General features: G+C 51.1%; 227 protein-coding genes, 1 tRNA gene, 1 pseudogene and 1 riboswitch (2 of these 230 only partly in view). Of the genes and pseudogenes, 207 read left to right on the forward strand and 22 right to left on the reverse strand.

Features of this window, described 5'->3' with window-relative positions:
- Both MKY64_RS29675 and MKY64_RS29680 read left to right on the forward strand, forming a co-directional pair.
- A protein-coding gene (locus MKY64_RS29675) for an ABC transporter ATP-binding protein (protein ID WP_036728258.1) crosses the window boundary here: on the forward strand, positions 1 to 551 show its final stretch. It extends 1,348 nt beyond the left edge of the window; 551 of the gene's 1,899 nt are visible here — the last part of the coding sequence; its start codon lies beyond the left edge, outside the window; the stop codon is at positions 549 to 551.
- A 701-nt stretch (positions 552 to 1,252) separates the two neighbouring features.
- Positions 1,253 to 3,481, forward strand: coding sequence for an MMPL family transporter (locus tag MKY64_RS29680; RefSeq protein ID WP_340957475.1), 2,229 nt, complete (start codon positions 1,253 to 1,255; stop codon positions 3,479 to 3,481).
- Between the two features lie 152 nt (positions 3,482 to 3,633).
- On the opposite strand, the gene MKY64_RS29685 is transcribed toward MKY64_RS29680, so the two are convergent.
- From MKY64_RS29685 to MKY64_RS29695, 3 genes are all read right to left on the reverse strand, one after another.
- Entirely contained in the window at positions 3,634 to 3,954 is a 321-nt protein-coding gene (locus tag MKY64_RS29685) for an antibiotic biosynthesis monooxygenase (RefSeq protein ID WP_036728263.1), read from the reverse strand.
- A gap of 61 nt (positions 3,955 to 4,015) precedes the next feature.
- Complete coding sequence (locus tag MKY64_RS29690; protein ID WP_339251980.1) at positions 4,016 to 4,735, reverse strand: 3-ketoacyl-ACP reductase; 720 nt, start codon at positions 4,733 to 4,735, stop codon at positions 4,016 to 4,018.
- Between the two features lie 184 nt (positions 4,736 to 4,919).
- Positions 4,920 to 6,473, reverse strand: coding sequence for an FAD-dependent oxidoreductase (locus MKY64_RS29695; RefSeq protein WP_340957477.1), 1,554 nt, complete (start codon positions 6,471 to 6,473; stop codon positions 4,920 to 4,922).
- A gap of 155 nt (positions 6,474 to 6,628) precedes the next feature.
- On the opposite strand from MKY64_RS29695, the gene MKY64_RS29700 reads away from it, so the two are divergent.
- The 24 genes and pseudogenes from MKY64_RS29700 to MKY64_RS29815 all read left to right on the forward strand — a co-directional run bounded on the left by MKY64_RS29700 (position 6,629) and on the right by MKY64_RS29815 (position 33,468).
- Positions 6,629 to 7,996, forward strand: coding sequence for a spore germination protein (locus MKY64_RS29700; protein ID WP_340957478.1), 1,368 nt, complete (start codon positions 6,629 to 6,631; stop codon positions 7,994 to 7,996).
- Positions 7,996 to 9,093 carry a GerAB/ArcD/ProY family transporter gene (locus MKY64_RS29705; RefSeq protein ID WP_340957481.1) on the forward strand — a complete coding sequence of 366 codons (1,098 nt, stop codon included), beginning with the start codon at positions 7,996 to 7,998 and terminating at the stop codon, positions 9,091 to 9,093. Before MKY64_RS29700 ends, MKY64_RS29705 begins: the two co-directional genes overlap by 1 nt.
- On the forward strand, positions 9,090 to 10,205 hold the full coding sequence (locus MKY64_RS29710) for a Ger(x)C family spore germination protein (protein ID WP_340957483.1): 1,116 nt from the start codon (positions 9,090 to 9,092) through the stop codon (positions 10,203 to 10,205). The genes MKY64_RS29705 and MKY64_RS29710 overlap by 4 nt, the downstream gene beginning before the upstream one ends.
- Before the next feature lie 72 nt (positions 10,206 to 10,277).
- On the forward strand, positions 10,278 to 10,679 hold the full coding sequence (locus MKY64_RS29715) for a Fur family transcriptional regulator (protein WP_036692190.1): 402 nt from the start codon (positions 10,278 to 10,280) through the stop codon (positions 10,677 to 10,679).
- A gap of 235 nt (positions 10,680 to 10,914) precedes the next feature.
- Positions 10,915 to 12,969: a methyl-accepting chemotaxis protein gene (locus MKY64_RS29720; protein WP_340957486.1), complete on the forward strand. Its 2,055-nt coding sequence runs from the start codon at positions 10,915 to 10,917 to the stop codon at positions 12,967 to 12,969.
- Positions 12,970 to 13,060: 91 nt separating this feature from the next.
- Positions 13,061 to 13,873: a uroporphyrinogen-III synthase gene (locus tag MKY64_RS29725; protein WP_340957488.1), complete on the forward strand. Its 813-nt coding sequence runs from the start codon at positions 13,061 to 13,063 to the stop codon at positions 13,871 to 13,873.
- 60 nt (positions 13,874 to 13,933) lie between these two features.
- Entirely contained in the window at positions 13,934 to 14,566 is a 633-nt protein-coding gene (locus MKY64_RS29730) for a ThuA domain-containing protein (RefSeq protein WP_340957490.1), read from the forward strand.
- A 115-nt stretch (positions 14,567 to 14,681) separates the two neighbouring features.
- Positions 14,682 to 15,029, forward strand: coding sequence for a phasin family protein (locus MKY64_RS29735; RefSeq protein ID WP_036728281.1), 348 nt, complete (start codon positions 14,682 to 14,684; stop codon positions 15,027 to 15,029).
- Complete coding sequence (locus MKY64_RS29740) at positions 15,030 to 16,700, forward strand: ABC1 kinase family protein (RefSeq protein WP_209868541.1); 1,671 nt, start codon at positions 15,030 to 15,032, stop codon at positions 16,698 to 16,700. It abuts the gene before it with no gap.
- Between the two features lie 388 nt (positions 16,701 to 17,088).
- The gene (locus MKY64_RS29745; RefSeq protein ID WP_445323352.1) at positions 17,089 to 19,011 is read left to right on the forward strand and encodes a DEAD/DEAH box helicase; all 1,923 of its coding nucleotides are present in this window, start codon (positions 17,089 to 17,091) and stop codon (positions 19,009 to 19,011) included.
- Positions 19,012 to 19,257: 246 nt separating this feature from the next.
- Complete coding sequence (locus MKY64_RS29750; protein ID WP_036726142.1) at positions 19,258 to 20,091, forward strand: M15 family metallopeptidase; 834 nt, start codon at positions 19,258 to 19,260, stop codon at positions 20,089 to 20,091.
- 544 nt (positions 20,092 to 20,635) lie between these two features.
- Positions 20,636 to 20,974 carry a DUF3243 domain-containing protein gene (locus MKY64_RS29755; RefSeq protein ID WP_339251961.1) on the forward strand — a complete coding sequence of 113 codons (339 nt, stop codon included), beginning with the start codon at positions 20,636 to 20,638 and terminating at the stop codon, positions 20,972 to 20,974.
- Between the two features lie 332 nt (positions 20,975 to 21,306).
- On the forward strand, positions 21,307 to 21,906 hold the full coding sequence (locus MKY64_RS29760) for a methyltransferase family protein (protein ID WP_340957495.1): 600 nt from the start codon (positions 21,307 to 21,309) through the stop codon (positions 21,904 to 21,906).
- Positions 21,907 to 21,942: 36 nt separating this feature from the next.
- A complete protein-coding gene (locus MKY64_RS29765) occupies positions 21,943 to 22,965 on the forward strand; it encodes an LLM class flavin-dependent oxidoreductase (RefSeq protein ID WP_340957498.1) in 1,023 nt (340 codons plus the stop codon).
- Positions 22,966 to 23,075: 110 nt separating this feature from the next.
- Positions 23,076 to 23,552 carry a glutathione peroxidase gene (locus tag MKY64_RS29770; RefSeq protein WP_340946473.1) on the forward strand — a complete coding sequence of 159 codons (477 nt, stop codon included), beginning with the start codon at positions 23,076 to 23,078 and terminating at the stop codon, positions 23,550 to 23,552.
- Positions 23,553 to 23,795: 243 nt separating this feature from the next.
- Positions 23,796 to 25,431, forward strand: a pseudogene (locus MKY64_RS29775) (formate--tetrahydrofolate ligase).
- A gap of 360 nt (positions 25,432 to 25,791) precedes the next feature.
- On the forward strand, positions 25,792 to 26,106 hold the full coding sequence (locus MKY64_RS29780) for a helix-turn-helix domain-containing protein (RefSeq protein WP_339313306.1): 315 nt from the start codon (positions 25,792 to 25,794) through the stop codon (positions 26,104 to 26,106).
- A 5-nt stretch (positions 26,107 to 26,111) separates the two neighbouring features.
- The gene (locus MKY64_RS29785; RefSeq protein WP_340957263.1) at positions 26,112 to 27,044 is read left to right on the forward strand and encodes an IS3 family transposase; all 933 of its coding nucleotides are present in this window, start codon (positions 26,112 to 26,114) and stop codon (positions 27,042 to 27,044) included.
- Positions 27,045 to 27,062: 18 nt separating this feature from the next.
- Positions 27,063 to 27,665, forward strand: coding sequence for a hypothetical protein (locus MKY64_RS29790; protein WP_340957501.1), 603 nt, complete (start codon positions 27,063 to 27,065; stop codon positions 27,663 to 27,665).
- A 382-nt stretch (positions 27,666 to 28,047) separates the two neighbouring features.
- Positions 28,048 to 29,412: an FAD-dependent oxidoreductase gene (locus tag MKY64_RS29795; protein WP_340957503.1), complete on the forward strand. Its 1,365-nt coding sequence runs from the start codon at positions 28,048 to 28,050 to the stop codon at positions 29,410 to 29,412.
- A 238-nt stretch (positions 29,413 to 29,650) separates the two neighbouring features.
- Positions 29,651 to 30,478 carry a formate/nitrite transporter family protein gene (locus tag MKY64_RS29800; RefSeq protein WP_036726153.1) on the forward strand — a complete coding sequence of 276 codons (828 nt, stop codon included), beginning with the start codon at positions 29,651 to 29,653 and terminating at the stop codon, positions 30,476 to 30,478.
- Between the two features lie 543 nt (positions 30,479 to 31,021).
- Positions 31,022 to 32,233, forward strand: a complete 1,212-nt coding sequence (locus MKY64_RS29805; protein WP_036726155.1) for an MFS transporter — start codon at positions 31,022 to 31,024, stop codon at positions 32,231 to 32,233.
- A gap of 58 nt (positions 32,234 to 32,291) precedes the next feature.
- Complete coding sequence (locus tag MKY64_RS29810) at positions 32,292 to 32,816, forward strand: GNAT family N-acetyltransferase (protein WP_036726156.1); 525 nt, start codon at positions 32,292 to 32,294, stop codon at positions 32,814 to 32,816.
- The gene (locus MKY64_RS29815; protein WP_235191902.1) at positions 32,806 to 33,468 is read left to right on the forward strand and encodes an MOSC domain-containing protein; all 663 of its coding nucleotides are present in this window, start codon (positions 32,806 to 32,808) and stop codon (positions 33,466 to 33,468) included. The genes MKY64_RS29810 and MKY64_RS29815 overlap by 11 nt, the downstream gene beginning before the upstream one ends.
- 403 nt (positions 33,469 to 33,871) lie before the next feature.
- Here the strand turns inward: MKY64_RS29815 and MKY64_RS29820 are convergent, their stop codons facing one another.
- Positions 33,872 to 34,420: a GNAT family N-acetyltransferase gene (locus MKY64_RS29820; protein ID WP_036726157.1), complete on the reverse strand. Its 549-nt coding sequence runs from the start codon at positions 34,418 to 34,420 to the stop codon at positions 33,872 to 33,874.
- Positions 34,421 to 34,462: 42 nt separating this feature from the next.
- A complete protein-coding gene (locus tag MKY64_RS29825) occupies positions 34,463 to 34,708 on the reverse strand; it encodes a DUF2164 domain-containing protein (protein WP_036690395.1) in 246 nt (81 codons plus the stop codon).
- A gap of 271 nt (positions 34,709 to 34,979) precedes the next feature.
- Between MKY64_RS29825 and MKY64_RS29830 the strand changes: the two genes are divergently transcribed.
- Positions 34,980 to 36,692, forward strand: a complete 1,713-nt coding sequence (locus MKY64_RS29830) for a glutamine--tRNA ligase/YqeY domain fusion protein (protein WP_036726158.1) — start codon at positions 34,980 to 34,982, stop codon at positions 36,690 to 36,692.
- A gap of 173 nt (positions 36,693 to 36,865) precedes the next feature.
- On the opposite strand, the gene MKY64_RS29835 is transcribed toward MKY64_RS29830, so the two are convergent.
- Positions 36,866 to 38,083 (reverse strand): MFS transporter, encoded by a 1,218-nt coding sequence (locus MKY64_RS29835; protein ID WP_036726163.1) that lies wholly within the window; start codon positions 38,081 to 38,083, stop codon positions 36,866 to 36,868.
- A gap of 240 nt (positions 38,084 to 38,323) precedes the next feature.
- On the opposite strand from MKY64_RS29835, the gene MKY64_RS29840 reads away from it, so the two are divergent.
- The 3 genes from MKY64_RS29840 to MKY64_RS29850 are packed head-to-tail and all read left to right on the forward strand — an operon-like array spanning position 38,324 to position 41,860.
- The gene (locus tag MKY64_RS29840; protein ID WP_036726164.1) at positions 38,324 to 40,189 is read left to right on the forward strand and encodes an ABC transporter ATP-binding protein; all 1,866 of its coding nucleotides are present in this window, start codon (positions 38,324 to 38,326) and stop codon (positions 40,187 to 40,189) included.
- The gene (locus tag MKY64_RS29845; RefSeq protein ID WP_340957509.1) at positions 40,119 to 40,790 is read left to right on the forward strand and encodes a response regulator transcription factor; all 672 of its coding nucleotides are present in this window, start codon (positions 40,119 to 40,121) and stop codon (positions 40,788 to 40,790) included. Before MKY64_RS29840 ends, MKY64_RS29845 begins: the two co-directional genes overlap by 71 nt.
- A 2-nt stretch (positions 40,791 to 40,792) precedes the next feature.
- A complete protein-coding gene (locus MKY64_RS29850; RefSeq protein ID WP_340957510.1) occupies positions 40,793 to 41,860 on the forward strand; it encodes a sensor histidine kinase in 1,068 nt (355 codons plus the stop codon).
- A 491-nt stretch (positions 41,861 to 42,351) separates the two neighbouring features.
- Here the strand turns inward: MKY64_RS29850 and MKY64_RS29855 are convergent, their stop codons facing one another.
- Positions 42,352 to 43,971 (reverse strand): aminotransferase-like domain-containing protein, encoded by a 1,620-nt coding sequence (locus MKY64_RS29855; RefSeq protein ID WP_340957512.1) that lies wholly within the window; start codon positions 43,969 to 43,971, stop codon positions 42,352 to 42,354.
- Between the two features lie 663 nt (positions 43,972 to 44,634).
- On the opposite strand from MKY64_RS29855, the gene MKY64_RS29860 reads away from it, so the two are divergent.
- The gene (locus tag MKY64_RS29860; protein WP_340957514.1) at positions 44,635 to 45,252 is read left to right on the forward strand and encodes a LysE/ArgO family amino acid transporter; all 618 of its coding nucleotides are present in this window, start codon (positions 44,635 to 44,637) and stop codon (positions 45,250 to 45,252) included.
- A gap of 161 nt (positions 45,253 to 45,413) precedes the next feature.
- On the opposite strand, the gene MKY64_RS29865 is transcribed toward MKY64_RS29860, so the two are convergent.
- Positions 45,414 to 45,647 (reverse strand): hypothetical protein, encoded by a 234-nt coding sequence (locus MKY64_RS29865; protein ID WP_340957516.1) that lies wholly within the window; start codon positions 45,645 to 45,647, stop codon positions 45,414 to 45,416.
- 270 nt (positions 45,648 to 45,917) lie between these two features.
- On the opposite strand from MKY64_RS29865, the gene MKY64_RS29870 reads away from it, so the two are divergent.
- The 3 genes from MKY64_RS29870 to MKY64_RS29880 all read left to right on the forward strand — a co-directional run bounded on the left by MKY64_RS29870 (position 45,918) and on the right by MKY64_RS29880 (position 49,175).
- Entirely contained in the window at positions 45,918 to 47,309 is a 1,392-nt protein-coding gene (locus MKY64_RS29870) for a helix-turn-helix transcriptional regulator (RefSeq protein WP_339251927.1), read from the forward strand.
- A 287-nt stretch (positions 47,310 to 47,596) separates the two neighbouring features.
- Positions 47,597 to 47,776, forward strand: coding sequence for an aspartyl-phosphate phosphatase Spo0E family protein (locus MKY64_RS29875; RefSeq protein ID WP_036726170.1), 180 nt, complete (start codon positions 47,597 to 47,599; stop codon positions 47,774 to 47,776).
- A gap of 76 nt (positions 47,777 to 47,852) precedes the next feature.
- Positions 47,853 to 49,175 carry a helix-turn-helix domain-containing protein gene (locus tag MKY64_RS29880; protein WP_340957519.1) on the forward strand — a complete coding sequence of 441 codons (1,323 nt, stop codon included), beginning with the start codon at positions 47,853 to 47,855 and terminating at the stop codon, positions 49,173 to 49,175.
- A 125-nt stretch (positions 49,176 to 49,300) separates the two neighbouring features.
- Here MKY64_RS29880 and moaA read toward each other — a convergent pair whose 3' ends face one another.
- Positions 49,301 to 50,302: a GTP 3',8-cyclase MoaA gene (gene moaA, locus MKY64_RS29885; RefSeq protein ID WP_339311879.1), complete on the reverse strand. Its 1,002-nt coding sequence runs from the start codon at positions 50,300 to 50,302 to the stop codon at positions 49,301 to 49,303.
- 325 nt (positions 50,303 to 50,627) lie between these two features.
- Here moaA and MKY64_RS29890 point away from each other — a divergent pair, with 325 nt between their 5' ends.
- Positions 50,628 to 51,323, forward strand: coding sequence for a TorD/DmsD family molecular chaperone (locus MKY64_RS29890; protein WP_036726172.1), 696 nt, complete (start codon positions 50,628 to 50,630; stop codon positions 51,321 to 51,323).
- A 329-nt stretch (positions 51,324 to 51,652) separates the two neighbouring features.
- Here the strand turns inward: MKY64_RS29890 and MKY64_RS29895 are convergent, their stop codons facing one another.
- Both MKY64_RS29895 and MKY64_RS29900 read right to left on the reverse strand, forming a co-directional pair.
- Complete coding sequence (locus MKY64_RS29895; protein ID WP_340957521.1) at positions 51,653 to 54,862, reverse strand: efflux RND transporter permease subunit; 3,210 nt, start codon at positions 54,860 to 54,862, stop codon at positions 51,653 to 51,655.
- Between the two features lie 59 nt (positions 54,863 to 54,921).
- Positions 54,922 to 55,836 (reverse strand): TetR/AcrR family transcriptional regulator, encoded by a 915-nt coding sequence (locus MKY64_RS29900; protein WP_340957523.1) that lies wholly within the window; start codon positions 55,834 to 55,836, stop codon positions 54,922 to 54,924.
- Positions 55,837 to 56,019: 183 nt separating this feature from the next.
- Here MKY64_RS29900 and cls point away from each other — a divergent pair, with 183 nt between their 5' ends.
- Entirely contained in the window at positions 56,020 to 57,528 is a 1,509-nt protein-coding gene (gene cls / locus MKY64_RS29905) for a cardiolipin synthase (protein ID WP_036726174.1), read from the forward strand.
- A 72-nt stretch (positions 57,529 to 57,600) separates the two neighbouring features.
- Here cls and MKY64_RS29910 read toward each other — a convergent pair whose 3' ends face one another.
- Positions 57,601 to 59,148, reverse strand: coding sequence for a phospholipase D family protein (locus MKY64_RS29910; protein ID WP_340957524.1), 1,548 nt, complete (start codon positions 59,146 to 59,148; stop codon positions 57,601 to 57,603).
- A 276-nt stretch (positions 59,149 to 59,424) separates the two neighbouring features.
- On the opposite strand from MKY64_RS29910, the gene MKY64_RS29915 reads away from it, so the two are divergent.
- The 61 genes from MKY64_RS29915 to MKY64_RS30215 all read left to right on the forward strand — a co-directional run bounded on the left by MKY64_RS29915 (position 59,425) and on the right by MKY64_RS30215 (position 132,405).
- Positions 59,425 to 60,354, forward strand: coding sequence for a MerR family transcriptional regulator (locus MKY64_RS29915; protein ID WP_340957525.1), 930 nt, complete (start codon positions 59,425 to 59,427; stop codon positions 60,352 to 60,354).
- Positions 60,355 to 60,566: 212 nt separating this feature from the next.
- Positions 60,567 to 62,123: a phytoene desaturase family protein gene (locus MKY64_RS29920; protein ID WP_340957526.1), complete on the forward strand. Its 1,557-nt coding sequence runs from the start codon at positions 60,567 to 60,569 to the stop codon at positions 62,121 to 62,123.
- Positions 62,120 to 63,640: a phytoene desaturase family protein gene (locus tag MKY64_RS29925; protein ID WP_340957527.1), complete on the forward strand. Its 1,521-nt coding sequence runs from the start codon at positions 62,120 to 62,122 to the stop codon at positions 63,638 to 63,640. The genes MKY64_RS29920 and MKY64_RS29925 overlap by 4 nt, the downstream gene beginning before the upstream one ends.
- Complete coding sequence (locus MKY64_RS29930) at positions 63,633 to 64,490, forward strand: phytoene/squalene synthase family protein (RefSeq protein WP_339251908.1); 858 nt, start codon at positions 63,633 to 63,635, stop codon at positions 64,488 to 64,490. The genes MKY64_RS29925 and MKY64_RS29930 overlap by 8 nt, the downstream gene beginning before the upstream one ends.
- Before the next feature lie 2 nt (positions 64,491 to 64,492).
- Positions 64,493 to 65,278, forward strand: a complete 786-nt coding sequence (locus MKY64_RS29935; RefSeq protein ID WP_339251907.1) for a carotenoid biosynthesis protein — start codon at positions 64,493 to 64,495, stop codon at positions 65,276 to 65,278.
- Positions 65,247 to 65,987, forward strand: coding sequence for a lysophospholipid acyltransferase family protein (locus MKY64_RS29940; RefSeq protein WP_340957530.1), 741 nt, complete (start codon positions 65,247 to 65,249; stop codon positions 65,985 to 65,987). The genes MKY64_RS29935 and MKY64_RS29940 overlap by 32 nt, the downstream gene beginning before the upstream one ends.
- Positions 65,984 to 67,144, forward strand: coding sequence for a glycosyltransferase (locus tag MKY64_RS29945; protein WP_340957532.1), 1,161 nt, complete (start codon positions 65,984 to 65,986; stop codon positions 67,142 to 67,144). Before MKY64_RS29940 ends, MKY64_RS29945 begins: the two co-directional genes overlap by 4 nt.
- Entirely contained in the window at positions 67,141 to 68,616 is a 1,476-nt protein-coding gene (locus MKY64_RS29950) for a phytoene desaturase family protein (RefSeq protein WP_340957534.1), read from the forward strand. Before MKY64_RS29945 ends, MKY64_RS29950 begins: the two co-directional genes overlap by 4 nt.
- A gap of 819 nt (positions 68,617 to 69,435) precedes the next feature.
- Complete coding sequence (fni, locus tag MKY64_RS29955; RefSeq protein ID WP_339251900.1) at positions 69,436 to 70,581, forward strand: type 2 isopentenyl-diphosphate Delta-isomerase; 1,146 nt, start codon at positions 69,436 to 69,438, stop codon at positions 70,579 to 70,581.
- 44 nt (positions 70,582 to 70,625) lie between these two features.
- Positions 70,626 to 71,099, forward strand: a complete 474-nt coding sequence (locus MKY64_RS29960; RefSeq protein ID WP_051478076.1) for a GNAT family N-acetyltransferase — start codon at positions 70,626 to 70,628, stop codon at positions 71,097 to 71,099.
- Positions 71,100 to 71,245: 146 nt separating this feature from the next.
- Complete coding sequence (gene ychF, locus MKY64_RS29965; protein ID WP_209868465.1) at positions 71,246 to 72,346, forward strand: redox-regulated ATPase YchF; 1,101 nt, start codon at positions 71,246 to 71,248, stop codon at positions 72,344 to 72,346.
- Between the two features lie 284 nt (positions 72,347 to 72,630).
- Complete coding sequence (prfA, locus tag MKY64_RS29970; RefSeq protein ID WP_036726186.1) at positions 72,631 to 73,698, forward strand: peptide chain release factor 1; 1,068 nt, start codon at positions 72,631 to 72,633, stop codon at positions 73,696 to 73,698.
- A gap of 4 nt (positions 73,699 to 73,702) precedes the next feature.
- The gene (locus tag MKY64_RS29975; RefSeq protein ID WP_445671712.1) at positions 73,703 to 74,815 is read left to right on the forward strand and encodes a N5-glutamine methyltransferase family protein; all 1,113 of its coding nucleotides are present in this window, start codon (positions 73,703 to 73,705) and stop codon (positions 74,813 to 74,815) included.
- Positions 74,816 to 75,408: 593 nt separating this feature from the next.
- Positions 75,409 to 76,602, forward strand: coding sequence for an FtsW/RodA/SpoVE family cell cycle protein (locus MKY64_RS29980; protein WP_036721747.1), 1,194 nt, complete (start codon positions 75,409 to 75,411; stop codon positions 76,600 to 76,602).
- A 285-nt stretch (positions 76,603 to 76,887) separates the two neighbouring features.
- Positions 76,888 to 78,084, forward strand: a complete 1,197-nt coding sequence (locus MKY64_RS29985; RefSeq protein WP_036721745.1) for an FtsW/RodA/SpoVE family cell cycle protein — start codon at positions 76,888 to 76,890, stop codon at positions 78,082 to 78,084.
- A 139-nt stretch (positions 78,085 to 78,223) separates the two neighbouring features.
- The gene (spoIIR, locus tag MKY64_RS29990) at positions 78,224 to 78,982 is read left to right on the forward strand and encodes a stage II sporulation protein R (RefSeq protein ID WP_445671737.1); all 759 of its coding nucleotides are present in this window, start codon (positions 78,224 to 78,226) and stop codon (positions 78,980 to 78,982) included.
- A 924-nt stretch (positions 78,983 to 79,906) separates the two neighbouring features.
- Entirely contained in the window at positions 79,907 to 81,031 is a 1,125-nt protein-coding gene (locus MKY64_RS29995; protein WP_340957542.1) for an L-threonylcarbamoyladenylate synthase, read from the forward strand.
- A 78-nt stretch (positions 81,032 to 81,109) separates the two neighbouring features.
- On the forward strand, positions 81,110 to 81,259 hold the full coding sequence (locus MKY64_RS30000; protein ID WP_339251888.1) for a hypothetical protein: 150 nt from the start codon (positions 81,110 to 81,112) through the stop codon (positions 81,257 to 81,259).
- 138 nt (positions 81,260 to 81,397) lie between these two features.
- On the forward strand, positions 81,398 to 81,994 hold the full coding sequence (locus MKY64_RS30005; RefSeq protein ID WP_235191729.1) for a manganese efflux pump MntP: 597 nt from the start codon (positions 81,398 to 81,400) through the stop codon (positions 81,992 to 81,994).
- A 75-nt stretch (positions 81,995 to 82,069) separates the two neighbouring features.
- On the forward strand, positions 82,070 to 82,657 hold the full coding sequence (locus MKY64_RS30010) for a low molecular weight protein arginine phosphatase (RefSeq protein ID WP_036721738.1): 588 nt from the start codon (positions 82,070 to 82,072) through the stop codon (positions 82,655 to 82,657).
- A gap of 49 nt (positions 82,658 to 82,706) precedes the next feature.
- A riboswitch (ZMP/ZTP riboswitch) is annotated at positions 82,707 to 82,790 on the forward strand.
- 137 nt (positions 82,791 to 82,927) lie between these two features.
- Positions 82,928 to 83,533 (forward strand): TIGR01440 family protein, encoded by a 606-nt coding sequence (locus MKY64_RS30015; protein ID WP_245367932.1) that lies wholly within the window; start codon positions 82,928 to 82,930, stop codon positions 83,531 to 83,533.
- A gap of 58 nt (positions 83,534 to 83,591) precedes the next feature.
- Positions 83,592 to 84,839, forward strand: a complete 1,248-nt coding sequence (gene glyA / locus MKY64_RS30020; RefSeq protein WP_340957545.1) for a serine hydroxymethyltransferase — start codon at positions 83,592 to 83,594, stop codon at positions 84,837 to 84,839.
- A gap of 421 nt (positions 84,840 to 85,260) precedes the next feature.
- The gene (upp, locus tag MKY64_RS30025; protein WP_036721735.1) at positions 85,261 to 85,890 is read left to right on the forward strand and encodes a uracil phosphoribosyltransferase; all 630 of its coding nucleotides are present in this window, start codon (positions 85,261 to 85,263) and stop codon (positions 85,888 to 85,890) included.
- Between the two features lie 74 nt (positions 85,891 to 85,964).
- A complete protein-coding gene (gene wecB / locus MKY64_RS30030) occupies positions 85,965 to 87,140 on the forward strand; it encodes a non-hydrolyzing UDP-N-acetylglucosamine 2-epimerase (RefSeq protein WP_036721732.1) in 1,176 nt (391 codons plus the stop codon).
- 164 nt (positions 87,141 to 87,304) lie between these two features.
- Entirely contained in the window at positions 87,305 to 87,538 is a 234-nt protein-coding gene (locus MKY64_RS30035) for an ATPase F0F1 (RefSeq protein WP_076084545.1), read from the forward strand.
- Positions 87,531 to 87,908, forward strand: coding sequence for an ATP synthase subunit I (locus tag MKY64_RS30040; protein ID WP_036699219.1), 378 nt, complete (start codon positions 87,531 to 87,533; stop codon positions 87,906 to 87,908). Before MKY64_RS30035 ends, MKY64_RS30040 begins: the two co-directional genes overlap by 8 nt.
- 29 nt (positions 87,909 to 87,937) lie before the next feature.
- Complete coding sequence (gene atpB / locus MKY64_RS30045; protein WP_036699217.1) at positions 87,938 to 88,705, forward strand: F0F1 ATP synthase subunit A; 768 nt, start codon at positions 87,938 to 87,940, stop codon at positions 88,703 to 88,705.
- 104 nt (positions 88,706 to 88,809) lie between these two features.
- Complete coding sequence (atpE, locus tag MKY64_RS30050) at positions 88,810 to 89,022, forward strand: F0F1 ATP synthase subunit C (protein WP_036699216.1); 213 nt, start codon at positions 88,810 to 88,812, stop codon at positions 89,020 to 89,022.
- 97 nt (positions 89,023 to 89,119) lie between these two features.
- The gene (atpF, locus tag MKY64_RS30055) at positions 89,120 to 89,608 is read left to right on the forward strand and encodes a F0F1 ATP synthase subunit B (protein WP_036721727.1); all 489 of its coding nucleotides are present in this window, start codon (positions 89,120 to 89,122) and stop codon (positions 89,606 to 89,608) included.
- Positions 89,605 to 90,156: a F0F1 ATP synthase subunit delta gene (locus tag MKY64_RS30060; RefSeq protein ID WP_036721725.1), complete on the forward strand. Its 552-nt coding sequence runs from the start codon at positions 89,605 to 89,607 to the stop codon at positions 90,154 to 90,156. The genes atpF and MKY64_RS30060 overlap by 4 nt, the downstream gene beginning before the upstream one ends.
- Before the next feature lie 11 nt (positions 90,157 to 90,167).
- The gene (gene atpA / locus MKY64_RS30065) at positions 90,168 to 91,679 is read left to right on the forward strand and encodes a F0F1 ATP synthase subunit alpha (RefSeq protein WP_036721723.1); all 1,512 of its coding nucleotides are present in this window, start codon (positions 90,168 to 90,170) and stop codon (positions 91,677 to 91,679) included.
- Between the two features lie 111 nt (positions 91,680 to 91,790).
- Complete coding sequence (gene atpG, locus MKY64_RS30070) at positions 91,791 to 92,660, forward strand: ATP synthase F1 subunit gamma (protein ID WP_076084536.1); 870 nt, start codon at positions 91,791 to 91,793, stop codon at positions 92,658 to 92,660.
- 52 nt (positions 92,661 to 92,712) lie between these two features.
- Entirely contained in the window at positions 92,713 to 94,110 is a 1,398-nt protein-coding gene (gene atpD, locus MKY64_RS30075) for a F0F1 ATP synthase subunit beta (RefSeq protein ID WP_036721719.1), read from the forward strand.
- A 63-nt stretch (positions 94,111 to 94,173) separates the two neighbouring features.
- Positions 94,174 to 94,590, forward strand: a complete 417-nt coding sequence (locus tag MKY64_RS30080; protein WP_036699230.1) for a F0F1 ATP synthase subunit epsilon — start codon at positions 94,174 to 94,176, stop codon at positions 94,588 to 94,590.
- A gap of 193 nt (positions 94,591 to 94,783) precedes the next feature.
- On the forward strand, positions 94,784 to 95,041 hold the full coding sequence (locus MKY64_RS30085) for a DUF1146 family protein (protein ID WP_036721718.1): 258 nt from the start codon (positions 94,784 to 94,786) through the stop codon (positions 95,039 to 95,041).
- Positions 95,042 to 95,238: 197 nt separating this feature from the next.
- Complete coding sequence (gene murA / locus MKY64_RS30090; protein ID WP_036699206.1) at positions 95,239 to 96,615, forward strand: UDP-N-acetylglucosamine 1-carboxyvinyltransferase; 1,377 nt, start codon at positions 95,239 to 95,241, stop codon at positions 96,613 to 96,615.
- A 176-nt stretch (positions 96,616 to 96,791) separates the two neighbouring features.
- Entirely contained in the window at positions 96,792 to 97,955 is a 1,164-nt protein-coding gene (gene spoIID, locus MKY64_RS30095; RefSeq protein ID WP_340957549.1) for a stage II sporulation protein D, read from the forward strand.
- 61 nt (positions 97,956 to 98,016) lie between these two features.
- Positions 98,017 to 98,754, forward strand: coding sequence for a M23 family metallopeptidase (locus tag MKY64_RS30100; RefSeq protein ID WP_339251872.1), 738 nt, complete (start codon positions 98,017 to 98,019; stop codon positions 98,752 to 98,754).
- 227 nt (positions 98,755 to 98,981) lie between these two features.
- Positions 98,982 to 99,269 (forward strand): sporulation transcriptional regulator SpoIIID, encoded by a 288-nt coding sequence (spoIIID, locus tag MKY64_RS30105; protein WP_019915029.1) that lies wholly within the window; start codon positions 98,982 to 98,984, stop codon positions 99,267 to 99,269.
- 127 nt (positions 99,270 to 99,396) lie between these two features.
- A complete protein-coding gene (mreB, locus tag MKY64_RS30110; RefSeq protein WP_036699265.1) occupies positions 99,397 to 100,395 on the forward strand; it encodes a rod shape-determining protein MreB in 999 nt (332 codons plus the stop codon).
- Positions 100,396 to 100,444: 49 nt separating this feature from the next.
- Positions 100,445 to 101,323 (forward strand): flagellar hook-basal body protein, encoded by an 879-nt coding sequence (locus tag MKY64_RS30115; RefSeq protein ID WP_340957550.1) that lies wholly within the window; start codon positions 100,445 to 100,447, stop codon positions 101,321 to 101,323.
- A 71-nt stretch (positions 101,324 to 101,394) separates the two neighbouring features.
- On the forward strand, positions 101,395 to 102,216 hold the full coding sequence (locus MKY64_RS30120; RefSeq protein WP_340957552.1) for a flagellar hook-basal body protein: 822 nt from the start codon (positions 101,395 to 101,397) through the stop codon (positions 102,214 to 102,216).
- Positions 102,217 to 102,225: 9 nt separating this feature from the next.
- Positions 102,226 to 102,465, forward strand: a complete 240-nt coding sequence (locus MKY64_RS30125) for a DNA-directed RNA polymerase subunit beta (protein WP_036699259.1) — start codon at positions 102,226 to 102,228, stop codon at positions 102,463 to 102,465.
- A 304-nt stretch (positions 102,466 to 102,769) separates the two neighbouring features.
- The gene (gene fabZ, locus MKY64_RS30130) at positions 102,770 to 103,192 is read left to right on the forward strand and encodes a 3-hydroxyacyl-ACP dehydratase FabZ (RefSeq protein ID WP_209988942.1); all 423 of its coding nucleotides are present in this window, start codon (positions 102,770 to 102,772) and stop codon (positions 103,190 to 103,192) included.
- A gap of 47 nt (positions 103,193 to 103,239) precedes the next feature.
- On the forward strand, positions 103,240 to 104,958 hold the full coding sequence (locus tag MKY64_RS30135) for a phospho-sugar mutase (RefSeq protein ID WP_340957557.1): 1,719 nt from the start codon (positions 103,240 to 103,242) through the stop codon (positions 104,956 to 104,958).
- A 147-nt stretch (positions 104,959 to 105,105) separates the two neighbouring features.
- Positions 105,106 to 107,145 carry a DUF5693 family protein gene (locus tag MKY64_RS30140; protein ID WP_036721699.1) on the forward strand — a complete coding sequence of 680 codons (2,040 nt, stop codon included), beginning with the start codon at positions 105,106 to 105,108 and terminating at the stop codon, positions 107,143 to 107,145.
- Positions 107,118 to 108,287 carry a polysaccharide pyruvyl transferase CsaB gene (csaB, locus tag MKY64_RS30145; RefSeq protein ID WP_036721697.1) on the forward strand — a complete coding sequence of 390 codons (1,170 nt, stop codon included), beginning with the start codon at positions 107,118 to 107,120 and terminating at the stop codon, positions 108,285 to 108,287. The genes MKY64_RS30140 and csaB overlap by 28 nt, the downstream gene beginning before the upstream one ends.
- A gap of 7 nt (positions 108,288 to 108,294) precedes the next feature.
- Positions 108,295 to 109,053, forward strand: coding sequence for a WecB/TagA/CpsF family glycosyltransferase (locus tag MKY64_RS30150; protein ID WP_036721695.1), 759 nt, complete (start codon positions 108,295 to 108,297; stop codon positions 109,051 to 109,053).
- A gap of 113 nt (positions 109,054 to 109,166) precedes the next feature.
- Positions 109,167 to 110,294 carry a glycosyltransferase family 4 protein gene (locus MKY64_RS30155; protein ID WP_036721693.1) on the forward strand — a complete coding sequence of 376 codons (1,128 nt, stop codon included), beginning with the start codon at positions 109,167 to 109,169 and terminating at the stop codon, positions 110,292 to 110,294.
- 197 nt (positions 110,295 to 110,491) lie between these two features.
- Positions 110,492 to 114,415 carry an S-layer homology domain-containing protein gene (locus MKY64_RS30160; protein ID WP_036721691.1) on the forward strand — a complete coding sequence of 1,308 codons (3,924 nt, stop codon included), beginning with the start codon at positions 110,492 to 110,494 and terminating at the stop codon, positions 114,413 to 114,415.
- Positions 114,416 to 114,541: 126 nt separating this feature from the next.
- Entirely contained in the window at positions 114,542 to 114,883 is a 342-nt protein-coding gene (locus MKY64_RS30165; RefSeq protein WP_036721689.1) for a hypothetical protein, read from the forward strand.
- 589 nt (positions 114,884 to 115,472) lie between these two features.
- Positions 115,473 to 118,361, forward strand: coding sequence for a DUF4469 domain-containing protein (locus tag MKY64_RS30170; RefSeq protein WP_051477751.1), 2,889 nt, complete (start codon positions 115,473 to 115,475; stop codon positions 118,359 to 118,361).
- A gap of 86 nt (positions 118,362 to 118,447) precedes the next feature.
- Complete coding sequence (locus tag MKY64_RS30175; RefSeq protein ID WP_036721688.1) at positions 118,448 to 119,017, forward strand: hypothetical protein; 570 nt, start codon at positions 118,448 to 118,450, stop codon at positions 119,015 to 119,017.
- A gap of 189 nt (positions 119,018 to 119,206) precedes the next feature.
- Positions 119,207 to 119,479, forward strand: coding sequence for an alpha/beta-type small acid-soluble spore protein (locus tag MKY64_RS30180; RefSeq protein ID WP_036721686.1), 273 nt, complete (start codon positions 119,207 to 119,209; stop codon positions 119,477 to 119,479).
- 203 nt (positions 119,480 to 119,682) lie between these two features.
- Positions 119,683 to 120,885 (forward strand): methionine adenosyltransferase, encoded by a 1,203-nt coding sequence (metK, locus tag MKY64_RS30185; RefSeq protein WP_076084485.1) that lies wholly within the window; start codon positions 119,683 to 119,685, stop codon positions 120,883 to 120,885.
- A gap of 188 nt (positions 120,886 to 121,073) precedes the next feature.
- On the forward strand, positions 121,074 to 125,102 hold the full coding sequence (locus MKY64_RS30190; protein ID WP_340957566.1) for an Ig-like domain-containing protein: 4,029 nt from the start codon (positions 121,074 to 121,076) through the stop codon (positions 125,100 to 125,102).
- 256 nt (positions 125,103 to 125,358) lie between these two features.
- Positions 125,359 to 128,073 carry a stalk domain-containing protein gene (locus MKY64_RS30195; RefSeq protein WP_340958202.1) on the forward strand — a complete coding sequence of 905 codons (2,715 nt, stop codon included), beginning with the start codon at positions 125,359 to 125,361 and terminating at the stop codon, positions 128,071 to 128,073.
- Positions 128,074 to 128,130: 57 nt separating this feature from the next.
- On the forward strand, positions 128,131 to 129,288 hold the full coding sequence (locus MKY64_RS30200; RefSeq protein ID WP_340751347.1) for a sensor histidine kinase: 1,158 nt from the start codon (positions 128,131 to 128,133) through the stop codon (positions 129,286 to 129,288).
- Positions 129,289 to 129,292: 4 nt separating this feature from the next.
- Positions 129,293 to 130,015 (forward strand): response regulator, encoded by a 723-nt coding sequence (locus tag MKY64_RS30205; protein WP_036699238.1) that lies wholly within the window; start codon positions 129,293 to 129,295, stop codon positions 130,013 to 130,015.
- A 251-nt stretch (positions 130,016 to 130,266) separates the two neighbouring features.
- Complete coding sequence (locus MKY64_RS30210) at positions 130,267 to 130,710, forward strand: hypothetical protein (protein WP_340957567.1); 444 nt, start codon at positions 130,267 to 130,269, stop codon at positions 130,708 to 130,710.
- 99 nt (positions 130,711 to 130,809) lie between these two features.
- On the forward strand, positions 130,810 to 132,405 hold the full coding sequence (locus MKY64_RS30215) for a DEAD/DEAH box helicase family protein (RefSeq protein WP_340958204.1): 1,596 nt from the start codon (positions 130,810 to 130,812) through the stop codon (positions 132,403 to 132,405).
- Here MKY64_RS30215 and MKY64_RS30220 read toward each other — a convergent pair.
- Both MKY64_RS30220 and MKY64_RS30225 read right to left on the reverse strand, forming a co-directional pair.
- Positions 132,337 to 133,821 carry a recombinase family protein gene (locus MKY64_RS30220; RefSeq protein WP_340957569.1) on the reverse strand — a complete coding sequence of 495 codons (1,485 nt, stop codon included), beginning with the start codon at positions 133,819 to 133,821 and terminating at the stop codon, positions 132,337 to 132,339. The two genes, MKY64_RS30215 and MKY64_RS30220, sit on opposite strands and share 69 nt — an antisense overlap.
- A 91-nt stretch (positions 133,822 to 133,912) precedes the next feature.
- Positions 133,913 to 134,638 carry a stalk domain-containing protein gene (locus MKY64_RS30225; protein ID WP_340957570.1) on the reverse strand — a complete coding sequence of 242 codons (726 nt, stop codon included), beginning with the start codon at positions 134,636 to 134,638 and terminating at the stop codon, positions 133,913 to 133,915.
- Positions 134,639 to 134,795: 157 nt separating this feature from the next.
- Between MKY64_RS30225 and MKY64_RS30230 the strand changes: the two genes are divergently transcribed.
- Positions 134,796 to 135,128, forward strand: a complete 333-nt coding sequence (locus tag MKY64_RS30230) for a hypothetical protein (RefSeq protein ID WP_340957572.1) — start codon at positions 134,796 to 134,798, stop codon at positions 135,126 to 135,128.
- 211 nt (positions 135,129 to 135,339) lie between these two features.
- On the opposite strand, the gene MKY64_RS33500 is transcribed toward MKY64_RS30230, so the two are convergent.
- A complete protein-coding gene (locus tag MKY64_RS33500; RefSeq protein ID WP_445671713.1) occupies positions 135,340 to 135,552 on the reverse strand; it encodes a helix-turn-helix domain-containing protein in 213 nt (70 codons plus the stop codon).
- 231 nt (positions 135,553 to 135,783) lie between these two features.
- Entirely contained in the window at positions 135,784 to 136,224 is a 441-nt protein-coding gene (locus MKY64_RS30235) for a helix-turn-helix domain-containing protein (protein WP_340957574.1), read from the reverse strand.
- Positions 136,225 to 136,378: 154 nt separating this feature from the next.
- Here MKY64_RS30235 and MKY64_RS30240 point away from each other — a divergent pair, with 154 nt between their 5' ends.
- From MKY64_RS30240 to MKY64_RS30315, 16 genes are all read left to right on the forward strand, one after another.
- A complete protein-coding gene (locus MKY64_RS30240; protein ID WP_340957576.1) occupies positions 136,379 to 136,627 on the forward strand; it encodes a helix-turn-helix transcriptional regulator in 249 nt (82 codons plus the stop codon).
- Positions 136,628 to 136,640: 13 nt separating this feature from the next.
- Complete coding sequence (locus MKY64_RS30245; protein WP_340957577.1) at positions 136,641 to 137,438, forward strand: phage regulatory protein/antirepressor Ant; 798 nt, start codon at positions 136,641 to 136,643, stop codon at positions 137,436 to 137,438.
- Position 137,439: 1 nt separating this feature from the next.
- Complete coding sequence (locus MKY64_RS30250; protein WP_340957578.1) at positions 137,440 to 137,874, forward strand: hypothetical protein; 435 nt, start codon at positions 137,440 to 137,442, stop codon at positions 137,872 to 137,874.
- Between the two features lie 69 nt (positions 137,875 to 137,943).
- Positions 137,944 to 138,087: a hypothetical protein gene (locus MKY64_RS30255; protein WP_340957581.1), complete on the forward strand. Its 144-nt coding sequence runs from the start codon at positions 137,944 to 137,946 to the stop codon at positions 138,085 to 138,087.
- Complete coding sequence (locus MKY64_RS30260; protein WP_340957582.1) at positions 138,080 to 138,346, forward strand: DUF7667 family protein; 267 nt, start codon at positions 138,080 to 138,082, stop codon at positions 138,344 to 138,346. The genes MKY64_RS30255 and MKY64_RS30260 overlap by 8 nt, the downstream gene beginning before the upstream one ends.
- Positions 138,347 to 138,540: 194 nt before the next feature.
- Positions 138,541 to 138,708, forward strand: a complete 168-nt coding sequence (locus MKY64_RS30265; RefSeq protein ID WP_340957584.1) for a hypothetical protein — start codon at positions 138,541 to 138,543, stop codon at positions 138,706 to 138,708.
- A gap of 47 nt (positions 138,709 to 138,755) precedes the next feature.
- Positions 138,756 to 138,920: a hypothetical protein gene (locus MKY64_RS30270; RefSeq protein WP_340957586.1), complete on the forward strand. Its 165-nt coding sequence runs from the start codon at positions 138,756 to 138,758 to the stop codon at positions 138,918 to 138,920.
- A 39-nt stretch (positions 138,921 to 138,959) separates the two neighbouring features.
- Positions 138,960 to 139,091, forward strand: a complete 132-nt coding sequence (locus tag MKY64_RS30275; protein ID WP_340957589.1) for a hypothetical protein — start codon at positions 138,960 to 138,962, stop codon at positions 139,089 to 139,091.
- A complete protein-coding gene (locus MKY64_RS30280) occupies positions 139,088 to 139,309 on the forward strand; it encodes a hypothetical protein (protein WP_340957591.1) in 222 nt (73 codons plus the stop codon). Before MKY64_RS30275 ends, MKY64_RS30280 begins: the two co-directional genes overlap by 4 nt.
- Positions 139,306 to 139,884, forward strand: coding sequence for a Sak single strand annealing protein (locus MKY64_RS30285; RefSeq protein ID WP_340957593.1), 579 nt, complete (start codon positions 139,306 to 139,308; stop codon positions 139,882 to 139,884). Before MKY64_RS30280 ends, MKY64_RS30285 begins: the two co-directional genes overlap by 4 nt.
- Position 139,885: 1 nt before the next feature.
- Positions 139,886 to 140,296 (forward strand): single-stranded DNA-binding protein, encoded by a 411-nt coding sequence (gene ssb, locus MKY64_RS30290; protein WP_340957595.1) that lies wholly within the window; start codon positions 139,886 to 139,888, stop codon positions 140,294 to 140,296.
- 13 nt (positions 140,297 to 140,309) lie between these two features.
- Positions 140,310 to 140,642, forward strand: coding sequence for a hypothetical protein (locus MKY64_RS30295; RefSeq protein WP_038594886.1), 333 nt, complete (start codon positions 140,310 to 140,312; stop codon positions 140,640 to 140,642).
- Between the two features lie 2 nt (positions 140,643 to 140,644).
- Positions 140,645 to 140,974, forward strand: coding sequence for a hypothetical protein (locus tag MKY64_RS30300; RefSeq protein ID WP_340957600.1), 330 nt, complete (start codon positions 140,645 to 140,647; stop codon positions 140,972 to 140,974).
- Between the two features lie 219 nt (positions 140,975 to 141,193).
- Positions 141,194 to 141,334 (forward strand): hypothetical protein, encoded by a 141-nt coding sequence (locus MKY64_RS30305; RefSeq protein WP_340957601.1) that lies wholly within the window; start codon positions 141,194 to 141,196, stop codon positions 141,332 to 141,334.
- Positions 141,331 to 141,552, forward strand: coding sequence for a hypothetical protein (locus MKY64_RS30310; RefSeq protein ID WP_340957602.1), 222 nt, complete (start codon positions 141,331 to 141,333; stop codon positions 141,550 to 141,552). Before MKY64_RS30305 ends, MKY64_RS30310 begins: the two co-directional genes overlap by 4 nt.
- Positions 141,549 to 141,710: a hypothetical protein gene (locus MKY64_RS30315; protein WP_340957603.1), complete on the forward strand. Its 162-nt coding sequence runs from the start codon at positions 141,549 to 141,551 to the stop codon at positions 141,708 to 141,710. The genes MKY64_RS30310 and MKY64_RS30315 overlap by 4 nt, the downstream gene beginning before the upstream one ends.
- On the opposite strand, the gene MKY64_RS33505 is transcribed toward MKY64_RS30315, so the two are convergent.
- Positions 141,707 to 141,862 (reverse strand): ribbon-helix-helix domain-containing protein, encoded by a 156-nt coding sequence (locus MKY64_RS33505; protein ID WP_445671714.1) that lies wholly within the window; start codon positions 141,860 to 141,862, stop codon positions 141,707 to 141,709. The genes MKY64_RS30315 and MKY64_RS33505 overlap by 4 nt on opposite strands.
- Positions 141,863 to 141,980: 118 nt before the next feature.
- Between MKY64_RS33505 and MKY64_RS30320 the strand changes: the two genes are divergently transcribed.
- The 11 genes from MKY64_RS30320 to MKY64_RS30370 all read left to right on the forward strand — a co-directional run bounded on the left by MKY64_RS30320 (position 141,981) and on the right by MKY64_RS30370 (position 147,144).
- Positions 141,981 to 142,178, forward strand: coding sequence for a hypothetical protein (locus tag MKY64_RS30320; RefSeq protein WP_340957604.1), 198 nt, complete (start codon positions 141,981 to 141,983; stop codon positions 142,176 to 142,178).
- Positions 142,179 to 142,189: 11 nt separating this feature from the next.
- Positions 142,190 to 142,960, forward strand: a complete 771-nt coding sequence (locus MKY64_RS30325; protein WP_340957606.1) for a DnaD domain protein — start codon at positions 142,190 to 142,192, stop codon at positions 142,958 to 142,960.
- Between the two features lie 10 nt (positions 142,961 to 142,970).
- On the forward strand, positions 142,971 to 143,348 hold the full coding sequence (locus tag MKY64_RS30330) for a replicative helicase loader/inhibitor (RefSeq protein WP_340957609.1): 378 nt from the start codon (positions 142,971 to 142,973) through the stop codon (positions 143,346 to 143,348).
- Positions 143,330 to 144,646, forward strand: a complete 1,317-nt coding sequence (gene dnaB / locus MKY64_RS30335) for a replicative DNA helicase (protein WP_340957612.1) — start codon at positions 143,330 to 143,332, stop codon at positions 144,644 to 144,646. Before MKY64_RS30330 ends, dnaB begins: the two co-directional genes overlap by 19 nt.
- Positions 144,647 to 144,663: 17 nt before the next feature.
- Complete coding sequence (locus MKY64_RS30340; RefSeq protein ID WP_340957613.1) at positions 144,664 to 144,846, forward strand: hypothetical protein; 183 nt, start codon at positions 144,664 to 144,666, stop codon at positions 144,844 to 144,846.
- A gap of 13 nt (positions 144,847 to 144,859) precedes the next feature.
- Positions 144,860 to 145,051 carry a hypothetical protein gene (locus MKY64_RS30345; RefSeq protein ID WP_340957618.1) on the forward strand — a complete coding sequence of 64 codons (192 nt, stop codon included), beginning with the start codon at positions 144,860 to 144,862 and terminating at the stop codon, positions 145,049 to 145,051.
- Between the two features lie 116 nt (positions 145,052 to 145,167).
- Positions 145,168 to 145,497 carry a hypothetical protein gene (locus MKY64_RS30350; protein ID WP_340957620.1) on the forward strand — a complete coding sequence of 110 codons (330 nt, stop codon included), beginning with the start codon at positions 145,168 to 145,170 and terminating at the stop codon, positions 145,495 to 145,497.
- Positions 145,490 to 145,870 (forward strand): hypothetical protein, encoded by a 381-nt coding sequence (locus MKY64_RS30355; RefSeq protein WP_340957623.1) that lies wholly within the window; start codon positions 145,490 to 145,492, stop codon positions 145,868 to 145,870. Before MKY64_RS30350 ends, MKY64_RS30355 begins: the two co-directional genes overlap by 8 nt.
- Before the next feature lies 1 nt (position 145,871).
- On the forward strand, positions 145,872 to 146,561 hold the full coding sequence (locus MKY64_RS30360) for a hypothetical protein (protein WP_340957625.1): 690 nt from the start codon (positions 145,872 to 145,874) through the stop codon (positions 146,559 to 146,561).
- On the forward strand, positions 146,558 to 146,734 hold the full coding sequence (locus tag MKY64_RS30365; RefSeq protein ID WP_340957627.1) for a hypothetical protein: 177 nt from the start codon (positions 146,558 to 146,560) through the stop codon (positions 146,732 to 146,734). The genes MKY64_RS30360 and MKY64_RS30365 overlap by 4 nt, the downstream gene beginning before the upstream one ends.
- Positions 146,731 to 147,144: a hypothetical protein gene (locus MKY64_RS30370; RefSeq protein WP_340957629.1), complete on the forward strand. Its 414-nt coding sequence runs from the start codon at positions 146,731 to 146,733 to the stop codon at positions 147,142 to 147,144. Before MKY64_RS30365 ends, MKY64_RS30370 begins: the two co-directional genes overlap by 4 nt.
- Before the next feature lie 69 nt (positions 147,145 to 147,213).
- Here MKY64_RS30370 and MKY64_RS30375 read toward each other — a convergent pair whose 3' ends face one another.
- Positions 147,214 to 147,429 (reverse strand): helix-turn-helix domain-containing protein, encoded by a 216-nt coding sequence (locus MKY64_RS30375; RefSeq protein WP_340957631.1) that lies wholly within the window; start codon positions 147,427 to 147,429, stop codon positions 147,214 to 147,216.
- Between the two features lie 966 nt (positions 147,430 to 148,395).
- Between MKY64_RS30375 and MKY64_RS30380 the strand changes: the two genes are divergently transcribed.
- The 33 genes from MKY64_RS30380 (at position 148,396) to MKY64_RS30540 (ending at position 169,815) form a co-directional block, all read left to right on the forward strand.
- A complete protein-coding gene (locus MKY64_RS30380; RefSeq protein ID WP_339314647.1) occupies positions 148,396 to 148,674 on the forward strand; it encodes a hypothetical protein in 279 nt (92 codons plus the stop codon).
- Positions 148,671 to 149,126, forward strand: coding sequence for a hypothetical protein (locus MKY64_RS30385; RefSeq protein WP_340957632.1), 456 nt, complete (start codon positions 148,671 to 148,673; stop codon positions 149,124 to 149,126). The genes MKY64_RS30380 and MKY64_RS30385 overlap by 4 nt, the downstream gene beginning before the upstream one ends.
- Positions 149,095 to 149,286, forward strand: a complete 192-nt coding sequence (locus MKY64_RS30390) for a hypothetical protein (protein WP_340957633.1) — start codon at positions 149,095 to 149,097, stop codon at positions 149,284 to 149,286. The genes MKY64_RS30385 and MKY64_RS30390 overlap by 32 nt, the downstream gene beginning before the upstream one ends.
- Before the next feature lie 54 nt (positions 149,287 to 149,340).
- The gene (locus MKY64_RS30395) at positions 149,341 to 149,616 is read left to right on the forward strand and encodes a hypothetical protein (RefSeq protein ID WP_340957634.1); all 276 of its coding nucleotides are present in this window, start codon (positions 149,341 to 149,343) and stop codon (positions 149,614 to 149,616) included.
- Positions 149,617 to 149,660: 44 nt separating this feature from the next.
- The gene (locus MKY64_RS30400) at positions 149,661 to 149,945 is read left to right on the forward strand and encodes a hypothetical protein (protein WP_340957635.1); all 285 of its coding nucleotides are present in this window, start codon (positions 149,661 to 149,663) and stop codon (positions 149,943 to 149,945) included.
- 13 nt (positions 149,946 to 149,958) lie between these two features.
- A complete protein-coding gene (locus MKY64_RS30405; protein ID WP_340957637.1) occupies positions 149,959 to 150,408 on the forward strand; it encodes a hypothetical protein in 450 nt (149 codons plus the stop codon).
- Between the two features lie 20 nt (positions 150,409 to 150,428).
- Positions 150,429 to 150,752 (forward strand): hypothetical protein, encoded by a 324-nt coding sequence (locus MKY64_RS30410; protein WP_340957640.1) that lies wholly within the window; start codon positions 150,429 to 150,431, stop codon positions 150,750 to 150,752.
- 299 nt (positions 150,753 to 151,051) lie between these two features.
- Entirely contained in the window at positions 151,052 to 151,660 is a 609-nt protein-coding gene (locus MKY64_RS30415; protein WP_340957641.1) for a hypothetical protein, read from the forward strand.
- A gap of 23 nt (positions 151,661 to 151,683) precedes the next feature.
- Positions 151,684 to 152,031: a DUF1064 domain-containing protein gene (locus MKY64_RS30420; RefSeq protein ID WP_340957642.1), complete on the forward strand. Its 348-nt coding sequence runs from the start codon at positions 151,684 to 151,686 to the stop codon at positions 152,029 to 152,031.
- Entirely contained in the window at positions 152,028 to 152,204 is a 177-nt protein-coding gene (locus MKY64_RS30425; protein ID WP_340957643.1) for a hypothetical protein, read from the forward strand. Before MKY64_RS30420 ends, MKY64_RS30425 begins: the two co-directional genes overlap by 4 nt.
- A 97-nt stretch (positions 152,205 to 152,301) precedes the next feature.
- Positions 152,302 to 153,150, forward strand: coding sequence for a hypothetical protein (locus MKY64_RS30430; RefSeq protein ID WP_340957644.1), 849 nt, complete (start codon positions 152,302 to 152,304; stop codon positions 153,148 to 153,150).
- Positions 153,151 to 153,495: 345 nt separating this feature from the next.
- The gene (locus MKY64_RS30435) at positions 153,496 to 153,912 is read left to right on the forward strand and encodes a hypothetical protein (protein ID WP_340957645.1); all 417 of its coding nucleotides are present in this window, start codon (positions 153,496 to 153,498) and stop codon (positions 153,910 to 153,912) included.
- A gap of 121 nt (positions 153,913 to 154,033) precedes the next feature.
- Positions 154,034 to 154,104, forward strand: a tRNA-Trp gene (locus tag MKY64_RS30440).
- Positions 154,105 to 154,275: 171 nt separating this feature from the next.
- The gene (locus tag MKY64_RS30445) at positions 154,276 to 154,578 is read left to right on the forward strand and encodes a hypothetical protein (RefSeq protein ID WP_340957646.1); all 303 of its coding nucleotides are present in this window, start codon (positions 154,276 to 154,278) and stop codon (positions 154,576 to 154,578) included.
- 132 nt (positions 154,579 to 154,710) lie between these two features.
- The gene (locus tag MKY64_RS30450; RefSeq protein WP_340957647.1) at positions 154,711 to 154,902 is read left to right on the forward strand and encodes a hypothetical protein; all 192 of its coding nucleotides are present in this window, start codon (positions 154,711 to 154,713) and stop codon (positions 154,900 to 154,902) included.
- A 93-nt stretch (positions 154,903 to 154,995) separates the two neighbouring features.
- Positions 154,996 to 155,406, forward strand: a complete 411-nt coding sequence (locus tag MKY64_RS30455) for a terminase small subunit (RefSeq protein ID WP_340957648.1) — start codon at positions 154,996 to 154,998, stop codon at positions 155,404 to 155,406.
- A complete protein-coding gene (locus MKY64_RS30460) occupies positions 155,403 to 156,851 on the forward strand; it encodes a phage terminase large subunit (protein ID WP_340957649.1) in 1,449 nt (482 codons plus the stop codon). The genes MKY64_RS30455 and MKY64_RS30460 overlap by 4 nt, the downstream gene beginning before the upstream one ends.
- An 11-nt stretch (positions 156,852 to 156,862) precedes the next feature.
- Positions 156,863 to 157,102 carry a hypothetical protein gene (locus MKY64_RS30465; protein WP_340957650.1) on the forward strand — a complete coding sequence of 80 codons (240 nt, stop codon included), beginning with the start codon at positions 156,863 to 156,865 and terminating at the stop codon, positions 157,100 to 157,102.
- 21 nt (positions 157,103 to 157,123) lie between these two features.
- Positions 157,124 to 159,178, forward strand: coding sequence for a portal protein (locus MKY64_RS30470; protein WP_340958206.1), 2,055 nt, complete (start codon positions 157,124 to 157,126; stop codon positions 159,176 to 159,178).
- Between the two features lie 88 nt (positions 159,179 to 159,266).
- Entirely contained in the window at positions 159,267 to 160,196 is a 930-nt protein-coding gene (locus tag MKY64_RS30475) for a hypothetical protein (protein ID WP_340957651.1), read from the forward strand.
- Between the two features lie 10 nt (positions 160,197 to 160,206).
- Positions 160,207 to 160,626: a hypothetical protein gene (locus tag MKY64_RS30480; protein ID WP_340957652.1), complete on the forward strand. Its 420-nt coding sequence runs from the start codon at positions 160,207 to 160,209 to the stop codon at positions 160,624 to 160,626.
- An 18-nt stretch (positions 160,627 to 160,644) separates the two neighbouring features.
- Positions 160,645 to 161,610 carry a phage head protein gene (locus tag MKY64_RS30485; protein WP_340957653.1) on the forward strand — a complete coding sequence of 322 codons (966 nt, stop codon included), beginning with the start codon at positions 160,645 to 160,647 and terminating at the stop codon, positions 161,608 to 161,610.
- 14 nt (positions 161,611 to 161,624) lie between these two features.
- On the forward strand, positions 161,625 to 161,942 hold the full coding sequence (locus MKY64_RS30490; RefSeq protein WP_340957654.1) for a hypothetical protein: 318 nt from the start codon (positions 161,625 to 161,627) through the stop codon (positions 161,940 to 161,942).
- A 5-nt stretch (positions 161,943 to 161,947) separates the two neighbouring features.
- The gene (locus tag MKY64_RS30495) at positions 161,948 to 162,124 is read left to right on the forward strand and encodes a hypothetical protein (RefSeq protein WP_340957655.1); all 177 of its coding nucleotides are present in this window, start codon (positions 161,948 to 161,950) and stop codon (positions 162,122 to 162,124) included.
- Between the two features lie 206 nt (positions 162,125 to 162,330).
- On the forward strand, positions 162,331 to 162,585 hold the full coding sequence (locus tag MKY64_RS30500; protein ID WP_340957656.1) for a hypothetical protein: 255 nt from the start codon (positions 162,331 to 162,333) through the stop codon (positions 162,583 to 162,585).
- 11 nt (positions 162,586 to 162,596) lie between these two features.
- Positions 162,597 to 163,208, forward strand: coding sequence for a phage adaptor protein (locus MKY64_RS30505; protein ID WP_340957657.1), 612 nt, complete (start codon positions 162,597 to 162,599; stop codon positions 163,206 to 163,208).
- Positions 163,209 to 163,212: 4 nt separating this feature from the next.
- Positions 163,213 to 164,823, forward strand: a complete 1,611-nt coding sequence (locus MKY64_RS30510) for a phosphodiester glycosidase family protein (protein WP_340957659.1) — start codon at positions 163,213 to 163,215, stop codon at positions 164,821 to 164,823.
- 12 nt (positions 164,824 to 164,835) lie between these two features.
- Positions 164,836 to 165,114, forward strand: coding sequence for a hypothetical protein (locus MKY64_RS30515; protein WP_339314597.1), 279 nt, complete (start codon positions 164,836 to 164,838; stop codon positions 165,112 to 165,114).
- A 54-nt stretch (positions 165,115 to 165,168) separates the two neighbouring features.
- Positions 165,169 to 166,560: a right-handed parallel beta-helix repeat-containing protein gene (locus MKY64_RS30520; RefSeq protein ID WP_340957661.1), complete on the forward strand. Its 1,392-nt coding sequence runs from the start codon at positions 165,169 to 165,171 to the stop codon at positions 166,558 to 166,560.
- A gap of 15 nt (positions 166,561 to 166,575) precedes the next feature.
- Positions 166,576 to 167,139 carry a phage adaptor protein gene (locus MKY64_RS30525; protein ID WP_340957662.1) on the forward strand — a complete coding sequence of 188 codons (564 nt, stop codon included), beginning with the start codon at positions 166,576 to 166,578 and terminating at the stop codon, positions 167,137 to 167,139.
- The gene (locus MKY64_RS30530; RefSeq protein ID WP_340957664.1) at positions 167,132 to 168,535 is read left to right on the forward strand and encodes a hypothetical protein; all 1,404 of its coding nucleotides are present in this window, start codon (positions 167,132 to 167,134) and stop codon (positions 168,533 to 168,535) included. The genes MKY64_RS30525 and MKY64_RS30530 overlap by 8 nt, the downstream gene beginning before the upstream one ends.
- 10 nt (positions 168,536 to 168,545) lie before the next feature.
- On the forward strand, positions 168,546 to 169,253 hold the full coding sequence (locus MKY64_RS30535; RefSeq protein ID WP_340957666.1) for a hypothetical protein: 708 nt from the start codon (positions 168,546 to 168,548) through the stop codon (positions 169,251 to 169,253).
- 55 nt (positions 169,254 to 169,308) lie between these two features.
- On the forward strand, positions 169,309 to 169,815 hold the full coding sequence (locus tag MKY64_RS30540; protein ID WP_340957668.1) for a hypothetical protein: 507 nt from the start codon (positions 169,309 to 169,311) through the stop codon (positions 169,813 to 169,815).
- A gap of 112 nt (positions 169,816 to 169,927) precedes the next feature.
- On the opposite strand, the gene MKY64_RS30545 is transcribed toward MKY64_RS30540, so the two are convergent.
- Complete coding sequence (locus MKY64_RS30545) at positions 169,928 to 170,461, reverse strand: helix-turn-helix domain-containing protein (RefSeq protein ID WP_340957671.1); 534 nt, start codon at positions 170,459 to 170,461, stop codon at positions 169,928 to 169,930.
- A 78-nt stretch (positions 170,462 to 170,539) separates the two neighbouring features.
- On the opposite strand from MKY64_RS30545, the gene MKY64_RS30550 reads away from it, so the two are divergent.
- The 37 genes from MKY64_RS30550 (at position 170,540) to MKY64_RS30730 (ending at position 210,770) form a co-directional block, all read left to right on the forward strand.
- Positions 170,540 to 170,746, forward strand: coding sequence for a helix-turn-helix transcriptional regulator (locus MKY64_RS30550; protein ID WP_340957673.1), 207 nt, complete (start codon positions 170,540 to 170,542; stop codon positions 170,744 to 170,746).
- A 55-nt stretch (positions 170,747 to 170,801) separates the two neighbouring features.
- Positions 170,802 to 171,029 carry a hypothetical protein gene (locus MKY64_RS30555; protein WP_340957675.1) on the forward strand — a complete coding sequence of 76 codons (228 nt, stop codon included), beginning with the start codon at positions 170,802 to 170,804 and terminating at the stop codon, positions 171,027 to 171,029.
- Between the two features lie 4 nt (positions 171,030 to 171,033).
- Positions 171,034 to 171,789: an ORF6C domain-containing protein gene (locus MKY64_RS30560; RefSeq protein ID WP_340957676.1), complete on the forward strand. Its 756-nt coding sequence runs from the start codon at positions 171,034 to 171,036 to the stop codon at positions 171,787 to 171,789.
- Positions 171,790 to 172,085: 296 nt separating this feature from the next.
- A complete protein-coding gene (locus MKY64_RS30565) occupies positions 172,086 to 173,612 on the forward strand; it encodes a hypothetical protein (protein WP_340957679.1) in 1,527 nt (508 codons plus the stop codon).
- Positions 173,613 to 173,719: 107 nt separating this feature from the next.
- The gene (locus MKY64_RS30570; protein ID WP_340957680.1) at positions 173,720 to 173,992 is read left to right on the forward strand and encodes a transglycosylase SLT domain-containing protein; all 273 of its coding nucleotides are present in this window, start codon (positions 173,720 to 173,722) and stop codon (positions 173,990 to 173,992) included.
- Between the two features lie 11 nt (positions 173,993 to 174,003).
- On the forward strand, positions 174,004 to 177,960 hold the full coding sequence (locus MKY64_RS30575; protein ID WP_340957682.1) for an LPD38 domain-containing protein: 3,957 nt from the start codon (positions 174,004 to 174,006) through the stop codon (positions 177,958 to 177,960).
- A gap of 134 nt (positions 177,961 to 178,094) precedes the next feature.
- On the forward strand, positions 178,095 to 179,294 hold the full coding sequence (locus MKY64_RS30580; RefSeq protein ID WP_340957684.1) for an N-acetylmuramoyl-L-alanine amidase family protein: 1,200 nt from the start codon (positions 178,095 to 178,097) through the stop codon (positions 179,292 to 179,294).
- A gap of 2 nt (positions 179,295 to 179,296) precedes the next feature.
- The gene (locus MKY64_RS30585) at positions 179,297 to 179,566 is read left to right on the forward strand and encodes a holin (protein WP_340957690.1); all 270 of its coding nucleotides are present in this window, start codon (positions 179,297 to 179,299) and stop codon (positions 179,564 to 179,566) included.
- A 66-nt stretch (positions 179,567 to 179,632) separates the two neighbouring features.
- Positions 179,633 to 180,343 carry a helicase-related protein gene (locus tag MKY64_RS30590; protein ID WP_340957692.1) on the forward strand — a complete coding sequence of 237 codons (711 nt, stop codon included), beginning with the start codon at positions 179,633 to 179,635 and terminating at the stop codon, positions 180,341 to 180,343.
- A 115-nt stretch (positions 180,344 to 180,458) separates the two neighbouring features.
- Positions 180,459 to 181,340, forward strand: coding sequence for a ComF family protein (locus tag MKY64_RS30595; RefSeq protein ID WP_340957695.1), 882 nt, complete (start codon positions 180,459 to 180,461; stop codon positions 181,338 to 181,340).
- A 141-nt stretch (positions 181,341 to 181,481) separates the two neighbouring features.
- The gene (locus tag MKY64_RS30600; protein WP_036694666.1) at positions 181,482 to 181,889 is read left to right on the forward strand and encodes a TIGR03826 family flagellar region protein; all 408 of its coding nucleotides are present in this window, start codon (positions 181,482 to 181,484) and stop codon (positions 181,887 to 181,889) included.
- Between the two features lie 106 nt (positions 181,890 to 181,995).
- On the forward strand, positions 181,996 to 182,283 hold the full coding sequence (flgM, locus tag MKY64_RS30605) for a flagellar biosynthesis anti-sigma factor FlgM (protein WP_036694667.1): 288 nt from the start codon (positions 181,996 to 181,998) through the stop codon (positions 182,281 to 182,283).
- Positions 182,284 to 182,295: 12 nt separating this feature from the next.
- The gene (locus MKY64_RS30610; protein WP_036721264.1) at positions 182,296 to 182,796 is read left to right on the forward strand and encodes a flagellar protein FlgN; all 501 of its coding nucleotides are present in this window, start codon (positions 182,296 to 182,298) and stop codon (positions 182,794 to 182,796) included.
- Positions 182,797 to 182,853: 57 nt separating this feature from the next.
- Positions 182,854 to 184,455 (forward strand): flagellar hook-associated protein FlgK, encoded by a 1,602-nt coding sequence (gene flgK / locus MKY64_RS30615; protein WP_036721262.1) that lies wholly within the window; start codon positions 182,854 to 182,856, stop codon positions 184,453 to 184,455.
- Between the two features lie 18 nt (positions 184,456 to 184,473).
- Entirely contained in the window at positions 184,474 to 185,394 is a 921-nt protein-coding gene (gene flgL, locus MKY64_RS30620; protein WP_036721260.1) for a flagellar hook-associated protein FlgL, read from the forward strand.
- A gap of 18 nt (positions 185,395 to 185,412) precedes the next feature.
- Positions 185,413 to 185,976, forward strand: coding sequence for a DUF6470 family protein (locus MKY64_RS30625; RefSeq protein WP_340957701.1), 564 nt, complete (start codon positions 185,413 to 185,415; stop codon positions 185,974 to 185,976).
- An 81-nt stretch (positions 185,977 to 186,057) separates the two neighbouring features.
- Complete coding sequence (gene fliW / locus MKY64_RS30630; protein ID WP_340957703.1) at positions 186,058 to 186,501, forward strand: flagellar assembly protein FliW; 444 nt, start codon at positions 186,058 to 186,060, stop codon at positions 186,499 to 186,501.
- Positions 186,495 to 186,725, forward strand: a complete 231-nt coding sequence (gene csrA, locus MKY64_RS30635) for a carbon storage regulator CsrA (RefSeq protein ID WP_036721254.1) — start codon at positions 186,495 to 186,497, stop codon at positions 186,723 to 186,725. Before fliW ends, csrA begins: the two co-directional genes overlap by 7 nt.
- 146 nt (positions 186,726 to 186,871) lie before the next feature.
- A complete protein-coding gene (locus MKY64_RS30640; protein ID WP_340957708.1) occupies positions 186,872 to 188,230 on the forward strand; it encodes a flagellin N-terminal helical domain-containing protein in 1,359 nt (452 codons plus the stop codon).
- Positions 188,231 to 188,428: 198 nt separating this feature from the next.
- A complete protein-coding gene (locus tag MKY64_RS30645) occupies positions 188,429 to 188,821 on the forward strand; it encodes a flagellar protein FlaG (protein WP_340957710.1) in 393 nt (130 codons plus the stop codon).
- Between the two features lie 17 nt (positions 188,822 to 188,838).
- Positions 188,839 to 190,320 carry a flagellar filament capping protein FliD gene (gene fliD, locus MKY64_RS30650; protein ID WP_340957712.1) on the forward strand — a complete coding sequence of 494 codons (1,482 nt, stop codon included), beginning with the start codon at positions 188,839 to 188,841 and terminating at the stop codon, positions 190,318 to 190,320.
- A gap of 26 nt (positions 190,321 to 190,346) precedes the next feature.
- On the forward strand, positions 190,347 to 190,736 hold the full coding sequence (gene fliS, locus MKY64_RS30655; protein WP_036721243.1) for a flagellar export chaperone FliS: 390 nt from the start codon (positions 190,347 to 190,349) through the stop codon (positions 190,734 to 190,736).
- A complete protein-coding gene (locus MKY64_RS30660) occupies positions 190,729 to 191,064 on the forward strand; it encodes a flagellar protein FliT (protein WP_036721240.1) in 336 nt (111 codons plus the stop codon). The genes fliS and MKY64_RS30660 overlap by 8 nt, the downstream gene beginning before the upstream one ends.
- A 229-nt stretch (positions 191,065 to 191,293) precedes the next feature.
- Positions 191,294 to 191,491 carry a cold shock domain-containing protein gene (locus MKY64_RS30665; RefSeq protein WP_036721237.1) on the forward strand — a complete coding sequence of 66 codons (198 nt, stop codon included), beginning with the start codon at positions 191,294 to 191,296 and terminating at the stop codon, positions 191,489 to 191,491.
- Positions 191,492 to 191,979: 488 nt separating this feature from the next.
- Complete coding sequence (locus MKY64_RS30670) at positions 191,980 to 193,431, forward strand: S-layer homology domain-containing protein (protein ID WP_340957713.1); 1,452 nt, start codon at positions 191,980 to 191,982, stop codon at positions 193,429 to 193,431.
- A 228-nt stretch (positions 193,432 to 193,659) separates the two neighbouring features.
- Entirely contained in the window at positions 193,660 to 194,217 is a 558-nt protein-coding gene (gene hpf / locus MKY64_RS30675) for a ribosome hibernation-promoting factor, HPF/YfiA family (protein ID WP_036721235.1), read from the forward strand.
- A gap of 308 nt (positions 194,218 to 194,525) precedes the next feature.
- Entirely contained in the window at positions 194,526 to 197,030 is a 2,505-nt protein-coding gene (gene secA, locus MKY64_RS30680) for a preprotein translocase subunit SecA (protein WP_036721232.1), read from the forward strand.
- A gap of 488 nt (positions 197,031 to 197,518) precedes the next feature.
- A protein-coding gene (prfB, locus tag MKY64_RS30685) for a peptide chain release factor 2 (protein WP_155991162.1) occupies positions 197,519 to 198,653 on the forward strand; the annotation gives its coding sequence in 2 pieces (ribosomal slippage) (positions 197,519 to 197,611 and positions 197,613 to 198,653; 1,134 coding nt in all).
- 72 nt (positions 198,654 to 198,725) lie between these two features.
- Positions 198,726 to 199,610 (forward strand): YitT family protein, encoded by an 885-nt coding sequence (locus tag MKY64_RS30690; RefSeq protein WP_339251791.1) that lies wholly within the window; start codon positions 198,726 to 198,728, stop codon positions 199,608 to 199,610.
- A 196-nt stretch (positions 199,611 to 199,806) separates the two neighbouring features.
- Positions 199,807 to 200,862 carry an N-acetyl-gamma-glutamyl-phosphate reductase gene (gene argC / locus MKY64_RS30695; protein ID WP_445165113.1) on the forward strand — a complete coding sequence of 352 codons (1,056 nt, stop codon included), beginning with the start codon at positions 199,807 to 199,809 and terminating at the stop codon, positions 200,860 to 200,862.
- Between the two features lie 22 nt (positions 200,863 to 200,884).
- Positions 200,885 to 202,117 (forward strand): bifunctional ornithine acetyltransferase/N-acetylglutamate synthase, encoded by a 1,233-nt coding sequence (gene argJ, locus MKY64_RS30700; protein ID WP_339251790.1) that lies wholly within the window; start codon positions 200,885 to 200,887, stop codon positions 202,115 to 202,117.
- Between the two features lie 71 nt (positions 202,118 to 202,188).
- On the forward strand, positions 202,189 to 203,016 hold the full coding sequence (gene argB, locus MKY64_RS30705) for an acetylglutamate kinase (RefSeq protein ID WP_339251788.1): 828 nt from the start codon (positions 202,189 to 202,191) through the stop codon (positions 203,014 to 203,016).
- Positions 203,017 to 203,085: 69 nt separating this feature from the next.
- A complete protein-coding gene (locus MKY64_RS30710) occupies positions 203,086 to 204,369 on the forward strand; it encodes an aspartate aminotransferase family protein (protein ID WP_339251786.1) in 1,284 nt (427 codons plus the stop codon).
- Complete coding sequence (gene argF / locus MKY64_RS30715) at positions 204,369 to 205,337, forward strand: ornithine carbamoyltransferase (protein ID WP_340957717.1); 969 nt, start codon at positions 204,369 to 204,371, stop codon at positions 205,335 to 205,337. Before MKY64_RS30710 ends, argF begins: the two co-directional genes overlap by 1 nt.
- Before the next feature lie 673 nt (positions 205,338 to 206,010).
- Positions 206,011 to 207,246, forward strand: coding sequence for an argininosuccinate synthase (locus tag MKY64_RS30720; protein ID WP_209868392.1), 1,236 nt, complete (start codon positions 206,011 to 206,013; stop codon positions 207,244 to 207,246).
- 90 nt (positions 207,247 to 207,336) lie between these two features.
- On the forward strand, positions 207,337 to 208,749 hold the full coding sequence (gene argH / locus MKY64_RS30725; RefSeq protein WP_340957720.1) for an argininosuccinate lyase: 1,413 nt from the start codon (positions 207,337 to 207,339) through the stop codon (positions 208,747 to 208,749).
- A 125-nt stretch (positions 208,750 to 208,874) separates the two neighbouring features.
- Positions 208,875 to 210,770, forward strand: a complete 1,896-nt coding sequence (locus MKY64_RS30730) for an AraC family transcriptional regulator (protein ID WP_339251779.1) — start codon at positions 208,875 to 208,877, stop codon at positions 210,768 to 210,770.
- 107 nt (positions 210,771 to 210,877) lie between these two features.
- On the opposite strand, the gene MKY64_RS30735 is transcribed toward MKY64_RS30730, so the two are convergent.
- A complete protein-coding gene (locus MKY64_RS30735) occupies positions 210,878 to 211,663 on the reverse strand; it encodes an alpha/beta hydrolase (protein WP_339251777.1) in 786 nt (261 codons plus the stop codon).
- Between the two features lie 218 nt (positions 211,664 to 211,881).
- On the opposite strand from MKY64_RS30735, the gene MKY64_RS30740 reads away from it, so the two are divergent.
- From MKY64_RS30740 to MKY64_RS30750, 3 genes are read left to right on the forward strand one after another with little or no spacing between them, the layout of a single operon-like run.
- Positions 211,882 to 212,460 (forward strand): type IV pilus modification PilV family protein, encoded by a 579-nt coding sequence (locus MKY64_RS30740; protein ID WP_340957723.1) that lies wholly within the window; start codon positions 211,882 to 211,884, stop codon positions 212,458 to 212,460.
- Complete coding sequence (locus MKY64_RS30745) at positions 212,444 to 212,971, forward strand: PulJ/GspJ family protein (RefSeq protein ID WP_340957725.1); 528 nt, start codon at positions 212,444 to 212,446, stop codon at positions 212,969 to 212,971. Before MKY64_RS30740 ends, MKY64_RS30745 begins: the two co-directional genes overlap by 17 nt.
- A gap of 10 nt (positions 212,972 to 212,981) precedes the next feature.
- Positions 212,982 to 214,835: a hypothetical protein gene (locus MKY64_RS30750; RefSeq protein ID WP_340957727.1), complete on the forward strand. Its 1,854-nt coding sequence runs from the start codon at positions 212,982 to 212,984 to the stop codon at positions 214,833 to 214,835.
- A gap of 89 nt (positions 214,836 to 214,924) precedes the next feature.
- Here MKY64_RS30750 and MKY64_RS30755 read toward each other — a convergent pair whose 3' ends face one another.
- Positions 214,925 to 219,592 (reverse strand): DUF5057 domain-containing protein, encoded by a 4,668-nt coding sequence (locus MKY64_RS30755; protein WP_340957729.1) that lies wholly within the window; start codon positions 219,590 to 219,592, stop codon positions 214,925 to 214,927.
- 292 nt (positions 219,593 to 219,884) lie between these two features.
- Here MKY64_RS30755 and MKY64_RS30760 point away from each other — a divergent pair, with 292 nt between their 5' ends.
- The 8 genes from MKY64_RS30760 to MKY64_RS30795 all read left to right on the forward strand — a co-directional run bounded on the left by MKY64_RS30760 (position 219,885) and on the right by MKY64_RS30795 (position 228,428).
- Positions 219,885 to 221,549 (forward strand): GspE/PulE family protein, encoded by a 1,665-nt coding sequence (locus tag MKY64_RS30760; protein WP_340957732.1) that lies wholly within the window; start codon positions 219,885 to 219,887, stop codon positions 221,547 to 221,549.
- A gap of 18 nt (positions 221,550 to 221,567) precedes the next feature.
- Positions 221,568 to 222,629, forward strand: coding sequence for a type IV pilus twitching motility protein PilT (locus tag MKY64_RS30765; RefSeq protein WP_245367887.1), 1,062 nt, complete (start codon positions 221,568 to 221,570; stop codon positions 222,627 to 222,629).
- Entirely contained in the window at positions 222,616 to 223,821 is a 1,206-nt protein-coding gene (locus tag MKY64_RS30770) for a type II secretion system F family protein (RefSeq protein ID WP_209868376.1), read from the forward strand. Before MKY64_RS30765 ends, MKY64_RS30770 begins: the two co-directional genes overlap by 14 nt.
- A gap of 144 nt (positions 223,822 to 223,965) precedes the next feature.
- Positions 223,966 to 224,487 (forward strand): type II secretion system protein, encoded by a 522-nt coding sequence (locus MKY64_RS30775; protein WP_340957737.1) that lies wholly within the window; start codon positions 223,966 to 223,968, stop codon positions 224,485 to 224,487.
- Positions 224,488 to 224,587: 100 nt separating this feature from the next.
- Positions 224,588 to 225,337, forward strand: a complete 750-nt coding sequence (locus MKY64_RS30780; RefSeq protein WP_340957740.1) for a prepilin peptidase — start codon at positions 224,588 to 224,590, stop codon at positions 225,335 to 225,337.
- 14 nt (positions 225,338 to 225,351) lie between these two features.
- On the forward strand, positions 225,352 to 226,974 hold the full coding sequence (pilM, locus tag MKY64_RS30785; protein ID WP_340957742.1) for a pilus assembly protein PilM: 1,623 nt from the start codon (positions 225,352 to 225,354) through the stop codon (positions 226,972 to 226,974).
- Entirely contained in the window at positions 226,961 to 227,620 is a 660-nt protein-coding gene (pilO, locus tag MKY64_RS30790; protein WP_340957745.1) for a type 4a pilus biogenesis protein PilO, read from the forward strand. The genes pilM and pilO overlap by 14 nt, the downstream gene beginning before the upstream one ends.
- Before the next feature lie 202 nt (positions 227,621 to 227,822).
- The gene (locus tag MKY64_RS30795) at positions 227,823 to 228,428 is read left to right on the forward strand and encodes a DL-endopeptidase inhibitor IseA family protein (protein WP_340957747.1); all 606 of its coding nucleotides are present in this window, start codon (positions 227,823 to 227,825) and stop codon (positions 228,426 to 228,428) included.
- Between the two features lie 108 nt (positions 228,429 to 228,536).
- Here the strand turns inward: MKY64_RS30795 and MKY64_RS30800 are convergent, their stop codons facing one another.
- Positions 228,537 to 229,964 carry a VanW family protein gene (locus tag MKY64_RS30800; RefSeq protein ID WP_340957749.1) on the reverse strand — a complete coding sequence of 476 codons (1,428 nt, stop codon included), beginning with the start codon at positions 229,962 to 229,964 and terminating at the stop codon, positions 228,537 to 228,539.
- Between the two features lie 190 nt (positions 229,965 to 230,154).
- On the opposite strand from MKY64_RS30800, the gene ftsE reads away from it, so the two are divergent.
- Positions 230,155 to 230,686 carry the 5' portion of a cell division ATP-binding protein FtsE gene (gene ftsE / locus MKY64_RS30805; protein ID WP_036721184.1) on the forward strand. It continues 155 nt past the right edge of the window, so the window shows 532 of its 687 coding nt (coding positions 1-532); it begins with the start codon at positions 230,155 to 230,157; its stop codon lies beyond the right edge, outside the window.

Genomic DNA, 230,686 nt, shown 5'->3' on the forward strand with positions numbered 1-230,686 from the left:
ACATCACCGATATGAAGCGCAGCGAGCTGCGCAGCAAATTCGGTATGGTGCTTCAGGATACCTGGCTGTTCAACGGGACCATCCGCGATAATATCGCTTACGGCCGGGAAGGGGCTTCGGAGGCTGATGTGGTGCGGGCAGCCAAGGCTGCGCATGCCGATCACTTCATCCGTACGCTGCCGCTCGGGTATGACACGATTCTGAATGAAGAGGCCTCGAACATCTCCCAGGGTCAAAAGCAGCTGCTTACCATCGCCCGGGCGATTCTGGCCGATCCGTCCATCCTCATTCTGGATGAAGCAACCAGCAGCGTAGATACGCGGACAGAGGTGCAGATCCAGAAGGCGATGAACACGCTGATGCACGGCAGAACCAGCTTCGTGATCGCTCACCGTCTGTCCACCATTAAGGACGCCGACCTGATCCTGGTGATGAACCAGGGTAGCGTCATTGAGAAGGGCACCCATGTGGAACTGCTGGAAGCGGGCGGCTTCTATGCCGATCTCTATAACAGCCAGTTCTCCGGTGATGACCTGCCGGACGCAGGCTGATCCGAATAGAACAGTTACCTGAATATAGCCGGCTGTAGACCACAGCTAAAGTTAACCAGCGTTCATGCAGAACGTCTTCGGACATTCTCTGTATGAACGCTTTTTTTATAAAAACCGAATACAATGCAACTCACACATCAACTCACCACTTACCTATGCCGCTACTCGACTCCACCAACCTAACCTTTCCTGCATAAAATACAACTTTTTCCGCGTCCAATTGGCCTTAATCTCAAATTGTTGTACAGAAGGCAGCATTCCCCCTTCTTCCATAAGCTACTAATAAAAATTCCTGCATTTTATACAGCATTCCTCGAATTATCAGCTTATCTGTGAGCGGAAGTTGCAATTCCTGCAACATTTCTGTCTGCGGATTCAAAAGCAGGTCTAAATCGAATTCTCCAGATAATACTAGAGAGAGTGTCTACGATCACCCGTTATTAGCGGCATTGAGTCAGCTGTTTCCGGGCAGCAGCGGCAGTGATCACTCTAGTTTTTCAACATTTCAGAAAAAAGATTTGCTTAAAATTTTCGGGGTATATATGATAAGGATATCAAAATGACCCGCGGCTCATTTTTTGAAATATAAGAATTTATATGTTTCGCGCTATAAATTATCCTTATATTTCTCGCTGAAACGGTGTCGTCCTTTAAAAGGACAGCACAGCCGTTTCTACTTGGGCGGACGGATAGGAGAGAGGATGAAAGGTATGTCGGGCTACGGAAAATGGGTAGCAGGGAGCAAGACCAAATGGATCACTCTGCTGGTATGGGTTGCACTGGTCGGGGTGCTTACGATGCTATGGCCATCAGTGAATTCACAGGTTGCTAACAATGCCTCCAATCTGCCGGAGGATTCACAATCGGTGCGGGCATCGGTCGTTGCTGAGAGAGAATTTCCGGCCGGAAGCGGAGTGCCGGCACTGCTCGTATGGCATCGTGACGGAGGAATCGCGGAGGAGGATCTCGTACATATAACAGCAGTATACAGCAAGCTTGAGCAGCAGCCTCTTATGCATCAGAACTTCGTTCCTCCGCTGGGCAAGCTGCCGCCGCAGGCGCTGCAGGCGTCCTTGTCGGAGGATCGGAGCACGCTGGTCACCCCGGTGCTGTTCGACAAGACGGCGGACAGCGACCAGCTCGGAGAGTCGCTGAAGAGCCTGAAGGAGCTGGTCCGGACGGAGACGGGGACTGACCCGTCTGCCGCTAAGCCGGACAGCGGAGACTTGAGCCTGCGCGTATCCGGCCCGGTCGGAATCTCGGTAGATGCTACAGGGCTGTTCAAGAATGCCGATGTGTCGCTGCTGATTGCCACTGTCATTCTGGTGCTGGTCTTCCTGCTGCTGATCTACCGTTCACCGATTCTGGCGCTGATTCCGCTGGTTGCTGTAGGCTTCGCTTATGGCGTAACCAGCCCGGTGCTTGGCCTGATGGCCAGGGAAGGCTGGATTACAGTGGATTCGCAGGCGGTCTCGATCATGACGGTGCTGCTCTTCGGGGCAGGGACAGACTATTGCCTGTTCCTGATCTCGCGCTTCCGTCAGATGCTGAAGGTGGAGGAGAATAAGGGGCGCGCACTGCTGAGCGCCATTTCCCACTCCTCCGGGGCGATTGCGATGAGCGGCTTCACCGTGGTGCTGGCCCTCTTCGCTCTGCTGCTGGCCAAATACGGCGCGTACCACCGGTTTGCAGTGCCGTTCAGCGTCTCCATTCTGATTATGGGAGTAGCCAGTCTGACCCTGGTTCCGGCCTTGCTGGCGATCTTCGGGCGGACCTCCTTCTTCCCGTTCGTGCCGCGCACCCCGCAGATGGAGGCGGAGCGCGCCCGGGCCAAGGGCAGACCGGTGCCGCAGCCGCAGCCTGCCCGCCGTAAAGGAATCGGATATCTGGTGATTTCCCGCCCGTGGGCCATTGTCGGAATTACCGTAGTACTTCTGGGAGTGCTGGCCTCATTCTCCAGCGGAATTAAGTTCACCTATGATATTCTGTCGTCATTCCCGAAGACTATGGAGTCGCGGGAAGGCTTCGACCTGATTGGCGAGCAATTCTCCCCCGGTGAGCTGGCGCCCGCCAAGCTGATGGTTGATACGGAAGGGTTATCCGGCGGAGAAGACCTGAAATCCGTGCTGAGCAGCCTGTCCTACGTGGATGTGGTCTCAGACCCGCAGCAGGGGGCCGTCAACCCGAAGATTACCGCCTATGATATCGAGTTCAAGGACAATCCGTATTCGATTGAGGCGATGGACCATATCCCGGCACTTCAGGCTACGGTTGAGTCGGCCCTGACGGAATCCGGGATTGAGAACGCGCAGGATAAGGTATGGATCAGCGGCCAGACCGCTACCCAGCACGATACCAAGGAGCTTGGGGAACGTGACACCGATCTGATCATCCCGGTCGTTATCGGCTTGATTACGGTGCTGCTGCTGGTCTATCTCAGATCTGTCGTAGCCACAGTCTATCTGGTGGGGACAGTAATTCTATCATTCTTCTCGGCACTGGGCCTGGGCTGGATCATCATTCATTACGTGCTCGGAGCAGATGCGATTCAAGGGGCCATTCCGCTATATTCCTTCGTCTTCCTGGTAGCGCTCGGGGAGGATTACAACATCTTCATGATCTCGAATATCTGGAAAAAGCGGAAGCATATGCCGCTGAAGCAGGCGATTGCAGAAGGTGTGAATGAGACCGGCTCGGTCATTACCTCCGCCGGATTAATCCTGGCCGGTACTTTCGCCGTGCTGGCAAGCCTACCTATTCAGGTGCTGGTCCAGTTCGGCATCATCACTGCGATCGGTGTCCTGCTGGATACCTTCGTGGTCCGTCCCTTCCTGGTACCGGCTATTACTGTTCTCTTCGGACGTCTGGCCTTCTGGCCGGGTAAGCATCAGGAAGTAAGTGAAGCCTCTGCTTCGGATACACAGCGGTAAGGAGTAGTTAGTTCTACAATTTTCTGAAAAAACAACAAAGAAATCGCCCTTTCGGGAAAATGGAAGATCCATCAACCATCCCGAAAGGAGCGATTTTTTTGCTGTTGCCAGCGAATCTCTATTAAAGGGAGAAGCCCTTCTTTTGAGCTGAGCTAGTCAGCCTGGACATCCGGAGTACGGCTGTGCAGCAGCTCGTACTTGTCGAGCGAGGAGCCGACAATGGCTTCGTTCCGGCCGGCACCGCGGTGCGAGTCCCGGAAGGCGGGACTTGAGGTCCAGCCGTTCAGCGCTTCCTCATTCTCCCAGACGGTGCTGATCTTCAGCTCCTCCACGCCTTCCTTGGGAGCGCCGCGCCACACCTCCATGCGGATGAAGCCGGGGATGCTCTGCACCCCGTTATCTGCGCTGAACCGTGAGGCCAGCGCTTCACCATGTCCTTCCTTGATCTTAATCGTATTGGTAACTACCAGCATGCCAAGTCCTCCTTGTAGGGCTGTACGTAATGTCTGTCTTTGTTGTACGTAATGTCTGTCGTTATTGCGGATTCGTGGTCCAGATGCCTGCTGTTTTCAGGAAAACGCGGTCAGGCAGCTTAAGTGCAGCGAGCGTCAGCTCGGCCACATCCTCCGGCTGCATCATCCGGTCCTCGTCCCCGATCTTAAGACCCGCATCGGCAGCAAGGCCTGTATTCACTGTGCTTGGGGTCAGCGCTACGACACGGATATTATGCTTACGCACCTCCATCGCCAGCGACTCCGTCATGCCCATGAGCGCAAACTTGGAAGCACAGTAGGCTGAGCCTGTAGCGAAGCCGCGTTCTCCTGCGGTGGAGGAGATATTGATAATATTGCCGCTCGAACGCTCGATCATCGCAGGCAGTGCCGCGCGGGTCACATAATAGGCCCCGAACAGGTTGATCTGCATATGCCGTTCCCAGTCCGCCGGGTCCATCTCCAGAAACGTGCCGAACTGGGCGATCCCGGCATTGTTAATAAGCGCGTCGAAGGGGCCGAGGTCCTTCTGCAGGGCCACTACCGCCCGCTCCGCTTCTTCACGTACGGCAATATCGGCTACAGCGATACTGACCTTGATGTCGTACACCTCGGTCAGCGCCGCCTTCAGCGCCTCCAGATCCGCCGAGGTTCTGGAGATCAGCCCCAGGTTGGCGCCTTCCTTAGCCAGCCCCATAGCGAGCGCCTTGCCGATTCCCTTGCCTGCACCTGTAATGACAATACTGGTTCCTCTCAAATCCATAACCTGTCGTCACGCTCCTTATATATAGAATGATGGGTAATTCTAGAAGATACTGTCTATTATACCTGAGCGGCCGGGCACAATCACGCCGGAGCCGCACCTCCGGCAGTGCAGACCGCCAGGCCCCCGGTACCACTTGTGCCGCCTGTGCCGCTAATGCCCCGCAGCGCCCGGTCATCCCGCTTTAGTCTTCCGGCGTAATTGTCTTAAGCGGCAGGGTCGCCGGACCTTCGAGCACATCGCCTTCGTAGGAGAAGCGGGAGCCGTGACACGGGCAATCCCAGGAGCGTTCGGCATTATTCCATTCGCATTCACAGCCCATGTGGGTACAGGTTCTGTCCACAAGATGCAATTGGCCCTCAGGGTCGCGGTAGGCACCTACGCGTTTGCCGTCATGGAAGACAACAGCCCCCTGATCCGGCTCCAGATCTTTTGTCTTGGTGTGCACAATCTCCACTTTGCCGGCCACCAGCTCCTTGGCGACCGAGAAGTTCTGCACGATGAAGTTCTTGATGGCTGGAACGGCCTTGAAGCGTGAGGGATCATATAACCCGGTGTACGGGTTGCTGCTTCCCAGAATGCCGTCTGCGATCAGGCGGGCAGCCACGGTTCCGTTCGTCATGCCCCATTTTCCGAAGCCGGTGGCGATATAGATCTCCTCGTCCTCGGCGCGCTTGCCGATATAGGGCACCCGGTCCAGCGTGATCAGGTCCTGGGTGGACCAGCGGAACGGAATACTGCGGATGCCCAGCAGCTCCCCGGCGAACCGCTCCAGATTCTCATAATGGCCGAACGTACAAATGCCTTGACCCGTCTTGTGGTTCTCCCCGCCGGCGATGACCAGCTTCCGGTCTCCCCATTCCACTGCCCGCAGCGAACGGGCCGGTTCACCGGCACTCAGATACATGCCGCCCTCATAATCCGTCTCCGGCTCGAACGCCAGACAGTAGGAGCGTTCGGCATGCAGCCGTGAGAAGTAGAGGGAGCCGCCGTCATAGAAGGGGAAGTGGGAAGCCGACACGGCATGGCGGCAGCGGATCTGGAGCTTCTCTCCCTCGGTATGCAGGGTTATCTGTCCGTCCGTATCAACCTTCTCTCCGATCATCGTATGCTCAAATACGGCGCCGCCCCTGTCCAGAACCGCCTGCAGCAGTCCCTTCAGGTACTCCAACGGGTGAAAACGGGCCTGATCCGGCATCCTGATAGCCCCGCCTGCACCCAGCGGCAGGGGGACCTGATCCAGCCACTCTCCGGGCAGTCCCAGCTTGCCGTAAGCCTCGAATTCCTTATTCAGCGCCTTCAGCGTCTTCACGTCACCTTGATCCGCATACAGGTAGGCCGCCTCCCGCTTCATCCCGCAGGACAGGTCCAGCTCCTCCGCTGTGGCAATCATCCATTCCATGGCCACGCTGTTCGACTGATAATACATCCGGGCCTGCTCTTCGCCGAAATGCTTCAGCAGATCATGATAGATCATGCCGTGCTGGGTGGAGATTTTGGCGCTGGTATAGCCGGTGGCCCCGCCGAGAATCTGTCCGGCTTCAAGCAGTGTGACCTTATATCCGGCCTTGGACAGCAGATAAGCGGTAGTAATCCCGGTAATTCCTGCCCCTACAATAGCTACGTCTGTGACATGATCTTCCGCAAGCACCGGAAAAGACGGCAGGCCTGTACTGTCTATCCATAATGATTCCGGAAATTGCGGAAGACCTTGCGGACGGGGTTCCTGTGTGCTCATAGTCTAGTCCCTCCTAAGTGATGATCCATTTCATTTATTACCACTCTTCCGTGAAAAGAAACGCCCCGCTCCCCCGGCAGGTGCATGAAAACCGCCAGAAAGTGCCAACCTAAGAAGAAATTCACGGAGCAGCGGGCGGAGAGGGGCAGAGACCTATGTCGGAACAACAGCATACACAGGCGGTCGTGCTCGAATGGATCAGAAGCCAGCTAAGCGGGTTCGGCGACCTTGAAGACAAGGTCTTGACGATTCCGGCGGGACAGGTCAGCCTGCTCTATATCAAAAGTGTGACGGATGCACAGGCGATCAGCCGCAATATTATTGCTCCGTTCTACGAGATGGGGCATCCCGCAGCCTACTACAGCTATGTGGCCGATTACCCCGGCAGTGAAGAGGTGACAGACGGGCAGCGTGCTCTGGATCTTCTGCTCAGCGGCTATGCCTGTATTGGGCGGGAGGGCAAGCTCTGCTGCTTCGATGTCCTCCGGGCGGAGGCCAGCAGTATCAAGGAGACGATTACGGAGAGTATCAGCCAAGGTCCCTCCGATGCGCTGGGGGAGAGTCTGGCGGTGAACCTCAATCTGGTCCGGCGGCGGTATCTGTCCTCTGCGCTCAAGATGGAATTTACCGTTATCGGCAATGTGTCCAAGACCAAGGTGGCGATCCTCTACGACGAGAGCCGGGTGAATCACCAGGTGCTGGCGGAGTTAAAAGAGAAGCTGGACTCGCTGAAGCTCGACATTCTGCAGGCTGCCGGTGAACTGGAGAAATATATCAGCAGCGACAAGCTGCGCATTTTTCCCAAGACCATAGTAACCGAGCGCCCCGACCGGGTGGTATTCAATCTGGCAGAGGGCAAGGTGGCGGTCCTGCTGGATACGACCGGGTATGCGATTGTGCTTCCGTCCATATTCAATGATTTCTTCACCGCCATGGATGACAAAATCCATCTGCCCTTCGTCGGCCGCTTCCTGAAGCTGCTGCGCATTCTGGGCGTGGCCATGACGTTATGGCTGCCGGCCTTGTACATTGCCTTCACCTCATACAATCCGGAGATTGTGCGGGTGCAGATCGCCCTGCTGATCGGGGGAAGCCGCGCTACGGTGCCTTATCCTTCTTTTGTCGAGGTGATTCTGATGATGATTATGATGGAGTTCCTGACGGAGGCCAGCTTGCGTCTGCCCAGAGCCATCGGTCCTACAGCGACCACGGTCGGCGGTCTGATCCTGGGGCAGGCTGCTACAGCGGCGGGGCTGATCGGCAACATTATGATTATTCTCGTCTCCGTGGTGGCGATATCCAATTTCCTGGTTCCGCTGAATATGATGAGCTTCTCCATCCGTGTGCTGAAGTATTTCTTTGTCATTGCCGCAGCTGTGCTGGGGCTTGTCGGTGTCGTTATCTGCCTGGTGGGCTTCACGCTGTACTTATGCAGCCAGCGCAGCTTCGGCCAGCCGTATTTCAAGATGTTCGCCCTTGATGCGCTGGGAGCGTCACTGAAGAAGAAAAGTGGGGGCTCCTAATGGCAAACAGCCGCTATTTCTACTGTCTGTTTCTCATGAACTCCCTGATCAATATCATTAACTTCACCCCACGGGAGCTGATGGATGCCCGCTTCGACGGTGCGCAGTCCTCCATCCTGGTTGCGGTGGCTACGGGCACCCTGTTCATCTACCTGTTCACCAGAGTCATCCGTAAATTTCCGGGGAAAGGACTGCCGGAGATCTTCGGTTCAGTGATGCCGAGGCTGCTGGTCTCCCCGCTGATTGTTGTATATGCGGTTCTCTGGTATCTGGCCGGGGCGCTGATTCTTCTGTCCTTTGTGGACATTACCCTCCGGTTCATCAGTCCGGACACCAGCCCGATGGCAGTCTTGCTCGGGTTCCTGGTATTGACCTGCCTCTGTGCCAGAATAGACTCGCTGTCCCTGCTCTATGGACTGGAAATTACACTGGCTATCACCCTGCCCTTAATTCTGTACACGACAGTCAAAGCAGTGGTGAACCCGGACTTTAGCTGGGACGCTGTGCTGCAGATCATGACACATGCCCTGCAACCTCCAGACTGGAACAGCATTGCAGCGGCGACCTTCACGTTCAGCGGCTACATTAATATGGCGGTCTTTAACCGGGTATTTCATGGCTTGAAGCTGAAGCATATCTGGATTCTGAGTCTGGAGGGGCTGCTCGTGCTGGCCATCACGTTTTATGTGCCCATCGGATATCACGGAACCGTCGGTGTCGAGCGGCATGTGTACACCTGGTTCACCACAGCGGACAGCATCCGGATTGAGTCGTTTTTGATTGAGCGTATGCTCTATCTCTTTTATTTTGCTTACAGCACGCTGGCGCTGGTCAGTGCCATTATCCAGTGGCATGTCGGCAAAGAGCTGCTCCTCAGCCAGCTCCCCTCCGCCCCCGGCAGACCTAAGACCAGACAGTGGCAGGAGATCGTCATTCTGGCGGTTTTTGCAGCGGGCACCCTGCTCCTGATGCGCATAGATCAGTACGACCTTAATATGCTCGGGGTATTCCTGCTGCATATCCGCTGGTACGGGGAGCTGCTGCTGATCCTGCTGTTATTCGGGTGCTACTGGATGGTAAGGAGGCGAAGAGCGTGAGAGCGGGAGTAATCGGGACTCTGCTGGTGATGCTGCTGTCCGCAACCATGACCCTGACCCTTACAGGCTGTAATTTCAAGGATATTGACCGGAGAATATTTGTGGTTGCTATTGGCATTGATCCCGGCCGGAAGGAAGGAACGTTCAAGGTTAGTCTGAAGCTGGCGATTCCGCAAGGGGATGTCACGAAGATTGACGAGAAGATGCAGATCCTGACCGAAGAATCGGATAGTATCTCTGAAGCACTGCGCAGAATGAAGTCCAAGGTGGAAAAGGAGCTCGACTATGTGCACTGCAAATCGGTAATTCTGGGGGAAGGGCTTGCCGCGGACGATATCCGGCATGTAACGGATTGGGCAGTCCGGCGCAGAGACATCCAGCTGATTCTTAATTTCGCCGTGGGCAGGCCGGGGGCGCTGGAGGTGCTTCAGGTTAAGCCGCCGTCAGAGCGCATTCCGTCCAACTCGCTGATTCTGGCAATGAGCGGGCAAGGCACCGAGTCGCCCTTCATCTCCAGTGTGTATTCCTATCAGCTGATGCGGAGTATTTATGAGAATGGGATAGACCCCATATTGCCGGTTATTGAAGCGCAGAAGAAGGACCAGTTCCTGATTGACAAGATCGCTCTGCTGGATAAAAGAAAAATCAAGCTGGTCCTCTCCCCGGACGAGACCCGGCTGTTCAACCTGCTGTCCCGCTCCAATCTGCGGACGAACTTCCCCGCCCATATAGGCGGCGGTATGTATCAGTACTATACGGAGAGCTCCTCTTCAAGCTACCAGATTGTCACTCCCGCAGATGAAGATCCCTATCTCCGCTATACCATTAAAATCCGGGCGATCCTGGAGGAGAGCAGCACGGCGGAGACCGTCACCCACCATATGCTGAAGGAGATTGGGGAGGCCGGTGCAGCGGAACTGGAACATGCCGTAACCGCACTGCTGGTCAAAATACAAGGCAGCGGCATGGACCCGCTGGGCTGGGGGCTGCATTATGGCGCGCGGCACTGGAATAATGATACGGAGATGGCTGACTGGGAGCGTCTGTATCCCCGGCTGCAATTTCAGGTCAAGGCCAAGGTGGACATTAAATACTCGGGAATGATCAAATAGAGCCGCGGCGGATTGACGCTTCCGGCATCAGGACTTATACTTGATCTAAAAACAAATTAGAGGATGATAAAGATGAGAACCCTGAACCTAACCTCTCAGCGTCAAGCCGTGTATGATATCGTCCGCAATTCCCATGATCACCCTACCGCTGCGGAAGTCATGAACCGGCTGGTTGAGCAGGGCCATAACCTCGCTTATGGAACGGTCTACAATTCCCTGCGCTACCTTACAGATAAGCAGATGATCCGCGAGCTGAAGCTGGGCGAGGCGGCCAGCCGGTATGATGCGCGCCTGGACGACCACCAGCATATTGTCTGTGAAATCTGCGGTGCCGTGGATGAAGTGATGAGCCAGGTCCCGCAGGAGTGGAGCGACTCGGTGGCAGCAGATACAGGCTATTCGATCACTCATACGCATGTGGTATTCGGAGGCATATGCCCGGCCTGCCAGAGCAGAAATTCACGCCAGAACTAGGACGTTTGTATGAGGCGTGCTGGCTCGCTTAGTAACGGAATATAACAAAAGACCGTTTTCATGGAAACGGTCTTTTTGCTGTGCTCCTATAAAAATTATCAATAAATATAGGGAAATTATCATTAATTGCCGGAAAAAAGAGGGTTTCGGGGGCTGATATTTAATTATATATAAAGCTGCCGCTATGATCCTTCTTAAGACCCAGGAAGAATGAAAGAGAGAGTGAGTCCATTATATGAATAAAAAGGTGCGTCTGAACATCCGTACGAAGCTGATTACTACCTATCTGCTTGTCCTGCTGGTACCGAGCATCATTATAGGCTGGTTAACCTATCAATCGGCCAGCAGCAACATAGGGGAGCAGCTTACCAATAATGCCCAGGAAAGTGTAGTTGCAGTGAACCAGATCATAAGTTCCAATATTCAGTCGAAAATAGATGATATTCTCTATTTCGCCGGACAGCTTCCGGCAGATTCCATTAATAACGAGGCGGCCGGACTGGCGTCGCCTGCACTGGAGAACAGATTACGGGAGTATGCCGCGCTGCATCCCGATGTGCTTGATATTTATGCCGGAACCAGCAAAGGCAAGAGCATCCGAGCGGCAGAGCTGGAGCTGCCGGAAGGCTATGATCCGCGCAAGGAGAATACATATATCAATGCGCTTAAGAAGGGCAGCGGCACTGTGATCTCACCGGTATTTCAGACGGTGAACGGGGAGAGCGCCATTGCGGTATCGGCGGTGCTCGCAGGCGGGGACGGCGTAGTCAGTCTTGATCTGAATCTGTCCTCCCTTGCCGGTATGACGGATATCAAGGTCGGTCAGGAGGGCTATATTCTGATTATCGACAGCAGCAAGAAATTCCTGGTTCATCCCACAGAAGCGATTGGTGCGGAATCCTCGCTTGAGTTCGTGAAGCAGATGTTCGGGAGTCAGAGCGGAAGCTTCGATTATGTATATAAGGATGCACCCAAGAAGATGACCTTCATGGTGAATGAGCTGACGGGCTGGCGAATCGGAGGCACCATCAGCTTGAATGAGATTACGCAGGCAACCAGCGGCATCCGTGAGACGGTCTGGCTGGTCATCTCTGTATCCGTGCTGCTGGCGCTGGTGCTGATCTATTTCAACATTGCGTCGATTCTGAAGCCGCTGATCCGCCTGCGCAAGGCAACCGAGCGGATTGCCGGCGGCGACCTGTCGGAGGATATCGGGAAATTCCGGGGGGATGAGATCGGCCTGCTGGCCGGGAATTTCCGCCTGATGGTGGAGAATCTGCGGCAGATGATTATCGGGGTGCAGACCATGACGGATAATGTCTCTTTCTCCGCGGAGCAGCTGAGCGCGGGGGCAGAGCAGACGACCAAGGCTATAGAGCATGTTACAGTAGCCATCCAGGAGGTGGCAGCCGGCACGCAGCAGCAGGTCAACAGTGTACATAAAGGAATGGCAAGCACGGCAGCCACCACCACCGAGGTAGCCCATATCTCGGAGTTCATGCAGCAGGTGTCGGTAATGATGGACAAGACCTCGCTGTCGGCTTCGGAGGGCAATGATTCGGTCATCAGCGTAGTCGACAAAATCAACGGCATTCATGAGACCGTGGAGGAGATGGGCAAGGTCATCGATCAGCTGAGTGAGCGGGTCGGGCAGATCCAGGGGATCACCGGCGTGATCTCGGGAATCTCGCGGCAGACGAATCTGCTGGCGCTGAATGCGTCCATAGAAGCGGCCAGAGCCGGTGAACAGGGCCGCGGGTTCGCTGTGGTAGCCTCGGAGGTCCGCAAGCTTGCGGAAGAATCCGGAAAGTCAGCAAGCCTGATCTCCGAGCAGGTTGCCTCTATCCATTCAGAGATGCTCCGGGCTACGGCAAGCATGGAGGATGCGAAGACCAAGGTGATGGACGGCATTATGGCTGTAGATACAACGGGACGTTCGTTCTCCCGTATCCGCAGGGCGATTAAGGGGGCCGCGGAGACTATAGGCGGAATGAACGAAGGCGTTCAGACCCTGACTGCAGAAGCAGATAGTCTGGATCAGGCTATTAACGAGATCCGCGGCATTACCGAGGCTGCGGCAGGCAGTACCGAGACGATCTCGGCAGCCGCCCAGCAGCAGCTTGCCTCGGTGGAAGAGATCGCCTCTTCCTCAGCCGACCTGAGCCGGCAAGCCGATGAATTGCAGCAGCTGGTCGGACGCTTCAAGCTGTACCCGGCAAACCAGGCTCCTGCCGCGCCGGAAGCGGTCAAGCCGGGGGAGAACCTCCCTGGGGATCAGCAGAATTCATGAGGCCGAATATGCGGTCTGGTCTTTTCTTTTACCTCACTTTGCAAGTATACTGGTAAGCAACAATACGGGGTGATGAAGGGGAGAAGCGTTCATGGCAGAGCAATTAAAGGGCATTACCGTAGCCCTGGCCGGTCCGCGTAAAGCGGAAGACATGGCCAAGCTGGTAGAGAATATGGGAGGAACCGCGCTGCACCGTCCCGCTCAAGGGACAACCTTTCTGGATGATGCCGCCCTGCGTGAGGGGCTGATTGCCTGGACAGAGCAGCCGCCGGATCTGGCTATTCTGACTACCGGTATGGGGCTGGACGCATTGTTCGAGACGGCTGCGAAGCTGGCGCTTGCGGACCGCTTCCTGGAGGTTCTCTCTGGCTCACCTGTTGCTGCCCGTGGTTATAAGACAGTGAATGCCCTGAAGAAACGGGGACTTGAGCCGGTCGTGCGTGACGATGACGGCAGCTCTGCCGGACTGATTCGCGGCCTGCAGGACTATGATCTGCAGGGCAAGCGGGTCATGCTTCAGCTGCATGGGGAGACTGCCCCGCAGCTGATCGGTTGGCTGGAGCAGGCGGGCGCAGTCGTAAGCTGTGTGCAGCCTTACCGGTATACTCAGCCGGAGCCTGGAGCGCTGGAGCAGCTGCTCACAGAGATCACCGAAGGACAGGTGGATGCAGTGGCGTTCACAAGTGCGCCGCAATTCCGCTTCCTGGCACAGCATGCGCGGGAGCAGGGGCAGCTTGCGGCGTTGGTGCAGGCTTTTGAAGAGAGGGTGCTGGCGGTATCTGTCGGCCGTATGACCTCGGAGGCTCTGAAGGAAGAAGGCGTGAAGCGGATTGTCATGCCGGAGCACGAGCGGATGGGCAGCATGTTCGTTACCCTGGGCCGCTATATTGCGGCTAACCGGTAGCAGCGGGCCGTTCAATTACATTTACTACTACAATACAGAGAGATATGGAGGAGGAGACCTATGGACAAGAGAAAATGCCTGTTGTTAGGCGATTACACACACCCCCGGTTTCACCCGTTGCAAGGTGTGGACAAGCAGGTCAGTGAAATTCTGCATGAGCTTCTGACGGTACAATGCTCGGAGAACAAGAAGCTGATGCTAAGCGAGCATTTGTCCGGATATGATCTGTGCATCGCATATAATGAATTGTGGAATGAAACCGTATCTCCGCAGCAAACGGCAGGTCTGCTGAGCTATGTCAGCGGAGGAGGCGGTCTGATTGTCCTGCACACCGGGGTATCCCTGGCGAAGCGTTATGAGCTGGCTCAGCTGATCGGTGCCAGATTCACCGGCCATCCGGCTTATACTCCGCTTCAGTTCAAGGTGCAGGAGCATGATATTACCGAAGGCATCGAAGACTTCCAGCTCGATGAAGAGCCGTACCGGTTCGAGTTCGATCGGTTCACCGAGAAGCAGATTCTGCTCGAATACGAAGCGGACGGGGAGATGCTGCCTGCGGCCTGGTGCCACAGCTATGGGCTGGGACGGGTGGTCTATCTGATGCCCGGCCATCATGAGCCGTCGTTCCGGCATCCGGCTGTTCGTCAGCTGATTCTGCGGGCAGCCACCTGGGCGGCACGTATCCCCAGATAATCAGCAAATAATCGGCAATATCGAAGCTTAGCCCCACTTTGTGGGGTTATTTTGTGAAATGGCGGGCGAAGGGGTATACTTTATCCATAACTGCAATCTTTGGGAGGGAAGTACCATGAGTGATCTGTTGAAGAAAGCTATCTCATTAGGCGTAGGCCTCACCATTGTCAGCAAGGAGAAGGTTGAGAAGGTCGTTGACGAGCTGGTAAAGCGGGGCGAGCTGGCCCCATCGGAATCCAAGGCGCTGGTGGAACGGCTGGTAGAGCGCGGAGATGAAGAACGGGGTGTGTTCAAGTCTGCCGTGCAGGAGCAGGTTCAGCGGGTGCTGAAGGAGCTTAAGGTACCTGTACAGGAGGATATCACCAGGCTGGAGTCGCGCATTGCCCAGCTTGAGGGCCGTGTTGCCGAGCTTGAGGGCAAGTCACCCCAGGAGACCACCGTGCCGGAACAGCGTACGGAATAAATGGCTGTCCGCATAAGGCATGCCGGACGTTACCGGGCAATCGCCATGGCGCTTATGCGTCATGGCTTCGGCTATATGGTGGAGGAACTGGGCCTCTACCATCTTCTGTCGCTTCCCCGCCGGATCATCACACAGGAGGTTCATGAAAGTGTGACCCTCGCTGAACGGGTCCGCAGGGTGCTGGAGGAGCTGGGGCCGACCTTCGTCAAATTGGGCCAGCTTGCCAGTACGCGCTCCGATCTGCTGCCTGATGCGATTATTCAGGAGCTGGTCAAGCTGCAGGACAATGTGCCGCCGTTCTCAGCCGAGACGGCCCGCAATATTCTGGAGCAGGAGCTGGACCAGCCTATTGATGCGGTCTTCGAATACTTCGAGAACAATCCGCTCGCTGCCGCCTCCATCGGCCAGGTGCACCGCGCTGTGCTGCATGGCGGACAGAGTGTTGCGGTCAAAATACAACGTCCAGGCGTCATGCGGACGATGGGCAGGGATCTTGAGATTCTATCGGATCTAAGCCTGCTCGCCGAGCGCAAGATGGACTGGGCCAGGCAATACGGATTAGCCCGGATGGTCGAGGAATTCTCCCGGGCGCTGCTGGCGGAGCTGGATTATGCCCAGGAAGGGCGCAATGCCGAGCGTATAGCCGGGCAGCTGTCTGCTCAAGATAACATCTATATTCCGGCCATCTACTGGGATTTCAGCTCCACAAGGGTTCTGACTATGGAGTACATGGAAGGGATTACGCTGAACCGCAAGGACGAGCTACTGGGCTCGGGCATGAAGCTTAAGACGATTGCCCAGCAGCTCGTGGAGATGATGCTGAACCAGATTTTTATTCATGGCTTCTTTCATGCCGACCCGCATCCCGGGAATGTCATGGTGCTGGAGGACGGAAAGCTGGCCCTGATCGACTTCGGAATGGTCGGGCGGCTTAGCGAGGAGATGAAGGATGGCCTGTCCGCGCTGGTGATTGCACTCATGCGCAAGAATACGGACTCAATGGTACGGGCCATTCTGCGCCTGGGAGTAATCCCGGAGGAGGCCGACCGGATGGCACTGCACGAGGATATGGACCGGCTGCGCGAGCAGTATTATGATATCCCGTTCAAGCAGGTCAGTATCGGCAAGGCGCTGAATGATCTGTTCAGCATTGCCCGCAAGCACCGGCTGGTCATTCCGCCGGATCTGGCGCTGCTGGGCAAGACGATGCTGACCCTGGAGGGCATGGTCGCCAGCCTGGACCCGGCCTTCAGCATTATGCAGATGGCCGAGCCGTTCGGCAGGCGGCTGATCAAGCAGCGCTTCAGCGGAAGCCGTCTGCAGCGCAAGCTGCTGGGCGGGGTAGCTGATCTTGCCGAGAGTCTGGTTGAGCTTCCCGCTCAGGCCCGGCAGCTCTCCTCGCTGATCAGCAAGGGGAAGCTGAAGGTGGAGATCGGGGTCCCCGAGCTGCAGGACCTGGAGCATAAGTTCAGCCGGATCGGCAACCGCCTCTCCTTCAGTATCGTGCTGCTGGCCTTCAGCATCATCATGGCCGGACTGATTGTTGCCTCCTCCCTGCGCGGCGAGCCGTCGCTGCTCTGGGACTTCCCGATTGTGGAGATCGGCTCGGTCATCGCGCTGCTGATGATTCTGTGGCTGCTATTCTCTATCTTCAAATCGGGCAGATTCTAGCCGGAAGAGACGGATAAATAATTATTCTTCGCCGAATGCATACAAAGGTTGCAAAATCAAGTACAATATTAAGATAACTTGCCACAATTAAAGTGTAATGGAACGCAAATGGAGTGCCGTCTGAACGTCCGGTGGATCGCTGCTGCGCCGTATAACCGAACGTTCGACCGCTGCCTTGCGGGCCCATGGGACGGAAGGGCTCCGGTGACGGGGTGCTTCCGCTTTTATTTAATATGATAAGAATGTGAAACGGTACCGTCCTTATACAGGGCCTGAGGGTGAGATCCCCTCTGCTTACCTTGCGTACATTACTCCGTTACATGGATGAATATAAGTTATGGACTGACATGATGAACTGAAAATTTAGAAAATTAGTGAGGTGGAGCAATTGCCGGGTTTTAAAGATTTAGGAGTATCTGAAGTGCTGATTGATCTGCTCAAGGGGCAGGGCATCGTGAAGCCGACGCCGGTGCAGGAAGAGGCGATTCCGCCGCTGGTGCAGGGTCTGGATGTGATCGCACGTGCGAAGACGGGAACGGGGAAGACGCTGGCTTTTCTGCTCCCGATTATGGACAAGATCCGGGTTGAGGCCGCTTATCCGCAGGCGCTGATTCTGGCACCGACGCGTGAGCTGGCGCTGCAGATTACCGAAGAGGCACGCAAGCTGGCCCGTCATACGGGTGTGAAGATTCTGGCGGTCTACGGCGGTCAGGATGTGGAGAAGCAGCTGCGCAAGCTGGAAGGCGGCAGACATCTGATCATCGGTACACCGGGACGGCTGCTGGATCACCTCCGCCGGGAGACCCTGGACCTTAGCGGCGTGAAGATGCTGGTGCTGGATGAAGCGGATCAGATGCTGCATATGGGCTTCCTGGAGGATGTGGAGACGATCATTACGGCTGTGCCTTACCGCCGCCAGACGATGCTGTTCTCCGCGACGATGCCGGACCCGATCAAACGGCTGGCAGCGAACTATATGAAGGAGCCGCTGGATGTCATTATCAAGAGCGGTTCGCCGATCCCTCTGGATAATATCCGCCAGCAGGTGGTGGAATGCTCGGACCGCAACAAGGAGGAGGCGCTGATCTCCCTGATCGAGCGCGACCGTCCTTACCTGGCGATCATCTTCTGCCGGACGAAGCGCCGGGCCATCAAGCTGAACGAGGCGCTGCAGGCGGCCGGGTATGACTGTGACGAGCTGCACGGCGATCTGTCGCAGGGCAAGCGCGAAGCCGTCATGAAGCGGTTCCGTGACGCCAAGCTCCAGCTGCTGGTGGCTACGGATGTGGCGGCACGGGGTCTGGATGTTGAAGGGGTCACCCATATCTTCAACTATGATCTTCCGCTGGATGCGGACAGCTATATTCACCGGATCGGCCGCACCGGCCGCGCCGGAGGCAAGGGCCTCGCGATCACGTTCGCTTCGCCGCGTGAGCGCGCCGGGCTCGAACTGATCGAGCACGGCATCTCCCAGCGGCTGGACCGCCGCCGGTACGAGAAGGATGAATTCGGCGTAGGCGAATTCACCTCGGTGCAAGGCGGCGGCTCGCCGCGCGGGCGGCAGAGCGCGGCGCCTGAAGCGGCGCGCGCCGGCCGTGGCGGCCGCGGGCAGGGCCGCAGCGGCGGTGCGCCGCGCGGCGAAGCCGCAGGGCGTCCGGGCGGGCGTGGACGCGGCGGCAAAGACGCAGGCGGCTGGGGCGCGCCTGCGGAAGGCGGCGGCCGCAGCCGGAAGGACGCGGCCGGAGGCGGCAAGCGCAGCGCGTACAGCGCCGCTGCGGCGCCGAAGGGCGACTCCGCCGGGCAAGGCGCGGCGAAGAAGCCGAGACCTGGCGGCGGCTACGGCGCCTTCGCCAGCGGCGGCGACAGCGCACCAGCCAGCGGCTATGCTGCGGGTGCAGGTGCGGGTGCCGCAGCCGGGCGCGGCGGCAAGGGCGGCGCTGCGCGGGGCGGGGCCTCCAGAGGCAACGCCTCCCAGGGCGGGCCGAGCAGCGGCTACAGCACCAACGTATCCCGGGGCGCAGATGCCGGCGGCTTCAGCTACGGCGCGTCGAAGGGTGCCGGTTCCGGGGCCGGGTATAATCCCGGCGGCGCGAAGTCGAGCCCGAAATTCCGGGCGCATGTAGCGCGCAGCAACGATGCGGGCGGCTATAGTGCCTCCGCTCCCAAAGGCGGCTCACGCGGCGGCTCTAAGGGCGGTAAGGGCGGCTTCAGCTCGGGCGGACGAAGCAGCAGCGGCGGGAATTCATCGCGCGGCGGGCGCAGCGGGGGCTCTGGCGGCGGTGCACGCGGCGGACGCGGCTCCTCCAGATAAAGGCGCTTTACATGCATAGCTAATCCTTGTTACCATAGGGCCGTTGGCGTAACAGCCAATGACTCTATGGTAATATTTATTTACTGAAACCTTTTGGCTATCAGGCCTGTCTAATAGATACTGTCGTAACATTCGGGTACAAGTATAAATAGAGAGATAAAGAATGTAACCTGCACTTTTGATTAGGCGGGGTTCTGCCGAATTCAGGAGTGCGGGGGTACACAACGTTTAGGAGGATTACACAGCATGTCCAAAACCGCTAAAATTGTCATTCTACTCATCGTCGTCATTGCGGTCGGCTGGGGAATCGGGAAGTACACGGCACCGTCCGCTTCCCAGGAGAACGAAACCAATATAAATGCAGGCACAGATCTGGGAGCCGAGGGGCCGGAGGCAGCGCCTGAAGCTTCGGCAGTGCCGGAGCCTACGGATCAGCCAGCTCCTGGCGGTTCAGGCAATGGCACATCCGGGAACAATGCTGCGCAGATGGTGGTAGCCGAGCCGGAGAGCATCACGGTTATGGTTAATAAGCAGTACAGCCTGCCTGATCAGTATAAGCCTGCCGATCTGGTCTACCCGGACGTACCTTTTATCTTCTCGGAGAAGATTGAGAAGCGTATGCTGCGGCGTGAAGCGGCTGCGGCGCTGGAGGAGATGTTCGCGGGGGCGAAGGCGGACGGGGTCTATCTGGCCGGTGTATCCGGCTACCGTTCGGAATCGACCCAGAGACGGCTGTTCGATAACTATGTCGCCAGAGACGGCGAAGAGAAGGCCCGGACTTACAGCGCCATGCCGGGACACAGCGAGCATCAGACGGGGCTGGCCATTGACCTGTCCGGCAGAGACGGCAAGTGTGCGGCGGAGAGCTGCTTTGCAGGAACGAAGGAAGCGGAGTGGCTTGCCGCCCATGCCGCTGAATACGGCTATATTATCCGGTTCCTTGAAGGCAAGGAGGCGATTACCGGGTACAAGTATGAGCCTTGGCATGTCCGGTATGTAGGCAAGGAGATTGCGGCTTCCATAGCCGAAAGAGGGATCACACTCGAAGAATATTATGACGCCGTCCCGGTGTCGAATTAACCCTACACTATAATCAGGCGGTCCCGCGATTTGCGGGGCCGTTTGTGTGTCTGGGCGGGCGGGAGGTGATTTGTTCGCCAGTTGGCTGTATCGCCACAATGAAGCGTGTACGGACATTAACGGGGCGCTATAGTAAGAGGTTGCATCTCTGAAGCTACAAAGAAGCAGGCTAGGGTGAGTAATGTATGCTTTTGATGCTACAAGGCACGCTAATGTCGGGTAATAGATGCTCTGATCATACGTGTGTCAGGAGAATAAGTGGATTTCATCCACCTGCTGTGGCGCGATTGAGCCCTCCTCCGGTAGCAATTGGAAAAAGAGCACTTAATTAATCACTATCCAGCAAAAGTAGCCAAACGCTCCAAATTAGATGCTGTTCATCCACTTGCTTCCGGCCAATCGTCTGAAACCGGGAAAATAAGATACGTTAATCCACGTGCTTGCTTCTGAGGCGGATAATGGCTCGTGCAGCAGCATGGTTCACCCCCGGAAACGCTGGTTAAGTAGTGGGAAACCGCACACTATGAAATGGGAGGCGTTCTGGATGTCTGAACATAATCATGTGGTGAGTAAGGACGGCAGTGTGACCATGAACCGGGTAACGGAGGCGCTGGACCGGATCGATCCGGGGCAGAAGGAGATGATTCTGGACAATTTCGGGCAGTTCAAGGCGTATTTAGGAAAGCGCATTCAACTGGCGCAAAAAATCGGCCTCAGCGACGAACAGCTGGCGCTGGCCGCCGAGAAAATCGCCGATTATCTGGCAGCGTATGAGGAGCCCCGCAATAGCGAAGAGAAGCTGCTGCTGGAATTGTGGAAGGCCGGGAACAAGGAGGAGCGCCACCGGCTGGCGCATATGCTGGTAAAGATGGTGCAGCACTAAAAGTAGCGGTACCGGAAAGTAGCAAACGTTTTTGTAGTAATCAACGCTGATGGCATAGAGTGCCTATACTCTCCTGCAAAAAGCATGAACAAGCAGCATGGCTCCCTGAAACAGTAACAACGTTGCTCCATCCCATCCTATAAAAGTAAAGTAAATCAGGCGGTTCCGTGATACTTGCGGTGCTGCCTTTTTGCTGTGCAGGAAACAATTGACCCAGCAGCGGATGGGAGATATAATTATTTTATTATATGAGCATTTGTTCATATGTATGATAATCAACCATCCAACTATTAACCATCCAAACCATCCATCCAACAAAGGAGCTATGTCCAATGACCACCCTTAATCTCCTATCCCTGATTTTATTCTGTACGTTCCTTGCCTCTTATGTGTTAAAGCTTGTAATTCTCAACAGAAAGAACAACATCCAGGCCAATGTACTGGGCAAAGGTAAGAAGATTACGACCATTAAATCAACCGAATGGTTTGTCAAAATCGCTACGCTTCTGTGGGGCGCTACATGGTTCCTGATGTCCATAGCTGAGCCGTATTTTGTGAACTTGCTTGGGCGGCATTATAATCTTCCGGTTGTGAATTATATCGGTGTGGGTATAGTTAGTATAGGGTGTGCGGTATTCATTCTTGCCATGGCAGCGATGAACACTTCCTGGAGAGTAGGAATTGATAAGTCCACAACAACCAGGCTGGTGACCCGCGGGGTATATAAGATTAGCCGGAACGCTGCTTTTGTCGGCTTCGATCTGATGTTCGCAGGTCTTTATCTTATGTATCCGAGCTGGCTGACGCTAGTTATTCTAGTGTTGAATGTTGCTGCTATTCATCTGCTGATTCTGCAGGAGGAGAAGCATCTGCGTCTTGTCTTTGGCGAAGAATACAGATCCTACAGCAGCAAGACGCCAAGATATCTCTGAAGACTCTACAATCCAACCCATTGGAGTTGCTCTCATATGAAATTAAGCATTCTCGATCAATCTCCGGTATCGGAGGGAAGCACTCCGGCAGAGGCGCTCCGGCAGACGGCCCTGCTGGCCCGTGAAGCGGAACGGCTCGGCTATCATCGCTTTTGGGTTGCGGAGCATCATGCTGCGCCAGGCCTTGCCGGCTCCAGCCCTGAAGTGCTAATGGCGCATCTCGCTGCGGTGACCTCAGCGATCCGCATCGGCTCGGGAGCGGTGCTGCTCTCGCATTACAGTGCGTTCAAGGTCGCGGAGAATTTCCGCGTCCTGGAGGCGCTCTATCCCGGGCGGATCGATCTCGGGATAGGGAGAGCGGCAGGCGGCGGTGCCCTGGCCGCCAAAGCACTACAGGATACCCGTGTGACTATTGACGACGTTGACCGGTACGAGCAGCAGATTCAGGAGCTGATTGCTTATCTCTATGAATTTGAGGGCGGAGCATCCCCCCAGCGCTATGCCGGATTGCGGGCAACGCCTGCAGTAGACTCAGCACCGGAAATCTGGCTGCTGGGCTCCAGCCGGGAGAGTGCGGCGCTCTCGGCCCGGCTGGGAACCGGTTATGCCTTCGCCCGGTTCATTGCCGGGAATGGGGGAGCGGGAGCGGTGCATGAGTACCAGGACAGCTTCGCGCCATCCGTGGCCGCTGCATCGCCGAAGCCGCTGCTTGCGGTGTTCGCCGTCTGTGCAGAGACATCGGCCGAAGCAGACCGGCTGGCTGCCAGTATGGATCTCTCACTGGTTAGCCTGGAGAGGGAACACCTCTCTTCCCCGACCCCGTCCGTAGAGACTGCACTGAACTATACATATACCCCTTACGACCGTTTTACCATTAAGGATAACCGGAAGCGGATGGTCATAGGCTCGGCTGCTGAAGTCAGGGAGCAGCTTCAGCTGCTGGCGGAGGAATACCGCTGCGGGGAGCTGATGATTTCTTCGCATATCCATGAGTTCAGGGACAAGCTGCAGTCCATCCGGCTCATCGCCGAAGCCTGCGGGCTGCAGCGCAGGGCGTAGCCTTTGCCGCCGGAATTTGGTTTTGGCTGCGAATAGGGTAAAATGAAGAGGTTACTTATATAAAGCGCACTTAAGAACTGGGCATACAGCCGAAAGGAAGCGAAGCAGAGATGTCGATTTATAGTTTTGCAGGAGTGACACCTTCGGGTACAGAAGTGCCGTTTAAGGACTATGAGGGCAAGGTGCTGCTGATCGCCAATACCGCCAGCAAGTGCGGACTGACCCCGCAATACGGAGATTTGCAGAAGCTGTACGAGCAGTACGGGGACCAGGGGCTGGTGGTGCTGGGCTTTCCGTGTAACCAGTTCGCCGGTCAGGAGCCGGGCACAAGCGAGGAAGCGGAGTCCTTTTGCCAGATTAACTATGGGGTTACGTTCCCGGTGTTCGCCAAGGTCGATGTGAATGGTCCGGAGGCGAGCCTGCTGTTTCAATATTTGAAGGGTCAGCAGCCGGGGGACGGCGAGAGCAGTGATATCCAGTGGAACTTCACGAAGTTCCTGGTTGACCGCAGCGGCAATGTAGTGGCCCGTGTCGAGCCGAAGGAATCACCGGAGAGCATGAAGGGGCTTATCGAATCTCTGCTGTAATGAGGCTGAAATCATCCGCTCTGAAGGCTGGAGCCAGGCTATACGTGTTCTCCCGGATAGTGGTGCAGATGCGCCCGGTCCGGGAGTTTTCTATACAATTAAGTTTCACCCTTTATGAAAATTATCCTTGAATCTTTTCAGAGACCCTGTATTCTTTGAAGAGAAATGCTTCGCCTGACTACATGAATCGCATACAGGAAGCAAGGATGCAGGATAATAACGGCAGGAGGGTTACATAACGGCATGAGGTTAATTACAGAGGTAGCATCGGCAGCGGGGATCAAGGAGGAGCATCTGGAACTGTACGGCAAATATAAAAGCAAGCTGGCGCCCTCGCTCTGGGCAGAGCTGAAGCACAAACCGGACGGCAAGCTGGTTCTGGTTACCGCAATGAATCCTACACCGGCAGGTGAAGGCAAGACGCTGACGACGATTGGGCTCGCCCAGGCGATGAATGCAGCGGGTGTACGCACGGTAGCAGCGCTGCGTGAACCCTCGCTTGGTCCCTGTCTGGGGATGAAGGGCGGAGCAACCGGAGGCGGCAAGGCGCAGATTGTTCCGGCAGATGAGATTAACCTGCATTTCACGGGGGATATCCATGCGGTGACGTCAGCACATAACCTGCTCTCGGCGATGATCGACAATCATATGTTCCAGGGCAACAGCCTGGGGCTTGATCCGCAGCGAATCGTCTGGAAAAGAGTTATGGATATGAATGACCGCAGCCTGCGGAATATCGTGACCGGCATTGGCGACGGCAACGGAACTGTGCGGGAGAGCGGCTTCCAGATTACAACAGCCTCCGAGATTATGGCCGTGCTCTGCCTGTGCAGCGATCTTGCGGATCTGAAGCAGCGGCTCAGCCGCATTCTGATCGGGTATGACCATGCGGGTCAGCCGGTAACGGCACAGGCCATAGGAGCCGTAGAGGCGATGACTGCGCTGCTGAAGGAGGCGGTGAAGCCGAATCTGGTGCAGACGCTGGAAGGAACCCCGGTCATTGTACATGGCGGCCCGTTCGCCAATATTGCCCACGGCTGCAGCAGTGTAATCGGAACCCGCTACGCACTGAAGCTGGGCGATGTGGTAGTGACGGAGGCAGGCTTCGGCGCAGATCTGGGCGCGGAGAAATTCATGGACATCAAATGCCGTCAGGCCGGGCTGGCACCTTCGGCTGCTGTTCTGGTGGTTACGGTGAAGTCGCTGAAATACAACGGCGGCGTCCGCAAGGAAGAGCTGTATGAGGGCAATCGGCCAGCGCTGCTCTCCGGATTGTCCAATATGGAGCGGCATATTGAGAATCTGCGCAAGTTCGGTGTGCCTGTGTTGGTGGCGCTGAATCATTTTGAAGGGGATGCCCCTGCTGAAGTGAATGAGGTGCTGGAAGCCTGCGGGCGGCTGGGGGTACCTGCTGCGGTGTCCAAGGTATGGGCTGAGGGAAGCGCGGGCGGACAGGAGCTGGCGAAGGAGCCTGATGAAGCTGCTGGACCGGGAAGAGCCTGTGAATTATGCGCCGCTGTATGAAGACCATCTGGATATCCCGTCCAAAATCAACCGCATCGTCACGGAGATCTACCGTGGTGCGGGAGTAGCCTTCTCTCCGGCAGCCAAGCGCAGTCTCGCTGTCATTGACCGGCTGGGCCTGCATCATCTTCAGGTCTGCATGGCCAAAACCCCGTATTCCTTCTCGGATCAGCCCCGGCTGCTCGGAGCCCCGGAAGGCTTCACCATGGGCGTCCGGGACATCACCCTGTCCCTCGGGGCGGGATTCGCTGTTGTGATCACCGGCAACATGGTCACGATGCCGGGTCTCCCCGCCAAGCCCGCAGCAGAAAGCATACTGGTCGATGAGGATGGCGTAATTTCCGGTCTGGAATAAGACATCAGCAGCTAATAGTTGTAGTTTGGCCTCACTTTACCGCAGATATGCTGCGGAGGGTGAGGCTATTTTGTATGCCAAAACAAACATGTCTTTCAAGGCACAACCCCAGCATGAAAATGAGCAGCGCGCCTAAAAACAGAACGAACACAATGGGACTGGGCGCGCCGCGTAGGCCAAATGTAATCGAAAAACCGATCACAATGGGACCTGGAACGCCGGGTAAGCCAAATGTAATCAAAAAACCGATCACAATGGGACCGGGCGCGCCGCGTAGGCCAAATGCTCCACAGCCCCCTAAAGAAGTTGGAGTCCTCCCCCACAAAAATGTAGACTAGATATAGGAGGAGGATGAACGGTATGGGACACTTAACAGGAACAAGAGAGAAGGCAGCGCAAGAGGTGTTGTCTGGCATTAAGGCAGCGGTGGTTGCCCGCAAGTATGGGGTGACCCCATCGACGGTGAATCAGTGGGTGAGGGACTACCGAGAGGCCCATGGGGAACAAGATCATCCGTATCCCCAGGAGCAGGTGGAGGAACTGAAGCGCCTCCTGGACGTGGAGCAGAAATACGAGAAGGCCGTCAAGATCCTCGGCGAAAAGGAGTTAGAGATCGAGATTCTGCGTGAACTGCTAAAAAAGCCAACCCCTGCTTATCCGAAAAAATCGAGGTAGCCGACATGTTCATTAAGCAGGGGAATACCGCAGCGTTGGTACTACGTCTCGTGGGGCTAGCAGAGTCTACGTATTACGACCGTAAGAAACGCAAGAAGCAGGATGTACAGGCCGTACCCCAGGGGCGCGGAAGACCCGTACCCGGCTATTCCCTGACCGAGTCTGGAGAGAAGATTAGCGACGAGGAAATCCAGGAATGGCTGCTGGAATTAATCGCTGGAGAGGAGCACGTGTACGGGTACAAACTGCTGGCCAAGTGCTTGTGGAACCAGCACGGGCTGAGGCTCAATCACAAGAAAAGCTACCGGCTGTGTCAGGCGCTGGATATCCTACAGCCGCAGCGTCACAAGCGTTTTAAGCATCCTCGGAAGCTGCCGGAGAACCGGGTCATTACAGGGGCGGGTCAGCTCTGGCAGATGGACATTAAGTACGGTTACGTGGCGGGCCAGGGCAGGCATTTCTTTGTCCTGAGTATTATCGATGTCTTTACCCGTGTCATCGTCGGCTACCACCGCGGATCGTCGTGTGAAGCCAAGCACGCCTGCCAGACGCTGGGACGCGCCATGGAGCAACACTGCGCCCCTGACAGCGCACGCCCGGTGATCCGCACCGACAATGGTCCACAGTTCGTCAGCCATCTGTTTGGCGACATGTGTGAAAGCTGGGAAATGACCCATGAACGCATTCCGCCTCGAACGCCGGATTTAAATGCTTTTATTGAATCGTTCCACAGTAATATCGATCGGGATTTGTTCCGCAAAGAGGCCTTCGAGACGTTCGAAGAGGCCTATGAAGCCGTGGACCGGTACATGGACTTCTACAACAATCGCAGAATGCATACAAGCCTTCGGAACATGCCGCCAGCTACCTTTGCGGAATGGGTCTTGACCCTAGAAGACCGCTCCCGCTTCTTCTGGCCGAGAGAAAAAGCGAAATAAAGAGCATATCTACGACAAGTGCTGATTTTATACGGAGGACTCCGGGATAAGGGGGTCGCACCGAATGCAATCAAAAAACCGATCACAATGGGACCGGGAGCGCCGCGTAGGCCAAATGTAATCGAAAAACCGATCACAATTGAACAGGATGCGCCGGGTAAGCCGAATGTAATCGAAAAACCGATCACAATTGAACAGGATGCGCCGGGTAAGCCGAATGAAATCGAAAAACCGATCACAATGGGACCGGGAGCGCCGCGTAAGCCAAATGTAATCGAAAAACCGATCACAATTGGACCGGGCGCGCCGCGTAAGCCGAATGTAATCGAAAAACCGATCACAATGGGACCGGGCGCGCCGCGTAGGCCGAATGTAATCGAAAAACCGATCACAATGGGACCGGGCGCGCCGCGTAGGCCAAATGTAATCGAAAAACCGATCACAATTGAACCGGGAGCGCCGCGTAAGCCGAATGAAATCGAAAAACCGATCACAATGGGACCGGGCGCGCCGCGTAGGCCGAATGTAATTGAAAAACCGATCACAATTGGACTGGGAGCGCCGCGTAAGCCAAATGTAATCGAAAAACCGATCACAATTGGAGTGGGTCGGGTAGCGTAAGCCAAATATAATCGAAAAACCGCTCACAATTGGACCGGGCGCGCCGCGTAGGCCAGATTCACTCCTGCTGTTTCCTGCTCCTGGCAGACATAATGCCCCTCCTCCGGGGGAAACTAAGCCAAGGTTGAAGAGTGCAGCGGCGTTACAAATGGAGTGGATGATGCGGTGAAACTCCAAAGTTATTAAAATTTGAAATTGTGAACAATGTGAGAAAAATCACAATAACTCTTGCAATGTGATAAATATCACAATATAATCAGTATATAAAGTGAAAACAATCACAAATGTAAAGTTGTATAAACGCAGTCAGTACAGCACTTTTTTACAGACGCAATCACAAGCCCTACTAAATAAGCTTTTCAACTTTGAGGAGGAAGAAATTATGAAAGTAGCAGTTATTGGATGTACCCACGCCGGAACGGCCGCCATTGTAAATACCGCACAGTTATACCCGGATGCCCAGATTACGGTGTATGAGCGCAACGATAATATCTCATTCCTGTCTTGCGGCATTGCCTTATACGTTGGCGGTGTGGTCAAGGACCCGCAGGGACTATTCTATTCCTCCCCGGAACAACTTGCCGCCCTGGGTGTGCAGACGAAGATGCGTCATGAGGTAATCAACGTGAACACCGCCCGCAAAACCCTAAAAGCCCGCAACCTCGTGACCGGTGAGGAAATGGAAGATACTTATGACAAACTCATTATGACAACAGGCTCATGGCCGATTGTGCCTAAGCTTGAAGGAATAGAGATGGAGGGCATCCTGCTCTCGAAGAACTACAATCATTCCAATACCATTATCGAAGAAGCACAGAAGGTGAACAGAATTACTGTGGTCGGCGCCGGTTATATCGGGGTCGAGCTGGTAGAGGCTTTTCAGATGAATGGCAAGGAAGTTACGCTGATTGATGGGGAAGCTCGCATCCTGAGCAAATATCTCGATGAAGAGTTCACCGCACCGATCCAGCAGTCGCTTGAGGATCACGGCATTAAGCTGGCGCTGGGCGAGAAGGTCGCCTCCTTCGCAGGTGAGAACGGCAGAGTGACCAAGGTGATAACGAGCAAGGGTGAACATGAGACGGATCTGGTTATACTCTGCATCGGCTTCCGTCCGAATACCGAGCTGCTGAAGGGCCAAGTCGATATGCTGCCGAACGGCGCAATTATGGTTAACGATTATATGCAGACCAGCCTGCCGGATGTCTATGCTGCCGGAGACAGCTGCGCGATTCATTACAATCCGACTGGTAAACACGCGTATATCCCGCTGGCCACCAACGCAGTGCGTATGGGAACGCTGGTTGCCCGCAATCTGGTCTCGAACACGATCCCTTACATGGGTACGCAAGGCACATCGGGCATCAAGATCTATGAGGACAATATTGCCGGAACCGGACTGACTGAAGAGGCTGCTGCAGCCGAGGGAATGGATACGGAGAGCGTGATGCTGATCGACAACTACCGTCCGGAGTTCATGCCGACCTTCGAGCAGGTTCAGGTAAAAGTGGTCTTTGACCGTGCCACCCGCCGCATTCTGGGCGCGCAGATTATGTCCAAGATGGATCTGACGCAGTCGATCAATACCGTATCGGTCTGCATCCAGAATAAGATGACCGTGGACCAGCTAGCCTTCATCGACTTCTTCTTCCAGCCGCATTACAACAAGCCATGGAATTTCCTGAACACCGCAGGCCTTCAGGCTCTGCCGAAGCTGGCTGCCGTTAAAGAACCTGTACACGTATAAGAGCTGAATATTTTGCCGGAGCCCGCTTAGGGCTCTTTTTTTGTGAACTCTCGATGCAATGGCAGCCGGGAATGAAAAAAAATTTCTGTACAGCCCGCTTTTATGGTAAATTTGACATGTCAGTGAAAACTTTCACGTGGTTTTTATGATAGTGACTTTTATCACGTAAATGTGATTGGGATCACGTTACAATGGCATAAAGGAACAAATTTTAAGTAATTCGAAGGGGATAGGAATCATGGCTTATAACAAACCGCAGGGAATCGCTGAAGTGACGGTAGAGAACGGAATTAAGAAGGCGCATAATCCGCTCAGCACTGTACTCATTCTCGGTTTCCTGGGAGGAGCGTTTATCGCGCTCGGATTTTTGCTGGATATTCGTGTCATTGCCGGTGCACCCGCCGAGTGGGGGTCCATTGCTAACTTCATCGGGGCTGCGGTGTTCCCGGTTGGACTGGTGCTGGTGCTGCTTGCCGGAGGCGAACTGCTTACGGGCAATATGATGGCGGTGCCGCTGGCTTTTATGGCGAAGAAGATTTCGTTCTGGGAAGTCATGAAGAACCTGGTGCTAATCACGCTCAGCAACCTGGCAGGCGCCTTGTTCGTCGCTTATTTCTTCGGTCACATCGTTGGCCTTACATCAGATGGCGTGTATCTGGAGAAGCTGGTAAGTATGGCGGAGCATAAGATCGATGCTACGTTCCTGCAGGCTTTTATCTCCGGGATCGGCTGTAACTGGCTGGTAGCGCTGGCGGTATGGCTGTCGTACGGGGCAGACAATTTCAGCGGCAAAATCCTCGGTATCTGGTTTCCGACCATGGCGTTCGTGGCCATCGGCTTCCAGCACGTTGTAGCTAACATGTTCCTTATCCCTGCTGCGATCTTCGAAGGACATTTCACCTGGGGCCAGTATGCGGCCAACTTCGTTCCGGTCTGGCTGGGCAATCTGACGGGCGGCGCGATCTTCGTGGCTGCGGCGTACTGGATGGCTTATCTGCGCAAGGAGCCGGGTGCTGTGAGTCCAGCCGCAGGCGTACCTGCTGCTGGATTGAAGAAACACGCTTAATGAATACGGACCTGACCCGGTGAATCACATCGCCGGACTGTAACATAGCTTGCCTAGCACTTCCTGCTTCTCGGCACCCTGCTTCAAGGGATTCGTAGAGACAGGGAGTGTTTTTGTATAAAGATAAGAATTTATATGCTTCGCGTTATAATTATCCTTATCTTTCTCGCTGAAATGGTACCGTCCTGTAAAAGGACGGCAAAGCCGTTTCTACTTGTTTGGTATAGGTACAGCAGGATCATCCTCCGGATAAAACAAAATTCACCGTGCAATCCGATTCGGGGGAACGAAATCGGATCTCACGGTGAATAAAATAGGGAGTGTTTCATATGGATCATTACCCCGGCTTCCGGGGAACGAATCAGTGCCGGCAAGGTATTTTTGTTTACGTGTGAAAGAGCGGGTTATAGAATATAAATATCACAAATTATATCCCGGTTTCCCGCGATACAGCATTAACGCACATGCTTGCCCCGCCCCCTGTTTTGGGATGATACTGGATGGATTAATGACAGCTATGTTACAGGGGATGACAGACAAGATATGAGATTCATGCAGGCCTATCCGAAGGAAATTAAAGTATTCTTGATTGCCAGTCTGATTAATGCTACCGGCAGTGCACTGATGTGGCCGCTGGTTACAATGTATGTATTCGATGAACTGGGACGCAGTATGAAAGACGCGGGAATCGTGCTGCTGGTGCAGTCACTTGGCGGGATTGCCGGTCAGCTGCTGGGCGGTTCGTTGTATCATAAGGTAGGAGTGAACCGCCTGATTGTCGGCGCTTTGGCGATGAATGCCTTGACGCTGTTTGCCCTCCCGTGGGCGAGCGGAAGCTGGAGCGTATTCATAATCGTTATGGGTATGATGGGATTGTTCAACTCCCTCTCCCTCCCGGCGATCCAGGCGTTTATCGGTTTCCGGTTCGCGGAGCAGCGCGCAGAGCTGTTCAATATCATCTATGTTGCCAATAATATAGGGGTAGCCCTGGGAACCGCGCTGAGCGGCTTCCTGGGCAATTATATGCTGAGCTTTGTGCTTAACGGGGTGACCTCGGCCGTATTTGCCGGATTCTTCTTCGTCTATCTGCGTAAGGTAGGGACGGCTCCGGCTCACAGCACAGTATCGAAAAAGCAACCGCAGAATGAAGTGTCGGGCTGGAGACTCCTCGGTCATATACGGATCTATCTGTTCATGGCGGTGGGCTCGATGTTCCTGCTGATCGGCAATTCGATCTGGAACAGCGGAGTCTCGCCGTTCATTATCTCGGAAGGCTGGTCGAAGCAGCTGTACGGCTTCCTCTGGACGCTGAACGGTGTGCTGATCTTCGCGGCGCAGCCGCTGGTCAGCCTGATCAAGCGCGGGTTCGCGCAGACGTCAACTGCGCAGATGACAGCAAGCGCCGTCTTTTACCTGGGCGGGTATGCTGTAATTCTGTTTATGCCAAGCTATCCGGGGATGCTGCTGGGTATGGTGCTGGCTACCCTTGGGGAGATGCTGATCTCTCCGGCGATGCCTTCCTTCATCTCGGAGCATGCCCAGCGCAGCGCGCCGTTCTATCTCGGGCTGAGCGGCGGAATTGGCGCAATCGGCCGTGTCATCGGGCCTTATCTGATGGGTGTTCAGTTCGACAGGGGCGGTCTTGCGCCAACCGGCTGGCTCGCTTGCGGCATGGCTGTGCTATCCGTAGGATTCTTCGCGCTTCACGCCTATATGAACCGTTCAGCTGTACAGCTTGAGCGCAGGACTGCATAATCGTTCACGCTGCAACTAATCTTTTTCTATCTGCTTAGTAAGGCAAGGGGGTATAATAATGCAACCAATTAACAGTGATGCTGCACTGCTTATCCGGCCTTCCGAAATCAGGGATGCCCGTGAGCTGATCGTGCTCGATAATATGATCTGGACGGAGAATACAACCCCGGGTCCGCTGATGTGGCGCTCGCGGGAGGACTATCTGCTGCATGCGCCGCCCGGCTCCCAGCTTGTGGCCTTGCAGGACGGGGAGCTATGTGGTTACGTTGGCTTCGGCTGTCCCAGCGGGATGGAGAGCAACCGCCATGTATGCGAGGTGAATATCGCTGTGCACCCGCGCTTTCAGCGGTTGGGTGTAGGCAGCCGATTGATCGCGGAGATCAAGCGCCATGCCGCGGGGCATGGCATCCGCAAGCTGCGGCTGCGTGTGCTCTCCTGCAATACACCGGCACTTCAGTTCTACCGCAAATGCGGATTCGAGGAAGAGGGACGGCTGCGGGAGGAATTCTACTTAAGCGGACGTTATGTGGATGAAGTATTTATGAGCTGCAGGCTGACGGGAGGAGAAGGGGATGGAGAGTGAAGTGAAGATGCAAGTCGTCTCGCTTAATGTAGGCAAGCCGAAGACGGTGGAGTACCGCGGTAAGCCGCTGGACACCGGAATCTACAAGCTGCCGGTAGCCGGGCCGCTTGCGCTTCGGGTGGGTGGGTTCACCGGAGACGGGCAAGCGGATCTGGTCAATCATGGAGGCCCTGACAAGGCAGTCTGCGTCTATCCGGTGGAGCATTATGCCCACTGGGAGGAGTGGCTTGGCCGGAAGCTGGAGGTTTCCGCCTTCGGCGAGAACATCACGGCGAGCGGACTGCTGGAGACCGAGGTGTGCATCGGGGATGTTTTTGAGATCGGTACGGCACTGCTGGAGGTCAGCCAGCCGCGCTTCCCGTGCTTCAAGCTCACGCAGAAGCATGGACCGGCGGATATGCCGGCTCAGGTGCTGTCCACGGGGTATAGCGGATTCTATTTCCGCGTGCTGCGTGAAGGCCGGGTGGCAGCCGGTGACCGGATTGTTAAGCTGGAGAGCGGTGCGGGAAGCTTCCCGGTGAGACAGGTACTGTACTCGATGGAGCATGGGCGTAAGGACCCTGCCGGGCTGGCTGAGCTGGCCGGACTGGAGAGCCTTGCGGCTGGTATCCGTGAGCGGTTCCAGAGATGGCTGGATGCGGCGGAGAGCTAAGACACTCGTCCTTCTCCACTCCACACCTGCACATGCTACTCTGTCGCTCCGCCGCCCTCAACCCGCCCTTCAAGTAAACAAGTGGAAAAACGTATCTTATCTCGCCTACTTCTGGCAAATAACCGAAAACAAGTGGAAAAAGAGCAACTAAAATAGTTAGTTCCAGCCCTGTTAGACGAAAGGTGAGAAATTAAGTGTTATTTATCCAACTCCAGTTCGCGCACGGGCCAATCGTTCATCAGTAAGTGGACAAAATCCAACTATATCGGTGCTCCTGAATCCGCCGAAAGCGGGCCGGGAGCGGAAATGAGGAGCAGAAATGCCCCCGAATCCTCCGACCCGACCGACCCGTTCCCCTGTATGCTCCGCGCACCCGTGCTCTATGACCGGCAGCCCTCCCCGCTCAGCCCAGCAGCTTCCATTCGCTGCGCAGCAGGCCGTACACTGCATGGTTCACATAACCACTAGGCAGCTTCTCGGCCTGGCGGATGACTCCTTCGAAAATAAAGCCCAGCCGTTCGGGGATAGCTCTGCTGGCCAGGTTGCCTGTAGCGCAGCGGACCTCGATGCGGTTCAGCTCCAGCTCCAGCAGGGCGTAATCGACAAAGACCCGGCAGGCACTGGTCATATAGCCTTGTCCCTCATAGCCTTCGCCCAGCCAGTAGCCGATGCCGACCGAGCGGTTATGCCAGTCAATCTCGTGATAGCCGATAATGCCGGCCAATTCCTCCCGGACCCACAGTCCGGCAGTGAAGCCGCCGTTATCAATTCCCTGCTTCACGGAGTTCTTGATGAACGTGGTAAGATGAGCCTGCTCGGCTACGCCATCCACCCAAGGCAGCCATTGTCTGAGCCGGTGGCGGGAGCGTTCCACCAGGGCGAACATCTGACGGGCATGCTCCGGCATGAGCAGCTTCAGCTTCAGCTCTTCATCTATGACATAATTAAACATGCGGCTGCCCCCTATGCGTTGTGAGTTATAAGCCTCGCTGAACTAACGCTTCTGCCACTCCAAGGCGTAGATATCTTCCTCCAGGGCCTGCATGCGCTGAAGAGCAAGCGTGCGGCAGTCGCTAAGCGCCCCGTTGTAAATCGCCGGCCCCAGCTCCTTCAGGAAGAACTCCAACAGATTGTCTGCGGCCAGGTGGCCGATCGTTTCCCCGCGCTCCGCCTCGAAGTAAGCACGGATGTTCTCCGTAATCATCTCCCGCTGCTCTTTAGGCAGTTTTACCGGTTGCATAAGCATCCCCCTTTAGCTTAATATTCCTATATTTATCATGCTACTCCATCGCCGGGAGAGAAGTCAAAGGATGCGGCGGCTGCTTAACTTTTGAAATATAAAAATTTATATGTTTCACACGATAACTTATCTTTCTATTTCTCGCTGAAACGGTACCGTCCTTTAAAAGGACGGCAATGCCGTTTCCGCTTGTTGAACATTCCCGGCTTAACGGGTATATTAATAGGAAACATGTTCATACAAGGAAGTAGTTATATTACAGAATGAAAGGTTGATCAATGTGGAGAACCAGGGTACACCCTCCAATTTCATTAAGAACGTCATTACCGAAGATCTCCGCTCGGGTAAGGTTAAGGAAGTCGTCACCCGCTTTCCGCCGGAGCCGAACGGTTATTTACATATCGGACATGCCAAGGCGATCTGGATTAACTTCACGCTGGCGGATGAGTTCGGCGGCAAGACCCATCTGAGATTCGATGATACGAATCCGCTCAAGGAAGATACCGAGTATGTCAATTCCATCCAGGAGGATGTGAAATGGCTCGGGTATGAATGGGAGGAGCTGCGGTTCGCCTCGGATTATTTCGGGGAGATGTATGCGCGGGCCGAGCTGCTGATCAAGAAGGGCAAGGCCTATGTCGATGATCTCAGCGCCGAGCAGATCCGTGAATTCCGGGGAACCCTGACGGAGCCGGGGCAGAACAGCCCTTACCGCGAGCGCGGGGTGGAAGAGAACCTTGATCTGTTCCACCGTATGAAGGCGGGAGAATTCAAGGACGGCGAGAAGGTTCTGCGCGCCAAAATTGACATGTCCTCTCCTAACATCAATCTGCGTGACCCGGTCATTTACCGGATATCCCACTCCCATCACCATAATACGGGCGACGCATGGTGCATTTATCCGATGTATACCTTCGCACATCCGCTGGAGGATGCCATTGAGCATGTCACCCATTCCCTCTGTTCCCTGGAGTTCGAGGACCAGCGCCCGTTCTATGACTGGGTAGTCGCGGAATGTGACATGGAGGCTGCACCGCATCAATATGAATTCGGACGCCTTAATCTGGCCCAGACCGTTACGAGTAAGCGCAAGCTGAAGCTGCTGGTCGATGAAGGCCATGTGGACGGCTGGGATGATCCCCGCATGCCGACGATCTCCGGGCTGCGCCGCCGCGGCTATACACCGGAGGCCATCCGCAGCTTCGTGCATGAGACCGGCATCTCGAAGAGCCAGGGGCTGGTGGACCTGCAGATGCTGGAGCACTTCATCCGTGAAGATCTCAAGCTGACGGTTCCCCGGACGATGTCTGTGCTGCGGCCGCTGAAGGTGGTTATTACGAATTATCCTGAAGGCGAGACCGAATACTTCGAAATTGAGAACAATGTGGAGAACCCGGAGATGGGCAACCGCCAGATTCCGTTCTCCCGTGAGATCTATATTGAACGCGATGACTTCATGGAGATTCCGCCGAATAAGTATTTCCGCTTGTTCCCCGGCAATGAAGTGCGTCTTAAGAATGCTTATTTCATCAAGTGCAACGACTTCATCAAGGACGAGAACGGCGAAGTGGTGGAGCTGCACTGTACCTATGATCCTGAGACGAAGAGCGGCAGCGGCTTCACCGGCCGCAAGGTTAAGGGAACGCTGCACTGGGTAGATGCAGGCCAGGCTGTACCGGCGGAATTCCGCCTGTATGAGCCGCTGATCTCTGCCGAAGAGGCGGAGACGGATGCAGAAGTAGAAGGTCTGGAAGCTTCCGCTGACAAGCCGGAGCCAACCTTCCTGGATCAGCTGAATCCGAATTCCATCGAGATCCTGCAGGGCTTCGTGGAGCCTGGGCTGAAGAACAGTGTGGCGCAGGACAAGTTCCAGTTCTTCCGTCACGGGTACTTCAACGTAGACAGCAAGTATTCGTCGCCGGAGCATCTGGTGTTCAATCTGATTGTATCCCTCAAAAGCTCCTTCCAGCCCAAAAAAGGCTAGAAGAGCTGCATATAAGCAGGCAGGCTTGGTCTCCCGCCGGGAGGCCAAGCCTGTTTGCTGTATCCAAATATAAGAATTTATATGTTTTACGCTATAAATTATCCTTCTATTTCTCGCTGAAACGGTACCGTCCCTTTAAAGGACGGCAAAGCCGTTTCCAGTTGTGCGTATTCCTAGTCTTCCGCCAGCTCGTCCTCGGGATCAGCCGGAGGGCGGTAGCTGCCGCGAATGACAGTGAGCCACATCATTCCGAAGCCGATCGCCCCGAACAGGGCAAGAAGCGCACCGGATTGATACATCGTCTGCGCGCCGAGGGTCTGATACATCCAGCCGCCGAGGACGCCGCCAAGAATGCCGGAGATTCCGCTCCAGGTGAGCGTGTAGAGAGCCTGTCCCGAGGAACGGTAGGGCTTTGGCACCAGCAGCATAGTCAGCTGGGTTCCGACATAGAAGAAGCCGCCGAAGGTAATGGAGTGCAGCACCTGAATAAGTGCGACCTGCAGCGGAGTCGTTGCATCGGCCATCAGCCACCACCGCAGGAAGAACAGCGCGCTGACCAGCGTAAGTGAGGCGAGCAGGACAGAGATTTTACGCCGGAGAACGTAATTGCACAGGAGCAGCACTCCCATCTCCAGGATGGAGGACAGGAACACAGCGAGACCGATCATGGTCTTGCTTCCCCCCAGCTCCGTGATGTACAGTGACACAAAGGTGTTATTCATCGTATTCGGAATCGAGACCAGGATGCCGAAGAGGATGAAGCACAGGAAGAACGGGTTATGGAAGATCTGGCTCATGCCTTTGAAGGGCAAGGGGGCAATTCCGATCGAATGGTCCAGCTTCGGCAGCGTGATTAGTGCAATCATCGCCGCACAGAGCAGTGATGCAAACAGATAGGACAGCACAGAGATGCCGGCCCATTCAATTACGGGACCAGCAAGGATGGCGGTGAAAGCCCAGCCTAGTGATCCCCATAGCCGGAAAGAGCCAAAGCTGCGGCTGGTTCCGTCAATATAGCTGAGAATCATTGTGTTGCTCTGGGCGAACAGGGGCCCCTGGAAGAAATAGAAGAACAGAATGGATATGTAGATCATTTCATATGTATTCGCCTGAAAGACAAGTTGGGTCAAGACCAGCGTTCCCGTCAGCATGACGAGGACAATCCGCCGGATATTCTGATACCGGTCACTCCAGATGCCCCAGAAGGGGTTGGCAATAATGGAGACCAGTGCGCCTACAGACATCAGGCTCCCGATCTCCAGCTTATTCATCCCTACATCCTGCAGATATAAGGGAAAGAAGCTGGTGAAGAGGACAACCGTTCCATATACGAAGAAGTTGAACCATTTCAGAGAGGTGAAAGACAGCTGCTTATCGGATTGATCCCGCAAACGTTGCACTCCTTTCCCGCTAGGATGCCTTGCATTCTTGCTGTGGCCGTCTTATGATGCCGCTGATATCACTGTAACATTTGTTGAAAAGGGATACAAACCAACTTTTATGGGGAACTACAAATCAATGGCAAAATATCTGTTTAACTTCAGTTTACATAGGTCAGTTATTCTGGGTTCTAAGGCGGAAGCGGGGCGCCACTGCTCCATACATCTATCTGCCGGAAAAGGGGATTCCTTATGACAAACAAGCAGGCACCGCAGAAGCAGGGCGCGGCCATGAGGCCGTTCCTGAAGCTGCTGCACGAAACCAAACCATCTTATCTGCTGCTGGCGCTGGCCCTTGGCCTCAGCATCATTTCGACACTGGTCGGTCTGGTCATTCCCATGTTCACGAAGAATCTGGTGGACGGCTTCTCGCTGGCTTCTGTCAGCAAGCTGCAGATTGCCGGCATCGCCGGAGCGTTCATTGCGCAGACCGTGGCCGGCGGAGTCTCGATCTATCTTTTGAATGCCATCGGGCAAAAAGTTGTGGCCGGGCTTCGTGACAGGCTGTGGCGCAAATTCCTGGTGCTGCCCGTCTCCTACTACAATGAGAACCGGACAGGCGAGAGCGTCAGCCGGATGACTAATGATACAGGAATTCTCAAGACACTGATCTCGGAGCATCTGGCCAGTCTGTTCACCGGCCTCATCTCCATTGTCGGCTCTGTCCTGGTGCTGTTCTATCTGAACTGGAAAATGACGCTGGTGCTGTTCACGGTGCTCCCGCTGTCGGCGCTCATTCTGGTGCCGCTGGGACGGCAGATGTATAAGATCTCCAAAGGCACGCAGGACGAGACGGCCTCCTTCACCGCTGTGCTCAGCGGTGTGTTGTCCGAGATCCGGCTGGTGAAATCCTCGGGAGCGGAGCAGAAGGAATATGAGGCCGGACGGCAAGGGATCATGAACCTGCTGGGCTTCGGGATTCGTGAAGGCAAGATCAGCGCCCTGATCAGCCCGCTGATCTCCTTCGTTTTCATGATGCTGCTGGTGGTCATTATCGGCTATGGCGGGATGCTGGTATCCTCAGGGGCGCTCACCGCCGGCGAACTGGTCGCCTTTATTCTGTATCTGATCCAGATTATTATGCCGCTGACACAGCTGACGCAATTCTTTACCCAGCTCCAGAAGGCCAAGGGTGCCTCCGAGCGGATCATTGAGACCCTTGCTGCAGAGGAAGAGGTGTATGAAGGTGTGGAAGAGGCTGAGGGCACAGAGGGTCCGATTGCAGTGGAAGATCTCAGCTTCGGATACAAGACGGGCGAGAAGGTTCTCAGCAAGGTAAGCTTCACTATGCTGCCGGGTCAGGTGACTGCCATTGTCGGCCCGAGCGGCGGCGGTAAAACAACCCTGTTCTCGCTGCTGGAACGGTTCTATGAGCCGCAGGGCGGAGTCATCCGGCTGGACGGCAAACCGGCTTCGCTGTTCTCTCTGAAATCCTGGCGGAAGAGAATCGGTTATGTCTCACAGGAAAGTCCGCTGCTGGCCGGTACCATTGCCGAGAATCTCGGATACGGGCTGGACCGCGAGATCAGCAAGGAGGAGCTGAAGCGGGCTGCGGCCATGGCTTACGCTGACGGCTTCATTGAAGAACTCCCGGACGGGTACAACACGGATGTCGGTGAACGCGGCGTCAAGCTGTCCGGCGGACAGCGGCAGCGGATTGCCATCGCCAGAGCATTGCTGCGCGATCCGAAGATTCTCATGCTCGATGAGGCTACCTCAAGCCTCGACAGCCAGTCGGAGGCCGTAGTGCAGAAGGCGCTGGGCAATCTGATGCAGGGCCGGACTACGATTGTGATTGCTCACAGATTAGCTACGGTGGTGAATGCGGACCAGATTATTTTTATGGAGAAGGGCCGGATCACCGGCAAAGGCACGCATGAGGAGCTGCTGAGGGACCATGAGCTGTACCGTGAATTCGCCGAGCAGCAGCTGCAGCTGAATACACCTGAGCTTCTGAGCCAAGGAATAGAGGAGGGTTCTACAGACTATGGTCAAAATACTGGTAGTGGACGACGATCCGCACATCCGCGAATTGGTGGGAGTGTTCCTGAGAGCTGAAGGGATAGCCGAGGTGCTGAGTGCTTCTGACGGACTGGAGGCGCTGCGGCTGCTCGAAGAGACTGCGGCGGATATGGCGATCATTGATATTATGATGCCGAATATGGACGGCTGGGAGCTGTGCCGGGAGCTGCGGGGGCGGTATGATTTCCCTATTCTGATGCTGACGGCCAAAGGGGAGACCTCGCAGATTGTCAAAGGCTTCGAGCTGGGCACAGACGACTATCTGGTCAAGCCGTTTGAGCCGCCTGTGCTGATCGCCAGGGTCAAAGTACTGCTGAAGCGTTACCAGATTTCGGCCGCCCAGAGTGTTACCGTTGGCAGTCTGCGGATGAACCGCGCCACCTATGAGGTGCTGTCCGAGCATGGCGAGTTCACGCTGCCGCTGAAGGAATTCGAGCTGCTCTTCAAGCTGGCCAGTTACCGGGGGCAGACGCTGACCCGTGACCGGCTGATTGAAGAGATCTGGGGCTACGATTACGAAGGCAATGAGCGGACGCTGGATGTTCATGTAGGCCGTCTGCGCGAGCGGTTTCCGCAGGAGCGATTCGGATTCTCCATTCGCACGATCCGGGGGCTTGGCTACCGGCTGGAGGGATAGGCATGAAGCACAGAGCCAAGAAGATATGGGAGAAAGTCAAAATAGTTGGACCTATAGCCGGACTATTGAGCATGTTCTTTATCACCTGGAACGGGAGCTATTTCGGCTCAAGGCTGCTGGTCCATTATTTTCACTGGTCCTTCTCCGAATATGGGTATCACCTGTTTGTGATGGCGATGCAGATTATTATCTTTTTCGTCTGCGGGGCGATGATTGCCTTCGCTACACGCGGTAAGGATCAGAACTTCTATAGGCCGATCCTTACAGCCATGCGGCAGATCTCTCAAGGCAACTTCAAGATTGAACTGGAGAACAGCGGCCAGTACCGGCAGTTCGGAGGGATTGTGGAAGGGATTAACGAAATGGCGAGTGAGCTGAGCCGGATGGAGCTGATGCGGCAGGACTTCATCGCCAGCGTATCCCATGAGATTCAGTCGCCGCTGACCTCGATCCGCGGGTTCGCTGCCGCGCTGCAAGAGGAGAACCTTAGTCCGGAGATCCGCAAGCATTACCTGGATATTATTGAAGCGGAGAGCCGCCGTCTGTCCGGCCTGAGCGACAATCTGCTGAAGCTGTCCGTGCTGGAGGCAGAGAGCTTCCCGTTCGAGCGGAAGCCTTATAGGCTGGATAAGCAAGTGCAGGGGATGATCCTGGCCGCAGAGCCGCAGTGGCTGGGCAAGGAGATTGAGGTGGAGGCCGAGCTTCAGGAGACCACCGTGACTGCGGTGCAGGATCTGCTGAGCCAGGTATGGACCAACCTGCTGCATAACAGCATCAAATTCACCCCCCAGGGCGGACGGATCACCGTCACTGTGCGCAGCATGGGGGAATGGGCCGAGGTGGAGGTCAGGGACAGCGGGATAGGCATGAGCGAAGAAGAGCTGGCGCGGATCTTCGAACGGTTCTATAAGGCAGACAAGTCCAGAAGCGTCAGCAGCGGGAGCGGAAGCGGGCTGGGCCTCCCGCTCGTGAAGAAGATCGTGGAGCTCCATGAAGGCAGCGTAGACGTAACGAGCCGTCCCGGAGAGGGGACGGCGTTCATCGTGCGGCTGCCGCAGCAGAGCGGATGAGCCATGAACCCGCCGTTCAGGCGAATAATCAGCGCCGGTACTTCAGCCGGATATTCACTGGCCAGGAGGCCGGTTAAATTAGTACAGTGTTAGGTTTAAAATAGTGGAGTAGAAGCAACTCCCCTTCAAATTACATCTTTTCTAAGCGGGGGTGTTCTTCAGGGGCGTTGGCTTAGCGTAACGGACTGAGGTGCTCTTATTTGGGAAGAAAGTCGCCAACTGGGCGAGTAACGGACTCCACAGGCCTTATCCTTTAGACTTCGGCTCCGAAACGTCTCAGATTGAAACAATAAGGCCACCTGAGTCCGTTACACTGCAAAAAGTGGCATTTTCGTGGGGATAAAGTCTCTCCGGTCCGTTAGACCTTGGGGTGGATAGGGTTTCCCATCCGAACAGCATAGCCCCGTACCCAGGACAGACAGATCATACTGTCATGGGTGCGGGGCTATTTACGCAGCCGTACTCGGTTGAATCCGTCTGTGCTGTCTCAATCACAGTCCCCGCCGGATCAGCTCTGCCAGCAGGGGGATGCTGCGCTCCAGTTCAGCCGCAGAGGCATAAGCGTAGGACAGCCTGAGATGCCTGCCGTCGCTGCGGTCGTACAGATCGCCCGTATTCAGCAGCAGTCCGGCGCGCAGCGCTGCGCTGAACAGCTTGCGCGGAGGGACAGCCTCGTGGAGAGACAGCCAGATATAGAAGCCTCCTGCCGGTACGTTCCAGCTTGCCAGTCCGGTGCAATGGAGCTGCAGTAGCTCAAGCATGTGGTCGCGGCGCGCGCGTAGTCTGCCGCGCAGCACATGCAGGTGCTCTTCATGATAGCCGCCCGTAAGCCAGCTGGCGGCAGCCAGCTGAGACAGGGAGCTTGCGCCATAATCGCTCTGCATCTTGATGTCGGCCAGCCGCCGGACTACCGGCTCAGGTCCGGCAATCCAGCCGATGCGCAGACCGGGGCTGGCGGCCTTGGACAGAGTGCCCAGATGCAGGACCCGTCCCTCCTGGTCCAGCGCCTTCAGCGGCGGCGGAGGGGGAGCGTCCAGCCATAATTCCTGGTAGGCCCCATCTTCCAGAATGGGCAGCCCAAGTCTGCCTGTGACCTCCATCAGCTCCTGGCGGCGCCCCTTATCCATTAGGATTCCCGTAGGGTTATGAAAGGAAGGGATGCTGTAGAGCATCGCCGCCTTAGTGCGGATCGCCTCAGCCGTGAGGTATTCCGGGATCAGACCACGCCCGTCCATAGGCAGGCCGCTGAATTTCACCCCCGCAGACTGAAAGGCATGAATTGAATACAGATAGGACGGCTTCTCCAGCAGGATAGAAGAGCCGCGCGGCAGCAGCCCGAGGGCAATGAGCTGAAGCCCCTGAAGGGCACCGGAGGTAATCAGAATGGAGTCCGGGCCAGCGGTAATGCCGCTCCGGGCTAGTAACCGGCTAACCGCCGCCCGCAGCGCCGGACTACCGAGCGGCTCCTCATAGGAGAGTGGAGGAAGAACGCGCTGCGCGAGTCCGGCCAGCACCTGGTTCATTGCTGCCCCGGGCAGCAGCTCGGGCGCAGGCTCGCCGGTCCCTAGTCGAATCAGACCCGGCTCATATTCGAGCCGGTTAATGTCCTGGATGGTGGGCAGGTTGGGATAGTGAATCCCCTCCTCCACATAGTCATTCCAGTTGCCTGAGTGTTCCGGCTCAGGGGGCACCTCTTCCCCGTCTTCTCCGCATTCTCCGGCGGAACCAAGGGAAGCCGGGAGCACAGAACGTATGCCTGTAACTATTGTTCCGCCCCCGCGTCTGCCTTCAATCAGGCCGAGGGCGGTCAGCTGCCCCAGCGCTGTAACCACCGTACTGCGGTTCACTCCAAGCTGGCGGGACAGCTCCCGCTGCGGAGCCAGACGCATACCGGCAGGCCAGGCCCCGGTGCTGATCTTGGCCAGGAAGTAGGCGTAGATCTGACCATGCAGCGGCAGCGGAGAAGCCGGGTCCGGCTTCCAGGTGTCCGGCAGACCGGAGCCAGCGCCCGCTTGCTGCGCTTCAGGAGTTGCGGGCCGGGAAGCCTCCGAATGTACGGATTGGCCGGGCGTGCTTAAGTCTGTATGGTTGGAGCGTTGTGAATGTGTCAAGGGCAGGCTCCTTCCGGACGAATGATTGTAGACAATTAGCAGTTATCATGCCAAGGGCGAAAAACCGAATACATTGTGCCACTGCCAAGGCAACCGGCTCCATTGTATGCGAAAAACTGAACACATCGGCCATGCGCCTGCGTGCCACCACAATGTATGTTGTTTTCCGCATACATTTGGCCCATGCGCCTGCGTGCCACCACAATGTATGTTGTTTTTCGCATACATTTGGCCCACGAGCCTGTGTGCCACCACAATGTATGTTGTTTTCCGCATACATTTGGCCCATGCGCCTGCGTGCCACCACAATGTATGTTGTTTTTAACATACATTGTGTCACTACTAAGGTAACCGGCCGATTGTATGCGAAAAACCGAACACATTGTGCCACTGCGAAGGCTACCGAGCGAGTGTCCCCTTCACAGCCGCTGTTGACTAACATAATCCCTCATTGCTTGCTTTCCTTCTCTCTCTCTTTCGTTCTTTCTCCCAGTCTACCATGATTCCTCCCCTTTCATTCGTCTTGGTTGGTATGTGTCCAAAAACTTGGATGGTTACGGCGGCCGCTATGGCAGGGTACGATCAGTAGGCTATAACCGGTGGAAGCCTGAGAGGCTTGTTTACCCTGGAAGCATCATAAGGAAGATAAGAGGGGGAAAAGAAATGGTACAGGCCATTCTACATGGAATTATCCTGGCCTTCGGGCTGATTCTGCCGCTGGGCGTGCAGAATATATTCGTTTTTAATCAAGGGGCACAGCATACCAGATTCCGTAGTGTACTGCCTGTCGTACTGACGGCAGCGATATGCGATACGCTGCTTATCGCTGCGGCAGTCGGCGGAGTCTCCTTGGTCATTTTATCGCTGCGCGGGGTCACGCCTGTTATATATGGTGCGGGCATTCTGTTCCTCACCTTCATGGGCTGGAGAATCTGGCGCTCCGATCCGGCGAAGGATGAGTCGGGCCGACTCTCAGCGAAGGGACAGATCCTTTATGCGCTGTCTGTATCCCTCCTGAACCCGCACGCCCTGCTGGATACGGTGGGCGTGATCGGGACCAGCTCGCTGCAATACGACGGTGCGGTGCGCTGGACCTTCGCGGCGGCGACAGTGGCCGTCTCCTGGCTCTGGTTCCTGGGTCTTGCTGCAGCGGGCCGCCAGCTCGGCAGGCTGGATGCTTCCGGCAAGGTTATGAAGGGGCTGAATACCGTTTCCGCCCTGTTGATCTGGGGGATCGCCGTCTACATGGGAGTTCAGCTGTGGGGGCTGTTGTATGGCTAAGTGATTCCCCTTAATTAGTCTCTGCTCAATAGATCTGTTAATTCTTTAGAGCTGCGATCTTTTAATTTCAACATTTTTTCGCTATTACTATCTTTAATCAAAAATCCACTTTTGGTTTTGAAATCTAAATAAAGGCTGAATCTCACAACTTCGGTATCCGCTTAAGTAACATTCATTCGATACGTTGGCGGACCCACATCAACAGCCCCGCGTACTTTTTTCACAGTTCTTATAGCATGGTTGAATACCCGGATGCTATCGTTATCAGTGTAAGTAGTTTCAGCTGTTTCAGAAGTAAGAGTGACGCTAACAATCTCAGGATTTGGTCTGACTAAAACATATATTAAAACAAGTAATAGTATTAATGAAATTGAAATGATGCCGATTTTTCTCATAAACGCTCCCCCTTGTAGCAATCTTGTAGATCCTTGGATACCTCTATGTATGCTCTGGACCTTTTTGGAAAAAGAGTGCCGTTTAACATAGTTTCGGCCTGTATCCGTAAGATTCGGCAAGCCGCTTGCCAAACTGTTTCGAATTCTTCACACTTTCGAGCTATAGTTGTTTTATTTGACTCTATTCTATTGACGGTTGAAATCCCATCATCTACCATACAGATATAAACATAATGTTCTAAATTATGGAATGTGGGAGGTGGTGTTGCTTTGAAGCCTGCAGTCATGATTCGAGACCAGCTTGCAGATTATTTAACCCAGCAGGGGCTGTCCATTAATCAGTTCGCCATAAGATCTGGCATTAATTCCGGGACACTGAGCCGGATTATTAATGGCCATCAGCCCATTGCCATGAGCCATCTGGAGTTAATCACTGCAGGAATGGGGCTTGGCGAGGATTTTTTTTACAGCTTATATGTCGAGGAATGCTTCTATTATTCGGCACCGACCTGGCGGCGGCTTCGCCCGTTCATTGTGAAATGTGCGGAACTGGGGCGTACGGATTGTATTGAGCTGCTGGTGCAGAACTTGCTGGATAATCTGACGTATGTCCCCATGCTGTACGAGGTTGCGGAAGGCTTGTTCCAGCAGGGCCACTGGCCGGCGGCTGCACTGCTCTATGAGAACGTTAGCGCCAGTGAGAAATACCAGTATTCTGAACGCTTGGCCACCTGCCAATACCGCCTGTTCCAGATTGCCCTGGGTGATGACCAGAGCACGAACCTGCGCGCGGCTACCCTGTTCGAGAGCTACATTCCGCGCCTGAATGAGGCGGACCAGCTGGATGGGCTGAAGAATTTGATGGATGTCTACTACTCATTGCAGTTATGGAGTAAAGTAAATGAGCTTGCTCTTGAACTGTTTCGGCTTGCGACAATCCGTTATGATCTGTATTGTAACCCGAAATATAAAGAGGCAGTGAAGAGCGGAGAAAGACCTCTTTGCTTTTATATATTGTATGCCCATTTAATGCGTGCAAATGCATACGAAGAATGCGGAGAATATAAAAAGGCTCTTGAACTTGTACCTTTATATTTGGACGTAGATTGGATACATGAAGAAAGTGAGGAAGCCAAGAGGACTGTAGCGCAATTTCAGGAATGGGGTAAGGCTAATACTTATTTGTATCGCTTACTGGATGGACAGTTAGAGGTATTAGATGATTACGTTAATTATATTTCCACGCAACAAGGAGAGATTTTCATAGCTTTATTTTATATTGTGAAATCTGCAAACCTGTATAACTGGAATGTAGATTCTATTCTGGAACGCTTCGCGGGTTACATGCCTTACAGGATACATCTCACTGAGTTTGGAGTGTACAATCAGCAGATTAAAGCGGACCAACATGCCAGATTTCTTGTTGAATTGGGAGTCTATTATTTGCGGAATAAGCGAAGTGAAGGTATTGGATATATCCTACAAAGTTTGGAATCATCATCTAAACTTAACAATGAGAGTATCATCTTCAAGTGTGTTGATTTATTCGAGCAGAACAGGCATATTGCCGGGGAAAACGAGCAACTGCAATACAAAATATTAATAAGAGAGGTGCGGGATGCAAATGAAAAGAAAACTCCTATTAATGCTAGCCTCGTTTAGTATTGTTGTACTGATTACTATACCTGTAGCAGACTTAGTGGGCAAACCTATACAACAACAAACGATTCAAACCATGGGTCATGGGGCGGGCGGCTGAATAAGCGCAAGCAGTAATAACAGTATCATCTCTGGCGTCTTCTGCTAATGCAGAGGCGTCTTTTTTATGGACAACTCTTATCGCATCAGAGCTTTGTCAATATATTCACTTTAACAGATAATGCAATCAGTCCATTATTTTGTAGTTTTACATAAAAATCTATAATGTTGCATAAGGAGGCGGGATTCCCATGCATAGTCCAGCAATCGTTAGAATTCGCATAGAGCAAGCCAGAAGTAAGCTTCATACATTACATATTCAATATGGCGGTTTCAATCATCCTGAGGTCTTGCGGCAATCCGTGGTGCTGGATGAGCTGCTCAATGCGTACGATAATGCCTACCGGATGAATAAAAGGCCGCCTGCTTAAACAGTGCTTCAACAAACAATCGGAGAGTCAGAGATAAGTTCCATTGGACACGTGTATAAAAAAGGTGGTAACTGCTGTGGAGCATACAGTCAAAATTCGAGACGAGATAGCGGCGTATCTCACAAAACATAAACTGTCTATTAATCAGTTTGCGATTGCCAGCGGAATTCATTCCGGCACACTCAGCCGGGTAATGAAAGGCCAGCAGGCCTTGGCGATGAACCATCTGACCCGCGTGACAAGTGGGATGGGACTGCCGGAGGATTACTTTTACAGTCAGTATGTTGATGAATGTTTATACGATTCGACACCGACTTGGCGGCGTTTACGGCCATTCCTGCTGCAATGCGCGGCGCTATCGCGTCTGGATTGCATTGAGCGGGTGGCACAGAATTTACTGGATAATCTGCTGTATGCACCGCTGCTGTTCGAGGTTGCGGAGGAGTTATTTGAGCAGAAAAACTGGCAAGCCGCAGCACTAATCTACGAAAATGTGGGAGCCAGCGAGAAATACCAGCATTCCGAACGGCTGGCGCTCTGCCAGTATCGGCTCTTCCTCATTAATCTGGGCGATGATCCCCAGAAAAATCTAATCGCTGCTACTATATTAGAGAATTATGTCGATAAGCTGGACGAAGTCAATCAGTTGGATGCGCTGAAAGAGTTGGCTAATTTATACAGTGGGCTTCAGGCGTGGGACAAAGTATCTCAGTCTGTAGAAGAACTGCTAAGAGTCGCCACTGTTCAATATGAACTCCACGGACAAGTGCATCGTAAGCATAGTAGCAATCAATTTTATAAAAAGCCGCTGTATACATATATTTTATATGCTCAGCTTATGAGATCCTGTGTTTATGAAGAGCTGGGCGACTATAAAACCGCACTGGATATGGTACCTCAGTACATGGATCATAGCTGGATACGGGAAGATGACGAAGAAGCAAGGCGTATTAAGGCTCAATATATAGAATGGGGAACGGCGAATACGTACCTTTACCGCTTAATGGATGGGCAGATTGAGGTGCTGGAAGAATATATAGAGTATATCTCCACCTGTGAGAACGAGATTTTTATGGCGCTGTTCAAGATCGTTCAATTGGCTAATCAGTATAAGTGGGACGTGGATCATGTGATACAGAGATTTGCGGACTACATTCCTTACCGGAAGGTTTACAGTATCTTTGGTGAGCACAACAAGTTCATTCATGAAAAAAACTACACCCAATTCTGCAGCGAGCTGGCGACCTACTATCTATCCCGCAAGCGGTACAAAGGCGATGATGTGATTATGCAAAGCGTAGACTTATCCGCCAAATTAGACAGCGAGCAGCAAGTGATCCGGGGGACGATATCCGTCGATTTCGAGATTGCGATTTCGGATATTCCGAAGTCGGGCTGAAGCATTCACAAGCTTTGATACTACTATGAATGTGTTCTACTCCTAAATGCATGTTTAAGATTATAAAAAGTTAAAACAGGCCCATGAACTTGTTCATGGGCCTGTTACATTTGTCTCCGTGCGTCTTACCCCCCAATCTGCGACATGCGGCGGGCGGTGGGGGTGTGGCTCTGGGCTTTGTGCTCCAGGGCCAGCGCCATCTCATGATTATGCGGCTTGTTGCCGAGCGCCTCGCGGAACAGGGCCTGCACCGCCGCAGGGGAGCTGATCAGCGGGCGCACATTATATTCGTCCTGCCAGTACAGGCAGGCTTTGATGTTGCCGTCGGCGGTCAGGCGCAGCCGGTTGCAATTGTCGCAGAAATGCTCGCTGACCGGGTGGATCAGCCCGAAGGTTCCCTTCGCGCCGGTGACCCGCCGGTTCTGGGAAGGGCCATTCCCGGAGGGCATGTCGGCCTCCTCGGTGGTCCAGCCAGCTTCCTTGCAGGCCTCTACTACAGTCTCCAACGGCAGATAGGTCTGCCGCCAGGCATCGCTGGCGCTGCCAATCGGCATGTATTCAATGAACCGCACATTCAGCGGGCTGTTCAGGGTCAGGGCGATGAAGTCCTTGATCTCGTCATCGTTAATGCCTTTCATCAGCACGACATTCAGCTTGATCGGGGACAGGCCGGCGGCTTCTGCGGCTTCAATTCCCTTCAGCACCTTGGCAACATCGCCGCCGCGGGTAATCATCGAGAAGCGGTCCGGCCGCAGCGAATCCAGGCTGATGTTCACCCGGGACAGCCCGGCCTGCTTCAGGATAGCCGCTTTGGCTGGCAGCATCAGCCCGTTCGTCGTCAATGATATGTCATCTATGCCGGGTATGACGGCGATCATAGAGACCAGCTTCTCCAGATCCTTGCGGACCAGCGGTTCGCCCCCCGTCAGCCGGACCTTCCGCAGGCCCAGGGGCGCAAGCGCCTCCACCACAGCGGCAATCTCCTCGTAGCTCATAATCTCGTCCTGCGGCTGGAATTGCATTCCTTCGGCGGGCATACAATAGATACAGCGCAGGTTGCAGCGGTCAGTAACCGAGATGCGTAGGTAATCATGTATGCGTCCAAAAGGGTCAGTCAGCGGCTCCATAGCGTTGCTCCTTCACCTGTTGATTTTAGTTTAAATTTTAAAGAAACCATTCCGCCGCGTCAATGCACAGCGGACAATCTAAAGCATAGGGGGACAGAAGGTCAAAGCAGCAGCCTAATTATGACAAAAGTGCGACAATTCCAGGGAATGGTCATAGAATGCTCACCGAAAGCGCTTATCATATTCGATATAATTTAGGTGCGGAAGATTCAAACTTTAGATACTTTTACTTTTGCGAAGCACAGCTATGATACCGGAAGGCTCAGGCGGCGATCCCTAAGGATACCCCGGGTATCCGGCAAACTATGTAGGGAGGATTTGCAAAATGACCATACCAACTGTTCCATCGCTTGTCGTGCCGGAGGCTTGCAGCCGCTGGCTGGAGAGTCGGGGATTAATATATCAGCTGCTGGTGGACTTCTATGGAAGAAAACCATCTCTCTCACTGGTCGCCCAGTGGAGCCGTAACCGTGAGATGAGTGTCGCTGCGGAGATGACCGAAGGCGGCCGTGAGTTGAAGCGTTACCTGTGCAGCCAGGAGCCATCCATGCTCCCGGCCATCTGCGAAAAAGAAAAGCTCGAATACAAACGTCTGATGAATGAGCGGGCCGTCAGCTCCTTCGTGGCCCGTGAAGCGGCTCAACTGGGCCGTGAGGAAGAATTCTGCAACGTGCTCTCGGATGTGTACGCTTCGGCGGGGATTGTCTTCAAGAAGTGCAGCGGCGAAGCCGACGACCATATTGCCATTGAACTGGAATTCATGGCCGTGCTGCATGAACGGATGCTGTACAACAGCTTCTCGATCCGCAGTGCGATGGAGCTTCTGGAGATCCAGGAGAGATTCCTTGAGGAGCATCTGCTGAAGTGGACTCCACAATTCTGTGCGAGAATGAACGCTGCCACCGACAGCCCGCTGTATCTGGGACTCAGCCATATGCTGGAGGAATTCCTGCCGCAGGATCTGCACATGCTGCGTGCCTGGAAGGCTTCGCTGGAGAGCAGCGCGGCGGCCATGGCGTAATAAGCATCCATACTCAATAAGGCGCCCTTCCATCAATTCGGAAGGGCGCCTTATTTCTGCTCCTAGGGTCTTGAACTTAAGCTTTCACTTTATAGGTTTTGATTGAAAGAAAATACAAAAAGCGTGTAGGATCGGAGGGGGATTTTGGAACTGTAGGAGCGGTAGCGTCCGCCTTTGTCTCCGGATTTCTACCGCAACAAGCGGTCTAAATCAGGAAATCTGGAGACAACAGCGGCCGGAAGTCCAAATATCCACCGTAGTGATGTCTGAGCTTTACGCTATGTTCTTACGATCAGCTCTTATAACTGAAATTGCAGTTCATCCCCTATTTATTCGTAAGTCTTCTTACTCCGAAACTTCATCAGGAACTCATACACCACCGGTACAACGACCAGGGTCAGCAGCGTGGAGCTGACGAGACCGCCGATGACGGTTACGCCAAGTCCCTTGGAGATGATTCCGGCGCTGTTCTCAAGGCCTGTAACCAATGGCAGCAGGGCGCCAATGGTCGCGAGCGCAGTCATGAGAATCGGGCGAAGGCGGGTAGCCCCGGCCTCAAGCAGCGCCTTGCGTGTAGACATTCCCTCTTGTTCCTTATGGATTACGCGGTCAATCAAGACAATTGCATTGGTGACCACGATACCGATTAGCATCAGTGCGCCCATCAGTGCGGAGACGTTCAAGGTCTCGCCGGCCAGGAGCAGGGCAACAAGAGCGCCGATGACTGTGAACGGCAGCGAGAACAGGATGGCGAACGGTGCCAGACCGCCGCCGAAGGTGACTACGAGCACGAAGTATACAATCGCAATAGCCGCGAGCATGGCGATGCCAAGCTGTCCGAAGGTCTCATTAATCTGCTCGGTGACTCCGCCGAAGGTGATGGTCACGCCGTCCGGGAGATCAAGAGCATCTATTTTGTCCTGCACAGCCTTGGAGGCACTATTAATGTCACTGGAGATAATGTCGGCGGTTACCTCGACTTTCATTTTGCCGTCTTCACGGGTAATGGAATCCGGGGACTGGCCCTGTTCGATGCTTGCTACCTCGCCAATCGGTACAGTAATACCTAGCGGCGAAGTGAGCGTGGCGGCCTTCATTTCTTCAATACTATTGTAGGAATCCTTGTCCGTCTCAATGTAGACCTTGTAATTCTTGCCGTCCAGCTCTACCTCAGTCAGTACAGGCCGGGTTCCGGCAGGGCTCAGCTTCATCGCAAGCTGTCCGGCCGTTAGGCCCAGTGAGCTAAGCTTGGCCTGGTCAGCGACGATGGTGTATTGATCATAGGCTTCAGAGAGGCTGGTCTTCCCGTCTTTGAAGTTCTTGGTGTCTGCCTGAACGATCCCGGCAATGTCATCGGCTACCGGTTTGAGCTGCTCCAGCGTATCGCCGAAGATGTTAACAGTAAGGGTACTGCCGCCCAGTCCGCCTCCGGCCATGCCGGACAAATCGCCCCACACGCCATCCGGCACCTCTTGGCTCAAGCCTTCAATTAACTTCTCCTTCACGGTATCGAAATCAGGCGTGTTGCTGTCATACGTGACATAGAACAAGCCTGAATTGCCTGAGCCCATTCCGAACGGGCTGCTGCCGCCGATGGAATACTGCATTTTGTCCAGATGCTTCTGGGCCAGAATGAACTTCTCAGCCTTCAGGCCCAGCGCCTTCACATCCTCCAGCGTCTGACCGGCCTTCGGGGAGAAGGTAAGCGTAACATTCTTCTCTTCCTGGGAAGGCAGGAAGCTGACGCCGATCGGCTTGATCAGGAACAGACTGCCTGCCAGCAGCAGGACAGCAACACCCAAGGTGATCAGCTTATGCGAGAGACACCAGTCCAGGATTCGGACATACCCGCCCGCCAATGCGCCGGGCTTGTCTTCGTGACCCTTTTTCCCCTTCTTGAGTCCATTACGGAACAGGGTATGGGCCAGTGCAGGCACCAGGGTAATGGCAACCACCAGTGAAGCCAGCAGCGCGAATACCATAGTGAGGGCAAACGGCAGGAACAGCTCACCGACCATCCCGCTGACAAAGGCGAGCGGCAGGAAGACGGCAATCGTCACAATGGTTGAGGACATAATCGGCACAAACATCTCACGGGTAGCCGCGCTGATCAGCTCTCTGCCGCGAAGCTTCTCGCCAGACAGCGTAAGCCGCCGGAAGATGTTCTCAATGACCACGATGGAGTCATCCACTACCCGCCCGATGGCTACGGTCATGGCGCCGAGCGTCATCATATTCAGCGTAATATCCATTTGCCGCAGGCATAATACTGCAATCAGCAGGGATAATGGAATCGAGATAATAGAAATAATGGTAGAACGGATATTGCGCAGGAACAGCAGGATGATAAGCACGGCGAACAGGGCGCCGAAGGCAGCCTTGGACAGCATCGTGTTCACGGAATCCTCAATCGGCTTGCCTTGATCCAGCAGCACGGTGAGGTCCATCGACTTGTATTGTTTCTTCAGTTCTTCTGTCTTGTCCTTGACCCCGTTCACGACATCGACGGTGTTGGCATCATTGGCCTTCACAATCTGAATCCCGATGGATTCCTTGCCGTTGGTGCGGGAGATGGATTCCGATTTGCCGACTACCTCGATAGTGGCAAGCTCGCTCAGCTTCACCGTCGGCAGCCCGGTCATGGCGCCAGCGCCAGCCCCGGTACTGCCAGCAGCAGCATTGGTGCCGCCAGCAGCACTAGCACCGCCTGAAGCTGCACCGCCTGCTTCCCCGGCTCCTGTGCCAGGCATGCCAGTTGCACCGGCTCCAGCAGCACCCGCCGCAGGACCAGCAGGAACCAGCGGAATGCTGACATTCTGCAAGTCCTCCACTGTAGTGATGTTGCCGTCAACGACAACAGCCTTCTGTGACTTGTCCATCTCGAACAATCCGAGCGGTACCCGCAGGGAGGAGGCTTGGATGATGCCTTTGATCGTATCCTCGGTCAGTCCGTACTGCTTCAGCTTCTCCTGATTGAACTTCAGGGAGACCTCTTTGACATATTGTCCGGCAATCTGCACAGAGGCGACGCCTTCGATATCCTCCAGCGCCGGGCGGATATCATTCTCGGCAACCCGGGTCAGCTCCTCCAGATCGCCGGAGCTCTCGTCAGAGATACTAAGGGAGATGACCGGCAGCGAGCTGAGGCTGAAGCGCGAGATTTGCGGCTTTTGCACCTCATCCGGCAGCTTCACCTCGTTCAAGGCTTCCCGCACTGCTGCTGTAGCATTGTCCAGGTTCGTGCCGTAGTCGAACTCAATGGTGACGCTGGAGGCGTTCTCCAGAGAGGTGGAGGTCAGCATCTTCACGCCGTCTACGTTGCGGAGCTTCTGCTCCAGCGGCTTGCTGACGTCATTCACGACCCCTTCGGGTGCGGCTCCTGGATAAATAGTAGTAATGCTGAGATAAGGGATACTAATGTTAGGCAGGGTCTCCTGCTTCATGGTCAATCCGCTGTACAGACCGGCGAAGACAATAATGATCGTCAGCAGCCAGACGGCGAATTTGTTGCGGAGCGAGAAATTAATTAGGCTTTTCATCAGTAAAAGGAACCTCCAGTACAATTATTCTTGATCTTACAGGCGTGCCGCCTCTGTCCTTAATGAAGTCCGCAGGAAGTGTGCATATAAGGTGTGAATGCTTTCTTTAGTTGACTTAGCTCGCCGGACAGCTCGGGGTACCCCTCAAGATTGGCAATCATCCCTTGAATGATCGCTTTCCGGGGCTGGGTGGTGAGGATTTCGCTCTCCAGAATACCCAGGGACTCCAGACCGTCTTCGGCATGCTCCCGGCTGATTCCGTCCGCTTCACTTAGCAGGAGCTTCATCGCCTTGATCAGCTGAAGCGGGCTCTGGCGCGGTCCTTCTCCTTGACCCTCGGCCCATCCGGCGAGGACTGCGGAAGAGATCAGAGGGGCGGGCTTCCCTGCAAGCAGGCCGGAGACCATAATGTCCAGCCAGTCCACCAGCCGGTCAGCCAGTTCAGGGATGGAGACAACAGTCTCCTGGCCGAACAGCAGCTTGATGCTGGAACTGATCATGCCGTGGCTGAGCACGCACAGCTCGCCTGCATAGGGCAGAATCTCTGGCCCGTACATGAGCTCCAGCTTCTGCTGGAACCAGCGCAGCAGGGCGGCGTTGTTCTGCTTCACCCAATCGGGAATCTCGGCCACACCCCGGCCGGCCACCTCCTGGAATTGGCGCTGCAGGAATTCGCGCAGCTCGTATACATGACTAAGCAGAATTTCGAGCTGGTTACGCAGCTTCTCCCGGGGCTCTCTGCCGGCAGCCTGCTCCTCCTGCTGCAGCGGATCATGAATCATCCGGAAGCAGTAGATGTATATACTGCGCTCCAGATCTTCTTTGGATTTGAAGATCAGATACAGACTTCCTTTGGAGATCCCGCATAATTCGGCAATCTCCTGCATGGAGGTGGAGGAGGAGCCTTTTACAGCGAACAGCTGCATGGCGGTCTTGATGATTTGTTCTTTTTTGGTCATGCTTTTAGCGGTCAAGGCGATATAAGCCCCCGTTCTGACTAGACAGTTCTATATTTGACTGATTGGTCAGTGAGATTATATTATATATCCTGCAGCAACACAAATTTGCAGGTTTCAGTAGGAAGAAACGGATTCTTCATGTAAGATATAAATGTGTCATTTTGGTGAGAATCGGCGGAATGAGAAGGTAGGGTACATATGAGAAGAGGACTGCAGGCAATAGTCATTATAGCGGCTTTGCTGGCTTTTTATTATTTTGGATTTGGCGTGTTCGGCAGTACAGCCGGGACGATTATCAGTATATTTTCCACATTGACGGTCATCTCTGTCGCGCTGGGGATCTTCATGGAGAACCGCAATCCTTCCACCACAGTGTCCTGGATTCTGCTGCTCGCGCTGATCCCGGTGCTGGGGCTGGTGTTCTATTTCCTGTTCGGGCAGAATGTATTCAAGCGGCGCAAATATGACAAGAAGGCCCAACGCGACCTCATGGCCTATGAACGGATTGAGAACGATGCGTTGCGGATGCACCAGGACTGGTCGGTGTTCAGCCCCGCGCAGCAGAAGCTGCTCGGCCTGTCCCAACGGCTCGGGCGCACGCCGATCTCCTTCAATTCAGAGTCGCGCATCCTGACCAACGGTGAGGAGACCTTCGGGACACTGCTGCTGGAGCTGCGGCAGGCGCAGCATCATATCCATATGGAGTATTATATTTTCCGGGCAGATCATATCGGCACGCGCATTCAGCAGATTCTGATTGAGAAAGCCCGCGCAGGCGTGGCGGTCCGGTTCATGTATGATGCGGTCGGGAGCATTCAGCTCTCCAGAGCCTTCCTTAAGGAGCTCAGTGATGCGGGGGTGCAGGTGGCTGCTTACGGCAACTCCACCTCCTTTTTCTCCAGCAGGGTGAATTACCGCAATCACCGCAAAATCGTGGTCATCGACGGCGATGTCGGCTTCATGGGCGGGCTGAATGTCGGGGACGAGTACTTGAGCCGCAGCAAGACCTACGGGTTCTGGCGGGATACACATATGCTGCTGAGGGGCGAAGCGGTGCGGACGATGCAGATTATCTTCCTGCAGGACTGGATGCACACGACCGGCGAGAAAATCCTGGAGCAGGACTACCTCTCCCCTCAGCTTCGCTTCACTACCGGAGACGGGGCGGTGCAGATTATTGCCAGCGGCCCGGATAATGAGCGGCGTGCGCTCAAGAATATTTTCTTCTCCATGATTACTACTGCGGAAAAATCCGTCTGGATCGCCAGTCCCTACTTCATCCCCGATGAGGATATACTGACTGCGCTGCGTGTGGCGGCGATGTCGGGGCTGGATGTCCGCCTGCTGTTCCCGGCCAAGCCGGATAAATGGATTCCGTTCCTGGCCTCCCATTCCTACTTCCCGGCGCTGCTGGAGTCCGGCGTGAAGATCTATGAATATGAGAAGGGCTTCATCCACTCCAAGCTGCTGATTGCAGACGGGGAGATTGCTACGATTGGAACAGCGAACATGGATATGCGCAGCTTCCATCTTAATTTTGAGGTGAACGCGCTGCTGCTGCAGACCGAGAGTGTCTCGCGCATTGTTGCAGACTTCGAGCGTGACCTGCAGTCCACGCGGCAGATTGTCCATGAGACTTTCATGGAGAAAAGACTGCTGGAGCGGCTGCTGGAATCCGCAGCCCGGCTGATGTCTCCGCTGCTGTAAGCGGACAAGCGGACTGAAACAAAAAAACGGTACCGTGCCCCAAAAGGACGGTACCGTTTTTTTGTTGTTTCATCAGAAGGTAGTGAATCCAAGCCGGGTCTGTATCCGGTAGAGGATGTATTTCAACCAGGTGACGTCACTCTGATATTCCGTGAGCGGCAGGCTGTATTCAGCGCCCTCGTTGTTCCATAGCCGGTTGAAGTAGCCCTCCACCTCCGCATACAGCGGCTGTTCCCGCGGAACGGATACATAGAGGTCATTCTCCAGGTTATAGTCGTCCAGATTACGGGCTGTGAAGTTCGTTGATCCGCCCAGCAGGGTAGAGTCGCCTGATGCCTTGGCAATGAACAGCAGCTTGCTGTGATACTGCTCCTCGCCTGTGTTGTACCAGCGGATCAGGATATTTCCTTCAGAGCGGCGGTCCAGGTCCATGGCAACGGGACGGTTGGGGATGCCGATTTTGTCCCGTCCGAAGGCATTCTGGTTGGGATCAAGCAGCAGTCTCACCTGGGCGCCGCGGGCATCTGCGGCAAGAAGGGCATCGATAATTCCGTCGTCCGCCAGATAGAACATACCCATCCAGATGACATCCCCGGGTCCTGCCGCAGCGATCCCATCCAGGGCATATTTGTATACCTTGCCTTCGGTCAGATAGCGGACTTCAAGCGAAGGTTCCCCGGATGCGGCGGCGGGCGGTTTGAATTCAGGGGGCTTGCTCAGCAAGGGACCGGCTCCCGAGAGATTAGCCGCCGCCTGCTCACTCCGCAGAATATCCTCCTGGATTGGACCCTGCACCTCCAGGGCAATGTTGGAATGATAAGCACTGGCATCATGCACATTGCCGGAGGAGATCAGGGCGGTGTTCTCGCTCAGCACGACCTTGCGGTGGTTTGCTTTGACATTGAGCAGCTTCAGGTAGGAACGTGTGGTAATGTCCGGCCCTCCGCTGGCCATCAGATTCGGAATCCAGCCGGTGCCGGATTGTCCGAACCACTGGATGAAGGTGCGCCAGACCGCAGAATAGGCAGGAGTCGAGTCCCGCAGACCGTCTACATCTGTCATGATGATCTTAATACCGGCAGCTCTCATCTCTTCCAGGAGGGCATTAGGCGCAGAGCCGTAGTTCGTATTCACCTCATCGGTGATGAAGGCGATCTCCATGGCGGGATAGGCGGCTTTCTGGGCAAGCAGCTTATCGGTAAGCTGTCTGCTGACAGCGGGGAACTGCTGGTCTGTATGGGTATAGTTATTGAACAAGAACAGATCGATCACGAGGAACTGTCTGGACTCTTCAATAATCTGCAGGATTCTGGGCAGAATCTGTTCTTCCCTTGCCTGCTTCCCGCTGCTGTCCTGATAGGTCAGATCATGCCAGAAGGCGACCGTACTCACCTTATAAGCAGGGCTCTCCGCAGAAAGTCCGGTCGGCAGCGGCTTATGGGTCTGATAGATCATCACCCCGGTCAGCCAGAGGAGAAGAAGGATCAGGGCCAGCAGGAGTCTGGAGCGGCGGCGCAGGAAGAACTGCGTCTGACGCTTGTGGCGGGATGCCGTAATGGCACCTGAAGCCAGCGTGATCTGTAACTTTTCGGGTGTGACGGGATGGCGGCCTTGATTCATAGTTATCCTCCTGGGTCTGCTGCGGGGCTAGAGCGACTATAGGGTAGCCCGGCATTGTAAATACCTATAACGCCCGCTAAGGAGAAGTGAAGCAGCTGACGGCAAAATCCCTGAAAAATCTAGTGTTGCAAAAAGCGCTCCTGTTCATCCGCGCCGTACCTGCAAGCTGCATCATACAAGTTCTGGTGACATAACACAGATGCAATTGTATAATGAGTGTAAATAATTTGTATAAGGTTTGAATCTTCAAATGTATTCAGTGTAAACAGGAAGGCAGTGAGATCCATCGTGTATTCCATCAAACAGGTTGTCGAAATGCTCGATATTCCCTCTGTCACTCTGCGGGCGTGGGAGAACCGGTATCAGGCTGTCGTCCCGGAACGTACCGAGTCCGGCTATAGACTGTACAACCAAGAGAATATTGAGGACCTTCGCTGGTTGAAGGAACAGACCGATAAACAGGGCATCAGTATCTCACATGCTGTGCGGATGCTGAAGCAGCATAAGCAGAAGGACCTGGATGAACGGCTGTCCGTTGCGGGCGGTGACCCCAAGGATGCCTTGGACAAAATGAGGCAGCAGATCTATGCAGCGCTGCTCGACATCCAGGGTGAGCGGGCCGATGCCCTGATCGATTTCGGGTTCTCCCTGTACGGCTATGAGGCGATGGTCCATCAGGTGTTGGTGCCTGTTCTGGTGAAGGTTGGTGATGCCTGGGAGCAAGGGACGGCAACCGTAGCCCAGGAGCATTATATGACACATATGATCTCGAACCGGCTGTCCCAGTTCTTTCACGTGTTCCCGGTGTATGCCCATCTGCACAAGGTGCTTGCCTTCTGCCCGGCAGGAGAGCATCACCAGGTCGGCCTGCTGCTGTTCTCGCTGTTCCTGCGCAGGAACGGGGTTGAAGTCATCTATCTGGGGGCCAATACCCCCGAAGACGGTGTGATGGAGCTGCTGGAGAAGCAAGAGCGGATCGGAGCTGTCTGCCTATCCGTTACGAATGGTACGCTAGTCCCTTATACGGAGGAGCTGCTTGAACGGCTAGGCAGCTTGTACCCGGAGGTGCAGCTCATTGCGGGCGGTAGAGCTTATGAGGCAATCAGCCTCCAGGATACCAACGCCACCTATGTGATGGCGGAGCCGCCGGAGAAATGGCAAGCCTGGTTCGATCAGGAATATGCCGGAATCCGGCATAGGGCTTAGCAAATATAGCGGATTTTAATTGAAGTAGATTCCATAGGAACCGGTCAGAACCCTTGTACAGGGCTGTCCGGTTCTTTTGCTATGGACAAGTCTAGCAACCAAATTGCTGGAAGTCCGGCGGATGATATTTACATGGCCCGGCAAAGTATGTATGATATTTGTATCACTATTGTATAGTTTTTGTATAACGTTTGAACGAAGGAGGACGTCGCTTGATCCGAACCACAGATACCGCAAAAGTCGCAGTAATCGGCGCAGGACCGGGCGGGCTGGCCGCCGCCATGCTGCTTGCCGCCGAAGGATATGAAGTAGATCTCTATGAACAACAGGCAGAAGTTGGCGGAAGATCAGGCGAGCTGAAGCTGGGAGACTACCGTTTTGACCGGGGAGCCACCTTCTTGATGATGCCGCATTTGCTGGAGGAGCTGTTCACTCTGGCAGGGCGTTCGGTGCATGACTATGTCTCGCTTTCACCGCTTGATCCGCTGTATTCACTGCATTTTGGAGATACCGTATTTACGCCTTCCACGAACCAGGATCAGACGGCCGAGGAGATTGAGCGGCTGTTCCCGGGCAATGGCAACGGCTACCGCCGGTTCATGGCCGAAGAAGCCGACAAACTGGAGCGGGTGATCCCGTTGCTGCAGCGTCCGTTCCAATCGTTAGGGGATTATGTTAAAAGAGATGTGCTGCACGCGCTGCCTAAGCTGAACGCTACAGACACCGTGTATAACCGGCTGTCCCGTTATTTCGATGATGAACGGCTGCGGTTCTCGTTCACGTTCCAGGCCAAGTATCTGGGAATGTCGCCTTGGGAGTGTCCGGGCACCTTCACGATTCTGTCGTACATGGAGCACCGTTACGGTCTCTATCATCCGACTGGCGGCATTAACCGTGTGCTTCAGGCTATGGCTGAGGTCATCCAGGAGCATGGCGGGCGGGTCCATACCGCAAGCGGGGTGAAACGCATTATCGTCAAGGACGGGCAGGCCGCAGGCTTGCTGCTGGAGAACGGGGAGAAGGTGGATGCGGATTATATTGTGATTGGTGCAGATTTTGGATCTGCAATGACCCAGCTGTTCGAGCCCGGGCTTCTGAAGAAATACACCCCTGCCAAGATTGCCCGTAAAAGATATTCCTGCTCCACCGCCATGCTCTACCTCGGTGTGGATGGAGAGGTGGACCTCAGTCATCATTCGGTTCATTTCGCGGACGATTACCGGCGTAATGTCAAAGAGATCACGGAGCTGGGCGTTCTGTCGGAGGATGCTTCTATCTATATTCATAATCCGTCAGTCATCGATAAGACACTGGCGCCTCCCGGAAAGTCCTCGCTCTATGTGCTGATGCCGGTGCCTAATCTGAGTGCCGATATCAACTGGGAGCAAGAGCGTGCAGTGGTGGAGGACTGGATGATGGAGCGGCTGCAGCAGATCCCGCAGCTTGCCGGAATCGCCGGACGCGTGGAAGAGAGCCTGTTCTTCTCTCCGCTGGACTGGCAGAACCAGCAGAATGTATATAACGGGGCCACCTTCAATCTGGCCCATAATCTCGGGCAGATGATGCATCTGCGGCCGCATAATACCTTTGAGGAGGTACGCGGCATCTGGCTGGTCGGCGGGGGAACCCATCCGGGCAGCGGCCTGCCGACGATCTTCGAGTCGGCCAAGATCAGCGCACGGCTGCTGCGGGAGCATGACCAGGCTGTGCGGGGGCGGTTCACCGTACAGGCGGGTGCGCCCGGCGCAGGTGCGGGGGTTCCGTTATGAGCCGCATTGCCATCGTAGGCAGCGGAATCGGCGGGCTGACGGCAGCGCTGCTGCTTACCCGTCAGGGACATGAGGTGGTGATCTATGAACGGGCACCCCAAGCGGGCGGGCGTGTGGCCTTTGAAGAGCAGGACGGCTACCGGATTGACCGCGGCCCTACCATCGTGCTGCTGCCGGAGATGCTTCTCGGTATTCTGGAGGAAGGCGGCCTTCCGCGATCCAGCCTGGAGCTGCTGCGCTGTGATCCGCTCTACCGGGTTCACTTCAGAAGCGGGCGGGTGCTGACCAAATTCGCAGATGCGTCGGCGCAGGCAGAGGAGATTGACCGGCTCTATCCCGGAGAGGGCAAGGGCTTCACCCGGTTCATGAAGGACATGGCAGTGCTGTATCCGCAGGGGCGGACGTCGTTCCTGGAGCGGGGGTATGCCAGCGGGCGGGAATTCTTTAGTCCGGCTAACCTGTCGTTGATGGTTCGCCTGCGCGCTTACCGGAATCTGCGCTCTGCGATCGGCCAGTATTTTCGCAATGAGGAGCTTAAGGATGCGTTCTCCCTGCAGAGCCTCTATATTGGAGGAGCGCCCTTCCGCACACCCGGTATCTACACCATGCTTCCTTACGCCGAGCATGCCTTTGGCATCTGGATGCTGAAGGGCGGATACGGGACGCTGCCGCAGATCATGGCCCGGGAGCTGGAAGACCGCGGGGTACAGATTCATACGGGCGCTGAGGTGGAATCCTTGCTTGTTGAAGGAAGCCGCTGCTGCGGAGTTGTTGTTCAGGGGCAGTCGATTCCTTATGATGCCGTTCTGTACAATGGAGATTTCCCGAATGTAGAGCAATTGCTGCCGCCTGGTGTGTTCAAGCAGGAACAGGCACCGGTTGTGACGGCGAATAAGGGCAGATCCGTATCGGCCAAGGCCATAAAACGCGGAAGCTGGAAGCCCTCCTCGGGCTGTCTGCTGATCTATGCGGCCACAGACAAGCGCTGGCCGGATTCCCTGGTGCACCAGTTCTTCCTGCCGGATAGTCTGAATAGCAGCCTGCATGAGCTGTTTGACCGGGGACAAATTCCTCAGGATTCTTCTTATTATGTATTTAATCCGGTAGCGCTGGACGATAGTGCAGCTCCTCCCGGACAGAGCGTGCTGTATTTCCTTGTTCCCGTCCCGGCGGCGCCGGATAAGAACTGGGAGGAAATAGCCGGAGCACTAGCCGATAAAGTCATGGCAGATGCCGAGAAGCGGGGCTTCCCCGGGCTTGCCGCGAGTGTGATCTGGCGCAGGCTTAGAACGCCTGCCGATGCGGAGCAGGAAGGAATGTATGGCGGGGGCAGCTTCGGTATTGCACCGCTGCTGAGCCAGTCGGGGGTATTCCGGCCCCAGCCGAAGCCTTATCCGCTCAAGGGATTGTATGCCGCAGGTGCTTCCGTCCATCCGGGCGGCGGTGTGCCGATCGTGATGCAGGGAGCGAAGCTTGCCGTTCAGGAAATGATAAAGGAGATGAGCGTACATGGATGAAAGGATACTGCAGCAATGTGAGGAACTGATGAAGAAAGGGTCCACTTCGTTCCATAAGGCGTTTGATGTTCTGCCAAGTCCCAGGCGTGAAGCGGTGCATGTTATTTATGCCTTCTGCCGGATTATAGACGATAGTGTGGATGAGCCGGAAGGCGCGCCATACAGCATTCATGAGCTGCGGGAGCATTTCATGAATCTGGAGCAGGCGGACGGGCATTTCATCTGGCCGGCGCTGCGCTGGCTGTTCAGCAGCTTCCCGCAGCTTCAGCGTGAGCCGTTCCTTTTGCAAATGGAGGGACAGCTTAGAGATCTTACCTTCACAGCCTATGACACGATGGAGCAGCTTAAGGATTACTGTTATCTTGTAGCGGGAACGGTAGGGGAGATGCTGCTGCCTGTTCTGCGGGATGATCAGAGTGAAGCGGCACGGACATCAGGAATTGCGCTGGGGATAGGAATGCAGCTGGTCAATATCATCCGCGATGTGGGTGAGGATCTCAGAAGAGGACGCAGATATGTGCCGCTTGAGGTGATGGAGGGACATGGCTACAGCCAGCAGGAGCTGGAGAACGGGGAGGTCAATCACCGTTTCACTGCCGTTATCCAGGAGCTGCGGACAGAAGCGTTGGACTGGTTCCGGCGAGGGCTGGAGCATGTGCACACGTATCCTTTGGAGAGCGGTCTGGCCATTGAACTTGCCGCATCCTTCTATGCTGCTATTCTGGATGCTGTGGAGGCAGACGGGTATGATGTTTTCCGCAAAAGATCCTATGTCAGCGATGAAGCCAAGCTTCAGCTGTTCCAGCGTACGGTCGTGCGTTATGCCGGTGTAAGAACTGCGGTGGTCTAGCGATGGTCCGAACCCTTTTTTGGATCTGGTATACCATCGGAGCGCTGCTGCTGATCGTGTTCGGAATTCCGGATAGTCTGAAGTTCTCTAACGGATTATTTCTCGTATTCTATGGTGTCTACGGGCTGGACTTATTAATCAAGGGGCAATTCAAACCCTTCATGTCTGACTGGTCAGTCAATTCTTCAGGAGGCCGGATGACCAAGCGATTCTGGTATGCTGCGGCTCTGATCTGGTTAGGCGGAATGGCCGTCGAATGGGTAGGCGTGCATTCCGGCCGGTTGTTTGGGGATTATAATTATTCTACTATTCTCGGGCCTTTATTATTTGGTGTGCCGGTTACCCTGGGTTTCGCCTGGATTGCTGTTGTGTGTAATGCTGTGCTGATCAGCCATGATTTCGGACAGCGCGGCCTCCGGCTTCTGCTGCTGCGGGCCGTGCAGGTAGGCTTCTGGACGGTCCTGATGGATCTGGTGCTCGATCCTGTTGCCCATGCCAGGAACTTCTGGCATTGGGAGGGCGGCGGGGGCTTCTATCAGGTGCCCTGGAGCAATTTCACCGGCTGGCTGATTGCAGGCGCTGCCTTGTCTATGCTGCTCCCGGCTGTGCCGTTCACCCGCCTGGCTGCCCGCCGGGGCACCCGCCTGTATCAGGCGATCCTGATCCTGTTCGGCCTGATCAGCCTGACAGAGGGATTGCCTGCCTGCGCGGTGATCGCCGGAGCAGGCACCGCTTTGGCCGAAGGGAGTCTACGCTATGCTGGAAGCCGTTCCATCGGGAAGGTTTGACTGGTTATTCTACCGTTATAATTCCTTGTACCTGCTGCGCAGACATTTCCACTTCATTGGAATCAGCGGAGAGCTTCAGCCCGCTGCCGCTGCCGGGCGGGGGATTCTCTACCTCATGAATCACAGCTCGTGGTGGGACGGCCTGCTGGCCTATCACGCCGCAGGGAAGCTGCCGGGGAAGCGTCATTATTTCATGATGGAAGAGGAGCAGCTCCGGAAGTATGCCTTCTTCAGAAAGCTTGGCGCGTATTCCATTAACCCTGGAAGTCCAGGGGATGCACGGGCTTCGCTGCGGTATACAGCCGGGCTGCTGCAGGCGGGTGAGAATGTCTGGATGTATCCTGAAGGGGAAATCCGGCCGCTGGAGCACCGGCCGCTGAGCCTGAAGGAAGGGGCGGCCCTGGCGCTGCGGCTCAGTCCGCAGACGGCCGTTGTCCCAGTGACGCTATACCACGGCCTGTTCCGGCATACGAAGCCGGAGGCTACGCTGCTGGCCGGTGCGCCGCTGCTGCTCCCTTGGGCGGAGATGGACCGCTCAAGGGTAGCCCTTACGCTGGAGACTGTTCTTGGCGGACAACTGGAGTCCCACCGCAGCAGAGTGCTTAAGCATCAAGGCTATATGCCGGATGAATTCAGGCCGCTGCTCCGCCGTGGGAGATCTACCAATGAATGGCTTGACCTGCTGCGGCCGGGGGGTGGGAGAGGATGAATGTATTCTTTCAGGTTGTAACCGGCATTGTGCTGCTCCAGCTATTGTTCGCAATATGGAATGCAGCGCAGCTCCCCAAGCTGGGGGCAGCGGTCAGTACAAGAGCGGCGAAGGCGATGCCAGCAAAAGCAACGGCATCCTCACGGGCCTTGAGCTTATCGGTACTGATCCCTGCCCGGGATGAAGCGGATAATATTGGGGACTGCCTCTCCTCTGTACTGGCCTCAAACACCGGCGGAATCGGGGTGGAGATTATTGTACTGGATGATTCATCTACTGACGGAACGGGGGCTATTGCCGCAGCAGCGGGCAGCGGAGTACGCGTTCTGAAGGGAAGAGAGCTGCCGGAGGGCTGGCTGGGCAAGTCCCATGCCTGCGCTCAGCTTGCAGAAGCGGCAAGCGGAGACTGGCTGCTGTTCCTGGACGCAGATGTCCGTCTTCAGCACGGGGCGCTTCAGGCGGCGCTTTCTGCTGCTGAAGCAGCGGGCGGCGGCATGATTACCGGCTTCCCCCGGCAGATGACTGGAACCTGGCTGGAGCGGCTGGTTGTTCCCCTGATGGTCTTCACCATCATCTGCCACCTGCCCATTCCGCTGGTCCGCGGCTCTAGAGATCCGCGGTTTGTTGCGGCGCATGGGGGCTTCATCCTGATTCACCGGGGCAGTTACGACAGCTGCGGCGGGCATGAAGCCATTCGCAGCGAGCTGGTGGATGATATGGCGCTGGCCCGCGCCGTGAAGCGGTCGGGCGGAACGGTGGCGCTCATGGATGTTACGGAGCAGGTGTTCATGCGGATGTACCACAATGCCCGGCAAGTATGGAATGGCTACCGGAAGAATATCTATGCCGGCATCGGCCGCAGCCCGCTGCTGCTGCTGGGTGTGCTTATTGCATATCTGTCGCTGTACGTGGCACCGGCCGCCGCCGTTATGTACTATGCCCTAAGCGCACAGCCCGGTGCGGCCCTCTGGCCCGCTGCTGCGCTGTTTGCCGGTCTGGCCGTGAAACGGACCAGCGATGCTGCCGGTCGGCAGCCGTTCTGGTTCTGTCTCCTACTCCCGGCGAGTGTACTCTGCCTGTCGCTGATTGCTGTGGCGTCCTGGCGCGGAAGCCGCACGCGCGCAGGCTATGAATGGAAAGGAAGGCGTTATGGATGAAACCGAAGGCAGTCATCATAGGCGCCGGATTCGGGGGGCTGTCCTGTGCGGTCACCCTTGCCGCGGCGGGCTGGGAAGTCACTGTGCTGGAACGCCAGCAGCAGCCGGGCGGCAAGCTGCAGCGTGTTCAAGCGGGGGGCTACTCCTTCGACCGTGGCCCAAGTACAATTACGATGCCCCATGTCTTCCGCTCGCTCTATGAGCTTGCGGGAGCCCGCATGGAGGATTATGTCCAGCTCTATGAGCTGGAGCCGCGCACCCGCAATGTCTTCGCAGACGGCAGGGTTGTCGATTTCTCAAGGGATACCGGGCGAATGCGGGAGCAGATGGCTTCCTACAGTCCGGCGGATGCTGCGCGGCTCCCGGAGTTTCTGGAGGAAGCCTCGCGGCTGTATCAGCTCAGCGAGAAGCAGTTCCTGAACAGGCTGCTGCTATCCTGGAGGGATAAGCTCTCGCCTTCCCTTGTGCGGGATCTGGTGCGCGTAAGGCCTTTTCTCAGCTTGCATAGCTTGCTGCTCCGCTACTTCAGCCACCCGAATACGCTGGCTATGCTGGGCCGCTATGCCACCTATGTCGGATCATCGCCGTATCGCTCCCCCTCCATCTTCACCATGCTTGGTCATCTGGAGATTCAGGAAGGCGTATACGGGGTGAAGGGCGGCACCTATGAATTAATCAGCGGTCTGTCTTCACTCGCCCGTAATCTGGGCGTACGGCTGATCACAGGCACAGAGGTGACGGGGATTTCCGTAGTCTCCGGTGCGGTGGAAGGTGTGGATACGGCGCAGGGCTTCTACCCGGCCAAGACGGTTATTGCCGGTGGCGATGTCCTGAGCATCAACCGGATGCTGCTGCCGGAAGCGGTTCGTCCTGGAATGACGGACCGCAAGATTGAAGCCTACGAACCCTCCCTGTCGGGGCTGGTAACGCTGGCGGGCGTGCCGCGCACGTATGATGCGCTGCTGCATCATACGGTGTTTTTCCCGGAGAACTACGAGCAGGAATTCAAGGATATCTTCGAGCATAAGCGTCCGCCGCAGCAGCCGACAGTGTATGTATGCCATTCCGGTTATTCCGAGCCTGAGCTGGCGCCTGCGGGCGGCAGCAACCTGTTCATTCTGGCTAATGCGCCTTATCTGAGCCCGGCCTGTGACTGGAGTGAGGAGAGGGATGCGTACGGGGAGCGGGTAATGTCTGTACTGGAGAGCCACGGTGTGAGCGGGCTGTCGTCCGCAGATGTGCTGGAGCGTTATACTCCGCAGGATATTGCCCGCGATACGCTGGCGCATCAGGGGGCGATTTACGGGATATCCTCCAATACGGTGAAGCAGACCTTCGCCCGCCCGGGCAACCGTTCCAGCGATGTTAAGGGACTGTGGTATGTGGGCGGAACCACGCATCCCGGCGGGGGAACCCCTGTAGTGTCCTTGTCCGGCAGGCTGGTGGGCGAATATATTGCAAGCCACGTATGAGGAGTGAAACCCCGCCAGCGTTCAACGGCCGAGCGGGGTTGTGCTATAGTTGTGCTATAATGGAAGGTAATTGTGGAGCGGGATATATTGCAAGTGGAGACGGTTTCGCCGCCTTTTAGGGGCGGCACCCGTCTTTGAATAACTCGTAGAGTGTCTTTGTTGCTGAATGTATGTGGAAAACAGCATACATAGTGCACGCACGCAGGCGTATGGCCCAAATGTATGTGAAAAACAGCATACATTGTGCTCGTAGGCAGGCGCATGGGCCGAATGTATGTGAAAAACAGCATACATTGTACTCGCAGGCAGGCGTATGGCCGAATGTATGTGAAAAACAGCATACATAGTGCTCGCACGCAGGCGTATGGCCCAAATGTATGTGGAAAACAGCATACATTGTGCTCACAGGCAGGCGTATGGCCGAATGTATGTGAAAAACAGCATACATAGTGCTCGCACGCAGGTGCATGGGCCGAATGTATGTGGAAAACAGCATACATTATACTAGCAGGCAGGCGTATGGCCGAATGTAAGTTGAAAACAGCATACATAGTGCTCGCACGTAGGCGCATGGGCCAACTGTATGTGGAAAACAGCATACATAGTGCTCGCACGTAGGCGCATGGGCCAACTGTATGTGGAAAACAGCATACATAGTGCTCGCACGCAGGCGCATGGGCCGAATGTATGTTGAAAACAGCATACATCGTGCTCCCAGGCAGGCGCATGGCCGAATGTGTGCGAAAAACAGCATACATTCTCCGTAGGATGATTTTGTTCTTTTTTGAGAAAAGTGAAGCAGAAACGGAGGAAGACAGCATGAATGATATGCCGCGAAACGGTGTGCCGCAGAGCGCTGTGAAGCCCTCAGGAACAGGGCCCCAGCCAGGGCAGGAGGCAGCAGGCTCAGGCCATGCCGGACATAAATCTCTGCTGCCCGACTCCAGAACCGGAGAACGGAAGATTGAGCATGTACGGCTCTGCTTGAATGAAGATGTGGCCGGCAACGGAATTACAACCGGGTTCGAGCAGTACCGGTTCCGCCATAACGCGCTGCCGGAGCTGGATTACGATACCATCTCACTGGGTACTGAGTTCTTGGGCCGTACGCTGCGTACCCCGCTGCTGATCAGCTCTATGACCGGGGGAAGCGCGGCTACAGGGAAGATCAATGAGCGGCTGGCCGAAGCGGCGGAGCGCCGGGGCTGGGCGCTTGGCGTCGGCTCGGTGCGCGCGGCTGTAGAACGCGCGGAGCTGGCTGCTACCTTCCATGTGCGGGCCAATGCACCCACGATTCCGGTCATTGCCAATGTCGGAGCCGTGCAGCTCGCTTACGGCTTCGGGGTAGAAGAATGCCGCCGGGCGGTTGAGATTGCCGGAGCCGATTGGCTGGTTCTCCATCTGAACGGGCTGCAGGAGGTATTCCAGCCCGAGGGTGACACCGGCTTCGGTTCCCTGTTGCAGCGGATAGAGGCATTATGCCGGAGCCTTGAGATTCCAGTGGGGATCAAGGAGGTCGGCTGGGGGATTGACGGCGATACCGCCGCCCGGCTGTATCAGGCTGGCGCTGCCTTCATTGATGTAGCCGGGGCTGGCGGCACTTCATGGAGCCAAGTAGAGAAGTTCCGCAGCATCGACCCGGTACGGCGTGCGGCTGCGGAGGCCTTCGCGGACTGGGGCATTCCCACGGCGGAGTGCATTGCCGAGGTCCGTGCGGTCTCCCCGCGTGGGGCATTGATCGGCAGCGGCGGGCTGAAGCACGGCGTCGATGCCGCCAAGGCGCTGGCCCTTGGCGCCGATCTGGCGGGCTTCGGACGGGGGCTGCTGGGTGCGGCCGTCAGCTCCGAGGAGGCGCTGGATCAGGCGCTGGCCCAGGTAGAGCTGGAGCTGCGGACGGTGATGTTCGGCATCGGTGCGCCGGACCTTGCCGCACTGCGTGGAACGCCGCGTCTGGTCCGGCGTTGACACCGGGCTTGCTTTTATAATCAGAACCGAAGGAAGGTATCCAAATGACGATTACATTGGTCCCGATGGACGAATCTGCGTTTCAGTCGTTCTTGAAGCAATCTACCCGCGACTACGCAGAAGAGAAAGTACAAGCCGGTGCCTGGGAGGCAGATACAGCGTTAGCGCAGGCCCAGGAATCGATGAATCGCTACCTGCCGCAAGGCCTCAATACGGCGGGAGCTTATTTCTATTCGGTAGTAGAGGACGTTTCGGGGACTGGGGCCGGTTATATCTGGTTCAACGTGACCGAGAACCGCGGGGTGCGGGAGGCGTTCATTTATGACATTTATATCTTCGAGCCGTTCCAGGGCCGGGGCTATGGCAAGCAGACGCTGCTACTGCTGGATGAAGAAGCCCGGAAGCTGAAGGCGGCCAAGATCGGCCTGCATGTCTTCGGACATAACGAACGCGCCTTCGGGCTATACAAGAAAATGGGCTTCCAGGTTACAGACATCACAATGTCCAAAACCCTATAGGTAAGGCAGACCCCTTTGCGGGGTATTTTGCTGTCCGCTTGACTTCTGCTGTTGCTGGAGAATTTGTTCTAATATATAATGGTTTGAGATCAGTTCGGTATTTCATGCGGTGATCAAACCAACCGAAAATAGGAGTTGTCATATAAATGGCTTTGAAAGCAGGTATCGTTGGACTTCCCAACGTAGGCAAATCGACATTATTCAATGCAATTACACAAGCGGGCGCAGAATCCGCCAACTATCCGTTCTGCACCATCGACCCGAACGTCGGGGTTGTAGAAGTACCGGACGAACGTCTGGATAAGCTGGTGGAGCTGGTACAGCCGAACAAGACGGTTCCGACCGCTTTTGAATTCGTCGATATTGCCGGACTGGTGCGCGGTGCGAGCAAGGGCGAAGGCCTGGGCAACAAGTTCCTGGCCCATATCCGCGAGGTGGATGCCATTGTTCATGTGGTTCGCTGCTTCGTCGATGAGAACGTGACCCATGTAGACGGCAAGGTGAATCCGATCAGCGACATCCAGACGATTAACCTGGAGCTGATTCTGGCTGACCTGGAGAGCGTGGAGAAGCGGATCGAGCGTTCCCGCAAAAACATCAAGGGCGGCGACAAGAAATACGCCCAGGAGGTAGAAGTACTGGAGCGCGTGAAGGAAGCCCTGTATCAGGACCAGCCTGCACGCAGTCTGGAATTGTCTGACGATGAGCGCCAGATCGTGCGCGACCTTCACCTGCTCACCCTGAAGCCGGTGCTGTATGCGGCGAATGTGGGCGAAGATGAAGTGGCGACTGCTGAGGAGAATCCTTATGTGCAGCAGGTCCGTGAATTCGCAGCAGCCGAGAATGCTGAAGTGGTGCCGATCAGTGCCAAGGTGGAAGCGGAGATTGCAGAGCTGGAAGGCGAAGACAAGGAGATGTTCCTGGAGGAGCTGGGTCTGCAGGAATCCGGACTTAACCGTCTGATCAAAGCGGCTTACAAGCTGCTGGGTCTGTACACTTATTTCACTGCGGGCGTTCAAGAGGTTCGTGCCTGGACTATCCGCAAGGGCACTAAGGCCCCTGGAGCAGCGGGCGTGATTCACACTGATTTCGAGCGCGGTTTTATCCGTGCGGAGGTTGTGGCTTATACCGATCTGGTGGCGGCAGGTTCAATGAACGGTGCCAAGGAACGCGGGCAGCTGCGTCTGGAAGGCAAGGAATATCTGGTGCAGGACGGCGACGTTATGCATTTCCGGTTCAACGTATAGATACTTTTCGCTTGTTATAGAGAGGCCATTCAGGAGTAGAGGTTTGCTTGCTGGATGGTTTCTTTGCGTCATTCGGACTCGGTGCTGGTGTATAAGCTGGCCGGAGGCTCAACATCATAAGATCATACAGAATCAAAATTTAAAAAAATCCCCGGCCCGCCGCATGTACTGTAGCCAATTGAGGCTTGTGGTGGTATAATATAAAGTCGTATATCTACTTCAGTTGTAGCAACAATTTAAAGTAATAATGAACGAAGAATTTGAATCAGGAGAGGTGAATTCCCTTGTTGGACCGATTGCAATCCCTGGCGGACCGCTATGAGAAACTCAGTGAACTGCTATGTGACCCGGATGTTGCAAGCGACAGTAAGAAACTGAGGGACTATTCCAAAGAACAATCCGACTTGCAGCCCGCCTTCGAGGCGTATAGCGAATATAAGAACGTAATGGAAGAGCTTGAAGCCGCGAAGATGATGCAGGCCGAGAAGCTTGATGATGAAATGAAAGAAATGGTCAAGATGGAGATCGATGACCTGTCCGAGCGTCAGGCCGTTCTTGAGGAGAAGATTCGTCTGCTCCTGCTGCCTAAGGACCCTAACGACGACAAGAACGTAATCGTGGAAATCCGCGGCGCAGCCGGCGGGGACGAAGCGGCCTTATTCGCTTCTGACCTGTACCGTATGTATACCCGTTATGCCGATACCCAGGGCTGGCGCGTGGAGCTGATGGATGTGAACACGAATGATCTCGGCGGCTTCAAGGAAGTGATCTTCCTGATTAACGGGCGCGGCGCTTACAGCAAAATGAAATTCGAAAGCGGCGCACACCGTGTGCAGCGCATACCTACCACAGAATCCGGCGGACGTATCCATACGTCTACCTCTACGGTTGCTGTAATGCCGGAAGCGGAAGATTTCGAAATCGAGATTCATGACAAAGATATCCGTGTCGATACCTTCTGTTCGAGCGGCGCGGGCGGACAGTCCGTTAACACGACCAAATCAGCAGTACGTGTAACCCATGTACCTACGGGGATCGTGGCTACCTGCCAGGATGGCAAGTCCCAGAACTCCAACAAGGATAAGGCGCTGAAGGTGCTGCGTACCCGGATCTCGGATCTGAAGCGTCAGGAAGAGGAAGCGAAGTATTCCGGAGAACGTAAAAGCAAGGTGGGAACCGGTGACCGCAGTGAGCGTATCCGTACCTACAACTTCCCGCAGAGCCGTGTGACGGATCACCGGATCGGCTTAACCCTCCACCGTCTGGACCAGGTGATGAACGGGGATATTACCGAGATTATCTCGGCACTGTCGATTGCGGAACAAGCAGAATTGATGGAAAAAGGAGAATAATGCTTTGAAACACGACTCTTACGTCATGTCGGAATTGCAAAGCATCCGGGAAGCCTTTGCGGAGGCTTCTTCTTTTTTGGCCGGACACGGCCTTGCGGAGCCGCAGCGCAGCAGCCAGCTTCTGCTGGAGCATGTGCTGGGCTTGTCCGGGGCGGCTTATTATATGGCGCTGGCTGATCCGTTCCCGCCGGCGCGCAAGGCCGAATGGGAAGCGCTGGTGACCCGCCGGGCGGCGGGGGAACCGGTGCAATACATCACCCGCGAGCAGGAATTCTACGGCCGTGCCTTCGAGGTCACGCCCGATGTGCTGATCCCCCGCCCGGAGACGGAGCTGCTCGTCGAGGCGATCCTGAAGTACGGCGCGGAGTTGTGGCCGGACGGTCTGGCGGGGGTGCGGGGCGAAGCCGCACGTGAAGTTGAAGGAGACGGGCAGTGGACAGCTGCGGGCGGTGAGGCTGGAGTGGTGCGGGGCCAAGCCGCACCGGGAACTATGGCGGCTGCGGATGAAGCAGCCGCCCACAGCGGGGCGGGCCGCAACGCAGCCCGCCGGGTGAGCGGCGCGGGCGCAGCCGGCGCCGCACGGCCGCTGACCGCCGTCGATATCGGCGCCGGCAGCGGAGCCATCTCCGTCACGCTGGCGGCGGAAGCGCCGGCGTGGCGGGTCTGCGCCGGCGATATCTCGCCCGGCGCGCTGGCCGTGGCCCGGCGCAATGCGCAGCGGCACGGCACGGCGGTGGACCTGCGGCTCGGCGATCTGCTCGAGCCGTTCGCGGGGCTGGAGACGGATATCCTCGTCTCCAACCCGCCGTACATCCCCGGCGGCGACATCGCCGGGCTGCAGCGCGAGGTGCGCGACCATGAGCCGCGCACGGCACTGGACGGCGGCGGGGACGGGCTGGACCCGTACCGCCGCATGATGGAGCAGCTGCCGCTGCTCCCGGCTCCGCCGCGCCTGGTCGGCTTTGAGCTCGGCCAGGGGCAGGCCGAGCAGGTAGCCGGACTGCTGCGGGCAGCCGGACATTGGGACGAGATCATCACCATCGATGATCTCGCCGGGATTCCCCGGCATGTGCTCGGGATAGCACGCCGGAGGACGGGCGAAGCCGGGCCGGTGTAACCGGCTGGTGCAGCGTCATGTTTAGAAGAAGCGGCACTGCTACTGCGGCTGAAAGTCCAAGGTTCACCGTAGTGACGGCCATGCTTCGAGTCTAATTTTAACCAATAGCCTGCTGAAGGTTTGCCGTGCCCCATTGAGCTATAAGCAGTGTGCTAAATGCACTTTGTACAACTAAAGCATCTAATATTCCATCGATGTTCTGTTTAGCTGTATAACGTGCATTTAAATTTCCCTCTGCACCCGCTTCTCCCCTAATCAGGCAGATTTAGTTGTACAGACTACACTTAGAAGATGAAAAACATCTTTTTCACTACTTTTAATTGCACAAAATACACTTATTACTGAATGGTTGGGAGAGCGAGGGGCGGAGGAGATAGGCCTATCACAGACAGCCGGAAGAGCGAGGATCGCTTGAGGGCATTAGAACGTACGCACAAGCACACTCTCCTCCAGGCGAAGCGGAAAATCGCCAATCTTTGGTAAATTGTATTTAGGTGCTCCCTTCCTTTACAATAGACGTGACGGAACTTCTGCCTGGGCGGCTGCCGGGAGACAAGAACGGGAAGAACCAGTACTGAGTAAGGAGACAGAATATGCTTCAGAAGATTAAGAAGATTGACGGCGTTATCCTGGTGATTCTTGTGCTGCTGATGGTGGTCAGCATTTTCTCCATATACAGTGTGACCCACGGGCGTGAGAGGCTGGACGGGTCGCATATTAAGATGATCAAATTCTATATCGTGGGCTTTGTTGCCTTTATCGGGCTGACGTTCGTGGATTATCGCCTGCTTGTAAAATATGCGTTATATGTGTACATCACGGGGATTGGCATTCTGATTCTGGTCAGCTTCGTGGGTACAGAGCAGAACGGCGCACAGGGATGGATCAAGTTCGGCAACAGCTTCAGTCTTCAGCCGGCGGAGCTGTTCAAGCTGATTCTGATTCTGTTCCTGGCAGCTGTGCTTGTCCGCAAAAATAAAAATAAGCTGCTGTTCTGGCGTGATGTGGTTCCGCTGGGATTATTCAGTCTCATGCCGTTTGTCATCGTAATCAGCCAGAATGACCTGGGGAATGCGCTCTCGTACATCGTTATTCTGATCGGTCTCCTGTGGATCGGCAATATTAAGTTCACCCATGCGCTAATCGGACTGCTGGTTATAGGCGGCTCTGCGGCTGCCGGAATTATGAGCTATATTCATTATCACGATGAAATTAAGGATTTCCTGGTAGATATCAAACGTTCGCACTGGATCGAGCGCTTCGACCCATGGTTGGTACCGGATAAGGCGACAGCCAAGGCGATCTACCATACGAAAAACGCCAAAATGGCCATCGCCTCCGGCGGAATGAGCGGGGAAGGCTACATGACGGGCAGCTCGGTGCAGACCGACCGTGTACCGTACACCTATTCGGACTCCATTTTTGTCCAGATTGCGGAGGAATACGGCTTTGTCGGCTCGGCACTGGTACTGCTGCTATACTTTATCCTGATTCACCGGATGATACTAATTGCACTGGAGTGCAAGGACAGGGGCGGGCCGTTCCTGATCGTCGGGGTGGTGGCGATGCTGCTGTACCAGATTTTTGAGAATATCGGGGCCTTCCTGGGCCTGATGCCGCTGACCGGGATTACGCTGCCGTTTATCAGCTTCGGGGGAACCTCACTGCTGATCAATATGGCGAGCATAGGGCTTGTAATGAGCGTGCGTCTGCATGGGCAAGAGGTGGAGGAGGATCTGCCGAGTCCTGCGCTGTATTCTTCCCCGGCTTCCGCCAAGAGAAGTTAACTTATTAAGAATAATAAAGCCCGCGCATTTAGGGAAGCGGGATGCTTCATTCATACCGGAATTCTTCGTTTACGAAGAGTTCCGGTATTTTTTTGCAAATGGACGGCAAATCCGTTTCCACCTGGGCTGACATACTTAGAAGAAGGGCGTAGTGGGTCAGCTATGCAGAAATAGAAAAATTGAATAAAAGCTCCCAATTGAATTACAATGGAAATTAGTGGATTGCAGCCTGGGATGGCTACAGCGGGCGGATTCCTAATCCGGAGAGGTTGAGGGGTTATCCTTATGTTGCAGAGAATCAAAAGAATAGACGGCAGCATTGTGCTTATTTTGATTGTGCTGATGGGGATCTGTATCTTCTCCATTTATAGCGTGACTCACGGAAGAGACGGTCTGGATGGTATGCATATCACCATGTTGAAATATTACGCGCTGGGTTTTATCGCTTTTATTCTGATCACCCTGTTCGATTACCGCCTGCTGGTGCGGTATGGACTCTATATTTACATCGCCGGGATCGGGATTCTGCTGTCGGTCAGCTTTTTCGGCAAGGTGAAGAATGGCGCCCAGGGCTGGATCGGTATTGGAGATTTAAGCATTCAGCCGGCGGAGCTGTTTAAGCTGATTCTGATTATTTTTCTGACGACCATGCTTGTCCGCAAAAATAAAACCCGGCTCCAGTTCTGGCGCGATGTCGTGCCGCTGGGTCTGATTGCATTCATGCCATGCGCGCTGGTCATCGTCCAGAATGACCTGGGCAATGCACTCAGTTATATCGTAATCCTGCTTGGCTTGCTATGGATCGGGCGTATCAAATTCTCGCATGCGCTGATCGGTCTAGTTGTTGCGGGCGGAGCGATTCTGGGCTTCATCCTGTGCTATATCAACTATCACGAACAGACGGTGGATTTCATTGAGAAAACGCTGGGACGGGATCACTTCGTCAGCCGGTTTGATCCTTGGCTCGTGCCTGAGCTGGCGAGCAGCACGGCGAGCTATCAGACAAAAAATGCCCAGACGGCGATTGGCTCCGGGGGCCTTAAAGGAGAAGGGTATTTGCAGGGCAGCTCTGTACAGAGCAACCGTGTGCCGTATCTGTATTCGGAATCGATTTTTGTGCAGATTGGGGAAGAATTCGGCTTCCTGGGCGCAGCGGCGCTGCTGATGCTCTTTTTTATCCTGATCCACAGATTAATCCTGATTGCCCTAGAATGCAGGGACCGTGGCGGGCCGCTCCTGATTGTCGGGATTGTGGCGATGCTGCTGTATCAGATTCTGGAGAATATCGGTGCGATGACCGGACTGATGCCGCTGACCGGCATTACCCTGCCGTTCATCAGCTACGGCGGAACCTCGCTGCTGATTAATATGGCCTGTATGGGGATTGCGATGAGCGTAAGGCTCTACGGGCAGGATGTGGAGGATGATCTTCCGCTGCCGCAGCCGGAGGCGAAGGGCAAATCTCTTTTGTCCAAAAACTAGGTGTTGGCGTCTCTACTTTATAAATCATAGATTAATAGGTTTGCAGTCTCTCATTCCTGGACATACTGGGAACATAAGAGGTTCAGAGGGAGAGGGGCTGCGGAAGATGGAGGATTATAAGCTGGAGCGAGGGGATTCCCTGCGGATTACCTTTAAGTATACTGCCATTTTAATTTGTTTTTTTATGATTCTGATGATGGCCTGGGAAGGGCAAAAAAGCGATGCTGCCGTAGCAGAGGTATCCATCCCGCAGGAGTCGATCCGCCTGCGTATTCTGGCGAATTCGGACGGCACCGGGGATCAGCTGGTCAAGCGCCAGATTCGTGACCGGATCGTGGAGCAGATTAATCAGTGGGTGGCCGGGCTGGAAGATCCGCAGAGTCTGGAGCAGGCCCGTGCCCTGATCCGTAATCATCTGCCGGAGCTGAATGAGCTGGTGGGCAGAGAACTGGCGCAGCGCGGGATTGAGTACGGCTATCAGGTGGAGCTGGGCACGGTTCCTTTTCCGACCAAAATGTATGGCGGACGGGTCTACCCAGCCGGAGAATACGAGGCCGTCCGGGTCACGCTTGGAGCAGGCAAAGGGCAGAACTGGTGGTGTGTGCTGTTTCCGCCGCTCTGCTTCATCGATGCGGGAACCGGGGATGCTGCGGCTGCGGAACCGGCTGCTGCGAAGGCGGGGGCCAAGGGTGCGGCTAAGGTCTCAGCCAAGGCTTCGGGAGACGGTGCGAAGGTGAAGGCGGCGGATGGAACAGCGCAAGGGGCAGTATCCAGTCTCTCGGATTCTGCTAACAAGGCAGGAAGTTCAGATGATGCTGCTGAGACACCGAAGGTGAAGTTCTTCGTGTGGGAGCTGCTGAAGAATATCTGGAGCTGGATCTGCGGGCTGTTCGCCTGAATATCCTGAGAAGGATAGTGTAGACGCAGATTGGATTCTACAGTTTTTGCGCCGGATATGGTACGATGATTGCAGAACTTGAGCAGAGGCGGCTCCACCTGAGGGGGCCGTTTTTGAGTGTAGAGGAAACTATAGTTTCCTCCTGTTGTGGACAAGGTGTCTAAAACCGAGCACAATCGGCTGGTACAGGCATATGGGCCAAATGTATGTGGAAAACAGCATACATTATGCTGACATGCAGGCGCATGGGCCAAATGTATGTGGAAAACAGCATACATTGTGCTGACGCGCAGGCGCATGGGCCAAATGTATGTGGAAAACAGCATACATTGTGCTGACATGCAGGCGCATGGGCCAAATGTATGTGGAAAACAGCATTCATTGTGCTGGTGCGAAGGAGTATGACCCAAATGTATGCCAAAAACAGCATACATTGGCTACCAAGCAGGCGCATGGGCCAAATGTATGTGGAAAACAGCATACATTGTGCTGACGCGCAGGCGCATGGGCCGAATGTATGTGGAAAACAGCATACATTGTGCTGACGCACAGCGCATGGACGGAATGTATGTGAAAAACAGCATACATTGTGCTGACGCGCAGGTAATCCCATTCATCCGGTCGGATGATTTTGTTCAAAGATAAGAATCTATATGCTTCGCGCTATAATTATCCTTATCTTTCTCGCTGAAACGGTACCGTCCTTAAAAAGGACGGCAAAAGCCGTTTTCACTTGCGTAATAATTCAATTTAGAAAGCTAGTGATGATAGATGACAGAAGATCAGCATTCACCATTCGCGGCCCAGCGCCGCAGCGGTCATATAGAGTCCACTCTGTACTGGGGCCTTGCTTCCGGGAAGGAGGGAACGGATGGCGGAACGGAGAGTTCTGCCGGGTTGCCGGTGAGCGGGAGTGACCTGGGCATGATCTCGGAAGCGGCAACGCTGCTGCGGAGCGGGGAGACGGTGGCCTTTCCGACGGAGACGGTGTACGGGCTGGGCGCAGATGCGCGGAACACCGCAGCGGTAGAAGCGGTATTCGCAGCCAAAGGCCGTCCCTCCGATAACCCGCTGATCGTTCATATTGCCCGGCGGGAGGATCTCGAACGTCTGGTGACGGAAGTGCATCCGGTGGCCGAGGCGCTGATCGATGCGTTCTGGCCCGGCCCGCTGACGCTGGTGCTGCCGGTGCGTCCCGGCGTCCTCTCGCCGCTGGTGACGGCGGGCCTGGATACGGTTGGCGTGCGCATGCCGGATCATCCGGTGGCGCTTGCGCTGCTGCGCGCGGCGGATTGTCCGGTTGCTGCGCCTAGCGCCAACCGCTCCGGGCGGCCGAGTCCGACGCTGGCCGCCCATGTGCTGGAAGACCTCGCCGGATACATCGGCGGGGTTCTGGACGGCGGCGCGGCCGGGGTCGGCCTGGAGTCGACCGTGGTGCAGGTGCAGCCGGACGGGACGGTAGCCGTGCTCCGTCCCGGGGGCATCACCGCCGAGCAGCTCGCGGCGGTGACCGGCACTGAAGCGGCCGCAGCGGAGCCGGCCGCCGGGGCGGACACGCCTGCCGGTGCATCCGGCGGCGGGTCCGTGCCTGTGCCGCCGGCAGCCGTGCCCGGCGGCGGCGAAGCCGGCGCTGCTGCGCAGGCGGCCGCAGTCAACAGCCCGGCGCCGCGCGCGCCGGGCATGAAGTACACGCACTATGCCCCGCGCGGCGCGCTTGGCATCGTACGCGGCTCCTCCGCGCAGCGCGTGGCGGAGACCGCCGCGGGGCTGCTGCAGGCGGCGCAGCGGGCGGGCGAGATCACGGGCCTGCTCCTCTTCGAGGAGCATAGGGCCCTGTATCCCGCCGACCCGGCCGCCTGCACGGTGTCTCTCGGCTCGCTGTCCTCGCCGGAGGAGGCCGCCCGCTTCCTGTATGCCGCCTTGCGGCGCTTTGATGAAGCAGGGGCCACGTACATTCTGGCCGAGGCCTGCCCGGTCACGGGCCTCGGCGCAGCCATCATGAACCGGCTGATGAAAGCCGCTGGAGAATCAGTGATCGACGCCGGGTAGTCAGTTGCTGTTAGGATGGTATGGACCATGTCCTCCTTCTAAGACTGGAACTTATAAGATTAACGTGGAGGTGCTGCTATGAGTGGAAAGGATCAGGAAGCCGATCAGGACAAACTCAGAGAGCTTGAACGGAAACTGAAGGAACGCAATCGGCAGCTGGCCGAGATGGAGGAAGAGTTGGCCATCCTCAAAAAGGCAAAGGAATACTTCGATAAATTTGGAAAATGAATGTTCGGATACACCTGATATTACGCAAGCTGGGTCCCTTCGCCCCCGCCCTGCCATCCACCCCACAGTCATGAATACCATCTTGTCCGCATATCGTTGTTGTACAAGAACTTACGGACTCAGGGTGGAGGGTTATTCATGGGCTGGGACGGAATGTATGGGGGCTGGGGCGGAATACATGGGGGCTGGGGCCAGATAGTAACAGTGGCCATTATGGCAGTTGCGCTGGGGATGGATGCGTTCTCGCTTGGCGTGGGCATCGGGATGAGGGGCATCCGTCTCCTGCATGTGCTGCAGCTTAGCCTGCTGATTGCTTTTTTTCATGTGCTGATGCCGCTGCTGGGCTTGTTCACGGGCAGCTATGTCGGGCATTTGCTGGGACAGGTCACCACCTATGCTGCCGGAGGCCTGCTTGTTCTGCTGGGCGGACATATGGTGTTCAACTCCTTCCGTCAGGACGACGGCGGCAGCAGCCGGCAAATGGATCACCGGACAGTGTGGGGCATGCTGCTGATCTCGCTCAGTGTAAGTGTGGATTCGTTCTCGGTCGGGGTTTCGCTTGGGATGTTTGTGAATAGTATTATTCTAACCGTGCTGGCCTTCGGTGCCTGCGGCGGTGTTATGTCCATTACAGGGCTACTGCTGGGCAGGCGGGTGAGCCGGGGCCTCGGAGAGTACGGGGAAGCGCTGGGCGGAGCCATTCTCCTGGCGTTTGGCTTGATGTTCATCTTTTGATACAATAACGGCAATACCCATAATTTTTAAGCTTGCTTAATACCGAAATTATAATGTTTACCGGAGGTGGAAAGGTTGCTGCATATTTTATTTGTCTGCACAGGTAATACCTGCCGTAGTCCCATGGCCGAAGGGCTTCTGCGGAAGCTTGCGAAGGAGCGGGGCATTCATGTGGAGGTGCGGTCTGCCGGAGTTTCTGCTGTCCCGGGTACTTCCATATCCAGACATGCTGCGGGCATTCTGCAGGATGAAGGGATTCAGGACCGCATCGTATCCTCACAGCTGAACGGGGAGGCAGTGGCTTGGGCCGATCTGATCCTCACCCTGACTGGAGCGCATAAGCGGCACTTGCTGCAATATTTTCCTGACGCTGTTACCAAGACCCATACCCTTAAGGAGTATGTCCAGACGCAGGAATCCGTGAACGCCGATATCCGGGAGCTGGACAGCTTGTATGCAGATGCGGAGCTGAATCTGGCCCTGGGCACCGAGCCGGATGCTGCGGCTATGCAGCGTATGATTGAGATCCGCCAGCGTATCCCCAGCTTCGATATCAGTGATCCGTTCGGCGGCTCGCGTGAAGATTACGAGCTGGCGGCTGCTGAGATCCGTACGGCGCTGTACAGTCTGCTCGATAAGCTTGAATCGCTGAGACGGCTTTGAAGTGGTTGATTTTTTGCTGACTATCCCTTAAGATGTAATAAATATGATCCGGTTCCGGTGTAACTGGCGACAAGTGTGGATGAAACCACGATGGAGCACCTGGAATAAACGGCCGGTCGCCTGGGCAAAAGAGCACATCCGCAGTTCAACCTGCGGACTGCTCTTTTTTGTTTAAAAGTTGCATCTCCATGGAAATCAGAAACGGTTGAAGGGGGCGGTAAGATGGAGGAAGTCCTGAAGCAGAAGTCAGGGGATGACCGCTTATCCGGTATGGCGGCTGCAGAGCAGCAGCTAACGGGCAGCGGGGAGCTTTCTTTGGCCGCAGCCACTGCTGCGGTAACGCGTGAACTTGCAGTAGCGGGCCAGCTCGGTCCGGGGAAGATCCTGGTCGTCGGAGCCAGCACAAGCGAAGTGGCGGGGAAGCGGATTGGGACAGGCGGTGCGCTGGAGGTTGCGCGACAGCTGCTGGAGGGGATTACGCAGATTGCGGATGAATTTGGTTTTCACCCGGTCTATCAATGCTGCGAGCATTTGAACCGTTCGCTGGTGATGGAACGCGCTCTGCTGGAATCCCTTCGCCTTAGAGAGGTGTCGGCTGTGCCCATTCCGGGAGCCGGAGGCTCCATGGCTGCTGCGGCCTACCAGTCCATGACAGATCCGGTACTGGCAGAGACGATTGAAGCTCATGCCGGTATAGATATCGGGGAGACCCTGATTGGCATGCATCTGCGCCGGATTGCCGTACCTTACCGGCCTAGCCTGCGGTATATCGGGGCTGCCCGGGTAAATGCCGCATGGAGCAGACCGCCGCTGATCGGCGGGGAACGGGCCGTGTACCGCACGCCTGAGACTAGCGGTTCCGTGAATTGTGACTGAAGTGAGAGGTTTTAACTAATACCACATAAATCAGAGTTACAGGGAGGAAATTAGAAACATGGAACAATTGCGTAAAAGTGACCCGGCAGTATTGGAAGCGATGGGCCTCGAACTGAGCCGCCAGCGTGCGAACATTGAACTTATTGCCTCAGAGAATATTGTAAGTGAAGCCGTCATGGAGGCCATGGGCTCCGTGCTTACGAACAAATACGCCGAAGGTTATCCCGGCAAGCGTTACTACGGCGGCTGTGAAGATGTGGATATCGTAGAGAATCTGGCCCGTGACCGTGCCAAGGAGCTGTTCGGTGCAGAGCATGCCAACGTGCAGCCGCATTCCGGCGCACAGGCTAACATGGCTGTATATCTTGCTGCCCTTAGCCCTGGCGATACAGTACTGGGTATGAATCTGGCGCATGGCGGCCATTTGACCCACGGCAGCCCGGTGAATGCCTCCGGAATTCTGTATAACTTCGTGGCTTATGGCGTACAAGAGGATTCCTTCCTGATCGATTATGATGAAGTGCGCAAAGCCGCCTTTAAGCACCGTCCCAAAATGATCGTTGCCGGTGCGAGCGCGTATCCGCGTACGATTGATTTTGCCGCACTCGGTTCGATTGCAAATGATGTGGGCGCTCTGTTCATGGTCGATATGGCCCATATTGCCGGTCTGGTGGCTGCCGGTCTTCACCCGAATCCGGTTCCTCATGCCCACTTCGTCACTACAACTACGCACAAAACCCTGCGCGGTCCGCGCGGCGGGATGATTCTGTGCAGACAGCCATGGGCTGCCGCGATTGATAAAGCAGTCTTCCCTGGTTCCCAGGGCGGACCTTTGATGCATGTAATTGCGTCCAAAGCCGTATCGTTCGGTGAGGCGCTTCAGCCTTCATTCAAGACTTATGCCGAGAACGTAGTTAAGAATGCCAAGGTACTGGCAGAGACCCTTGTTGGCGAAGGTATTAATATTGTATCCGGCGGAACCGATAACCATCTGATCCTGCTGGATACCCGCAACCTGAACATTACCGGCAAGGTCGCTGAGAAGGTGCTGGATTCCATCGGAATTACAGTCAACAAGAACGCGATTCCGTTTGACCCGACTAGCCCATTCGTAACCAGCGGTATCCGCATCGGCACACCGGCTGTTACTTCACGCGGTATGGATGAGCAGGCTATGGTTACAATCGGCCGGATTATTGCTGCTGTCCTGAAGAATCCGCAGGATGAAGCTAACTTGACTCAGGCGGCCCGTGAGGTAGCCAAGCTGACTGAACAATATCCGATTTACCCTGGATTGCAGTACTAATCAGAGTCCTCTAATAATCGCCTTTGCGTACCCGGTTCCGCCGGAAGTACGCAAAGGCTTTTTATTTGCTGCGTTGCTGTTACATAATGTTCACAAATGGCTGCCGGGAAAACGTTTGAATTATACTGAAAGTTACATGAAAGTTCATGGAACTTTCATTAAAAGTAGTGAAAGAACTGTGAATAGTATTAAAAGCGCTCAATCGTACAAACTAAGCTTTGTTTTATATCCAAAGAGGTGGATATATTGACTTAAGCTTCCATGGGCTGGGAGTCTGCAGGAAGCAGGAGGACTCGCGGATCTGTCTATCTGTAGGTGAAAAGCAGTCTTGGTGATGATATAATAGATAGGATTTAGCCACCTGAGAAGCCGAGTGCTTACTTTGGCTATAAATAAGACTTACAATTACCGGAGGGACAACATGGGAAAATTGGTGATTTGCGATCATCCATTGATTCAGCACAAATTGACATTCATTCGCGATGTGCGGACCAACACAAAAGACTTCAGGGAGCATGTCGATGAAGTAGCAACACTTATGGCTTATGAGATTACACGTGATATCCCGCTGGAGACCATTACGGTGCAGACGCCAGTGCAGGAAACGCAGAGCAAGGTGATTTCGGGAAGAATGCTCGGGCTGATTCCGATTCTGCGCGCCGGTCTTGGCATGCTGGAAGGTGTTCTTAAGCTGCTTCCTGCGGCGAAGGTAGGTCATGTAGGCCTGTTCCGTGATCCGGACACCCTGCAGCCGGTGGAGTACTACATTAAGCTTCCTACGGATGTCCAGGAACGTGAGCTGATCGTAATCGATCCTATGCTGGCTACAGGCGGCTCTGCCATTGCGGCGATTACCTCGCTTAAGAACCGCGGCTGCACTCAGATCAAGATGATGAACCTGATTGCTGCCCCGGAAGGTGTTGCGGCTGTACAAGCTGCTCATCCGGATGTGGATATCTATGTTGCAGCGCTTGACGATCATTTGAATGATCACGGATATATCGTTCCTGGCCTCGGAGATGCCGGGGACAGACTGTACGGAACCAAGTAAAAAGCACAGATAATAACAGATAATAATAGTACGAACCCAATAGACCGCGGTTTTCAGAAGAGAGGGAAGGGCTTATGTCCAAAATTAAAGTAATGACGATTTTCGGAGTGCGCCCCGAGGCAATCAAGATGGCGCCTCTGGTTCTGGAGCTGAACAGGCATCCTGAGCAGATTGAATCGATTGTTTGTGTAACTGCGCAGCACCGGGAGCTGCTGGATCAGGTGCTTGAGGTGTTCAAAATTACCCCGGATTATGATCTGGACGTAATGAAGGACCGCCAGACGCTTAATGAGATCACGATCCGGGTGCTCGAAGGCCTGGAGCCGGTGCTCCGCGAAGTAAAGCCGGACCTCGTGCTTGTACATGGCGATACCCTGACCACCTTCCTGGCCAGCTATGCGTCTTTCCTGCAGCAGATTCAGGTTGGGCATGTGGAAGCAGGTCTTCGGACATGGAACAAGCTTTCGCCTTATCCGGAAGAAATGAACCGTCAGCTGACAGGAGTGCTTGCTGATCTGCATTTTGCTCCGACCCATTGGTCAGCGGGCAACCTGAGACACGAGAACAAAAAAGAATCAAGTATTTATATCACAGGCAATACCGTAACCGATGTGTTTCAATATACCGTACAGCCGGACTACCGGCATCCGGTCCTTGATTTTGCTTCAGGAAAAAGACTTATTTTGATGACGGCGCACCGCAGAGAATCCCAAGGCGAACCGCACCGTCATATTTTCCGTGCAGTCAAAAGAATCGCTGATGAATTTGAAGATGTAGCCATTGTGTATCCCGTTCACCCGAGTCCGGCAGTCAAGGAACCGGCGCATGAGATCCTCGGCGGACACCCTAGAATCAAGCTGATTGATCCGCTGGATGTCGTTGACCTGCATAACTTTTATCCGCATACCCACCTGATATTGACCGATTCCGGCGGCCTGCAGGAGGAAGCTCCCTCCTTTGGAGTTCCTGTGCTTGTGCTGCGTGATACAACCGAGCGCCCGGAAGGGATCGAGGCCGGAACACTGGAGCTTGTGGGAACGGACGAGGAGAAGGTGTATCAACGGACACATGCTCTTTTGACCGATCAGAACCTGTATCAGTCGATGAGCCGGGCCGCCAACCCGTATGGAGACGGCAAAGCCTCCGAGAGAATTGTCAATGCGATTTTGCACCATTTCGGAGCCGCTGAAGAACGTCCAGAAGAATTTCACACAATGTTCACAAATGATAAAACAGGGCAAGACAACTAATATACTAAGGTTAATAAAAGCAGCATACAGTTAAACTGTACGGTTTATATGGTTTTGGTGTATTTTGCTGTGATTATTTTCATATTTTCATGCGATTTTGGGCAATTTTCTGTGAATTGACAAAGAGTCTGGATATTCAGTAAAATTAGTTGGGATTGTAGCCTATGAAGGAACCAAAGAATGAGCCTGGACTGGGGCGTACGGCTCTAGTACTCGGGGGTGCGGGCAGCTTGCTCACCGCTTACATTGTAATAGGCTTTTTTGTGGCAAAGTGGCTGCGCAATCTGATGGACGGACCTGCCTTTTGGCTGGCTATCGGAACAATTACCGGGTTGATTCTCGGAGTTGTGAATGTTGCTTTGCTAATCAAAAATTTTTTGGGGGAGCAAAATGGATAATATGACTCCCGTAATCAATATCGTCACCAGGGTGACAGTAATCATTATGGCAGGATTGGTAATGGGGTGGGCTCTCCATCATGAGACCCGTGCAGTTACTCTGGGAATGACACTCGGCTTGCTGGCAGGACTGGTTAATTTCCGTTATCTAGCCCTTAAGGTCAGAAGAGTGACAGCAGCGGTGGCGAAGCAAGGGAAAAGCTCCTTCAGCCTTGGTTTTGCTACAAGAATCAGTTTTGGAATTCTGGTGACCATGTTCTCAGTCAAATACGAACATTTCTCGCTGGAGGCAACGATTATCGGCCTGTTCATCCCCCAGCTTCTGGCTATTCCCGTGGGGATATATCTAGGAATCAAGAATAAGCTGTAGCCATATTAAAGAGAAAGGGGGATGATACTATGCACGAAATGCCTTTAATCTATGTTGGCGGAATACCGATTGACCTGTCTGCTGTGCTGATGCTGGTAATCAGCTCGGTGATAGTGTTCGTACTGGTCATGCTCTCCGTCCGCAACCTGTCGGTTGAGAATCCGTCCAAGCTCCAGAATTTCATGGAATGGGTGGTTGAATTTGTACAGGGACTGATCAGCAGCGCCATGGATCTGAAGAAGGGAAAGCCTTACATATCACTGGGATTGACGCTGATACTGTTTATCTTCGTCTCCAATCTCCTTGGTCTGCCGTTTTCCGTTATTACAGAGGCCGATGGTCCGGTTACAGTCTTCGGACATGTTATCGAAGCAACTAAGAACCTGGCCGATGGCGCGCATGCTGAGATTCTGTGGTACAAATCGCCGACTGCAGACATCAACGTAACCGCAGGACTTGCGATCGTTGTGTTTGTACTCATGAACTATTTAGGTATCAAGCTGAACGGCAAGCATTATTTCAAACATTATATTGAGCCGTTTCCAATTTTCTTGCCGCTGAACATCATTGAGAACCTGGCGAAGCCAGTGGCGCTTGCCATTCGTCTATTCGCTAACATTTTTGCCGGCGAGGTTCTGATTACCGTCATTCTGAAGCTGGGACTGTTCAGTATTCCGTTCCTGGCCATCTGGCAGGGCTTCAGTATCTTTGTCGGGGCGCTTCAGGCCTTTATCTTTACGATTCTGACGATGGTCTACATCGCACAGATGACGATCCACGAGGAAGAAGCGCATTAATAAGCTGCCGTGAGGATAGCGGCAGGTGCCGGAAACCTTCGCGGGAGATTTTATATTATTAAGACATTACAAAAAGAACCGAAATTAAAGGAGGATATTTACAAATGGAATTTTTAGCAGCAGCAATCGCGGTTGGTTTGGGCGCACTCGGCGCAGGTCTGGGTAACGGTATGATCGTCAGCAAGACGGTGGAATCTATCGCCCGTCAGCCGGAAGCACGTAACGCACTGCAGACAACAATGTTTATCGGTGTAGGTATCGTGGAAGTTATTCCTTTGGCCGCTACAGTTATCGCGTTCCTGATCATGTTTACTTAATAAACCGTTTTTACGGTTTGGCGGGGAGGGCAAGTGCCATCCGCGCCTTACTTTTGTATATGTCCGCAAGCCGCGGTAACGGAAGGGAGTGACCTCAGTGGATATCATTTGGACAAATATAGTATTTTCTATTGCTGCTTTCGTAATTCTATACTTCCTGCTCAGCAAATTTGCCTTCAGCAAGCTGTTCGGAATTATGGAGAAGCGCCGCGAAATGGTGCTGCAGCAAATGGATGAAGCAGCCAAGACCAGAGAGCAGGCGGTCGCTTATGTGGAAGAGCAGAAGCAAGCCCTGCAGCAGGCACGCCAAGAGGCACAGGCTATCATTCAGCAGTCCCAGGCTACCAGCAACAACCAGGTTGACAAGATTCTTGAGCAGGCTCACGTGGAAGCAAGCCGTCTGAAAGACGAAGCGGTACGTGACATTGAGAACGAGAAGAACAAGGCGGTAGAAGCGCTGCGCAGCGAGCTGGGTACAGCCTCGGTCCGCATTGCCTCGAAGCTGCTTGAGAAGGAAGTTGCAGCTGACGGCGAACAGGAACAGCTTGTTGATCAATACCTCAAAGAGGTAGGAGGCCGATCATGAGCCGCGACACGGTAGTTGCCGGGCGCTATGCCAAAGCCTTGTACAGTGTAGCGGTGGATGAAGGCATTACGCTTCAAGTGGAGGAACAGCTGAAGTTAGTCGTTGAAGTGCTTGATAACGATGCAGAGGTGAAACGGTTTATCCTGGCACCCCGCATCTCGCAATCCGACAAGCTGAATGTGCTTCGCGGAACACTTCAAGGTAAAGTCTCGGAAGCCGTAATGAACACTGTTGAGTTATTGGTAAAGCGGGGCAGAACCGATATTTTCGCAGAGCTGCTGGCTAAGTATATCAAGATTGAAGGGGATGCCCTTGGCATTGGCTACGCTACTGTCTATTCCGCTTATTCCCTGAACCAGGCAGAACAGGACAGTGTTGCGGCTGAATTCAGCCAGCTTACTGGCCGTAAGATTCGTGTAACCAATGTTGTCGATACAAGCCTGCTCGGCGGACTGAAGGTCGTCATCGGCGATACGCTGTATGACGGAAGTCTGGCCGGTAAGCTTACGCGTCTTGAGAAATCCTTTAATGATAAGCAAAGAAGATAGGGGTGAGGATATTGGGCATCAGACCTGAAGAGATCAGCACTTTGATCAAAAGTCAAATTGAGCAATATAAAGCCGATATCGAAGTGGCCGAAATTGGCACCGTCATTCAAGTCGGCGACGGTATCGCCCGTGTCTACGGTCTGGAAAACGCAATGGCAGGGGAACTGCTGGAGTTCTCCAACGGGGTAGTAGGCATGGCGCTTAACCTGGAAGAAAGCAACGTCGGTGTTGTTATTCTGGGTGAATACAAAGAGATCCGCGAAGGCGATCAGGTTAAACGTACCGGTCAGATCATGCAGGTTCCGGTTGGCGAAGCCATGCTGGGCCGCGTAGTGAATGCACTGGGCCAGCCGCTTGACGGCAAGGGACCGATCGCTACTACAGAATTCCGTCCGGTTGAACATAACGCACCGGGGGTTATCGACCGCAAGTCGGTACACGAACCGATGCAGACGGGTCTAAAAGCAATCGATGCCATGGTGCCAATCGGCCGCGGACAACGCGAGCTGATCATTGGTGACCGTCAGACAGGTAAGACTGCGATTGCAATTGATGCGATTATCAACCAGAAGGGCAACGGGATGAAGTGTATCTATGTTGCTATCGGACAAAAACAATCTACTGTAGCACAGGTAGTAGAAACCCTCCGCCGTCATGGCGCGCTGGATTACACTATCGTTGTAACCGCGTCGGCTTCCGAGCCTTCTCCGCTGCTCTATATTGCTCCGTACGCAGGCTGCGCTATGGGCGAATACTTCATGTACAAGGGCGAGCATGTGCTTGTAATCTATGATGACCTTTCGAAGCAAGCTTCGGCTTACCGCGAATTGTCCCTGCTGCTCCGCCGTCCACCGGGCCGTGAAGCCTTCCCTGGTGACGTATTCTATCTGCACTCCCGTCTGCTGGAACGTGCGGCCAAGCTTAGCGATGCGCTTGGTGGTGGTTCATTAACCGCACTGCCATTCATCGAAACACAGGCTTCTGACGTATCGGCTTACATTCCAACGAACGTAATTTCGATCACAGACGGCCAAATCTTCCTTGAATCCGACTTGTTCAACTCCGGTCAGCGTCCGGCGATCAACGTAGGTATCTCCGTATCCCGTGTAGGGGGCTCCGCACAGATCAAAGCTATGAAGAAGGTCGCCGGTTCCCTGCGTCTGGATCTGGCTCAATACCGTGAGCTTCAAGCCTTCTCCCAGTTCGGCTCCGATCTGGACAAATCAACGCAAGCCCGTCTGAACCGCGGCGCGCGTATGATGGAGATTCTGAAGCAGGGTGTGAACCAGCCGCTTAGCGTTGAACATCAAGTGCTTAGTCTGTACACCGCTGTCAAAGGACATCTGGATGATATTCCTGTCAAGGACGTTAAGCGTTTCGAGAAGGAATTCCTGGCCTTTATCGACAGCAGTGCAACTGAAATCCTGAAATCCATCGCGGATACCAAGGATCTGACAGCAGACAACGAAGCAGCGCTCAAGGATGCCATCGAGAAATTCAAAAGAGGCTTTGCTACAAGCTAATATATAGAGTTTACCGTTTATGCTTACGAAGTTAGCTTTGGTACGCCAAAGCTCAGCTTATGCTTACGAAGTTAGCTTTGACCTACGTCAAAGCTCTAAGGTGGTGAAATCATGGCAAGAAGCATGCGCGATATTAAACGTCAAATTAAGAGCGTTCAGAACACCAGACAGATCACCAAAGCGATGGAGATGGTCGCTGCATCCAAGCTGCGTAAGGCGCAGGAGAAGGCGGAAGCAGCCCGTCCGTATTCAGAGAAGCTGAAAGAGGTCGTCTCGAGTATTGCTGCCGGTACGCAGGATCTCCAGCACCCGATGCTGGTCAGCCGGCCTGTCAAAAAAACAGGTTATCTGATCATCACCTCGGACAGAGGTCTTGCCGGCGGCTACAATGCGAATATTCTGCGTAAAGTAACGATGCTGATCGCAGAACGCCATAAGTCCAAGGATGAGTATGCGCTGTTTGTGATCGGGCGCAAAGGCCGTGACTTTTTGCGGCGCCGTGAATATCCCATTGTAGAAGAAATCACCGAGCTGTCCGATACCCCGAAATTTGCCGACATCAAGTCGATTGCCTATTCGGCGGTTAACCAGTTCGAGACAGGCGTCTATGATGAGATCTACATTTGCTACAACCGGTTCGTTAATGCGATCAGCCAGGTTCCGACTGTAGACAGACTTCTGCCTATGGAAGGCGTTGGGGAAGGCGGGCATCACGGAGCATCTGCTGCTTATGAATACGAGCCTTCACCTGCAGGCGTGCTGGAGGTTCTGCTTCCGAAATATGCCGAAACTTTAATCTATGGTGCTCTTCTGAACGGCAAGGCCAGCGAGCTGGGAGCCAAGATGACAGCGATGGGCAGTGCAACGAAGAACGCGTCAAAAATGATCGGAGAACTTAGGCTTACGTACAACCGTGCCCGTCAGGCGGCCATTACGCAAGAAATTACCGAGATCGTGGCTGGTGCGAACGCGCAGTCTTAATATGAGTGGGCTTAAGGTCCATATGTAACAGCTTTCGAGGAGGGAAATGAAGATGAACAAAGGACGCGTTGTGAGCATTATGGGTCCGGTTGTCGATATTGAATTTGAACGCGGCCAGCTGCCCGAGATATTCAACGCCATCAAAATAGTTGCGAGCCTCAGCGATGGCCGCAGCATGGATCTGACTCTTGAAGTTTCCAATCATCTTGGAGATAACCTGGTGCGCTGTATCGCCATGTCCTCTACAGATGGACTGGTTCGCGGGATTGACGCTATTGACCAGGGAGCGCCAATCTCGGTTCCTGTGGGTGAAGCAACACTTGGCCGCGTATTTAACGTACTTGGTAATCCAATCGATAACGGTGCTGAAGTGGTGGCGGCTAGAAACCCAATCCACCGTCTGGCTCCTACCTTTGATGAATTGTCAACTCAGGCAGAGGTTCTGGAGACCGGAATTAAAGTTATCGACTTGCTGGCACCCTATGCCAAGGGCGGTAAAATCGGCCTGTTCGGCGGTGCCGGCGTAGGTAAAACAGTAACCATCCAGGAATTGATCAACAACATCGCACAGGAACACGGCGGTATCTCCGTATTCGCCGGCGTTGGCGAGCGGACACGTGAGGGGAATGACCTCTATCACGAAATGACTGATTCCGGCGTAATCAAGAAAACGGCCATGGTCTTCGGACAGATGAATGAGCCTCCTGGCGCACGTCTGCGTGTAGCACTGACCGGTCTGACTATGGCGGAATATTTCCGTGATGTGGAAGGCCGCGATACGCTGCTCTTTATCGATAACATCTTCCGCTTCACCCAGGCGGGTTCCGAAGTATCGGCCCTGCTCGGCCGGATGCCATCTGCGGTAGGTTACCAGCCTACGCTGGCTACAGAAATGGGTCAGCTGCAGGAACGGATTACGTCCACGAAGAAAGGCTCTGTTACATCCATCCAGGCGATCTACGTGCCTGCGGATGACTACACTGACCCTGCACCGGCTACGGCATTTGCCCACTTGGATGCAACGACCAACCTGGAGCGTAAAATCTCCGAAAAAGGGATTTTCCCTGCGGTTGACCCGCTGGCTTCCAGCTCGCGGATGCTGGCACCGGAAATCGTCGGCGAAGAGCACTATAACGTGGCACAAGGCGTTAAGCAGCTGCTGCAGCGTTATACCGAGCTTCAGGATATCATTGCCATCCTCGGTATGGATGAGCTGAGTGAAGAGGATAAGGTCATTGTGGCCCGCGCCCGTAAGGTTGAGCGCTTCCTGTCCCAGCCTTTCCACGTAGCAGAGCAGTTCACCGGCTTCAAGGGCAAATATGTGCCGATCAAAGAAACCGTACGCAGCTTCAAGGAAATCCTGGAAGGTAAGCATGATGATCTTCCGGAAGTAGCGTTCCTGTTCGTAGGCACGATTGAAGAAGCCGTGGAAAAAGCGAAAACGTTGTAACCCTAAGCATGCTTATGCTGGGGGATCGGGCTTTATTCTGTAAAGCTTTGAGGAGGAATGGAAGTGAATACCTTTTTGCTCGAAATAGTTACTCCGGAGCATCTGGTCTACTCCAAGCAAGTGAACAGTCTGACGGTACGCGGTGTGAATGGTGAACTGGGGATTCTCCCGGGACATATTCCGCTCGTCACCCCGCTTCAGGTTGCTCCGCTTAGCGTTAAGGCGGACGGCGTTACAGTCTCCATCGCTGTGCATGGCGGTTTCGTTGAAGTGCACAAAGATAAGGTAACGGTGCTGGCTGAAAGTGCTGAGCTGCCCCGGGATATTGATGTGGAGCGCGCTGAAGCGGCTAAGGAGCGGGCTGAGCGCCGCCTTAAGCTGCAAAGCAAGCAGGATGAGATCGATCACCGCCGTGCGGAGCTGGCATTGCAGCGTGCTGTAACGCGGATCAAAGTTTCGACCGGCAAAGGACAACAGTAGCAGATAAGCGGTCAAGCCCTGGGCTTGACTGCTTTTTTTGCTTGCGAGAATCTAGCAGATTATGAACATATCGTCATCAGATCTGCATATAAAGACCCAATTGTTTAAAATTTCGTAAAAGTACTGGATTCTTTTCCCCTGCACAAGTATGATATAAGAGTCGATTTCCGAGTACCTAACACAGGGGGCTAATATGAACACACGCTTATCCGCTGAGTTGTCGGGTGCGATCGGCACCAGTAATATGATTTCGATGATTATCTCTTTGATCTGCGTTGCATTATCCTGGTGGTCACTTCAGAACCTTAAGCTGGATTTGGTCATAAGATATCCCAAGAGCCCTCAGGGCAGACTGCTGCACCTGCTCTTGGCGATTGTTCTGGGTCACTTCGTGGCCGGGTTCCTGCTTGATTACCTGGGCTGGAGCGGACTTATCGCACGGATGTTTTAACGGCAGCGGCTTTGGTTATATCTGTATAGGCCAACATAGTGAAAAAAGTGTCGAATAATAAGGTTTTATTATGTCAACACTGAAGTTAAGCAAGGAATCTGCACCTAAGACGCAATGGCGGAATATTCAATATCTTAACAGACGAATTTTAACCTCAAAATTAATTTCAGAAATAATGGACGCGGAGGGAAACCGAAATGAGCAAATTTATCGTCCGCGGTGGCAACAGATTGACCGGGAGCGTGAAAGTCAGCGGCGCAAAAAATTCCGTACTACCGATCATAGCCGCCTCTCTATTGGCAGAAGAAGGAGTCAGCGTCATTGTGGACGCACCTCCGTTAGACGATGTAATGACGATTAACAAGGTATTGGAATCTCTGGGTGCAGGTATTACATACCAGAACGATGTGATTGAAGTAGATGCCACTAATATTACTTCCTGTGAAGCACCATATGAATGGGTACGCAAAATGAGGGCTTCTTTCCTGGTTATGGGCCCACTCCTGTCCCGTATGGGGCATACTCGTATTTCTCTGCCTGGCGGTTGTGCCATTGGAACTAGGCCGATTGACCAGCATTTGAAGGGTTTTGAAGCGCTTGGGGCCGAGATTAGTCTGGGCCAGGGCTATATTGATGCGAAAAGTAACGGGAGACTGCGCGGAGCCAAGATCTATCTGGATGTGGCCAGCGTAGGTGCGACCGAAAATATAATGATGGCTGCCGCGCTTGCCGAAGGCACCACAGTGATTGAGAATGCGGCGAAGGAGCCGGAGATTGTCGACCTTGCCAATTACCTGAACGGGATGGGCGGCATTGTGCGCGGAGCCGGAACCGGAGTAATCCGGATTGAAGGCGTAGAGCGTATGCATGGCGTAAGACATCATGTCATTCCTGACCGGATCGAAGCTGGAACCTACATGGCGGCAGCGGCGATTACAGGCGGTGATGTGTATGTTGAGGGAGCTATTGCCGACCATCTGGGTCCGGTGATTGCCAAGATGGAGGAAATGGGCGTTACGATTATCCCGGATGAGAACGGAGTCCGTGTCATCAGCGACAAGCCGCTGAAGGCTGTCGATCTCAAGACATTACCTTACCCGGGATTCCCGACAGATATGCAGTCACAGATGATGGCGCTGCTGCTCCGCTCGGAAGGAACCAGCGTAGTGACAGAGACCGTCTTCGAGAACCGGTTCATGCATGTGGATGAATTCCACAACATGAATGCGGAGATCAAGATTGAGGGCCGCTCTGCGATCGTGACGGGCAATGCCAGTCTGGTCGGCGCTAAGGTATGTGCTACGGACCTGCGTGCAGGTGCTGCGCTTATTCTGGCAGGACTTGTGGCGGAAGGCACTACAGAAGTTAGCGGAACGCATCACATTGACCGCGGCTATGTGCACCTGGCTGAGAAGCTGTCAGGACTTGGTGCGGACATATGGCGTATTTCCATGGAAGAGTCGGCTGTTCCTGCTGCGAAGGAAGAAGCGCTTAAGCCCGAACCGGCCAGAAGCGAATCCTCCAAAGCCGAAGAGATCAGACCCCGTTTCCAGATTCAGCCGTCTTGGGTATAATAGTTATTCTTAAAAATATTAGGACCAGCTGCTATGCGGCTGGTCCTTTTTTTGGAGAAATAGCTTATATGTTCCGGGGGATTCCGCAACTCTCTTTCTCTCAAAATCCCGTTCTAGCAGGTGCCGCAAATTCATATCTATAAGAATCACCGGTGCTTACGGAAGGAGCCATAGAGATGAAAGAGTTAATCAACCTGCGCCGCATCCTGAAGCGTCCGCGCAGCGTAGCGCGCGCGCGGCGCGGCGCACACCCGCTGCGGCGGCTGGCCCCCGCCGCCTGGCTGGCAGCGCCCCTGCTGGCGGCGCTGCTGCTGCCGCTGGCTGTTGTCCCGCAGCGCGGGGGACAACAGCCGCCGGCGCCCCCGGCCGTGCCGCAGGCCACGGCCGTTCCGGCGCCGCCGGCACCGGCTGCCGCAGAGGCGCCGCAGCCGGAGGTCTCCGTCTATTTGTCGCGGAGCGGACAAATAGAGACCCTGCCGCTGGAGGAATACGTCAGCGGCGTACTGGCGGCCGAGATGCCGGCCGAATTTGAGCTCGAAGCGCTCAAGGCGCAGGCCGTTGCGGCCCGCACGTTCATTGCCCGCCGTCTGGCCGCCGGCGACCACAGCGGGGTCCCCGTTCCCGAAGCGGATGTGAGCGATACGGTAAGCCATCAGGCTTACGTATCCCAGGCCGTGCTGGAACGGGACTGGGCGTCCGGCAGCAAGCGCGCCGGCTTGGCGAAGATCCGCCGCGCGGTCTTGGAGACGCGCGGGACCATCATGACCTATCAGGGGCAGCCGATCACTGCTTCCTTCTTCGCCTCCAGCGGAGGGTATACGGAGAACTCCGAGGAGTACTGGAATGCTGCGGTTCCCTACCTGCGCAGTGTAGCCAGCCCGTGGGAGCTGCAGATCACCCCGAACCTGGCGGTAAGCTACACCTTCAGCAATTCGGAGCTGCGCAGTAAGCTGGGCCTTGGAACCAAGGACCTTCCGGTAGCAGCCAGTCTGGGAGCTTCGGGCAAGGCAGTGCCGGTCTCCGCTCAATCCTCCACCAGTTTGCCAGCGGAGGTGCTGTCGCTTACAGCCGGCCACCGGATCAAACAGATCTCTATCGGTGGGAAGGTATTTACCGGGCGGGAAGTGAGAGAGAAGCTGGGGCTGCGCTCGAGCCAGTTCACCTGGAAGCGCCAAGCGGGGAAGGTGCAGATCACCACGTATGGTAACGGCCACGGTGTCGGCATGAGCCAGTGGGGGGCGAACGGAATGGCGAAAGAGGGCAAGACCGCGACCCAGATTCTCAAACACTACTACAGCGGGGTCTCTTTTACCGGAATCTCAACTCTCCTGAAAAAATAATCTGCAAGATACGTATAAAAGCGAAGCGCCCGGTAACACTGGTTACTGAGGTGATAACCATATGAATGAACAAGACAAAATCAAATCAACCCATGATGAATCTCTCAAAAACAAGCAGGGAGATTCAGGCGCCAAGCCTTCTTCATGGAGCAGACTGTTATCCAAACGGTGGGTATTCCCGGCAGTCTACACGGCGGCAGCGGCACTTATACTAACCTTGGTGTGGGTCTATCAGGATGCCGGCCAGAAGCCGCTGAATCCCGACAACGCCGCGGTAGTATCCCAAGGTGAGGCCGGCAGCAAAACCGGAGCCGCAAACGGTGATCCCGAAGCCCTGGAAGTTGTCGCATCAGCCGAAAGCCTGGTCTGGCCTGTAGCAAGCCCGAGTGAAGTGGAAGTGGTCAAACCGTACTACGATGAGAACGGCACGGAAGAGAATCATATTGCGGCGATGGTTCAGTACAACAATACCTTTGTCACCAACACCGGAATTGATATTGCCCGTGAGGACAACAAGACGTTTGATGTGAAGGCGGCGCTCAGCGGTGAAGTCACCAGAGTGGAAGATGTTGCTGTACTGGGTAAGGTAATCGAGATTACCTCCCCTGGCGATTTGAAGACGGTCTATCAGAGTCTGGGTGAAACCAAAGTGAAGCAGGGCGACGAAGTGAAGCAGGGCGATACACTGGCTACAGCGGGACGCAATGAGATGGAGAAGGGTCTTGGCAACCATGTGCACTTTGAAGTGCATGAGGACGGCAAGATTGTGAATCCTTCGGATCTGCTTCCGCAGCGCTAAGCCGAATGATCAGCATCAGCAGGGGGCGGAAGCCTCCTGTTTTTTTTCTACCTGAAATGGACAGTCCGGCAGGTTCTATTCTGGAAATGGGGCCGTGAAATGCAGTGAATTGGGTTGTCCGACAAATAAAATGAGCCTTCCTGAGCTTGTCATGTCCTGAAAGCGCGAATATATAGGCCCGCCCCTCATATAATGTACCAAACTATTCACAGTTGGGAGGCGGGAGCGTGCACGATTACATCAAGGAACGTACCATTAAAATCGGACGCTGCATCGTGGAAACCAGGCACACGGTCCGGACCATAGCCAAGGAATTTGGCGTTTCAAAAAGCACGGTGCACAAAGATTTAACCGAACGGCTGCCGGAAATTAATCCGGATCTGGCTGATCAGGTGAAGCACATTCTCGAATATCACAAGTCCATCCGTCATCTTCGGGGGGGAGAAGCCACAAAAATTAAATATAAGAAAACGACAGGTAAGAAGCGTGAGGTTGCCGTAGCCTCAAAGCCATAAGATTTTCGGATTTTCGCGCTATAATTCAGGTTTAGTCCATTGTACTCACCCCCTAAAGTATGGTATTTTTAAATTTGGTACAATCTTCTTTTCTCATTTAAAATAACACTTTGGGGGCTCTTTCATTATGCTTAGCAAGGATATCGGAATCGATCTCGGCACAGCCAACGTGCTCATTCATGTCAAGGGAAGGGGAGTCGTTCTGGATGAACCTTCCGTGGTCACACTTGAAAGTGATACGAAGCGGGTCCTTGCGGTTGGTGAACAGGCACGCCGGATGGTCGGGCGGACACCTGGAAATATAACGACGATTCGTCCGCTCCGTGACGGTGTAATCGCCGACTTTGCCATTACGGAAATGATGCTCAAATACTTTATTGACAGCGTTGGCGGCCGGACCTGGTATTCACGGCCCCGTATTTTGATTTGTGCTCCCACCAATATTACATCTGTGGAAACGAAGTCCATCCGTGAGGCGGCAGAGCGCAGCGGGGCCAAAGAGGTCTTCATGGAGGAAGAGCCCAAAGCTGCAGCCATTGGCGCAGGAATGGACATTTATCAGCCTAGCGGAAATATGGTCGTCGATATTGGCGGCGGAACGACGGATGTAGCCGTATTGTCCATGGGCGACGTCGTTACCGCCTCTTCCATTAAGATCGCAGGGGACAAGTTCGACGATGCCATTTTAAGATATATTAAACAGAAATATAAGCTACTGATCGGTGAACGCACGGCGGAGGATATCAAAGTGACCATCGGCTCGGTACGTCCGGGCGGCATGAAGGCAGAGATGGACATCCGCGGGCGTGATATGGTGAGCGGATTACCTCAGACTCTTACCATTTCATCCGGCGAGGTGAAGGAAGCGCTGTGGGACCCGGTTTCGTCGATTGTGGCTGCGGCCAAGTCGGTGCTGGAGCGTACGCCTCCTGAGCTGTCGGCAGATATTATTGACCGTGGAGTGGTGTTGACCGGCGGAGGCGCCCTGCTTAACGGACTGGACGAGCTGCTCTCCGAACAGCTGCATGTTCCGGTCTGGGTGGCTGAAGATCCGATGCACTGCGTCGTCAAGGGCACGGGAATTATGCTGGATCATTTGGACAAGGTGGTTAAGAAAAAGTTCTAGCCTGCCGATAATAAGGGAGAACAGCAGATTCCAGGAAGGGACTGACCTCATGCTCAGAGGATTATATACAGCCGCAGCAGGAATGGTGACGCAGCAGCGCAGACATGATACGGCGACGCAGAACTTGGTCAATTTAAATACTACGGGGTACAAGCAGGTCGACAGTGTCAGCCACGCTTTTCCCGAGGTGCTGGTCACCGCGATGAACGGGGGCGCTGCTAAGACTGTCGGACGGATCAATACCGGGGTTTTTGCCGAGCAGTCCGTCTCCCAATACCTGCAGGGCGACCTTATTGAGAGCGGCAAAAGCGTAGACTTTGCGCTGTCTACCGATCTGCAGGTTCCAGACCCGGAAAATCCGGGTACCAATCTTGCTTTTGACGGCTCGGGGAAATATATCAGTCCGGATGGCGAGGTTACTTACCGGCCCCAGGCGTTCTTTACGGTTCAAGATAATGAAGGCAATAATTTATATACACGTAACGGAAGCTTTACAGTTGCTCCTACAGGGGAAGTGCTTAGTTCTGGCGGATTCAAGGTGCTCGACAGTAACGGCAATCCACTGCGATTGACAGGGCCCCAGGATAACCTTAAAGTGGACGGGCAAGGTAATTTGATTGATAATAGGACCGGGCAGCCTTCAGGCACCCGGATCGGAATCAGCGTCGTCACAAGACCGCAGGAGCTGGTGCGTGACGGCAACGGGGTCTTCCATGCTGATGATGCCGAGGCCGCAGACATCCGCTTTTCTAATGGAACGGATATTCTGCAGGTACGCCAGGGCTACCTTGAGAACTCTAATGTGGATGCCACTCAGGTCACTGTGGATATGAACGCCGCTTACCGCGCGTATGAAGCGAATCAGAAAGTGATCCAGTTCTACGACAGCAGCCTGCAGAAGGCCGTGAATGAAGTCGGCCGGGTATAGCCGGGCTGCATGGACCATTACTGATGGTGTAAGCCAGTTTCTTCTTATCAAGCTAGTAGGAGGTTAGACCTGTGAACAACTCGACAATCGGTGCTTCTGTCTCAATGGCCAGTCTGCAGCAGCGGCTGGATATTATAGCGGATAACATTGCCAATATGAATACCAATGGTTATAAGAGCAAGCAAGGCTCGTTCGAGGATGTGCTTACCCGTGTACAGCAGCAATCCAAGGATTATAACCAGCCTGGGCGCAGCATGCCGCTGGGCTTCAATATCGGCTTTGGTGTGCGTGTGCCTACAGTGTCAAGTAATTGGGAGGAAGGCACGCTCCAGGAGACAGGGAAGCCTACGGACTTGGCGCTTCAAGGCAATGGATTGTTCGGCGTTCAGGTGAACGGTGAAACGGCATATACCCGCCAGGGGAATTTCCACTTCACCCCGGATACGGCCAATAAGGATAAGATGATTCTTGTGGACAATACCGGCAATCCTGTGCTGGGTGCTAACGGTACTCCGCTCAGCGTAGGGGCTAATGTAAGTGCTGCTATTGATGAGCGCGGGCAGGTGTGGACTAAGACGGATGAGAAACAGCCGCCTGTCCTGGCAGGCAGCTTAATGATTGTTGAGCCGCTCAGCAAGAATGCTTTGCAAGCTGTGGATGGTAACTTCTATGTATTAGCTGAGGGTGTGACTACTCGGGATGCATTCGTGCAAAGAGCAGCGGGCGAAGCGAAGGATGTAGGCGTTCGTTCAGGCTATCTGGAATCCTCTAACGTGGATCTGAGCCGGGAAATGACGGAGATGATGCAGATTCAGCGTACGTATCAGCTTGCTGCCCGGGCGCTGTCCTCCAGTGACCAGATGCTGGGCCTGGCTAATAACATGCGCGCGTGAGGTGAAGGAATGAGTCGTGAGAAGGTTAAGACTGCACAGAAAGCAGAAGAGGAGCAGCAGCAGCCGGTGAAGCGGCGCAGGATTAGGGCCTGGACCATTATTCAGTGGTTCCTGATTCCATTGCTGCTGGTTGCCGCACTTGGAGGCGGGCTGGTCGTAGGGTATGTGATCCTCGGCAAAAAGGAACTAAGTGATGTGCTCCTGTGGAGTACGTGGAAGCATGTATATGATCTGGTGTTCGCACCTTAAAGTGTTATGGCATACCGATATCGGAGGCTCCCTTGTTGTGCAGGGGAGTTTTCTTTTTTATACTGAAAAATGTATAATGATGGCGTGCCCTAAGAGCGCCAAAAAGGGCCCTCTCCGCCATGCTGCCGCGTGCGGTGGAGAAAGCCCCTTATCTTAACCTCCACTGCTGCAGGTGGTGAAGGATAATTATAGTTTTTGCCGAAGCTGTCCATATTTATGCAGAGACGGCGGAGAATAAAACAAAAGTGCTGCTGTAGGCGGAGGTTCATAGACGCGGTTACAACCGAAGGGAGCTTTATTAATCATGCTGAATACCAATCAAATTCAAGAAATAATCCCCCACCGGCCCCCATTTCTGCTGGTGGACAAAATTACAGAAATAGAAATGGGCAAACGGGCAGTCGGCATCAAAAATGTAACGGTAAATGAGCCGTTTTTTGCCGGACACTTCCCTGGCTTCCCGGTGATGCCGGGTGTGCTGATTACGGAAGCCTTGGCTCAGGTGGGCGCTGTGGCTATTCTTGGCGTAGAAGCTAACCGGGGCAAAATCGGTTTTCTGGCCGGGCTTGACGGCTTCCGCTTCCGCGGACAGGTTGTTCCCGGCGATACCCTTGTGCTTGAGGTAGAGATTACCCGGCTTAAAGGCAGTATCGGTAAAGGACAAGCCACTGCCAAGGTGGACGGCAAGACGGTAGCGTCCGGCGAGATTATGTTCGCACTCAGCTAGTTCCTGTTATAAACTTATATATTATAGATGGAGAAGGAGAGATTGACATGACTGGATTAAGCCCGAAGGCGCAGGAGACCCTGACACGCTGGCTGCAGGACCCTTCTGTCGACGAGAACACCAAAGAAGAGCTGAAGGCCCTTGCCGGTGAACCTAAGGAACTGGAAGAGCGATTCTATAGAGATCTTGAATTTGGTACAGGCGGTTTGCGCGGAGTCATCGGAGCAGGCAGTAACCGGATGAACCGTTATACAGTCGGCCGGGCTACTCAGGGCTTCGCTGATTACATTCTGGGACAGCATACGGGAGAAGGCAGACCCTCGGTGGTTATCGCCCACGATTCCCGGCGCTTCTCGCCGGAATTCACGCTGGAGGCTGCGCTTGTACTCGCCGGCAACGGAATTGAGACCCACCTGTTCTCTTCCCTGCGTTCTACGCCGCAGTTATCCTTTACCGTCCGTCATTTGAAGGCGTCTGGAGGCATTGTAATCACTGCCAGCCACAATCCCCCTGAATATAACGGATACAAGGTCTACAATGCCCAGGGCGGACAGCTGGTGCCGCATGAAGCGGAGAAGGTTATTGCTAATATTTTGAATGTGGACTCCTTCAACGGAGTGAAGCGCATGTCTCAGGAGGCTGCAGAGAGTGCAGGCCTGCTGCACTGGCTGGGGGCCGAAGCGGACGAGGCATTTACGGATACGGTTGCTGCGGTAAGTGTCAGCCGTGAAGAGATTGCCTCTTCGCTGGGCCGTGACTTCTCCATTGTCTATACACCGCTGCACGGGACAGGCAATCTTCCGGTCCGCCGTGTACTGGAGAAGATCGGCTTCACTCAGGTACATGTAGTTCCTGAACAGGAACAGCCGGATTCCGAATTCTCTACCGTGAAATCTCCGAATCCGGAGGAACGTGAAGCCTTCACCCTGGCGATGAAGCTGGGCGAAGAGCTGAATGCGGATCTGCTGATCGGTACAGATCCGGATGCTGACCGTATGGGTGCCGTGGTTCGTGACAACGAAGGCGAATTTGTAGTGCTGTCCGGGAATCAGTCCGGCGCGCTCATGATTCATTATTTCCTGAGCCGTTTACAGGAACAAGGGAAGCTGCCGGCTAACGGCGCTGTAGTCAAGACCATTGTAACCAGTGAGATGGGCGCTGCTGTAGCCAGCCATTATGGCGCTACGGTATTCAACACCCTGACCGGATTCAAATATATCGGGGAGAAGATGAACCAGTTCGAGCAGTCGGGCGAGTATACGTATCTGTTCGGATATGAAGAAAGCTACGGCTATCTGGCCGGCAACTATGCCCGTGACAAGGATGCAGTCCTTGCTGCAATGCTGATCGCTGAAGCGGGTGCCTATTACAAGGCCCAGGGCAAGACCCTGTACGATGTGCTGCAAGAGCTGTATGCACAGTTCGGATACTTCCTGGAGAGCCTGGAATCCCGCACGCTGAAGGGCAAGGACGGAGTGGCCCAGATTCAGGGGATCATGAATGACTGGCGGACCAGCCCGCCGCACGAAATCGCCGGGGCATCCGTAACGCAGGTGCTGGACTACTCCATGGGACTGGACGGTCTGCCTAAGGAAAACGTGCTGAAATATCTGCTGTCGGACGGCTCGTGGTTCTGCCTGCGCCCTTCCGGCACGGAACCGAAGATCAAAGTGTATTTTGCCGTGGTGGGTGAATCCCTGGACAACGCCAAGCACAAGGTTGCGGAATTGACCAGTCAGGTTATGGCACGGGTAGACGGGAAATAATAAGCAATAGATAACTTCCCTGCGGAAACGGAGCTGCTCCAGATGGACAGACCTCCGTTTCCGCTTAAATTTGCCGGTGGCAAGAGGGTCGGGTCGGCAGCTGTGATGTAAGGCAATCAGCTTTAAAGTGAAAGAGGAGGTACTTTGGTGCAGCAGAAATGGCAACGCTGGAATATAGCATCACGCAAGTGGTTATGGATCATTATGGTGATAGGACTGATCGGTGCACTTCCGGTCGTATACGACCGTCTACAGACAGAGAAGTCTTCCAAATCGGTTGAGTTTGTCTTTGATTACCGCGATCTGGTTGAGGTTGCGAGCTACCGGGAGAACCCGCAGGATTATATCAACGAGCAGTTAGACCGGCTGAAGGCAGCCGGTGTTCAGAGTATGGCTATCTATGAAAATACATTGGAGGATTTCCGCAAGGCGCGCCGCCTGATGATCTGGGGAGCGTCTGATATCGCCAATCTTACCGATACTGTGATTCCGGAGAATGAGAACTATACATATGTCCTCTTTACCAGTGCGAAGAACAGTGAAATGCTCTCACCGGTTATCCGCGATGCCTTCAGCAGACTGGACATCCGGACGGAAGAATGGAACTACCGCGGCCAGCAGGGGCTGATCATCCAGACGCCGTTGGAGGATGCAACGCTCAAGCCGCTGCAGCCGGACCCGATTACACTGGAAATGCTGCACGGGAAGGGCTTCAACATTGTGCCCCGGCTTGTAGACTCTCTGGCATACAATCAGGATGCCGTGAAGAAGCTGCTGGACCGTTACGCCGAGCTTGGCGTCAAGCGGATTCTTTTTGAAGGAGAGTCTGTCAAAGGGTACTCCGATGATGCGGATACGGGCAGTCTGACCGTCTTCGCCGATCTCCTGAAGCAGCACGGGATGGGAATTGCGGCAATCGAGAATATTAAGGTTCAACAGAAGGGCTTCTCCAAGCTGGCCTATATGCTGGATTACAACGTGGCGCGCCTGTATTCACTCAGTGAGGCGGATTCCAGCCTGAAGACTGAAGTGATCGCAGACCGGTTCGCGCTGGGCACCAAAGACCGCAATATCCGTATGATCTATCTGAATACGATTCCTTCCAGAGACACTAAGAAGGCTGCTATCACAGATACGCTGGATAACCTGATTGAGAGTCTCAGCGGACCTGAGGGTGCGGTAGCCAAGATTGAGGCGAACGGCTTCAAGATTGGACAGGCTACAGCCTTTGATGTGAGCGATTCCTCCTTCCAGCGTTACTTCAAGCTGATTGCGGTAATCGGGGCGGTGGCTATGGTTGCGCTGCTGTTCTCCTACTTCATCCCTTGGCTTACTCTGCCTGTATGGGTGCTTGGACTGGTTGGAAGTGCAGGACTGCTGGTTCTGAAGCCGGCATTATTTGAACAGGCGCTTGCGCTTGCCGTAGCCATAAGTGCTCCTACCCTGGCTATAGTGCTGGCTATCCGCAAAATTAATGAGATGGGCCCTCCTTTACGCGCCAATCCGTTAACCTTTGCCGTAATGAGCCCGCGCCGCCGTCTGACCCATAGTCTCGTCCTGTATGTCAAAACCGCTTTAATCACCTTCAGTGCGGTGCCTTTCGTCATTGCGCTGCTGAATAATATTACCTATGCCCTGGTATTGGAACAGTTCCGCGGGGTAAGTCTGCTGCATTTGGCCCCGATCGGGCTTACTGCACTGTATGTGCTTTTGTACCGTGGAGAGTTTGCCTTTAACAAGACAGGTAAGCTGCTGCGGACGCCGATTACACTCGCTATGGTCATTGCCGCCGGTGTGATCGGTATCGTGGGGATGTATTATTTGAGCCGGACCGGGAATGCCGGAAGTGTAAGTGCACCGGAGAAAATCCTTCGGGTCTTCCTGGAGAATACCGTCGGGGTAAGACCGCGTAACAAGGAATTCCTGCTGGCGCATCCGCTCTTTATCCTCGGCGCATTCTTGGCCTATAAATACCGGAGTGCAGCCTTCATCATGATTATTGCTGTTATTGGGCAGTTGTCTATGGTGGATACCTTTGCTCATATTCATTCACCTGTGCTGATCTCGCTGATCCGCGGACTCCTGGGTCTTGGACTCGGCCTGATCATCGGTATTATCGCTGTTGGGGTATGGCAGATTGCGGAAGGATGTTGGAAACGATGGTCACCACTCCTCAAAAAATTGTAATCTCCGGCTTCTACGGCTTCCGCAACAGCGGAGACGAAGCCGTTCTGCAGTCGATTCTGAATGCTCTGCGCAAGCAGTCCCAGGCCGCCGGAATAACGCTTGCACCTGTGGTCTTATCCATTGATCCGGAGTGGACGGCTGCCACGTACGGGGTGGAATCTGTACACCGGATGAAGCTGGGAGAGGTCCGCAGAGCAATATCAGAAAGTGCGGGCCTGATCAGCGGCGGCGGCAGCCTGCTTCAGGATGTTACAAGCAGCAAGACCATTCCGTATTACCTTGGTATTATCAAGCTGGCCCAGTGGATGGGGAAGCCGGTATTTATCTATTCCCAGGGAATCGGCCCGGTGAACCGCAAGCTGTTTCATCCGCTGATCAAATCGATTTTCCGGAAATGTGCCTATATCTCCGTGCGGGATGAACAGTCCCGCCTGCTGCTTCAGTCTATGGGGCTTATTATTGATAAGGTAGAGGTAGTACCTGACCCGGTTATGGGTCTGGAGTTGCCTAAGGATATGAAGCCGGAACAACATACAGGAGCAGATCCGGTAGCTGGGCATACACATAGCTCCGGGCTGCAAGTTGTGCCCGCTACTGTAGGTGTCTCTGTCCGCTTCTGGGAGCAGTCCCGTAAGGAGCTGGACGCGTTGGCTGAAGGCCTGGTGAAGGCTTCTGCGGAGCAACCGCTCCATGTACGCTTTCTGCCCTTCCATCATTCTGCAGACAATGAGGCTTCCCGCTATGTAATGCAGAAGCTGGGCCGGAATATAGAAGACAATGGGGGATCGGTAACGATCCGTGAGGATGCACTTCATCCGCTGCAGATGCTGCGGGAGGTAAGCCAGTGCCAGGCGCTTATAGGTATGCGGCTGCACAGCCTTATCTATGCTGCGGGACAGCGTGTTCCGCTGATGGGCGTCTCTTATGATCCGAAGATTGATCATTTTCTTGGGCGGGTGGATTGTCAGCCGGTAGGCAAGACAGATACACTGGAGGCAGACAAGGTGGCTGCCGGGCTTCTGGAGCTGCTGAGCTCAGGGGAGCGATGGAAGCAGGAGCGGGAGCCGCTGATTGCCGCGCTCACCCAAGAGGCAGAGGCACCGGCCCGGCGAATTGTCCAATATTTCGGCCGTAAAGGATGAGTGACAAGTGAAAGCAGATAGCGCATTACCGACAGTACCCATTTTTGGCATACGAGTATCCAAGGCGGATATGAAGACCACCGTTTCCTATCTGACAGAGGCGGTTCATAAGCGTGAGCCTCATCAGGTAATTACTGCCAATCCGATTATGGTCATGGCGGCGCTGGAGAATCCATCTTATATGGAAATTATGAAATCAGCAGAGCTGGTTGTCCCTGACGGAACCGGAGTGGTGTGGGCCGCGAATTATTGTCAGGAGCCTGTAGCTGAGCGTGTAGCGGGCTTTGATCTTTTACATGAATTATTGCACCAAGGCGAAAGCTATAACTGGAGAGTATATTTGCTCGGTTCAACCCCTGAGGTGATTCGCGAGACGGCTTCCCGGTTACAAACAAGATATCCCGGTATTGTCATCGCAGGATATCATGACGGGTATTTTGGTCCGGCAGAGGATGAACAAATTGTGGGCGGAATCCTTGAAGCGAAGCCTGACTTGCTCTTTGTTGCCAGAGGAGCGGACAGCCAGGAGCCATGGATCGCCAAATACAAAGCCCGGCTGCAGATCCCGGTGATGATGGGTGTCGGCGGGAGCTTTGATGTGATCTCCGGCAAGAGCCGCCGTGCCCCTGTGGCCTTCCAGAAATTAAGGGCAGAATGGTTATACCGGCTGCTCAAGGAACCTACACGTTACAAAAGAATGCTTGCGCTGCCGAAATTCGCAGTAAAAGTGGTACGAGAGAAAGATAAAGTGACAAAAGACCAGTAAAATGAGGAAATTTACTGAAAAAATCCGTGGTATCGCCTAAAAACAGTATTGGAATTTGTTTTTGGTTCAGCGTATAATTCAATGCGGTAGAGAAATGGAGGTCGACTTTTCACATGTTAATCATATACATCGCCGGATTCGTTGTGTGCATGGGGCTTGCACTGCTTTTGACGCCGTTCGTGAAGAAATTCGCCATTAAGATCGGTGCGACAGATGTGCCAAATGCCCGGAAAGTGCATACGAAGATCATGCCCCGCCTTGGCGGACTCGGCATATTTCTGGCGTTTGTGTTAGGCCTGCTTGCCGTATTACCGATTATTCCGTATGACTTCACTCCCCGGGAGGCTAATTTCATTAAAGCGCTGCTATGCGGCGGAGGCCTGATTGTGTTGATCGGCGGTCTGGATGACCGTTTTGAGCTATCAGCCAAAGTGAAGCTGCTGGGCCAGATTGCTGCTGCCTGTATTGTAGTTTTCGGGTTTGGCATCACGGTAGATTTCGTAAATATTCCTTTTCATAATAGCTATTCTTCCTTAGAGAGCTGGATTGCCATCCCTCTGACGATCTTCTGGATTGTCGGCGTCACGAACGCCGTGAACCTGATCGATGGGCTGGACGGGCTTGCAGCAGGCGTATCCGGTATTGCCATTGCTACGATTGCTGTCATGGCTTTCCTGATGGGGAACACCATGGTTGCCCTGCTCTGTCTGCTGCTTCTGGGCAGCATACTGGGATTCCTGTTCTTCAACTTCCATCCCGCCAAAATCTTCATGGGAGATACGGGCTCGCTGTTCCTGGGCTTCTGCCTGGCACTGCTTGCACTCCTCGGCTTCAAACAGATTGCGGTGGTTTCATTCATCACACCACTCCTGATTATCGGAGTTCCGTTATCGGATACGTTCTTCGCCATCGTCCGGCGCAAGCTGCAGAAGAAGCCGATCTTCGCTCCGGACAAAGGCCATCTCCATCACTGTCTGCGCGAGCTCGGCTTCAGCCACCGCCAGACGGTACTGATCATCTACGGCATTGCCGCATTCTTCGGTATCCTGGCAGTCATCCAGACCTCTGCTTCGCTCTACGAAGCCAACTGGGTTACCTTCGTAGTCATCTGCGTCATGCTCTTCTTCCTGCAGATCGGCGCAGAGATCACCGGCGTCATCAGCAAGACCAAGCGCCCGGTGATTGATTTGTTTTTGAGAATGCGGATGAAGGTTGGGCAAGAGCGGGGCAGTAAGTTATAATTTCTTTTGAAGCTGAATACGATTCACAAATTGTTTCATTAAATATCGGTGCGTATCCTTCCATAAGGGTACGCTCTTTTTTTTGTCTTATTGCAGATCTGGATGCCGCTTACAGAAAAGTTGGGCGGAGTCCTTCATATTATGGGCTGCTGGACCGATAAAATAATTATCATCAACAAAAGGGAGAGGTTAATGACATGCAGCGCATGAAAAAAACATTTATCTGGACACTTCTGTTCGCTTTATTGGTATCCTTAGTCCCGCCGGGACTTATGAATATTGCGGCGGCTGCAGATAAGCCGACCAGTTACTTTACACCGGATAATCAAAAGCTTCGGAATACGGTTGATCTGACTTTACTTCCATCATCTTCAGTGCCGTCATTGCAAATTGCCAGAGATAATGTATTGCAGGTGACAGATGCAAGCCTGACAGTTACAGGTACCTTTACAAAGGTAACCAGTTCTACACTCGGAGCAAATGTACAATTATTAAATTGGGATCAGCAGAACAACAAATGGCTGGAAGATCCTACACACGTAACACCGGGAGTGGTCCAACTGGATGTTGACAGCCCCGATAACCGTTTCAGTGCCAATCTGACCTTGTATCCTGGTATGAACCGGATTACATTGACCGGATCGCAAGGCAGCAATGACCGCTCAGAAGCATTTTACGTTCTCTTCGATAAGGTTCCTTATGTGGAGAAGCTTCAGGTTCTTGGAGGATCAGAGAAGCTGAATCTAAATGAAGGCGCACAGTTAGTCGTAGCCAACAAGGAAATCACACTTGAAGGTAAAGCGCAGAATGCCACCAAGGTTACGGTTTCCCTTAATGATGGCACTGCTTCAAGCACATCATTATTGCAGGATGGCACTTTCTTTTCCCAGCGTATGGAGCTTAAGCCTGGGGTGAACAGCCTTAAGCTGGTTGTACAGAATGGTTCTGACACACTCAGCTTTCAATATTCAATTTTCTATTATGATGAGAAGAACCCAATAGTCGCTATGTACTTAGGAGATAGTACCGGTCAAGGGCAGGACCTCTTGTACGGTGATCAGCCAGTGATGACAGAGGATAAAGATACTGCCAGCCTATTTGTCCAGATGATGGTTCCAGACAATGCCGGAGTGCCTTTCAGCGGTTCGGCAGTTGTGAAGCTGGATAGTGCAGTACCCGCTATTGAATATGGGGAAGGATTAACCCTTGGAAGTGGTGGTACTGTAGAGTTAAAAGTAGGCAATGGTGAAATTTTGGTGCCATCTCCAATTAAGGATTCGCCTGCTTATCGGCTGGTAACATTTAAAATCCCTTTGACCTTAACAAAGGATAATGCAACACCTGCCAACCGTTTAGAAAAGCAGACGCACAATCTTTCAGTAGCGTATGGAACCAAGACCGTTAACCGGTCCATTGATTTTCAGTATATGAAGAATAACATTGTAATTACAGATATGAAGTATCTGCCTGGATATAACGGAACAACAGGGACAGTACCTGCCGGAGTAGCGCTGAATGGGGCTAAGGTGGATTCTGGAGAATTCTATATCTTGGTTAAAACCAATACAGCTATGACAACCACTCCTGTAAAGCTGCTTGCAAGCTATTTGCCTTTGTCCACCAGAGTTTTAGCGCCGGAATGGATAAAGGCGGTATCGCCAACAGAACATATCTTTAAAATTACGGATTTCCAGAACGGGAATCAGACCGTCCGGTTCAAGATAGATGGCTCATCCTCAAACAAGGATGTTAATATTTCTTTTGCCTCGAAGAGCTACATTTATGTATCCAACCTTACGGATGGGCAGACTTATGTAATTAACTCCAGCGAGAGCAAAGTATTGAACGTAAAGGGACAATATATCGACTTTAATCTGGGTAGCAGCTACTTCCTGGCTGAAATGTATGTGAATGGGTTGAAAATAAAACCTACAGGAACAGAGAAGTGGCCAAATCCAAGTGATGGTGCTTTTTCTGTAGATTTAAAAATTGATGCAAGTGCAGGCCCTATTGTATTCGGGGAGAACAAAATTGTCCTGACAGGAACAGGGGTAGATGAAAAAGGACAGGTTCGTGAGGTCCGCAAGGAACTGCGTGTCTATATTCTTGATGAGAATGTATCAACCATCAGCAAATTCCAGCCGGCCTTAGGCACAGGAAGACCTACATTCCCGGACGCTAATTTTGGACCAACGGATGTACTGCTCACGAAGCTGTTCAATTTGACACCTGATTTTATTTATAATGATACAAAGTATACAACTAGTCTGAAAACCTATGATTTGGTGCTGCGAGGCAGCGGGGCAGTGAAGCTGAATCTGAACATGGGTACCAAAAATATATTGTCGCTTGATATTCCGGCTAACGCCAGTGCTGCTAATACAGCAAGCCCGGTGTTTGCGGATCAACGTTATACTACCAGCTTTGCCGGCAGTCAGAAGGATTTCGTAATGCGGATTCAGGATCTCACCAATGATACACCGGGAACCTACATCTATACGCTGGAACTGATCAACAGCACGGGTGCCAAGACTAGTCAGAAACTGGAGCTGATCCGGGAGGTCAGTGCTTACCGCATTCTGTCTCCTCAGCCCTCTGTAGGGACTCAGTATGTTGTGAACAAGAACTTTGTTCATTTTGATATTGAGGCTGAGGGAGCTACAAGTGTAGTTATTGACAAAGAGCAGGCCGTTAAGCGAACGGATCTGGGACCGGGCAGGTTCGTTCTGGATTACGTAGGCTTGAAGCCAGATAAGGCAAACAGCATCAAAATTCAAATTGTCAGAGGAAGCAGTACAAGTACAGATACTATCTCAATATTCTATACGGGCACTGTAGCAGTTGATTCGCAATACATGGCGCCTAAGGTAGCGGACAAATACAGTGTATTTAATAAGAAGCTAGAATTGACCTTCCCGAAAGGGACTGTAATGCAAAGTACAGATACACGCAATCTGAAGAAGTTCTATCCTGATACCAAACTTCGCTTCGGTATTGCTGAACCGACAACAGGTGTGGTCGAACGCCGTAACGATTATGGCAATGTCATCGGCTTCCCGGTAACATTTGAAGAGAGCGGAATTCCTAACTGGACCATTCCCGATGAATTCTCACTTCGTTTCAGTTCTCCATATGAGAGCAGTAACTTCGTAAGAATATCCGATGTGTACTGGATTAGCGGAGGCTTGGGCGAATTGGGTACAGTATCGACTGGAGGGTACATTCCTGCAACGAATGGCCTGGCTCCATATTCTGTAGATGGTTTGTTCGGTGATCCGCAGACTCCGGCAGAACGCAAGATCACACCGTCCAAGCGGGGGAAACTAACCCTGGCCTTTGACTCCAATGTCGTTGACGATGCGGGGACCGTTGTAACTGTATTCCAATATAACTCCAACCGTGAATGGGTGAATATTGGTGGTACTGTGGATACCAACAAGCATACAATCAGTGTTCCGTTTGATGAATTTGGTTATTACAAGGTTATGAAAATGAGCCGTGGCTATAACGATATTACGAATCACCAATGGGCCCGGAACATTCTTAATGCCCTGTATTCCAAGGGGATCATGAATAATCTTCGTTTTGAACAGTTTGGCACAGACGATCAGACAACAAGAGGAGAGTTCGCGACCCTGCTTGTTAAGGGCTTGAATCTGCCGCTTAACTACGATAGTAATAAGACCTATTCAGATTTGGTTCCAGGGGCCAGTTCAGTAACCTGGGATTATGAACATATTGAGACAGCATCCAGAGCCGGAATTGTGACTGGACTTACCGATGGGGTATTTGGTCCAGATCAACCGATTACGCGTGAGCAAGCAGCTGTGATGATTGCCAGAGCACTCAAGCTGAAGCTGCCGGTTAATGATCAGAAATTAAAGGATGCAGTAGCCAAGTCCTTCCTGGATTCCGGTAAGATAGAGTCCTATGCATTAGCCGCAGTTCAGGCCGTGTCAAAGGCTAAAATTATGAATGGGGCTGAAGTGACCACTACGGGACAAAAGAAGGCTTCGTACAACTTTAATCCTAAAGCCAATATGACAAGAGCTGAGGCTGGTAAAATAGCTGTGGAGCTTTTGAAGAAAAGCACTACAATTTTCCCTAAAACCCTGAGCTAGGCAGTAACAGTCCCAGAGTAAAAACCTTATTCAGGTTAAATTACCATTCGGACATCTTTGTAATCTGCTCCCATTTGCGTTACAATGTCAAAGAAACCATTTTTACGTGAAAGGTGAAAGCCATCGATGAAACCGATTTTATCAAAAGCACAATTGGATTACACGAAAGCAAAGAATATGTTTGAGAATAGAGCAAAGGTTATGGAAAAGGAAATTGCAGCGAAGCGGGCTCTGCAGGAGATCACTCAGGAGGTAATGGAAGAGCTTGTCCAAGCAACTGGCTTCCATGATGCTTATAATGAACTTGTTATTGCTGAGAATGCTTTGATCGATTGGTCCCATAGCACCATCAAGCATGAGAAGACCTACCGTGAGAACCGCGCGGCGATTGATGCCATGTATGAGAATGTAAATGCAAGCCCTGAGAAGCGCCAGGAGTTAATACAGCTATCGATGAAGATTCGTTAGCCCTGGATATACTGAATTGAAGGTAAGGCTGCTGAGTTGATCTCAGTAGCCTTTCTTTATGTCAATCATTATCCGGGAACGTGTTAACCCTGCTGCAATGTGGGTATATACTTATTAGCTCGAATGTTGGTCAACAAAAAAATCACATTTAGTATGCAATATTTGTTTATGAACTTAGCAAATATTGTTTAATGACGTTTGGAATGCCTCTATGCTATACTGATTCCCGTAGCCACCCAACATTAACAATAGTTAGTAGAACATACATATTGTATCTTCTAGAGTATCGGGGCAGGGATACAGCAGGGCAGAAAAAGTTTTTTTAACCAAAGCGCAACTTTTTTGAAACTATTGCGTTTAAGGTGTAGAGTCACTTGCACAAGGCAATTGCGGAATGCCCTCAAGGCATTGTTCATTGCTAAATGGAAAAATTAGCTTTACGTGACTAGAGGCACATTGTATAATACTTAGGTAGAATTAGGAATCTAGTATTACTATGCCTTGAAGCTGTTTACAAGTTTCTGTGATACCCGTCACAGACATTATTTATACTTAATCTGCTCAACTCGGGAAAGGGGGTGCTCGACAAATGAGTGATATGAGCTACACAACTAAAGAAAAATCCCAGTTTATGAATGTCCAAGGAGGAGAAAAAAAGGTTATGAAGAAAATTTTATCCGTAGCATTATCTACAGCAATGGCATTCTCGATGTTTGCCTCTGTAGCATTTGGTGAAACAGCAAAGGTAACTTCACAACAAGCATTTGATGCTTTAGCAGCAAAGGGTGTTGTTAATGGGTTCCCTGATGGTAAGGCTCATCTTGATAAAGATCTGACTCGCGGAGAATTCGCTAAGATCGTTACTAAATTGTTCGGTCTTACTGAAGTAACTGGCAAGTTGTCTTACAACGATAAAGGTTACAACGCTAAAAACTGGGCTGTTCCTTACATCGAAGCAGTTACTGCAGCAGGATTGATGCAGGGTCAAGATACTGTTAAAGGTATCTTCAACTACAACGGTAAAGTAACAGTTGAAGAAGTAGCTAAAGTATTGGCTATCGCTCTTAAGCTGGAACAACCAACTACAACTGATAACAGTGCATCTGTATGGGCTAAGGGCTATGCGCAAGCAGTTATCAACGCTGGTCTGGTAGAGAAAACTGCCAACTTCAAAGCTAACGCTCTTCGTTCTTTGGTAGTTGAAACAGCTTACTATGCTGACCAAATCGGTAAAGTTCCTACATTGACTGTAGCTTCTGCTGAAGCAGTAAGCCCAACCAAAGTAGTTGTAACTTTCTCTGACAAAACTACTGCAAACGTTGAATTGACAACTGCTCTGGTAGCAGGTGTTGAACAAACAATCAACTTCAAACACCTTGAAAAGGACTATACTGCAAAAGTAACTCTGCAGGCTCCTAAGGTTGTTTCTGTAACAACTCCAAACTCGAAGCAAGTAGTTGTTAAGTTCAATCGCACAATTGACACTGATACTGTAGCTGAATCCAGCAGACTGCTTGATGAAGTTATCAAGATCACTAAGGTTGGCACTAAGGACAATGATGCAGTTAACGCTAATGTGACATTCAATGCCGATAATACTGAGGCTGTAATCACCTTGGCTAACGTTCCAACTATCAAGTTCCTTAAGGGTAACTACAACATCGAAATTAGTGGTGATATTCGCACAACTTCTGCAGAATCCATTCCAGCTTTCCTTCAGACTGTGAATGTTGCTGACACAGTAGCTCCGACTATTGTATCTACAACTGCTGCTGCGAAAACAAACACTAAAGATGTTTATGTTAAATTTAGCGAGCCAGTAAAAACTACGGGTATCGTAGCTTACGTTAACGGTGTATCTGCTCAAGCTACTGCTACTACTGCTACTTATGATGAATTCAAACTGACTGGCGGATCACTGGATAGTGGTAAAACTTATGATGTTTCTCTGCAGAATGTATCTGACTATGCAGGAAATACCATTACACCGAATCCTACAAAAACTACAGTTACAGTTACCTCCGATGTTGCAGCTCCTGTCATTAAGAGCGTAACTCCGGTAAGTGACAGATTTATCGAAGTTGAATTCGATAAAACAGTAGACCGTGCATCTCTGGTAGGTAACGTTCGTTTGCTGAACTCTTCTGGTGAAAGCCAAGGTACTTTCTCTGTTCTAACTTCTGAGAATGGCAAGAAGTTCACTCTGCAATCGCCTAGAATTTCATTCCCATCCAGCAACACTTTCACCGGTTCAGTTGTGTTCGGTGCTAATGTTAAGGACACACTGGGCAACATCCTGGGAACGGCTTCTAACCAAGCCATCACATTCACTAAGGACACAGTGGCTCCAACAGTGACTAATGTAACTTACTCGACAACTACAGCGAACAAAGGTATTGCCTTGAGATTCACTAAGGATGTTGACTATGTTGGTAAGGGTACTGTATACCTGATCAGTGAATCAACTGGTGAATCCATTATTGTTCCAACTACCGGATTCAAGAAAAACAACGAAAAAACTATCGTCCTTCCAGTTCCAGCTTCTGTAGCTGCTGGTAAGTACACTCTGCGTGTACCGGCTGGTTTGGTGAAAGATAAATCTTACAGTGGCAACGAAAATACTGCACAAGTATTGGATGTTACTCTGGGAGCTTCTTCCACTGATGATAAGGGACCAGAATTGTTCCTGCCAACTGCTGGCGCAACACCGATCAAATTCATTGACAGTGTGAAAGTTAGCGGAGACAGCGTTACTAATACTGTATATGGCGAAGCAACCATTACAGTTGATCTGAAGGATCCAAGTGGTCTGAATAGTGCGACTTTGATTGATCCAAACAGCTATACACTGGACGGTAAAGCACTTCCAGCTGGATCATTCCCATCTGTAACTACTCTTGATTCTAATGGTAATACAATTGGATCTACGAAGAATCCTGTATATGCTCGCGTAACTATTAAGATTCCTAGTAGTGCAATTGAGACCACTAAAACTGATTACGAGTTCATCGTAAGCGGAGTTACTGACACTGTTGGTAACGGCATTGATGGTACACAAGCTAAAGCTAAGGGTAAGCTGACTAGCAGAATTAAACCGACCCTTAACACTGCAGCAGTATCTGGAGGAAGCTCCACTGAACTGATCCTTGGATTCTCTAAAGATGTAGTTGGTCTTACCAAAGAGAACCTCACAAGTAACCTGCAGTTCTTTATCAACAATGATGTTGTTGATAACCAGGCTGTTAAGAAAGAACATATCGTTTCGGTTACTGAAATCAAGTACGGTTCTGACAAGGGTAAATGGTCTGTTAAGTTCTCGAAACAAATCATTGATTCTAAAGCAGGTGCCCTTGAGGAGCTTGACCTTAACGCTAATGAAGTTAACAGAATTATTGTTAAAGTCGTTAAAGGCGCTACGTTCACTGATGGTGACGGAAACGTTATTAAAGACGACACTAACGAAATTTACGCTAAGTAATCTCCGATTACCGAAGCAAAGAATAGCCTCTTCGGAGGCTATTCTTTTTTTATAGCCATTTATCCCACTATGAGGAGGAATTACTTTTGAAGACGGCTTGGAAAGTTACGATGTCCGCAGTGCTGCTGGCAGGTGGCCTGTGGGCAGGCTCCATGCTCAACTTAACGGCTGAAGGCGCCGGTGTTGGATCACAGCCAGGAACGGCTGAGGACCCGGTGGTTACTAAGAGCTATGTGGACCAACAGATTCAGAAGGCTTTGCAGGGTGGAACAATTAGTCCACCTACTCAGACTCCGGCTGCTACTGCAACTAATGCACCGGCTGCAACCACAGCTCCAACCAAAGCGCCGGCTTCCGGTTCGGGTGACACAGGCAATACGGGCAATGCCAGCGAAATCGTTGATGTGAAACCTGGACAAACCCTGATTGCCGGGGCGGGTGCTGAATTTATTGTTCGCGCCGGCAAAGCGGTTATTTATTCCCAAGATGCTAATGGAGTAGCTGATTTGACGGATGGTGTCGATTTGGCGAATGGTGTAGCTGCGCCTATGAATCATCTATTATCTTTCCCCCGGGATGGCCGTGGAATTGCTGTACAGGACGGTCAAACGATGAAAATCGTTGTTATGGTCCGTGGAGCATATACTCTGAAATAGCTGCAATCTTTTTTTAAGAACACTTCAATCGACATTTTTCTTTCTATATAAAGAATGCCCTATTTTGGACCTCCATATACACCGGAACTCATTCCCACAGTTGACAAACATTAAGCCGACTCAGGCCTTTGCGATTCGTACACAATACCACCTGTAATCTTAAAAAAAATTCGCAGGAGGTGCTGTAACATGGCACGTACAAATCGCAGTGTGGTACCAGAAAGCCGGGCAATGCTGAAACAAATGCAATATGAAATTGCTTCTGAATTCGGATTATATGGAGCTTCGTACGGCGGAGGGATGGATACGGAGTTTGCTTCTGAGCTGGGGACGATTGGCGGAGCAAGTGTTTCTGGAGGTACTCCATATCTGGGACATCTAAGCTCCAGAGATAATGGATCTGTTGGCGGGGAAATCACAAAGAGGTTGATCAAACAGGCAGAGCAGTCTCTTTTCGCATAACTGGCTTCAATTGACAGCCACCGGTAAATAAGATAATATGACCTTTGAGGAAGGCCGTAGACCTTTTCCATCCGGAAAAGGTTCATTTTTTGAATAAAACAGGCATTGGCCATTATTATTCTACTACTTATATTTGGCCTGTTATCTACTAGGGAGCCCCCTTGAATACAGTGTCAGATCAACAATATGGGAGGTTGTTGTATATGTCGATCAAAGGGCGTCATCTGTTTACTTCTGAGTCCGTAACGGAGGGACACCCCGATAAAATCTGTGATCAGATATCCGACGCGGTACTAGATGCATTTCTTGCTAACGATCCTAATGCCCGTGTAGCTTGTGAGGTAGCTGTAGCAACAGGTCTTGTGCTTGTCATCGGGGAAATTAGCACTAAATCTGAATATGTGGATATTCCGGCAATCGTACGTAATACTATTAAGGAAATTGGCTATACCCGCGCGAAGTTTGGCTTTGATTATAATACTTGTGCGGTTCTTAGCTCGTTGAACGAGCAATCGGCAGACATTGCCCAGGGTGTAAACGCTGCTCTTGAGCATCGGGACCCTGCGTCATTAGCTGAAGAGACTGCTAACATTGGTGCCGGTGACCAAGGTCTGATGTTCGGGTTCGCTACGAATGAGACACCTGAGCTTATGCCGCTTCCGATTGCCCTGTCTCACCGGATTGCCCGGCGTCTGGCGGAAGTCCGTAAAGATGGAACTTTGAAATATCTGCGTCCGGATGGCAAAACCCAGGTTACGATTGAGTACCAGGGCGACAAGCCGGTGCGTGTGGATACTATTGTTGTGTCTACCCAGCATGCAGAAGAAATTACCCTTGAACAAATTCAGGCAGACATCAAAGAGCATGTCATTCTTCCGGTTGTTCCGGCTGAGCTATTGGATGAAGCCACTAAATACTTCATTAATCCTACTGGCCGCTTTGTTATTGGTGGTCCTCAAGGAGATGCCGGTCTGACTGGACGCAAAATCATTGTGGATACATATGGCGGTTATGCCCGTCACGGCGGCGGAGCCTTCTCCGGTAAAGATCCGACCAAAGTGGACCGTTCTGCAGCCTATGCGGCTCGTTATGTAGCGAAGAATCTGGTCGCTGCCGGCCTTGCTGACAAGTGCGAGATTCAATTGGCGTATGCTATCGGTGTTGCTACCCCTGTATCGATCAATGTGGATACATATGGAACGGGCAAGATCAGTGAGGAGAAGCTGGTTCAACTGATCAGCGATAACTTTGATCTTCGTCCGGCGGGAATCATCTCGATGCTGGATCTGCGTAAGCCTATCTATAGACAGACAGCAGCTTATGGACATTTTGGCCGCACAGATGTGGACCTTCCGTGGGAACGCGTAGATAAGGCGGATTTGTTAAAGGCCCAGTCTGGAATCTAAGAAATTAAGAATAAATATGCCCATACAGAAGTCCTCATGAAGAGGGTGATGTGTGGGCTTTTTTTTGTGAAAAAGCAAGCCGATGTGCCCGCAGCCGTCATCTTCTAAACTTTGGAAGCCCTTTAGCCGAAATATAACAGTATACAAATACAAGAAGTGCTGGAAGGGCTGAAAGGGGTTTTTTAAGAATGAGAAAGAAATTAAGAATAGGAACGGCAATTATCATTGCAGGCAATCTGCTGCTTGGTCTGGGCAGTCCGGCTATCGGTATACATACATCAGCGGTATACGCCGCTTCGGAATTCGGAATCAGCATTTCTCCTGCGAACGGGTCTGCTTTTGTAAATGTCGGGGCTTCGCTGGGGCTTGGCTTTGACCGCCAGGTGATCCCGCAAGCCGGGAAAATCACCATTACAGATGTAAATGCCGAAACGGTATTTACGGAAATTGCAGTCGGGAGTGCAGGACTAATCGGAAACTCGTCAAGCTACGAGATCAAGCTAGGCGCCAGCCTTAAATTTGCTCCCTACAAAACATATAGCGTAAGTGTGCCTAAGGGGCTGTTCAAGGATAGCGCAGGCAATGAATCTGCGGCAACAAGCTGGAAGTTCACGACAGCTCCGGAGGTAAATCCGGCGATTACAGCAAGCAGCATGTCTCCTGCCATCAATTCCAGAGTAGAGGCAGGTAGCTTAACGGAGCTGAGTATTCGCTTATCTGGAGTCCTTACAGCCGGAGGAGGCAGCGTCAGGCTGCTCTCGTCAGCGGATAACGCGGTTATACAAGAGTTTGCGATCAGAGATGGAGAACCTGGCGTAGCATTCCAGAGTGCAGATTCCTCGACAACGGTGACGTTGACACTGGCTAATAAGCTTCCGTCCGGCGGGAATTATTATGTGCTTATCGACGCTTATGCATTCAAGGATGCTAATAATACAACCTATCAGGGGATAGCAAGCGGCAGCGGCTGGAGCTTCTCCACGGTCGGCACGGGTACTATCTCTGCATCTACGGCTCCGGCCAATGCATCTTTTGGCGCATCGGTTAGTGGAGCCCTTAAGCTATACTTCGACCGCCCGATGAGTCCGGCCTCTGGAGTAATCTCGGTCTCTCCAGGTGCAGGGGACCCTAGAACAAGATGGCTGAATGTCAATTCAACGAATGTTACCGGTGGGGGAAGCTCGACAATAACTCTGTTGCCAGCCTCCGCAGCTTCACCGCTATTGAGCGGTACGCTATATACTGTGACAATACCGCAGGGTGCTTTTTATGATCAGGATGGTCATCTCTTTCCGGCCTCAGGTCCGTACTCCTGGACGTTCACGACGGCATCACTGACAAGTCTGTCTGTAGCCGCGTTAACACCAGCGGACCGCAGTGAGTCGGTAGATATCTCCAAAACGATTGCGGTTAATTTCAACCGGGATGTTATCAATAATAGCACCGTCACGAACGGGGTTGTTCTGTACAAAAGCAATGGATCTAAAGTGACAGCGACAGTTCAGCAGGGCGCCTCTGCCAAGGAGTTTTTAATCAAGCCGACGGCAGCATTGGAATCAGATACGATCTATTATATCGACATCGCCAAAGGAGCGTTCACGGATGCCGCAGACCCCAGCGTGCAGTATGAGGGATTAAGCGGTACCAAGTCCTGGAGCTTCCGCACTGTGGCCATAGATAAAACTCCACCCTCGCTGACGAGTGCAGTGCTGGAGAACAACCGGACGATCCGCCTGAGGTATAATGAGTCGCTTAACGCTTCAGTGGCGCTGCTGGCTTCCAGCTTCGGGGTAACCGTTAATGAGGAAACCCGGAATATTGAGAGTGCCTATATTCAAGGAGACAGTGTATTTGTAGTGATTAGCACAGGCATCGCTGTAGGGCAGAATGTAAAAATCAGCTATACCGGCGGCGTGCGGACGATTCAGGATACGAGCGGGAATGCTGCGCCTACCTTTTCTGGACAGCAGATCACTAATACTATAGAATCGGCGCTCCCTACGCCCAAAGAAGGCAGAATTACTGGCAGAACAGTGACACTGACCTTCAATGATACGCTCAAAACGGTCTCTCCATATGCGTATGATCAGTTTGTGGTAACAACTGACGGGTATTCGCTTGGGGTGAATTCTATCAGCTCCAGCGGCAACACCCTTTATTTAACAGTGGGTTCCGAGGTGGGCAATTCGGAGTCGGTCCGGGTATCCTACTACGCCGGTTCGTATCCGCTGGTTAGCTCTCTGGGGCAGAATATTGCAAACTTCGCTGAGTTTAACATCCGCAATAGTAAGGATAATGTGCCGCCGGTGTTCCAGAATGCGACGGGTGCGGGCAATAAAATCATTCTGAATTATAACGAAGGTCTGTCCACAACCAATTTACCGATGAATAGCCAGTTCTCTGTACTGGTTGGCGGCAAACCAAACTATGTTACCAATGTATCGGTAAGTGGATCGCAGGCTACATTGACCCTTCAGACTGCTTTGCCAGTTAACGGAACAGTGACGGTATCCTATGTTCCAGGTACTCTTGGACTTAGTGATCTGAATGGTAATCGTGCAGCCTATGTTGATCTTCAGCCAGTGTCTGTAACTTCAGCCACGGTAGTATCGGAGATCAGCGTAGCTACAGTGAAGGGCAACGAACTTAATGTTACTTTTAATAAGAGCATGCAGTCATCTTCGAAATTGTATGTTAATCAGTTTGGGATTAAGGCTGATGGAAGCAGCATTGATGTTCAGGATTTCAGCCTGTCTGGAACTCTTTTGAAATTGAATCTCTCGCAAGCAGTGACGGCCGGGCAAAAGGTGGAGCTCTCTTACCTGTCGGGTGCGGGGATGATTACAGACACGAATGGTAACTCTCTTCCGTCCTTCAATTCCTTGTCTGTTCAGAATCTGACCACTGGTGTAACGGGCAATGGAAGCCGCCCTTCTTACCTCGGAACCCTGCCTGCCAGTGAGTTTGGCAAGGAGTACCCGCTACTGAAGAGTGATTCTGCTCTTGCGGTTACAGATCTTTCGGTCTACAAACAAATGGTTAAAAGATATGATCTGAATGCAGAGCGTATGGCTGCCAGTTATCAATATCTAAAGCTTGCAGGTACGGATGAGTTGGTATTCGAGGTTCCCTCTACAGAGAAATCAGCCTATGTTACCGTTCCATTAAAAGCTCTATCGGATGCAGCCACAAGCAACAAGAATGCAAAACTGATTATCCGGTACGGAGATCAAATGTATGGTGTAAAACTAAGCGACATTGATGTCAATTCGCTAATTGCTGGTTTGGGAACAGATATCAATAAGGTCTCACTTGTGCTGCGTATGGAGAGTGTTCCGGGCGGGACGTTCTATTCGTTCGAACAAAAAATCGGAAGCCAGGCGATGCGTAACGTTACCGGTCTTATGGATTTACGTCTTACCGGTTCAATTAAAGATAACTACTCCAATGCCAAGGAATTAAATGTAACAGGACAGTACATTGTTCGTAACCCTGCTGTACTTAACTCTGCACAAACGATGGCTGCCGGAGTAGATTCGACATATAATGATGCTATTTATTTGCCGGCCCAAATTGCTACAGTGGGCAGTAATAGCGTTGTTAGTGCACGCACGAATGGTAACCAGGTGGTGGGGGTGTTCATTTCCTTGCGTACCTTTGGAGATATGACCTCACATTGGAGTAAGACTGCTGTAGCAGAGTTAGCCGCCAAAAATATCATCGATAGCAGCTATGGAACTGCGTTTAAGCCTGATCAGCCGATCACTCGTTCTGAGTTCGCTGTGATGCTCAGCCGGGGCTTAGGTTTACAGGCAGTACGCGGTGGAGCTTCCCAGTTCAAGGATGTACGTCCTTTTACACAAACAAGTGACTTCATAGAAGCCGCAGCCAAAGCCGGCATCATCACCGGCAATACGGACGGGACCTTCCGCGCGGAGGATAAAATTACCCGTGAGCAGATGGCGATTATGATGGTGAGGGCGCTGGAGTATACGGGGCAGCCTGTAACGCTAAGTGCATCGGTAATGGATACGCTTAGCCCGTTCAAGGACCGGGCGAGGATTCTGAGCCAGAGTATCGAATTTGTAGCCAAGGCAGTCAAGGCGGGGATTATTCAGGGAGTCAGCACCACGCAATTCCAGCCGCAGGGTAATGCTACCAGAGGGCAGGCTGCGGTCATGCTGCAGCGGATGCTGAAGACAGCAGGTTATTTGTAAGAGCAAGGGAATTGTATAGTTAAGCAGAGCATCCGGTCTATGGGCCGGGTGCTTTTTTGGCATACCTGGACAGCTCCAGCGTGACTCTGCCCATCCGGTAAAACCTGCTAGTTCTCTCCAATTTTCGCAACTTTTCGAGCTGAATTCAGTCTATTAAAGGTATAGTCTATTACTATGAACTGATATCCAGGTCTTGATAGCGAAGTAGAAGAGTACAAATAGATGGGAGAGTTACACTGAAATGAATGAGCTTTTCATGGGGAAAAAGAGTACTGAGTCAACACGGGGAAATCAATGGTCGCCTGCTAAAAAATGGATTGCTGCATCCCTGGCGGGTGTAATCTGGATCATGCCGGTTGTCGGGAGTGAAGGTGCAGGATGGCTGGGCGCAAGCACTGCGCCGGTAGCACAAGCAGCAGCGTCCTTCTCGGCGACAAAGCTGAGTGAAGAGGTTATCACTTCCGGTGCGATGATGATGAAATATAAATTTACCACAGTGCGTTCAGGTAAGAGTGCCACAGGACTGGCCAGCGTCATTCGTGTCGATCTGAATAATCCTTATGTCTCTCTGGATGTCATGACCGGCAAAGGCGGGAATCTGACGACACGGCAGAGCACAGGGGGCATGGCGGCGGAGACAGGAGCCGTCGCGGCGGTGAACGGGGATTACTTCAATACCGGCGGAGAAGGTGCGCCGATTGGCGGTCAGGTATCGGGCGGTGTGCTGGTGTCCACTCCTTCACAGCTAAACGGAATGTATGCTTTTGCAGTAACCAAGGACCGTAAACCTATCATTGATGAATATACGTTTGAGGGGATGCTGACCGCAGAGGATGGTTCCCAGTTCCCGCTGTCCGGCATCAACAAAGGGGCCTACAATCCCGAAGGCGGCAGCTCGACTTACAGTCATGCTAATGCCGCTTATATCTACACAGATGCGTGGACAGCGCTGGAGCGGCCTAAGGGCAGTTCTACTACACCAACAGAGGTGCTGGTAGAGAATGATACGATTACCCAGATCTCGCTGGATTCGGCGTTGCCGGTGACCGTGCCCAAAGGGGCTTATATTCTGCGGACGCACGGGCTGGCTGCCGAGTTCGTCAAGGCACATCTGGTTGTAGGACAAAAGATAAACAGTACCTATCTGCTCCGTTCCAAAACCACCCAGCAGGAGCTCGATCCTTCTACGCTGCAGATGATGATCGGGGGGCATACGATTCTGGTCAATAACGGCAAGGCGTCGTCGTTCTCCCGTTCTACAAGCAGCATTGGCGGGTACCGGGCGCGTACAGCGCTGGGCTATTCCCAGGATGGCAGGTACGTATATGTCATTGCAGCTGAGAAGAACAGCAATAGTGCGGGTCTGTCGCTGACAGAGCTGCAATCCTTCATGACGAATATCGGGGTGTGGAAAGGAATTAATCTGGACGGAGGGGGCTCTACAACGATGGTAGACCGCCCGCTGGCTGAAACCTCGACTACGCTTACCTTCAATACCGAATACGGCAAGGAGCAGCGCACAATCGTTAACGGCGTGGGAGTATATACTTCTGCTCCGCAAGGTGAAGTGAAAGGAATCAAGATCAGCGGCAGCTCGGTACTGTTAATCGGGCAAAAGGCCACATACTCCCTGAAGGGCTATGATACGTACTACAATCCGGTGGATGTAGCGGCGGCTAATCCGGCCTGGACCGCAAGCGGCGGGAGTGTGACTGTGAATGCGGGCGAAGCCACGGCCGTCAAGCCGGGAACCGTCAAGCTGAAGGCGACCAGCGGAACAGCGAGTGCGGAGACCGAGGTCACCGTTCTGGGCGGAGAAGACCTGTCCAGCCTGATTGCAGGTACAGCAACTGCACCGCTGCAAGCAGGAGCCACTGTATCGGTTCCGGTTAGCGCGGTGTCGAAGAGCGGGGCAACGATAGCTGTTCCGGCAACCGCACTGAAGTGGGAGTTTATCGGCTTCAAAGGAAGTGTGGGGGACGGCAAGCTTAAAGTGGAGTCAGTCGATCCCGGCGTAACTACCGGATATGCGATTGCCCGCTATGACGGCTTCAGCACGGCGGTTGTCTTGTCTACTGCAGCTGCTACGGCGTGGGAGGATTTCGAGAATGCCAATTATCCGTTCGCGTTCACAACCAATGCGGCAGGGGTTACTGGAACAGCAGCAGTAGTTGCGGGCAGCGCAGAGCGTGCAGGCTCGAAGGTCTTATCGCTTAGCTACGATATGAGTGCAGGCACCGGTAAAATGTACGCATACGCCCAGTTCAACGGTACAAAGGGCAAGGATATTCCGGCGGCGGCAACCTCCATGTCAGTCGATGTGATGGGGGACATGAGCCTGAACTGGATGCGTGCCGAGCTGACAGATGCCAGCGGAAAGACGGCCTATATTGATTTGGCGAAAGTTATCGACTGGAACGGCTGGAAGACGCTTAATATCGATCTGTCCGGCTCAGGGATTAAATTCCCAGCTTCCCTTAAGAGACTTTACGTGGTAAATGTAGAAGAAGGCCAGGATGAACGGGCCAAGACAGGGACAGTGGCTTTTGATAATATTTCCTTCGTGATGCCATCGCTCTCCAGTGAGGCGGGACTGCCCAAAGGGACGGCGGCGATGAGCATTGGAGGCAAGGCGATGACGGTTAACGGCACCAAGCGGCCGATTGATGTTGCGCCGATCGTGAAGGACGGCAGTACGTATGTGCCGATAAAATATGTTCTGGACGCGTTCGGCGGCAATGCGGTCTGGGATGCGAAGACTAAGAAGATTATGGTCCTCCGGGGCTCTAAGGCGCTGGATCTGACCGTGAATAAGAAGGAGTTCGTACTGAACGGGAAGCGGCAGAGTGCTGAAGTAGCACCGATGATTCTGAATGCCAGGACTTTAGTACCGCTTCGACTCGTGACAGAACAGCTCGGACTCACTGTAAAATGGGAACAGAACACTAAGACCGTAACTATCGAATCGTGATATGTTAATATAAAGGAAAGCCTTTAATACGATTCGATAGAAATGGGGCAAGCATCCGTGGAATTTCAAGCCGATGCGATAGATCGGGTGATTAAAAACACCATCGACGTGATGGAGAGCAGCAAGTATCAGATATTCGAAATATTGCAGGTGGCACGCGATGAGCTTGCTGCACTCAACAAAGAACTGCAGCGGGTCATGGAAGAAACGGATGAAACATTGCAAAAGGTAGACAAGCTGGAGCAGCAGTACCACCGCTCCCGGATCCGGCTGACAGAGGTCAGCCGGGATTTTGTCCGCTACACGGAGAAGGATATCCGGATTGCCTATGAGAAGGCGACGGAGCTGCAGCTGGAGCTGATGATGACCAGGGAGAGGGAGGCTTATCTGCGGAGCAGACGCGATGAATTGCAAATGCGGGTGCGCAGTGTCGAAAATTCTGTAGAACGTGCCGAATCGATTGGTTCGCAAATGAGCGTTGTCCTGGAATATCTGTCCGGAGAACTAGGTCAAGTGACGCGAATTGTCGAATCTGCGAAGAACCGCCAGATGATTGGACTCAAAATAATCCTGGCTCAGGAAGAGGAACGGAAAAGAATTGCCCGGGAAATTCATGACGGTCCTGCTCAAATGCTGGCGAATCTAGTCCTAAGGACGGAAATTGTAGAAAGAATGCTGGTAAAGCAGGAATTTGGGCTGGTACAAGCCGAAGTAATAGACTTAAAGGGGCAGGTAAGATACAGCCTGGAAGAAATGCGCAAGGTGATTTTCAACCTGCGTCCGATGGCGCTTGATGATTTGGGGCTGATTCCGACTCTGCGGAAGTATGTGCATGATTATGAGGAGAAGACGAAGATCCGCACCTCTTTTGAAACCAGGGGGAAGGAGCACCGTTTGTCCTCGGCAATGGAAGCGGCGGTATACCGGCTGGTGCAGGAGGGTCTGTCCAATGCGGCGAAGCATGCTTATCCAAGCTACGTACTGGTAGAGATTACTTATCAGGCTCAATTGATCAAGATTGTCGTGAAAGACAATGGCTTAGGCTTCAATGTGAAAAAAATCAGTGAACAAGCCAACCGGGAAAGCTTTGGTCTGGTGGGTATGCGCGAACGCGTGGAATTGCTGGAGGGAAGAATGGAAATACAGTCAGCCGAGAACCAGGGCACAACAATCGTAATTCACATTCCGACGAATGTGGAAAAGGGAAAGGAGTAATGTGATGGAGAACCAAAACTCTGGCAAAGCGCCCATTAAAGTTCTTTTGGCCGATGATCATCAATTGTTTCGTGAAGGGCTTAAACGTATTTTGAATATGGAGGATGACATCGAGGTCATTGGCGAATGCGGGGACGGCATCCAGGTGCTTGAATTCTGCAACGGCAATAAGCCGGATATCGTGCTGATGGATATCAATATGCCGATTGAGAACGGCGTGGAGGCTACGCAAAAGCTCCGTGAAATGTTCCCGGATGTCAAAGTGATTATCCTCTCGATTCATGATGATGAAAGCTATGTGTTTGAGACGCTGCGCAAGGGGGCGAACGGGTACCTGCTGAAGGATATGGAGGCCGAGTCGCTGATTAATGCGATCCGCTCTGTATGCGAGGGGCATGCTTTTATCCATCCGAAGGTAACCGGCAAGCTGATTAATCAGCTGCGGCGCATGACGTACCTTAACGAGACTGGCGCTATGGCCGAGACGGCCGTGAAGGAAGCCGGTGTCAAATTCGTTGCAGGCGATAACAATCCGCTGACCCGCCGCGAGGCAGAGGTGTTGCGGTTGATGGCGGAGGGCAAGAGTAACAAGATGATTGGGGAATATCTGTTTATCAGTGAGAAGACGGTCAAAAACCATGTCAGCAGTATTCTGCAAAAGATGGAAGTGGACGACCGTACGCAGGCTGTAATTAATTCTATCAAATACGGCTGGGTAACTTTATAGCTTCCCTCATAAACTTTTAACTGAGCGTTTTGGAGAATCCTAATGATCCTTATAAACGGTACATAACTTGTATGCAGCTGAGAGCTGCAGCCATAGTATTGTTTCAGTCCGCACTCTATTCGAATTTTGCAAAATGCTAACTTAAATATGTACCCTAAGTTGAACTGGCGGGTGGGCTCCCGCGCTAATGGGCTGTCACCGTCCTTTTATCACCGGCATATAGTGTGGGTATAAGAGGGAGGTGCATCTTCATGATCGCCCAGTTAATCTGGATTATCTCTATTTATGCATCCGCAGCAGCCCTTGTTCAACTCCTGCATCATCGGGAAGAGACCCGGGCAGCAGCACGGACTGGTAAGCGGCTTCACTATATTCTGATTACCCGTAATCATGAGGCCGTGGTGGAGTGGTATCTCAGGGTTTTTGCAGTGTATGCTTGCTGGATCGGCAGGCCCCTGCAGATCACCTTGGTGGATGACGGTTCAGAAGACAGGACCATGGCGGTAGCCTCACGGATGGCTTATCATAACTCTTCTATTGAATTTGCACCTGCGGTGCCGTTCTTCGGCCTCGCGGATAGGGCAGAACTCCGTCAGGGAGTTACGGTTGACCTGCGGGTTCAGGAGCCGCTGCTGCCGCTGCGGATGATGCGGTTGCCGGGAAGCGGGAAATCCCCATCCAAGCCCTGCGAATGACAGCTAAATATGTAAGTTACGGGTGAAGCACACTCTCCAGGAATGGGGCGGTGTGCTTTTTGGCGTGCTCTAAAAGATAAGGAGGCAATGAAATTGAAGGTGGCTGTGTATGTGGTGGCGCAGGGCGGACAGTGGCAGGCCCGGATTTCATTGAATCTGGCGGTGGATGAATTATGGTGGGCGGGTGAGGCGGAGGGGGTTGTGGGTTGGGGAGGTCGATGGGTGGACGGGGGAGGTCGATTGGCAAACGGGGAAAGCCAAGCGGCAGAACGGAAAAGTCAGCGGGCAGACCAGAGAAGTCAAACGGCGGACCGGGTTGTGCTGCTCTCAAGGTCACTGCCGATGGGCTGGGCGGTGAAGCTGGCAGCAGCCTGCCAGTTCACGAACCAGATGCAGCGCTGGGATGAGGCAGCCTGGAGGAAATACGCCGCAGCTCTCTTGAAGGCGGAGATCCGGGCGGAGCAGGCTGCCGGAGGAGGACGGGGAGCGGGTTGGCCTTTTGAGGAGGCTGAGTTGTGTAGGCTGCCGGAGGACAGGGGATGGAGCGGGGATGGGGGATTGGAGGGTATCTGGGGGAATGGGCAGAGGGTTGGCTGGAACGGGGAGCGTAAGGCGGAGGTAGCTGAGCAGAGAGTTGGAGAGGGATGTGAATGGGGAGATGAAGCGGGGAGCGAGTGGGCGAGTGGGAGGGACAGCGGCGGGGAGAAGGAGTGGGAGAATGAACGGGTTATCAAGCGGGGAAGTAGGAGGGAGAGCTGGAGAGGGAACGAACAGGATAGCCTACGGAGGCGGGGAACGGCGGTGCTTGCAGCGGGAGCAGACCGCCTGGTTACGGCGTTGGATGGGCGTTCGCTGCTTCAGGGTGAAGCAGAGGCGCTGGTGGCCGAGCAGCTCCCGGAGCTGGCGGAGAATTGGCGGGCTGCTGCGCAGCTCGCCTATCTCCAGGGACGGCTGCGGCTTACGGCCGCCGTCCTGGGCCCTACGGGCGCCACGCGGCTGGGCCTGCGCCGCCGCGAAGTGCCGCGCTGCCTGCGCTGCGGCAGCGTGCCCACGGGCCGCACGGCCTGCGCCGCGTGCGGCCTTGCCGGCTGCGCCTATTGCGAGGCCTGCCTCGCACTGGGGCGCAGCCGGGCTTGCGCGCTGCTGCTGCGCAGCGCACCGCTGCCGGCCGTGCGCTGCACGGCCGGCGTGTCCCCCACCGTAGCGGCACGCCGGTGGGGGCTTAGCGCAGCGCAGGCGGCGGCCGCCGCTGCTGCGCTGGGGTTCCTGGCGGAGCCGCGCAGGCGCTCTGCCGCAAGAGGCCCAGAGCGGTTCCTGCTCTGGGCAGTGACGGGCGCGGGGAAGACGGAGATGGTCTTCCCGCTCCTGGAGGCGGCGCTCGCGGCCGGGGGCCGGGCGCTGATCGCCACGCCGCGGCGCGACGTCGTGCTGGAGCTTGCGCCGCGCCTGGCCAAGGCCTTCCCGGCGGATGTCCCCGCCGTGCTGTACGGAGGCAGCAAGGACCGCTTGCGCCGCAGCCGGATCACGCTGGCGACCACGCACCAGCTGCTGCGGTTTCACCAGGCCTTTGATCTGGTCATCATCGATGAGATCGATGCGTTACCAAAGATAACAAACCACACACGATTAATTGAAAATAACACTCTGAATGGATGCTGGAATGAACTGTCCTTTCCGTCCATGCGCCTTATCTAAAGGTGTGTATAACGTGATTTCTTTGAAGATATCCAGAATCATGTCGTGCTTATCCACATCATCCATCTGGTCCCACACTTCCGGCAGGCCGAACAAGATTTCATTCTGCTCTGTATAATCCTCTATCTGGACATCCGGCATTTTTGCAAGCTCGGCCATCAGTAATTCCTCATTCTGCTTTTCATCGGCGTTGTGATCCCGCAGTTCCTCTTGAGAGATCAGATCATCGGCGTACATACGCTGCCACTTCTTGCGCCGGTCCCGGACCTTCTCTAGCTCTCTTGCCAAGTCCTTGCGCAGATCAACCACCGGATCTTCCTCGACCGTTGCAGTTAATTCCCGCATAGCTGAATAATCTGTGGATAACCTTTCTCCGATCCACTCCAGCAGCAGGGACTCTACCAACTCCTGGCGAAACATCGGCATGGTGCATCCCTTGCCTGTCTGGCGGCTGACACAGATATATGAAAGAATCTTATTATAGCTTCCGTCCTGGCGCTTGTTCTGGTGATACCGGCCCGACATTTTGCCTCCGCATTTGCTGCACTTTAGCACACCACTGAACCAGTATTCCCGCACCTTAGAGTATCCAGTGAATGACCGGCGCTTCATTTCCTCTTTGTGTTCCTCATATTCTTCCCACGTAAAAATCAAATCCTGTGGTCCATCCACGATCAGCAGTTCGACATGCTCTTCTTTTTTTCTGCTGGCGTACTTCCCGTTTGCCTTCTTGGTCCCGTATCTTCGTTTACCGGCATAGTAAGGGTTGTCCAAGATGTACCAGACACTGAATGATGTCCACCGGTACCCGCGCCGTAGCAGGCCCATATCGTTCAGTTTGTTTGCGACTCCCCGTAGCCCCAATCCTTCCATATAAAACTTTCTCAAAAGCCTAATCTGTGTATATTCCTCTTGGACAATCTTTTCAAATTTGTCATATCCGTAGTTAACCGGACCACCCGGACGCTTTCCTGCATGTATCATTTGCTCCATACCCATTCGGACACGCTCTGCTGTGTTCTCTCGCTCCCACTGAGCGATGTCAGCGACCAGACGGATAAATAGTCTGCCTGTAGCCGTGCGCGTCTCAAACGACTCTGTACAGCTCTGAAACTTGACGTTGTGAGCTTCGAACATCTTAATTAGGTTGTCACAGTCACTGGCAGAACGGGTCATACGGTCAAGCTTGTACACGAGCACCACATCAAATGCATGTATCTCCACATCTTTGATCATACGCTGCATCTCAGGGCGCTTCAGATCCTTTGCAGACCACCCATCATCAATGTATACCTCTGTGACTTCCCAGTCCTGAGAATCGGCGTAGGCCAGTAGACGGCGCTTCTGTGCGTCAATCGAGAATCCTTCGGCTGCCTGTTCATCTGTGGACACCCGGATGTATATTCCTGCTTTCACTTGGATCACTCCTTAGCTCTCTCTATGATGTCATTGTAGGGGAGGGGTAACCAAAAGACCATACCCGGATTGAGTATGGCCTTAATGATAATTAGTTATTTAATGCTAAACTAATATATTTGTTGTACGAATCGATTGATTTTTTTTTGCCGTTGAAACTGTAATTGAATCCGTTCTTACTTCCATCCAGGTAAGCGTCAAAATCACTCTGTGAATTAGATTTAAAAAAATTACTTAGATTAGTGTCCATACTTTTATAATGATCAATCGAAGTATAATAATCAGTTAATATATTTGATATGTTATTATCAGTATAATTTTTTGAGAGCGCTAATAAATTATTGTAGTCATCAATCGCTCCATTTAAATGACTATTGGCTGTTGTGAAATATGTGGTTGTATGCTTTATATAACTTTCGTTATACGCCAAACTATATGTTCCGGATAATGCAGTCAACGAATCTCCAAATGTCTTAAGTTGATTGAAAAAATCAGCGTATTTTACATTTATCTTAATTGAATCTGCGCTCATCAATGTTGAAGAAGAGGCATTATTTGTATTTGTAGTAATATCAACAGTCTTATTGCTTTGATTCCATGAATATTGTAGTCCTACTTGACCCAACATATTTATTGGAATCATAGTACGACCATTGTAACTTATTGCTGGAACATCACCAGATTTCAAAGGATAACCATTAGATGTTATTCGAATGATGTCATTTCCTTTGTAAGACCCCCACATACTTGCTGCGCTTACCGCTCCGGTTAACATCAAACTGGACGCCAAGGCTATCCCTATAATTTTCTTCTTCACAATATATTTCCCCTTAATATATCCGCATCGGCTGCGGTATTTACTATGTGTTCCTCGTTATTTCCCACCACTTACTATAAATCCCTTGTCATATTTTACACAATGATTATTTCCTGAATTCCCCTTAAAATGAGGTATCACACCTTGGAGGAACACCATGAAAATGATCGCCGTTAAGATGTATGGTAGAGATGGTACTGAGAACGACTTTGTAGAGATTGACCTTTTAAATGAGATAAACTATATCGACCTTTGGCAGCGCACCAAACATTCAACGAGAGTGTTGGCGTTTCATACTGATTTTGGATCTTACATAGCAGTAACAACCTTAGTGGACATAGGTATGATTTGCCATCATTACGGATATGAGATGATGGGGCATGCAGTTGTTAATAGCAGACGCGTAAAAACAATAAAATCAATCGATAATAACGGATCAGTAGTAACATTTATTGGTGGATCGCACATTGATGTTAAAAAGCAGGTTTGATTGTATAAGTCAACCCCTTTTGTGGTGCTTGAATACAAGAGATTTTCGTCACGGTTCGACAACGCTTACAATAGTAATATGATATATTAACAACATGAAATAATTAGTACTTATGGGCAGGTGATTGTCAACTAAATATGTATTATGATTGTTCATAGTACGTTAAGTAGCGTAATGACCACCGGGTCGGAGCAGCATTTGCTGCTCAAGCCTACTCACGAATAAAATCATACAAATCTTCTATGTGACATCCTATGGCTTTAGCTATTGTCATTGCTGATCCCAATGACATATATCTGCGACTAGTAGCATAGTCAGAAATTTGTGATTTGTTGATACCAGTCACTTCAATCAACCATTGTTGTGTCTTCCCTATTTCATTAAGCCTTCGCGTGAGTAGGCAACGACCAGGCTTGTAACCCATGTCGCTGTCACCTATATTTTTTTTATTTAAAACCAGAACATACGTTTTGTTTAACCCAGCGATGTGGTAATATTAACAGAGCATCGCTGTAAAAACTCTAAGGGGTTGTTTCAATGGACAAGGTAAAGATGGAGATAACAAGAGTGACGCTAGAAGAGCTAGGAGTACGGACGAGTTGCATACTGCAAGGTATCGAATCTATGAGCCCCTTAGACATGAAGCCTGAGTACATTAAAGCTTATCTTCTTTTGCGCCTTGAACCGCAGGAACTTGTTTCTTCATAGACCGTTCGGCCCGGACCAATGCAATAAACCTTCTTACGTCTTCGTCATCCAACTTTATCCCATCCACACTAAAGTCCATTTTGTTCATGATTTCTTCATCTGTAAGGTCCAAGGAATCAATTAAAACCCGGGATGGTTCCGATAAAACCTGTTCTGGGTTTTCTGTTCTTCCTAATAAGTAGTCAATTGATACATCGTAAAAGTCTGCGATTTTATTCAATATATCGTGATCGGGGTTTCTTGTTCCTAATTCATACTGGGAATATGCAGATCTAGTCAATTCTAAGGACTTAGCAACCTGCTGCTGAGTAAGATTCCTTCCCTTCCTTAGTTTTGTTATTTTTTCACTAAGCAAATTTCTAACATCCCCTTCAATTTTAAATCTCATAATTACCTATATCCTCCTCATTTTACTCCACGGAATGTGTCATTAAAATAAATGCCACGAAAAGTTGCAAATGCTATTGACAGCCACAAAATGTGGAGTTATATTATAAACAAGAAAAGCAACAACTTGTGGCAAGCGGAAAGGTGGTGATAGCATGGTAGCAAAAAAAAGATCATTACTCGTTGAGTTACGTAAGTCTGAGGGATCACAAGAAGATGTGGCAAACGTACTCGGTATTTCAAGGCAGTACCTTAGTATGATGGAATTGGGACTTAGGAATCCTACTGCTAGACTAGTGTTCAAAATAGAAAAACATTTTAAAGTCCCAGCTGAAAAGATGTTCCCTGACCTTTTTTTTGAAGACAAAAGCCACAAAATGTTGCAAAAAAACAAATCAGCCTAAGGAGTGATTATGTATGAACCAACTCAGGATTGTAAGTAAAGATGGAAAGTTGCTCGCTGACAGCAGAGAAATCGCGCTAATGACAGGAAAGAAACATCCTCATCTTATGAGAGATATTGATTTTTACGTTAGTGTTTTGAAAAATTCAACCGATCCAAATCTGGATTCGTTAGATTTCTTCATCGAAAGCTTTTATACAGATGCAAAGGGTGAAGAAAGAAGACGGTATGACATTACAAAAAAAGGCTGCGACATGGTAGCAAACAAAATGACTGGCGCTAAAGGTGTTCTCTTCACCGCAACTTATGTAACTCGCTTTGAAGAGATGGAACGGAAATTGCTGAACCCTGAAACTCCTTCATACATGATTCCTGATCCTGTAGAACGGGCGAAGAAGTGGATTGCTGAAGAAGAGACTCGTCAGAATCTTGAATCAAAAACATTCCTTTTAGAACAAAAGTTATCAGAGATTGAGCCGCGGCTTACTTACCTGGACAAAATTTTGTCTTCCAATGGAACGATCACAGTAACTCAAATTGCTAAAGACTACGGACTGTCGGGCACAGCGCTCAACAAAATACTCCATGAAGAAAGAATACAATACAAAGTCAATAAACAATGGGTGCTTTATACCAAACATACAAACAAAGGATACACACAATCAGAAACAATCGGATTTGTGAGAAGCGATGGTACGCCGGATACAAAAATCAATACTGTCTGGACTCAAAAAGGCCGACTGTTCATCCACGAAATACTGACAAGACGCGGAATTCATCCGTTTATGGACAGAGAAAGCTTAGGTGCCTAACGTGAGTGAATTAAATCCATACGAAAGCATGATCAAATTCGGACGAATACTTGTAGGCGCTCCTAATGTAGATATGGCAGAACAAAAACCTGAGTTGATAATTCAGTTTGTGAAATTAGTCGAGAAGGATCTTTTATTCAAGCCAATAGACGATTTCTTCTTATTATTCCCTCCAATCAAACGTTACGAAGATGATGGCATGTGGGATTACTTCTCTACTCAGGAAATGCGAGTGAATAAACTAGGCACTCACTTTGGTAAAGGAGATTTAGCACATTTGCTTATGACCAGATGCTACGAGAACAAATACATCATTGAACTCGGACATGCGTTAATATCTGCTATTTCAAATATCCACGAAGATCAAACCGGTAGGAGTTTAGCAATGGATATCTTTGAACAGAACGGGGTCAAATTCACTTTTGTTCCTGATTGAGTACCGTTCTCAATTATACACCGCCCAAACTTAACTATAAAGGATAATAATTCCAAGGAGGTACACAGCATGAAAGTGCAACCACAAGGCGTAAACCCTGGAATGTCGCCGCAAGCATGGTACAAATATCACCTGCGGATGGCGCGAATGAACCAGAAGTACCGGAAGCAGCTGATGGAGGCATACATGAAAGGGGAGAAGAAAGTTGGTTGAACTCGCGGTACTACCAGCGCATGAACGGTTGGCTGAATTATATGAGATCAGCCGCAGCCGGTTTCTGACGGACAAAGAGGACGATGAAATGTGGCTATGCATGAAAATAAATTTTAATGTGATGCGTGAGCTCGGATTCATCAAAAGCGAATCCCAAATGGCGTATGAGATTGAAAACACAGAATGGCAACACGCAATATGCGCCCGCATCGAGGCGATAAGCAAGAAATTCATTAGAGGGGGAATATACAGTGGCTAAGAAGCAATCGGAGATTAGACGGCTCACATCGGTGTACACCTTCAAATTTCCAAATGAGCCTAAATGCGGATGCGGCCGGCCGGCGGAGTATGAGGTATACGAAGATCGTCAACCTCACTGTTTATCTCACATGTTGGAGGCCGTAGATTGCAGCATATCGGTTCCGGTCCGGCGCATTGAGGGAGGGTTTGACGATGCAAGCTGACGAGTACATTGAGTATCTACGCACACAGGCCTACTGGATTAGTCGCATGGCGGATCAATTATCCTGCGGGGAACCTGTAGATTGTGAGTGGGCTATCGAATTTGAAATGAAGAGTCCTGAAGTGATTGAAGAAAGAGAGCTGAAAGAAACTGCTTAAGACGATATCTGACATTTTAGAACATTACGGGAAGGGAGGGAAGGAGGATGGCTGCGAGACTGAAGTTTCTGGAGCTTGCGAAGATTGCGAACGGCCGGGGGATGCTGACGGAGAAGCTTAAGCGCGTGTATCTGCTGAACTATGTACGAGAAGTGCGCAAAGAAAAGGCCGCTGCGACAACAGCGACCCGGGAAAGACTATTTGAAAATTAAGTTACAGCTATTATACCAAAACTTTAGGAGGAATGGAACATGCGTGATTTCAAAGATTTGGCACAACTCTCTGATTACATTCAACAACTCGAACATGAAAACGAGGATTTATTAAAGCAAGTCGCGATGCTGACGAGCGAGGTTGAACACTACGAGGAACCGTTCAGATGAAGACCCGGGACGAGCGTATCCGGTATGTCATACAGCACAAAAATGGCTGGTTTATCAACGTCAAAGGTGAGCGCAAGGACGATTTCATGTCTGCGTCACGGCTCACTGAGGAGGAAGCAGCGGTATTTCTAACTGGGTATTATGCGCCAGCCAACCCGGAGGACTACCACGCGCAGCCAGTGCGCATCACATATGAACTTATGGAGGATGAAAAATGAGCGAACCTGTAAATTACTTCGATATCCTTTCAAAAATTAATGTCAATGAACATGTGGAGAAGAAAGGTAAGTTCAGTTACTTGTCGTGGGCGTGGGCTGTCGATGTGCTGAGAAAGCAGCATCCCACAGCTACATGGGAAGTAGTTCGCTTCAACGGCATGCCATTTATGCAAACGCCTCTTGGATATTTTGTTGAGGTATCAGTCACAGTAGAGGGGATCACCTTATCACAGATCCATCCTGTTCTAGACAACAATAATAAGCCAATTACTCAGCCTTCCAGTTTTCAAATTAACACCAGCATTCAACGATGTCTAGTTAAGGCAATAGCGTTGCACGGATTGGGTCTCTACATCTATGCCGGAGAAGACTTGCCAGACAATAGCGAACAAGAGGCCGAAGCAGAAGCAAAGATCCTGGAACAAATAAAGATCAAGTGGAAACTTCTTGCTAACGATACTTTGGACGGATTGGACGAATGGCTAGAAGGCAAGAAAACAAAAGGCGCTACTATGCAACAAATACATGAATTCCTAGCCAAAAAATTGCTAGACAAAAATAAGGAGAGTGCATGACATGTTGAACCGGACCGTCTTAATAGGACGACTCACAAAGGACCCTGAGCTGCGGTACACGCCTAACGGCGTTGCTACTGCTAGTTTTACCCTGGCAGTGGAAAGACCGTTTAAAACGAACGGAGAGAAGGAGACAGACTTCATTCAGATAGTCACCTGGAGGCAGACAGCAGAGTCCGTAGCCAATTACCTTCGCAAAGGTCGCCTGACCGCCGTAGAGGGCCGCATACAGGTTCGCAACTACGATAACAAGGAAGGCAAGCGAGTGTATATCACTGAGGTTGTCGCGGACAACGTACGGTTCCTGGAGAAGGCAGAGAGCAGCGACACAAAGCGTGAAGACAGACCAAACGATCCATTCCCAACCGAAGGCACTCCAATAGATATCAGCGATGACGATTTACCATTCTGACCGGAGGTGACTTATGGCAATCGACATTATTCAGATTAACCAAGAAATCTATGCGGCCTCTCAGCGATTGAGTAAGGCCGCAGATACTCTCTACGCGCTGGGCAAGTCCAAGGCTGAATCAGAGCAGGCGTACCGCGTCAAACTGGCACAGGAAATGATCAAGCTGAAGACTGAAGGAATGAGCATCGGCATGATTGGTGACGTAGCCAAAGGAAATGTCGGTGATTACCTTTTCAAGCGAGACTATGACGAAACCATTTGGAAGGCTGCGATAGAGTCCATAGGAGCCATTCAGACGCAGATATCAGCATTACAGTCCATCATCAAATATCAGAATGAGGTGTGACCATGCGAAAGAAGCCCAAAAAGGAAGTGATGCCCTGGAGACAGGGTATCCTTTCCCACCATCAGCGCGGCGGACTCACTCAGAAGCAGATGGGCGATATCTCCGACAAGGTGCGCAAAGAGGTCCGCGAACGTTCCGGCGGCATCTGCGAGCTGCGTATACGCTGTCACGGATCACCAGCGGTCCAACAGGCGCACATTACCAGTAGGGTGCGCATTAACCACAAGACGACAGCAGACGATCTCAGGGACGCTTGTATTGCGTGTCATCGGTACATTGACGAGACACCGGAAGGTATCCGGTACAAACGAACCTTACAGGAGGGTGCGTAATGAAATTGTGGGAGCAGTTCTTAGAACTTAAATCTCAAATTCACAACATCGTCGTAGACGAGGATAAACGCCACGCAGACGCACGATTCCTCCGGTCCGTTGAATCTATCGAACGAACCTTGAAACGCTCTCTCAGAGGCGCTGAGTACAGAATCCTATTCACTTTAGACGATCCGCAGGCTGAGCTTGTTAAAAATCTACTGGAAGAGGCGAGAACCCATGAAACAACTCGTAACCCGTGACCAGCACGGAACCATCTGCACCACCCGGGAAGAGACGCTTCCCACCTTAAACGACATGCTGCTGCGCATATGTGGAGCTCTCCTGCTGCTGGCTGCGGCACTGGCGGTGCTGCTATGAGCCGCAAAGAAACATTACAGGACATGGATCGTCTGCTAGGGGCCTGCAAGGTATGCCCGAAGCGTGTTGACAAGAAGTGGGCGCAACCATCATACAACCGGCTGCAGAAGCACTGTAACACCAAATGCAAGACCGGAAAGGATTTGCTGAAGATCGCCGTGGTGCTGGATAAGGAAGTCCGGGCGCGGCGGAAGCAGAAGAAAGGGGTGAGCGCATGAAAGAGAAAATCGCCATGTGGAACGAAGTGATCTCCGTATACACCGCAGCGCTAGAAGAGGCGAAACGCTACGGTGACGTAGGAGGGATGGAGTGGGATCAGCATGTGATCGAGTTTGCACAGGAGAAGATTGACGAGCTGGAGCGTGTGAGTGCTTAGTCCTTCTTACTATCTTTCATAGCATTGCGAAGGATGACATTGATCATTGAACTAACGGATCGGTCATCCTCCGCAGCTGCCTTGCTTACAAACTCAAATACATCGACATCTAGCGTTATTGATAACTTTTCTTTATTGGTTTGTCTGACCATATAAATACACCTCGAAAAAAGTATAGCATTTTATCCGATAATCCAAACATTTATCTTGCCAAGTAGGATAAAGTAGGATAAAGTAAGATTATGAACAGAACAGAAGGAGTTGAGACACATGGCAAAGTTTTACTATCACGCTTGGACGAGCGCGGAGGATCAGTTGCTCAAGCAAATCATGATCACCGGCATAACAGATCGCAAGAAGGTTCTGGACCTGTTCAACGAAGCTTCCGAACGTCTGCAGCGCACCGCCAAGTCTTGTCAGAACCGTTGGTACGAGCTTCGCAGCGCTGAAAATTCTAAGGCCGTTTAGGCGGTGGTGACATGGATGGATGGTTTAAATTACACCGCAAGATTACTGAAAGCCCAGTATTCACTGACCCTGAACTTTTAAGACTTTGGCTCTTATGCTTGGCAAAAGCAACGTACAAAGAGACATCAGTTGTGATTGATCGACAGCAAGTAACGTTACTTCCTGGAGAGTTTATAACTGGCAGAAAATCATTAACGAACGACTACAATGTGGGACTAAAACCAAGGCATAAGAAAAAAGAACTTTCGCTGTGGCGCGATCTAAAATTTCTCGAAGAGTGCGGAAATTTGAACATCAAATCAACCAATAAATACAGCGTCATATCAATAGTTAAGTGGTCAGAGTATCAAGAAAGTGAACAACAACTGAACAACAACAGAACAACAGATGAACAACAACTGAACACAAACAAGAAGTTAAAGAACTTAGAGAACTTAAATAATATATCTACTACTACTGACGATGACCGAGAAATAACACTTGGAGACACCTACACCAAGGTATGCGGAACATTCGTAATGCCTGAGACTTTCAGACAGTTTTTCACAACAGTAAGGAGTCAAGGATACACAGAAGTATTTTGTATCGAGTTGCTGCTTGAGGCATCTGAATCAAGCACGGCTGGAAAGCCAAGTGTCAGATACCTTCAGACCATATTTGATAGATGGCATAAAGAGGGGATTTATTCCCGGGTCCAATCGAAAGAGCGCAAAGATTCAGAACGCGGTATTAAACCATCAGCGGACAAACCGGATCGCTTAGCATTCATAGACAACTTATAGGAGGTGCAGAATGGAAAGAGAACAGGCAAAGGAAGTATTCAAACATCTGGCCGCATGCTATCCAAACTGGAAAGTGGATCAAAGCATCGCGAAGGTTTGGATCGATACCCTTTTAAACCAGGACCATGAAAACGTATGGGCCAACGTGGAAGAGTACAAGGTCAGCAGCGAGTACCCGCCATCGATTGCGGCGATCATCAAAATGAATTCCCGCGTGGAGTCGAGGCGAGAGATCGAGCGCACACGGCGGATGCTTCAAGAGCAGGATGAACTCAGCAAGAGCATATCGCGAGAGTTACCGTGGGTACGCGATGGAATGAGCCGGGAAGAATGGGCGAAGAAGATCATCGCGGAGAAAGAAGGCCGTAAATGGGATACTTCAGCATAGAGGCAGAACAGGCAGTGCTTGGGGCGATATTGAAGTCACCGGATCTGATATACGAAACGGCGCTGCAGCCGGAGAAGTTTTATCACGCAGGGCATAGAATCATATTTGAACAAATGATTCTCTTGCGAGATGCAGAGAAAAAGATTGATTTTGTATCACTGGTAGCAAGTTTGGGAGATCAGATGCAGGAGCTTGGCGGAACATCATACCTGCTGCAGCTCAGCCAGTCCGTTCCAACTGTAGCGAACTTCACCGAACATGAGCGAATCGTCAACAGTAAGTACCTGATGCGCACCGGGATGGAGTCGCTGGGTGAAGTATATGGTGCCGGATTAGACAACCCTGCAGAGTTTGCGGCTGAGCTTATGGACATCGCGGAGAAGATCGGTGATGAATCGCGGATCAAAGAAGGATTCGTTCACATCCGGGATGGGCTGGAGAACCATTTCAACCAACTGCAGGAGAAGAAATACTCCGATAAGCCGATCGGATTCAGCACCGCGGGAACCGCGCTAGACCGTATCACAGGAAAATGGCAGAGGCAGACGCTAAACATCATCGCGGCCCGGCCGTCGGTAGGTAAGACGGCTTTCATGCTGAACAATGCCAGGAAGAACGCAAGTGAAGGAATGGCAGTGGCGATGTTCAGCCTAGAACAGCCAGAAAGCCAACTGTATGACCGGATGGTGGCGGCAGAGTGCTTGATCGAGGGTGAACGGATCAGAACCGGACAACTGCGGGATGAAGAGTGGGCCAAATACGTTACGGCCTTTACTAAAATGGTCGAGCTAAACCTGTACATTGACGATACGCCGGGGCTAAGTATTCAAGAGATCCGGTCGGCAGTGAGGAAACTAAAAAAGAAGCATCCTGATCTAATCGTATTCCTGGATTACCTGCAGCTGGTAAGGGGCGGGAAGAAGTTCGATAACCGGAACATGGAAGTGGGATATGTTAGCACCAGCCTGAAGCAAATGGCCCGGGAGAATGACATACCGGTGGTGGCGCTGGCCCAATTGAGCCGGGGAGTAGAACAGCGGCAGGACAAACGCCCAATGATGAGCGATCTCCGGGAGTCGGGGAACATCGAGCAAGACGCGGACACGATCACATTCCTGTACCGGGACGACTATTACGACAAGGAAACCGAGAAGAAGAACATCATCGAGTGCATTGTCGCAAAGAATCGAAACGGCGGGGTAGGCACAGCGGAAATGATCAATATGAAGCAGTACGGGAAATTTGCAGATCTGGATATTTCGCATCATGAGTTAAAAGATAGACGGCAAGGAGCATAACAAGGGAGGAAACAGGGATGATACCGAAAAAAGCAGTTAAGTATTGTGAATCTGTAATGGAATACGTTGGCGGTAATCCAGTCATGGTTGAAAAAGAATGGGACGCAATGCTAGAAGGCGTTCAAGGTGATGGTTCAGCAATCATTTACATTGATACCATCCCATACAGAGTACCTGAAAAAAGGATCAAATACATTTAACCGGAGGCGAAAAATGAGCGAACATTTTAAAGACGGAGAAAAAGTTGTATTGATAGATACTGGAGAAGTGGCAGAGGTGAAACGCTGGTCAGTCCATAGGATACCAGAATCGGGCGCAGTTCAATTCACCTACACACTCGTTGGACACGAATCTACATTCTACTTTCATCATGAACTTAAAAAGGAAGATCAAAACGAAGATTAGACCACACAGCTAATACAAGCCCCACACAGACGTTATAACCGCAAGGCCAGGTATTTATGAGCATCACACATTTTAAGCGCTATACGGGGCTTACAGAAGGTGAGAGGGTGAAGGGAATGAAAGTAGCAGGAAGCAAAGTGAAATGGGTTAGTCAATCTGGTGGGTACTGGAGAGAAAAGGAAGGAACGCTATTAGGATATGCTCAGGCTAACGTTGACGCCATGCAATGGGTTCCAAAAGATACTCCGGTGAGCAGAGTTAAGTTCCAGGCAAAAAGCGAATTTGAAAGAGCTATTGTACTTGTTCCAAGAGGTGGTAAATCGAAGCTGTCTGATTATTACGCACCACGTCCATCCATGCTGGAAGAGGTTTTGCCGCAGGCCATCGAGTCGTCCGAAAATACCCAGGCGCCAGCCGGGGGCCGTATCGGGGGTTCCTATGAATAAACTAACAGAGATCAAAGCAGTAACGAAGGCAGCAACACCGGGACCGTGGATTTCCACAGACGATGCAGTAAGAATTCCAAAAGGAGAATGGATATGCCAACTGTACGAAGAAACAGAATCTGAAGGTGAAATAGAATTCACCAACCAAGCAAATAATGCAGAGTTTATCGCCAATGCACCTGAATACATCAGCTACCTCATTTCTCTCCTAGAAGAAAAGGACAAAGCCCTAGCGTTCTACGCTAAAGAACAAAATTACATGATAGACAAAGGCGAATTTGGGGAGTATTACCCTCAGCAAGTGTTAATTGACAAAGGTGAGCGCGCCCGTAAAGCCCTCAATACATCCTCTAACAACGAAGGAGACCTATAAAATGCTGACACCAGAACGGAAAGAAGAGATCAAAACAAACGCCGATGAATCTTGGGTTAAGGCAGACAATTCGCGTGGACTTAAATCACATCTTAGCAGTGAAGTATTTGCATTATGCGAGGGAACAAATGAACTGTTGGATGATATAGACGAGTGGCAAGTTGAAGCGAATAAATGGCTGAATGAGTTGGTAGAAAAGAATATTGAACTTGGTGAGGCACAACAGACCATAGCCCGGCAACGGGAGACGCTGGAGTTTTACGCGACTCAAGCAAACCATCAATGGCGCGGAATTGGCTTATACGATGAATGCGAATCATCAGCGATATATCAGGATAAAGGCAAAGTCGCCCGAGCCGCCCTAGGAAATAAGGAAGAGTGGGAAAGCAAGATAAAGCCCGGAGATACGGTTCTCGTCAAAGTGGGGAACATACGCGGTCAGGAATTGCCTGTGAGTGCCAACCATTCGCATAAGAGACTTGTATCCGTGATAGCTGCCGATGGATTGTGGAACGTGGGTTACGGAGATTTTGACAAGGTTGAGGAAGGGGAGGAGCCTGAACCTCCGCACTCCTGCGCTGAAGCCGGAGAATGCCGGTGTGTTGACTGTGGATGCACAGACAGCCGGACATGGGTATGCCAGAGTTGCCAGGACAAACGAGACCAGAGGTACAGGGAGGCACGGCGATGACACAAGAGAAGCAGAGCCTTGATTTAAATAATCTTGACCATCAGCTAATCGTGGCTGCAATGGCAAATATGGCTGAGAAGGGAATGACGCCACATCAGATATTTGAGCTACTGGAAGACATCAAGCGGCAGACGTTCCATTCGCTGGCCGAGATTAGGAGGGATGCCCAATGATACAGGTCCAGACAATGGCTGATAGCGAGCTTAACCTTGCTCTTGCTCTGTTATGCGGTCACAGAGAAATATCAGATCGCGAAGATGTTGAGAATCAACGGCAGCGCAATGATCATGCAGGAAGCGGCGTGGTTGTCCTTTATGGAAATCATTATATAGTCCGGGCAAACGGCAAATATGGTACATGGGCACCTTGCACTGACCCTGCTGCCTCCCTGGAGGTACAAACAGCAGCAATAGCTAAGGACCCGGAAAAGTATATCCGAAATATGTCCATTGTCCAGTGCGGGCCTGATCCTAAAGTGCATGAAATGGTTGGAGTTGATCTCAAAGGTGCTGCACGAATCGCTGACGCTAAGCCCAGAGAGAGGGCAGAGGCGGCATATATCACGCTTAGTAGTAAGCAGTAGACGCATACGGTTCAAATCTACAATGATCCCTCCTCGTAGGAGATTAGGATATAAAAAAGACGATCAAGCTTAATCGCCTGTCGCCTCTTCTGGAATTAATAGTTCAGCAATGGTGCATTCAAGATAAGTTGTGATCCTAGATAGTAACTCCCGAGGGTAACGTTCCATAGTGTCATTGTATAAGTCCTGAACAGCACCTAAGCGATAGTCAATATCCCTCGCCACTTGGCGAACAGAAACTCCCTTAGCATCAATTAAGATTTTGGCATTAGATTTCAATCTCATAAACAACCCTCCTGTATCCAATATACGTTGATACGTTTAACATGTCAAATAGTTGTTGACACGTTAAACGACTCATGGTAAATTTGACACAAGTGATACGTTAAACGAATCAAATATATAGCAGGAGGGATAAGCGATGGATGTAAATCCAGGAATGACAGTTTGGTCCACGGTGTTCAATTGCAATGTCGAAGTCATGCGAGTGTACAAAAGCACGGCAACGGTTAAGGCGTGGGGTGGAGGGCTTAAGGCGGGTAAGCAAATGACCTTCCGGGGTCAGCCTCTAGATTCATTCCAGCCCCGAAAGAAACGTTCAGTGGAATAATGCGGGGCTACGGCCCCTCTACACTATAGCCGGAAGGCTTTAACCTTGGGAGGGAGTTGAGTATATTGTCAGTGAAAAAGCCTTGGTTCAATAAGTTTATAGGTTGCTGCTTCACTATTGACGGAGTTGAGTACATTTTCCAAGGGTCGTTTGAGAACACGGATAACTCAAATGGGAAACCCCACCAATATGTGTACGAGGCACCGAACAATCCGCAGGTGATACTGATGTATAAGGAAGCACGGGGACTAATGGGGGCGATGATTGATAAGTACAGAGGAATAAAGTAAAGCACTGTGCGAAAAGGTGGCAAAGATACATGTCAGAACATTATGAAGACGGGGAAAAGGTCAAGTTAATAAAGACTGGGGAAACCGTCACGATAGATGAATGGTCACTAATGAGAATGGGCAGGGGCATTGCGCGGTACGTATACGACTTGGTTGAGTACCCTGGGACTTTCTTTTACCATTGGGAACTTGAAAGAATTTAATAAAAGTGATGCACAGTACGAGATTGTAGCTCATCAGGCCGATAGGCCACCATCCGGCGGAATAAACCCAGGCTTTAGCCGGGGGCCGAAACAGATCGGGACAGAGAGGGTATACAGCCCTCCTCTCCCACTAAGGGAGGATATAACGATGAATAAAGATGGAATGTGGATGGTTTATGACAGCGAGGATGGACTGATTTGTGTGCTGAACTACGAAAAGTCCCTTGAAGAATACGAAGAGGCTGTGCAGCGCGCAAAAGATTATGTCTCAGATAATGGTGAATTTGATCCTGCTTTATCCGAAAGAGTCATACTGGCAAGAATTGAACGAGATTTGCGGCCGGAGCAAGTAGAAGATGAACTATTCGATTGGAAAGAAGATATTGATGAATTCACGCCGGTAAAGGTAGGGGAGGAAGCCCAATGACACAAAGGGACTGGCAAAAGGATGAAGCACTCTTACAACTCTGCCAAAGAACAGCAACAGATGAAAATGAAAAGCACACTCTAAGTATTGGTTTGCACTGGCTCCAAGAAGCCAAGAGACTGGAAGGACTTGCAACCGGCAGAGGACAGGCGATCATCCGTAAAAACAGAGAGATTAGCGAGCTTGAAGCCCGTGCATATTCAGCAGAGGACCGGGAACAACGGATGAAAGAGGCAATAGAACTTCTGTTGTTCATGTTCAGGTTCGACCCGGAGGAAGGGCAGGCATACATCAACTTCGGAGATTACGAGGAGCCACTGGAAATAGATGATAATTCAGCCTACATCACAGCAAGTAATATCTTCTTCACCCTTTACCCAGATACCCCAGCACAACCAGCAGCACCCAAGGAGGGAAGTCATGAACCTAGTGAAATTAAAAGATGCGATTGAGACGTTGGATAAGCTCAAGGACAGCTATAATGATTTGCGCTTGTTGATTGCCGACCAAGTTAGAGACAAACAAATTACTGAAGCGAAAAATAACTTTGAGAAATTGGAGAGATTAGGAAAAGCAATAGAGCAAATGGAAAACTTGAATGTCCAAGTGTAGGCGAATGGCGGACACAGGGCTAGCTGTACTGAACTTATAAGGGGGCAGAGACACTTGGCATCAGTATTTATGCAGGAATCCATGTTAAAGAGCATGGTGAAGTATTGCCTGGAGCTAAACGAGCAAGGAGTCTATGAGGTGGATGTAATACTCTCTCAGATGATCGAACTTCTCACGGCTTATTTAGAAATCGAAGAGAACGAGAGGCTACGTAATTTGCTTAACCGGTATTTGGAGCAGCAGACAGAAGAGGAACAGATGATAAAGGTATCCATAGCCAATATGTCCGGCATTATAGCAATGTACCTGGATAAAAAAGGATTAATTTAGGGGGCATAGACCCCAAAGGGAGAGGATACACGATTGAAAACGTATTGATCATTTGGATTGAGAAGGTACACGGCGAGAATACGAATATTGAGCAAGCAGTAAAAGAAGCATTAACCCGTGATTATCAACTTGGGATCGGCGATTTTGAGAAAGACGGAGACGGATTCATATTTCTATTCGATGATGAAACGGCTGGCTATGCAAAGGTCCACTTTATCCGAAATGATAAGAATGTATTCGGCATTAAGATCAACACCGACTATTCTTGGGATTGTGTAGAAATCTATAAGACACTGCAAAACTGCTTCGTTGACGATTCAGAGGTATAAGGGGGAGAAGAGGATGAGCATAGAAGCACATCACTGCAGTATTGAAGGGTGCCAAGGATATGTGGTATTCGAGAATGCCGACTTTGACTTTAACGATATTCCAACAGATTTTAAAACAGGTTTGCACGCCTTCAGTAATCCAAAATGTACTGAATGCGGAAAGGAATATCTGGTCGTGCCTCATTATGCAGTAATTGATATTAAAACTGATGAAATCATAAAATCGGCCTGCATCACTGAGTATGAACGGCGAGAAAGAGAACGGAAGTATGATGCAGAAACAGACGCATCTTTGCGGATCATGAATTATATCATCCGATGCGGGTACACATACACGGTGAGTGAAGTGATTGCTTCGTATTCCAGATACAAGGAAACAGGTTGTTACCTCAGCCACACGATGAAAGATTGCGTTAGGAATTTGAAGGACGAACTGGAAGAAATGCTCGCAGCGATATCATGAATTGAGGGGGAGAAGAGGATATGAGCACTGACCTGATTACGTTTGAAGAGTGTTTGGCTCCTCCGTCCAAAGGCAGGAAGGCAGTCATCACCAATCGTGGTATGACATTTGAATGTGCCAGATGTGGCGTGATGATGAAGCCACTGTATAAAAAGGATTTTAGAGCATCTAAAGGATCTGTACATCAGATTTGTGAGTGCGGATGTGATAACCATATATTGCAAGGCGTCAGTTACACATGGCTTGATTACGAAGCATTCAAAGAGAGGGAACGGAAATTCGCGCTGTACCAGAAGCAACAATACGGTAATGTCCCGGCCGTAGGCCATCAATCGACAGAATAATCCCAGCGAATGCGGGGGCCGGAACAGGTCTGGCTCCCCATAAAGAAAGGAACAACCCACATGGAAGTGAAATGCGGCAGAAAAACCATAGTGTTAGACGCAAACGATGTAATCATGTTCAACGGAGCATGTTACCAGATAACCACTCAGCGTAAGATAGACGGATGGTACTCCTATCCCTTCAAGATTGCGAATGTCAAAGCAGAGAAGATGATTAAAAGGGGTGAGTTGGTGAAGATCAAGGAAGACGGCAGCTTGACTTATTACCGGATCAACCTACCAGGGGAGGAAGACAGACCATGAAACTGATAGACGCAGATAAGCAAATAGAATGGATTAAGCAAGAGCTGGATAAAACGCCGAAGGAATGGCCGACAAGTTATGAATGTGGAAGGGCAGCAGCGTTGAAGGAAGTCATGAAGTTGCTGGAAGGCGACAGGTTTGACCCCACACCACCAGTACAGCCAGACACCGAAGAGTTGAGCCAAGAGGATATCGAGGAATTGTCAGTAATGTTTAAGAGCATGAAACAATCCTTTGACTCAATTCAAGGACACTTAAATGGGATGAACAACACCCTGGATATGTTCGGTGAGGTAGGTCCGCCACAACCGCCAACCAGTGCAACAGAGATACTGATCAATTATAAAGCCAACGATATGGCGGCTAAAACCAAAAAGTATCACAAGTTCTTGAAGAAAATCGGAGTGTTGAAGGAGGTAATCACCGAACCGCCGTATCTCCCCTATGCCGGTAGTATCCAGCTTCCCGCCGCCGAACCGCGAGACAGTACACAGCGATGTTACCAAATACACACTAACTCCGGAGCAACTGGCCGAAGTCATCGCCAAGTATGGACCACCAACGATGCCACATGGACGCTACCGCAGTATCACATCACCACCTAAGGGACAACGAGGAGGAGATAAGCGTGGTAAGAAGCAAATACGGAGCAAAAAAGACGCAAGTTGACGGCATACGGTTCGATTCCAAGGCGGAGGCCCAGAGATACCGCGAGTTAATGCTGCTGAAACACGCTGGAGAGGTCACAGACATCGTTTTACAGCCATCCTACGTATTAATGCCCGGATTCAAGCATGAGGCCACAGGCGAGCGTGTACAAGCTATCAGGTACAAGGCTGACTTTCTGGTTACGTATGCTGATGGACACCAAGAGATCGAAGATGTGAAAGGAGTTAAAACGGAAGTCTACCGGATCAAAAAGAAACTATTTATGCACCTGCACCCGGATCTTTATATCAAGGAGGTCAGCGCATGAATGAAACGTGGATCAACATCGGACTAGATTACGTCCATATAGACACCTGTGGGTCGATTACAGCCATTATTAAGCCAGTCCGCAACCAAGTGACGGGAGATATACAAACAAGCCTTACAGGGGCGTATACGAGGTATAAACCGCCTGACCGCAAGGACAACAAAAGTGCATAAAATATTACGTTAAACTACGAAAAACATAACAAAACAGACGGGAAATATAGTATAATTATAGGTAATAAAACAATTTGGTCATAAAGGGGATTTGACAATGTCGGAATTGCAAATATTAACGGATGAAATGATCAAGGCTAACGAAGAAATTGAATTCTTTGGCACGGCGCTCCGGCCCTTCTTTGAAACGGATGTTGCGTATGCGGCTGTGCGGTCTGTGGTGATGTCCAAGCTTTTCAGCCAGATGGATCTTCAGGCGGAAGTTGAGTCCAAGGCTGAGGAAGCGGCGGAGACGGCAAAAGGAGAAATCGCTGAGCTGTGCGTACAACTCGAAGAGAGAGACGTAATCATCACCGGGCTGAAGCAAGACAACTACGAGCTGAAGCTGCTGGCAGAGGACAACGGAAAGAAGAGAGACACGGCATACAATGAGCTGCTGGAAGCCAAACGCACAATTGATGAGCTGAATGACAAAATTTCAGCAGCAACGATAACAGTTCCTAAGTCACGCACAAACGTTGAGAGAGATGAATCGGTAGAACTTTTCAAACAATCGTTGCCAGCCATCTATGACGTGCAGGATCATCCAGACGACAACCGCAAATACATTGCCAAGCTTGCCGCAACGGACGAACCGGTAGAAGGACTATGGATCTACAAAAACGGCAAGCACAGGGAGGTAACTGCCGAAGAGGCAAATACGTTTCGTGCCGAATACCTTGCAGCGCAACAACCGGCGCCTGTTGAGGAGGATCATTCATACGATATTCCCGACAGCACAGCAGAGGTAGCATATACCGCACCTGCCTTTCGTGGAGAAGACGAAACCGAAGGCACAACCGGTGGACTGGCTGATACGGCACCAACAGTGGTTGGATCGACTGTTGAAGAAAGACTCAAGGCGCTCGAGTTAGCGGTATTTGGTACAGTGAGGGAGGCAGCTTAGGCTGCTTTTCTCTTCATGAAGGTAGGTGACAGGGTAATACACAGGTCAGGATTAACAGGCAGGATCGTAAGGATCACAGAGTGGGTATATGTATGCATAGACGGGACGAGGACAACGATACCTTATTATGCAGGTAGCCTGGAAGTGATTAAGGGGGATTGCGAAATGGAACACAAGTGCAAAGAGAATGATACTTTAAATAGACTTGGTGAATGCCGTGTGCAGAAACAAGGTGGAGAATGGGATGTTAGTGTAGATGATGGCTGCTGCCACTTTACACCTAACTACTGTCCATTTTGCGGAACTAAGCTAGAGTAAATCATATTTATCTATAGGGGGATAACCATGAACTGGAAGGAGTCATACAACGACATATGCGCCGAGCTGCGGATTGTACAGATCCATGAAATGGAGATTAGGCGGCGGGTAGAACTGGCTCATGATGTGCTGTTCTCAGGCAAGATGGCATCCTCTGGCGACTACGTGCATATTCCTCTGGATAAAGGGCTAGAGAAGTATCTATCAGCGGTCAGCGAGCTAGAGGAAGCACAGGCAGAGACGGACCGGTTGCAGAAGATCAAGAATGACATGGAATCTGAGATGGTGAAGTTCACCGGGCTGGCTAACGTAGTAATGTGCAAACGAATTGAAGGTAAAACATACAAGGAAATCGCGGTAGAGTTGGGATACAGTGAAAGCCACATTCGCAATCATATGAGCAAAAAGTACAAACATAGTACGGAAAGTAATCTTGCATCGTAGTATTATGTAAGTATGAGGAATTGGCGATCAGTGACCCGGGGACTGCCCCTATCGCCGATTCCCCATCTCACTTGGATGATTCACTCCTTCCCTTGGCGCTGGGAGACTGGCGCTACATTTTATCGAAGTCGGTTAATGGTAAACCAACGGTCTCCAAAACCGTGACTGGTGGTTCGATTCCATCCTTCGGTGTACATCAGCAACACCCATCCATAACGCGCTAATGCGCACACTTCGATGTTGGGGATGGTTTGCACATATATGATTGGGACTGTGCTTACACGGGCCTGATCGCACAAGAGAGTGACGGTATATAGCTGTTGCTCTTTTTGTTTTGCCAATACGATGAAGAGGATGATGAAGATGCAAACGGTAGTTTTAAATGATTTTGGAGAAAAGGTAGAGATTATCGTGAACGGCGGCGTGATTGAAATTGACAGCACTGGCTGCGCAAAAATCAAAAGTTCTAGTGGTGAAAGGTATGAGAACTTGATTGAGCCGTCCCTACAAAGCGGATACGCTAGCTGCTTGACTTACCAACCATCTAAAGCAGACTTACTCAACCAATACCTCATGATTTTGTTTGAATCAAATAGATGCGGTCATAGGGTTGACACAGAAATTGACGCAGCGCTTGCTGCATATAGAACTGAGGTCGGCATATAGCCGGCCTTTTTCTCTGCATCGAGACGACCGAATCAGCTTAACGAAGTGGAGGCCGTAATGAGGCATTCAGAAAGGTATTTAACACTTATATTCCTATTGATGATTTACATCCTGATCGAGGTGGTGAGATAGATGAAACTACATCCAGACGGAACGGTAGAAGGAACACCAGATGAACTGGCATCCTACGCCTACCATAGGGATATCTTAGATCGGCTGGTGTACGGTGATAACCCCGAAGCAAAGAAGGAATCTATATGGGGCAAAGGATATATTGATGGTGTTTTGCACAAACAACACGTAAAAAAGGTATTGGAAGAGTAGTTAGTCTCCAAAATCACGGGGGTTATACTCCACATTCTGCAAAACCGCATGAATTATAGCGCAATTAAGTTAGATTAGAGGGAGGTGAACACAATGGCAGACTTGAGACCACAAGCAATGATATTTGTGACCGAATATATCCGTAATGGGAACAATGCAACACAGGCTGCCATAGCAGCGGGTTATAGTGAAAGGACAGCATCAAGTCAAGGCAGCAGGCTGTTAAAGTCTGTCGAGGTTCAACAGTTTCTTAACAAAACTGAACAGAATCTTAACAAGGACTTGCGTGTAATGTTTGCAGATCACGCTGTTAATGCGTTTAATGTGCTGCTTGAGGTGATGAATGACCCGGAGGCACAACATAAAGACAAGCTTGTGGCTGCGCGTGATTTATTGGACAGAGCAGGTTATAAGCCGACTGATAAGGTTGTTGCTGACGTTAACACAGAAGGCACTATTCAGATTGTATTCAGTGACAAGATGAAGAAGGCTGATAGCTCATGAGTACCATCATCATTCCATACGAGCCACAGCCCAGGCAGCAGTTATATCATCAGGCCACAAACATAGACGAACTACTATTTGGTGGTGCAGCTGGTGGTGGTAAGTCAGAGTCCACGATATGGGATGCACTCAGCTATGGACTGGAATACGAGGGCAGCCGTCAGATTATCTTCAGACGAACGTTCCCAGACTTACAGCGTTCCATCATCAACCGGACATTGCAGGTATATCCCAAGGCAGTAGCCAAGTACAATCAATCCAAACACGAATGGACGCTGATTAACGGATCTGTCATAGAGCTTGCTTACTGGGACAATGACAGCAACTACATGAACTACCAGGGCGCAGAGTATGATGTGATCCGGTGGGAAGAGTTGACCCAGTTTGAAGAGAAGTGGTACACCTACATGCTGTCTCGTCTACGTGGTGCCAAACCTTATCCACGCTCAGTGAAAAGTACGACCAACCCAGGCGGCGTAGGTCATGCATGGGTAAAGCGCCGGTTCATTGATATAGGCGAGTGGGAAAAGGTTCACACAGTACCTGAGCTTGACGACGATGGCAATCAATTGATATACCCACCAGGCACTCCATACGCGGGAGCGCCTATTTTGCGTAACCGGATATTCATTCCTTCCAAGGTGACGGATAATATCGCGCTGATGCAGAATGACCCGGGATACATTGCACGGCTGATGTCACTTCCAGACAATGAGCGTAAACAATTGCTTGATGGAGACTGGGATACATTTGCTGGTCAATACTTTGCTGAGTTCAGCCGCGCTCTGCACGTTGTAGAGCCGTTCAACATACCGAGTGACTGGAAACGGTACAGGGCGCTGGACGAGGGGTATAATGACCCGTTTGTGTGCCTGTGGGTGGCTCTTGATCCCAAGGGAACGGCCTATGTGTACCGTGAGTTCGTGAAGAGCAAGCTCTTGACCAGTGAGCAAGTGGAAATGGTTCGCTTAAACAGCGGTGTGGAGGAATACGAATACAGCGTTGCAGATACAAGCTTCTGGAACCGCGCGAAGACTGAGGACATAACGCCTGCTGAAATATTCGCGAGCCAGAACGTTCCACTGATCCAAGCGAAGAAAGAACGTGTGAACGGGTGGAAACGACTAAGAGAGTGGCTTCATCCAGTGGACACCTTGGATCATGTGACAGGTCAAATGTATAAACATGTGAATCTGAAGATATTCAACACATGTCTGAAGGCTATCGAGTCCATCCCATCTATGGTGCATGATGACAAGATGGTAGAGGACGTTGCACAGCACCCCTTAGACCATGTTCCTGATGCACTGCGGTACTGGTGCATGAGCCGTCCACAAAATGCAGGTAAAGAACGACCATGGTCAGCCATACCGGATGAACGAGTGATTCAGAGATTTGATGAAGACGATGATGATGAACCCAAATATTATAACGGATTCTACTAAGGGGTGAGACAGTGACAGACGCCAATATGATCGTTTTACTCGCAGTGGTTGCCATCAGCGCAATCGCTTATTTGTCGTCTATGGTCATTGCGCGGCAGCAATCAACGATACACGACCTGACGAACAAACTCATGGCGAAGGATTACCGTGAGTACAAGCAACTGGAACTACCGCCAGAACCGGAGAAAACTAAGCGTGAACGCATGAGCTTTGCAGATGATGTTGAATATGACGAGGATCTGAAGCAATAAGGAGGTGATAGCGTGGCAGTGATGGATAAGATCAAAAGCATATTTGGAAATGAAGATGATGGTAACAAGCAGGAGATTGAGCCGATTAACACACCTGAGCAGCAGAAGCTTGTAAGTGTGGTACAGACGGATTTCACCGTGTTTAAGGAGAACAGAAAGCAGATTGAACCAACGTGGCGACAGGAAGGACGGATGTACCGCGGTGATCACTGGTATGGACTACGGCCGGATCACATCACCAAGCTCAGGCCATCGAACGTGGATAATATATGCTGGGCGCAGATAGAGGCAATTGTAGGTAAAATCACCGGATGGGACCCTTTCCCTGACTTTGAAGCCCAGGAGGAAGGTGACGAGGAAAAGGCCCAAGACCTTAACGACTTCATGCCCTACGAGTTGCGTCAGATTGGTTTCCGCTCAAAGTATACCAGAGCCGTCCGCACATGCGTTATACATGGACCGCTGATCCTTAAGACCATCTATGATCCTACAGTCGAGGGTGGACGAGGGTTGAACCGATGGGATGGACAGAACGATATCATTCCGGTTGAATTGGGCAGCTTCTTCCCAGACCCACGTATCATTGACTTCATCAATATTCAAAAAGCTGGTGCCAACATCATCAAGGTTCCTCAGCCGATCAGTTATTTTGTGGAGCGATGGCCGTCACAGGGAAAGAAGGTTCAACCGGACCAAGACGATGATGTGCGCTTGTTCAACATCGACAGCAGCCAGGAATCATTCAACTATACAGACTCAACAATCGGCAATGAAAACACACAGAACCAGATGGCCGGGCTCATTGAGTATTGGTATCGTGGACTGCCGAAGATGGTCAGCAGAGAAGACAAAGAGTTGTTTGAAGAGCAAGCCAAGACCTTGATGGCCGATGGTAAAGACCCTTCAGAGGCGATTGCTAAGGCTGAAGGGTCGATGGAAGGAATCCATTGCATCTATATCAGCTCAGGCGGCGTGTTTCTCGAACACAAGGCTTATGTGTACGATCATGGTAAATACCCGTTCAGCGCCCGCACGTTGTTCCCTATCGAAGGCAGCATCTGGGGCAAGGGGTTCATGAGGGACATGATGAAGCCGCAGATCATGCTTAATAAGTTTGCTGAATTGGCTGTTGAAACCATGGCTAAGCAGGGGAACTCTGGTTTTATGTACGAAGAAGGTGCAATCAATCCTAACCAGATACGAACTTGGAAGGAACAACGATCAATGCCTGGAGCTGGTTTGCCAGTGTCGGCGGGGATGATAGATAAAATCAAGGAACTGCAAGGCGTGAACGTACCTCAAACGGTATTCAACATGCTGGAATACTACAAAGAGATGCTCCAGAAGATCCCCGGCCAGTTTGATAGCGCAAATGGTCAGGCCAACAGCAATGTAACCAGCGGTGAGCAGGCAAAGGCGCTTATATCCGCAGCCAGTACACGCTTGAATCCCGTTACCGATGCCATACAGGAGGCGCTAGAAGAGGTTTTCAGCCAGTATATCGAGTTGATAGCTCAGTTCTACACCACTGAGCGCGTGGCGCGTGTGACAGGACGCAGGGTGGGTATGAGCCGGGATAGATTGGTTAACTCGGTGCCGACACAGATACCGAACATCACAGAAGAAGGTCAGGAAATGTTGCCTGTTACCGAAGAGTACGTGCCAATGTTCGATATCAAGGTAAATATCAGCGCAGATAAGCCGGTAGACCGCGAATACTGGGTGCAGATGGCCTTCAACATGCTGAATATGTTGGACCCCATCACACAATTGCCTATGATCGACGCTGAGGCGGTAAGGTACACGGTGCAGTATGGCCGCATGGAGCCGATGAACGTCATTCAGCAGCGCATCCAGGAGGCGGCACAGGTACAGCAACAGCAACAAGAGGCTATGATGCAGGCTCAGCAATTGCAGGAGGAGAACCAAGGGCTTCAGCAGCAACTACAACAGGTCAGCGAGCAACAAGCACAGGCACAACAACAGGATAAACAGTTTGAACAGAGCATTCAGCAGCAGAAAGTGGATATAGATGCTGCCAAGGTAGCAGCGTCCCTTCAAAAACAACCAGCATAGCAGGCCGTTCCCAGTCGTGGGGCGGCCTTTTATATTGCTTTCACCTCGCTCCCACCCATAGGAGCCATTCGATAAAGGAGTGTTACCCATGGAAAACCTTGACAACAACGCCCCCCAAAGCGAAGAAGTCGAACCGTCCGCCCTCCCACAGGCCGACACTGAAGTCAGCGCAGCATTAGCATTGTTTGGCATCGAACCTACAAACCCTGAAGCAGATCCAGAACCCGCGACCGAGGAAGATCCTCCCATAGATCAAGAGCCGGAACGCAAGGGAATCACCGTCAAATTCAATAAAGAGGATGTGTTTATTGAGGATGAAAAGGTGCCTGAGTATGCACGCAAGGGACTGAACTACGAAAAGGTAGAAGGCCGGGCCAAAGAATATGAAGCCGCACTGGATCGAGCAGCAAAGTTAAACGGATATAAGGATCATGCGGAGTATGTCGCTGACCTTGACCGTTTGGAACAGCAAGCCATTCAAGATAAAGAGAGTAAATTTGCCACGCTGAAGCAGGAATTAGTCGATGGATATGCTGCGGATGGGTACGATCCCAAGCAAATCGAAGAATTAATCGACAATCATCCATTGTTTCTGGAGGCGCAAGCTGTATTGGATCGCGATAAGGCATCGCAAGAATCTCAGCGGCAGCAGCAAACAGAAGAAGCCAAGCTCAAGGGCTGGCAAGATTTATTCGCCAAGTATCCTAATCTAGCTGATGCAATGTCAGCAGAGGGAGAAGCAGCTGAATGGTTTACACCAGCCATTCAGGAGCGAATCAACCGGGGATATGACCCTATAGATGCCTATGAGTTGGTGCATCGCGACAAGATTAGCGCGGAAGAACGAAAAATGGCTGAACAAAACGTGCTGAAGCAGCAACGGCTCAATAAAAGAGCTGCTGTCGTCACCACTGGCGGAGAAGTTAAGGACGAGGTTGAAGTGCCGAAAGCATTAGCTGACGCATTCAGCCTATTTGGTTTGGATCAAAAAGACGCTAAAAAATACGTGAAAAAGTGAGGTAATCATTATGCCAGCAGGATTCAATTTTATTTTCAATGACTACGGCGCACCTACGCACCGGATTAGCTCCATTATGGCAACAAACTCCGAAGCATTTACGGACGGAGAAGCGGTTAAGCTCGCTTCCGGTCGGTGGACCAAAGCCACGAATGGCGCGAATGTTGCAGGTTTTGCAAATCAGACACTTGCGGCCGGCACAAATCAGTACCTGGATGTAGTCATTGCTCGTGAAGGTGACTGGTTCGAAGCTCCTTACACAGGCACACCTGATGCTGCATTTGTTCCAGGCTGCGAAGTAGCTGACGTTTCTACAGATGGCCTGTCTGTCCTCGCCTCTGATGTAACGGGTGGACCGTTTTCTGTACTCGAAGTCAATACGGTGAAGGCTACCTGCAAGATCAAAGTCAAAAAACGGGTCTTTTCATAAGAGAGGGGATAAAACAACATGCAAACAGCATTGCAATGGGATAAAAATGTACTGGAGCCGGTATTCCGTGAACTATATACACGAGAAATGACAAACAAGAAGGATTATGTCCCTTCTATGTTTGATGTACAAAAGTCTGACAAGGCTACAGAAAGCGTTGAAATGATCGGTGGAGAAGGTCTGATGGAAGACTGGAAGTTCTCCAACAACCAAGTCAAGTACGAAGATGTGGATCAACTCTGGCAGAAGTACTTCACGCACGCCAAATACTCCTTGGGCCGCGAGATTGACCGTGACTTTGTAGACGACCTAAAGCTGACCGCCATCCGTGACCGTATTCGTTCGCTGGCAGATGCCGTGTACAAAACACAGCAGATGCAGGGAGCACAGTGGTTTAACAACGGTACACTGACCACTACAGCTGTAGATTACCGGGGGCGCACCTATAACGCTGCTCTGCCAGATGGTAAGGCGCTCTTTGCGACAGATCATCCGTATAGCCCTACGAACAGCGCGGACGTACAATCAAACCTGATCACCGATGCGCTGTCCATCGATTCGTTTGACAAAGCGTTCGTGCAGATGCAGCAGTGGAAAGACGACAAGGGAAATCTGATGGCCGCTATGGGCGATACCCTGTATGTAGCGCCTGCGCTTCGCCGGATCGCACTTCAGATCACTGGGTTGCCAAACGGACGTTATGACAACTACGAGCCAGGAAACGCCGACCACAATGCCAACGTGTACGCGGACGGAAGTATCAAGGTTATTGTTAACCCGTTCTTCACAAACTCCACACAATGGGTGCTGGCTGACTCTACGCGCATGAAAAATGCAATGAAATGGTTTAACCGCCGGCTGCCTGAGACTGGATCAATCACCGATTTTGATACTGAAATCGCAAAGTATAAAGTTGTAAAACGTTGCTCTTTCGGAACCATTGATTGGTCGTTTGCCGTTGGTTCTACTGGACTTGGAGCATAGAATGGGGGTGCGATATGAACGTTTCTACTATCGGTATTAAAAAGGTAGGTAGCGTTGCTCAATCACTCATGACTAACCTCTTTGTGGTGACAGCGACCATTGACCCGGCTAGTTTAGCAACAGTCACAGGAGCCGTTACATCGGCCATTACAGTTACAGGAGCAGCATTAGGGGATAGAGTCGAACTCTTCCCCCCTGCTGACATGCAAGGAATTATGGCATTCGGATTCGTATCCGCAGCCAATGCCGTGAAGGTATCGTTCTTCAATCCTACGGGCAGTACGATTGACCTCGCTTCGGGAACGTGGACAATCCATGTGATTAGGAAGTGATGGGCATGGAACCGCAACGTGTTGGTTTTGAGAGTACGCCGACAAGGTCAAGCAAGGTAAGATACGTGCCACTACAAAGAATTACCAAAGAAATGAGCGCATCTGAGAAAAAAGGCGCTGAAATATGGAACGAAATGGTCACATGGATTAAAGATCATGGCGGAATGGAGGACAAGGACTGAGGGGGCTATCTAGCTCCCTCTTTTCTTTTATACGAACATGCAAATCTACCGAATGGAAATAGACGCCTTGAATGCATTGTTACGTGAGCAGTGTAAAACCAATGAACTGCTTCAACAAATCCTAGAAAGAGGGTGCACAATTGAGCCAATACCGGACACTCAAATACAAAACGTCCACAAACCCCGGGTCAAACGAGACAGTAAACATGCCGGCAATCGAAACGGCAGCGTGGAACAGCATGCGCGGAAAGGTCGTAAGCAACCAAACGGGAACGCTGAACCTTCAACAGTCTGACGATGGCACAACCTGGGACACACTGACCACGGTATCTGTCAGTGCTAGCACACCTGTCAAGTTTAATGAGCCCTGCTGTGCTGCATACTTCCGGGTGCAATACGTCAATGGAGCAACTGCGGCGACTGTATTCAGGCTCAGCATTTACGCCGATCCGTTCAGCTAAGGGGTGATGACATGCTAGTACAAGAAATTGTCGAAGAAATAATCGAGAAGCTGCCGGAGAACCACACGCCGGTGGTATCTCTGCTCCGCAAGATCACTCAGGTTCGTGACCGTCTATTACGCAATCTCAGCCCCGCACAGGCCCAGTCAGACGTACTTAACCAGTCCTTCGACTTAACAGCAGGCAACGGATTAACTGACCTCATATGCCCTCCTGGTAACGTTACAGAGGTAGCGATCCGAAATGCCATATACACCAACCAAACATACAACGAAGATGCGCTAGACTGGCGCCGGATACCACTGAGGCAATTGAATGAACGGGAGCGCGGACCTTACTACTACTTCGTGTCCGGACAGATCGGCGTGTACCCGCCTCCAGTGTACGACACTTTTTACGGGATCAAGATATTTTACACCGCCGTACTGGGCGAATTGACGCTGGATGACCTCAACAATGGCAGTGGGTTCGACCCGGATTTCGACATGCTGCTGGTGTACGGAGTGCTGAAGGATATCATGCCGGACAACGGAAACTTTGATGCACGGTATCAGCAGTTGTACCGGGAATACACCTCAGCCACAAGTGGTTATGAACGATACGTAGTAAAGGAAAGATGGTGAGCACATGACAAACCAATACCCATACCGCTATAACACCACACAAGGCATAGCATCCGAGGACGACCCACGCTACGAGACACCGGGCGGGGCCGCAAACAAGATCGAGCAAGCGCTGGAGGATGCCAAGGAGTACACAGACGCTGAGCTGCTGTCGTACGTAGCGCAGACGGTTAACCTCGCGGATGACTCTGTGACGCGGCCTAAGATTGCGCCGGGCGCGGTGGGAGCGACAGAGCTTGACCCATCGCTGCTGGATTACACGACTGACATTGCGGTGGCAGCGAAGTTTAATGAAGTTGATGCGCAGTTGGCGGATAAGACGAACCTTGAAGGATACCAGTATACCGAAATAACTACGACAGAATACGGAGCGCATAACACCACCTACTTTATCACGCGGATACCAAATACAGATTCTGAGGGACAACTCATCCGGCTGGAGCATGGGATAGCTTTAGACAATATGGCGGGGTATAGCTTGGAGACGGCTCGGTCATTTGCCAATCGTCACCGGGCAACAATTGCGGTTAATGCAGGTATCTTCAACACCAGCACCGGGGCGCTGCAAGGTACATCTATTATCAATGGCACAATTGTTAATAAAGAAAGCTCCGTGTTCTGGCGGTTAGGTATCAAAGCAGATAATACCCTTGTACTATTCCAGCCATCAGCAACAGCTCAAGACATCATCGATGCAGGCTGTCCGAATTGTATTAGTGCCTTTTACCCTCTGATTATTAACGGGGCTAGTGTAGGCACTGACATTTCCTCCTTGATCGACAACTGGGCTGATCCTTATCCTCGCCAGATCATTGCACAGATCTCTTCAACAAAAGAGATATTGATCTTCAGTTGTAACGGTAAAGGGGTTGGCGGCAATGTGGGACTCACTTACCCACAATGCATTGAAATCCTTCTTGCACAGGGCGCCACTCTCGCTTATGCGCTGGATGGCGGCGGTAGTGTGTCTACCGTAAAGAGCAGTGTTCTTGTTAATCAAGCTACAGACAACCGGGGATATACAGAGCGGAGTGTTGCTGACTTTCTCTATGTGACGAAAAATCACCCTGCCAACTTTACAGATACACTCAATAAAGAGTTGGGCAAAATATATAAGGCACTTGCTGACCAAAAATTAATGATGGCTGACACCACGAATCTAACCTACGATTACCTGATCTTCGAGAACATCCTTAACGGTACTCTTGGCGGTATTACTATGCGGGCCGACGGGGTCAACAAGACTAAACTTTATCTGCAATTGGCTGCATTGAGATACTACAACTATGTCACGGGTAAAAATACGGTTGAGTTTAATGACACCTTTAAGCCGGGAAGATTTAAGATGAACGAGCTAACTTATTACGCACCCCCAGACAACATCACTTCATCTAATGCCCAGGCCGTTACCAACCTGAATGACATCAAGGAGAGAAATGAGCTGTTTGTTATCGCGGCCAATGTTTCTAATACTCCAGGAGTAGGAGACGGTATATGCGTTACTCGCTACTTCTCGTCAAGTTCCTGCGTCCAGGAGTACCGTCCCATCAACGGAGGGACATACAAAAAAAGATGGTTCTTAGGCGGGTCATGGGGCGCATGGACTGACATATAGGGAGGATTAGAAATGGCACTAACAATGAAGATTCAATCAAGTATGGGGCTTGAAATTCCAGAGGCTTATATCAAAATTGACAGCCTGTCAGGTAATAAGAACATGCTCCAAATCAATGTAAAAACCTATGTATCGCAGACGGCAGCGCAGGAGGATAGGGTCCCCGTGGAGGATACGTATAAGTCATTTACGCCTTCGGTTGAAGAGGATGCAAAGAATTTCATTAAGCAGGGTTATGAGTTTTTAAAGAGTCTTCCCGAGTATGACGGCGCTATTGATATCCTTGAATAGTAGGACCCTACTGCGCACCACTAGAGGGCTATTAACATTGAAAGGAGGCCCACCATGACAACACTACCATGGCGAAGCAACACGACACTGGACATCTCCACAGAGGCAGATTCGAGGTATGAGACGCCGGGAGGCGCGCAGAACAAGGTTGACGTATCGCAGGAATATTTGCTGCACCTGCTGAAGCTTGCAGTCACGGGGCTGAGTGATGGGTCAGAGGCGGCGATAGCGAGGTACAGTGAGCCTTACGACATCACGTATGATTGGCTGAAGGATCGGTTGGATTTTACTGATAGACAATTAGATGCTATTGGAATAAGTGTTATGCGGTTTGGCGCTGTTGGTGATGGAGTTACAGATGACACGATAGCAATACAGGCAGCAATTAATTATGCATCATCGGTTAGGGGGACGGTTTACTTTCCAAATAAAACCTTTAAAGTTACTGCTCAACTTAATATCACTGATAGTTTTGTGGCGGTTAATGGATGTGGAGGGGTAACAGGACAAACAATTATAAATGCTTATCTGAGCGCTGGAGACTTGTTTTATGTAACAGGTGGATATCAAGTGAAAATATCAAATATAGAAATAAATATGATGAACAACAATGGGAAAGCGATTAATTTAGCGGCTGGAGCCGGACATGAAATTCGTGACTGTATTATTCGCGGTTATGCTGGAAATACGAACCCAGTTGTATATTTCTCAAGTGGAACAACCAATATCAAAGGAAATAAAATTGTATCTTTAAACGCAGATTCCTATTGCATCGTATGTCGAGCCATTACAACACAAGTTAATATAAACAGTTATATTAATGACAATTCTTTTGCTGGTATAGGAAAAGGTGTTCTTGTTGATGCGGAAAATGACACAACTCGTCCTGAAGGATTGAAAATAAGAAACAATGTTTTTGTCAATACGGGATCAGAACAAATCATTGTCAAAACAATTCTACATTTGGATATTTCAAACAATATGATGGATCAAAGCTCTTTTTATGGGATATTAATTATTCCAAACGGCTTGGGAGTGAATGGTTTATACATCAATGAAAATTATATTTCCCCCGCACAATCAATCTCTGAAGGAATTGGTATCAAGTTTGAAAGTAATGCTTATGGAGCGGTCAACATCGTTATTTCAAAGAACATGATCGCATATACGGGATATGGCATTATAGGTGAATCTAATGTGGTACATGTGACTATAGCGGAAAACATTTTTTCGGACATCAATCATGATTGCATTTCGTTCGTTGAATCTCAGGATGTGATTGTACACGGAAATCAGATGACAGATACCGAAAACTTCTCGCTGGTACTTACTGATGGGGTTTCAGGTGGTCCATTTATTGTTTCTGACAACATCGCAAAGGGAAATCATATTTTCACAACGACAACACCAGAAAAATTTATTGTTCATGACAATTATGGATTGTAGAAAGCAGGTGATATTGTGTTATTAAGTTCAATCATCACTGAGGCTGACCTACTGGTTCCGAACGAAGTTCCACTGGCTGACAAGATTGTCGCCCTAAACGCACTCAACCAGGACTTTTTCAACGTGGTCAAGATCCCCCGGGTGCTGCCAATCACACCGGTGAAGGACCAAGGCACCTACACCATATCCACTGAAGTGCGGCTGAAGAACATCGACCTGCTGATGGTGGGCATCATCAAATATAAGGAGCTTCAACCCGGCACCACGAACCCCATCCAGAACACATACACCTTTGACGACACAACTCATGTCCTTACCTTACGTCCTGCGCCGTATGCAACCGGCTTGCAGGGCGTTTTACGTTACTCCCGGATTGCGACTACCACGTTTACGTCAGGCAACCTGAGCGCGGTCCCAGACGCTCCAGACGAATACCACTGGTCCTTCTACGTGGGCCTAGCGGCGTACCTCGCTGCTGCCATGGACGACACTGGCAAGGCTGCAACCTACGAGAGCCAGTACCGCAACGCATGGGCGCAGGCGGCGACACAATACGCAGGGGTGACTGCTAATGTCTAACTATGTACCACGCAAACCTACGGAGTATCAGCCGCTGACGGGGATGCAGGATCCAATCAGCATCCGGCAGTGGCAGGGATTAAACAAATATGATCCTTTTAACATACTGGAAGGCCAACTCACTGAAATGTCCAATATGACCAATGACGATTACCCGGCTCTCTCTGTGAGGGCTGGGTATTCTGTTTTAGGCGCGTTTGGCACTAAGGTGTTAGGGCTGATGGTCTGGAAGGGAACGCAGCTACATGCCGTGTTTAACTCAGGCGAATGGAAGAGATGGAACGGGAGTAGCTGGGATACACTGGCATCCGGCCTGAACACTTCGGCACGCTGGCACTGGACGAACTATCAGGGCAACCTGGACGACATCAATCTTATTGCCTCGAATGGCGTTGATCCAGTCAAAAGGTACGATGGTACCACCGTCCAGAACCTCTCAGGAGCACCGTCAGGCGGCAACTACATCACCACATACAGTAACCGGCTGTGGCTGGCTGTAGGCAAGGAATTGCACGCCTGTGCGCTGGATCAGCCGGAGGAGTGGAGTCTATTTGAAGGCACTGACCAGGACAGTTATGTTAAAGACATGGAATCAACGGCAGGCGAGAACATTAATATGCTTTCTGGGGGGCTGTATCGGTTAACCATTGGTATGCCGTCATCTGTGCATTTGCTGTTCGGAAATATCCCTTCAGACTTCAACACCAGGAAGATCACAGAGGACGAGGGCGTGGCTAACAATAGCTCTGTGGTCACTCAGGAAGGCACCATGCGGTTCATGCACACGAACGGTATATATGAGTACGCGGCATCTGCAAACCCGGACAAGGGCTTCAGCGAGATCATAAAGCCATACTACAATGACATCAATGCAGACAGTGTAGCCGGGACAGACGGAGAGAAGCTTTACTTCACTCTTGGTACTGGCCGGACGCTGGTATATGACAACTATCTGAGTGCATGGTCCATGATGGATATGCCCCGGCCGGAACAGTACGCCCTGATCGGCAAGCAGCTGTACATCGGTGATACTACCGGACGGGTGCTGAAGATGAAAGACACCACAACGGACGCAGGAACGGCGATAAGCTGGTCCTTTACCACCAAACCCTTTACTAACCCGGTGATGTCCCAGCGGCAGCGGTGGATTAAGATGTGGCTGTATGCTGAGATTCCAACCGGCACCACAGTCAACATCTACCTGTCCACCACGAAGGACGGCAACGACTTTAACCTGGTGCATACTGCGGTCGGTACAGGGTCCGGTGTAGAGCGTATCATCATCCCAGTACGTAGCGTGGTGCTGGAGAACACCGTCCGAGTCAAGATATCCGGCACCGGACCGGCGAAAATACATGAGTTGGTCCGCCAAGTGCGGCAGTTGTCACTATTCTAGGAGGGATCACATGGGATTATGGGATACAGCACCATCATTTAATAACCCGCCGAGCTTTAATGACCTGGAGAGCGTACAGAAGTATCTCAAAGACAACATCAACAAGATTGCGCGGAGCTTACAGGAGATTGATTTCGTCATCAACGGCAATATGGACAGCCGGAATACCCGAGAAATCGGAGGCTACAACGTTGATCTCACCGAGCTGAAGTCCAAAAACGGCACCGTGGGTATATCCAGTTTCAACGACCCGGACCCGTCAGTGGACGATGTGCGGTTCTGGGCGGGAAATGTAGATAAGAATGCAGCGCCGTGGAAGGTGACGGAGGCGGGGAAGATGTACGCTACCGGGGCATTCATATCTAGCTCATCCGGGTATCCTCGCATTGAGATGGACCCGGTCAATAATATTTTCATCGTTCGATATGATGCAGACAACTATGCAACATTGTCCGCAGCGTTCGGCGGAGCGCCTGCTATAACTTTTGTTTCTCCATTCAACACAACTGTCATCACAGCTGACTCGACAACAGCGTCAATATCCACTGATGAAAACTTATTTTTATCGTCGGGGTCAGGTGATATAAAATTTTCAGTAGATCCTAGTAAGTCTATAAAATTTGATGATTTTTACACTATATACAGCACCTTTGACGGAACATCACTTGGAGCGATTCTCCAATCTTTATCCGACCGAATCACAGCATTGGGCGGTTGAAATTAGGAAAAATATGCTATACTGGTGGAAAAAAGAGAGTCGAAGGTGAGTGTTTATGAAAAAATATGTAGTTGGGTTTCTGGCCGGAGTATTTTTGACTTTTTCTGTGTCTGCGTACGCGGATGATATTAAGAATTTGATCGGTCAAAAAGTGCAAGGTACCGTATCAGTAAACGTCAATGGTACGCAGGTAGCCGATGGGGTTATCATTAAGGGCAATAGTTACGCTCCGGTGCGGTCTTTGACAGAAGCTGCCGGCCTTGATGTAAATTATGATAAAGGGGTTGTGACGGTCATTAACACGAAAAATATGATCAATACAACGGGCAAGGAAATAACCATGACCCTAGAACAAGTAAATAGTTCTATTGCATCTTTGCAGCAATCAATAGAATTTGAACAAAAAAATATAGATAGATACAAAATTTTGCTTCAGGATAAACAATATGAAAAACAATGGACGACTTTCCAAACTTCTATGGATGCCGTCCAACTGAGATTAGACAAATATCAAACCAGGCTGGATGAAATGAACGCATTGAAAGCAAAGTTGCAGCCGTAACGAATCGCCAATTTGGCGACCAGTTAACCACCTCAAATCTGAGGGCGTTAGTCATAATCCAAAATTGGATTTTCAAAATAAAGGACCCCCAGATTACTGGGAGTCCTTTTTGTTATTCATCTTCATCTGAAAACAACATGTCTCCCCAGGGATCGCCTTTCACAATATCTTCAATTGTTGATTCTTTGACATGTGGTATTTCATCAAGCATATTCAAAAGTTTTTTCCGTGCTTGTTCCATTCTATCCTCTAACAGAGGTAAATTCTTTTGCATAAATTCCATTTTCGTTTTTATGGAATCTGGATCATTGGGATCGAAATCCCTTGTTATGATATCGCTGCTATGTGGGTTTAACTGAATTTCTTGCAAATCAAATTTAATAAGCGATAGATGCGCAGATGCATCATCAAATTTTGTTTTTATCACTTGGCAGTTTTGAGTAAAGTCAGTGACTCCTATTAAGAAATCAACACTCTGCCCTAGAATAATTGGCAGTTTTGAAAGAGTGTCTAAATTAGGTTCGCCCTTATTTCGTTCGAATCTCCCATAGTATGACTGTGATAGTCCTAGCCTATCAGCCATTTCTTGTTGGCTCAAACCTTTGGATTCTCGCAGCCATTTTAAGCGCGCAGAAAAAACTTCCAAAATAACTACCTCCATGTATTGACATTAGACTATATACGTCTTATGATTAGACCATAAAGTACTTAAGGGGGTGATGAAATGCGTAAGCCGAAAAATAAGTTAGCTTTTTATCGAATGAAAAGCATAATGTCCCAAGAAGATGTGGCAAAAGAACTTGGAATATCTCAAGCGTATTATGGACGACTTGAGAGAAATCCAGGGAACATCAATGTTGATATGGCGTTCAAATTGAAGTCAATGTTCATGGCTACATCATTGGACGAACTATTTAGTGATGCTGTTTAGTACAATATGTACTATTGTATCATTTGTAAATTATATTTTACAAGGGAGGATTAAAATGCATTTAAAGCTAGTCAAGACTGAAGAGAAAGAAAAATATTACGCGCAGGAATTCGATGAGGTTGAAATTGTATGCACCTTGGCAGAACAACTGCTTGATTACTACAATTTGAGCACTGAGGATGCTATTTATATCGCAGATCATCTCAAATCAAGCCTAGAGGAATTGCAACAGGCAGAAAAAGACGGCACGTTAGATGAATTTAATAAAAAATTCTGGAGGTAATAATATGAGAGAAGAAATTTTAATTGAAAGCAAGTCTATGCGAGAATCAGTTATTGATCGCGTGGAGGTGTTGGACAAGGTAAAGAAACTTTATCTTCTTCCTGACAATATCAATATCACTATCGAAATGGCTGCTAATTATTACGAGGTTGAAAAATCAGTAATAGATATGACGATCTCTAGAAATAGGGCGGAACTTGAATCAGATGGTTTGCATGTAAAAAGAGGCAGTGAACTGACTAACTTCAAGTTAGAGAGTGTAGTTCCAAAAAACACCCCATCACTGACTGTAATGCCAAGAAGGGCGTTATTGAGAATAGGAATGCTTATTCAAGACAGTGAAGTAGCCAGACAAGTAAGATCATACCTATTAGATGCAGAGCAAGAAGTAAATAAAGGCATGAATGTTAGTGCATTAAGTCCACAACTTCAATTCATGATTCAAATGGAACAAAGGACTAACGAATTGGAAAGTAAACACGCAGAATTAAACCAAGCCTTTACACATCTTTCCTTGGTTGTAGACAATGAAGTTTGGATTACAGACCACCAGAAGGCTGACATTAAACAAGCTGTACTTAGCCGCGTAGGTCATTTAAAGAGTCAAACAGTTGATGCTCACTTCCAAGGTGCATTCAGCGATCTAAATAAATTCTTCAACGTACCTAAATACGATAAGATCAAACGCTCAGACTACGCTCAAGCAATGGAATTCGTAAAAGGATGGTTCCCTAAACGCAAAGAATCCACTTCTCTATAATCCCTGGCAGGAAGCAGAAGTGGATAACACTGAGGGCAGAGCCCTTACATACACATTGTAACATTACACCATGAACACGGCAATGCCCTCCACAAGGAGGATGTATGAAAAATAATCAATTTGTATTGACACCGGATAGTATAATTGAGGTACTCGGCCCCATGTCTGAAGAGGACATTCAGGAGCTAATGGAACGGTTTCGCAAAGGACTTATACATCAATAATCATTCAAGGGTATTCCGCAAATTGCGGAGTGCCCTTTTTATATACACTTTTGCTCAACAAGGAGGGTTAGCATGTCCAGTATATTCAATAGCGAAGGCTGGAAGAAAGCCGTAGGGACCTATAAAAACAATCAGGCCGCACCAAAGACGGTAATGCCCACTGGAGCGATCAGCGCACTAAACAACAGACCTACTCCACCCCAGCCGGGATTACCGCCAGCAGCCTTTAAAGCTGCCAACAACGTACGGGCGGGCATCCCTACAGCGACTGCCGTTCCGCCAGCAGCAACCGCAGCAGCGCAGAGGATGGTAAGTGCAACATCGACACAGCCGCGAACAGAGCAGGCGCTTACAGCACAGTCCAATCTGGTGAACACACCATTTACGTTTAACCCGGAGTCAGATCCGTCTTATCAGGCAGCCTTGCGGGCGGCGCAGCAGAATTTGCAAGTGAACCAGAAGAACACGAATGCGCAGTTGCGGGCTACCGGTCAAGGAAAATCCTCTTACTCGGAGACCGTAGCGAACCAGTTAGCAAACCAAAGTTCGGAAAATATTGCAAATAATATCCTGCCGATCTATGCACAGCAGGCATATAAGCAGTACCAGGATAGCATCGGCAATCAGCGAAATTTGTATAACGATTATGACAAACAAGACTTCCAAAACCCTATAACTGAAGCTGCTACCACCGGAACCTACCAAAACACAGCAACTAAAAACGCCTTGAATATGGTCCTTATGTATAAGGCGGCTGCTGAAGCTCCTGGAGTCACCGCAGCTCAACGAGCGCAGTATAGCAAACTTGCCGATGAACAGAGAGCAATCATTGACGCAAATGGCGGGGATTCAAGTAAAGTTGGGGCTAATGTAAATTCTAGAAATATCAATCAGTCAGGCATCGGGGTTCGCACAATTCAAGGACAACAACTTGATCTAAACACCGACAATCAAAAGTTTAACCAGAAATTCTCCAATCGTCAGCAGGATTTCACTGAGGGGACAACAACAGCACAACTTACCGGACGCATGCCTGATGGTACCAGAACAACCGCTGAACAGCAGCGACAGTTAACCAATCTTTGGACGGTGGCGGAACAACTGGGTACTATCCCGAATGAATTGGCTGATCTATATGGCATTGCACGGGGGACGCAAACACAATCAGCTAAGCAACTCGCGGCACAAATTACGAATGATGTTCGTGGACTTGATATTTCACAACAAAATGCTGACACATCAAGATACAGTGCGGAAAACAATGTTGCGATTTCTGGCGATGACAATGCACGGGCATGGCTCACTTATGGCGACAAACAAGCTGAATCAGGCGCATCTAAGTATAATGGCATGTCATCCAACCAGATTTATGATGTCGTTTCAAAGGAATTCCAGAAGCCCGTTCTTGATGAAAAGGGAAGGGAAACAGAAAAAACAGAAATTCCAAAAGATTCGGCTTCTAAGGAGCAGATGTATCAGCGTGTTATGGGATCAGGTCTGCCAGATGGTCAAGATACTCAGGTGCTTTCATTGTTGGGATTAAGTAAGTCGGAAGTAGATGCGTTGGACAAAAAGTATGGGGTATCCTCGGGAAACTGAGTAGCCCCGGTAGCGCCGGGGCGTATACCAATTACTACAAAGCTGATAGAGATGCGAAGGCTAGTCCCAAGAATTACGCCGTTGCATCATCAGCCATTGCACAATCTTTGAAGGCTGCGGGAAAGCCTGCTGAATGGCAGCGTCCCTTAGAAGAGCTTGTGGCCAGAGAGAGTAGTTTCAATCCGAATGCAAAAAATCCTAATTCTTCTGCCGCCGGACTGTTCCAGTTTTTAAATGGCACCCGCAAAAACTATGGGGGAACTAGCGTGGATTGGTCTGACCCATACCAGCAAGCCAGCAAGGGACTTCAATACGTGATAGATCGTTACGGTGATCCTTATAAAGCCTTGCAGTTCTGGGATAAAAATAAATGGTACTGAGGTGAATCGGTATGGCGTCAAGGTATGAACAATTTGTGTCCAGTCAGCGAAAACGGGCAGATCAGATCAGGGAGCAGGCACTATCTGGAACGCTAAGTAGTGAACCTTCACCAACTACATTGAGCCGATCAGAGCGTTTCCGCCAGGGTCAGGCTGCGCTTGAAGAAAAAGATAACCGAGTTACAAGCGCCGTCCTGGGCTCGACGTTGCGAAGCGTGGGGATTAACACCGGACAACCAACAATCGATATGAGTCCGAAACCTCCTGTTCCGCAGCCTGCTGCCCCGGGGATCGACTTCAAGGCGCAGCAGGCTAAGGACATGAAATTAGCTCCGTTTAAAGGCAAACTACCGGCACCTGAGGCGCTTCAGTTTCCGCAGCAACAGATTCAATCAGTATTGAATAACAAGGTTTCAGCGCCAAATCTGGTGCAGCAGACAGGCCGTGGACCGGAGGACGCTTCAAACATCCCGGGTATCACTGAATATGGAATACGTGAAAAGGCGATAGACGAAACGAATATACCTGAAATTGCTAAGCTGCCTTCACGTGGACTTAACTATCTTGCATACGGAACACCATTTGGAAAAGCTGTTTCCCGGTCGTTCGCCGGTAACTCTGGCGCATCTCGAAGAGATACCACCAATTTCCCAATGATTGATAAATTGACTGATGCGATAAATGACTTTGTAACGCCGTATATCACACCTTCAGGAGCTCCACTAGGATCAGGACCCAATATAGCCCCATACGAAGCTGTTCAGAAGGTATTCAACACGAAAATAGGTCAGCAATATGTAGATTATGTGGCTAATTCACTGTTAACACGTGGTCTCATCCCTAAAGGGAGCCAGGAAATAGCGGAGAGAGTCGCAAGAGGTACAATAACCGAAACGCTTGCAGGTCCACTACAGAATGTCGCGGCCGGACTGATGAATGGTCAGGATAGCAACAAAGAGGTCATCAACAACGCCCTGATTGGTTTAGGTGCTGGTCTTGGATTAGGATACGCTGGATCAGTAGCAGGAGAAGTGCTTTCACCATCGCTATCTAGAGGGTTATCCAATGCTGAGCAAGCAGACGATTCAATAGCCAACAATCCAATCCAATCAGGAGTTAATCAGGCTGACTCTTCACTCTCTCGGGAACAAATCATTAGTAGAAAATATATGAACGATGAAAAGTTAACTCAGGAAGAAATGGACTTCATGGTCAGTGACGAGTGGAATCCTAATAATCTAAACACAAAAATCAACACGCCTGAGCCGATGTCCATCGGTGAGCCAATCCTACGCCCGGGACAGTTTGATGATAAGTCCGGGCTAGGTATCGCAGCGGGTCAACGGATTAAACCCTATGATTCTCTCAGCACAGAGACGCGGTCTCAACTTGTCACCCGACAGCAACGTGATCCGGTATCCTTTAGAAACTTAGGTGATCGGGCATATACAAAACTGTTTGACGATCTGCATCCAATCAACCAGCAGGATAAAATACTGGATAACTTAATGGAAGAACCTCTGAAAGCTTCGGAACGGGTTCATACACTCGGTCTCGCTTCCCGGGGATCTGATGTAATATCAAAGCGAATAATTACTGACGGGTTGGTTGACTCTCAGGGTCAGGTGGTTGGAGAATCCTTAAAAAGCATTCTCAGCCCTCTTAAGGAAGCCATGAAGAAAAACAAAAATATCTATGTGGACTTTGAAGATTATCTAATCAATAAACATGCAGTAACACGGGCCGAGCGAGGGGAAAAGGTATTCCGTGATGAATTGGGTTGGACTCCTGAGAAGGGGTCTCAAAAGTCTACGGAGTATGAGCAGATGTTCCCTGAGTTTACAGAAGCCGCAAACAAACTGTACACGTTTAATCGCCAGATGGTACAGTCCTGGTTGGTTGATACTGGCATAATCACGCAGGACATGGCGGATGCTTGGCTGAAGTCAAACCCGTACTATGTCCCGAATAAGCGCCAATTCACACAACTTGAAAAGACGGGAATAGGCTCCGGCGGTGGCAAGAAGGGGTTCGGAAATCAGTCAAATCCAGTCAAGGGATATCAAAAGGGCGGATCTCAGCGTAAGATTATCAGCCCTATCGAGGCAACCATAGAGAATGTCGATGCTTACGTCAAGGCTGCCAAGAGAAATCAGGTCATGCAGCAGTATGTCCGAAATATTGAACAAGAGCCGGAAGCATTTAAAGATTGGGCAGAAATCGTCAAGCAGCCTGAAAAACCTGCCGACATCAAAAAGCTTTTGTTATCGGATGTAACCGATGAATCCGGTACCGTGGTAACTGACGGAATAGATAATCTTCTGAGTCGGTTCACAGATGACTTTGACGCTGCCATGCAACGAACTAAACTCGACAAAGACAACATTGTCCGAGTTATGGTTGATGGTGAACCGGTACATGTACTTATCAAAGACAAACAACTTCTATCGGCGATAACTGCACTTGGTCCTGAGTCTGCGGGCTGGATGCTTAATCTGGTCGGTAGAGTGACAAACTTCATGAAATTAGTTACTACCGGCAGCAACCCAGTGTTTTCATTGACCCGAAATCTTTTCCGTGACATTCCACAGGCATATGTAGCTTCGACAACCAGAGATAATCCAATTGCGTTCGTTTCTGATATAGTCGGTGCCGCAGTAGATATCGGACGAAAACGCGGAGCCTATAAGCAGTTTCTCAATGTAGGTGGCGGGCATGCATCTTCTATCGCTGCTGACCGAAACTTATTGGCTCAGAGTAAACGAGCAGTATTGCCGCAGTCTGGTTTACGGACCAAATTAGCACGAGGCAAAGAGGGATATGAAAATTTTATTAATGCCGTAGAAATTGCACCTCGCCTTGCAGAATTCAAACGAAGCTCTAATCAGACCGATGATCTTCAAGCTGCACTTTCTGCCGCACAAGACATCACAGTTAACTTTAAACGGCGCGGGTCTCTGTCACGAGAGATTGACAAGGTATTCCCGTATTTTAATGCAGCAATGCAGGGGCTAGATAAGACAATCCGCACCTATAAAGATAACCCAACTAAGGCGCTGACCAAGTCTATCTTGGCAATTACGATTCCAACCATGGCTCTATATGCTATGAACTACAACGATCCTAATTACAAAAAGCTCAGTCGGCGCCAGAAGGATGCATTCATGATGATACCTAAGGGTGACGGAACATTCATCAAAATAGCTAAGCCGCAAGAGCAAGGAACTATCTTTTCAGACATTCCAGAACGGATTATGCGTTTGTTTGCCGAAGAAGACCCAGCAGCTTTCCGGGACTTCGCCGATCGGTTGCGGACCACATTTACACCACCGGGATTGCAAGGTGCTCTTAAGAGTGGTGGGCTCACAGATAAACTGCTAGGGGCCGCTGGAGATACCATTTTTGGACCAGTCGCTGATCTGGCAGCTAACAAGAATTTTAGCGGTTCTGCAATTGTCCCTGCATATCTGAAGAACCTTTCTCCTGAGTTGCAATACGATGCAAAAACAAGCAACGTGGCGAAGAAAATCGGTGAAGTTACCAAGACCTCACCTAAGCAACTCGACTATCTGGCTCGGCAATACACCGGATTTCTGGGGCAGTTTGGGCAGCCATTGCTCTCTCCTGGTGGCGATGTTGGTAGCGCACTCAGCCAGCAAGTTACATCTGACCCGGTATTCTCGAATGATTTGTCTAATGAATTCTACCGTTACAAGGAGAAGTTAGATCAAGCCAACTTAGATAGCGATCAGCGAGAATTGCCAGATTGGTACAGTGATGGCCTGCGCAAGAGATTCGCGAAAATAAACAAACGGATGTCGGCGATCAGAGCTGATATGCGGGATGTTCAGGCTGACAATAGTATTAGTAACAAAGATAAGCGCGATCAGTTGCGCGAGTTGCAAAAATCTATAAATGATTTGGCAGAACAGGGAATTGATTTGGCTGATGGTCAAATTCCGTATTGAGGGTGAACTGATGATTGAATTTGACGAAGAAGAGTATCTGCAAATTGACTTCACTGATAAATCACTTCAACTAATAGCATCCTTGAACGGGGATGAAGTAGCGAACAATCTGTATGCGCCGGCGGTGAGGATAGATGTGGGGAGCCGTGGACACACTCTACGATCTGATTTACTTCGTACTTCGTAACTTAAAAGATTTCCGATGGGAGGCCCTTATAGGGTACTCCCTTTATTTATTCGGCAAGCGATCCGGGATGAAGATGTTCCGGCGGTTCATGGTCACTCATTTCAAATACCTGGAGGATGAAGATTCCCAGTGGCGATATTACGTAAACAAGCAGCTCACAAACTTAGGCGCGGAGAAGTTCATCCCAAAAAAGCAGTATGTTGGCAGTGGGAAGCGATCAAAGAAACAGGAAGCGAAGAACTTAACTACATCATCGACATTATCACAGGGGGCAGACGCCCCGGAAAGAAGGTACCCGATGAAGACAGTAATACTTGATGCCGGGCATGGCAAGAAAGACTCCGGCGCCGTAGGAGCAACCAAGAAGCTCGAAAAGAACTTCAACCTATCCATGGTCCTGAAGATCAACGAGTTGCTAAAGAAGAACCCGGCGATTAATGTAATTCTCACGCGATCGACAGACGTATTCGTGGAGCTTGTAGACCGCGCCAAGATCGCCAATAAAGTGAAGGCAGATGTATTCCTTTCCGTCCATGCGAATGCTGGAGGCGGCGATTCTAAAGGCTCTGAGACGCTGTACACGAAGGACGTCGACAAACCATTTGCTACGATCATCCATAAGCACCTGATGTCTGTAACAGGACTCGCTGACCGCAAGTGTCGGCATCAGAACCTCTCCGTATGCCGTAACACCACGATGCCCGCGGCGCTGATCGAGCCGGGATTTTTAACGAATCCGGCCGAAGAAGAATTGCTCTTTAATGAAGAGTTCCAAAATCGCCTTTCTGTAGCGATGGCACAAGGGATCTGCGAGTACCTGGGCGTACAGTACGGAGTACGAGTTACCCCGCCCGGTACGTATCCAGTACCAATATTGATCGGAGACATGTCACCGTTTGACGGGCTGCTGATCGAAGGTAAGAGTTGGGTCCCGGCTAAGCTAATCCTGAACGCCCTGGGCGCTCGCTGGTCCTACGCGCTGCGGAGTGTGTACGTAGGCGACACCAAGGTAGATACGAAGAACTACGATGGCACCAGCTACATTAAAGGTACAGACCTGCGGGACCTTGGTGTAGTCCGCAATGTGTTTCTCGACCCGGACGCGGTCAACACGAAACGTGTCCTCATTTATCAAAAGGAGGGTTAACCATGAATGAACTGCTTGCACAAGTGATGGTCTTTGCTACGGCGCTGTCTGTGATCGTGGTGGCGCTGCTCAACTTGGTTAAGGCTACCGTTACCTTGCCGAAGAATCTCATACCCATCATCGGCCTTGTGATCGGTTTGGGCGCGGGCGCTGCGGGGTATATCTTCACCGATCTGGATCTGGCGCCGCGTCTGTGGGCTGGAGCATTCGCCGGGCTGTCGGCAACCGGACTTTTTGAACTGGTGAAGAACAATCCAGGAACCACGAAATGACAAGTAGGCCATCCTTAATCGGGTGGCCTTTTTTACTTTATTTATAGAATAAAACAACATTATCGTGTGCGGATTGTTATCTATGGATTTCCCTATCACAACGACCCTATGCTGGACTATGCTGCAAGGCAGGTCTGCAAGCCCGGCGGACGATTCATCCTACTCTCCGCCACACCGCCTGCGGAGCTTCAGCGTCATGCCCGCTCCGGCAGATTGCCGCATGCGAGGGTCCCGGTCCGTTTTCACGGCCACCCCTTGCCGGTTCCGCGCCATATCCGGATGCCGCCGCTTCATCGCTGCCTGAAGCAGGGCAGAATTCCGGCAGGACTGCGTTCAGCGCTGCAGCGGTCCCTTGACCGTAAGGCGCAGATTTTCCTCTTCGTCTCCCGGATAGCCCATATTGAGGGACTGCTGCAGCTTCTGCGGCGGATGTTTCCCGAAATTTCTATAGAGGGCACCTCCTCTCAAGACCCGGGGAGAGCAGAGAAGGTGCTGAAGTTCCGGGATGGCACCATTTCCCTGCTGGTAACGACAACGATTCTGGAGCGTGGGGTCACGGTACCGCATAGTGATGTATTTATTCTGGATGCAGACAGCGGACTATTTGATGAGGCGGCCTTAGTACAGATGGCGGGCCGGGCGGGCCGCTCCAAGGATGATCCGGCAGGCAACGTCATCTTCGCTTCTGCAGAGTGGACCCGCTCGCAGCGCGCCGCCATATCACAGATCCGCAGTATGAACGCTATCGCCCGCAGACAAGGATATCTCAAGTCTTAATGATTTTGTGAGGATTCCCTGGAAATAGCTGTGAATGCCCGGCTCCCCTCATTTTGAATGCTATACATGCTGAACTTTTGAACTCCACACACCATATTTTACAAGGAGGATTACCATGCGCTCCCTGTCATCATGGATGAATCAAGCCCGCTCCCTAATCGCGCCTTCGCAGCCGGAATGTCTGTTTTGCGGCCGCAGAGGCTGCCCTTCCCCTGAATGGCCTGAGATCTGCCTGCACTGCCAGAGCAGCATTCCATGGATTCGCGTTCCCCGGTGCCAGACTTGCGGAAGACATGTGGGTTGTCCCGATTGCAGCCGCAGCCATGGACCCATACCGATCCGGTGCAATCGGAGTGCAGTAGCCTACACCAGTGAAATGCGTGAAATATTAGGCCAGTATAAATACCGGGGGAATGAGCGGCTCGCGCCCCTGCTCGGTCTGATGCTGGACAGGGCATACGCGCTGCTGCAACACGAACAGAGTGGACAACAACTGAATGAAGCGCTACAAAGCAACTTTTTTAGTAAACCATTCCCGATATGGCATTCAAAGCTTCGTATGCGTTCTAACCTATGGCAAGCCGATTTGCTGGTCCCTGTGCCTGTGAGCGATGTCCGTCTGTCCGAGAGGGGCTTCAATCAGGCGGAGCGGCTGGCGGAAGTAGTATCCCTGCGCAGGGGAATCCCTCAGCTTCCGCTGCTGGTCCGCACCCATCACACTGCCAAGCAGAGCTTCAAAAGCAGAAGGGAGCGGCTGGCCGATATGAAGCATGCTTTTGCCGGAAATATAGATTCGGCGGTTCTGCAAAGTCTGAAGGAACACCTACATTCCCGTGCGACGCATCAGCTTGAGCAGCGTCCCCTGCAAATCATCATTGTCGATGATATCTACACTACCGGAAGTACGATTCGTGCCTGCGCCGAAGCGCTTCAGCAGCTCTGCCGCAGCCAGAATTGCCTTGCTGAAATCTACTCTCTGACCTGGGCGCGTTCCTAGTAGCTGCCGCCGTTCCGGAATTCAATAAAACCGCTTCCCTGACCGATACTAAACATAGACGGATCTTCGGCGATCATGTAATCTTAGTAGCATAAGCGATTCATGAGTTGTGCAGAATGATAGAAGGGAGCCGCGGTAGATATGAATGTAGACAATTGTCCGAGATGCGGCCGGTTATATGTCAAGAACCTGATGAACCTGTGCCAGCCCTGCATCAAAGAGTTAGAGCATGAGTACGAAATCTGTGTAGAATACTTACGCAAAAATAGAGGCACCAACATACAGGAACTGTCCGATGCCACCGATATTTCCATCAAGGAAATCACGCGTTTTATCCGGGAGGGCCGGATTTCCATAGCCAATGCACCCAATATGATGTACCCTTGCGAGGTATGCGGAACCCTGATCCGGGACGGGCATATGTGCGACAGCTGCCGCAGCCGTCTGACCAAGGACCTTGCCAATGCAGCCAAGGAAAGTGCAGACTCGAGCGCTTCCAAGAAGGCTCCAGATGGTGCTTACCGCGCGGTGGACAAGTTCCGCAACTAAACAATTCTGCAAAAAAAACGCTTGCAGCTATAAAGAATGTTTCAACAGGGGCCGATAAACTTAGTAAAGATTATCGGCTTTTTTATTACAGAAGGAAGGTGAAGTTATGAAAATTAACGATGCCGGACGAATCAATGCGATTAATCCATACCAACGAAGTGCGGAATCGCAAAGGCAGGAACAGATGAAGAAGAGTACACGCAAGGATGAGGTATCGATTTCGGATGAGGCCATTAAGCTGCTCCAGGCACAGAAGAGCGGCAAGATTGACACGGAACGTGCGAATAAGATCGAGAGCCTGAAACAGCAAGTATCCGCAGGTACCTACCAGGTTGACGCAGCCAAGCTCGCTGAGACACTCGCCCCCTACTTTAAGCAATCCTCCGAGAATTAGGTGAACACACCCATGGCACTTACAACATTATTAGAATTGCTTGAGCGGCTGGACGATGCGCATGTGCAGATGCTGGATCTGGCCGCAGTGAAGAAACAGACCATTATGGACAACAAGGTAGAGGGTCTCATTGATATCCTGAACCGCGAGTCCAAGCTGATGAAGGTGATCGGACAGCTGGAAGAACGGCGTGCAGAAGCGGCATTCGAGTTTTTGCAGGGGGTTGGAATCCGTTCCAATCTGAATCTGAATCTAACCGAGCTGTCCCGCCTTGTATTTGATCCCGATGACAAATCGCGCCTGCTGCATATTCAGCAGAAGCTTTCCGGCACATTGCAGCAATTAAAAAAGGCCAATGAGCTGAACCAGAAGCTGATTGAGCAGTCGCTTACCTTTATAGATTATTCCCTGGATTTGCTGGTCGGAAGACCAAATCAGGAAATGACATACCATCATCCGTCCGACAAGGGCAGCAGTGTGACTCGGCCGGGTATTTTTGATGCCCGTGGATAATCAGGTTATCCGCTGAGCTGCGCTCACCGCAGCAATCACAAGGGAGGAACAAGTAGCATGACATCCACATTCCACTCCATCGAGACCGCAAGACGAAGCCTGTTTACCCAGACAGCGGCGCTCAATACCACCGGCCACAACATTGCCAACGCCAACACGGAGGGCTACACCCGCCAGCGTGTGAATATGAGAGCATCTATTCCGATTGAAGCTTATGGTCTTAACAACTCTACAGTTCCTGGACAATTGGGTACAGGGGTAGAGTTTGGCTCTATTGACCGGATTCGTGAGACTTTCCTGGATACCCAATACCGGGGCGAGAATTCAGCTTTGGGGAGCTGGACCATCCAATCGGATACATTGGATAAGCTGGAATCGATCTTTAAAGAACCATCAGATACAGGCATAAGTACAGTGCTCGATAACTTTTGGAAATCTTGGTCGGACCTCAGTAAGAATCCGGAGGACAGCACTTCCCGTAAGATCGTAGTCCAGACTGCTCAGGCCATGACCGATGCACTTAATTATATGAGCAGACAGCTTAGCAACCTTGATACGGATTTGGCCTCCAATGTAGCAGTCAAAGGTACTGAGATACAGGGGTATTTAGCTTCCATTGCGGATTTGAACTCATCTATTTTCAAGATTGAGAGCATGGGAGACAAAGCAAATGACCTGCGGGATCAACGTGACCTGCTGACGGATAAGCTCTCCAAGATTGCTAATGTCAGTGTAGTAGATACCGAATACGGCTATAACATTTCGCTTGGCAGCCAACAGCTTGTACAAGGAGCCGCTGTATCTGCGACAGTAGACAGTGCATTCCTTAACACTGCATTTGCTTCAGGGGATCTAAAAACTGGAGAAGTACACGGTATGATCTCTTCCAGTCAGAAGTATGTTGCGGATTATAAGCAGCAGCTTGATAACATTGCGAATACGATTGCTAACGGTGATATGGAGATTACTCTCCCCAAGGGATCTATCCTTCCAGAAGGTACGGTACTAACTACTGATGTAATAATTCCCCAAGCAGGTGGGACCACGACCACAATCACAGCCGGTACACCTTTCCCTAAAGGTGTTACTTTAAGCGCTGATGTGAAGACAACGGTGAAAGGGCTGAATGGTCTTCATCAACTGGGTTATACCATGGATGGCACACTCAATCCCGGTAAGCCTTTATTTACGATTATAGGTGACGGAAGTGCTATCACGGCTGGAAATATCACATTTAATACGGAAATTGCCTCGGACACCAATTTAATAGCTACCTCGCTCCGAACTGTGGGAACAGGTACTTCTGAATCAGTTGTCAAAGGGAATAACACTCTGGCGCTTTTGTTAGCCAATCAACAATCGGGTTCTTTTACATCACCTACTACTGGAATTAAGGCGACAGCAGGTTCCTTCTATAAATCGATGGTGGGGCAACTCGGGATTCAATCCCAAGAGGCTACCCGCCAGACAGAAAATTCTAATTACCTGGTAGAACAGGTAAATGCTCGCCGTCAATCGGTCAGCGGTGTCTCGCTGGATGAAGAAATGTCGAATATGCTAGTATTCCAACATGCTTATAGCGCTGCTGCGAGGTTTATGACGACTTATGATGAAATGCTCGATAAATTGATCAACTCTACAGGGACCGTAGGCCGATAAGAAAGGGGGATTTAAGCGATGTTACGTGTAACCTCTAATATGATGAATTCACAGCTTCTGCTTAACCTGAACCGCAATGCCCGTACGATGAACGATACACAACTACAGCTAGCAACCGGGCGAAAAATTAACAAGCCTTCCGATGATCCGGTAGGGATTACTTACTCACTTCGTTATCGTGCTGAGCTATCAGCAAATGAACAATATCAAGAGAATGTGGATGATGCTACTTCGTGGCTGGAGTTTAACGATACGGTTCTTTCACAGACGGGCAATGTTGTACAGCGGCTTAGAGAGCTGGCAGTTAAGGGAGCGAATGGAACGAATCCTCAAGAAGCCCTAGATAGTATTAATGCAGAAGTGAAGCAGCTTAAGGAACAATTAATTGATATTGCCAACAGCCAGTTCAAGGGGAAGTATATCTTTAATGGTCAACAATATACGGAGCAGCCTTATAAGTTCTCCACTGGTGCTGACGGAACCCTGGACACTTCAAGTGCGTCCGCGGTTATAACTGACAACGGACTCTTGAATTATACGGTTGGAGAGAGCGTACAACTTCCAATAAATATAACGGGAAACGAAGTGTTTGGAGGAAATGAGAGCGATAATATCTTCGCAACCATTGATAAAATATCTACTGCACTAGCCAGTGGTAATACAGCGGAAGTATCCTCACAATTAGGCAATTTAGATAGCCGAAGTGATAAAATATTGGCTGTACAAGCGGATATTGGTGCCAAATCAAACCGGATTGAACTTATGAGTAATCGTTTAGGAGACTTAGAAGTCAATTTGACAGATCTGCAATCCAAAACAGAAGATGGAGATTATGCAGCGTTGTTGACGGAATCCAAGGTTCAAGAAAATATTTATAATGCCTCCTTGTCGGTTGGAGCGAAAATTATTCAATCGACCCTGGTAGATTTCATTAGATAAGCAGGAGGTGCTTTCTCCATGCAGGTAGCCGTGCAGATTTCTCACACGCCACCACTGATTGGAATGAATACAAAACCCGGAAGTCTTACTATGAGTCAGCCGAATGCCGACATGCAGATAACAACAACACCGGGACAATGGGATATACGCTCTCCAGGACCTGATGTCATCATTGATCAGTCTAAGGCCCGTGCAGCTTATACCGGCGGGACATATCGTGAAATGAGCCAGCGTATTTATTCCGGTGTAGAGCAACTTTGGCTTCAAGGTATTGCTAAAAGAATGGAGCAAGGTGAGCGGATGGCCAATTTCCATAAGCCAGGGAATTCTATTGCTGAAGTATACGGGGAGGATTGGCAGCCAGTATCATATCCAGAAATTCGTGGCCCGGCTGCTTATGATAATGTGGATATCGATATTAAGGCTAATTCGGTACAAATTGAGTATCAGAAGGCTGAAGTCAAGATTGATGTTAAGCAAAATGCACCGCAAATACAGTATACTCCAAGTGTTGTAGAAATATATATGCGACAAATGCCTGCGTTAACCTTTACCCCGAAGATAATTGATGACAAGTTCTAGATTATAAGGCTATAGATGGATTGTTTCAGCCATCTATAGCTTTTTTGCTAAGAAGAATAAGGAAGAGGAGTGCTGAGAACAATGAATATAGAAACATCGGCATTAGGAGTGCTCAACATTAAGGATGAACAGATATATCACTTTCCCAAAGGCCTTCCAGGGTTTGAACAGGAGACGGAGTTTGCAATAATTGATCTAGAAGAAGGGCAGTTTTCCTACTTACAGTCGCTTAAAACGGCGGAACTTGCTTTTTTGTTAACAAATCCGTTTATTTTTTTTCCTCATTATGAATTTGAATTACCTGAAGCAGAAGCAGAGGAATTGGAAATTCAAAAATCTGTAGTGGTCCGTACTATTGTAACGCTCAGAGAAACGCTGGAAGAATCCACATTAAATCTCCTTGCTCCGATTGTGTTTAATCCAGACAACAAAGCGGGCAAACAGGTTGTATTGCACCAAACAGCATATTCAACCCAGCAACTACTATGGACTCAAGGCCCAACGAAGGAGGAGCCCTCATGCTAGTACTAGGACGTAAAAAGGGTGAATCAATTGTTATACAGGACAACATTGAAATAACTATTCTCAGTGTAGAAGGAGATACCGTTAAGGTTGGGATTTCTGCACCGAGACATGTCGATATTTTTCGGCAAGAGGTTTATTTGTCGATTAAAGAAAGCAACCAAGAATCGGCAGCACCTGCAACAAGTAGCCTGAATAATTTGATTAACCGATTGAAATCAAAATAAATTTATGATAATTGCAAAAAAGCTATAAACAATGTCTGCGTGCGGACGATATATATAATAGGCACGGATTGGCAGGGCGGCCGACCTTAACAATCAGTGCTACCACATGGATGTGGATTAACTCAATTTCAGGGAGGAAATTTATAATGATTATCAATCACAACATTGCTTCACTTAACACGCAACGCCAACTGTCTACTAACACTTCCAATCAGAGCAAGAACATCGAGAAGCTGTCTTCCGGTCTCCGCATCAACCGCGCTGGTGATGATGCTGCAGGTCTGGCGATCTCCGAAAAAATGCGCGGTCAAATTCGCGGTTTGGATCAAGCTTCCCGTAATGCTCAAGATGGTATCTCTTTGATTCAGACAGCTGAAGGTGCATTGAGCGAAACTCACAGCATTCTGCAGCGTATGCGTGAATTGGCAGTACAATCCGCCAATGACACTAACACTACAAGTGATCGTTCTGAAATCCAAAAAGAAGTAAATCAGTTGACAAGTGAAATTGACCGTATCGGTAACTCAACTGAGTTTAATACTAAGAAGTTGTTGAACGGTAGTGCTGGTGTTGCTGTAGTTGCAAGTAATGGAACTGCTGCTAATTTGACTGGTACAGCGGATACACAATCTGGAACGATTAATCTTACCGCTGCTAATCTTACTTTGGCTTCGAAGGCTACTAAATCCGATAACACATCGGGTGCTCTTGCTAATGCTACTACAGCATTAGGAGCAGCAAGCACACTAACCGTTAATGGTACATCCTTCTCTTTCCTAGCAACTGATACTGTGCAAAATGCACTGGACGCATTTAATAATGCTTCCGCAACAACTGGTGTCACTGCGACATGGGCAGGTACTACTGGCTTTACCTTCACAAGTAACGAAGAAGGTTCAGCAGCATCCATTACAACAAATGCAGGAACAGGAGTCTTTGCAGCAACAACGGCAACAACCGCATCGGGAACAGATGCAGTTTCAGGAGCAGGAGAACTTGGTGGATCTTACTCAGCATCAGGTAATAAAATCACTGTAACCTCTGGTAACTATAAAGGATTAGAATTTACACTTACAGCAGACGCTAATGTTAGTTTAACAGTAGGAACTAATAATGCTTTGAAGATGCAAATTGGTGCTAACCAAGATCAAAACATGAGCATTGGTATCAATGATATGAGAGCTGATGCACTTGGAGTAGGAAGTATTAGTGTGACTTCCCAAGCTACTGCTAACACATCGGTGACTACTATTCAAAATGCAATTGAAAAAGTCTCGGCTGAACGTTCCAAACTGGGTGCTTACCAAAACCGTTTGGATCACACCATTAACAACTTGAACACTTCTTCCGAGAACTTGACTGCTTCCGAATCCCGTATTCGTGATGTTGACATGGCTAAAGAAATGAGCGATCAGACCAAGAACTCCATCTTGGCTCAAGCCGCTCAAGCAATGTTGGCTCAAGCGAATCAACAGCCGCAAGGCGTTCTGCAATTGCTTCGTTAAGATTAATTTATATTATAGTAATAGTTTTTCAGCCGCCAAGGTATCCTTGGCGGCTGTTTCATTGTGAGCAGATGTGAGATGTTTAGCTGGATTGAAACATTTAATTGCTTAGACCGGTATTATTTGGTGTTGCATCTTCAATTCTTGCAATAATAACCGATAAATATAGTATAAACTTTGCTACGGAGGGTAACTATTATGGATGTCCGCTTATCAAATACTGCAGGCTACACTAACTCGAGTTCAGATTATGGAAGAGTCAAAGCTAGCCCTAAGTCAAATGAAGCAGACGTCGTAAGACTAGAGGGTGTACATAATAGCATTCAGCTTAAGAGGCTGGAGAATCAGGGAGTGACCGTTTCTACCGGAGAAGAGCAGACTGTAAGGGCCCTTGAGAAAGTGTTAAAAGCTCTTGAAGGGCCTGAAACCACGCTGCAAGTCAGCGTGCATAAGGAGACTAAGGCAATTATGGTCAAAGTTCTTAACAAAGACACTGGCGAGTTGATTAGAGAGATCCCCCCAGAGAAAACCTTGGATATTGTGGCTAATATGATGGAGATTGCAGGTATTATTATTGATCAGAAAGTATAAAAAAGGAGGATTAAATTATGGCGACTCTTCGTGTAAGCGGCATGGCATCGGGTATAGATGTTGATACCATTGTTAAACAGATGATGACTGCCAAAAGAATACCACTTGATAAACTCACGCAAAAGAAGCAAGTTATGGAGTGGCAGAGAGATAACTTTCGTGAGATTAATAGTAAGCTTGTGGATTTTAAAACTAGCAAACTTACTGCATACCAAAGATCTGCAGCTATGAATACCCAAATTGCCACGGTATCAGGAGAAACAGCTTCACTTAAGGCTGAAGCTACAGCGGAGGCCAATATTGGCTCAATGAACATTGTAGTCACTCAGATTGCTAAGCCAGCAACAGCAACTACGGCTGGAGCAACCATGACTAAAAGTGACGGAACACGCCTTACTTCCAGCTCTACTTTGGCTGACTTGCAGAAGTTAAATACAAGCACTACTTCCTCAAGTGCTTATAATATAACTGTTAATAATATATCAATTAGCCTCTCCAGCAGTTTAAGTATCTCCGAAGCAATAAGCAAGATCAACAGCACCACTGGTGTTAATGCAACAGCGAAATTTGACGAAATTACTGGCAAACTATCTATAGAGTCCAAGAATTATAGCTCTTCTGGAACCCTAACAATTGGTTCCGATGATACTTTTCAGAAACTATTCGGTGGAGTATCGGGTGCTATTACAACTTATCAGCCTGCAATAATCAAGGTTGATTCAACTGAACTTACCTTTGCAAGCAACAGCTTCAAGCTCAATGGTGTGAATCTTACTCTGCTGTCTGAGTCAACGACTGCGGCCAAAGTAACAACATCCAATGACCCTAAAAAGGCTCTGGAATCCATAAAAAGTTTTGTTTCAGATTATAATTCTTTGCTTAGTTCTTTAAATACAAAGGTTAATGAAGAAAGGTACAAGGACTACACTCCATTAACCGATGAACAGAAGGAAGCAATGAACGAGAGTCAGATAGAAGCATGGGAAACAAAGGCTAAGAGCGGGTTATTAAAAAATGATCAAATTCTTAAATCGACAATTTCGTCAATGCGAAATGCTATATCTGAAAAACTTGGACAGCTAAGTCAATATGGGATTACGACCGGACAGTACTACGAGAACGGTAAATTGTACATTGATGAGGATAAGTTGAAACAGGCACTCACTGACAATCCTCAGGCAGTCACAACAATTTTCCAAGGTGGGTCTGATAGTTCAACGGGACTTATTAGTAAGCTGTCGACCCTAATGACAAATGAAATAGAGAAGATGTCAATAAAAGCTGGTACTTCTAAATTTTCTTCTGATGTTACTGTTACGTTTAAAACAGACAGCACAATGGGAAAAGAATTGGCTGACTACAAAAAGCGCATATCAACTCTTCAAGATCGGCTAGATGATTACGAAAACAATCTCTATAAACGTTTTACGGCAATGGAGACCGCAATCAGTAATTATAATAGTCAATCATCGAGCTTGGCAAGCTATATGTCCTCATAAGCCTACAGAAGAGAAAGGTGAATGCAATGATAACATCTCCTTATGATAAGTATCGCCAATCATCAGTTCAAACTTCTAGCCCAGCGCAACTATTGCTAATGTTGTTTGACGGAGCTGTGCGTTTCGCAAAGACTGGTATTGAAGGAATTGATGAGCAAGATTTTGAAAAAGTTAGTACTTTTTTAGGAAAAGCTCAGTCTATTGTTAATGAGCTTCTTGCTACTCTAGACAGAAACTATGAAGTTGCCAAAACCTTGGCACCTCTGTATGAATATATTAACTATCTTTTTATCCAATCCAATATTAAGAAATCCAAGGCTGAGGCTGAGGAGGCCATTGGTTATCTTATAGACTTGCGTCTAACATTTGCACAAGCTGCTAAAATGACTGCTGGACAAGACCTCCAGCATGGATAATCTGTTGCAGGAGCTTGAAGTTCTGACCCGAGCCATGAACTATCAGTTGGAAGACGCTACCTACGAAGAACTAGAAGCTTTCGTAGAACAACGCCAGAAACTTGTCGAAGCCATTGGGGGAGAAGTCGAGAATTGTCAGATGACCCCAGCGCAAAAAGAGATATTGCGTCGAATCCTGGAGCATGACCCGGCCATCGTGGCCCGGATGAATGCCCTTCGGCTGGAAGCCAAAGACGGGCTTCAAAAACGCAATCAAGCCAAAGCCCAACGCAACGCTTACGAGACAGCCTATACTCCAGACAGCATTCTCATGGATCGAAAAAAATAATAGATTTCCCCTGTTTCAGTCGGGGAGCAGGCGGGTATTTACAAGCGTCTGCTCCTTTTTTTGTAACTTATATTACCGAATTCTATCCATTTCTGATGCCGATTGTACCCTGGTAAATTATTGAAAGTAATCATTTACTATTCCAATTGACAATAGAGAAGCTGCGGTGGTATAGTCGAATTGTGAGCAAGACTCACGTTCATCTGATGACGAAGGGAATGTTTAGTCAATGGAAGGTAAAGTTAAATGGTTTAACGCAGAAAAAGGTTATGGTTTTATCGAAACTTCCGATGGTGGCGACGTATTCGTACACTTTTCCGCGATTCAAACTGACGGTTTCAAGACTTTGGATGAAGGCCAATCCGTAGAGTTCGATATCGTTGAAGGCGCACGCGGACCACAAGCAGCTAACGTCATCAAATTATAATCATCCGGCGAAGCCGACCTACATATATGGTAGATGGTTAGCAATTGAGACAACGCTAGCGTTAGACCCAAGGGATCTCCCTTGGGTCTTTTTTATGCAGTGAATAAAGTTACTTTTGTCTAATGATGTGACTTTATCTGTTGTGGATAAACTGTGCATAAAGCTGGGGGTAAGAGTTCGAGAGGTGTTCTTTGTAAGGAGGGGCCGTATGACTCTGTTCTTACATTCTTCTTATAAATATTCTCAATTTCGAGTAAATGGCCTACATTTCGAGATGAAAAGAGTCCTAAATTGGACACTTTGTAAAAATTAGTTACGGAAAAATGTTAACATCCTCCAAAATATGGGTAATAGAAACCGTTGGGCTTTTTTGTTGCCTAGTCTGCACTCTCATTATTGCTTAGGCGTATGCTTCCGAAAGATCTTTTGGTAAGAAGTCATGCAGTGAAGCCTATGCCCATCACACTCACAGGAGGATGAACAAAAGAATGAAGAAATTGTGGCGTGGCCTTACGGCCGGAGTACTTGGTATTTCAATGCTGCTTGGATCACTGGGAAGTGTGTCCGCAGCGCCTGCACCTAAGGATATTCAAGGACACTGGGCGCAGAAGCAACTGCAGAGCTGGCTGGATAAAGGATACCTGGGTGGTTATCCTGACGGAACGGTTAAGCCGAATAAGGCAATTACCCGTGGTGAATATGTGGCACTGATTAATCGTCTGTTCGGGTTCACCGAAGCAGCTACTCTTAACTTCACGGATGTGAAGAAATCCAATTGGGTCTACAGTGAAGTGGCTAAAGCTGTGAAGGCCGGTTATATTGGCGGGTATGAGAATAATACCTTCCGGGCCAACAACCCGCTCACCCGGCAGGAAGCAGCAGTTATTGCTGCCAAGCTGCTTAAGCTGAGTACAAGCTCTACTCCGCTTAAGTTCAAGGATAATGCCCAGATTGCGGCATGGGCCAAGGTGGCCGTAGCCTCAGCGGCTGAGAAGAAGATCATTAACGGTTATCCTGATGGAACCTTCGGTCCGAAGAAATCCCTTACCCGTGCCGAAGCGGTCGGAATTATAAGCAACTCAGTTGTGCATAAGCCGGCTACAGGCGGAGTAACGCCTACACCAGCACCGACAGCAACACCGGCTCCTTCTGCAACACCTGTGCCAAGCACCAGCCCAACAGCTACTCCAGCTCCTGGCGGCGGTAGTGGTGGCGGCACTGGCGGAGGCGGCGGTGGTGGCGGAGGCGGTAGCGTTACCTTGCCGTCTGTAAGCAACGTGACTTACGGCCATGTAGGTTCGGTTACCGCTGATGTATATGTTACGCCTTCTGTAACAGGAGCCGTGTATTATGTAGTTGCTCCATACAGCATGAACGTAACCGCACCAACTGCAGCACAAGTGAAAGACGGACTGATTAATGCTACAACAGCAGGCGTTCATTTCGGCCAAGTTGCGGCTACTGGCGGCACATCCGTTGCTTTCTCGGTGTATGGTCTGACTGCAAATACGGATTATACCGTTTACGTTGCCCTGGCTGACGCTTCTGGTAACTGGTCCGGCGTAACGCCGCTTCAATTGAAAACAGCACCAGGCAGCGCATGGTCGGTCGCTCAGGTGGGGATCACCAATGTAACAACAGTGTCTGCGGATGTATATGCTGCTTACGGGCAGACGGGTACACCGGTAACCCCTCTGAAATATGTGGTGGTTAAGGCAACAGATGCTGATCCAACGGCAATGCAGATTGCTAACGCACAGAACAGTGCGGGTGCTACATTAACAGCGCCTTGGGCTGGTACTCTTACAGGTAATCCAGTTGTGAAACACAGCATTAACCTGACTGGACTCACTGCCAATACAGCGTATAAAGTCTTCTTTATCACTGATTCTAATGGCACCTTGTCACCTGTAGAGCTTCTGCGGATTCACACGAAATAAGTAATCTTGATGAATGCAATCATTCATAATCTAGGCTTCAGCGTGAAATAATACAGCAATCAGTATTCGGTCCGGCGAGGGCGGCTTTATGCTCGAACCGGGCCGTTTGTTGTTACGGCAGGTCTGTTACATCTATTGTTAGGTGAATGTAAAGTCTGTCATGATTTGTTTTTTACTTAGCCCTGACAATTTGCTATAATGGAAAAGTAAACAAAGGAGGAGTGCCTTATGAAATTCAGCATTCGAGGTCAACAAATTGAAGTGACCGACGCTTTGAGAGACTATGTTGATAAGAAGCTCAGCAGACTTGAGAAGTATTTCGAAGCACCCCCTACCTCTGAAGGATATGTGACGCTTGGCGTCGTTCGCGGCCTTCATACGGTGGAAGTGACAATTCCTCTAGCTGGTGTGACGCTTCGTGCGGAAGACCGCAGCGATGATATGTATGCATCCATCGATGCCGTAGTGGACAAGCTGGAACGTCAGATCCGCAAGCACAAGACTAAGCTTAATCGCAAGTTCCGTCAGGAAGGCAGCCTGAAGACCTTGTTCGTTGAAGGTTCGGGCAGCGCCGTTGCTGTTGAAGAGCAGGAACAGGATTATGATGATCTTGAGGTTGTGCGGAACAAACGGTTCACCTTGAAGCCTATGGATGTGGAAGAAGCGATTCTGCAAATGAACATGATTGGACATACGTTCTTCGTGTTCTCCAACATTGACACTTCCGAAGTTAGCGTAGTATACAAACGCGATGACGGGAAGTACGGTCTGATCGAGCAGAACTAACCTCTGGACCGGGAATTGTTGGAATAAGCAAGGGCTTCGGTTCAGCCTAACGTGGACAATTAGACGAGTCCCTATTCGCCTGAAGCGAATAGGGCTCTTGTGCGTATATATAGAAGTTTCATTAAAATGCCATCTTCTGTCCTCATGTAAGGGGATTATACAGAATAAGGTTAGGGCGGCTTGTATTGCGGCTTCTCTTACAAACTGTTACAATTTATGAAGCAGCGGAATCGAAATCATATATGGCCCTTTCAATCTATGAGGATGGGCTCGGTTCCACCATCTGTGTTGCATGAAAGGGGTTAACCATGCTAGGACTTGTTAAGAAAATATTTGGCGACACTAATGAACGGGATGTCAAACGTCTGATGAAGACGGTCGAAGTAATTAATGGGCTGGAGCCGGATTTCGTATCGCTTACGGATGAAGAGCTGCAGGCGAAGACAGCGGAATTCCGCGCCCGTATTGAGAAAGGTGAGACCCTGGAAGAGATTCTTCCCGAGGCCTTTGCTACCGTACGCGAAGCTTCCAAACGGACGCTGGGCATGCGGCATTTTGACGTTCAGCTGGTTGGGGGTATGGCGCTGCATGAAGGCCGGATCTCCGAGATGAAGACCGGGGAAGGCAAGACACTGGTTGGAACGCTGCCGGTGTATTTGAATGCGCTGCTGGGTAAAGGCGTGCATGTCGTCACCGTAAATGATTATCTGGCTCAGCGCGACAGTGCGCAAATGGGACAAATCTATAACTTTCTGGGCATGAGCGTTGGGGTGAACCTGAACGGCATGGACCATAATGATAAACAAGCGGCATATGCCTGCGATATTACGTACGGCACGAATAATGAATTCGGATTCGACTATCTGCGCGACAACATGGTGCTCTATAAGGAACAGATGGTACAGCGCCCGCTCTACTTCTGTATTATTGACGAAGTCGATTCCATCCTTATTGATGAAGCGCGGACCCCTCTGATCATCTCCGGCCAGGCTGAGAAATCGACAGAGCTGTATTATGCAGCAGACCGTTTCGTGAAGAAGCTCACTGCCGAAGAGGATTACACCGTGGATATCAAGGTGAAGTCTGTAGCGCTCACTGAGAAGGGCGTGGCTACGGCTGAGCGTGCTTTTGGGATAGAGAATCTGTATGACCATAGCCATGTTACCTTGAACCATCATATTGTACAGGCCTTGAAGGCGAACGCTATTATGCGCCGGGATGTCGATTATGTGGTGAATGAAGACGAGGTTATGATCGTCGATGAGTTCACCGGCCGTCTGATGCAGGGACGTCGTTACAGCGACGGGCTGCACCAGGCTATTGAAGCGAAGGAAGAGATTGAAGTCCAGAATGAGAGTATGACGCTGGCTACCATCACCTTCCAGAACTACTTCCGGATGTACCGCAAGCTAGGCGGCATGACGGGTACTGCGAAGACGGAAGAAGAGGAATTCAAGAAGATCTATGGTCTTGAGGTTCTTCAGGTTCCTACGAATAAGCCGAATCAGCGTATTGATATGCCGGATGTGGTCTACAAAAGTGAAAACGGCAAGTTCAACGCTGTTGTCGCTGAAATTGTGGAACGCCACAAGAAGAATCAGCCGGTGCTGGTAGGTACGGTATCGATTGAGAACTCTGAACGCGTATCTGAAATGCTGAAGCGTAAGGGTGTAAGACACCAGGTGCTGAATGCGAAGCATCATGCTGCTGAAGCCGAAATTATCTCTTATGCCGGTCAGCCGGGAACCGTAACGATTGCCACGAACATGGCTGGACGCGGTACGGATATCGTACTGGGCGAAGGGGTAACCGATGTTGGCGGCCTGCATATTATTGGTACAGAACGCCATGAATCACGCCGGATTGATAACCAGCTTCGCGGCCGTGCCGGACGCCAGGGCGACCCGGGTTCGACACAGTTCTATCTGTCCCTCGGTGATGAGCTGATGAAGCGCTTCGGTGCGGACAATGTGCTGAACATGATGGACCGTCTTGGATTCGAGGAAGATCAGCCGATTGAGAGCCGTATGATTACCAAGGCTGTTGAATCTGCCCAGAAGCGGGTAGAAGGCAATAACTTCGACATCCGAAAAGTCGTATTGCAATACGATGACGTCATGAACCAGCAGCGTGAGATTATCTACAAGCAGCGCCGCGAAATTCTGGAGTCGGACAATATCAAAGACATCGTAGTGGAAATGATCAAGCCGGTTATCGACCGTATTGTGAATGCACACTGCAGTGACGATATCCCGGAGAACTGGGAGCTGCAAGAGGTTGCGGATTATGTGAACAGCAAGCTTTTGGAAGAAAATGAGCTGACCCGCGATGATCTGTGGGGCAAAGAAGTAGATGAAATGATCGAATTCATCTTCGCCCGTGTACTTGAGAAGTATTCTGCACGTGAAGAGCGTCTTGGCTCTGAGCTGGTACGTGAATTCGAGAAGGTTATTGTGCTTCGCTCCGTAGACAGCAAATGGATGGATCATATCGACGCCATGGATCAGCTTCGTCAGGGGATTCACCTCCGTGCTTACGGCGGTACCGATCCGCTGCGCGAATACCAATTCGAGGGCTTCGAGATGTTCAACGCCATGACAGCGAACATTCAGGAGGAAGTGGCGACCTACATTATGAAGGCGCACATCGAGACGAATCAGGAGCGCCAATCGGTAGTGGAGGAAGACAAGATCTCCACCAACGCAGAGCCTGCTGAGAAGCGTCCGGTGCATGTGGAATCTACGGTTGGCCGTAACGATCCATGCCCATGCGGCAGCGGCAAGAAGTATAAGAACTGCCACGGTCAGGCATAAGATATAGTAGAGCTAATGATAGCTGTTTTACTGTCTGGTGAAATAATGAGCAGGCGTTAAGCTGCGAGTACCTTTCACCCGATCGTACTTCCTGTTTTGTGCACTTGCACTTAGGTTATAATGACAATAAAAAGCGGCTGGGCCCGGGGGACTCCCCGTTTGCGGCCCGGCTGCTTTTTTGGGCTTGGAGTGGTCCGGACGCACAGCTGTGCGGCTGACGGGAATGTTCAGATGTTTTATGGCTGAGGTGGAAGTAACGGAGGGAAAGTTTGGAACTGCAGGAGCGGTAGCGTCCGCCTTTGTGCCCGGATTTTATCCGCTATGCGGTATAATCAATGAATCTGGGCACAACAGCGGCCGAAAGTCCAAACATTTCCCGCAGTTACGGCGTACACCTGGCCATGTAGCAGCTGAAGCGAAGCTACAGCAGCATAGATGGCCGTCCATACCGGTAAGCCCAAACCGGCAGCCCGGCGAAATATTCAATTATGAAAGGTGATGTGATCCAATTGATCGATCCTAATGTGAAGCAGGACCTGCGTGAAATGGGCAAGAAATTAACCAACCTTAGGGGGTCACTTTGACTTAGACCTGAAGCTGGAGATGATAGCGAACTTCGAAGAGAAGATGGCGGCTCCCGGGTTCTGGGATGATCCCGATCAGGCACAGAGCGTGATTGGCGAGATGAATGCCGTGAAGTCGGTGGTTGATCAATTTGAGAAGCTCCAGCAGGATTATGACGATGCTGCCATGATGGCGGAGCTGGCCGATGACGAAGGCGACGACGCACTGGCTGAAGAGATAGCTGGAACGATCCGCAGTATAAGTGCCCGAGTGGATGAGTTCGAGCTGCAGCTGCTGCTCAATCAGCCTTACGATAAGCTGAATGCCATTCTGGAGCTCCATCCGGGGGCAGGCGGTACCGAGTCTCAGGACTGGGGCCAAATGCTGCTGCGCATGTACACACGCTGGGCGGAGAAGCGGGGCTTCAAGGTAGATGTGCTGGATTATCTTCCGGGCGATGAAGCGGGAATCAAGAGTGTAACTTTGTTAATTAAGGGCCACAATGTATATGGGTACCTTAAGGCAGAGAAGGGCGTTCACCGGCTGGTGCGCATTTCGCCTTTTGACTCCTCAGGCAGACGGCATACCTCCTTCGTATCCTGCGATGTGGTACCGGAGATTGCTGACGACGTCGAGGTGGATATCCGTACGGAAGACCTGAAGATTGATACGTACCGGGCCAGCGGAGCGGGCGGTCAGCACATCAATACTACCGACTCAGCGGTGCGGATTACGCATATGCCAACCGGCGTGGTGGTCACCTGTCAGAATGAGCGTTCACAGATCAAGAACCGGGAGCAGGCAATGAAGATGCTGCGTTCCAAGCTCTATGAGCGCAAAATTCAGGAGCAGCAGGCACATCTGGACGAGATCCGCGGGGAACAATCCGAGATTGCCTGGGGCAGCCAGATTCGTTCCTACGTATTCCATCCTTACAGCATGGTGAAGGATCACCGCACCTCTGTAGAGACAGGCAATGTTGGAGCGGTAATGGACGGCGATCTGGACGGGTTCATTGACGGGTATCTGCGGAGCCAGATCAAGACGGAAGCTGAATAAAAGTAATCAAATTCCTACGCGTCTTCGGAGGTGTAGGAATTTTTGTCTGAACATAAAGGAGTCCGGCCAACCATGCAAAAAATCAATTCACGCAACAAACCTCCGCTCATTCCCTTGAACGGACCGCTGCGTCATACGGTGGACATTGCGCTTATTCTGATCGGCTCGCTGATCACCGGGCTGGCGTTCAACCTGTTCTTCCTCCCGAACCGGATTGCATCCGGCGGGGTGTCGGGGCTGTCGGTGCTGGCTGAGGCCTGGTTTGGGGCAGAGCCTGCTTTTACCCAGTGGGCGCTTAATATTCCGCTCTTCATTCTCGGCGTGATCTTTCTCGGCAAACAGTATGGCATCCGCTCTCTGCTGGGCAGCTTTGTGCTGCCGCTGTTTATCTTCCTGACGAAGGACGGGCCTGTGCCGACCACGAATCCGCTCCTGGCCTCTATCTATGGAGGAATTGGTGTGGGTCTCGGTCTGGGCCTCGTCTTCCGGGGGCGCGGCTCTACGGGCGGACTGACCATTGCGGCACAGATTATTCAAAAGCTAACCGGCTTCAGCTTCTCGCTGTCTGTCGTGCTGCTGGATGGTACGGTGATTACCTTGGCGGCTTTTGTGCTGGGAATGGAGCAGGCGATGTATGCACTGATCGGGCTGTTCGTCACCGGCCGGGTGATCAACGCGCTGGAGGTGGGCTTCAGCACCACGAAGGTGGCGTATATCATCTCGGATCACACAGAGGACATCTCGCAGGCGATTCTGAATGATCTGGACCGCGGGCTTACCAAGCTGAATGCGCAAGGCGGCTATACCGGTGACAATCGTACGGTGCTGATGGTCGTGGTAGGCCAGAATGAAATTACCAGGCTCAAGGCGATCGTCCGCTCGGTGGACCCGGCTGCATTTGTGATTATTACCGAGGCTCATGAGGTGCTGGGCGAAGGGTTCAAAAGAGAAGCGTAGACTCCCTTAAGGGGGCTCTGCGCTTCTTTTGATATACTGTAGCGAATAGGATAACCCTGCGTTTCTTCTTGTGCGCCAGCTGAATAAAGTTAACGCAACGTGTTGTATTTATATTAATTCGGTCGTATAATAATACATATTTGCAGGACGGTTATGCATGAGCGATAATGATAGAAATGAGAAACGGGAAGCGGGGATGACAGTGACAGACAAGCTGAGAGCGGCGATTGTCGGATCAACGGGTTATGGGGGCGTGGAGCTGATCAGGCTGCTGCAGGGACACCCTGATATAGAGATTACTTCAGTGATTTCCTCTTCGAGTGCGGGTGCGCCGATTGAGGAGGGTTTTCCGCATCTCACGGGAGTGGTGCAGCGTAAGCTGGATGGTGTAGATGCAGCAGAGATTGCAAGCAGAGCGGATGTTGTATTCACTGCTACCCCTTCCGGAGTGAGTGCGAAGCTGGTGCCCGGGCTGCTTGAAGCAGGACTCAAGGTTGTCGATCTGTCGGGGGACTTCCGGTTGAAGGATGGCGCGGAGTATGAGCAGTGGTATAAGCATCCGGCTCCTCCGGCAGCGTATCTGGAGCAGGCGGTATACGGGTTATGCGAGGTGTACGGCGAACGTGCGGCTGGAGTGGATTTCATCTCGAATCCGGGATGTTACCCGACAGCTACGCTGCTGGGGCTGATTCCGGCGCTGGAGGCAGGCTGGATCAAGCCGGACAGCATCATTATTGATGCGAAATCCGGGGTGTCCGGGGCAGGGCGGGGAACTAGCCTGATGGTGCATTTTGCCGAGATGAATGAGAACTTCAAAGCTTACAAAATCAACAAACATCAGCATATCCCGGAAATTGAACAGGTGCTTACCGATATTGCCGGGGAGAAAGTTACAGTAACCTTCACTACCCATCTGGTGCCGATGACCCGGGGGATTATGACTACGATGTATGCCGGACTGAATGGTGAACATAGTGAACAGGAACTCGTAGATTTATATCGTAAATATTATGCAGGCAGACCGTATGTGCGGGTGCGTGAGCCCGGCGTGGTTCCGGCGACGAAGGAAGTCAGCGGATCGAATTACTGCGATATCGGCTTCGCCACAGATGCGCGTACCGGACGGGTTACCATTGTGTCGGTCATCGACAATATCGTTAAGGGCGCCGCAGGGCAAGCGATTCAGAACCTCAATTTGATGATGGGATGGGAGGAAACCCGCGGGCTTGGTTACACACCAGTGTATCCATAAGCGCAAGCGGTCAAACAATATCATGAGTGAGCAACCACTATATACCGTCGTAGAAGGCGGAAGTATTACTGCACCTAAGGGCTTCACCTCCGGTGGCCTGCACTGCGGTCTCAAAAAAACTGAGCGTAATGACCTCGGCGTAATTCTCTGTGAGGTGCCTGCTACGGCGGCTGCGGTGTATACGACCAATGTGTTTCAGGCGGCTCCGCTGAAGGTTACGCGGGAGAGTCTGGCGGACGGAACGCTGCAGGCGGTGATCGTGAACAGCGGCAATGCCAATGCCTGTACAGGGGACCAGGGCGAGGCGGATGCATATGAGATGCGTGCGGCTGCTGCCCGTTATTTGGGCGTGAATGAGCTGGATGTTGCTGTCGCTTCCACGGGAGTAATCGGGGAACTGCTGAAGATGGACTGTGTGCGCAGCGGGATTGCCGGACTGCCGGAGAAGCTGGACGCGGGCGCTGCCGGTGCGGAGGAATTCAGCCAGGCGATTCTGACCACCGATCTGGTCAAAAAAGAAAGCTGCGTAAAAGTAACGGTAGGCGGTACTGAGGTTACGATTGCCGGAGCGGCGAAGGGTTCCGGGATGATTCACCCGAATATGGCGACGATGCTGGGCTTCATGACCACCGATGTGCTCATTGACGGCGAGGATCTGCTTAGTCTGCTGCGAAGCGCGACGAACACTACTTTTAATATGATTACCGTTGATGGTGACACCAGTACGAACGATATGCTGGTCACTATGGCCAGCGGTCTTGCCGGTAATGAGAAGCTGACGCGTCTGCATGCGGACTGGGAGGCTTTTGCAGCGGCGTTCACCCATGTGTGCCAGAGTCTGGCCATGGCGATTGCCCGTGACGGCGAAGGGGCCACGAAGCTGATTGAGGTGCAGGTGAACGGGGCGGTGCATGATGAGGCTGCGGCGGCAATTGCCAAGACCGTGGTCGGCTCAAGCCTGGTGAAGTCGGCGATCTTCGGCGCGGATGCCAACTGGGGGCGGATTATCGCGGCTGTAGGGCGCGCGGGCGTTCCGGTATCGCCGGAGCGGGTAGATATTAAGCTGGGTGAGATCGAGGTGCTGCGCGGATCACGTCCGGTGGCTTTTGATGAGGAGCAGGCACTGCATTATCTGCAAAAAAGCGATACCGTGCTGATCACGGTAACCTTGTCGGACGGCAGCGGTCAGGCTACAGCCTGGGGCTGTGACCTGACTTATGACTATGTGCGGATTAACGCGGCCTACCGTACGTAGTGCAGATAGTTTCACCGGATTACAACAGCGGCCGAAAGCCGACTAAGCTTTTACGTACAGGGGGCAAGGAGATGACAATAGAACCGATAGAGCCTCAGGCGCAGGCGGGGGCCGCCGGGCTGTTCGTAATGAAATGCGGAGGGAGTACGCTGGCGGCGCTGCCGGATTCATTCTTCGAGGATCTGCGGGAGCTTCAGGTCAGCGGGATTCAGCCTGTAATCGTGCATGGCGGCGGCCCGGCGATCTCCGGCAATCTGGAGAAGCTCGGTATTGAGAGCCGCTTCGTGAACGGCCTGCGGGTAACGACAGAAGAGGTGCTGGATGTGGTTGAGATGACCCTGGCCGGCAGCATCAACAAGGCGATTGTCCGCCGAATTCAGGCCAGCGGGGGGCAGGCACTCGGGTTGTCGGGCGTTGACGGCAACCTGATCATGGCGCACCCGGTGGCCAATCACGATGAAGTGGGTCTGGTGGGTGAAGTGACCGGTGTTCGAGCGGAGATTGTGACGGGTATCCTCGCGATGGGCTATATTCCGGTGATCGCACCTGTCGGTGTAGACGGCGAAGGACAGCGGTATAACATCAATGCGGATACCGCTGCCGGAGCGGTGGCTTCTTATATAGGGTCACCGAGTATGATCGTGGTTACGGATGTGCCGGGCATTATGCGGACGGTGGACGGGGAGAAGGTGGTGCTTCCGTCCGTAACGGTGGCACAGATCGAAGCACTGATTGAGAACGGCGAAATCTACGGCGGAATGATTCCCAAGGTGTGTGCCGCGATGGACTGCATCCAGGGCCAGGTGTCCGAGGTTATTATTGTAGACGGCAAAGAGCCGCGTGTACTCAGCCGGGTGCTGAAGGGCGAAGCGCTGGGCACGCGGATTGTAAGAGCATAGATAGGCTGGAAGAATAATAAGACGCGCTGACGGGGAGCCGGCAGCAGCATGGTGGGAGAGTGACTAAGAATGAGTGAGCTTACGCAAACGGACAAGAATTCTTTGACAGGGGCGCTGCAGGAACGTTCAGCGGGAACGGACGGGCAGGGGGCCGCTCCTGCCAAGCTGAGTGCGGTATTCCCGTCTTACGCCAGATATGACCTCAGTCTGGTCAAAGGCAAGGGCAGCTGGGTATGGGATGAGCAGGGTAACAAGTATCTGGACTTCATGTGCGGACTTGCGGTAACGAGTCTGGGCCATGCGCCGGAGAAGGTCGGTGCGAAGCTCAAGGAGCAGATTGATACGCTGTGGCATGTCTCGAACCTGTTCCACATTCCAGGCCAGGACCGGGTAGCTGCGCTGCTGACAGAGAATAGCTGTGCGGATCAGGTTTTCTTCTGCAACAGCGGAGCGGAAGCGAATGAAGCGGCCATCAAGCTGGCGCGCCGGTATCACCAGAAAGTGAAGGGGACGGACCGCTATGAAGTGATTACCTTCGAGCAATCGTTCCATGGCCGTACACTGGCTACTCTGACAGCCACTGGGCAGGCAAAGGTCAAGGAAGGCTTCCTGCCGCTTCCGGCGGGCTTCAAGACAGTGCCACTGCACGATCTGGAGGCGCTGAAAGCCGCCATTACGGAGCATACGGCAGCGATTATGCTGGAGATGGTGCTTGCCGAGGGCGGTGTGCTTGAGGTACAGCAGGAGTTCTTGGATGCTGTTGTAGCACTGTGCAAGGAGCACGGATTACTGCTGATTGTGGATGAAGTGCAGACCGGCATGGGCCGTACAGGCAAGTTGTTCGCTCATCAGCATTACGGCATTGAGCCGGACATCTTCACCTTGGCCAAAGGTGTGGCGAGCGGCTTCCCGGCCGGTGTGATGCTCGGTAAAGGCTATCTGCGCGAGGCCTTCAGCCCGGGCAGCCACGCCAGTACCTTCGGCGGCACCCCGCTGGCGGCAGCGGTGATGGAAGCAACCATTGAGACCATGCTCGAAGATAAGCTGCCCGAGCGGGCGGCGGAGATGGGCGAATACTTAAGCGGACAGCTTAGAGCGAAGCTGGCGGACACTTCTTTTGTGAAGGAGATTCGCGGCAAAGGCCTGCTGATCGGCATCGAGTGCCAGGAGCCGGTAGCCGAGATCGTTCTCGCCGGACAGAAGCGCGGACTGCTGTTCGTTCAGGCTGGTCCGGATGTGATCCGGCTGCTGCCTAATCTGTATGTCAGCACCGATGAAATTGATCGGGCGGTGGACATCCTATCGGAACTAATTCATACTTATGCTAACAAAGTAAACGGGGAGGCAAATTGATGAGTCACGGTACACCAGGCGTAACAGAGACGATTGCCGCACAGCTCAAAGGCCGTGATTTGCTGGAGCTGAATGATTACAGCCCGGAGGAAATCACGTATTTGATTGACCTCGCGATTGAGCTGAAGCGCAAGCAGAAGAACGGTGAGGTCTACCAGCCGTTGCTGGGGAAGACGATCGGCCTTATATTCGAGAAATCCTCTACCCGCACACGGGTGTCGTTCGAAGTGGGGATGTATCAGCTGGGCGGACATGCACTGTTCCTAAGCAAAAATGATATTCAGCTGGGCCGCGGCGAGACGGTTGGTGATACCGCCCAGGTCATGTCGCGTTATCTGAACGGTATCATGATCCGTACGTTCGGCCATGATAAAGTGGAAGATTTGGCGCGGTATGCCTCAGTGCCTGTAATCAACGGCCTCAGCGATCTTGCGCATCCCTGCCAGGTGCTGGCAGACTACCAGACTGTATACGAGCACAAGGGCAAGCTGAAGGGCCTCAAGCTGGCGTACATCGGCGACGGCAATAATATGGCCCATTCTCTGCTGATCGGTGGCGCCAAGCTGGGTGTGCATGTCGCGGTTGCCGGACCGGAAGGCTACGAGCCGGACGAGGCTGTCGTGGCCGAGGCGCGTGAGATCGCCAAGGAGACAGGCTCGGTCATCACTGTGACCCGCAGCCCGCAGGAGGCGGTACAGGACGCTGATGTGATCTATACGGATGTCTGGGCAAGCATGGGCTTCGAGGCCGAGCAGCTGGCGCGTGAAGCGGCGTTCAAGGACTATCAGGTCAACGAGGAGCTGGTGAAAGGCGCGAAGAGCGATTATCTGTTCCTGCACTGCCTGCCGGCCCACCGGGAGGAAGAGGTCAGCACCGGCGTCATCGACGGCCCGAATTCCGTGATCTTCGATCAGGCGGAGAACCGCCTGCATGCGCAGAAGGCGCTTATGGCGGCTTTGATGGGCTAGATGCAGATGTAGCCTAGCAGAGCCATCAGGAGGCCAGATATGAGTTCATTCCACAAATGCGCTAATGTATGAAGTTGACGTTCGAAGCGGACTTTCAGAGATAAGTGTATTATGTGCAATTAAAAACAGTGAAAAGTAAGAGTTTTCTCTTCTAACTGTAGTCTGTACAACTAAATCTGCCCGAATGGGCGAGAATTCAGGTATAGAGGCATTTTAATTGCACGAACTACAGCTAAACGCACATTCGGCGTTATATCAGCCAATTTAGTTGTACAGATTGCAATTAAGTCCACCCAGGGCACCTTAATCGGGCACAGCCAACCCTCAGCAAGAGTTGGGTTGAAGTAATTTAATTATATATACACAACACATATATAAGATCAACTTAGGTACGGAGCGTTGGATTTCCGGTGCATAGCAGCGAAGTGAAAGTTTGGAACTGTAGGAGCGTCAGCGTCCGCCTGAAAGCTTTCCGCAGGAAAGCTCGCTTCGGAAGCATCAGCAGTCTACGGATTTCAACTGCGAACAGCGGTATAAATCAAGAAATCTGTAGACAACAGCGGCCGGAAGTCCAAACATTTCATGCAGCTGCGTCCAAGCACCGGATGTCTATACGCAAAGCTTGAAGTTGATCTTATAATCACCCTCCACACCGAAAGGAAGCTAAACCCCCATGCCAAAAGAAAAAATTGTACTCGCCTATTCCGGCGGGCTGGATACCTCAGTCATTCTGAAATGGCTGAAAGAAACGTATGATGCGGAGATTATTGCTTTTACAGCGGATATTGGTCAGAAGGAAGAATTGGACGGTCTGGAGGAAAAAGCACTCGCCACCGGCGCCTCCAAAGTCTACATCGATGATCTGCGCGACGAGTTCGCGAATGACTTCATCTACCCGATGTTTCAGGCGGGCGCACTCTATGAGGGACAATATCTGCTGGGCACCAGCATTGCCCGTCCGCTGATCGCCAAGCGCATGGTGGATATCGCTATCGCCGAAGGCGCTACAGCCATTGCCCATGGAGCTACAGGTAAAGGGAATGACCAGGTGCGTTTTGAACTTAATGCCGCTGCATTGTCACCGAGCATTAAGGTAATTGCGCCTTGGCGTCTGGAAGAGTTCCGCAACCAGTTCCCGGGCCGTGCGGAGATGATCGCTTACGCCGAAGCCAACGGTATTCCGGTACAAGCCTCAGCGGCTAAGCCGTACTCGATGGACCGCAATCTGCTGCATATCAGCTATGAGAGTGGCGTGCTGGAAGATCCTTGGTTCGATCCAAGCGCACCGGAGAACAAGGAAATGTTCCTGCTCTCGAATGCGCCGGAGGATGCGCCGGACGAGGCGGAATATCTGGAGCTGGACTTCCTCAAAGGTGACTGCGTAGCGCTGAACGGCGAAGCGCTATCCCCGCTGCAAGTGATGGAGAAGCTGAATGAGCTGGGCGGCAAGCATGGGATTGGACGCGTGGATATGGTCGAGAACCGTTTTGTCGGCATGAAGAGCCGCGGCGTGTACGAGACTCCGGGCGGCACGATTCTGTTCACCGCTCACCGTAAAATGGAATCGATTACCATGGACCGTGAAGTGATGAACCTGCGTGACAGCCTGATCACCCGTTACAGCACGCTGGTGTATAACGGCTTCTGGTTCGCACCGGAGCGGATTGCAATGCAGGCCCTGGTGAAGGAGAGCCAGAAGAATGTGACCGGTACGGTACGCGTGAAGCTCTACAAGGGCAACATCATCGGCGCCGGAGTGAAGAGTCCGGTCAGCCTGTACAACCCGGATATCGCCACTATGGAGGCAGATCCTACCCAGGCCTACGACCAGGGCGATGCGACCGGCTTCATCCGTCTGAATGCCCTGCGTCTGAAGGTATCGGCGGGCGTAGCAGAATCCAATAAATAAGTAGCAGCATATAAAAGCGGACACAAGAAGGCCGTTCCTCCCAACCGGACAGGGGCGGCCCTTCTAACGTCTATCGAGGAGGAACAACAGGTGAGCAAGCTGTGGGGCGGACGTTTTACCAAAGGAACGAACAAGCTGGTAGAGGAATATACGGCTTCTATCGAGTTCGATAAAGTGCTGGCGGAAGAGGATGTGCAGGGCAGTCTGGCCCATGTCACGATGCTGGGCAAATGCGGAATTCTGCCGCTGGAGGATGTGGAGACGATCAAGGCCGGGCTGAATAAGGTGCTGGACAAGGTGCGTGCGGGGGAGATTGTATTCTCGGTTGCCGATGAAGATATCCACATGAATATTGAAAAGAACCTGATCGAACAGATCGGCCCGGTCGGCGGCAAGCTGCACACCGGCCGCAGCCGCAACGATCAGGTGGCGACAGATATGCACCTCTACCTGCGTAACCGCGTGGTTGAGCTGGTCGCGCTGCTGCACGAGCTGCAGGGTGCGCTGATCGGGCAGGCCAAGGATAACCTGGAGACCATCGTTCCAGGATACACACACCTGCAGCGGGCACAGCCGATTCTGTTCGCGCATCATCTGCTGGCCTACGTGTCGATGTTCCGCCGCGATGCGGAGCGCCTGACCGACAGCTACAAGCGGATTAACGTGCTGCCGCTGGGTGCCGGGGCGCTGGCGGGAACCACGTTCGCGATTGACCGCCACTTTGTGGCTGAGCAGCTTGGTTTTGACGGGGTCTATGAGAACAGTCTGGATGCGGTCAGCGATCGCGACTTCATCGTGGAGTTCCTGGCGAATGCATCGCTCGTGATGACTCATCTATCCCGGCTCAGCGAAGAGCTGGTGCTGTGGAGCAGCACGGAATTCAGCTTCGTGGAGCTGGATGATGCCTTCTGCACCGGCAGCAGCATCATGCCGCAGAAGAAGAACCCGGATGTGCCGGAGCTGGTACGCGGCAAGACAGGCCGTGTCTACGGCAACCTGATCGGACTGCTGACCGTGCTGAAGTCGCTGCCGCTGGCCTATAACAAGGACATGCAGGAAGATAAAGAAGGCATGTTCGATACAGTAGCTACCCTTACAGGGGCCTTGCAGCTGTTCGCACCGATGATCTCCACCATGAAGGTGAACAAGGAGCGGATGCGTGAAGCGGTGAACACGGACTTCTCCAACGCGACCGATATCGCTGACTTCCTGGTGGGCAAAGGCCTGCCGTTCCGTCAGGCGCATGAGGTGATCGGCAAGACCGTCCTGTATTGCATCAACCAGGGCAAGTTCCTGCTGGATCTGACGCTGGACGAATTCAAGCAGTTCTCGCCGCTGTTCGACGATCAGATCTATGCGGTGCTCCAGCCGGAGGCCGTGGTGAACGCCCGTAATGTCTACGGCGGTACCGCCACGGTTCAGGTGCAGGCCGCCATCGGGCGGGCCGAAGCGGACCTGACAGCTGCGGGTGAATGGGTGAAGCAGCATGGCGGAGCCGTGTAACCTATATGCAGGTCGTCTGCACTGCCCGCTGGAGGCAGAGGATTACTGAAGGCATTAGAGACTGTCATTTGCAGCGGAAGCTGCAGAAGGGCAGTCTTTTTTCAATAGACAATAGGGGGGAAGGTATGGATTGGGAAGCCCATATTGAATGCTGGAGCCGTACTACGGTCAGGCTGCTGGAGGTTCAATTATTCGCTGCGCAAGCAGGAACGGTGCCTGAGCATGATGTGGCGGCTACGGGTTTTTTCCTGCTGAGCGTGCAGGGCGAGGCGACTGTAAGTCTATCGGGGACGGTCTATTCCACCCGGTCTGCGCCTCTTCTGCATGGCGGCAAGGAAACGGAGCTCGGGCTGATGCCGCTGGACAACGAGTTTGTCTGTTATTTCATTCGCTATCAAGCCGACAGTCTATTTCCAGAGGACCAGGAGAGCTTCAATATGCCGTATGCCTTCACTCCCTATACACTGCTGCCCTTGCAGGAGAAGTGCCAGGCAATGGATCGTCTGTGGCAGCATACCGCCCCGCTGGAGAAGCTGGAGGCACAGACGGTTTTTCATCAATTTGTATATGAGGTTATGCGGCAAATTCACTCCTCGGCTCAGGGGACCAGCAGACCGGGTGTAGTCACTGAAGCCATTCACTATATTCATGAGCATTACAGTGAGCCGATTACCGCAGAGGTATTGGCCGGAATGTGCAGCTGCAGTACGAGCTACTTGTTCCGCATGTTCAAGAGTCAGCTTGGGTTCGGTCCTATCGATTATCTGATCCATGTACGAATCCGCAGATCCAAGCAGCTGCTGCTGCAATCCAATGCCCGAATTCAGGAAATCGCAGGCAGTGTGGGTTATGCCGATGTCTATTATTTCAGCCGTTTGTTCAAAAAGCATACCGGCTGCTCGCCGCAGCGATTCCGGGAGAATAACAAGCATACCGTTCAGAATAATCCATTACATCTGCTGAAATCGTCTATTGTATCTGGTAAGCCTGTTTCTCATAATGATAATGAGAATTATTATCAGTTAAATGAGGAAGGGGACACATCGATGTTCAGATTTTCAAGACCGGCCTTAGGGGCTGCGCTGCTGTTATGTTCAGCCATATTTCTAAGTGCATGTCAGACAGGCAACAACACTGGAAAGGCAGCCTCTGAGCCTATTCCCACCAGTACGGCTGTAGACAGCGAGGCCGCAAATACACGTATTTACAAGCATTTGAAGGGGGAGACCGAGATTCCCGTGAAGCCTCAGCGGGTCGTCAGTCTTTTTCATCTGGGGGAATTGATGGCGCTTGGAGTGAAGCCGGTGGGAGCAACAACCTTCATTCTGAACAATCCGCTGTTAAGCGATGTGTCGGATATTGAAGATGTAGGTTCTACGCCTGATGCGGAGAAGATCCTGTCGCTTGCGCCTGATCTGATTATTACAACAGCCCCGTTCGCGGAGGTGGTCGAAGGAGGATACGAGGCGCTGAGCCAGATTGCACCAACCCTTGTAGTGGAGCAGTATAATGATCCGGTCAAGGATGTCGAAATGTTCGGGGATATTCTGGGCAAGCAGACGGAAGCGAAGCAGTGGAACAAGGATTTTGCAGCAAAAATAAAAGAGTCCAAAGAAAAAATCGCTCCCTACATCGAACCGGACGAAACCTTCTCCATTCTAAATGTGCGTTCCGGTGCCGTCTTCATTTACGGGGATACCAATCTGGGCGGCAACATCGTGTATAAATATCTGGGCCTGAAGCCGACCGAAAAGGTGGAGAAAGAGGTCATTCACGGAGAGACCTGGGAGATCTCCAGCGAGGTCATTCCTGACTTCATCGGTGACCGGCTAATTCTCGCAGTGAATGAAGGGGCGGAGGCAGAGCTGAAGAAAGTGGATAAGCTCATTCAGAATTCACCGGCAGGGAAAGCGGGCAAAATCTACAATATTGACTTCAATCAATTCCTGTTCAGTGATCCGATTTCGGTAGAACAACAAATGGACATCATCGTTAACCTGCTGGCAGGGAGCAGTACGTAATTACGCGGGTGACCATAAAAAAGGGCGCTGGATGAATTGTCCAGATCCCTTTTTTTGAAAATATAATGCCCAGGGTTCATTCGATACCGCTTACAATATCACAATCTCTACTTCCCCAGCGGCAGCCACTTCAGCACATCGCGGATCTTGGTATCCCAGTATCCCCACTCATGCTCGCCCGGCCCTTCCTCGTAGGTCAGAGACAGCTTGGTCTTGGAGCAGGCCTTACGGAAGACCTGATTATCCTCATACAGGAAATCCTCGGTTCCACAGCACTGATAGAGCAGCGGCTTCGGCCCTTTGGAGCGGTTCACTTCCTCTAGCAGCCATAGCAGATCTTCCGGAGAACCAGCAATGTCTTTGTCCCCAAAAATCTGCAAATAATCCTTGGTTCTCTGCGATGGATCTTCAAAGTTCAAGAAATTGTGTGCCATATCGAGTGCCCCGGACAGACTCGCTGCTGCGGCCCAGTCCTGCGGCTTGCGCAGTCCCAGCTTCATTGCCCCATAACCGCCCATCGACAATCCCGCCACGAAGTTATCCTCGCGCTTGGCCGACAAAGGGAAGAAGGAACGGGCAAGTGCCGGTAACTCCTCACTAATGAATGTCCAGTACTTCCCGCCCGCCTCCATATCCGTGTAGAAGCTGCGGTGGACCTGCGGCATAACAACAGCGATGCCCAGCTCTGCTACATAACGCTCAATCGAGGTCCGGCGCAGCCAGATCGAATCATCGTCAGACAAGCCGTGCAGCAGGTACAGGGTGGGGTGTAAGGTCCCTTTGGAGACATTACTCATTCCGATCTGCGTAGTGGTCTGCTGCGGCAGAATGACAGTCATCGAAGTACTGAGCCCTAGCACCTCCGAATAAAATTTACATTCAATCAAAGCCATTTGCGTATCCCCTTTCTGCCCACATGATAGCACAGCCCCTACCTGATATAAACTGTAGATTTCTCCAGATTTATTGTCCGCAAGCATTGCTGCTGCCGGAGGAGAAAGAATATAATGGAAGTAGGTAGAAAGATTCATATAAACATGCAAGGACACAGGACTGAAGACATGGATAAACCCATAATTTGAATTTCAATAGAGTATAGGGAGCGAACACAATGTCCTGGAAAGACCCATGGAACCGCAGCCGCGAGCGGGGCAAGGAAGCGGGCTTCACCTTAATCGAGGTGCTGGCCGCCATCGTCATTTTGTCGATAGTGTCCCTGGTGCTGACCTCATACTTCACCCACGCCATGACCTATTCCAAGTCGAATCAGAACAAGACGATCATGGTCAATCTGGCGCGGAACGCTTTGTTTTATATGGAGAAGCAGGATTTTGGTGAGATCAATAAGTATTTTATAGATCATCTTTCCGATGCTGTTATTAAAGCAGAAGACTGTAAGAGCAGCGGCTGTGTATTAACGAATGTTATTAATTTTACAGGCTCTCCAGCTAGTGTTCTGAATCCCGTAGTTAATGGAATTGCCTATCAGATTGATGTGGTATACCAGCCCGAGTTATGGAAAAAGAAAGAAGAGCCTTCGCCTTCCAGCGGTGCTCCCTCCATTGACCTGTCTAATTCGCAAAAATATCTTCTTCCCGTGTTGGTGAAAGTAAGACGCGTAGATCCGGGGAATCAGCCGGTATATGACATAAAGGTGGAGGGGTATATCACCGATGAAAGAATTCGTTAGGCATATGCAATCTCGGGAGCAGGGATTTACTTTGATTGAATTGATTGCATCACTTACAGTGTTTGCTATGATCGCGGGCATTATTTCTGGACTTACCATGTTTGGTGTAAGAAGCTACGACAAGATTACAATTCAGAATGAGCTCCGGGATGAGGCCGATTTAATTATGTCAGCTATAATTACTAAACTCTATACATATGCACCAGATAAGGTTCAGAACATTAATGGGGGTATAGAACTCAGCCGGAGCGGCAGGGAAAAGAAAGAGGCGATTATAGTCGAGGGGAATCAAATAATTATATCTGGTAACGGAACCGAACAGGGAACAAATTCACCACTTGCAGTTCGTTCAGAACTTGGCGATTCCAAGGTTACCGCATATACGGCAGACGGGCGGGAATGTACAATCAGCTCACTTTGCGGCTCGGGGACCATTGAAATTGATCTGGTATTGAAATACAAAGGCAGCTCAGAAAATATGCTGGAACTAAAAAGCCAATTTGGATATTAGGAGGGAGGAGATGCGTAATCAAGGGAATAGAAGGTGCGTTGGCGAACACGAAGTTGATTTGAAGAAGAGACTGGCTTCACAACAGGGGTCAGTGCTTGTCCTGGTTATGTTTATAGTCCTGCTGCTAACCATCCTTGGTGTAGGAGTGCTTAGTGCAACAGTAGGAGGGGCAAAGCGTGCAGAGACCCGCGAGAACGATGTACAGAGTCTGCATTTGGCCCAGAAAAAAATAGACGAGGTTATTGCTTATATGACTCAGAAATTAAACCAGATGCTGCAGCAGGGAATTGATCGGCCACAGAATGAGTTAAATAGCGACATTCAACAGTTTCTAAAAAAACTGCAAGATCAGGCCTCAGGATTCCGGTCTTTAACCAGTATCAATGGGGCAGCCAACCGTATTACGAGTATAACTCTAGATGAATCGGCATCTTCCGGGAGTCAATATGCAGTGGTGATACAAGCCAGTGCAGATGTGAACGGCATCTCCCGGAATCTGGAGCAGAGAGTAACCGTTACAACTTTCCCCGACTTCTTAAATTATTCTTTAGGATCTGAAGGAGATGTTATTCTGAACGGTGCTCCATTTATTAAGGGGAATTTGTATGCTGGCGGACAACTGAAACTTAGCCCTCTTGCCTTCTATATGCATAATGGGAGAGAGCTAAATCAGCCCACGCTCTATCCTTTGCTCGAAGGAGAGGCCCACATACAATCGCTTAATGAGATACAGTATTGGAACGGAGGAAGTTATGTGGATGTGCCCACAGGGGGCGAACAATATAAGTTGGTTAATGAAAGGGTGAAGCAAACATACGAAAACTCGCTGATCAAGAAAAAAAAGACTTTAGTACAAATCGATGTGGAGGACTCTTTTTTAGATAAGATTTCAGAAGCTTCGGGATCAGCGGCGAATAAACGGAATTTCTCAAATGTATACTATGGCTTCAGATTACCTGAGGAATCTAATGAAACTCCGACAGAAAGAGGACAAAGGCTGGTAAGCTCTTTCATTAATCCTGATGGAACAAGTAACCAGATCCCAGAAGTACTTAAGATGCCCCAACGAAGTGATTATGACCAGATTGAGAATGAAGAGATGGAGGGAGATGAATTAGAGGCTTGGCGGGAGGAGCAGTATCAGCTGGCTTTTGAGGCCTTTAGGCTAAAGTTAGCCAACTTGTCTACCAGCGCGATATATAATGGCAGTTTGTATCTTGATGGTACTTCACTAAATAATATTACAGATATCTCTAAAGCCAATCGTATGGACAATCCCGGCGAGCAGCCCTCCAACTGGGTTATCATCAACGGAGATCTTAAGCTGGTCAACAGTGATCCAAGTAACTGGATTACCATACAAGCAAATCTTCTGGTGATGGGAGATTTGTATATAGAGGGGAATGTAAAATTCGACTCTACTTTGTATACTCTTGGAGAGACAAAGATCATTAATGCAAGCATTTCAGGAAAAGATGAGAAAGAACTGGTCGTGATCTCCAAAGGCCCGGTCTTACTTAATAGAGTGGATGAGTTTAAAGAGAAGGCTACGAATTTGCAAGCCTTTTTCTATACAGACAGCACAGCGGAACTGTACGGAGTCGGATCGATTTTTTCACTAAATGGAGGGTTCTTTGCTAAAGGCACTCTTACGATCAATGCAGTGGTCGGAGAACGTGTAATCAATGAGCCGGGGAAATACGAATTTAATTTCGAAGATCAGAATCAGCCAGATCCATCTGCTTCTAGGTTCAGTATTCGTTATAATGAGAAGGTATTTGAGCATCAAAAGGTGGGCCTGCCGCGAGTCAAGCAGATCAGCATTAATGCCGGGCCAGTCGAATTAAAGCCACAAAGTAAATAGACAAATAAAAAACAGCCTCGATTCCAACTTGGAATCAAGGCTGTTTAATTTGGTGAAAATCATATGAGTCGTAACTGGACAATCTCCTCTTAGTATCGGTTATCACCAGAGGCTTGGGCGCCCAACACAGTTAATGTATAAACGGCTGTTTTATAGTCGCCATTTATTGTTTGGTATCTGACTTGGATCTGTACAGGTTGATCTGCTTTAGTAGGATTAATTCCTGTTACGACACCCTTAGACGTTAAATCAATCGCTGAAGCAGTTCCGCCCACTATGGACCATTGTAGTTTAGGGATAATATATTCAGGAATAGCCCCATAAGGAGTGGTATACAGATTGGAGAGCAGTTCAAGTCTCGTACCTACATTAATTACCCCTGAACTTGGGTCGAACATCAGATCGGGTTCTTCCAATACTTTTATCACAAAGGTACTGCTAGAGATTCCAGCAGCTTTGACAACAATGCCCACTCCATCTTTTATGTCTGTCCCTTTGAAGTTAACGGTAGGACTGGATGTAGTTAGAGAAGCTACCGTATGCTTCTCCTCATTTACGAAGCCCGCATATTTCAGATCCTCAATATTGACTAAGCTCCACTCATAATTGGCAACACCGGTGTCCAGTGGATCTGTTATTGCAGTCAATGTTTTACTATCATTGATGTACAGTTGAGTAGGACCGGAGATGCTTATGCCACTCAGTCCAACCGTGATATTTTTTGTTGCAGCAATACCATCCGGATTCTGATTGGTTTTAACAATAACACTAATGGTATAGCTGCCGATTTGTCTAATCTTAAAGTCAGCTTCTGATGGATGGGATGGAACCCCCGTTATTGCGGCTACAGTCTGTCCAGTCAGAGCATTTACTGCTGACCAATAATATTGATGACCGGTTTCATGGGATTGCCGGTATTCAGCGGTTAATCTTACAGTTTCATCTGCTTTCGCTGCATCCTTCCCGATGATATTTAATGTGGGATTAAGAACTGTTACTACAGCAGTGTCCGACAGATTGCTTCCATCTATAGTGGATGCTGTAATGGTGGCCGTACCAGCCTTCCGTCCTGTAACGATACCACTCGAGTCTACATGGACAATATTATCATCACTTGAATTCCAGCGTAAGGCTTCATCAGACTTGTTAGCAGGTTTAATCGTCCACGACATCATTTGTTCGTCACCAATCAGCAGGGTCGCATCCTCTACAGTTAGGTCTGTTATGCGCTCAATCACCGTAAGTGCGGTGGCCGGGAACTTAATGTAGGTCGGATTAAGCGGATTGGACGACGGAATAGGTGAGGCAGTCGGTGATGCAGTTGGTGTCGGTGATGCAGTTGGTGTTGGTGCTGTTGTAGGTGTAGCCGCCGGTGGTGTAACCGGAAGAGGACCTTTATATGGAAGATTACCTAGCAGTGAAGATGCGTCCAGCGACTTGGAGATCACATTACCGTGAACCTGACCGTTGGTGAAGGTTACCTTCGCTCTAGGCGCAAGAATCGAGCCATAAAGCTGAACACTAGAGATTGAAACATTCTCAGCGTTCGGAAAGTTATAGATGATATGGTCCCCGCCGGTGACACCGCTTGGAAGGCCAAATGCTTTGTTCACATTAACCTCGGGACCCGTAATGGTATATACTATATTTTTGCCCGAGAGATTCTCTGTGTTTGTCCAGCCTACATTGGCGAAGTCCTCGGAAGTAATTCTGAAATTAACTAAGCCATCGGTGCCAGTTCCGTTACCATGAAGGTACATTCCTCCGTACTTAGATTCCTGTGTACCATTAGGTACAGCGGCCCCTAACTGATCTGACAAACTCTTATAATAGTATTCAGCTGCATCAAAATCTATTAAAGATCCTCTGGCATAAGTGCCGTCCTCAATGGTCCCGCTGTCTACCTTGTTAAAGCTTCCCTGATGCAGGATATTGCCGTACACATGTCCATTATGAAAATCTAAATCACCGCCAGTAACAATGGCATAGGGGACCTTACTACCTAGAACTCTGTTAATATCGACTGCGCGTGCCGTTGTATTTCCTTTCGCTGCAAGATTCCCTTCTACAGTTGCAGTTACCTTGGCGTCTCCAAATACAAAGGCATTATAATCTCCAGCAATCCCGAGTACTGAGCCTGAAGAAGAAACGGCCGGATTAAAGACAGGACCTATGGGAGAACTGGCAGTTGGACTTGGAGAAGGTTGGGACGATACCACTGGCAGGGCGTCAGGATCAGCATGGATATCAATAAAGCTGACTCGCCCATAATCCAGGTTGTAGACTCCAGTGACGGCAGCTCTAACTTTAATAGTGATTGAGAGCGGCTTGCTGGATTCGGGAACAAAAGTCTGACTGCCGTCTACCGTCTTCAAGGTATACTGTATATTTCCAAGCTTTTTGTTTAAAGTGTATCCTCCGTCAGTATTATTAGAGGCTTCAATTCCCTCAGGCCATTCTTCTACAGGTTCCAGATTGGCAGGCAGTTGCTCCTGAAATTCGATATTGGAAATAACCTGTGATGGGAAGGCCTGATCCGCTGTACCTATTTGGTCAAGGTGGACAGACTTGGGTTGTATTACATAGTTCATGGTAAATGTCTCATTCCTGCCAATAACTCCATCAGGGCTGACGTTGGAAGATAAGGTTCGTGAAAGTTCCAGATTGGCACTGGATTTCAATATAACAATTGAAATCGTCTTCATGTCAGCCAGGGCCCCCTGCCTATCCCGGGCTGAAATCTCAACAGTTAACGTTCCTCCTTCCGGCAGCGGATTAGTGAATGTCTGGTGAACCGGTTTTCCAGATAACACTTCTTTTTCAGCCATTCCTATGGAAGTTAAATACTTATCTCCTGCCTTGAAGCGAATGGATGTGTATAACTCCCGGTCATTCAGGTCAGGATCTTCCACTTTGTAATCGACAGTGATTTCATTCTGATAGGTCGGAATGAGATCTTTCTCCCGAGGCATATTTACTGTAATTTCCGGCTTGTGGTTAGAGCCAAGGTAGGCTCGGTACATGGTGTTTACGAACAGTTTTTGCTCCCAGAGTGGAAACTTCTCCGTACTGTTGGCAACGAATATATGGCCAGTCCCAGAGTAGGTTACATTTCCTTTGGAATAGGTATAGTAGTGATTCCAGCTATCATTCACATCCCGTTTGCTGCCGGTGATGTTATACCATGGAATAACCGTCGGATCTTCCAAGTTCAATGTGTAATACTGATTATGCGTATTGGCAACTGCCGGCGTGAGAATGTTGTTTTGGTTGTTATTTTTGTCAATTGAACTCAAATAAAATGGAAACTGGGTAAGCAAACCGTCATTAACCGGTGTAACCGTTCTGGAGGTATTCGGAGCATTTAATCCGAGATTGGTCAAAGGCTCAATTTGTCCTGTAATTTCCTTGAAATATTTTACCCAATTACTGTCTGGCCGATAAACCGTATCATGCGTAAACATGACGCTCTGCTTGGTGACCTGAGTGAAATTCACTACCCCTTCAGCTGCAAGATTACTGATAGCCGCATTTGTATTATAAGAATCTCTGAATCCGAAAATCAGCATGTCGTAAACGCCGTTAAGACCGTAAGTCTTGTCCTGCTTGTATTTAGCAGATACATAATTGTTGAATTCGGTAATGGTCTTCGTACTGATATTCAATTCGTAATCATCTGTCTTCAAGAAGCTTGAATCCATATTATTCGGATCAAGCAGACTACTGTTTCGTTCAGAATTACTTATAGTAGGCATAATCTGAAGGACATTCACTACTGTCTGTTTGCCGCGGAAACGGATCGTCCCGCTACTATAATCTTTGAGTTTGCTTTGATTAAGATGATCGGTAATTTCAAGCTTCCAGTATATCAATCCGGAAAGCGTGTTGGGGAGTGTATAGGTAATACTGCCGTTTGGACCATCATTCAGAGTTTTAATTTCTACGACTTGAGATTCAGTCATTGGAATAGATTTATCAACACTGACATATAGCTTGGCTAATATGGGGCGGGTATTGAAATCATCAACATTATGTACAGTGAAATTAAAATTCAGCTTATCGCCTGGACGATAAATGTGAGTTTGGTCAGTGGTGTAATCGATAATTGAATCTTTGTTATTTATGCTTAATCTCGGCCGCTGATTTAGCATTTGAGAATATTTTGAATTTCCTTGTTTCAGTGCATTGATCCAGTCTGGCAATTCTGTGCTATTTATGAAAAGTACATTTGATTTTGAAGACGAGCCTCCGAGATATTTGCTGAATGTATTAAAAAGGATACTGGTCTGGCTATCGGTTTGTGTCTCAAAGGGCTGTTTATTGAACATGACCAGAAGTCCCTTTTCAATGTAATTCTTAATGATTTCCTGGGCCTTCAATACGGTGATGTCATTCATCACTCCCGAAGTTGCATGTGCTGCTGCACGGACTGCCTGTGAATCGGTAGACTTGCTGGAAACACCGCTTGGGCTGTAGGTGCCTTTGCCAAGATAGAACATATCATACTTGCCGTCAATATCATCTCGCTGGGCGACAAAGCGCTTCATGCTTAGTGTGCTTAGCTCTACGTTTGCCATTTTGGCGACAAGTGGTGAGAGTTCGCTGGTCCCAGTGTCTGTAACTTCCAAGATTCGAATCGGGTAGACAAAAGATTCTGCATTTACTGATGTGACTATTGTCCTGATTGAAAGGACAAGCAGGATTACCAGAATAAAAATAAGGCTAAAAAACATAGTTCTGGACTTGTGCATCTTCATCCCCATCACTCCCCGTATATCAATAAAAATATCAGTTGTCTAAACTCGTAAAATTGAATTTTTTCCTAAAATTATTGTAAGATCACCTATAATATGCTATATATCATTCTAGGATAATTTTCACAGATAGGCAATGATGGAATGTGTAAATATACCTCGAAATTTGAGTCTTTAGAATTATATTTTAAAGTTATTTATCTAAAAATTTATTTTTTAAATTTGAAATAGGTACTTTGATGCAGATACGAACCGATGATCTACATAATCCACATGGCATGGAGATGAGCTGCGGTTGGCAATCATAAAAAAGAGATTGGGAGATTTGCTGGTAGAGAACGGAATTATATCAGAGGAACAGCTTCAGGAGGCGTTGGTAGACCAGCGTAAGACCAAACGCAAATTAGGTGACCTGCTGATTTCGCAAGGATACATTACAGAGCAGCAATTAATTGAGGTATTGGAATTCCAGTTGGGTATCCCTCATGTCAGTTTGCATAAATACCATATTGACCCGGCGATTACACAGATTATTCCGGAAAGTATGGCCAAGCGGTATCAGGTTCTCCCTTTCTTGAAGGAAGGGGGGAAGCTGATGGTAGCGATGGCAGATCCGCTGGATTATTTCGCAATTGAAGATTTGCGGATGAGTACAGGATTCCGGATTGAACCGGCTATTTCTACCAGAGACGAATTGCAGCGTGCTATTGCAAGACACTATGGTATGCGCGACTCTATGAACCAGATGCTGATCGAGCTGCCGACACAGGAAGAGATTACAGAGACAGAAATTACTGACGAGGATTCGCCCATTGTCCGGCTTGTTAATCAGATGATTCAACAGGCGGTTCAATTGCGGGCATCTGATATACATGTCGATCCCGGCGAGAATAACCTGCTCATCCGTTACCGGATTGATGGAACGCTTCGTACCGAGCGGCTGATTCCCAAGCAGATGCAGGGATTTATTACAGCCCGACTCAAGATCATGGCGCGGCTGAACATAGCGGAACGCCGCCTTCCCCAGGATGGCCGGATCAAAATGCAATTCGACTACAAGATGATCGACATTCGGGTGTCGTCATTGCCGACGATGTACGGAGAGAAAATTGTACTGCGGCTGCTGGATCTCAGCACCGGAATTAAGGCAGTGGACACGCTGGGATTCAGCGATGGTAATGCGGCAGCGTTCAAGGAAATGATTGGCCGTCCGTATGGCATCATGCTCATTACAGGACCTACCGGCAGCGGAAAAACCACAACACTGTATTCAGCACTCAGCCAATTAAATCAGGAGACTGTTAACATCATCACGGTTGAAGATCCTGTGGAGTATCAGCTTGAAGGGATTAATCAGGTGCATGTTAATCCGGCCATCGGCCTTACATTCGCAGCGGGATTACGCTCTATACTCCGTCAAGACCCCAATATCGTCATGGTAGGTGAGATCCGGGATACCGAAACAGCTGAAATTGCGGTCCGGGCTTCACTGACAGGACACTTGGTACTTTCAACACTACATACTAACGATGCTGTAAGCAGCATATCCCGTCTGCGCGATATGGGTGTTGAGCCCTATCTGATTGCCTCGTCATTGATCGGTGTCGTTGCCCAGCGTCTGGTGCGCAAAATTTGCACGGACTGTAAGGAGACCTATAAGCCTTCCCAGCAGGAAGCGATTATGCTTGAAAGTTACGGACTCCGAACAGATATACTTCACCGGGGAAGCGGTTGTGGAAGCTGCAATTCTACCGGCTATCGGGGCAGGCTTGCCATTCATGAAGTTTTGACTATCGATGATCATATGCGGCAATTGGTTACCGACTCCGCTTCCGTAGAAGAGCTGCGCTCTGCTGCTAAAGTAGGCGGCCTGGTCCAACTGATGGAAGATGGTCTGCTTAAAGTATCGCAAGGGATGACCACTCTGCAGGAAGTGCTGCGGGAGACAGTATCCCATTAATGATTAGGGGGAGACATATTGCCAGTTTCAACTAGAACGATTATACAGCTCCTGCACTTGGCTCACTCCTCCAGAGCGTCTGATTTGCATATCTCCGTGGGCTCACCTCCCGTGCTGCGGATTGACGGTCGACTTGAGAATGTGGAGGGAGCATTCATTGGTCCTGGTGAGGCTGAACAGATGGCCCTTGACCTGCTTGGTCCCGAGAGAGAATCTGAATTCCGGGTGGCGGGTGAGTATGATTTCTCTTACCCGCTGGAAGGCGGAGTCCGGTTCCGCGTGAACGTATATCGGCAGCGAGGGGGAATCAGTATTGCTGCCCGGAGTATTCCGGCTGACATTCCGACCCTGGAGAAGCTGGCGCTTCCGCCGATACTTTCATCACTGGCGCTGAAGCCGCAGGGGCTGATTCTGGTAACAGGTCCGACAGGGAGCGGCAAGTCATCCACATTAGCGGCAATGATCCATCATATTAACAGCCGTGAACGGAAACATATTGTTACGCTGGAAGATCCGATTGAATTTTTACATAGCCATGGGACTTGCATTATCGATCAGAGAGAGATTGGAAGCGATACGGCCAGCTTTCCAACTGGCCTTAGGGCGGTACTCCGGCAAGATCCCGATGTCATACTTCTTGGAGAAATGCGCGACTTGGAGACGATATCAGCAGCGGTAACCGCAGCTGAAACCGGCCACCTGGTCATGGCAACCCTGCACACCTCAGATGCACCACAGACAATTGACCGGATTATCGATGCCTTTCCCGGACATCAGCAGAACCAAATCCGCTTGCAACTGGCTTCTGTATTGCTGGCAGTAATCTCACAGCGCTTGTTCCCCCGCTCTCAAGGTCAGGGGCGAATCAGTGTAACTGAGATTCTGATTAATACGCCCGCAGTCGGGAATATGATACGGAGCGAGAAGACACATCAGATCAAGAATATCATGCAGACGGGTAAGGCCCAGGGGATGCATACGCTGGAGATGAACATCCGTGAATGTCTGGCTAGAGGGCTAATTGACACATCGGCAGCTAAAACCTATCTTGCGGGGGTGAATTCCGATGCCTCAATTTGAATATCAGGTTAAGACTCCGGCGGGCAAACAGCTCAAAGGTAAGCTTACGGCACAAGATAAGTCCATTGCCATGGAGGAACTCCGCAAGCGGGGACTTACTGTTTTCTCACTGAATGAGCAGAAAAACTCTATCCTGTCGATGGAGATTTATATCGGTAATCCGGTGAAAACCATTCATTTCATTATTTACTGCCGCCAGTTCGCTACGTTAATCCGTGCAGGTGTGTCTATCGTAGATGCGACCCGAATCCTGGCGGAGCAGACAGACAGCAAGCCGCTGGCTAAAGCGCTGCAGGACGTCAGTTCGAGCCTTTTGCGGGGAATAGCTTTCTCGCAAGCCATACAGGATCACAAAAAGATATTCCCGCATTTGTTCGTGAGTATGGTACGGGCGGGTGAGGAAACCGGGGATCTTGAAGGAACGCTGGAACGGCTGGCGATGTATTTTGAGAAACAGCATACGACCACTGAGAAAATCAAATCTGCGCTCATGTATCCGATCACCGTTGGTGTTATGGCGGTGGCGGCTGTTATCTATCTGCTGTGGGCTATCGTTCCGCAGTTCGTAACCATGTTTGAGTCGATGAATGCAGAGCTTCCGGCTATTACCAAGATGGTACTTGTGCTTAGCAAGAGTATACAAGGGCAATGGTATTTTTGGCTGATCGGTCTGATTGTGATCATAGTAGCCTTTCAAATAACGAAGCGTACAGAGAAGGGGGCCTACGCATTGGATTATGCCAAGCTGAAGGTGCCTGTGTTCGGGAAGCTTAATCAGAAGGGCTCTATTGCGCAGTTCACCAGAACCTTCTCCTCGCTGTATGCCAGTTCAGTGCCGATTCTGCAATCGCTGGCGATTGTTGAAGAAATTGCGGGCAACAAGGTGATTGGAAAATACATTCGCAGCGCAGGGGACTCACTCAGACAAGGAAAGCCTCTGTCGGAACCTTTGAAAAAAGCCTGGGTCTTTCCGCCGCTGGTTACACAGATGATCGCCATAGGTGAAGAGACGGGCGCGCTCGACCAGATGTTGTCTAAAATAGCAGATTTCTATGAGATGGATGTGGAAAACACTGTTGACCGGCTGAAGTCTTTGCTTGAGCCGTTATTGATAGCTTTCCTGGCGGGAGTAGTCGGCGTGATTGTAGCAGCCATTATGCTGCCAATGTTCAGTATCTATAGCAATATGTGATGAGACATCTTTGAGAGGGGTGACGCCGGGCGGGGGCAGATAGCCTTCGTACTGACGAATGCAGATATAACGAACAAACACCTTAGAACATCTAACGCAAGCAATCATCCAAAACTTCATTATTATATTTTAGGAGGAAATCAAATGTTAGCAAATGCAATCAAGAAGAGATTGAGTAAAGAGGAAGACCAGAAGGGCTTTACGCTGATCGAGTTATTGGCGGTTATCGTTATCCTGGGGATTATTGCGGTTATTGCGATTCCTTTGATCGGGAATATTATTTCGGATACAAAAAAAGACTCTGACGTAGCTACGGCCCGCCAAATTTATGATGCGGCTAGACTATACATCGCTGGTGAAAGAGATGGTAAGTTCAGTGATGATAATACAGCTGTAACTGTTACTATTGCTGAAATGCAGACAGAAGGGTATTTGGATACTGATTTGAGTCTTCCAAGTTCAAAAGCTACTATTAAGGGTGGTATTGTTATTTTCACAAACCAAGGCCAATTAGATTCAGTGCAAATAGCACCAAAGCCACTAGGTTCCAAATCAGAATCAAGTATTACAATTGATACAGGTAAAACAGAAGCTGGAGGCAGTTATACAGCTTCAGAGGTCTTAAAGTCAAGTCCGGCTACACCAGCGCCAGTAACAAATCCTTAAAGATTATGTGAGTAATCCATGCAATCTTACTTAATTTATCAAGGAATCGGATCATTCCGGTTCCTTTTTTACACCATCCCATACCCAAAAGGAATGTACTATGACCATCGTTATAGCTGTTTACATCACGCTGCTCGGGCTAATACTAGGCTCTTTCTATAACGTTGTCGCATTGCGTGTGCCAGCTGGACAATCTCTCAATCATCCTCCTTCGCACTGCACCGGTTGTGGAACGCGGCTGAAGCCGCGGGATTTGGTGCCGGTACTCAGCTGGTTGGCCAGCGGTGGTAAATGCAGGCATTGCGGTGCTAAAGTATCCATGCTGTACCCGCTAGGCGAGCTTGCGACCGCGCTGCTGTTCCTGTGGTCCTATCTGGAATTCGGCGTAAGCATTAGAGGTGTAACTGCGATCCTATTGTCGAGTCTGGCTGTTATTGTGACGGTGGCTGATCTCAAATATATGCTGATACCGAACAAAATCCTGCTGTTTTTCACACCATTCCTGCTAGTGCTCACTCTGTTGAATGTTGAAGGACCTTTATGGTTATCTCTTCTAGGTGCTGCTGTAGGTGGAGCAATCATTCTACCCTTTGCCTGGTTTGGCGGAATGGGGATGGGGGATTTCAAGCTGTTCGCTTTGCTGGGACTGGTCATAGGGTGCCCTAATGTGCTGCTTGCCTTCTTCGCAGCATGTCTATTAGGTACACTGGTTGGCGGTACACTCCAATTGGCAGGTATCGCTAAGCGCGGTCAGCCCGTTCCCTTTGGTCCTTGGCTTGCTCTAGGTGCATTACTTGCTTACGGTTATGGTTCAGAGATTATCGGCGGGTATCTCTCGCTTATTCATTAGGAGGCTTATGGCTTATGCTTGGACTTCAGAACCCGGTGGCCGGTCTTGCGATTGAGCAGACGGGAATCCGCTATATCAGCTTTAAGAACAAAAAGTCATGGGAAGTACGCAAAAAGCGCTACCTTCCGCTCCCGCCAGGATTAATTGTTGAGAATCAGGTAGCCGATAGTGAAGCTCTCTTGGAAACGGTCAAGCACTGGGTAAAGGTTGAGAGACTGCGCGGTAAACGGATCTCGCTGTCGATTCCGCCATCGCAGATCATCATCCGTAAAATGAGTATTCCCAGCGCTAATCCGAAGCAAGTAGAGCAGCTTGTTAAGCTGGAAGTAGAGACGGGGATGCATCTGCCCTTTGAAAGCCCTGTTTATGATTATGTCACGATTGATGTGGATGAGGAGAACAGTCATCTCCTGGTGTTCGCTGCCCCCAGGAAGCCGATTCAAGATTATATTGATGTGCTTGAAGGAGCGGGTCTGCGCGTAGGTACTGTGGAGATTGCAGCAACTGCACTTGCCCGTAGCTTGACCATTGGCCGCAAGGCAGAGTTTGAGGATACGATGCTTATTAATATCGAGCAGAATGTTCTTGACGTATACATGTTTCGCAGCGGTAATCCGGTGTTTATCCGAACCATTAATCAAATGGATTTGAACAGCGGTATACAGCCCACTGTACAAGCTGGGATAGAATATATGAGAGAAGCTGCGGCAACGTCTGCTAGTCTGGCCGGCAGTTTACTTGCGCCTGGGCGGATGCTGGAGATCACCGCTGAAATCTCGCGCATGCTGAACTTCTATCAATACAGTCTTCATGACGGAAGCACGAGAATTCAAAGTGTTCTGATTACAGGTCCACTGCAGATTCGCAACCAGCTGCTTGAGGAGCTGCAACAATCCTTGACGGAGCTTGAGGTAGCAACGATCGGACTGGAAGATGTCGCGGGAGACAGCACTCCTGATCCAGAGCTGAATGATTATCGTATAGCTGCCGGGGCAGCCCTGCAGGATAGTAATACCCTTGCTGTTAACCTGCTGCCACGTGAAGACCGGGAGGCCATACTTTTCCCGTATGTTGCTGTCGCTCTTGTTGGAATATGGCTGGTCGGTGCGGTAGGAGTCGGTATATTCTTTGCAACGAATAAAGGGCGGATCGCAGAGAACGAGCAACAAATCCAGGGTGCCCAGGACCGCTCACTGATGCTTCAAAGCGAACTCGCCAAGATCAATGGAAGTTCCGGGATTCTGAATAGAAAAGCTGCAGTGGATGAAATTCTCGCATATAGGACAATTATTGTACCTGTATTGAATGAGCTATCCGCGGGGTTGCCGCAGGATAGCTTGCTGCGAAGTATAAACTATACGTATCATGATTCCATCGATCTCACGTTAAGAGTGCCGAGTATGGAAGCTTCCTCGATTTATTTGGCCAATCTGCGCAAAATGTCTTTAACCAAGGGAGCCGAAATTCAGAAGCTGACAGAAGGGGATACCACCGTACAGTCCGGTTCGGTCTCAGGATATGGTGCGTATACTGCGGTTTATCATGTGAGCTTACTAAAAACGAAGGCTGATAATACAGCAGCTGGAATAGACCAACAGGCAGCGTCAGGGGAGGGGGATGGCAATGGAACAAATTAATAAATACAGGTCACCTATTACATTGGGCGTGCTTATCCTGTTTTTGTTGCTATTCGCCTTCTTCATGCTTGGTCTACAGCCTACCAGCCGAACTGTCAAAGATCAGGAATCTGAGCTGAGCCAGTTGAATGAACAGAATAGCCTGCTTGAGCGCAAAATTGATGAACGCAAGAACGACACCTCACAGCAAGCCGAAGAGGCTGCACTGCTCACCCAGCTTCCGGAAGGTGACAACAGTGAACAAATGATTCTGGATCTGCGCTCTATCGGATCAGTATCCGGGGCGAAACTAAAGGATGTCAATTTCAGTATAGGTCAAGAGAATCCGATTCAGACAATGACAGGTTCAGGTACGGCGGTATACCCCACGGTCAAGCCGCTCACTATGACGGCTGTAGTCGAGGGGGATTATTCTAGTATCAGTAATTGGCTGAGTGCACTGCAACAGCTGCCCCGCATAGTGAATGTCGATACATTAACATTTCAGCGGTCCTCGGACGGCGGGGGTGCAGGAGGAACTTCCAGTATTATCACGGCGAATGTCTCGTTTACAGCCTACTTCGAGGATGCCGAGAGTGCGGAAGGTGAAGCTCCAACTGCTGCTGATGTGAATCCTGCACCAATCTCGATGAGCGAAAATAACTAGCCGTTAATTTATAAGTTACTCCGCTTCCTCTTTATGGGGAACGGAGTTTTTTTACGCATTTCCCCCATTACCCGTTTATACCCCCAGGTGGTTTGGGTATTACAGCTTACGGGCTATTGTAATGTTATACAGTACTTATCGCAGCAGCTTAGTCTGAAGTACGCTTCAGGCTACCACACAGGAATACGAGGAGGCGTTCAAGATGAAGAACAAAAAATGGATGATCGGGTCACTGGCATTATCACTGGGTCTTGTCTCTGCAGGGGGCGGAGCGCTTGCGGCTTCACCGGTGGCAAGCATTGAGGGCGTAAGAACGGTTGCGGCGTCTGCACCGGGCAAGGAAGGGCCGGCGACCATTAACAATCTCACTGAACGGAGTGTTGTTCCGCTGGTGGTTCATGCCAAAAAGCTATATACGTATGCCAGCCGGGGAGGTAATGTATTCAACCCGGAGCTGTTCACTTATAAAGCACAGGAGTACCGCTATCTGTCCAGTGATCTGGGCTCGAAGCAGCAGCTGATGAGTTATATCAAGAAAGGGTTCACGCATAATGCGGCCGCCTTCTACGCTCAGACACAGTTCCTGGAGCATGAGGGCAGAATGGCGCAGGTCAATTCCGATCTGGGCAACTCGCTGGATTTCACTAGAGCGACTGCCCGGATGGTCTCCAAGACTGCACAGGCGGCAGTGTTCGAGCTGACTGTACCTGCGGAAGGAGCGAACGGGTCGTCCGAGGTAGTAACAGTGAAGCTGAAGAAGGTTAACGGTTACTGGAGAATTGACATGTCACCGGATACTTTGTTCTAGACAGAGGCTTCAGTCCGTCTAACACTTCATAAAGAGCGGCTGTGCCGACCTTATCATAAGGAGGGCACAGCCGTTTCTGCTTGCTATACATTTTGAGGAAAATGGAAGTTACCGCACCTTCACGCCGTCCTCGACCAGCTGTCTGCGCGGGGATTCGGGCTGATCGGATTTGCTCATCCCGCCGCGGTTGATGGCAATGACACGTTTCTGGGCGTAATAGGTATCGCGGGAGAGCAGATTTCTTTCTACGGCTTTACCATCTACGTGGCGGGTAATGTAAGTTTCAACTACATAGCCGGTTTTGCCGGCAAGCAGTACCCGGGTTCCGCCCTTGGGGAGCGAGGCATCGCTCACATATTTATCTGTAGGGGGCAGCACCTCGACGGTTCTGGATTCAATGGAATAGGTGACGTTCTTCGGGAACGTGCCGAACAGCTTGATGGTCAGCGTGCGCCCCTGGACTTCGGATTTAATGATCAGATATTTGCCGGTGTTGTTACGGAAGCGGAAATTGATATACCCCTCGGCAAAAGTGGCGTCCTGCCCCTTCGGCAGATAGCTGACCGGAAGCGAGTGGTTGCGCCGTTCTACGATCTCCAGCCCGGAGCGCAGCGCGGCATTATACAGGGTGCTGGAGACCTGGCAGATCCCCCCGCCGGTGCCGGGCTGGAGCTTGCCGTTCACGATGACCGGGGCTTCGCGGAAGCCGTATTCGGTCTGGGCCTTCTGGATCGCTTTTCCGTAATCAAAAACCGCATTCGGCGGCAGCACCGTGCCGTTTACAGCTTTGGCGGCCGCCTCCACGTTGAAGCTGCGCCCGGGGCCGCTGGCCCCGAGGGAGGTGCTGAACTGGACGATTTTGCGATCGATGCCCTGATCCTTGAGCGCCTGTAGTGTGATCTTCGGCTGCTTGACGGCAAGGGGAACCTCCAGCTGAATCTGCTGATCCTGAAGTGTGCCGTCAGCGGCCAACCGGGTGGGCACCGCCGCCTGCATCGCAAGCTCCAGCGCCTGCCAGTCCACCTCGTAGGAGGAGGTGCCCGGCGTATAGACGACCCGGTCATCTCCGGTGATCCGCCGGACCGCATCGACCGGAACGCCGAAGGAGGCTTTCTCCCATTCGGGATTCAAAAGACTTCTGAGCTGCGCAGTCTGCAGCTGAATCTCCATATTCCAGCTGCCGGACCAGCTGCGCCGGGCTTGTACCCGCTCCATCAGCGTGCCGTCCGACAGCGTCTTCAGCGCATGGAGGAAGTCCCCGGCTTCATAGGTCACACCTGCCTGCTTAAGGGTAACCTGGAGTCCGGCATTATTTTTTGCCTTCAGCATGAGTGGAGTGGCTTCCAGCGCCTGAAGTCTTGCATCCATTCCGGCCGCTACGTCAGCGATGTTCATTCTGCCAACCTCCCAGCCAGCGATAACGGTGTTTGCAGGTAGGGTAGGTTGGGTCCCGTATAGATGAAGTCCTCCGGCAGCCAGCGAACCGGCCAGCATCAGACCGAAACCCGCGATGAGAGCGGCGTGTATTTTTTTCATAAATAATCTCTCCTTCTATGGGGGCGAAACCTGATGTTTTTATGTATATGTAAGGATTCGGTAAAACTTTCGGGTACTCAAGGGGTTATGGATTTGTTACAATAGATACGCCTGCGATAATCATGCAGTTTATGGAAGCTCCCCCGGCCCGGTGGCCCGGCGGAAGATGTCAGAATCGGGAAGTGAGAAAATGATTGAGATGCAGGATGTATGGAAGACCTATGCTAACGGGACCCATGCATTGCAGGGAATATCGGTCAAAATCGACCGCAATGAGTTCGTCTACATTGTCGGACCGTCCGGCGCAGGGAAATCAACGTTCATGAAATTAATTTATAGAGAAGAAACGCCCACCAAAGGACAGATCTCCGTAGGCGGGTTCAATATCGGCAAGCTGAAGCCCCGTAAGATCCCTTATGTGCGCCGCAATATCGGTGTGGTCTTTCAGGATTTCCGGCTGCTGCCGAAGATGACGGCGTATGAGAATGTGGCTTTTGCGATGGATGTTATTGAGGCGCCGAAGAAGATTATCAAGAAGCGTGTGAATGAAGTGCTCGATCTGGTGGGACTACGCAGCAAGGCGGGGCGTGAGCCCTCACAGCTCTCAGGGGGGGAGCAGCAGCGTATCGCGATTGCCAGAGCCATCGTCAACAATCCTTCCGTTATTATTGCGGACGAGCCTACCGGCAATCTGGACCCGGAGACCTCGTGGGGCATTATGC

Source organism: Paenibacillus sp. FSL R7-0210 (assembly GCF_038009085.1).
Lineage (GTDB): Bacteria > Bacillota > Bacilli > Paenibacillales > Paenibacillaceae > Paenibacillus_AQ > Paenibacillus_AQ silagei.

Excerpts from the sequence above, each read along its gene's own strand:
- MKY64_RS29680 (WP_340957475.1), top strand. The coding sequence starts at position 1,253 with ATGAAAGGTATGTCGGGCTACGGAAAATGGGTAGCAGGGAGCAAGACC.
- MKY64_RS29685 (WP_036728263.1), bottom strand. The coding sequence starts at position 3,954 with ATGCTGGTAGTTACCAATACGATTAAGATCAAGGAAGGACATGGTGAA.
- MKY64_RS29690 (WP_339251980.1), bottom strand. The coding sequence starts at position 4,735 with ATGGATTTGAGAGGAACCAGTATTGTCATTACAGGTGCAGGCAAGGGA.
- MKY64_RS29695 (WP_340957477.1), bottom strand. The coding sequence starts at position 6,473 with ATGAGCACACAGGAACCCCGTCCGCAAGGTCTTCCGCAATTTCCGGAA.
- MKY64_RS29700 (WP_340957478.1), top strand. The coding sequence starts at position 6,629 with ATGTCGGAACAACAGCATACACAGGCGGTCGTGCTCGAATGGATCAGA.
- MKY64_RS29705 (WP_340957481.1), top strand. The coding sequence starts at position 7,996 with ATGGCAAACAGCCGCTATTTCTACTGTCTGTTTCTCATGAACTCCCTG.
- MKY64_RS29715 (WP_036692190.1), top strand. The coding sequence starts at position 10,278 with ATGAGAACCCTGAACCTAACCTCTCAGCGTCAAGCCGTGTATGATATC.
- MKY64_RS29720 (WP_340957486.1), top strand. The coding sequence starts at position 10,915 with ATGAATAAAAAGGTGCGTCTGAACATCCGTACGAAGCTGATTACTACC.
- MKY64_RS29725 (WP_340957488.1), top strand. The coding sequence starts at position 13,061 with ATGGCAGAGCAATTAAAGGGCATTACCGTAGCCCTGGCCGGTCCGCGT.
- MKY64_RS29730 (WP_340957490.1), top strand. The coding sequence starts at position 13,934 with ATGGACAAGAGAAAATGCCTGTTGTTAGGCGATTACACACACCCCCGG.
- MKY64_RS29735 (WP_036728281.1), top strand. The coding sequence starts at position 14,682 with ATGAGTGATCTGTTGAAGAAAGCTATCTCATTAGGCGTAGGCCTCACC.
- MKY64_RS29740 (WP_209868541.1), top strand. The coding sequence starts at position 15,030 with ATGGCTGTCCGCATAAGGCATGCCGGACGTTACCGGGCAATCGCCATG.
- MKY64_RS29750 (WP_036726142.1), top strand. The coding sequence starts at position 19,258 with ATGTCCAAAACCGCTAAAATTGTCATTCTACTCATCGTCGTCATTGCG.
- MKY64_RS29755 (WP_339251961.1), top strand. The coding sequence starts at position 20,636 with ATGTCTGAACATAATCATGTGGTGAGTAAGGACGGCAGTGTGACCATG.
- MKY64_RS29760 (WP_340957495.1), top strand. The coding sequence starts at position 21,307 with ATGACCACCCTTAATCTCCTATCCCTGATTTTATTCTGTACGTTCCTT.
- MKY64_RS29765 (WP_340957498.1), top strand. The coding sequence starts at position 21,943 with ATGAAATTAAGCATTCTCGATCAATCTCCGGTATCGGAGGGAAGCACT.
- MKY64_RS29770 (WP_340946473.1), top strand. The coding sequence starts at position 23,076 with ATGTCGATTTATAGTTTTGCAGGAGTGACACCTTCGGGTACAGAAGTG.
- MKY64_RS29780 (WP_339313306.1), top strand. The coding sequence starts at position 25,792 with ATGGGACACTTAACAGGAACAAGAGAGAAGGCAGCGCAAGAGGTGTTG.
- MKY64_RS29785 (WP_340957263.1), top strand. The coding sequence starts at position 26,112 with ATGTTCATTAAGCAGGGGAATACCGCAGCGTTGGTACTACGTCTCGTG.
- MKY64_RS29795 (WP_340957503.1), top strand. The coding sequence starts at position 28,048 with ATGAAAGTAGCAGTTATTGGATGTACCCACGCCGGAACGGCCGCCATT.
- MKY64_RS29800 (WP_036726153.1), top strand. The coding sequence starts at position 29,651 with ATGGCTTATAACAAACCGCAGGGAATCGCTGAAGTGACGGTAGAGAAC.
- MKY64_RS29805 (WP_036726155.1), top strand. The coding sequence starts at position 31,022 with ATGAGATTCATGCAGGCCTATCCGAAGGAAATTAAAGTATTCTTGATT.
- MKY64_RS29810 (WP_036726156.1), top strand. The coding sequence starts at position 32,292 with ATGCAACCAATTAACAGTGATGCTGCACTGCTTATCCGGCCTTCCGAA.
- MKY64_RS29815 (WP_235191902.1), top strand. The coding sequence starts at position 32,806 with ATGGAGAGTGAAGTGAAGATGCAAGTCGTCTCGCTTAATGTAGGCAAG.
- MKY64_RS29820 (WP_036726157.1), bottom strand. The coding sequence starts at position 34,420 with ATGTTTAATTATGTCATAGATGAAGAGCTGAAGCTGAAGCTGCTCATG.
- MKY64_RS29825 (WP_036690395.1), bottom strand. The coding sequence starts at position 34,708 with ATGCAACCGGTAAAACTGCCTAAAGAGCAGCGGGAGATGATTACGGAG.
- MKY64_RS29840 (WP_036726164.1), top strand. The coding sequence starts at position 38,324 with ATGACAAACAAGCAGGCACCGCAGAAGCAGGGCGCGGCCATGAGGCCG.
- MKY64_RS29845 (WP_340957509.1), top strand. The coding sequence starts at position 40,119 with ATGGTCAAAATACTGGTAGTGGACGACGATCCGCACATCCGCGAATTG.
- MKY64_RS29850 (WP_340957510.1), top strand. The coding sequence starts at position 40,793 with ATGAAGCACAGAGCCAAGAAGATATGGGAGAAAGTCAAAATAGTTGGA.
- MKY64_RS29860 (WP_340957514.1), top strand. The coding sequence starts at position 44,635 with ATGGTACAGGCCATTCTACATGGAATTATCCTGGCCTTCGGGCTGATT.
- MKY64_RS29865 (WP_340957516.1), bottom strand. The coding sequence starts at position 45,647 with ATGAGAAAAATCGGCATCATTTCAATTTCATTAATACTATTACTTGTT.
- MKY64_RS29875 (WP_036726170.1), top strand. The coding sequence starts at position 47,597 with ATGCATAGTCCAGCAATCGTTAGAATTCGCATAGAGCAAGCCAGAAGT.
- moaA (WP_339311879.1), bottom strand. The coding sequence starts at position 50,302 with ATGGAGCCGCTGACTGACCCTTTTGGACGCATACATGATTACCTACGC.
- MKY64_RS29890 (WP_036726172.1), top strand. The coding sequence starts at position 50,628 with ATGACCATACCAACTGTTCCATCGCTTGTCGTGCCGGAGGCTTGCAGC.
- MKY64_RS29895 (WP_340957521.1), bottom strand. The coding sequence starts at position 54,862 with ATGAAAAGCCTAATTAATTTCTCGCTCCGCAACAAATTCGCCGTCTGG.
- cls (WP_036726174.1), top strand. The coding sequence starts at position 56,020 with ATGAGAAGAGGACTGCAGGCAATAGTCATTATAGCGGCTTTGCTGGCT.
- MKY64_RS29910 (WP_340957524.1), bottom strand. The coding sequence starts at position 59,148 with ATGAATCAAGGCCGCCATCCCGTCACACCCGAAAAGTTACAGATCACG.
- MKY64_RS29925 (WP_340957527.1), top strand. The coding sequence starts at position 62,120 with ATGAGCCGCATTGCCATCGTAGGCAGCGGAATCGGCGGGCTGACGGCA.
- MKY64_RS29930 (WP_339251908.1), top strand. The coding sequence starts at position 63,633 with ATGGATGAAAGGATACTGCAGCAATGTGAGGAACTGATGAAGAAAGGG.
- MKY64_RS29935 (WP_339251907.1), top strand. The coding sequence starts at position 64,493 with ATGGTCCGAACCCTTTTTTGGATCTGGTATACCATCGGAGCGCTGCTG.
- MKY64_RS29940 (WP_340957530.1), top strand. The coding sequence starts at position 65,247 with ATGCTGGAAGCCGTTCCATCGGGAAGGTTTGACTGGTTATTCTACCGT.
- MKY64_RS29945 (WP_340957532.1), top strand. The coding sequence starts at position 65,984 with ATGAATGTATTCTTTCAGGTTGTAACCGGCATTGTGCTGCTCCAGCTA.
- MKY64_RS29950 (WP_340957534.1), top strand. The coding sequence starts at position 67,141 with ATGAAACCGAAGGCAGTCATCATAGGCGCCGGATTCGGGGGGCTGTCC.
- fni (WP_339251900.1), top strand. The coding sequence starts at position 69,436 with ATGAATGATATGCCGCGAAACGGTGTGCCGCAGAGCGCTGTGAAGCCC.
- MKY64_RS29960 (WP_051478076.1), top strand. The coding sequence starts at position 70,626 with ATGACGATTACATTGGTCCCGATGGACGAATCTGCGTTTCAGTCGTTC.
- ychF (WP_209868465.1), top strand. The coding sequence starts at position 71,246 with ATGGCTTTGAAAGCAGGTATCGTTGGACTTCCCAACGTAGGCAAATCG.
- MKY64_RS29980 (WP_036721747.1), top strand. The coding sequence starts at position 75,409 with ATGCTTCAGAAGATTAAGAAGATTGACGGCGTTATCCTGGTGATTCTT.
- MKY64_RS29985 (WP_036721745.1), top strand. The coding sequence starts at position 76,888 with ATGTTGCAGAGAATCAAAAGAATAGACGGCAGCATTGTGCTTATTTTG.
- MKY64_RS29995 (WP_340957542.1), top strand. The coding sequence starts at position 79,907 with ATGATCTCGGAAGCGGCAACGCTGCTGCGGAGCGGGGAGACGGTGGCC.
- MKY64_RS30000 (WP_339251888.1), top strand. The coding sequence starts at position 81,110 with ATGAGTGGAAAGGATCAGGAAGCCGATCAGGACAAACTCAGAGAGCTT.
- MKY64_RS30005 (WP_235191729.1), top strand. The coding sequence starts at position 81,398 with ATGGGCTGGGACGGAATGTATGGGGGCTGGGGCGGAATACATGGGGGC.
- MKY64_RS30015 (WP_245367932.1), top strand. The coding sequence starts at position 82,928 with ATGGCGGCTGCAGAGCAGCAGCTAACGGGCAGCGGGGAGCTTTCTTTG.
- glyA (WP_340957545.1), top strand. The coding sequence starts at position 83,592 with ATGGAACAATTGCGTAAAAGTGACCCGGCAGTATTGGAAGCGATGGGC.
- upp (WP_036721735.1), top strand. The coding sequence starts at position 85,261 with ATGGGAAAATTGGTGATTTGCGATCATCCATTGATTCAGCACAAATTG.
- wecB (WP_036721732.1), top strand. The coding sequence starts at position 85,965 with ATGTCCAAAATTAAAGTAATGACGATTTTCGGAGTGCGCCCCGAGGCA.
- MKY64_RS30035 (WP_076084545.1), top strand. The coding sequence starts at position 87,305 with ATGAAGGAACCAAAGAATGAGCCTGGACTGGGGCGTACGGCTCTAGTA.
- MKY64_RS30040 (WP_036699219.1), top strand. The coding sequence starts at position 87,531 with ATGGATAATATGACTCCCGTAATCAATATCGTCACCAGGGTGACAGTA.
- atpB (WP_036699217.1), top strand. The coding sequence starts at position 87,938 with ATGCACGAAATGCCTTTAATCTATGTTGGCGGAATACCGATTGACCTG.
- atpE (WP_036699216.1), top strand. The coding sequence starts at position 88,810 with ATGGAATTTTTAGCAGCAGCAATCGCGGTTGGTTTGGGCGCACTCGGC.
- MKY64_RS30060 (WP_036721725.1), top strand. The coding sequence starts at position 89,605 with ATGAGCCGCGACACGGTAGTTGCCGGGCGCTATGCCAAAGCCTTGTAC.
- atpG (WP_076084536.1), top strand. The coding sequence starts at position 91,791 with ATGGCAAGAAGCATGCGCGATATTAAACGTCAAATTAAGAGCGTTCAG.
- atpD (WP_036721719.1), top strand. The coding sequence starts at position 92,713 with ATGAACAAAGGACGCGTTGTGAGCATTATGGGTCCGGTTGTCGATATT.
- MKY64_RS30085 (WP_036721718.1), top strand. The coding sequence starts at position 94,784 with ATGAACACACGCTTATCCGCTGAGTTGTCGGGTGCGATCGGCACCAGT.
- murA (WP_036699206.1), top strand. The coding sequence starts at position 95,239 with ATGAGCAAATTTATCGTCCGCGGTGGCAACAGATTGACCGGGAGCGTG.
- spoIID (WP_340957549.1), top strand. The coding sequence starts at position 96,792 with ATGAAAGAGTTAATCAACCTGCGCCGCATCCTGAAGCGTCCGCGCAGC.
- MKY64_RS30100 (WP_339251872.1), top strand. The coding sequence starts at position 98,017 with ATGAATGAACAAGACAAAATCAAATCAACCCATGATGAATCTCTCAAA.
- mreB (WP_036699265.1), top strand. The coding sequence starts at position 99,397 with ATGCTTAGCAAGGATATCGGAATCGATCTCGGCACAGCCAACGTGCTC.
- MKY64_RS30115 (WP_340957550.1), top strand. The coding sequence starts at position 100,445 with ATGCTCAGAGGATTATATACAGCCGCAGCAGGAATGGTGACGCAGCAG.
- MKY64_RS30125 (WP_036699259.1), top strand. The coding sequence starts at position 102,226 with ATGAGTCGTGAGAAGGTTAAGACTGCACAGAAAGCAGAAGAGGAGCAG.
- fabZ (WP_209988942.1), top strand. The coding sequence starts at position 102,770 with ATGCTGAATACCAATCAAATTCAAGAAATAATCCCCCACCGGCCCCCA.
- MKY64_RS30135 (WP_340957557.1), top strand. The coding sequence starts at position 103,240 with ATGACTGGATTAAGCCCGAAGGCGCAGGAGACCCTGACACGCTGGCTG.
- csaB (WP_036721697.1), top strand. The coding sequence starts at position 107,118 with ATGGTCACCACTCCTCAAAAAATTGTAATCTCCGGCTTCTACGGCTTC.
- MKY64_RS30155 (WP_036721693.1), top strand. The coding sequence starts at position 109,167 with ATGTTAATCATATACATCGCCGGATTCGTTGTGTGCATGGGGCTTGCA.
- MKY64_RS30160 (WP_036721691.1), top strand. The coding sequence starts at position 110,492 with ATGCAGCGCATGAAAAAAACATTTATCTGGACACTTCTGTTCGCTTTA.
- MKY64_RS30165 (WP_036721689.1), top strand. The coding sequence starts at position 114,542 with ATGAAACCGATTTTATCAAAAGCACAATTGGATTACACGAAAGCAAAG.
- MKY64_RS30170 (WP_051477751.1), top strand. The coding sequence starts at position 115,473 with ATGAGTGATATGAGCTACACAACTAAAGAAAAATCCCAGTTTATGAAT.
- MKY64_RS30180 (WP_036721686.1), top strand. The coding sequence starts at position 119,207 with ATGGCACGTACAAATCGCAGTGTGGTACCAGAAAGCCGGGCAATGCTG.
- metK (WP_076084485.1), top strand. The coding sequence starts at position 119,683 with ATGTCGATCAAAGGGCGTCATCTGTTTACTTCTGAGTCCGTAACGGAG.
- MKY64_RS30190 (WP_340957566.1), top strand. The coding sequence starts at position 121,074 with ATGAGAAAGAAATTAAGAATAGGAACGGCAATTATCATTGCAGGCAAT.
- MKY64_RS30195 (WP_340958202.1), top strand. The coding sequence starts at position 125,359 with ATGGGGAAAAAGAGTACTGAGTCAACACGGGGAAATCAATGGTCGCCT.
- MKY64_RS30205 (WP_036699238.1), top strand. The coding sequence starts at position 129,293 with ATGGAGAACCAAAACTCTGGCAAAGCGCCCATTAAAGTTCTTTTGGCC.
- MKY64_RS30210 (WP_340957567.1), top strand. The coding sequence starts at position 130,267 with ATGATCGCCCAGTTAATCTGGATTATCTCTATTTATGCATCCGCAGCA.
- MKY64_RS30230 (WP_340957572.1), top strand. The coding sequence starts at position 134,796 with ATGAAAATGATCGCCGTTAAGATGTATGGTAGAGATGGTACTGAGAAC.
- MKY64_RS33500 (WP_445671713.1), bottom strand. The coding sequence starts at position 135,552 with ATGGGTTACAAGCCTGGTCGTTGCCTACTCACGCGAAGGCTTAATGAA.
- MKY64_RS30235 (WP_340957574.1), bottom strand. The coding sequence starts at position 136,224 with ATGAGATTTAAAATTGAAGGGGATGTTAGAAATTTGCTTAGTGAAAAA.
- MKY64_RS30240 (WP_340957576.1), top strand. The coding sequence starts at position 136,379 with ATGGTAGCAAAAAAAAGATCATTACTCGTTGAGTTACGTAAGTCTGAG.
- MKY64_RS30245 (WP_340957577.1), top strand. The coding sequence starts at position 136,641 with ATGAACCAACTCAGGATTGTAAGTAAAGATGGAAAGTTGCTCGCTGAC.
- MKY64_RS30255 (WP_340957581.1), top strand. The coding sequence starts at position 137,944 with ATGAAAGTGCAACCACAAGGCGTAAACCCTGGAATGTCGCCGCAAGCA.
- MKY64_RS30265 (WP_340957584.1), top strand. The coding sequence starts at position 138,541 with ATGCAAGCTGACGAGTACATTGAGTATCTACGCACACAGGCCTACTGG.
- MKY64_RS30270 (WP_340957586.1), top strand. The coding sequence starts at position 138,756 with ATGGCTGCGAGACTGAAGTTTCTGGAGCTTGCGAAGATTGCGAACGGC.
- MKY64_RS30275 (WP_340957589.1), top strand. The coding sequence starts at position 138,960 with ATGCGTGATTTCAAAGATTTGGCACAACTCTCTGATTACATTCAACAA.
- MKY64_RS30280 (WP_340957591.1), top strand. The coding sequence starts at position 139,088 with ATGAAGACCCGGGACGAGCGTATCCGGTATGTCATACAGCACAAAAAT.
- MKY64_RS30285 (WP_340957593.1), top strand. The coding sequence starts at position 139,306 with ATGAGCGAACCTGTAAATTACTTCGATATCCTTTCAAAAATTAATGTC.
- ssb (WP_340957595.1), top strand. The coding sequence starts at position 139,886 with ATGTTGAACCGGACCGTCTTAATAGGACGACTCACAAAGGACCCTGAG.
- MKY64_RS30295 (WP_038594886.1), top strand. The coding sequence starts at position 140,310 with ATGGCAATCGACATTATTCAGATTAACCAAGAAATCTATGCGGCCTCT.
- MKY64_RS30300 (WP_340957600.1), top strand. The coding sequence starts at position 140,645 with ATGCGAAAGAAGCCCAAAAAGGAAGTGATGCCCTGGAGACAGGGTATC.
- MKY64_RS30305 (WP_340957601.1), top strand. The coding sequence starts at position 141,194 with ATGAAACAACTCGTAACCCGTGACCAGCACGGAACCATCTGCACCACC.
- MKY64_RS30310 (WP_340957602.1), top strand. The coding sequence starts at position 141,331 with ATGAGCCGCAAAGAAACATTACAGGACATGGATCGTCTGCTAGGGGCC.
- MKY64_RS30315 (WP_340957603.1), top strand. The coding sequence starts at position 141,549 with ATGAAAGAGAAAATCGCCATGTGGAACGAAGTGATCTCCGTATACACC.
- MKY64_RS33505 (WP_445671714.1), bottom strand. The coding sequence starts at position 141,862 with ATGGTCAGACAAACCAATAAAGAAAAGTTATCAATAACGCTAGATGTC.
- MKY64_RS30320 (WP_340957604.1), top strand. The coding sequence starts at position 141,981 with ATGGCAAAGTTTTACTATCACGCTTGGACGAGCGCGGAGGATCAGTTG.
- MKY64_RS30325 (WP_340957606.1), top strand. The coding sequence starts at position 142,190 with ATGGATGGATGGTTTAAATTACACCGCAAGATTACTGAAAGCCCAGTA.
- MKY64_RS30330 (WP_340957609.1), top strand. The coding sequence starts at position 142,971 with ATGGAAAGAGAACAGGCAAAGGAAGTATTCAAACATCTGGCCGCATGC.
- dnaB (WP_340957612.1), top strand. The coding sequence starts at position 143,330 with ATGGGATACTTCAGCATAGAGGCAGAACAGGCAGTGCTTGGGGCGATA.
- MKY64_RS30340 (WP_340957613.1), top strand. The coding sequence starts at position 144,664 with ATGATACCGAAAAAAGCAGTTAAGTATTGTGAATCTGTAATGGAATAC.
- MKY64_RS30345 (WP_340957618.1), top strand. The coding sequence starts at position 144,860 with ATGAGCGAACATTTTAAAGACGGAGAAAAAGTTGTATTGATAGATACT.
- MKY64_RS30350 (WP_340957620.1), top strand. The coding sequence starts at position 145,168 with ATGAAAGTAGCAGGAAGCAAAGTGAAATGGGTTAGTCAATCTGGTGGG.
- MKY64_RS30355 (WP_340957623.1), top strand. The coding sequence starts at position 145,490 with ATGAATAAACTAACAGAGATCAAAGCAGTAACGAAGGCAGCAACACCG.
- MKY64_RS30360 (WP_340957625.1), top strand. The coding sequence starts at position 145,872 with ATGCTGACACCAGAACGGAAAGAAGAGATCAAAACAAACGCCGATGAA.
- MKY64_RS30365 (WP_340957627.1), top strand. The coding sequence starts at position 146,558 with ATGACACAAGAGAAGCAGAGCCTTGATTTAAATAATCTTGACCATCAG.
- MKY64_RS30370 (WP_340957629.1), top strand. The coding sequence starts at position 146,731 with ATGATACAGGTCCAGACAATGGCTGATAGCGAGCTTAACCTTGCTCTT.
- MKY64_RS30375 (WP_340957631.1), bottom strand. The coding sequence starts at position 147,429 with ATGAGATTGAAATCTAATGCCAAAATCTTAATTGATGCTAAGGGAGTT.
- MKY64_RS30380 (WP_339314647.1), top strand. The coding sequence starts at position 148,396 with ATGAATAAAGATGGAATGTGGATGGTTTATGACAGCGAGGATGGACTG.
- MKY64_RS30385 (WP_340957632.1), top strand. The coding sequence starts at position 148,671 with ATGACACAAAGGGACTGGCAAAAGGATGAAGCACTCTTACAACTCTGC.
- MKY64_RS30390 (WP_340957633.1), top strand. The coding sequence starts at position 149,095 with ATGAACCTAGTGAAATTAAAAGATGCGATTGAGACGTTGGATAAGCTC.
- MKY64_RS30405 (WP_340957637.1), top strand. The coding sequence starts at position 149,959 with ATGAGCATAGAAGCACATCACTGCAGTATTGAAGGGTGCCAAGGATAT.
- MKY64_RS30410 (WP_340957640.1), top strand. The coding sequence starts at position 150,429 with ATGAGCACTGACCTGATTACGTTTGAAGAGTGTTTGGCTCCTCCGTCC.
- MKY64_RS30415 (WP_340957641.1), top strand. The coding sequence starts at position 151,052 with ATGAAACTGATAGACGCAGATAAGCAAATAGAATGGATTAAGCAAGAG.
- MKY64_RS30425 (WP_340957643.1), top strand. The coding sequence starts at position 152,028 with ATGAATGAAACGTGGATCAACATCGGACTAGATTACGTCCATATAGAC.
- MKY64_RS30430 (WP_340957644.1), top strand. The coding sequence starts at position 152,302 with ATGTCGGAATTGCAAATATTAACGGATGAAATGATCAAGGCTAACGAA.
- MKY64_RS30435 (WP_340957645.1), top strand. The coding sequence starts at position 153,496 with ATGAACTGGAAGGAGTCATACAACGACATATGCGCCGAGCTGCGGATT.
- MKY64_RS30445 (WP_340957646.1), top strand. The coding sequence starts at position 154,276 with ATGCAAACGGTAGTTTTAAATGATTTTGGAGAAAAGGTAGAGATTATC.
- MKY64_RS30450 (WP_340957647.1), top strand. The coding sequence starts at position 154,711 with ATGAAACTACATCCAGACGGAACGGTAGAAGGAACACCAGATGAACTG.
- MKY64_RS30455 (WP_340957648.1), top strand. The coding sequence starts at position 154,996 with ATGGCAGACTTGAGACCACAAGCAATGATATTTGTGACCGAATATATC.
- MKY64_RS30460 (WP_340957649.1), top strand. The coding sequence starts at position 155,403 with ATGAGTACCATCATCATTCCATACGAGCCACAGCCCAGGCAGCAGTTA.
- MKY64_RS30470 (WP_340958206.1), top strand. The coding sequence starts at position 157,124 with ATGGATAAGATCAAAAGCATATTTGGAAATGAAGATGATGGTAACAAG.
- MKY64_RS30475 (WP_340957651.1), top strand. The coding sequence starts at position 159,267 with ATGGAAAACCTTGACAACAACGCCCCCCAAAGCGAAGAAGTCGAACCG.
- MKY64_RS30480 (WP_340957652.1), top strand. The coding sequence starts at position 160,207 with ATGCCAGCAGGATTCAATTTTATTTTCAATGACTACGGCGCACCTACG.
- MKY64_RS30485 (WP_340957653.1), top strand. The coding sequence starts at position 160,645 with ATGCAAACAGCATTGCAATGGGATAAAAATGTACTGGAGCCGGTATTC.
- MKY64_RS30490 (WP_340957654.1), top strand. The coding sequence starts at position 161,625 with ATGAACGTTTCTACTATCGGTATTAAAAAGGTAGGTAGCGTTGCTCAA.
- MKY64_RS30495 (WP_340957655.1), top strand. The coding sequence starts at position 161,948 with ATGGAACCGCAACGTGTTGGTTTTGAGAGTACGCCGACAAGGTCAAGC.
- MKY64_RS30500 (WP_340957656.1), top strand. The coding sequence starts at position 162,331 with ATGCCGGCAATCGAAACGGCAGCGTGGAACAGCATGCGCGGAAAGGTC.
- MKY64_RS30505 (WP_340957657.1), top strand. The coding sequence starts at position 162,597 with ATGCTAGTACAAGAAATTGTCGAAGAAATAATCGAGAAGCTGCCGGAG.
- MKY64_RS30510 (WP_340957659.1), top strand. The coding sequence starts at position 163,213 with ATGACAAACCAATACCCATACCGCTATAACACCACACAAGGCATAGCA.
- MKY64_RS30515 (WP_339314597.1), top strand. The coding sequence starts at position 164,836 with ATGGCACTAACAATGAAGATTCAATCAAGTATGGGGCTTGAAATTCCA.
- MKY64_RS30520 (WP_340957661.1), top strand. The coding sequence starts at position 165,169 with ATGACAACACTACCATGGCGAAGCAACACGACACTGGACATCTCCACA.
- MKY64_RS30530 (WP_340957664.1), top strand. The coding sequence starts at position 167,132 with ATGTCTAACTATGTACCACGCAAACCTACGGAGTATCAGCCGCTGACG.
- MKY64_RS30535 (WP_340957666.1), top strand. The coding sequence starts at position 168,546 with ATGGGATTATGGGATACAGCACCATCATTTAATAACCCGCCGAGCTTT.
- MKY64_RS30540 (WP_340957668.1), top strand. The coding sequence starts at position 169,309 with ATGAAAAAATATGTAGTTGGGTTTCTGGCCGGAGTATTTTTGACTTTT.
- MKY64_RS30550 (WP_340957673.1), top strand. The coding sequence starts at position 170,540 with ATGCGTAAGCCGAAAAATAAGTTAGCTTTTTATCGAATGAAAAGCATA.
- MKY64_RS30555 (WP_340957675.1), top strand. The coding sequence starts at position 170,802 with ATGCATTTAAAGCTAGTCAAGACTGAAGAGAAAGAAAAATATTACGCG.
- MKY64_RS30560 (WP_340957676.1), top strand. The coding sequence starts at position 171,034 with ATGAGAGAAGAAATTTTAATTGAAAGCAAGTCTATGCGAGAATCAGTT.
- MKY64_RS30565 (WP_340957679.1), top strand. The coding sequence starts at position 172,086 with ATGTCCAGTATATTCAATAGCGAAGGCTGGAAGAAAGCCGTAGGGACC.
- MKY64_RS30575 (WP_340957682.1), top strand. The coding sequence starts at position 174,004 with ATGGCGTCAAGGTATGAACAATTTGTGTCCAGTCAGCGAAAACGGGCA.
- MKY64_RS30580 (WP_340957684.1), top strand. The coding sequence starts at position 178,095 with ATGTGGGGAGCCGTGGACACACTCTACGATCTGATTTACTTCGTACTT.
- MKY64_RS30585 (WP_340957690.1), top strand. The coding sequence starts at position 179,297 with ATGAATGAACTGCTTGCACAAGTGATGGTCTTTGCTACGGCGCTGTCT.
- MKY64_RS30595 (WP_340957695.1), top strand. The coding sequence starts at position 180,459 with ATGCGCTCCCTGTCATCATGGATGAATCAAGCCCGCTCCCTAATCGCG.
- MKY64_RS30600 (WP_036694666.1), top strand. The coding sequence starts at position 181,482 with ATGAATGTAGACAATTGTCCGAGATGCGGCCGGTTATATGTCAAGAAC.
- flgM (WP_036694667.1), top strand. The coding sequence starts at position 181,996 with ATGAAAATTAACGATGCCGGACGAATCAATGCGATTAATCCATACCAA.
- MKY64_RS30610 (WP_036721264.1), top strand. The coding sequence starts at position 182,296 with ATGGCACTTACAACATTATTAGAATTGCTTGAGCGGCTGGACGATGCG.
- flgK (WP_036721262.1), top strand. The coding sequence starts at position 182,854 with ATGACATCCACATTCCACTCCATCGAGACCGCAAGACGAAGCCTGTTT.
- flgL (WP_036721260.1), top strand. The coding sequence starts at position 184,474 with ATGTTACGTGTAACCTCTAATATGATGAATTCACAGCTTCTGCTTAAC.
- MKY64_RS30625 (WP_340957701.1), top strand. The coding sequence starts at position 185,413 with ATGCAGGTAGCCGTGCAGATTTCTCACACGCCACCACTGATTGGAATG.
- fliW (WP_340957703.1), top strand. The coding sequence starts at position 186,058 with ATGAATATAGAAACATCGGCATTAGGAGTGCTCAACATTAAGGATGAA.
- csrA (WP_036721254.1), top strand. The coding sequence starts at position 186,495 with ATGCTAGTACTAGGACGTAAAAAGGGTGAATCAATTGTTATACAGGAC.
- MKY64_RS30640 (WP_340957708.1), top strand. The coding sequence starts at position 186,872 with ATGATTATCAATCACAACATTGCTTCACTTAACACGCAACGCCAACTG.
- MKY64_RS30645 (WP_340957710.1), top strand. The coding sequence starts at position 188,429 with ATGGATGTCCGCTTATCAAATACTGCAGGCTACACTAACTCGAGTTCA.
- fliD (WP_340957712.1), top strand. The coding sequence starts at position 188,839 with ATGGCGACTCTTCGTGTAAGCGGCATGGCATCGGGTATAGATGTTGAT.
- fliS (WP_036721243.1), top strand. The coding sequence starts at position 190,347 with ATGATAACATCTCCTTATGATAAGTATCGCCAATCATCAGTTCAAACT.
- MKY64_RS30660 (WP_036721240.1), top strand. The coding sequence starts at position 190,729 with ATGGATAATCTGTTGCAGGAGCTTGAAGTTCTGACCCGAGCCATGAAC.
- MKY64_RS30665 (WP_036721237.1), top strand. The coding sequence starts at position 191,294 with ATGGAAGGTAAAGTTAAATGGTTTAACGCAGAAAAAGGTTATGGTTTT.
- MKY64_RS30670 (WP_340957713.1), top strand. The coding sequence starts at position 191,980 with ATGAAGAAATTGTGGCGTGGCCTTACGGCCGGAGTACTTGGTATTTCA.
- hpf (WP_036721235.1), top strand. The coding sequence starts at position 193,660 with ATGAAATTCAGCATTCGAGGTCAACAAATTGAAGTGACCGACGCTTTG.
- secA (WP_036721232.1), top strand. The coding sequence starts at position 194,526 with ATGCTAGGACTTGTTAAGAAAATATTTGGCGACACTAATGAACGGGAT.
- MKY64_RS30690 (WP_339251791.1), top strand. The coding sequence starts at position 198,726 with ATGCAAAAAATCAATTCACGCAACAAACCTCCGCTCATTCCCTTGAAC.
- argC (WP_445165113.1), top strand. The coding sequence starts at position 199,807 with ATGACAGTGACAGACAAGCTGAGAGCGGCGATTGTCGGATCAACGGGT.
- argJ (WP_339251790.1), top strand. The coding sequence starts at position 200,885 with ATGAGTGAGCAACCACTATATACCGTCGTAGAAGGCGGAAGTATTACT.
- argB (WP_339251788.1), top strand. The coding sequence starts at position 202,189 with ATGACAATAGAACCGATAGAGCCTCAGGCGCAGGCGGGGGCCGCCGGG.
- MKY64_RS30710 (WP_339251786.1), top strand. The coding sequence starts at position 203,086 with ATGAGTGAGCTTACGCAAACGGACAAGAATTCTTTGACAGGGGCGCTG.
- argF (WP_340957717.1), top strand. The coding sequence starts at position 204,369 with ATGAGTCACGGTACACCAGGCGTAACAGAGACGATTGCCGCACAGCTC.
- MKY64_RS30720 (WP_209868392.1), top strand. The coding sequence starts at position 206,011 with ATGCCAAAAGAAAAAATTGTACTCGCCTATTCCGGCGGGCTGGATACC.
- MKY64_RS30730 (WP_339251779.1), top strand. The coding sequence starts at position 208,875 with ATGGATTGGGAAGCCCATATTGAATGCTGGAGCCGTACTACGGTCAGG.
- MKY64_RS30735 (WP_339251777.1), bottom strand. The coding sequence starts at position 211,663 with ATGGCTTTGATTGAATGTAAATTTTATTCGGAGGTGCTAGGGCTCAGT.
- MKY64_RS30740 (WP_340957723.1), top strand. The coding sequence starts at position 211,882 with ATGTCCTGGAAAGACCCATGGAACCGCAGCCGCGAGCGGGGCAAGGAA.
- MKY64_RS30745 (WP_340957725.1), top strand. The coding sequence starts at position 212,444 with ATGAAAGAATTCGTTAGGCATATGCAATCTCGGGAGCAGGGATTTACT.
- MKY64_RS30750 (WP_340957727.1), top strand. The coding sequence starts at position 212,982 with ATGCGTAATCAAGGGAATAGAAGGTGCGTTGGCGAACACGAAGTTGAT.
- MKY64_RS30755 (WP_340957729.1), bottom strand. The coding sequence starts at position 219,592 with ATGAAGATGCACAAGTCCAGAACTATGTTTTTTAGCCTTATTTTTATT.
- MKY64_RS30770 (WP_209868376.1), top strand. The coding sequence starts at position 222,616 with ATGCCTCAATTTGAATATCAGGTTAAGACTCCGGCGGGCAAACAGCTC.
- MKY64_RS30775 (WP_340957737.1), top strand. The coding sequence starts at position 223,966 with ATGTTAGCAAATGCAATCAAGAAGAGATTGAGTAAAGAGGAAGACCAG.
- MKY64_RS30780 (WP_340957740.1), top strand. The coding sequence starts at position 224,588 with ATGACCATCGTTATAGCTGTTTACATCACGCTGCTCGGGCTAATACTA.
- pilM (WP_340957742.1), top strand. The coding sequence starts at position 225,352 with ATGCTTGGACTTCAGAACCCGGTGGCCGGTCTTGCGATTGAGCAGACG.
- pilO (WP_340957745.1), top strand. The coding sequence starts at position 226,961 with ATGGAACAAATTAATAAATACAGGTCACCTATTACATTGGGCGTGCTT.
- MKY64_RS30795 (WP_340957747.1), top strand. The coding sequence starts at position 227,823 with ATGAAGAACAAAAAATGGATGATCGGGTCACTGGCATTATCACTGGGT.
- MKY64_RS30800 (WP_340957749.1), bottom strand. The coding sequence starts at position 229,964 with ATGAAAAAAATACACGCCGCTCTCATCGCGGGTTTCGGTCTGATGCTG.